The organism is Brevundimonas sp. (assembly GCF_013912005.1).
Taxonomy (GTDB): Bacteria; Pseudomonadota; Alphaproteobacteria; order Caulobacterales; family Caulobacteraceae; genus Brevundimonas.
On record NZ_JACESB010000002.1, the window covers coordinates 55,382 to 254,336 of the forward strand.

The window sequence follows — 198,955 nt, forward strand, 5'->3', positions numbered from 1 at the left end:
GTGCGAGGTCGAGATCCCGAACCAGGAGAAGGAAGGTCTCGAGTTCAGCCAGGGAGCCCCTGGCGATGCTGACGAACTGCCCATAATCCTTGCGGGTCCCACGGCCGTGCCCCTCGGCGAGGTTCGCCGGAATGGATGTCGCCGCGCGGATCATCTGGCCCGAAATCCGATACTCCTCGTTTTTCGGCATCTGGCGCGTCAGACGGTAGACGTCCGCCGCCAACACCATGCCCTTCCTCCACACCGTCAGGTCGCGGTACGAACGAACCGACATGTCGGCTCCCTCCGGAATGGACCCCAGAACCTAGTCCCTACAACCTAGCACCTTCTCACCCGGTCAGCGCGGCGGCGAGGATCAGCGCCGTGGCCAGCTTGGCGCCGACGAGAAGCACCGCGGCGGCGACCTCGCCCTCGCGGATGCGCTGGGGCAGGCCGGTCAGAAGCACGTCGACGACGCGGAAGGCGAGCAGCTGGAGCACCACGGTGGCGACGCCCCACAGCATGATGTCCTTGAGCGAGGTCGACACGCTGAGGCTGACCGCCAGGGGGATCGACAGGCCGACCAGAACGCCGGCGAAGGCCACCGCCGCGGCCGCGTTGCCCTCGCGGATCAGGGCGATCTCCTTCCACGGCGTCAGCAGGGCGTAGATCACCGCGCCCGCCAGCATCAGGACGAGGGTGACGCCGAGGTGGGCCAGCGTGGTCGGAAAGCCGGTGGCGAAGGCCTGGACCTCGGCGCTGTCAAGCACGCGGGAAAGGGACGGGGAGTCCATGGACATCCATGCAGGTGGCGATCCGACATGGATTGCCCGCTTTCCGCCGCATTCCGCAAGCGCCATGACGCCACAGTTGGTGAGCGATTGTTACGCCGCCGCCTGCTCCGCCTTGCGCAGGGCCGAGGCGCGCACCTTTTCGCTCTCGCTCTTCAGCTGGCCGCAGGCGGCGAGGATGTCGCGGCCGCGGGGGGTGCGGATCGGGCTGGCGTAGCCGGCGCGGTTGAGGATGGCGGCGAAGGCCTCGATCGTCTTCCAGTCCGAGCACTGGTAGTCCGTGCCCGGCCAGGGGTTGAACGGGATCAGGTTGATCTTGGCGGGGACGCCCTGGATCAGCTTGACCAACGCCCGGGCTTCCTCGGGGCTGTCGTTGACGCCCTTGAGCATCACGTACTCGAAGGTCACGCGGCGCGCGTTGCCGAGGCCCGGATAGGCGCGGATGGCGGCCATCAGCTGCTCGAGCGGATACTTCCTGTTCAAGGGCACCAGCACGTCGCGCAGCGGGTCGTTGGTGGCGTGCAGGCTGATCGCCAGCATGGTCTGGGTGCGCTCGCCCAGCTCGGGGATCATCGGCACCACGCCCGAGGTCGAGACGGTGATGCGCCGGCGCGAGATGGCGATGCCCTCGCCGTCGGAGATGATGTCGATGGCGTTCGCCACGTGGTCGAGATTGTACAGCGGCTCGCCCATGCCCATGAACACGATGTTCGACAGGCGGCGGTCCTCCTTGGGCGAGGGCCATTCGCCGAGGTCGTCGCGGGCGACCTGGACCTGGGCCACGATCTCGGCGGCGGTCAGGTTGCGGACCAGCTTCTGGGTGCCGGTGTGGCAGAAGGTGCAGTTGAGGGTGCAGCCGACCTGGGACGACACGCACAGGGCCCCGGCGCGGCCGACGTCGGGGATGTAGACGGTCTCGATCTCGATGCCCGGGGCGGTGCGGATCAGCCATTTGCGGGTGCCGTCCTTCGACACCTGCCGCTCCACGATCTCGGGGCGGGCGAGGGTGAAGGCCTCGGCCAGCTTCGCCTGCATGTCCCTCGCCACATTGGTCATCGCCGCGAAGTCGACGACGCCGTAGTGATGAATCCAGCTCCAGATCTGGCTGGCCCGCATCTTCGCCTTCTCCGGCGGACAGACCCCGCCGTCGACCAGGGCCTGGCGCAGTTCTTCGCGCGTCAGACCGGACAGGTTGACGGGCGCCGCGGGAGCGGCGGCGGGCGTGCGCGACAGGTCGAGCGTCAGGCTCAAGGCGGGATCCTTCGGCGGCGGGAGGCGCGCCTTATACCACAGAACGGGCTGGATTTAAGGCGGCCGGCCCGGCGGTCAGTCAGCGCTGTCCTCGATATGGTGGATCTGGTCGTCGTCGAGGCCGAAGTGGTGGCCGATCTCGTGGATGAGCACGTGGGCGATGATCTGCCCGAGACCGACGTCGCCGCGCTCGCACCACTCGTCGAGGATGGGGCGGCGGTAGAGGAAGATGCGCGCCGGCTCCGGCGCCGGGCCCATCTCGTCGCGCCGCCCGATGTCGACGCCGAAGTACAGGCCCGTGAGCTCGAACGGGTCCTCGATGTCCATGGCGGCGAGGGTCTCGTCGTCCGCGAAGTCGTCCACGCGGATCACGACGTCTCCGGCCAGGGTGCGGAAGGGGTCGGGGAGGTCGTCGAACGCCTTGCGCGCCAGACGGGCGAAGTCGTCGAGGGAGGGGGCGAGCTGGTCGGTCCACTGCTGCATAGGGATGAGGGATTAGGGATGAGGGATGATGTTGGGAAGGGTTCCGGCCCCCGCCGGGCGCCGCGTCTGCAATCTCTCATCCCTCATCCCTAGTCCCTCATCCCCCATCAGGTATGGTTACCGAATCAGGGCGCGGGAGCTGAACGGGACCAGATGGCGGAAGCCGACATCGCCTATGTCGCGACCGCGGGGGCCGCGGGGCTGGCTCTGGCGCTCAGCGCCTGGGCGGCGCGTCTGCGCGGCCGGCTGGCCGAGCGCAACGCCGCCCTGGAGGCGGCGATGGCCGCGGCGCGCATCGATCTCGCCCACCGCGACGGCGCCCTGGCCGCTTTCGAGGACGTGCGTCTGGCGCTGACTCCCGGCGGCGGCGCGGCCCGGCTGGGGGCGCCGGCCGCCTGGGACGCCCTGGTGAAGGAGCTGGCCGCTCCCGAGGACGTGGCCGGCGATCCGGCCCTGGCGGTTCTGGATGCGGTGCGCGAGGTCGCTGGTCCGCGCCTCGAGGGTCTGATCGAACGCGGAGAGCCGTTCGACGCGGTGTTGGAACGCCCGGGCGGGGCCTGGGCGGTCGAGGGGCGCGCCTCGGCCGGGGCGGCGTGGCTGCGGCTGTCGCGGCTGGGACTCGTCGGGACCGCGGCGGAGAGCGGGCTGGGCCTGCTGGCCGACTTCTACCCGTCCCCCACCTGGGTGGTGGACGCCGCCGGTCGTCTCGCCTGGGCGAACCGCGCCTGGCTGGCGGAGATGAAGATCGACAGCGTCGAGGCGGCGCGGGAGAAGGGGCTCAGCTTCGACCGGGGGGCGGACGCCATCGTCGCCGAAGCCGGGCGGCTGCACCAGCGTCAGGAGGGCTTCCGCTGGACCACCGGCGGCGGGCGGCGGCGGGCCTGGCGGATCGTGGCCGAGCCGGCGCCGGGCGGGGCGGGCGCCGTGCTCGCCTTCGCCCTGGACATGACCGAGGCCGAGGAGACGCGCGACACCCTGCGGCGGCACGTCGAGGCCCACGACGAGACCCTCAACCATCTCGCCGACGCCGTCGCGATCTTCGGCCCGTCGAAGCGGCTGGCCTTCCACAACACCGCCTTCCAGCAGCTGTTCAGCCTCGATCCCGCCTGGCTGGACGAGCGGCCGACCCACGCCGAGCTGCTCGACCGGCTGCGCCAGCGGCGGCAGTTGCCGGAGGTGGTCGACTACGCCGGCTGGAAGGCGCGCGAGCTGGACTTCTACGGCGCCGCCGAGGCCGCGCCGGACGACAGCTGGTCGCTGCCGGACGGCCGCACCCTGCGGGTGGTGCGCCAGCCGCACCCGCTGGGCGGCGTGCTGCTGCTGTTCTCCGACATCACCGACGAGCTGAAGCTGCGCAGCCGTTTCAACGCCCAGCTGCAGGTGCAGACGGCCACCCTCGACAAGCTGAACGATGCGGTCGCCGTGTTCGGCTCCGACGGACGGATCCGGCTGCACAACGAGGCCTTCGAGACCTTCTGGGGCGTCAGCGGCGATCAGTTGCGCGCCGCCGGGGACTTCGATGCGGTGGCCGCCCTGTGCCAGCAGACCATGCCCGACCCCAGCCTCTGGCTGGGGCTCAAGGCGCGGGTGGCGGATCCGGACCCCGAGAGCCGGGTGCCGATCTCCGGCGAGGGCCGCACGGTCGACGGCCGCGCCGCGGCCTGGCAGACCCGCCCGTTGCCGGACGGGGCGACGCTGGTGGCCTTCTCCGACGTCACCGCGCGCCGTGATCTGGAACAGGCGCTGGCGGCCAAGGCGGCGGCGCTGGAAGAGAGCCAGGCGTTGAAGCGCGAGTTCGTGGGCAGCGTCTCCTATGAGCTGCGCACGCCCCTGACCACGATCGTCGGCTATTCCGAGCTGCTGGAGGCCCAGGCCGACCTGCCGGAGCGCAGCCGCCAGCACGCGGGCGCGATCCGGGTGGCGGCAAGCCAGCTGGCGGGGTCCATCGACGACGTGCTGGACATGGCGCAGATCGACGCCGGCGAGATGGAGCTGGCCCTGGGCGACGTCCGCGTCTGCGACCTGCTGGACGAGGCCGCGGCCCGGGCGCGGGCGCGCATCGAGGGACGCGGCGCGGTTCTGAACGTGCACTGTCCCACGGGCCTGCGGCCGATCCGGGCCGACGCCCAGCGGGTCGAGCAGGCGCTGGAGCTCCTGCTCGATAACGCCGCCCGCGCCGTCGGCGAGGGCGGGGCGGTGACCCTGTCGGCCGAGGCGGGTCCGGCCGAGGTCCGCATCCGCGTCGAGGACACCGGCCGCGGCATCCCCTACCACCTGCAGGCCCACGTCTTCGATCGTTTCGTCCGCCGCGAGCGCGGCGGCCCGGGCGTCGGCCTGGCCCTGGTCAAGGCGCTGGTCGAGCTGCACGGCGGCTGGGCGGAGGTGGAGAGCGAACCCGGCAAGGGCGCGGCCTTCATCCTGCACCTGCCGCTGGAGGCCCAGACCGCGGCGGCGCCGCCGGAGCTCGGCCTCGGGGGCGAGTGGCGGATGGCGGGCGCGGACTAGGTCCGCCGCCGGCGCCGCTTTGACTCGGCCGTCCGGCCTCTCTAACGAGCAGCCCCACTCCGCCCACCGCGCCGCCGGCGCCGGACCCGCCCCATGGCCAGACCGCTGAAGACCGCCCTCATCTACGACTTCGACGGGACCCTCGCCCGCGGCAACATGCAGGAGGTGACCTTCATCCCCTCCGTGGGCATGGGCATCGGCGACTTCTGGGGCGAGGCCGACCGGCTGACGCGCGCCTCCGACGGCGACAACATCCTGATGTACATGCAGCTGATGCTGCAGCGCGCGCGGGAGAACGGCGCGCCGATCACCCGCAAGACCCTGCGCGAGCACGGCCATGACGTGAAGCTGTTCGACGGGCTGAAGTCGGATCTCACCGGGCCCGGCTGGTTCGAGCGGATCGACGCCTTCGGGGCCCGCTACGGCCTGGAGATCGAGCACTACATCATCTCGGCCGGGCTGGAGGAGATGATCGACGGCTGTCCGATCCGCGAGGCCTTCCGGCACGTGTTCGCCTCGAAATTCGTCTACGACGAAAACGGCGTCGCCATCTGGCCCGCGGTCGGCGTGAACTACACGACCAAGACCCAGTACCTGTTCCGCATCAACAAGGGCGTGCTGAATCACTACGAGCACGACAAGATCAACCGCTTCATCCCGGATGAGGACCGGCCGGTGCCGTTCGAGCGGATGATCTTCCTCGGCGACGGCGACACCGACGTCCCGACGATGAAGATGATGCACACCAAGGGCGGCTTCTCGATCGCCGTCTACGACCCGCGCAATTCGGAGCGGGACCAGCAGAAGATCTACGGCCTGATCTCGGAGGACCGGGTCAACTTCGTCGCCGCCGCCGACTATCGCGAGGGTTCGGCGCTGGACCTGATCGTCAAGGGGCTGATCGGGCGGATCGCCATCAACGCCGGGACCATGCCGGCCGCCTGAACCCCCTCAGCGGCCGCCGGCGCGGAGGAAGGCGGCCCGGGCGCCGGCCAGTCGCGACGGCACGAGGCCGCGCAGGGAGGCCTGGCTGCGGCGTTTCAGCCCCGCCTCATGACCCTTGCTCCACGCCACCTCGGCCTCGACCACCGTGCCCTGGGCGAGGTCGATCAGCTGCACCGCGGCCGGCAGGGCCAGCGCGCGGTCGAGGCGGACGCGCAGCCCCGAGGGCGAGGCGTCGATGATCCGGCAGGGCAGCTCCAGGCCCGGGGCGACCACCACCCCGCGCCCGCTGGCGGGCGCGCGGGGTTCGAAGCGGCGGTCGACGGGCTGGGTCATCGGGGCGGAGGTACGGGCTGGCGGTTGCGATCGAGTTGAACCGCGACGCTGCACCGGACTCCGCCGGCCAGCATGCGGCGGGTGATGCGCTCGAAATACTGGATGAAGCCGGCGAGACGACGGCGCTCCTCGTGCGGCAGATCGTCCGGAGCGACGCCGAGCAGGTCGGCCTCCTGCTGGCAGCGCCAGTCCAGCACGACATCGAAGCCGGGCGCCTCGAGGAACAGTATGGCGTCGAACCGGTCGGCGAACGCCGCATAGTCGCCGCCGACCCGGGCGTTCACCCAGCGACGCCAGGCGCCGTCGGCGTCGTGCTCGCGCTCCAGATCGTTCACCGGCGCGGCGAGGGCGGCTTCGGCGTCGGCGACAGCGCCGAGGCACCAGGCGTCGACCAGGATCGCCGCGGGACGCCCGCGGACCCCGCGCCAGCGCGCCATCGGCCACCGGTCGTCGCCGCGCTTGTCGAAGTCCGGGATCAGGGTCTCGTCGTCCGGGCCCGCCGCGGAAAGGCGGTCGATCAGATCCTGGAGCAGGCCGAGGTCGTGCGTCCCCGGCGGGCCGCGCGTGAGCAGGAGCGGATGGACCTCGCGCGCCAGCGCCTCCCGTTCCGCCCGCGTCAGATAGACGTCGTCGATCGAGATCTGCGCCGCGCCGAAGCGCGCCGCGGCGGCGCGGGCGAGGGTGGTCTTGCCGGACCCCTGCGCGCCGACGACGCCGATCAGGGGCGGGCGCTCCTCCGGACCGTCGGCGATCAGCCGGCCGACGAGGTCGACCAGGGCGGGATGGGCGCGGCTCAGTGCTGGCTTTCCGGCAGGCGGACGATGAGGCCGTCGAGATCGTCGGAGACGCGGATCTGGCAGGACAGGCGGCTGTTCGGCTGCACGTTCTCGGCGAAGTCGAGCATCGACTCCTCCATCGCCGAGGCGCGGCCCGTCTCGGCCTGGAAGGCCTCGTCGACATACACGTGGCAGGTGGCGCAGGCGCAGGCGCCGCCGCAGTCGGCGTCGATGCCCGGCACATTGTTGCGGATCGCCCCCTCCATCACGGAGAGGCCGGTCTTCACCTCGACCGTGTGCTCGGTCCCGTCGTGCTCGATGTAGGTGATCTTGGCCATCGCCCCGCTCTTAGCGCGCTTCTCGCCGGTGGCAATGCGGAACGATGACGCCCGCGGCCGGTTGCCGGTCCGCCATGAAGATCCACCCCCTGAACCGGGGCGCCGACGGTCCCGTTGACGAGGCCTGCCCGACGGCGCCGTCGGGGATGATCCGCGCCGATGATGCGGTCGGGTGCGAGCGGTGCGCCGCCGGCGCGCCGCTCGTCTGACGCGGCCTCAGTGGCCGGCGTGGCCGCCGCCCGCCGGGTCCATCCCGGCGATCTGGTTGTAGTGGCGCGCCACGATCGGCACGGCGGCCGTCGCCGCGGTCTTCAGCTGGGGCGTGTCGCCGTTGCGGGAGTAGCTGGTGTGCAGCCGCAGGGCTTCCTCGTGAGCCATCACCTGCTGCTGCCGGTACAGGGCGTCGCGGGCCGTCCCCTGCGCCGCCTGCAGCTGGCGGATCATCTCGGCCTTGCGTGGATCGAGCGCCGGCGGCGGCGGCGTCATGCCGGCGGCCCGGGCCGCCTCCATCACCGTGCGCGTGGTCATGGTGTGGTGCTCGATCATCATTTCGGCGAAGCGGCGCAGGTCGGCGTCCTGCGTCGACTGCATGACCAGCTGGCTGGACTGGATCTCGTAGAGGTCGCTGGCGCCGACCATGCGGACGAACTCCATGCCGGCCGGGGCCGGCTGGTCCATGGCGGCCTCCGCGATGGGGGCGGCGGCGCCCGTCGGCATGCCGCCGCAGGCGGACAGGAGCGCGGCCGCGGCCGCGCACATCATGAGACGTTTCATCGATCAACTCCTGGGCGCGCAGAGGCGCGCGCGGGACCCCAACCGGGGGGAGCCGTCGACGTTCCTGTGTCGGCCGGCCGACGGATCAGGCCGCGGGCGCGGTTTTCTTCCGGGACGGCGAGACCATCAGCTTCTTGGTCTCGGCGATGGCCTTGGCCGGGTTCAGCCCCTTCGGACACACCTGGGCGCAGTTCATGATGGTGTGGCAGCGGTAGAGCTTGAACGGATCCTCGAGGTCGTCGAGCCGCTTGTCGGTGGCGTCGTCGCGGCTGTCGGCGATCCAGCGGTAGGACTGCAGCAGCGCGGCCGGGCCGAGGTACTCGGTCTGGTTCCACCAGTAGCTGGGGCAGCTGGTCGAGCAGCAGGCGCACAGGATGCACTCGTACAGCCCGTCCAGCTTCGCCCGGTCCTCCGGCGACTGCAGGCGCTCCTTCTCCGGGTCCGGCTCGTCGGACTGGAGGTAGGGCTGGATCGAGTCGTACTGGGCGTAGAACAGCGACAGGTCCGTCACCAGGTCCTTGACCACCGGCTGGTGCGGCAGCGGGGCGATGGCGATGGTGTCGGAGGCGCACTCCTCCATGCCCTTGGTGCAGGCCAGCGCATTGCGTCCGTCGATGTTCATCGAGCAGGAGCCGCAGATGCCCTCGCGGCACGAGCGCCGGAACGCCAGGGTGGGGTCGATCTCGTTCTTGATGTGGATCAGGGCGTCGAGCAGCATCGGCCCGTGCTCGTCGGCCGAGACCTCGTAGACGTCCCAGCGCGGATCGGCGTCGATCTCGGGGTCGTAGCGGTAGACCTTGTAGGTCTTGACGTTCTTTGCGCCGGGCGGGGCCTTGTAGACCTTGCCGGTGACGGGCTTCGAGCCCTTGGGAAGCGTAAGCTGGACCATCAGTAAACCCGCGCCTTGGGCTCGATGTAATCGATGTCCCTGGACATCGTGTAATTGTGCACCGGACGGTAGTCGATGCGCACCGTCTCGCCCGGGACCTTCCAGGCGAGGGTGTGCTTCATCCAGTTCTGGTCGTCGCGGTCCGGGTAGTCCTCGCGGGCGTGGGCGCCGCGGGATTCGGTGCGGTTCAGCGCCCCCTCGATGGTGACCAGCGCCTGGGCGATGAGGTTGTCGTACTCGAGGGTCTCGACCAGGTCGGTGTTCCAGATTAGCCCGCGGTCGGTGGTGCGGATGTCGGCTCCGGCGGCGTCGATGGCGCGCAGCTTCTCGACCCCCTCGGCCAGGGTCTTGCCGGTGCGGAACACCGCCGCGTCGGACTGCATGGCCCGCTGCATGCGGATGCGCAGCTGGGCGGTCGGGGTCGAGCCGTCCGCGTGGCGGAAGCGGTCGAGGCGCGCCAGGTGCGGGTCGGTCGCCGAGGCCGGGGCGTCCGGCACCGCCGACGCCTTGTCGACGATCTCGCCGGTGCGCAGGCCGGCGGCGCGGCCGAACACCACCAGGTCGGTCAGCGAGTTGGAGCCCAGCCGGTTGGCGCCATGGACCGAGACGCAGGCGGCCTCGCCCACGGCCATCAGGCCCGGCACCACGCTGTCGGGGTTCCCGTCGCGAAGGGTCAGCACCTCGCCGTGATAGTTCGTGGGGATGCCGCCCATGTTGTAGTGCACGGTCGGCAGCACCGGGATCGGCTGCTTCGTGACGTCCACCCCGGCGAAGATCTTGGCCGATTCCGAGATGCCCGGCAGGCGCTCGTGCAGGATGGCCGGGTCGAGGTGGTCGAGGTGCAGGAAGATGTGGTCCTTGTTCGGACCGACGCCCCGGCCCTCGCGAATCTCTATGGTCATGGAGCGGCTGACCATGTCGCGCGGCGCGAGGTCCTTCACGGTCGGGGCGTAGCGCTCCATGAAGCGCTCGCCCTCGGAGTTGGTCAGATAGCCGCCCTCGCCGCGGGCGCCCTCGGTGATCAGGCAGCCGGCCCCGTAGATGCCGGTCGGGTGGAACTGGACGAACTCCATGTCCTGCAGCGGCAGGCCGGCGCGCAGCACCATGGCGTTGCCGTCGCCGGTGCAGGTGTGGGCGCTGGTGGCGCTGAAATAGGCGCGGCCGTAGCCGCCGGTGGCCAGGATGACCAGCTTGGCGCGGAAGCGGTGCAGGGTGCCGTCGTCCAGCTTCAGCGCCGTCAGGCCGGTGCAGACGCCGTCCTGCATGATCAGGTCGAGGCCGAAATACTCGACGAAGAACTCGACCTCGCGGCGCACCGACTGGCCGTAGAGGGTGTGCAGGATGGCGTGGCCGGTGCGGTCGGCGGCGGCGCAGGTGCGCTGCACCGGGCCCTCGCCGAAGTTGCGGGTCATGCCGCCGAAGGCCCGCTGGTAGATGCGGCCGTCCTCGGTGCGGCTGAAGGGCACGCCCCAGTGCTCCAGCTCGTACACCGCCTGCGGGGCGTTGCGGACCAGGTACTCGATGGCGTCCTGGTCGCCCAGCCAGTCCGACCCCTTGACGGTGTCGTACATATGCCACTGCCAGGAGTCCTCGCCCATGTTGCCGAGCGAGGCGGAGATGCCGCCCTGGGCCGCGACCGTATGCGAGCGGGTCGGGAAGACCTTGGTGACGCAGGCGACCTTCAGCCCCTGCTGGGCGGCGCCGAGGGCGGCGCGCAGGCCGGAGCCCCCGGCGCCCAGCACCACGACGTCATAGGCGTGATCGACGAATTCGTAGGCGGCCAAAGATCAGGCTCCGAGACCGGCCGGGAGCGGGGCCGAGCCCAGCGCCAGGCGCACGATGAAGAAGACGCCGGCCGCGGCCAGCAGGAGGCAAAGGGCGCCGATGAGGCCGAGCAGGGCCGTGCGCGACGACGGCTTGTGGATGTAGTCGTCGACGATGACCTTGAGGCCCATGTTCATGTGCCAGACGCTGATCAGCAGCGTCACGGCCAGCAGGCTGCTGTTGACCGGCGAGCGGAACCAGTCGAGCGCGCCGTCGTAGCCGGCGCCGGAGAGGCTCCAGGCGCTCCACAGCCCCCAGAGGGCCAGCGGGACCAGCACCAGGGCGGACAGGCGTTCGGCCGTCCACTCGCCGGCGCCATGGCGCTCGGACACCTTCACATTGCGGATGAAGCGGGCGGACTTGCTCACAGAACCACCTTTCCGGACGCGAACAGTACGATCCAGAAGCCGACGGAGATCACCAGGGCCGCGATGAAGCTGACCACGGTCAGGGCGTCGGCCGCCTTCGGGGTGAGTCCGGCGCCCGCATCCCAGACCAGATGGCGGACGCCGGCGGTCAGGTGGTAGGCCGCGGCGCAGGTGATCCCGAACCAGATCAGCAGGCCGAGAGGCGATCCCATGAAGGCGGCGTAGCCGGCGTAGGCGTCCGGACCGAAGGCCGCGGCGGCCAGCCAGCCGCCGATGAACAGGCTGCCCACCGACAGGGCGCCGGCGGCGAAGCGGTTGAGGATCGAGCCCCACATGGTGGTGTGGAAGCGCCAGATCTGCAGGTGGGGAGACAGCGGCCGGACCCGGCCGTTGGGCTGACGCACGAAACGGCCGGTCTGGTCCGTCGTCGGATCGTTGGAGGCGTCGCCCGGAAGGGGAGAGCTCGACATGTTGCGAATGGTTCTCAAAAACCCGAGCGAAATCAGCGGCCGCTCTATGATGTTCTGGCTTTAGTGAGCGGTGCGCCGGGGGTCAACGCGGCGCGGCCGCCCGTCGCAGGGCCCGGACGCGTCCCCACGATTCGGCGCGCGATGCGGAGCGGCTTGCGGCCGCGGCCGGGGAACGGCAGCCTGCGGCCATGTCGGGACTTCTGCCAGTTCTCCTTGCGGCCCTGATCTCCCCCCAGGCTGCGCCGCATCCGTCCGCCGCGACTCCCTACGAGGCGCCGGCCGTTCGCCCGTTCGAGCCGCCTCCCGGCTTCGGAGAGGAGCCGGCGCAGGGGGACGGGGGCGGTGTCGCCTCCCGTCCGCCGCTCGAGGCGCCGGTGAGCGTGGACGCCTACGTCCGCTCCTACGAGACGAGTCCGGCCGACGCCGAGGTCGCCTACGACCAGGGGGTCGCCTCGGCCGAGCTCCGGGCGGACCAGTCGGCCGGGCCGCTGGACGGCTACTGGCGCGCCGTCGACGGCGAGGGAGAGGTCCTGTTCGACCTGGTCCTGAGCGACGCCGGCGGCGTGGTGGAGGGCGGCTGGCGCGGCCGCCGGGGCGCGGGCGCGGCGGTCGTGGACTCCGGGGAGCTGCGTCTGGACGGCCTCGGCTCCCTGCGCCTGCAGCGGAGCGGCCAGGGCTGGCGGGGCGTGCTGCGCGCCGGCGGCGCGGAGCGGCGGGTGACGCTCAGCCGCCCCGGGTGAGGCGCAGCCGCGAGAGGGCGATCTGCAGCGGCTGGGCGGCGTAGGGGACCGGCGCCCCCTTTCCCCACACCGGATCCGGCCACAGACCGTCGTCATGGCGGCGGCCGATCACGTGCACGTGCAGCTGGGCCGTCACATTGCCGAGCGACGCCACGTTCAGCTTCTGGATCGGCCGGCCCGCCGCTTCGGCGATCTCGCGCACCAGCCGCCCGGCCGCGATCACCTCCTCGGTCAGCGTCGCGCGGGCCGCGGGGTCCAGGTCCTCCAGTTCGTGCAGGCCCTCGCGGCGCGGAATCAGGATCAGCCAGGGAAAGCGGGAGTCATCCTGGAGCCTGACGTGGCACAGCGGCCAGTCGACGGCGGCGACGGAACCCGACTGGAAGGCCGGATCGAGCTGGAAAGCGCACATGCGCCTCGGTCGCCTGTCGGCGGCGCGGCGTCAACAAGGATCGTCAGTCCAACGCATAAACAACGCAGGCCTCGTCCGCGAGCTCGCGGAGGGGCGGTTGCAGCGCGAGCCGGGCGGCCTCGATCTGCTGTTCCGTCGGCGCGCCGCGCCCGGCCGGCGCAGGCGGAGCCGGGGGAGCGGGCGGCGGGGGCGGCGCGAACGCCGGCGCATAGTCGACATCGGTGGCCAGCGAGGTCCCGCCGTACGAGGGCCAGCCGGCCAGCACGTCCGTCTGGCAGGCCCGGCCGGTGGGATCGATCACCCTGACGGCGCCGAGCGACGCCCCGGCGTTGGCGGCGGCCTCCCGGGCCCGCCGGGCCGCATCGCGCACCGCCTCCCCCTGCAGCCAGGTCTTCACCGCATTGTCGGGCTCGAGGTTGAAGGAGACCTGGCCGATGGAGGTGGGCTGGGCCGCCACGACCGTGGCGTAGACCCGCTCCAGCACGCGCATGTCGCGCACCGTGACGCTGATGGCCGCGTCGGCCTGGTACCGCTCGATGCGGTCGGACCGGACGTTGTCGCGGAGCACCCCGTTCTCGTCGCGGTACTGATCGTAGAGCGGCCGGGTGCTGACGGTCGTCTCCACCCGCACCGTGTCGACGCCATAGGCCGCCAGCGCCTGGCTGAGCGCCCGGATCTGGTCGGCCGCCCGGGCCGAGGCGTCGGGGGCGCTGCGGTCGATCGCCTGGAAGGCCGCGCCGAAGGATGCGCGGTTGGCGGGCACCTGGGTGCGGACGTGGCCGATCGAGGCGATCACCGGATCGCGCATCCACCAGGGCGCGGGCACGTAGCGCTCGCCGATGGTGGCGGGCGGGGTCTGGGCGGCGGCTGCGGCCGGAACGGCGGCGACGGCGACGAGGACGGCGGCGAGCAGACGAGGCATGCGGGACTCCCTTTGGACCTGCCGAGGGTGGCGAACCGCGCGCCCGCGGTAAAGGCCGCGGACCCGCATCGTCAGGCCGCGTCAGCCTATGATGCCGATAGGAATTATCTATCGCGGAAACCGGTTTCCTATCATTGACTTTGTGCAGCGCACGCGCCATCTCGGCATCGCAGCGCCGCTCCCCCGGCGCTCCGGATTTCCACCAGACCAACCTTCGAGGAGAACAGCGATGCTGGGCGTCGGTCAGAAACTGCCTGAGTTCAAGATCATCGGCGTGAAGCCGGGCTTCAACAGCCATGAAGAGAACGGCGTCTCGGCGTTCGAGCCGGTCACCGAGAAGAGCTTCGAGGGCAAGTGGAAGGTCATCTTCTTCTACCCGAAGGACTTCACCTTCGTCTGCCCGACGGAGATCGCGGAATTCGCCAAGCTGGCCCGCGACTTCGAGGACCGCGACACCGTGGTGCTCGGCGGCTCGACCGACAACGAGTTCACCAAGCTGGCCTGGCGGCGTGACCACGCCGACCTGAACAAGCTGCCGATCTGGCAGTTCGCCGACAACGGCGGCAAGCTGGCCCGCGCCCTGGGCGTCCTCGACGAGGAAGAGGGCGTCGCCCTGCGCGCCACCTTCGTGGTCGATCCGCACAACGTCATCCAGCACGTCTACGTGACCAACCTGAACGTCGGTCGCGCCCCGGCCGACACCCTGCGCGTCGTCGACGCCCTGCAGACCGACGAACTGTGCGCCTGCAACCGCCCGGTGGGTGGCGAGACCCTGGCGGCGTAACAGTAGCGCCAGCGTCTTCACGAACAGGCGGCGGCGCAAGTCGCCGCCTGTTTTGTATCCGCCCTGCCGCGCCGACGTGAGCGACCGGATCGCTGCGGCCCGGGCGCGGCCGGCGGGCTTCACGCCGCGCGAGGCGCGGCAGCTCTCAAGGAGTCTTCCATGTCGATCGACGCCCTGCGCGATCTCATCCCCGCCTATGGCAAGGACATCTCGCTGAACCTGTCCTCGCTGGCCAGCGAGACGGTGCTCAACGACCAGCAGAAGTGGGGCTGCTTCCTGGCCTCCGCCCACGCCGTCGGCGTCGCGCCGGTGGTCCGCGCCATCGAGGCGCAGGCCGCCGCCGTCCTCTCGCCCGAGGCGATGAACGCGGCCAAGGCCGCGGCCGCCATCATGGGCATGAACAACATCTACTACCGGTCGCTACACCTGATGAAGAACCAGGAGTACACGACGCTTCCGGCCCGCCTGCGCATGAACGTCATCGCCAATCCGGGCGTGGAGAAGATGGACTTCGAGCTGTGGTCGACGGCCGTGTCGGCGATCAACGGCTGCGGCGCCTGCATGGACGCCCACGAGGCCGAGCTGCGCAAGCACGGGGTGGCCAACACCCAGGTGCAGGCGGCGCTCCGGATCGGCGCGGTGGTCCACGCCGCCAGCCGGATCATCGCCTCGGAAGCGGCGCTGGCCGGCTGATCAGCGCGCGTCCAGATGATCGGCGAGCCGTGCGAACTGCTCGCCGATCACGGCGTCGACCGGCTCCGCGAGGGCGCCTGCGCCCGGGGCGGAGACCACGAACGACCATTTGAGCAGCCGGGCGGAGCCGGTCTCGGCCTCGGCCCAGCTGATGGTCAGCACCGCATCCGCCGCCATGCCCTGCAAGGGGCCGAACGGGGCGTCGAAGCGGACCATGCGCCGCTCCGGCCAGACCAGCACCGCCTCGCCGTGCCGGACCCCGCCGCCGGGAAGCGCTTCGCACCAGCAGCCGCCGGGCCGCAGATCGACGGTCAGGTTCGAGGCGGAGCCCGACCAGGTATGGGCGTCGCTCCACCATCCGGCGGGGCGGCCGATCGCGGCGAGGATCGCGTCGGGCGCGGCCGACACGGGCCGCTCATAGGTCAGGGTGAAGCTGTCGGCGCTGCGACTGGCGATTTCGGCGCAGGCCGGGCCGGCGACCAGCCACAGCGCGGCGCCGGCGAGCAGTTGGGCTTTCATCAGGGCGTCCTCCCGACGCGCATCGGCGCCGACGGCCGCGGCGACGTCAAGAGGCGTCTCAGGCGGCGTCGAAGGTCAGCGGCGCGCCCCAGAACTGGCTGACCAGCTCCGACTGCGGCCCGGGCTGGCCGGTGGTTAGGAAGTCGCGCCGGCCGGATCCGCCCAGGTCGTACTCCGGATGGCGGGCGAAGTAGCGGTCCAGCGCATCGGCCACGGCCGTGGGCTGATGGATCAGCGGCGTGCCCGGCGGCAGGGCGGCGGCGAAGACGTCGGCGACGATCTCGTAGTGGGTGCAGCCGAGGATGGCCTTGTCCGGGTGGCGGCCGATGCGGCGGCGCAGGGCGTCCACATGATCCTGCACCACCACCCGCAGCTCCTCCGCGGGCGCGCCGAGCTCGATCAGCCCGGCCAGTCCGGGACAGGCCTCGGAGAAGACCGCCAGGTCCTCGCGCCGCTTGTCGATCTCGATCTCGTAGACGCGGCTCATCGCGGTGGCGGCGGTGCAGAAGACGCCGACGACGTCGATGGCCTCGACCTTTTCCCCGTGGCGTTCGGCCTCGTAGGACCACGGCAGGCCCGTGGCGGCCTCGATGGTCGGGACGATGATGCCGAGCACGTTCAGCGGCCGCCCGTGCCGGGCCCGGGCCTCGGGCACCCAGGTCTGCTGCAGGCGGCGCAGGGCGATGGCCGAGGCGGTGTTGCAGGCCAGCACGATGACGCTGGCGCCCGCCTCGAACAGCCGCTCGCAGCCGGCGCGGGTCAGATCGACGATGTCCTCGCCTTCGCGGCCGCCGTAGGGGGCGTTGGCCTGGTCGGCCAGATAGACGAAGTCCCGCGCCGGGAAGCGGCGGGTGAGTTCGCGGTGGACCGTCAGGCCCCCCACGCCGGAGTCGAAAACGCCTATGGCCATGATCGCGCGCTTTAGCCGCGCCGCCCTGCGGCGTCCACCGGCGAAGATTACAGCCGGTTCAGGTGACAGTCAGGCGGAGGAGGGCATAGGGTCACCCACCCCCTCGTTCGGCAGCCCGGAGCGCCCCATGCACAGACGACACCTTCTCATCGCCGGCGGGAGCTTCATGGCCCTGTCGGGCTGCGCCGCGAACGGCATGGAACCGGGCATGGGCGAAGCCGGCCAGACGCCGGCCTCGCTGGCCGAGGACGCCCGCATCGGTCGCGCCGTCCTGCCGGCGCAGACGCCGCGGGCGGAGCTTCTGCAACCGTGGACCGGTCCCTACCAGGGCGTGCCGCCGTGGGACAAGGTCACGGCGCCCAAGCTGCGGGAGGCCATCCTCGAGGGCATCGAGCTGCAGCGCGCCGAGATCGCGGCGATCGCCAACAACCCGGACGCGCCGACCTTCGCCAACACCCTGGTGCCCTACCAGATGGCCGGCGAGCCGCTGGACCGGGCGAGCAGCATCTTCGGGGTCATGACCCAGAACATCGGCTCGGACGACTACCAGGCCGTGGACACCGAGGTGTCGCCGCTGCTCTCGGCCGCCGGCGACGAGATCATCTTCAACGAGGCGCTGTTCGCCCGCATCCGCGCCGTGGCGGACAACGCCGGACGGATGGGGCTGACGCCGGAGCAGACCCGCTACGCCGAGCGCACCCGCGACGCCTTCGTCCGCAACGGCGCGGCCCTGGACGCGGCCGGCAAGGCCGAGCTCGGCCGGATCAACACCGCCCTGTCGAACGCCTTCACCGCCTTCTCGCAGAAGGTCGTCAACGACGAGAAGACCTGGACGGTCATTCCGACCGAGGCCGGGATGGCCGGCATGCCGGCGTCGAACAAGGCCGCCGCCGCCGCGGCCGCCCGCGCCCGCAACATCGACGGCTGGGTGATCGTCAACACGCGCTCCAGCGTGGATCCCTTCCTCAGCTTCGCCGACGACCGCGCCCTGCGCGAGCAGGTTTGGCGCAAGTTCGTCAACCGCGGCGACAACGGCGACGCCAACGACACCAACGCCACCATCGCCGAGATCGTCCGTCTGCGGGCGGAGCGCGCGAAGCTGCTGGGCTTCCCGCACCACGCGGCCTGGCGGATGCAGGACACGATGGCGAAGACGCCCGAGGCGGCCATGGACCTGATGATGCGGGTCTGGGAACCGGCCAAGGCGCGCGTGGCGGAGGAGGTGGCGGACATGCGCGCCATCGCCGGCCACGACATCGAGCCGTGGGACTACCTGTACTACGCCGAGAAGGTCCGGAAGCAGAAGTACGACCTCGACCAGAACGAGCTGAAGCCGTACTTCGAGCTCAACAACGTGCGGGCCGGGTCGTTCGAGATGGCGCGGCGGCTGTACGGCTTCACCTTCGAGAAGCTGCCGGCGGGGACGGTGCCGGTCTGGCATCCGGACGTGGTGGTCTACGAGGTCAAGGACCACGGCCGGCACGCCGGCCTGTACTACGCCGACGACTACGCCCGTCCGGGCAAGCGTTCGGGCGCCTGGATGACCAGCTACCGCGGCTACTCGACCTACGACGGGGTCAAGAACGTGCTGGCCTCGAACAACAACAACTTCATCAAGGCCGAGGGCGACCAGCCGGTGCTGATCTCGCTGGACGACGCCGAGACCCTGTTCCACGAGTTCGGCCACGCCCTGCACTACCTGTCGTACCGGATCACCTATCCGGGCCTCGGCGGCACGCCGCGCGACTACGTGGAGTATCCGTCCCAGGTGCACGAGCACTGGGTGCTGAGCCGCCCGATCCTCGACGGCTACATGAAGCATGTGGAGACGGGCCAGCCGATGCCGCAGGCGCTGGTCGACAAGATCGAGGCCTCGCAGACCTTCAACCAGGGCTACGCCACGGTCAGCTACCTGTCCTCGGCCCTGGTCGACATGGACCTGCACACCCGCGCCGATCCGCCGACCGATCCGGACGCCTTCGAGCGCGAGAGCCTGGCCCGCTACGGCATGCCGAAGGAGATCGTGATGCGGCACCGCCTGCCGCAGTTCAATCACCTGTTCACCTCGGACGCCTACTCGGCCGGGTACTACAGCTACCTCTGGTCGGAGGTGATGGACGCCGACACCTGGGCCTACTTCGAGGAGTCCGGCGACGTGTTCAATCCGGACATCGCCGCCCGCTACAAGGCGATCATCCTGTCGGAGGGCAACTCCTCCGACCGCGGCGAGGCCTATCGCCGCTTCCGCGGCCGCGACCCGGACGTGGCCGCCCTGCTCAAGGTGCGGGGCTTCCCGACCCACTGAGGCGACAAGGGCCCGCGGAGCGATCCGCGGGCCCTTTGCATGGACGCGGCGCCGGTCCGGCTCAGGCCGGCCAGGCGGGGGCGGCCATGGCCAGCAGGCGCTCGCCGCGGCGGGCGCGGGCGTAGTCCTCCTGCCGCGGGCGCGGCAGCTGGCGGACGATTTCGCGCTGGAGGATCCTGACGCAGTTGGTGTCGATCATCTGCGACGGACCGCGGCGGCAGGTGTTGCGGGCGGCCTCGGCGGCGCGCGCGTCGAAGGCGGCGGCGCCGGCGCCGGTGGACAGGTCCAGGTCGGCGAAGGGCACGCGCACGGCGTCCTGGGCGGCGGCCGGGGCGGCGTACAGCAGCGCGGCGCCGGCGAGGGAAAGCAGGGTGCGAGTCATTGGAAGAGCTCCAGGCCGCGGGATTGCGGCACAAGCCACATGATTGTCGGATGTGACGTTCGCCAGACCAGAATCGCGACAACACGGCGACTACAGGCCGAGAACTGCGAAGCTACCCAAAAGCAGGACTTATGGCATGTCGGGGCCGCCCACCCGGGCGGCCCCGGTGCATGCGGCGATCAGCCCTCGACGAGGGGCGCGCGCCCGAGGGCCAGATCGGCCTGGGCGGCGGCGGGCAGCTGGCGCACGGCCTCCGCGCGGAAGGCCGCGATGCAGCGATCGCGGTCGCCCATCCGGCTGCCGGGCTGGCGGGCGTCACGGCAGAGCCGGCGCGCCGCCGCGTCGAGCCGGGCTTCGAAGGCGGCCGCGCCGGCGGCGGTCGACAGGTTGAGGTCGGACCAGGGCACCCGCGCGTCCTGGGCGGCGGCGGCGCCGGCTCCGGCGAGAACGGCGACGGCGGCGAGAGAAGCGATGATTTTCACGACGATCTCCTTGGGGGATGCGGTCGCTCAGGGGGGCGACGGCCGGGAGATACGGTCACGCTGTTGCAGGCTGATGTGCCTTCGAAGGCGAAAAGGCGACCCTGCGTGAATTCGCCGAAAGCTGAACGGTGATCACCCGACGGCGGCCCTCGCCTTGTCTTCGCCGGGGTTTTCCGCCATAAGCCGCCGCTTCCGGCGCAAGTGAACCCTGCGTCTCCACCTGCACGACCCCGGCCCGGCCGGACGAGGCAGGCGAGAACCCCCCGTCGACGTGATCGTCCACGGGGGCCGTCGTCGTATGGAGCCGCGGGACCGCGCAAGAAAGGGTTTGGATGTTCGAGGCTCTGAACGAGCGGCTGACAGGCGTCTTCGACCGGATCACCGGGCGCGGCGCCCTGTCCGAGAAGGACGTGGCCGAGGCCATGCGCGAGGTGCGCGTGGCCCTGCTCGAGGCCGACGTCGCCCTGCCGGTCGTCAAGGACTTCATCGCCTTCGCCACCGAGCGCGCCACCGGCGAGGAGGTGATCCGCTCGGTCAAGCCCGCCGACCAGGTGGTCAAGATCGTCTACGACGGCCTGGTCGAGATGCTGGGCGGCGAGGAGCCGGTCCCGCTCAACACCAACGCCACGCCGCCGGCGGTGGTGCTGATGGCCGGCCTGCAGGGGTCGGGCAAGACCACCACCTCCGCCAAGCTGGCGCTGCGGCTGACGAAGTTCGACCGCAAGAAGGTGATGATGGCCTCGCTGGACACCCGGCGTCCGGCGGCCATGGAGCAGCTCGAGACCCTCGGCAAGCAGATCGAGGTGGCCACCCTCCCCATCGTCAAGGGCGAGAGCGCGGTGCAGATCACCCGCCGCGCCCTGCAGGCGGCGAAGCTGCAGGGCTTCGACGTCCTGATCCTCGACACCGCCGGCCGCATCACCCTCGACGAGGCCCTGATGGCCGAGGTGGCCGAGGTCGCCCAGGTGGCGAAGCCGGTCGAGACCCTGCTCGTCGCCGACAGCCTGACCGGTCAGGACGCGGTGCGCACCGCGCGCGCCTTCCACGAGCGCCTGCCGCTGACCGGCCTGATCCTGACCCGCGCCGACGGCGACGGGCGCGGCGGGGCCATGCTGTCGATGCGGGCCGTCACCGGCCTGCCGATCAAATACCTCGGCGCCGGCGAGAAGGTCGACCAGCTGGAGGTGTTCGACGCCCGCCGCGTGGCCGGGCGCATCCTCGGCCAGGGCGACATCGTGGCCCTCGTCGAAAAGGCCAGCCAGGAGCTCGACCAGGCCAAGGCCGAGAAGATGGCGCGGAAGCTGGCCAAGGGCCAGTTCGACCTCGACGACCTGATGGGCCAGCTGCAGCAGATGAAGCGCATGGGCGGCCTGCAGGGGATCATGGGCCTGCTGCCCGGCGTGGCCAAGATGAAGGCCCAGATGGCCGACGCCAACATCGACGACCGGATGATCAGCCGCCAGGAGGCGATCATCAGCTCGATGACGAAGGCCGAGCGCAAGAAGCCCGACCTGCTGAACGCCAGCCGCAAGCGGCGCATCGCCGCCGGGGCCGGGGTCGAGGTCCAGGACGTCAACCGCCTGCTCAAGCAGCACCGCCAGATGGCCGACACGGTCAAGGCGCTGTCGCGCGGCGGGCCGAAGAAGATGCAGCAGATGGCCGCCATGCTGGGCGGCGTCGGCGGCGGCATGGGCGGGCCGGACATGGCGCGCCTCAAGGCCATGGGGGGCGGCAAGATGCCCGAACCCTCGGCCGACGAACTGAAAGCCCTCCAGGACCGGCTCGCCGGCATGGGCGGCGGACAACTGCCGGGGGGGCTTCCGGGCCTGCCGGGCTTCCCCAAGAAGAACTGACTTCCGAGAAAGAGACCTGAAATGCTGAAGATTCGTCTGGCCCGCGGCGGCGCCAAGAAGCGCCCGTACTACTACATCGTCGTCGCCGACTCGCACGCCCCGCGCGACGGCAAGTTCATCGAGCGCGTCGGCACCTACAACCCGATGCTGCCGCGCGACGGCGAGCAGAAGCGCGTCACCCTGAAGACCGACCGGATCGCCGAATGGCTCGGCAAGGGCGCCCAGCCGACCGACCGCGTCGCCCGCTTCCTGTCGCAGGACGAGGCGCTGGCCGGCAAGGTGAAGTGGACCCAGGGCAACAACCCGAAGAAGGCCGAGCCGGGCAAGAAGGCCCAGGAGCGCGCCGCCGAGCGCGCCCAGCGCGAGGCCGACCGTCTGGAAGCCGAAGCCGCCGCGAAGGCCGAGGCCGCCGAAGCCGCCGCCCGCGCCAGGGAAGAAGCCGAGGCCGCCAAGGCCGCTGCGGACGCCGCTCCGGCCGAGGAGGCTCCGGCCGCCGAGGAAGCTCCGGCCGCTGAGGCCGGCGCCGAGGAGGCCCCGGCCGCCGAAGAGGCGACCGAGGAGAAGGCCGAGGGCTGAGGCCTTCGCCGGACCGAATGCGGAAGGCGGCGTCCCCCGGGGCGCCGCCTTTCTTTTTTGCGTGCGCCGGCCGCGCTTCGCGCTAGTTGAGGCGCAACATGAACGGCGACGGTCCCCGATGAGCGAAAGCAAGGAGAAGCTGGTTCTGGTCGGCCAGGTGGCCGGCGGGTTCGGCGTGAAGGGCGAGGTGCGGGTGACGGCCTGGACCGCCGATCCCATGGCCCTGCTCGACTACCGCGACCTGCTGCGCGCCGACGGCTCGCCGGGCCTGACCCTGCTGTCCGGGCGGCTCGACAAGAACGGCGTGGTCGGCCGGGCGAAGGAGATCGCCACCAAGGAGGCGGCCGACGCCCTGCGCGGCCTCAAGCTGTTCGTCCCCCGCGCCCGGCTGCCGGAGCCGGAGGAGGACGAATTCTATCTGGCCGACCTGATCGGCCTGGAGGCGCGCGATCCCGAGGACGCCGTGCTGGGTCGGGTCAAGTCGGTGCAGAATTTCGGGGCCTCGGACATGCTGGAGATCGCCCCGGCGACTGGCGGCCCCACCTGGTACCTGCCCTTCACCCGCGAGGCGGTCCCGGACCTGCACATCGCCGACGGCTGGCTGCGCGCCGTGCGGCCGACGGAGGTCGACGAGCGCGAGCCCGACTGAACCCCGCCCTCCGCCGGGCGTTGATCGCCCGCACCAAGGAGGCGACGCGCATGGGCATCTTCAGCTCGATATGGGAGCGGATCCGGGGACACAGGAAGGCGCAGGCGCCGACGCCGCAGATCCCGACGCCGACCATCGCCCCGACCGCCGCCGCGCCGGTCGCGACGACCCTCCCGCCGGTCGACGTCGAGGCGGTGCTGCAGTCGATGGCCGAGATGAAGGGCGAGGCGGCCGGGAACTGGCGCACCTCGATCGTCGACCTGCTCAAGCTGCTCGGCCTCGACTCCAGCCTCGAGGCGCGCAAGCAGCTCGCGGAGGAGCTGAATATCCACGCCGGCGCGCACGGCTCGGCCGAGCAGAACATGGCCCTGTCGAAGGCGGTGTGGCGCAAGCTGGCCGAGAACGGCGGCCTGGTGCCCGACTCGCTGCGGGACTGAGGCGGAGCGGCGGCCATGCCCTCCAGCGTCATCCGCCGCTTCACCTACGACGAACCGCACCGTCGCCTGCGCGTGATCTTCACCTCGGGCGACGTCTATGACTACGAGGCGGTGCCGCCGGAGGTCGTCGCGGACTTCCGCGCCGCCTTCTCGAAGGGGCGGTTCTTCGGGCCGAACATCCGCGACCGGTACGCCTATCGCCGCGTGGAGCGGAGCGCGCGCTAGCCCTCGTCGCTGTCCGGCAGGCCCATCATGTGGAAGCCGGCGTCGACGTGGATGACCTCGCCGGTGGTCGACAGGCCGAGGTCCGAGCACAGCCACAGGGCGCAGCCGGCGACGCCCTCCATGGAGGTGTCCTCCTTCATCGCCGACATGGCCCGGCCCTGGGCGATCATGCCGCGGCCGCCCGAGATGCCGGCCAGCGACAGGGTGCGCATGGCCCCGGCCGAGATGGCGTTGACGCGGATGCCTTTGGGCCCGAGGTCGCGGGCGATGTAGCGGGTCGCCGCCTCCAGCGCCGCCTTGGCCACGCCCATGGTGTTGTAGTTCGGGATGGCGCGCTCGGACCCGAGGTAGGTCATGGTGATCATGGCGCCGCCGTTCGGCATCAGCTTCGAGGCGCGGCGGGCCACGTCGACGAAGCTGAAGGCCGAGATGTTCATGGCCAGCAGGAAGCTGTCACGGGTGGTGTTGTCGACGAACGAGCCCTGCAGCTCGTTCTTGTTGGCGAAGGCCACCGAGTGGACGACGAAGTCGAGGGTCCCGAATTCCTTCTCCAGTTCCGCGAAGGCGGCGTCCATCGAGGCGTCGTCGGTGACGTCGGCCTGGATGAGCAGCCTGGCGCCGACGCTCTCGGCCAGCGGGCGCACGCGGCGCTCCAGCCCCTCGCCGAGATAGGTGAAGGCCAGTTCGGCGCCCTGGGCGGCCAGCTGGGAGGCGATGCCCCAGGCGATGGAATTGCTGTTGGCGACCCCCATGATCAGGCCCTTCTTGCCCTTCATGAGTTCACCGGTGGGCATGTTCCAGCCGCTCTCGCTCGCCATCGTCAGTCTCCGTCCTTCGAGGCGGGAGGGTTAGCAGGGGCGGCGCCCTCGGGGAAGGCCGCGGCGGTCGTCTCGCGGCGACGGCTCAGGCGCGCCAGCAGCGGCGTCGCGGTGACGCCGTGCACCACGATCGACAGCAGGATGATGAAGCCCACCACGGCCCACAGCCGCTCGCTGTCGCCGAAGTCGCCGTGGTTGATGCCGTAGGCGAGGTAGTAGACCGAGCCGACGCCGCGGATGCCGAGGAAGGCCAGCAGCAGGCGCTCGCGCAGGGGCTGGCCCGAGCCGACCATGGCCAGCAGCCCGGCCGCGGGGCGAACGAGGAAGACGACGGCGAGGCCGACGAGGGCGTCCGTCCAGGTCAGGCTGGACAGCAGGCCGTTGGCCAGGGCCCCGCCGAACAGGACCAGCAGCAGCATCATCAGCAGCCGTTCGATCTGGTCGGAGAAGTCGTGCATCTCCTGGTGGAAGTCGTGGTCGCGCTCGGAGCCGCGGATCATCACGGCGCAGACGAAGACGGCGAGGAAGCCGTAGCCGTGGACGATCTCGGTGAGGGAATAGGCGATCAGGGTGGCGGCCAGCGCGATGAGTCCGTCCGCCAGCCGGGACAGGCCGCGACGGCTGCGGAACAGCAGATAGCCGAGGACCTTGCCGATCAGCAGGCCCGCGCCCAGGCCGGCCAGCAGCTTCCAGCCGACCTTGACGGTGAACCAGTCGGTCAGACCCGTCTGGCTGGCCAGGCCGCCGGCGGCGGCGAGGATGGCGAGGTGGACGAAGGGGAAGGCGAGGGCGTCGTTCAGCCCGGCCTCGGAGGTCAGGCCGAAGCGGACCTCGTCCTCGTCGCCGGACTTCGGCGGCCCGACCTGGACGTCGGCGGCCAGCACCGGATCGGTCGGCGCCATGCTGGCCCCGAACAGCAGGGCCATGGCCAGGCTGAAGCCCAGTCCCGCCCAGCCGAGAACGGCCGTCGCCGCAATGGTCAGCGGCATGGCGACGATCAGCAGCCGCCAGGTGGTCGACCAGGCGCGCCAGCCCGGCGGCCGGTCAATCTTCAGCCCCGCCCCCATCAGGCTGATGATCACGACCAGTTCGGTCAGGCGCTCGGCCGCCGTGTCCCAGGTGCGCGGGTCGGGGTCGAAGGCCAGGAGACCGCTGGAGAACACCAGCACGCCGAGGGCGACGCACAGGATGGCGAGCGTCAGCGGCAGCCGCTTGAGGCCGACCGGCGCCCAGGACACCAGCAGCACCACGCCGCCGAGGCCCAGCAGGAAGAGGATGTAGGGATCGGCGGTCAGGAGCGGCTCCGTGTGTCGGGGAGCCGACTATAGCGCGCCGGGCGTGTTGCGGTTCAGACCTTCGACAGGATCAGCGTGCCGTTCGTCCCGCCGAAGCCGAAGCTGTTGGACATGACGTGGGTCAGCTCGCCGTCGTGGCGCTGGCGCAGGATCGGCATGCCCTCGAACTCGGGGTCGAGGTTTTCGATGTGGGCGCTCTCGGCGGCGAAGCCGTGCTTCATCATCAGCAGGCAGTAGATGGCCTCCTGGGCACCCGCCGCGCCCAGGCTGTGGCCGGTCAGGGACTTGGTCGAGGAGATCATCGGCAGGGCGTCGCCGAAGACGTTGCGCACCGCGCCCATCTCCTTGCTGTCGCCCACCGGCGTCGAGGTGCCGTGCGGGTTGAGGTAGTCGATCTTCGGATTGCCGGCCATCTCCAGGGCGATGCGCATGCAGCGCTCGGCGCCCTCGCCCGAGGGGGCGACCATGTCGTAGCCGTCGGAATTGGCGCCGTAGCCGGTGACCTCGGCGTAGATGGTCGCGCCGCGCGCCTTCGCCCGCTCGTATTCCTCCAGCACGACGATGCCGGCGCCGCCGGCGATGACGAAGCCGTCGCGGTCCTTGTCATAGGCCCGGCTGGCCCTGGCCGGAGTCGCATTGAAGTTCGAGGACATGGCGCCCATGGCGTCGAACATGTTGGACATCGACCAGTCGATGTCCTCGCAGCCGCCGGCGAAGACCACGTCCTGCTTGCCCCAGGCGATCTGTTCGGCGGCCGCGCCGATGCAGTGGGCGCTGGTCGCGCAGGCCGAGCTGATCGAATAGTTGATCCCCTTCAGCTCGAACCAGGTGGCCAGCACGGCCGAGGGGCCGGAGGCCATGGCCTTGGGCACGGCGAACGGGCCGATGCGCTTGGGTGAGCCTTTCTCGATCGTGGTCTGGGCCGCCTGCAGGATGACCTGGGTCGAGGGGCCGCCCTCGCCGACGATCAGGCCGATGCGCTCGTCCTTGATCTCCTCGGGCGTCAGGCCGGAGTCCTTCAGCGCCTCCTCGAAGGCGATATGGCCCCAGGCCGTGCCGTTGGCGAGGAAGCGGGCGGCGCGGCGGTCGACGCGCGGGGCCCAGTCCTCGGCGGTCCAGCCGAGCGCCGGCGGGGCCCAGACCTGCGACCGGAAGCCGTGCGCGGCGTGATCCTCCGCGAAGCGGACGCCGGAACGGGCCTCGCGCAGGGAGGCCGCGACCTCGTCCTGCCCGGTGCCGATCGAGGAGACGATGCCCAGTCCGGTGACGACCACTCGCCGCATGCTGCTTCCTTCAGTTATCCGTTCACTGTTCAGCGGACTCAGCCGCCGGCGGGTTCCGCATTGCCGCCGAACAGGCCGACGCGCATGTCGTCGCAGCGGTAGATGATCTCGCCGTCCGCCTCGAGCACGCCGTCGGCGATGCCCATGACCAGCTTGCGGTTGATGACCCGCTTGAGGTCGATCTTGTACACCACCCGCTTGATGTCAGGCGTCACCTGGCCGGTGAACTTCACGTCGCCGACGCCGAGCGCCCGGCCGCGGCCCTGGCCGCCGATCCAGCCGAGGTAGAAGCCGACCAGCTGCCACATGGCGTCGAGGCCGAGGCAGCCCGGCATCACCGGATCGCCGATGAAGTGGCACTGGAAGAACCAGAGGTCCGGGTGGATGTCGAGTTCGGCCTCGACATAGCCCTTGCCGTGGGCGCCGCCGTCGGCGTTGATCTGCACGATGCGGTCGAACATCAGCATCGGCGGGGCCGGCAGCTGGGGATTGCCGGGTCCGAACAGCTCGCCGCGGCCCGAGGCGAGAAGGGCGGGGTAGTCGAAGGACGACGGATACTGGGACTGGGTCAAGGACGTCTCCGCGGGTTTCCCCCTGCGCCGGCCGGGGCCGGTTCGTATGGTTGCGCTGCGGGTTACACGAGGGAACCCTGGGGCTCAAACGCTTTTAGGCCGCTCCGGGGGCCGCAGGGGCGTCCGGATTGGTCAGGCGGATCTCGAAGACCGCCGGCCAGTTCTTGCCGGTGACGAACAGCCGCCGCCCCTCCGGGTCCCAGGCGATGCCGTTGAGCACGTCGTCGGCGGGGTTCATGCCGCGCCGGTCCCGGAGCAGGCCGGAGAGGTCGATGACGCCGGTGACGGCGCCGCTGGCCGGATCGATGCGCACGATGAGGTCCGACTGCCAGACGTTGGCGAACACCTCGCCGTCGACCCACTCCAGTTCGTTGATCCGCAGCAGCGGCCGCCCCTGCAGGGTGACCGCGACCCGGCCGGTCTCGGCGAAGGTCTGCGGATCGAGGAAGCGCAGCGCCGACGTGCCGTCGGACAGGATCAGCCGCTCGCCGTCGTCGGTCAGGCCCCAGCCCTCGCCGGCGTAGGCGAACTCGCCGGCCGGTTCGAGATCGTCCGCATCCCAGACGAAGCCGCGCCCGCTGCGCCACGTCAGGGTCACCACGCGGCCGTTGATCTCGGTCAGGCCCTCGCCGAACAGGGAGGGCTCCAGCTCCCGCCGCTGCAGGACGGCGCCGTCCTCCAGCCGCACCCGCCGGATGGTGGACGGATATCGGCCGGTGCTTTCCAGCAGCTCGCCGTCGCGCCAGGCGAGGCCCTGGGTGAAGGCGGTGCGGTCGTGCGGCCAGACCCGCACCACCTCGTAGCCGTAGACCGGCACAGGCGGGACGGCGGGCGACTGGGCGGCCGCCGGCGTCGCCAGAAGAAGCAGGGCCAGGCGCGCCAGCCCGCGCACGGTCAGACGCCGGGCTCGGCGGTCTCGCGGCGGTTCAGCTCCGCCTGCCGCGCCTCTTCCGCCCGGGCCTTCCGGGCGGCCCCGGCGCGACCCCACATGTTCAGGGCCTCGACCAGGGCCGAGAAGGCCATGGCCGCATAGATGTAGCCCTTGGGCACGTGGACGCCGAAGCCGTCGGCGATCAGCACGGCGCCGATCATCAGCAGGAAGCCGAGCGCCAGCATCACCACGGTCGGGTTCTTCTCGATGAAGTTGGCCAGCGGATCGGCGGCCAGCAGCATCACGGTCACCGCGGCGATCACCGCCACGATCATGATCGGGATGTGATCGGTCATGCCGACGGCGGTCAGGATCGAGTCGATCGAGAACACCAGGTCCAGCAGGATGATCTGGAAGATCGCCGCGCCCATGTTGTTGATGACGGCGTTCTTGGCGTCCATCACGTCGTGCGTCGGCTTGGGATCGACCGTGTGGTGGATCTCCTTGGTGGCCTTCCAGACGAGGAACAGGCCGCCGGCGATGAGGATCAGGTCGCGCCAGCTGAAGGCGGTCTCGAACGAGGGCTCGCCGTGGGCGCCGGCCGGGCCGACGAGGCCGAGGTCGAAGACGGGCGCCGTCAGTCCGACGATCCAGCCGATGGTCATCAGCAGACCCAGCCGCATGATCAGGGCCAGGCCGATGCCGATCCGCCGCGTCCGCTGGCGCTGCTCCGGCGGCAGCTTGTTCGACAGGATGGAGATGAAGACCAGGTTGTCGATGCCGAGCACCACCTCCATCACCACCAGGGTGACCAGCGCCGCCCAGGCGGCGGGGTCGGAGAACAGGGTGACGAGGCTGTCGAACATGGAGTGTCCCGGCGAAAGAAGCTTGGGCGGAAAGCGCTAGGCGTCCGTTGCGTTCCGATCAAGCGTCAAGGCACGTCAGCGGGCTGCGCCCGCCGCCGTGGCGTCGAGGTCGACCACCACGGGGAAATGGTCGGATATCACCCGGCCGCCGAAGGAATCGGTCAGCACGCCGAAGCGTTCGACCGCCAGCCCCGGCCCGACGAAGACATGATCGATGGCGACGCCGTCGTTGTCGCGGGCGATGTCGAAGGCGTTGAAGGTCCCGGCCGGGCCGAAGACCACGGGACTCAGCGTGCGGGCGTCGGCGAGGCCGCCCTCGACGATGATCCGGTACGGCGGGGTGTCCGGCCCGGTGTTGAAGTCGCCCATCAGCACGATCCGGGCGGCGGCGCCGTCCACCGAGAGCGGCTCCATGGCGGCGACCAGGCGGGCGCACTGTTCCCGCGCCTCGACCCCGACGTGATCGAAATGGGTGTTGCGCACGTCGAGCAGGTCGCCCGTGCGGCGGTCGCGGAGCAGCACGCGGGTCACGGTGCGGGGGTAGGCGGCGTCCCAGCCTTTCGACGGCACGGTCGGCGTCGGCGAGCACCAGAAGGTCTCCGTCCGCAGCCGCTCGTAGCGGTCGCGCCTCCAGAACAGGGTGGCGCTCTCGCCCGCCTGCCCGTCGTCGCGCCCCACGCCGTAGCGGTCGTAGCCGGGCAACTGCGCCGCCAGCCAGTCGACCATCGCCGGCTGGGCCTCCTGCACCCCGAGGAGGTCGGGGTCGACGAAGGCGATCTGGGCCGCCATGTGCGGCCGCCGCTCCGGCCAGGGCGGATTGTCCGAAGGCACGTCGACCCGGATGTTGTAGCTCATCACCCGGAACGGCTCGCCGGCGCCGGCCGGGCCGGCGAGGCCGGCGAGGACGAGGACGGCGAGGGCCGCGAGAGGTCGGAAGGGCATGGCGGACTCCGGCGCAGGGACGGCGCAGCATGCCTGCGCCCCGTCCGGGCGGGGCTCACAAGCTGTTACGCCCGGGCGCCGGTGCGGCCTGCTGCCTCGGTTGCGGTTTGGGGGCGCGGGTGCTATCAGGCGCCCGGCTTAGGCCGAGGGCGCGTCGCAAGGCGCGTCCCCGGCGTGCTTTCTTCAAGCATTTCAGGCCTTTGATCGGGGCGAACCCGCCGCCGGTCCTAACCCGAAACGCCAACCCGCGCGGACCTTGTAAGTGGCTGACGATTTCAGAACGACGGAAGTCGGCGAGCGCTATGCACAGGCGCTGTTCGACCTGGCTGACGAGACGGGCGCGCTGGACGCCGTGCGCGCCGACCTGAAGTCGCTGCGGGCGGCCTGGGTCGAGAGCGCCGACCTGCGCCGGCTGGCGACCTCTCCGGTGGTCGCGGCCGAGGACCAGCAGAAGGGTCTCGTCGCCATCTCGGACGCGGCGAAGTTCCACCGCACCACCCGCAACTTCCTCGGCCTGCTCGGCCAGAACGGCCGCGCCCGCGACCTGCCGGGCGTGATCGCCGGCTTCGAGGCGCTGTACGCGAAGAAGACCGGCGTGGTTGCCGCCGAGGTGGTCACCGCCCAGCCGCTCGACGCCGGGCAGCTTAAGTCGATCCAGACCGCCCTGCGCGCCGCGCTCGGCAAGGATCCTGAACTGACCACCCGCGTGGACCCGTCGATCCTCGGCGGCCTCAAGGTCAAGGTGGGCTCGAAGCTGTTCGACGCCTCGCTGAAGACCAAGCTCGACCAGATGAAGTTCGCCCTCAAGCGCGCGTAACCGCGCGCAGACCAACAAGCATGCAGCGCGCCTGACGGCCCGCCCCGAAGACGAAGACAGAGAGATCCCATGGACATCCGCGCCGCCGAAATCTCGGCCATCCTCAAGTCGCAGATCGCCAACTTCGGCGTGGAAGCCGACGTCTCGGACGTCGGCCAGGTGCTGTCGGTCGGCGACGGCATCGCCCGCATCCACGGCCTCGACAACGTCCAGGCCGGCGAGATGATCGAGTTCCCGAAGGCCGGCGTGAAGGGCATGGCCCTGAACCTCGAGCGCGACAACGTCGGCGCCGTGATCTTCGGCTCGGACGCCGCCATCTCGGAGGGCGATGAAGTCCGCCGTCTCGGCGAGATCGTGGACGTGCCGGTCGGCAAGGGCCTGCTGGGCCGCGTCGTCAACCCGCTGGGCGAGCCGATCGACGGCAAGGGCCCGATCCAGTTCACCGAGCGCCGCCGCGTGGACGTGAAGGCTCCGGGCATCATCCCCCGCAAGTCGGTGCACGAGCCGATGCAGACCGGCCTGAAGGCCATCGACACCCTGATCCCGATCGGCCGCGGCCAGCGCGAACTGATCATCGGCGACCGCCAGGTCGGCAAGACCGCCGTGGCCATCGACGCCATCCTGAACCAGAAGTCGGTCAACGCCACCGACGACGAGTCGGCCAAGCTGTACTGCATCTATGTGGCCATCGGTCAGAAGCGCTCGACCGTCGCCCAGATCGTCAAGACGCTCGAGGAGTCGGGCGCCCTGGAGTACACCATCGTCGTCGCCGCCACGGCCTCGGAGCCGGCCCCGCTGCAGTTCCTGGCCCCGTTCGCCGGCACCGCCATGGGCGAGTACTTCCGCGACAACGGCATGCACGGCCTGATCGTCTATGACGACCTGTCCAAGCAGGCCGTGGCCTACCGCCAGATGTCGCTGCTGCTGCGCCGTCCGCCGGGCCGCGAAGCCTACCCGGGCGACGTCTTCTACCTGCACTCGCGCCTGCTGGAGCGCTCGGCCAAGCTGAACGCCGAGTACGGCTCGGGCTCGCTGACCGCCCTGCCGCTGATCGAGACCCAGGCCAACGACGTGTCGGCCTACATCCCGACCAATGTGATCTCGATCACCGACGGCCAGATCTTCCTCGAGTCCGACCTGTTCTACCAGGGCATCCGCCCGGCCGTGAACGTCGGCATCTCGGTGTCGCGGGTGGGCTCCTCGGCCCAGACCAAGGCGATGAAGAAGGTCGCCGGCACCATCAAGGGCGAGCTGGCGCAGTACCGGGAAATGGCCGCCTTCGCGAAGTTCGGCTCGGACCTCGACGCCTCGACCCAGAAGCTGCTGGCCCGCGGCGCCCGCCTGACGGAGCTGCTCAAGCAGCCGCAGTACAGCCCGCTGACGATGGAAGAGCAGGTCGTGTCGATCTACGCCGGCACCCGCGGCTACCTCGACAGCGTCGCCGTGTCGGACATCGGCCGCTTCGAGAGCGAGCTGCTGGCCCGGATCAAGTCCTCCAACCCCGGCCTGCTGGAAGGCATCCGGACGAAGAAGGACCTGACCCCGGAGCTGGAGACCGAGCTCAAGTCGGTGTTGGACGCCTTCGTCAAGACGTTCGCCTGAGACCGGACCGGATAGCGAGAGAGTAGCGCCGGATGGCCAGCCTCAAGGAAATGCGCAATCGGATCGGAAGCGTGAAGTCCACGCAGAAGATCACGAAAGCCCTGAACATGGTCGCCGCGGCCAAGCTGAAGCGCGCCCAGGAGCAGGCCGAGAGCGCCCGTCCCTACGCCCGCAAGATGGCCGCCGTGATCGCCAATCTGGCGGCCGGCGTCTCGGGCGACGGGGCGCCGAAGCTGCTGGCCGGCACGGGCTCGGACCAGAAGCACCTGATCGTCGTCGCCACCGGCGACAAGGGTCTGGCGGGCGGCTTCAACACCAACGTCATCCGGGCCGCGCGCGAGCGCATCAAGACCCTGCTGGCCGAGGGCAAGGACGTCCGCATCGTCGCCGTGGGCCGCAAGGTCCGCGACGGCCTGTCGCGCATCTACGGCGACCGCATCGTCCGCACTTTCGAGATGTCGGAGCACAAGACCATCGGCCTGCCGGCGGCGGAGCCGGTCGCGGCCCTGATCGCCGAGGAGTTCGAGGCCGGGAACGCCGACGTCGTGACCCTGTTCTACAGCCGCTTCCAGTCGGTCATCTCCCAGGTGCCGACGCCGAAGCAGCTGATCCCGGCGGTCGTCGACGGCGACGCGCCGCCCATCGACCTGAACGGCGCCGTCTACGAGTACGAGCCGTCCGAGGAGGAGATCCTCGAGACCCTGCTGCCGCGCAACATCACCACCCAGGTGCTGGCCGCCCTGTACGAGAACCAGGCCAGCTTCTTCGGGGCCCAGATGGGCGCCATGGACAACGCCACGCGCAACGCGGGCGACCTGATCAACAGCCTGACCCTGCAGTACAACCGCAAGCGCCAGGCCCAGATCACCACCGAACTGATCGAGATCATCGCCGGCGCGGAAGCGCTCTGATCCGACCCCGCACAGACACGACCTTCCGAACGGAATGAACCGATGACCGACACCACCGCCCCGAAGACCCGCGCTCCCCGCGCCAAGAAGGCCGCTCCGGCCGCCGCCGCCTCGACCGCCCAGCCGACCGGCGCGGTCGCCACGGGCCGCATCGCCCAGGTCATCGGCGCCGTCGTCGACGTCGAGTTCGAGGGCCACCTGCCGGCCATCCTGTCGGCGCTGGAGACCCAGAACGTCGACCAGAAGACGGGCGAGCCCTTCACCCTGGTGCTGGAAGTCGCCCAGCACCTCGGCGAGAACATGGTCCGCACCATCGCCATGGACACCACCGAGGGCCTGACCCGCGGGCAGCCGGTCACCGACACCGGCCAGTCGATCCTCGCCCCGGTCGGCCCGGGCACCCTGGGCCGCATCATGAACGTCGTCGGCCGCCCGATCGACGAGCAGGGCCCGATCAAGACGACGATGTACCGTCCGATCCACCGCGACGCCCCGTCGTTCGAGGAGCAGTCGACCTCGTCGGAAATCCTCGTCACCGGCATCAAGGTCATCGACCTGATGTGCCCCTACACCAAGGGCGGCAAGATCGGCCTGTTCGGCGGCGCCGGCGTGGGCAAGACCGTGACCATGCAGGAGCTGATCAACAACATCGCCAAGGCGTACGGCGGCTACTCGGTGCTGGCCGGCGTGGGCGAGCGCACCCGTGAGGGCAACGACCTGTATCACGAGATGATCGAGTCCAACGTGAACGTGGACCCGACCAAGAACAACGGCTCGACCGAAGGCTCCAAGTGCGCCCTGGTCTACGGCCAGATGAACGAGCCGCCGGGCGCCCGCGCCCGCGTCGCCCTGACCGGCCTCGCCCAGGCCGAGTACTTCCGCGACGAGGAAGGCAAGGACGTGCTGCTGTTCGTCGACAACATCTTCCGCTTCACCCAGGCGGGTTCGGAAGTGTCGGCGCTGCTGGGCCGCATCCCCTCGGCCGTGGGCTATCAGCCGACGCTGGCGACGGAGATGGGCAACCTGCAGGAGCGCATCACCTCGACCAAGAAGGGCTCGATCACCTCGGTCCAGGCCATCTACGTGCCCGCCGACGACCTGACCGACCCGGCCCCGGCCGCCTCGTTCGCCCACCTCGACGCCACCACCGTGCTGAGCCGCGACATCGCCGCCCAGGCCATCTTCCCGGCCGTGGACCCGCTGGACTCGACCTCGCGGATCATGGACCCGCTGGTCATCGGCGAGGAGCACTACAACGTCGCCCGCTCGGTCCAGGAAGTGCTGCAGCAGTACAAGGCGCTGAAGGACATCATCGCCATCCTGGGCATGGACGAGCTGTCGGAAGAGGACAAGCTGATCGTGGCCCGCGCCCGCAAGATCCAGCGCTTCCTGTCGCAGCCGTTCTTCGTGGCCGAGCAGTTCACCAACTCGCCGGGCAAGTTCGTCTCGCTGGAAGACACGATCCGCTCGTTCAAGGGCATCGTCGCCGGCGAATACGACCACCTGCCGGAAGCGGCCTTCTACATGGTCGGCGCCATCGAGGAAGCCGTCGAGAAGGCCCAGAAGCTGGCCGCGGAAGCCGCGTAAGATGGCCGGAAAGCTGCAGTTCTCCCTGGTCGCCCCGGAACGCGAGGTCTTCGCGGGCCTCGTCGACCAGGTCGACGCCCCGGGCGTCGAGGGTGACTTCGGCGTGCTGGCCGACCACGCCCCGTTCATGACCGCCCTGCGCGAAGGCGTGGTGACGGTCATCGACGGCGGCTCGCGCCGCCAGTTCGAGGTGCACGGCGGCTTCGCCGACGTCACCCCGGCCGGCCTGACCATCCTGGCCGAGAAGGCCTCGGAAGTGGCGGCGGCGTAGGGCCGTCTTGTCGTCCCCGAAGCCGCGCAGCGGCCACCGGGGACGTCACACTGCAATATCCTCCCTCTCCCGGAAGGCGCAGCGCGCCTGTCCGGGAGCCGGGTTGAAGCCTCCCGTCTCCCGGTTCAGCTCTGCGAGCTGCCCGGGAGTTTTTGGTTGGTGGAAGCCCGTCCGTCCCGGCGCTCCGCTTCGCTTCGGCCGGGATGACAAGTGTTGCGCTTGACCGTTCACGGCCAGGCCCTAGATAGCCCCTGCAAGACGAGGCCACGTCCTCGCTCCCGCGGACGCGGGACCAAGCCCGGGACGGCCCGGCCCTTTGAGAGGAGGGCCGCGCATGGCCTGGACGTATCTGATCATCGCCGGACTGCTGGAAATCGTCTGGGCGTACTTCATGAAGCAGTCGGCGGGATTCACCCGCCTGTGGCCCAGCGTCGCCACCCTCGCCTTCATGGGCGTCAGCTTCGCCCTGCTGTCGCTGGCCATGAAGAGCCTGCCGATGGGCACCGCCTATGTGGTGTGGACCGGGATCGGGGCGGTCGGCGCCTTCATCGTCGGCGTGATCTTCCTCGGCGAGCACCTCAGCCCGCTGCGGGTGCTGGCCGCCCTGCTGGTCCTCGCCGGCCTGGTGCTGTTCCGCCTCGCGCCTGACGGGACGCCGCGCTGATCGCGCTAGACCACCAGCGGCGCGAAGGCCGCGACCACCTGCTCGTAGGCCGCGCGCTTGAACGGGACGATCAGCCCGGGCGCCTCGTCCAGACGGCCCCAGCGCCAGGCGTCGAACTCGATCTCGGCGTGCTGCTCCAGATCGATCTCGGACTCCTCGCCGGTGAAGCGGAAGGCGAACCACTTCTGCTTCTGGCCCTTCCAGCCGCGCGCCTGCTTCGAGCCGCCGTAGTCGGGTGGGAAGTCGTAGGCGATCCACTGCTGGATCTCCGCCAGCGGCTCGACCGAGGTCACCCCGGTCTCCTCCGCCAGCTCGCGCCGGGCCGCCGCCTCGTAGTCCTCGCCCTCGTCGACGCCGCCCTGCGGGAACTGCCAGTTGTGCGGGCCGGGGGTGCTGGCGCGCCGGCCGTACCAGACCCGGCCGTCCGGGTGGAACAGCACGACGCCGACGTTGGGGCGGTGGTGGGGGAAGTCGGTCATGGGCAGGTTCCAGGTGCTGGGGGCCAGGTTCTGGAGGAATGGCGCCGACGCCGGGCGCAACGCGCCTTCCCCTGGCGCCTGGCCCCCAGCACCTGGAACCTACCGCCCCGGCCGCTGGGTCATCGCCGACGCCGGCGCCAGCTGCAGGCCGCGGGCGTCGAGGCCGGCGGTCCAGCGGGCCACCGCCTCGACCGTCACCGGATAGCTGAAGCCCGAGCCCATGGCCTGGCCGCGGGCCTTCGCCAGGGCCTCCAGCGCGGCCAGCTGGCCGACGATCGCCGTGGGGGTCTGCTGCTCGTCGATGATCCGGCTGGCGCTGGCCCGGGCCCAGGCCCCGCGGCTGTTGCTCATCGAGCCGTCGTCGAGGAAGGCGATGCCGTGGCGGCGCAGCAGGGCGGTGAAGGCCGTCATACCGGCTTCGGACGTCGCGAAGCGGTCGCCGAGATAGTTGGTGACGCCGAAGTAGCCGGTGGCGCGGCCCAGCAGCCAGCCCAGCTTCGCCTCGATCTCGGCGGGCTCGGCCGAGGCCAGCAGGGTGTAGGGGCCGGGGTCGTTGGCCGGATAGCCGGTCGGCTCCATCGGGATCTCGATCATCACCTCATGGCCCTGGGCGCGGGCCAGGTCGATCCAGCCCTGCAGGCCCTCGGCGTAGGGCACGAAGGACAGGGTGACCTCCGCCGGCAGGCGCTCGATCGCCGCCCGGGTGGTGGTGGCGTTCAGACCGAGGCCGCCGACGACCACGGCTACGCGCGGCCGGCCGTCCGGACGGAAGGGGCGGGCGTAGGCCTGGGCCGGCACCCGGCCGTCCGGGGCGATGCGGGGCAGGGGGCCGTCCGGTCCCGGCTGGTGCAGGCCGGCGATGGGCGCCGGCGGCAGGGGCCGGGCCGCGACGCGCGGGGCGGTCACCGGCGCGCCGTCTCCGGACACGGTGGCCCCGTCGGGCAGGGTGATGACCGCCTCGCCCATCAGCGCCGGGTCGGTCTCTCCGGTCAGGTCGGCGTACAGGCCGCCGGCCATGGAGAAGGCCTCCAGCCCCGTGGGCGGCGGCGCGGCGGCGGCCGCCTCGCGCTTGAGGGCGATGCGCGCCGACGGGGCGCCGGCGCGGGGGTCGCCGAGGACGGTGACGAACAGGGCGGCGGCGCCGAGCAGCAGCAGGCCCGCCCCGGCCACGGCGACCGGCGGTTTGCGGAGCAGGCGAAGGGCCGGGGCCAGCCGGTCGCGCAGGGCGACCCGGGCGGGCGGCGTTCCGGCGGTGGCGGCGAGAACGGACTGGCGCTTTGCGAACATGGACCGTGCGGACGCTTCAGGCGGGCCCGCGCAGGCGGACCCCTTCAACGCTCACCTTGCCCGCGCCCGGTTAAGAAAGCCTAACGCGGCGTTAGCCATGCGCCGGTCAGTTCGGCGGCGGGGCCTCGGTCTCCGTGGCGGCCATCTCGGACCCGGGCGGCGTCACCACGATCCCCTCCGGCGCGGCCGCCAGCCGGGTCAGCTCCCCGCCGGCGCGCAGCACGTCGAAGGCCCGCTCCAGCTGGTAGTCCTTGTCGGCGTCATAAGCCTCTCCGGGCGCCTCGCGCGGGGTGTGCGCGCCCTTGCGCTCGGCCCCGATCGAGGAGTCGAGGGCGGTGGCGTAGGCGGCCTCGGAGTAGATGAAGCTGGAGCGCGAGACGATCCGCGCCTCGGCGGCCGAACGCGCCACCTCGAGGTCGGGCTCGATGCCGATCTTCTGGATCGAGCTGCCCGAGGGCGTGTAGTAGCGCGCCGTGGTGATCGACAGGGCGCCGTCGGCGCCGCCGCGGAGCGGAATGACCGTCTGCACCGAGCCCTTGCCGAAGCTGGTCAGGCCGACGATCGTCGCCCGCTCGTGGTCCTTGAGGGCGCCGGCCACGATCTCGGACGCCGAGGCCGAGCCGTAGTTGATCAGCACCACCACCGGCGCGCCGCCGGTCAGGTCGCCCGGGCGGGCGAAGTAGTGCTGGATCTGCTCGGGCTTGCGGCCCCGCTGGCTGACGATCTCGCCGCGTTCGAGGAAGGCGTCCGAGACGGCGATGGCGGCGTCCAGCAGACCGCCGCCGTTGTTGCGCAGGTCCAGCACCCAGCCCTTGATGGCGGGGTTCTCGCCCTTCAGTCGGGCGATGGTCTCCTCCAGCTCGCGCCCGGTGTTCTCGTTGAAGGTGGAGACGCGCAGGTAGCCGAACTCGCCTTCGACCCGGCCGGAGACGGACTCGATCTTGATCACCTCGCGGGTCAGGACGACCTCGCGCGGCTCCTCGCCGTCGCGCAGGAAGGTGACGTTGACCGAGGTGCCGACGGCGCCGCGCAGCTTCTCCGACACCTGGCTGACCGTCAGGCCCGAGGCGCTCTGGCCGTCGATGGCGGAAATGACGTCGCCCGCCTGCACCCCGGCGCGGGCGGCGGGACCGCCGTCCATCGGCGAAATGATCTTCACCAGCCCGCCCTCGGCGGTGATGGTCAGTCCGACCCCGGAGTACTGGCCCTCGGTGCGTTCGCGCAGTTCGCTGTAGTCCGTCGGCGGCAGATAGTTGGAGTGGGGGTCCAGCGCCCCCATCATCCCCTGCAGCGCCGCCTCGATCAGCTTCTTGTCGTCCACCGGCACGACGTAGGCCTGCTCGACGATGCCCAGCACGTCGCCGAACAGGCCGATCATGCGGAACGCCTCGTTCCGCGGGCTCTGCCCGGCGGCGGTGGCGGCCCCCAGTCCGACCACGGTGGCCGCGGCGGCGCCGATCATCAGCAGCTTGCGCATTCGTATTCTTCTCTCCGGCCGGAACCCGGCCGCATCCATCTAGGCGTCCGGCGGTCCGATTTCGTGGCCGCCGCGCCGAAAGGGGATAAAATCAGCGTCATCGGGGGTTGGGAAGGGAATTCCCCTAGCGCAGCCACGGCGCCGGATCGATCGGGCGCTCCTCGCGCCGCAGCTCGAAGACGACCTCGCCGTCGCCTGCGGTGCGCCCGACCTTCTGGCCGTCGGTCACCCGGGCGCCGGTCTCGACCGCCACCTCGTCCAGACCGGCGACGACGGCGCGCCAGCCCGGGCCGAGATCGAGGATCACCACCTGTCCCCAGCCGGACAGGGGGCCGGTCCAGGCCACCCGGCCGGCCGCCGGGGCGCGCGCCTCCAGGTCGTCGCCGCGCCAGCGCCAGCCGGTCGATCCGCGACCGAACCGCGCCGAGGGCGCCCCGCTGACCGGCGCGGTCAGGCGGCTCCGTCCGCCCGGGAGGCGGGTCGCCGCGGAAGGCGCGTCCGGCTCCGGCGCCGGGACGTCGGCGCCCAGCGCCCGGAGCTGGCGCTCCAGGGCCGCGGCGGCGCGCTCGGCCTCCTGCGCCTCGGCCCGCAGCACCGCCTGCAGCGCCGTCTTGCGCGCCGCCAGCCGCTCGATCTCGGCCCGGCGATCGCCGCGGGCGCTCTCGGTGGTGAACAGCTGCTCGCTGTTCAGCGCCGCGCGCCGGCGGATGCGGGCCAGTTCCGTCTGGCGGTCGACCAGCGCCTGGGCCCGCGTCTGCAGCTCGGGGGCGACGGCGCGCATCAGGATGCTGGCGCGCACGGTGTCGACGGCGCGGTCGGCGGGGATCAGCAGCGGCGGCGGCGGCCGCCGGCTCAGCGTCTGCAGGGCGGACAGCAGGCGGGCCTGGCGGCCGCGCGCCTCCGACAGCCGCGCGACCAGCGCCGCCTCCCGCACGCCCAGCTCCCGCAGCCGCGCCCGCTGGGCCGCGATCAGGGCGTCGTCGGCGTCGACGGCGCTGCGCAGGGACGCCAGCTCCCGCTCCAGCGCGGCGATCTCGGCGGCGGCTTCCGCCGCCCCGGCCCGCAGACTGCGGGCGCGGGCCCGCTCGTCCCGGAACTCCGCCTGCAGCCGCGCCGGATCTCCGGCCGCCTGCGGCGCGGCGGCGACCGGCAGGGCCGTGGAGACGGCGATGAGGGCGAGGACCAGCGGGCGCATCAGTCGCGATGATAGGGCGAGCCGGCGAGGATGGTCACGGCGCGATAGATCTGCTCGACCAGCATGGCCCGGGCGAGGGCGTGCGGCCAGGTCTGGGGGCCGAAGGCGAGGGTGGAGGCGGCGGCGGCGCGGACGCTGTCGTCGAGGCCGTCCGCCCCCCCGACGGCGAACACCAGCCGGCGCTCGCCGCCGTCGCGAAGGCCGGCGATATGGCTGGCGAAGGCGCGGCTGGAATATGTCTTGCCGCGTTCGTCGCAGGCGATCAGGTGGGCGCCCTCGGCGGCCTTCAGGATCAGCTCCGCTTCGGGGGCCTTGCCGGGCTTGCGCGGCTCGAGGTCGATCAGCTCCACCGGGCCCAGGCCCAGCGCCCGCCCGGCGAGGGTGGCGCGCCCGGCCCAGTCGGCGGCGAGCTGCGCCTCCGGTCCCCGCCCCGGCTTGCCGATGGCGACGACGCCAAGCTTCATCGGTCCGGCGTCAGGCGCGCGCGGCGCCGCGGTGGCCGCTGTCGACCGACCAGATCTTCTCGATGTTGTAGAAGGCGCGCACTTCCGGTCGGAACAGGTGGACGATCACGTCGCCGGCGTCGAGCAGGACCCAGTCGCAGTGCGGCAGGCCCTCGACCTTCACCTTGCCCAGACCGTGGTCCTTGAACAGGCGCTGCAGGTGGTCGGCCAGGGCGCCGACGTGGCGGTGCGAGCGGCCGGACGCCACGATCATGGCGTCGGACATCGGGCTCTTGCCGCGCAGGTCGATCAGGACGATGTCCTGCGCCTTGTCGTCGTCGAGCTTCGAGAGGATGGCCTGTTCGAGGTCGGTCGAGCCGACCGGGAGGGGAGCCTGCGGACCGTCTTCGGTGCGGATGGGCGCGATCGGGTCCATCTCGTGCGCCGTGTTGGAAACGGCGTCGTCTTGCGCGTCATACGCGGGCGAGGGGGTCAGCGGAGAGCTCCGGAAGGGTTACGAAAGACGTCAGCCTATCACGAACCGGCCCGCGCGTCACCGGTTCCCGCCGCGGCGGCGGCGCGCAGGGCGGTTGACGACCGCGGGTTGAGGGGCGCCGACAGCCACGCCCAGGCCGGGGCCGGCGTCTCCGGCAGGGATCGCGCGCGATGTTCGGGGACGCGCGCCCGGGCGAAGCGCTCGGCGGCCGGGGCGGTGCGGCTCTCCAGCAGCGAGCCCGGCCGGGCGATCACCGCCACCGGCATCAGCCGCATGATGTCGGTCCAGCCCCGCCAGCGGTGGAAGCTGGCCAGGTTGTCCGAGCCCATCAGCCAGACGAAGCGCACGCCGGGGTGGCGATCCACGAGCGCGCGCAGGGTCTCGACGGTCCAGCTGGTGCCGATCCGGGTCTCCACGTCCGAGACGATCATCGACGGCCCGTGCGCCGCCAGCCGCGCCGCCCGTGCGGCCGAGGCCATGCGTTCGGCCAGCGGCGCGCTGTCGCGGGCGTCCTTGAGCGGATTCTGCGGCGAGACCAGCCAGACCACCCGGTCCAGGTCGAGACGCCGCATCGCCGTCTCGGCGACATGGGCGTGGCCGTCGTGGGCGGGGTTGAAGGAGCCGCCGAACAGCCCGACCCGCATGCCCGGCCGCAGATCCAGCCCGTCGCGCAGCGCTCCCCGGCGGGGGCCGAAGGCGCGGGGCGCGGGACCGGCGTGGAAGAAGGGCAAGACGCGCTCGCGAGGACTTATGCTCACCAGCGCCCTAACACGGGCGAACGGCGCTGTCGCCGCCGATCAGCCGGGCTGTCGCTTGAAGGTGTCGCCCACCTCGGTGGCGTCCGGCCCGTCGGGACCGGCGCTCCGCCTCTCCCGCTCGCCGGTGCGCTTCACCGCCGCGTCGGAGGTCGAGGCGTCCGGCTTGCCCAGCGGAATGGCGCCGTTCCCGTCGCGTCCGTCGGTCTGGATCGGCATGTCGTCGGCCATGGAAAGCTCCTTCGCGGACGTAAGGAGCGGGGCGCGGCGTGGGTTCCCTAGGGCGTCCAGCCGCCCGGAGTCTCGACCACCTCCTCCTCGCCCTCGACCGGGGCGGCCTCGCCGCGCTGGCGGCGGACCTCGGCCCAGGCGGCGCGCAGCAGTTCGGGCACGCCCTCGCCGGAGACGCCCGAGACGAGGAAGGGACGGCGGCCGGCGACGGCCTCCAGCTCGGCGGCCTTCTCCTCGCGCAGCTCGGGGGTCAGGGCGTCGATCTTGTTCAGCGCCAGCACCTCGGGCTTTTCCGCCAGCCCGGCGCCGTAGGCCTCCAGCTCGTGGCGGATGATGCGGTAGGCCTCGGCCACGTCCTCCTGGGTGCCGTCGACGAGGTGGATCAGGCAGCCCGAGCGCTCGACGTGGCCGAGGAAGCGGGTGCCGATGCCGGCGCCCTCGTGGGCGCCCTCGATCAGGCCGGGGATGTCGGCGATGACGAACCGCTCGGTGGACGACAGGTCGACCATGCCGAGGTTGGGGGTCAGGGTGGTGAACGGATAGTCGCCGATCTTCGGCCGCGCCGCCGAGGCGGCGGCGAGGAAGGTGGACTTGCCGGCGTTGGGCAGGCCCGCCAGGCCGACGTCGGCGATCAGCTTCAGGCGCAGCCAGATCCAGCGCTCCTGCCCCTCCTGGCCGGGGTTGGCGTGGGTCGGGGCCTGGTTCTGCGGGCCCTTGAAGCGGACGTTGCCCCAGCCGCCGTTGCCGCCGCGCAGCAGCAGCTCGGTCATGCCGGCGCGGTCCATGTCGAGCAGCACCGTCTCCTTGTCCTCGTCCAGCACCTGGGTGCCGACCGGGACCTTGAGGATCACGTCCTCGCCCTTGGCGCCGTGCATCTGCCGGCCTTGGCCGTGGTGGCCGGTCTGGGCCTTGAAGTGCTGCTGGTAGCGGTAGTCGATCAGGGTGTTCAGCCCCTCGACCGCGGTGATCCAGACGTCCCCGCCCTTGCCGCCGTCGCCCCCGTCCGGGCCGCCGTGCGGGATGAACTTCTCGCGCCGGAACGACACCGAGCCCGCCCCGCCGTTGCCGGAGCGGATGTAGATCTTGGCCTGGTCGAGGAACTTCATCGGCGGCTTATGCCGCAGGAGAGCGGCGAATTACAGGCCGGGAGGGATGAGGGATCAGGGATGAGGGATGAAGAGGAGCGCGCGTCCCTCTTCCCTCATCCCTCTTCCCTCATCGCCTGGCTCAGCCCTTCGCCCACACCCCGAACGGGTCCGACCAGCCCAGCCCCATGGCTTCCGCCACGGCCGGATAGGTGATCTCGCCCTTAAGGACGTTCAGGCCGCGGGCGAGGTGCGGGTTCTCGCGCAGGGCCTCGAGCCCCTTGTCCGCCAGCGCCAGCCCGAACGGCAGGGTGGCGTTGTTGAGGGCCTCCGAGGAGGTGCGCGGGGCGGCGCCGGGCATGTTGGCGACGCAGTAGTGGACCACGCCGTCGATCTCGTAGGTCGGGTCCTCGTGGGTGGTGGCGCGGCTGGTCTCGAAGCAGCCGCCCTGGTCGATGGCGACGTCGACCAGCACCGAGCCGTTCTTCATCGCCTTCAGGTCCTCGCGCTTGATCAACTTGGGCGCGGCGGCGCCCGGCACCAGCACGGCGCCGATGATCACGTCGGCCTTCACCATCTCCTCGTCGATGGCGTTGATCGAGGAGTAGCGGGTGATGACGCGGCCCTGGGTGACCTCGTCGATATAGGCCATGCGCGGGATGGAGCGCTCCAGCACCACCACCTCGGCGCCCAGGCCCATGGCCATGCGCGCGGCGTTCAGGCCGACGACGCCCCCGCCCAGCACCAGCACGCGGGCCGGGGCCACGCCCGGGACGCCGCAGAACAGCAGGCCCATGCCGCCGTTGTGCTTCAGCAGGGTCTCGGCGGCCGAGAAGACGGCGATGCGGCCGGCGACCTCGGACATCGGCGCCAGCAGCGGCAGGCCGCCGCGGGCGTCGGTGACGGTCTCGTAGGCGATGGCCGCGCACTTCGAGGCGATCAGCCCCTTCGTCTGCTCGGGATCGGGGGCGAGGTGCAGGTAGGTGAACAGGATCTGGTCCTCGCGGAGCATCTCCCACTCGACCTTCTGGGGCTCCTTGACCTTCACGATCATGTCGTTGTTGGCGAAGATCTCGGCCGCGGTGGCGACGATCCTGGCCCCCGCCTTCGCATAGTCCTCGTCGGTGAAGCCCGCGCCCAGGCCGGCCCCGCCCTCGACCGACACCGCGTGGCCGTGGGCCACGTATTCGCGCACCGCCGTCGGCGTCAGGCCGATGCGGTGCTCGTTCTTCTTGATCTCCTTGGGGACGCCGACGCGCATGGGAGTTTCCTCGTCTGATGGGGGCGCGGCCGGCTCTGCGGCCGGCTCGCTTCGCGGCGCAATCTAGCGGTGGTCGATGCGCAGGTTCCTGTTCTTTTCAGCGCCTGAAGGCCGTACATTCGCAGCTTCTGCCAATGAGGCCGCTCGTGAAGACGATTTCCGCCGTCGCCCTCGACGACACCGACCGCAAGATGATCCGCGCCCTGCAGGCCGACGGCCGCATGACCAACGCCGACCTGGCCAGGGTGGTGAACCTGTCGGAGAGCGCCTGTCTGCGTCGGCTCAGGGCGCTGGAGGCGGCGGAGGTGATCAGCCGCTACACCGCCATCATCAACGAACGGGCGGTCGGCCTGCCGATCAGCGTCTTCGTCACCGTCACCCTCTCGTCCCAGGCCGAGGCGGCCCTGACCGCCTTCGAGACCGCCATCGCCGCGGTGCCGGAGGTGGTCGAGTGCTACCTGATGACGGGCGGCTCGGACTATCTGCTGCGTCTGGTGGTGCGCGACGTCGACGATCTCGAGCGGGTCCACTCGCGGGAGCTGACGCGGATTCCGGGGGTCAGCCGGGTGTCGTCCAGCGTGGCGATGCGGACGGTGGTCAAGCGGGGCGCGCTGCCGGTGTGAGGCGAGCCCGAAGGGCGCCCGCCCGTCTGGATTGAAGGTGTTTGACACCAGGCGGCCGCAAGGCGCTCAATCGACCTCGTGGGTATGAACGAGAACATCGCCGCCTGGACCGATCGCGAGCCGACGCTCGACGAAGAACTGCGGGCCTTGGGCGAGGAGGATGTCGTCGAGATGGGGTACCTGCCTCCCGAGTGGACGGGCGTGTTCGCGCACGTGTTCATCTCGACGGCCCTCGGCCAGCATGGCCCCCGCATCAAGCTGTACGTTCGCAAGGGCCGGCATCAGCCGAGCGCCTCGATTTCGATCGGGCCGCAGCCGAGAATTCTCGCCAGCAGCCTGGATGATCGCGACCTGAAGCGCATCTCCCCCAAGGCGCTGGAGTGGGTGGCCCTGAACCACGAGGCGTTGACCCGGTTCTGGTTCGAAGGCGACGACATGGACATTCCGGACATCGCCGAATTCGGCAGCCGGCTGAAGAAGGTCTGAGCCCTACCGCAGCGCCAGCGTCACCTGTTTGATGTCGACGTACTCGTCGATCCCGTGAATCGAGCCCTCCCGGCCGTAGCCGGACTGCTTGACCCCGCCGAAGGGGGCGACGGCGGTGGAGATGAGGCCGGTGTTGACGCCGCACATGCCGGCCTGGATGCCCCGCCCCATGCGCATCGCCCGGTCGAGGTCGCGGGTGAAGACGTAGGAGGCGAGGCCGAACTCGCTGTCGTTGGCCAGGGCCAGAACCTCTTCCTCCGTGTCAAAGGGGAAGACCGGGATCAGCGGACCGAAGGTCTCCTCGCGCCGGAACAGGGCGTCGTCGCCGCCGAAGGTCACGGTCGGCTGGAAGAAGCGGCCGCCGAGCGCATGCGGTTCGCCGCCGGTGAGGATCTCGCCGCCCGAGGCCTTGGTCAGGGCGAGGTGGTCCTGGACCTTGCGCACCGCCTTGTCCTCGATCAGCGGCCCGACCTTCACCCCGGTCTCGAAGGCGCCGCCGACGGGGATCTGCGACACGGCGTCGGCCAGCCGGCGGGCGAAGTCCCCGGCCACCGAACGCTCGACATAGACGCGGTTGGGGCAGACGCAGGTCTGGCCCGAGTTGCGGAACTTGCCCTTGATGGTCTCGGCCACGGCGAGGTCGAGGTCGGCGTCGGCGAAGACGATCAGGGGGGCGGCGCCGCCCAGCTCCATCGACACACGCTTCAGGGTCGGGGCGCACTGCTCGGCCAGCAGCCGGCCGATCGGGGTCGAGCCGGTGAAGCTGAGCTTGCGGATCAGGGGCGAGGCGGTCAGGACGCCGCCGATGGTCGCGGCGTCGCCGGTGACGATGCTGAGCACGCCCTTGGGCAGGCCGGCCTCACAGGCCAGTTCGGCCAGGGCGAGGGCGGTGAAGGGGGTCTGGCTGGCCGGCTTGACCACGGCGGTGCAGCCGGCGGCGAGGGCCGGCCCCAGCTTGCGCGTCAGCATGGCCGCCGGGAAATTCCACGGGGTGATGAAGGCGCACGGCCCGACCGCCTCGCGGAAGGTCAGGATGACGTGGCCCAGCGGGCTGTCCTGGGTCTCGCCGATCAGCCGCTCGGCCTCGCCGGCGAACCATTTGATGAAGCTGTTGGCGTAGGCGACCTCGCCCTTCGCCTCCTCGAACGGCTTGCCGTTCTCCAGCGCCATCAGGGCCCCGAGGCCCTCGGCGTTCTCGTCGATCAGCCGGGCCCAGTCGCGCAGGAAGGCGGCGCGCTTGTGCGGATCGGAGCGGGACCAGGCCGGGAAGGCGTCGTGGGCGGCCTGGATCGCCCGCTCCGTCTCCGCCGCGCCGAGATCGGGGACATGGCCGATGATCTCGTCCGTGGCCGGGTCGTCCACGGCGATGCGCTTCTCGGCGGTGACGGGTTCGCCGGCGATCAGGGCGTGCTCGCGCAGCAGCTTCAGGCCGGCGTCTCGGGCGTGGGTCATGGCTTCGTCCGGTTCGGGGAGGAACGGAAACGTCTCAGGTGGGGATGGCGTTCAGGTCGCGGCGCCGGGTTTCGGGCAGCCACAGCAGGCTGACCACCACCGCCACCGCCGTGAAGAAGACCGAATACCACAGGCCGAAGTAGATGTTCCCCGACCAGGCCACCAGGGCGAAGCTGGCCGCCGGCAGCAGGCCGCCGACCCAGCCGGTGCCCACGTTGTAGGGCAGGCTCATCGCCGTATAGCGCACCCGCGTGGGGAACAGCTCGACCAGGGCCGCGGCCTGCGGCCCGTAGAGGGCGGTGGCGGCCACCATGAAGATCATCAGGATGGCGAAGACCAGGGGAAGGTTGATGCGCGCCGGATCGGCCCGCTGCGGGTAGCCCGCGGCGGCCAGGGCGGCCTTGATCCGGCCGTCGACGTCCGCCCGCGCCGCCGCCAGCGACTCCGGGTCCAGCCCCCGGCCGTCGACCGAGGCCACCTCCGTCGCGCCGACCCGGACCACGGCGACCGATCCGGGCGGGGCGGCGACGTTGGCGTAGGACACCCCGGCGTTGGACAGCACGCTCTTGGCGATGTCGCAGCTGCTCGAGAAGCTGGCCTTGCCCACTGGGTCGAACTGCAGGGCGCAGGCGGCGGGATCGGCCGCCACCGTCACCGGCGCCGCCGCCTGCGCCTCCGCCAGCGCCGGATTGGCCGCGCGGGTGAGGGCGTGGAAGCCGGGGAAGAAGGCGACCAGCGCCAGGATCATGCCGAACAGCATCACCGGCTTGCGCCCGATGCGGTCGGACAGCCAGCCGAAGAAGACGTAGAGCCCCGCCGAGGCGACGGTCAGCGCCAGCACCAGCTGGTCGACGGTGTTGGTGTCGACCTTCAGCACCCGCTCCATGAAGAAGCGGGTGTAGAAGTACCCGCAGTACCAGACCGCTCCCTGGGCGATCATGATGCCGAACAGGGCCAGCAGCACGAAGCGGCCGTTCCTCCACGTTAGGAAGGCCTCCCGGTAGGGGGCGCGATGATCCGCGTCCGAGGCCTCGGCCTCCATGCGGCGGTAGGCGGGGCTCTCGTTGAGGCGCAGCCGGATCCACAGCGAGATGGCCAGCAGCAGGGCCGAGAGCAGGAAGGGAATGCGCCAGCCCCAGGCGTCGAACGCCTCCGCCCCGACTGCGGCGCGGGTGACGAGGATCACCGTCAGCGCCCCGATCAGGCCGAAGGCGGCGGTGGTCTGGATCCAGCCGGTCAGGTAGCCGCGACGGCCCGGCGGGGCATGCTCGGCGACATAGATGGCGGCGCCCCCGTACTCGCCGCCGAGGGCGAACCCCTGCAGCATGCGCATGACCAGCAGCAGGATCGGCGCTGCGACGCCGATCTGGCCGTAGTCCGGCAGCAGGCCGATCGCCACGGTCGCCAGTCCCATCAGGGTGATGGTGACGAGGAAGGTCGTCTTGCGTCCGGTGCGGTCGCCGAACCAGCCGAACACCAGGGCCCCGAGCGGCCGCACCACGAAGCCGAGCCCGAAGGTCAGCAGGGCCATGATGTAGGCCACCGTCTCCCCGGCGTCGGCGAAGAAGTGCCGCGCGATGACCGTCGCCAGCGAGCCGAAGACGAAGAAGTCGTACCATTCGAACGCCGTGCCGGCCGCGGAGGCGGTCACCACCGTGCGCAGACCGGGTTCCTTCCCGGCGTCATCCCTTGTCGCCGTCACCGGCCGCCTCCCCCGCAGGGCGCCGTCTGCGGGCGCCTCGGCCGGGATGCTAGTGGGCCCCGCCGGCCGCGCAAGAGGCCGAACGGCGTTCCGGACAGGCGAAGGCCCGCCGGCGGGGGGTCCGGCGGGCCTTCTTCTCAACCGGGCCGCATGTCGGGGGAGGCAGCGGCCCGGGAAGGGGAATCAGGTCAGTTGCTGGCGTCCTCGGCCGCGTCGGTGACCGCCTCGCCGGCGGCCGAGGCGTCGCGGCCGACGCCCGAAATGGTGTTGCAGGCGGCCGTCGTCAGGGCGGCGGCGGCGGCGATGAGGATGAAAACCTTGCGCATCTTGGCGTCTCCAGAGGGCCGGGGAGGGCGTCTGGCGTATCAACGTCGCGGCTGCGGCGGGGTTCCGACGTCGGCGGGATCGACCGGGACGACGGCCTCGGGCGTGGCGAAGGTCATCCGCGCCAGGGTCCCGCCGCCCGGCGCCGCGAGGATCTCCACCTCGCCGCGCAACTGCTTGGCGAAGGCGCCCATCAGGGTGCGGCCGACGCCGGCGCGCAGGGTCTCGGTGACGCCGGGGCCGTCGTCCTCGACCTCCAGCACGCTGGTTTCGCCCTTGACCCGGAAGCGCACCTTCAGCGCGCCGCCGCGGCCGGCGAAGGCGTGCTTCTGCGCATTGGTGACCGCCTCCACCAGCCACAGGGCCAGCGGCGCCAGCTTGTCCGGATCGACGACCAGCGAATCCGCTTCCACCGAGGAGGTCACCAGATGGCCGCGGCCGCTTTCCCCGGCGATCAGCTGCCCGACCAGCTCGGTCAGGAAGATGCGGGCGTCGGCATAGCGCAGGTCGTCGCTCTGGTAGAGGGTGCGGTAGATCAGGGCGAGGGCCGAGATGCGCTGGCGCGTGTCCCCGACGGCCGCCCTGGCGGGCTCGTCCTTCAGCGCCCGCTGCTGCATCGACAGCAGCGAGGAAATGATCTGCAGGTTGTTCTTCACCCGGTGGTGGATCTCGCGCATCAGCGCGTCCTTCTCCGCCAGCGAGGCGAGCAGGGCGGCGTCGCGGGTGGTGATGGTCTCGGCCAGGTCGTCGAGGGTGCGGGCGAGCACGCGAATCTCCGCCGGCGCGTTGACGGCCTGGACCGGGCGGACGGTGAAGCGCCCGCGGGCGTAGATGGAGGCGACCCGCTCCAGATAGTCCAGCCAGCGGACGATGATGCGCTCACTGACCAGCATCACCATGGCGAAGGCGGCGAGCCAGGCGGCGAGCGGAAGCAGCAGCAACCCGACCGGATTGAGTCGCGCCCACGACAACAGGCCCGGCGCCGGGGCCGACAGCAGGGCGTAGACGTCCCGTCCCGCCAGCGCCGCGCCGGCGAACACCCGACGCCCGTCCGCCGTATCGGCCTCGAACACCGCCGACCCGCTCTCCCGCGCCCGGTCGACCCAGCCGGTGAGTCTCTTGTCGTCGGCGAGATCGAACGCCGCCCGGTTCGAGGCGGTCAGGATGGCGCCGGAGGCGTCGGTCAGCGCCGTGGCGGAGTCCGGGGGCAGGGCCGGATCGGCGACGTCCGGCTCCAGCGCCGAGAGCGGAATCAGGGCGAGCATGGCCCCGTCGAAGGCGCCGAGGGGCCGCTCGAGGCGCAGGGCGACGATCAGGGCCGGCGGTTCGCCGGGTGCGGCCGGGGCCCGGGCGAGCACGGTGGACTCCCCGGCCCGCAGGCGCCGGAACCAGGGCGTTTCCCGGCTGCGCGTCAGCCAGGCCGGGGCGCTGCGGGACAGGCCTTCCGACGCGCAGGTGGCGGCGCCGGTGGCGGTCACCCGCGCCAGTCCGTCCAGCCCCTCGAGCCGGTTGACCAGGGCCGTCAGGCGCGGCTGGCAGAACACCTCGAGCGCTTCCGGGCGCAGCGCCTGGAGCAGAACGCTGGCGGTGTCGAGACGGGCCTTGGCGCGGGCCGCTGTGCGCTCGGCGGCCAGCTGCAGGTCCCTGCGCCGTTCGGTGTCCTGCTCGCGGAACTGCGACTGCGCCTGAACGGCCCCCAGGACCAGGATGGGCAGCAACGCGCCCGCCATGGCGACGCCGAGGCGGAAGCGGATGCCGTGGATGCTCGGGCGGGCCAGTCCCCGGCCGAGCGCGCGTCCGAGCCGGACCACCGCGATCAGTCCCGAACGCTGCTCAGGCGGTCTGCATCGGCGAGAATGGAGCGCATGGCGTCGCCGGCGGCGCGGCCGTCGCGAGCGTAGCCGCCCTTTTCAAGCGTGGCCTGGAGCGCCTTTCGCGCCCGTGAAACCCGGCTCTTCACGGTGCCCACGGCGCACTGGCAGATCTCCGCCGCCTCCTCGTAGGCGAAGCCGCCGGCGCCGACGAGGATCAGCGCCTCCCGCTGCTCCTCCGGCAGGGTGGCCAGGGCGAGCCGCAGCTCGTCCAGGGCCACGGGGGATTCGGGATCGTCCACCGCGACGAGGGTGCGCTCTGCGGCTTCCTGGTCGAGCTGCGACTGGCGCCAGGAGCGGCGCTTCTCCGAATAGAACTGGTTGCGCAGGATCATGAAGGTCCACGCCTTCATGTTGGTGCCCATCTGATAGCTGGCGCGGGCGTCCCACGCCTTCATCATGGCGTCCTGGGCCAGGTCGTCCGCGGCGGTGGGGTCGCCGGTCAGGGTGCGCGCAAACGCCCGCAGGTGCGGGATCAGCCCGACGAGCTCCTTCTTGAAGGCGTCGTCGTCTGCGGAAGGAGGCTTGGGCGGCGGGTTCGTCGCACCGCTCATGCGCCGCCCTCGCCGGAGGACCGCTTGTCGGCCCGCCGGAGGATTTCGAGGAACTCGTCCGGCACCGGTTCGTTCACGACTTCATCGAACATATGCCGCAGCTTGACGCCGATAGCCTGCTGACGAAGGCGCGCTTCCTCCAGGCCGGCCCCCTTGGGCGGCTTGCCCGGCGGGTTGGTTTGGTCTGTCATCGATAAAACGGTCGCCACCCTGACGCTGTTGTTGAGCCCCAAACGCCAGCCTGCCTGGACGGTTCCTGTGCCGCAGTGAAAATATGCTCAAGCTTCGCGGGTCCGGCGGAACCGTGGCGGATTTGATACGTTGACCGGGACTGCTGCGGTCTCGCTTCCGGAGGCCGGATTCTGTCGGGGATCTACCGAATGAGCCTGCTGGCCCGCCTTGCGCCACACCTTCCCTACGTCCGTCGCTACGCGCGGGCGCTGACCGGCGACCAGACCACCGGCGACAACTACGTCCGGGTGGCGCTGGAGGCGCTCGCCGCGGGCGAACGGCAGCTGCCCGCCGACATGACGCCGCGGGTCGCCCTCTACCACGTGTTCCACGCCATCTGGGCCTCGACGGGCGCCCGGCTTGAGGACAAGAGCGGCATCGACAACCGCGACGATCCGTCGAACCGGCTGATGCGGATCGCTCCGCGCTCGCGGCAGGCGTTCCTGCTCACCGCGCTGGAAGGGTTCACGCCTTCGGAAGCCGCCCAGATCCTCGACGCCGACGCCCAGGACGTCGAGCGGCTGATCGGAGAGGCCCAGGCCGACATCGACGCCGAACTGGCCACCGACGTGCTGATCATCGAGGACGAGGCGATCATCTCGGCCGACATCGAGAGCCTGGTGAAGGAGCTCGGTCACCGGGTGACCGGCACGGCCACCACCCACGACGAAGCGGTCGACGCCGTGGCCCGCCACCGGCCGGGCCTGGTGCTGGCGGATATCCAGCTGGCCGACGGCTCCTCGGGCATCGACGCGGTCAAGGACATCCTGAAGCGGATCGACGTGCCGGTGATCTTCATCACCGCCTTCCCCGAGCGCCTGCTCACCGGCGAGCGGCCGGAGCCGACCTTCCTGATCACCAAGCCCTTCCAGCCTGAGACGGTGAAGGCGGCGATCAGCCAGGCGCTGTTCTTCCATCCGTCCCGCCAGAAGGCCGCCGCCTGATCGAGGGCGGCGATCCATCCAGGACGTCACGGCCCCGGTCTTGCGACCGGGGCCGTTTCCGTTCGGGGCGAGGGTTAGCGGTCTTCCACCGGCTCGGACATCACCGTCGGCGCGTTGACGTTGGGGGCGTCCCCGGTGGGCGGCGAGGTCGGCTCGCCGGTGGCGGTGGTCGGCGCGTCGGCGGTCGGGATCTCGCGCGCCGCCTCGCCCTGGAAGGCGGCGGCGTCGACCGCCTGGTCGCCGTCGTTGGCGTTGGTCTCGGCCAGCCGGCCGGCCGAGGCGAAATAGATCACCGCGAACGCGATCACGACCATGCCGATGGCCCCGAACAGCACCATCATGATGCGCTTTCCGCCCCGGCCCTGGCGGGCGTACTGCGCCTCGACGGGCCGCCCCTCGTGGACGGCGTCGGCGGATTTGTCGTGCGGAGATTCGTGGCTCATGGATCGCCTCCCGGTTCGTTGGGTCAGGCCTGATCAACGGGCCGCGAGCGTCGCCGTTCCGGACTCGCCGGGCGCGCGAAAAAAATCCCCGACCCGCCGGAACCCCGGGGCGGGACCTCCGTTATCGGACTGCGGAGGCGGCGACGCCCCCCCGACTTGAGACTGGCGAAAGCCGGTCTGTCGCCTCCGCACCTCATTCTCGATGATGCCACTTCAGGCGGACCTTCGGGTCCGCCTTTTTCTTTGCCGCTGGACAGGCTGCCGGGGCGCGGCACTATGCGCGTCCACAAAGAAAACCCGGAGGATCCGATGGCCCGAACCAATCGTCAGTGGGTGCTGCGTCAGCGGCCGATGGGGCTGATCAAGCCCGGCGACCTCGAACTGGTCGAAAGCGCGCTGCCGGAGCCGGGCGAGGGCGAGGTGCTGGTCCGCACCGTCTACCTGTCGCTGGATCCGACCAACCGCACCTGGATGAACGACGTCGAGGGCTATCTGCCGCCGGTGCCGCTCGGCGGCGTGATGCGGGGCCTCACCCTCGGCGTGGTCGAGGAGAGCCGATCGGACCGCTTCGCCGCCGGCGACGTGGTGACCACCGCCGCCGGCGGCTGGTCGGACTATGCGGTGGTGTCGGCGCGCGAGGCCTCCCGGGTGCACCGCGCCCCGGGCCTGCCGCTGACCGCCAACATGTCGGTGCTCGGCATGACCGGCATGACCGCCTGGTTCGGCGTCACCGACGTGCTGAAGCCGCAGCCGGGCGAGACGCTGGTGATCTCCGCCGCCGCCGGGGCGGTGGGCTCGATCGCCGGCCAGGTGGCCAAGGCCCATGGCGCCCGGGTGATCGGCATCGCCGGCGGACCGGACAAGTGTCGCTGGCTGACCGAGGAGCTCGGCTTCGACGCGGCGGTCGACTACAAGAACGAGGACGTCGGCGACGCCCTCGACCGCCTCGCCCCGGATGGCGTCGAGATGAATTTCGAGAACGTCGGCGGCGACATCATGATCGCCGTGTTCAACCGGCTGAAGGTGCACGGCCGCATGGCCGTGTGCGGCCTGATCTCTTCCTACAACGCCACGCGCATGCCGCCGGCCCCGAACTTCGGCCGGATCATCACCCACCGGCTGAACCTGCGCGGCTTCCTCGTGCTCGACTATGCGCCGCGGGCGAAGGAGATGGTGACGGGGATGGCGCCGATGGTGCTGGACGGCCGCATCAAGTGGAAGGTGCACGTCGACGACGGGCTGGAGGGCGCGCTGGATTCGCTCAACCGCTTGTTCACCGGCGACCACGACGGCAAGCTGCTGGTGCGGGTGTCGGAAGAGCCGGCCGCCTGAATACGGAGCCGCCGGCATGAGCGAACCGCTGCACGTCCACTTCGAGGACCTGGGCGTGGGGGAGGTGGTGCCGCTGGGGGCCTGCGCCGTGGACGGCGCGGCCCTCGAGGCCTTCGTCGAGCGCTTCCTGCCGGGCTGGGACGTGGCCTACGGCGCGCCCGACGCCATGGTCTATGCGCTGTGGAGCCGGATGTTCTCCGACAAGGCCTCGGGGTGGGCCCAGTCCAAGGTGCTGGCCGTCGACGGGCTGCGCTACCAGCGCAACCCGCCCGCCGGCGAGTTGATGCGCGGGCGCATGACGGTGATGGGCAAGGACCCCGTCGGCGACGGCAAGGGCATCCTCATCGCCCAGCACGACCTGCTCGACGAGGCCGGGCGGCTGGTCTTCTCCTGCCTCACCCGGTCGCTGCTGGCCCGGCGGTAGGGACCGGATCGGGCGCAGCACAGAAAGGGCGACCCGCCGGAGCGGGCCGCCCTTGCATCCGCTGTCCGCCGGCGGGCGGCCGTCAGGCGTTGGCGGCGGCCGGCTGGGTCGCGGCCCGCTGGAAGGCCAGGGCGATCAGGCGATCCCAGCCCAGCAGCGAGACCAGATGGGCGTAGATCTGGCCGAGCGCGCCGTTGTCGCGCAGCTCCGCCAGCTTCTCCGCCGGCAGGGCCTTCAGCCGGTCCTCGGAAACCGCATAGTACTCGGCCAGCTTCTGCGCCTGGCCGGGCGTGCCGTCCGGGTTCCGCGGGGTGAAGTTGGCCTCGCGCACGTCCAGCAGGTCGAGATCCTTCAGCAGCTGCACGAAGGCGTCGGTGCGCTGCCGCTCCTGTTCGAAGTTGTTGCAGAACTCCATCGCCTGGCGCGTGTAGGCCGACGGCTGGCCGTCCTCGAACAGCGGCGTGGTCCCGCCCTCGACGATGAAAGGCGCCGCCCGGTCGATGCACAGGATGAGGCGCTTCTGGACGTCGTCGTTGGCGAACACGAAGGGGTAGCGGCGCACATAGGCCGGGATGTAGGCGTCGCCGCGGAACTCGCCGTCGGCGCTCACATACAGGTTCTCGCCGCTGCGCAGGCCCATCACCGCCACCGGCTGGCGGGCGTCGCCGACGAAGATCACGGGGTACGACAGGGCGGCCGGCGCGAATTCCGTGACGGTGAGCGGCACGAGGTGGGTCTGGCTGGCGAAGGCGTAGGGCTTCTCGACCGGGTTGGCGCCCAGCTTGCCGTGGGCCTCGGCCGACAGCGGCTCGGGCCGGCCGTAGAACAGGACATTGCCGGAAAGGGCGCCGCTCTGGGCGTTGGCGGTGGTGTCGGTCATGGACGCGATCGCAGCTCGGGTGTGAAAGAGAGGCGCGCCTTCTAGCCCGGATGGTTCGGGGCGGCAAACCGCTCGTCGCCGCAACCGGGGCGGCCCGCCGGCGCGGCGGCCGAACGCCGCGACCGGGGGTCTCCGTGTTGCGGCGGGCGCGACGAGGGCCTAGCTCTGGCGCATGGCCGAAAGCTGCACCCATCGCCATGACGGAGTCCCCCCGAGCTGGGACGAGATCACCGTCGCCCTCGACGCCGCGGGGGCCCGGCTGAGCTCCGAGGGCGAACGCATGACCCCGGCGCGGCTGCGGGTTCTCGAGCTCCTGCTCGCCGCCGGCGAGCCCGTGAAGGCCTATGACCTCATCGCCCGCTTCGGTCCGGACGGGCAGCCGGCCAAGCCTCCGACGGTTTACCGGGCGCTCGAGTTCCTCGAGCGGAAGGGGCTGGCCCACCGCATCGCCTCGATCAGCGCCTATGTCGCCTGCACCGAGGGGGAGGCGGCCCATGCGGCGGCCTTCCTGATCTGCGACTGCTGCGGCGCCACGGCCGAGGTGGCCGCTCCCCTCGCCGAAGGCCTGGACCGGGCGGCGCGGGACGCCGGCTACAGCATCGCGCGCACCACCGTCGAGGCGCATGGCCGCTGCCCCGCCTGTCGGGCCGAGGGCTGAGGCGCGCACTGGCGAACGGAGCGCCGGCCGCCTATGTCGCCGCCATGGACGCTGTCCGGCTGACCCCGCCCCGCCGCCTGAGACTCCCCGTCGCCAACCGCTGGGGCGCGGGCGAGATGGCCGTGCTCGACTTCGGCGACCCCGCCCGGCCCGTCGACCTGGTCTTCGTCCACGCCAACGGCTTCAACGCCATGACCTATCGCACCCTGCTCGCGCCCCTGTCCGGCGCCCTCAGGGTCTGGGCGCCGGACCTGCGCGGCCACGGCGCCAGCGCCTTGCCGGCGGAGCCGCAGGGCCGGCGCGGCTGGGCCGACCACCGCGACGACCTCGTCGCCCTGCTCGACGCGATCGACGGCCCGCCGGTGGTGCTGGCCGGCCATTCCATGGGCGGCACGGCGGCCCTGCTCGCCGCCGCCGCGCGGCCGGAGAAGGTTTCGCGCCTGGTGCTGCTGGATCCGGTCATCTGGACCCGCTGGAGCCAGGGCCTGCTCCGCCTGCCGCTGTTCGACCGGATGGCGCGCCGCATTCCGCTGGTGAAGTCGGCGCTGCGGCGGCGGGCGGTCTTCGACAGCCGTGAACAGGCCCTCGCCGCCTACCGCGACCGGGGCGCGTTCCGCGGCTGGCCGGAGACCCTTCTGATCGATTACCTGACGGACGGGCTGACCGAGACGGCGGCCGGCTTCGCCCTGTCCTGCCCGCCGGAGTGGGAGGCCTCCAACTACGCCGCCCAGGCCCACGACCCGTGGCGGGCGCTGCGCGAATTCCGGGGCCCCGTGCGTATCCTGAAGGCCGTCGAGGGCTCGACCTGCCACGTCCCCGTGGCGCCGCGCGGCCTGCCGCACGTCTCGGTCGAGATCGTCGCCGGCGGCACGCACTTCTTCCCGATGCTGCAGGCGGACGTCGCCCGCGACGCCCTGTTCGAGGCGGCCGTCTGACGCTGGCGCCGCCGCGCCCCAGGGTCTAAACCGCGCCCCACAAGAACAAGCCTCCAGTCAGGGAAACGCCCCGCACATGCGCGACATCAACCACTTCATCGACGGCGCGGCCTTCACCGGCGCCTCGGGCCGCTTCGGCGACGTGTTCAACCCCAACACCGGCGACGTCCAGGCCCGGGTGCAACTGGCCACGACCGGCGAGGTCGACCGGGCGGTGCAGGCGGCCCAGGCCGCCTTCGACGGCTGGTCCTCGACCAATCCGCAGCGCCGGGCGCGGGTGATGTTCGAGTTCAAGCGCCTGGTCGAGGCCAACATGAACGAGCTGGCCGAGCTGCTCAGCTCGGAGCACGGGAAGGTCATCGCGGACTCGAAGGGCGACATCCAGCGCGGGCTGGAGGTGATCGAGTTCGCCTGCGGCATCCCGCATGCGCTGAAGGGCGAATACACCCAGGGCGCGGGCCCGGGCATCGACGTCTATTCGATGCGCCAGCCGCTGGGCGTGGTGGCGGGCATCACCCCGTTCAACTTCCCGGCCATGATCCCGATGTGGATGTTCGGCGTCGCCATCGCCGTGGGCAACACCTTCATCCTCAAGCCGTCGGAGCGCGACCCGTCGGTGCCGGTGCGTCTGGCCGAGCTGATGCTGGAGGCCGGCGCGCCCGCCGGGGTGCTCAACGTCGTCCACGGCGACAAGGCGGCGGTCGACGCCATCCTGACCCATCCGCAGGTGCACGCCGTCAGCTTCGTCGGCTCGTCCGACATCGCCCACTACGTCTACCGGATGGGCGCCGAGCACGGGAAGCGGGTCCAGGCCATGGGCGGGGCCAAGAACCACGGCATCGTCCTGCCCGACGCCGACATGGACCAGGTGATCAAGGATCTGACCGGCGCCGCCTACGGCTCGGCCGGCGAGCGCTGCATGGCCCTGCCGGTGGTCGTGCCGGTCGGCCAGAAGACCGCCGACGAGCTGCGCGAGCGCCTGGTCGCCGAGATTCCGAAGCTGAAGGTCGGGGTCTCGACCGACGCCGAGGCCCACTACGGCCCGGTGGTCAACGCCGCCCACAAGGCGCGGGTCGAGGGCTGGATCGAGAAGGGCGTGCAGGAAGGCGCCGAGCTGGTCGTCGACGGCCGCAACTTCACCCTGCAGGGCCACGAGAACGGCTGGTTCATCGGCCCGTCGCTGTTCGACCACGTCAAGCCGGAGATGGAATCCTACAAGGAGGAGATCTTCGGCCCGGTGCTGCAGATCATGCGCGCCGCCAGCTTCGAGGAGGCGCTCGCCCTGCCGTCGAAGCACCAGTACGGCAACGGCGTCGCCATCTTCACCCAGAACGGCCGCGCCGCCCGCGACTTCGCCGCCCGGGTCAACGTCGGCATGGTCGGCATCAACGTGCCGATCCCGGTGCCGGTCGCCTACCACACCTTCGGCGGCTGGAAGCGCTCGGCCTTCGGCGACATCAACCAGCACGGCATGGAAGGGGTCCGCTTCTGGACCAGGACCAAGACCGTCACCGCCCGCTGGCCCGACAGCGAGCTGGAGCACGCGGATTCGAGCTTCGTGATCCCGACGATGCGTTGACGACGCGCTGCGCCGGAGGGGTTCGCTTCTCCGGCGTTCGCGGCGGCGCAAATCGGTGATAGGCGTTAAGCTTGACGAACCGCCACGCTGGAGCGCCCCCCCGCATGCGACGCTTTTTCGTCTGGTCCGCGCTGGCCGCGGTCATCGGCCTCGCCCTCGCCGGCGGCGGCTACTGGGCCTACTGGAACTTCTACGCCCGCTTTCAGCCGGTCGTGGTCAGCCGTAACCAGGCCGAAATCCAGCGCCTGCTGGATGAGAGCTCGTGGATCTCGGCGGGCGGGGGCGGCGCGCCCCTCTACATCGTCGGCTACCGCGACTCCGCCGCCATGCAGCGCTACGAGCGCGAGGAGGTCCCCAAGCTCCGGGCCGCCGGGGTCGAGGCGCGGATCATCGTCTTCGCCCGGCCGGACCGGGAGGGACTGGCGCAGTCCACCCCCGCCGAACGGGCCACCGTGGCGGAGCTCTGGCTGACGCGGGACTGGGTCCTGTACCAGCGCTGGACAGCGACGCCGCCGCGCAACTGGACCGCCGCCGGCATCCCGGCGGCCGACGGCAACCTCGCCCGCAGCGCCGTGGTCGACGCCGGCCGCGACTTCGTCGCGGCCCTGTCGCGCCACCTCGGCGAGGCCGGGCTGCAGACCCGCTATCCGCTGATCGTCTGGCGCGACCGCGAGGGCTACATGAAGGCCTGCGCCTGCTCCGACAGCCGGTCCTGGGCCTTCATCCGCGACGACCTCGACGCGCCGGACCGCATCGATCCCGCGCCGGTGGCCGGCGTCGGGGAGGCGCTGGCGGAAGAGGCCGCCGCGCCGGGTCAGCCGCTGCCCTATCCCGCCCTGCCGTCCGCCCCGCCCGCCGCGGGGGCGACGCCGGGAGCGGATGCGCCGGCCGCCGCGTCGGCTCCGGCTGCGCGTCCCCGGCCGGCCCCGCCCGCCGGGCCGCCGGCGGCTCCGGAGGCGAAACGCTCCGACGACACGACCTTTTTCTGAGCGCCGGCGTCAGAGGACGCGGTCGCAGGCGTCGATCAGCCGGTCGACGTCCGCCTCGTCCTGGTAGAGGCCGAAGCCGAAGCGCAGCACGTCGTCACGCACGTCCGTGACGATCCCCGCGTCGAGCAGCCGCGCCTTCCAGTCCGCCGCGTGGGAGTGGCGCAGGGCGAGGAAGCGGGCGTGGGGCTCCGCCCCGGCGAGCGGATTGAGGATGACGGCCCCGGACAGCTGCCCGGCCCGCCCCTCGCGCACCGCCGCCTCGAAGCGTCGCATCAGCGCGAGCGCGTGGTCCGTCACGGCGGCGGTGTCGAGGCCGGCCTCGTCCAGCATCCTGCGGACGCCGTTGAAGCGGTACAGCGAGGTGAAGTCCGAGGTCGCGCCCCAGAAGCGTCCGGCGTCGGCGCGGTACTGCACGCCCTCGGGCGGGCCGGTCAGGTTGCCGAACTCCGCGAACCAGCCGGTGACGACGGGGCGCGGGCAGAAGCCGTCGGGCGCGTGCATGAAGCCTGCGCCCTCGCCCGACATGGCGTATTTGTAGCCGCCGCCGAGGTAGAAGACCCGATCCGCCACGGCGGACAGGTCGGTCGGCAGGGCCATGAAGCCATGGTAGCCGTCGACCACCACCCACGGGCCGGCGGGGTCGGCCAGCGTCGCCAGCTCCGCGAGCGCCCCGAACACCTGTCCGGTCCGGAAGAAGACCTGGCTGACCACGATCAGGTCGAAGCCGCCGCCCTGCGCCGCCTCGAGGAAGCGCTCGGCGAAGCTGTCGAACGGGTGCAGCGGAATGCGGGTGACGACGGCCTCGCCAGCCTCTTCCCAGCGCTCGCCCTGGCGGCGGAACGAGTGGAATTCGCCGTCCGTCGACAGGATGCGCACCGGCTTGCGCTCGACGCCCGAGAACAGGCGCACCAGGAAGTCGTGGGTGTTGGAGGCGAACACCACGGTGTCCGGCGACGGCAGGCCGAGCTCCCTCGCCACATGGCTCTGCGCCTCCGGCACGACCTTGCCGAAGATCAGGTCCCACTTGCGGTCGGCGAAGTGGTTGGCCTCCACCCAGGCCCGGATCTGGCCGTCGAAGCTGGCGTCCGGCCACAGGTGGTGGCTATGGGCGGCGAAGTGCAGCCGCTCCGGATCGAGCGACAGGGCGCGGGAGAACAGGTCCTTGCGCGCCCCGGTCATGCTCAGACCAGCGCCCCGTGGCAGTGCTTGAACTTGCGGCCCGAGCCGCAGGGGCAGTCGGCGTTGCGGGGGGTCCGCTCCCAGCCGACCGGCAGGGCGTCGACGGGCAGGCGGGCGCGGTCCTCGCCCTGCAGCGCGCCTTCCGGCAGCTGCGCCGACGGATTGGCCATCTCGTTCTCGCCGGTGCCGGGGTTCAGGTGGATCTCCTGGAACTCCGGCAGCTCCATCGGCGGCGGGGTCTCGAAGCGGAACTCCACCGTCATCAGCCAGCGGGTGACGTTGTGGCGCAGCTCATAGAGCAGCGTCTCGAACAGGTTGAAGGCCTCGGTCTTGTACTCGTTCAGCGGATCGCGCTGGCCGTAGCCGCGCAGGCCGATGACGCCGCGCAGATGGTCGAGGTGCACGAGGTGCTCGCGCCACTGCATGTCGATCATCTGCAGCAGGAACTGCTTCTCGAGGTTGCGGGTCTGCTGCTGGCCGACCAGCTCCAGCCGCTCGGCGGCGCGCGCGTCGGCGGCGGCGGCGATGCGCTCCTCGATCTCCTCGTTCGACACGCCTTCCTCGGCCGCCCACTCGCGCAGCGGCAGCTCCAGACCGAGGGTGTGGCGCACCTTCTCGTCCAGCCCCTCGATGTCCCACTGCTCGGCGTAGGCCTTCGGCGGCATGTGCTTTTCGACGAGGTCGGAGATCACGTCGGTGCGGAATTCCGCGACCAGCTCCGACAGGTCCTCGGCGTCCATGAACTCCTGGCGCTGCTCGAACACGGCCTTGCGCTGGTCGTTCACGACGTCGTCGTACTTCAGCAGGTTCTTGCGGATGTCGTAGTTGCGCTGCTCGACCCGCTTCTGGGCGGTCTCGACCGCCCGGTTCAGCCAGGGGTGGGAGATGGCCTCGCCCTCGGCGACGCCGAAGCTGCGCATGATGGCGTCCAGCCGGTCGCCGGCGAAGATGCGCAGCAGGTCGTCCTCGCAGGACAGGAAGAATTTGGAGACGCCCGGGTCGCCCTGGCGGCCGGTGCGGCCGCGCAGCTGGTTGTCGATGCGGCGGCTCTCGTGACGTTCGGTGCCGAGCACGAACAGGCCGCCGGCGGCCAGCGCCTTGTCCTTCTGAACGGCGATGTCGGCCTTGAACTCGGCCTCCTTGGCCGCCTCCATCTCCGGCGTCACCTCGATCGCCATGTTGCGCTGGTCGAGACGCCACTTCTGCATCCGCATCTCGAGGTTGCCCCCGAGCTGGATGTCGGTGCCGCGGCCGGCCATGTTGGTGGCGATGGTCACGGCGCCCGGCAGGCCGGCGTCGGCGACGATGTAGGCTTCCTGCTCGTGCTGGCGGGCGTTGAGGACGCTGTGCGGAATGCCGCGACCCGTCTTCACCTCGATGTCGAAGTCCTCGTCCTTCAGCGCCTGGTACGCCTTGCGCGCCGCGGCCCGGACCTTCGGGTCCTCGCTGCGGACCTCGGTCTCCAGATGCGCGTGCTGCGGCTTCAGCGTCCGGATCGTGACCTTGTACTCGTAGGTCTCGAGCAGCTTCGACAGCGTCTCGGACTTCTCGATCGACACGGTGCCGACGAGGATCGGCTGGCCGCGCACGTGGCATTCGGCGATCTGGCCGGCGATGGCCAGGTTCTTCTCGGCCTCGGTGCGGTAGATCTCGTCGTCGTGGTCGATGCGCTGCACCGGACGGTGCGTCGGCACCTCCAGCACGTCCATCTTGTAGATGTCGAGGAACTCCTGCGCCTCGGTCGCCGCCGTGCCGGTCATGCCGGACAGCTTCTCGTAGAGGCGGAAGTAGTTCTGGATGGTGACCGAGGCCAAGGTCTGGTTCTCGGGCTGGATCTTGACGCCTTCCTTGGCCTCGATCGCCTGGTGGAGACCCTCCGACAGCCGCCGGCCCTGCATCATGCGCCCGGTGAACTCGTCGATCAGCATGATCTCGCCGGCGCGGATGATGTAGTCCTTGTCCTTGACGTAGAGGGTGTTGGCCCGCAGCGCCTGGTTGATGTGGTGCACCAGGGTGATGTTGGCCGCGTCGTAGAGGCCGGTCGTGTCGGGCGCGAACAGGCCGCGCTCCTCCATGATCTGCTCGATCCGCTCCGAGCCCTCCTCGGTCAGCAGCGCCTGGCGCTGCTTCTCGTCCAGATCGTAGGTCGCCTTGTCCTGGATCAGGTCCTTGATGATCGTGTCGACCGTCACATAGAGCTCGGACCGGTCCTCGGTCGGGCCCGAGATGATCAGCGGCGTCCGGGCCTCGTCGATCAGGATCGAGTCCACCTCGTCGACGATGGCGAAGTGGTGCGGCCGTTGCACCATCTCGCGCCGGTCGTAGACCAGGTTGTCGCGCAGATAGTCGAAGCCGAATTCGTTGTTGGTGCCGTAGGTGATGTCCGCCGCATAGGCGGCCTGGCGCTGGCCCTGGCTGAGGCCGTTGACGATCACGCCGACCTCGAGGCCGAGGAAGCGATAGACGCGGCCCATCCATTCGGCGTCGCGGCGGGCCAGGTAGTCGTTGACGGTGATGACGTGGACGCCCTTGCCCAGCAGGGCGTTCAGGTACACCGGGGCCACGGCCACCAGGGTCTTGCCCTCGCCGGTCCGCATCTCGGCGATGCCGCCGTCGTGCAGGATCATGCCGCCGGTCAGCTGAACGTCGTACTGACGCTGGCCCAGCACCCGCTTCGAGGCCTCCCGCGCCACCGCAAAGGCGTCGTTGAGGATCTTGTCGAGGTTTTCGCCCGCCGCGATGCGGTCGCGGAAGGCGTCCGTCATCATCCGCAGCTCCCCGTCCGACAGGGCGGCGTACTTCGCCTCCAGCGCATTGATCTTCTGGACCCGGCTCATGAAGTCGCGGACCTTGCGGTCGTTGGATGAGCCGAAAATCTTCTTGGCGATGCCGAGCATGGGTGTTCCGAAGGCGGTCGAGCGGCGGATGGCTCTGGTACGAGGTCCCGGAAGGGCGGCGGTCAGACGCCGCGGAGAGGCCTCGGCGACGCCGGCCCGCGCGCCCTGACGGGCGGTCGCACGGGGCCGCGCGAACATTCGAAAACCCCTCGACTTGGGCGCAGGCGGGACTTAAGCACCGGCCTTATCCCTGTCAACGCGAGGGCCTTTCGCCGCCCGCAGACGGAGCGCGCCCGCATGCGGTCTTCCCGCCTCCTGTTTTCCGCCCTGCTGGCCCTGTCGCTGACCGTGGCCGCCTGCGGCCGGGGCGGCGGCGACGACCGGCCGCCCGAGCCCGGCGACCGCGCCGTCGCGCGGGTCCAGAACGAGACGATCTGGGCCTCGGACGTGAAGCGCGAGGCCGTGGCCCAGGGCCTGGTCGGCGAGGGCGAGCCGCTCGACGTCACCTCGGACCTGTTCCGCCGCGTGCTCGACGAGGTGATCGACCAGAAGCTGCTGGCGAGCGAGGCCGAGCGTCGCGGCCTCGACAACTCGGCCCTGGCCCAGCGCCGGCTGGAGGCCACCCGCGAACGCATCCTCGGCGACATGCTGGTCGAGACGGTGGTCAACAACACCATCTCCGAGCGCAAGGTCGAGGAGCTCTACCAGGAGCAGCTGCGGCTGGCCCGGACCTCGGAGGAGATCCGCACGCGGCTGATCCTGTCGCGCACCCGGGCGGAGGCCGACGCGGTCATCGGCATCCTCGCCCAGGGCGCCGCCTTCGAGGCCGTCGCCATGGAGCGCTCGATCGACGAGGCGACCCGCTTCTCCGGCGGCGACCTCGGCTACTCCACCCTGGATGTGATGCCCCAGGCCTACGCCAACGCCCTGCGCGGCCAGCCGGCCGGCTCGACCGTCGGACCCTTCCAGACGGAGGGCGGCTGGGCCGTGCTGCGGGTCGAGGACCGCCGCCGCGAGACGCCGCCGACGCTCGAGCAGGCGCGGCCGCAGATCGTGCGCTACCTGACCTACGAGGGCGTCCGCCAGCTGCTGGAGGAGCTGCGCGGCCGCGCCGACGTCGACGTGCTGCTCAACGGCGAAGCCGCGCGCTCGCAGGAGCCCGCCTCGGCGCCCCCGGCCGCCCCGGCGAAGGCGGACGCCTCGTGAGCCGTCCGCCCGTCTCCGGCCGCGGCCTGACCGGCCAGAAGATCGAACAGGCCCTCGAGAAGGCCTTCGATCCGTTCGCCTCGGCGCTGAAGCGCGCGGCCCCCCCGCGCCCCGCGCCGGGCAAGCCCGGCCTGCAGATCTCGCCCCTCGCCGTGCCCTTCCCCGCGATCCCGCCGATCGGAGGGGTCGAGATCGCCACCGCCCGGGCCGGCTTCTACAAGCACGAGCGCGAGGACCTGGTGGTCTTCCGCTTCGCCCCCGGCACCACCTGCGCAGGGGTCTTCACCCGCCACAAGGTGGGTTCGGCGCCCGTCGACTGGTGCCGGCGTCGGCTTGAGGCCGAGGCCGGCGGCATGGACGTCCGGGCGCTGGTCGTGAACGCCGGCTGCGCCAACGCCTTCACCGGCAAGGCCGGCGCCGACGCCGCCCGCCGCACCGCCTCCGAGGTCGCCAAGCGCTTCGGTTGCCGCCAGCGCGACGTCCTGCTGGCCTCCACCGGCGTGATCGGCGTGGTGCTGGACGACCGGAAGATCGCCGCCCGGCTGCCGGAGATCGAGACCGGCCTCGGCGCCGACAACTGGGCCGCCGCGGGCCGCGCCATCATGACCACCGACACCTTCCCCAAGGGCTCGTACGCCGAGTGCGAGATCGAGGGGGTCCGGGTGAAGGTCGCCGGGATCGCCAAGGGCTCGGGCATGATCGCGCCCGACATGGCGACCATGCTGGCCTTCATCGTCACCGACGCGGACATCCACCCGAACGTCCTGCGCGCCATGCTCGGCCTGCACGTGCGCACCACCTTCAACTCGGTCACCGTCGACGGCGACACCTCGACCAACGACACCTGCCTGCTGTTCGCCACCGGCGCCTCCGGCGCGCCCCGCATCGGCCGGGTCGGGGACCGGCGGCTGAAGGACTTCTCCCGCGCCCTCGACCAGGTGATGCTCGACCTCGCCCACCAGCTGGTTCGCGACGGGGAGGGCGCCACCAAGTTCGTCAAGGTGACCGTCGACGGCGCCGCCAGCCCGGCCTCGGCGCGCAAGCTGGCCAAGTCGATCGCCGACAGTCCGCTGGTGAAGACGGCGCTGGCCGGCGAGGACGCCAACTGGGGCCGGGTGGTGATGGCCGTCGGCAAGACCGAGGAGCCGGTCGACCGGGACCATCTGATGATCCGCTTCGGCCCGCACGTGGCGGCGATCGACGGCGCGCCCTCGCCGACCTACGACGAGGCGAAGATGAGCGCCTACATGAAGAGCCCGGAAATCGACATCACCGTCGACGTCGGCTCCGGCCGCGCCTCGGCCACCGTCTGGACCTGCGACCTGACGAAACGCTACGTCGAGATCAACGGCGACTACCGCTCGTGAGCGAGCCGCTGAAGACCGTCCTCGTCGTCGCCGTCGCCCTGGTGGACCCGGACGGGCGGGTGCTGATCGCCCAGCGGCCCGAGGGCAAGCAGCTGGCCGGCCTGTGGGAGTTTCCCGGCGGCAAGGTCGAGCCGGGCGAGCGGCCGGAGGCGGCGCTGATCCGGGAACTGAAGGAAGAATTGGGCATCGACGTCAACGAGGCCTGCCTCGCGCCCTTCGTGTTCACCAGTCACGCTTACGAAACGTTTCACCTCTTGATGCCACTGTACCTGTGCCGACGGTGGTCGGGGACGGTGCAGGCGCGCGAACATGCCGCGCTGAAGTGGGTGCGGCCGGGCCGGCTGTCCGACTACCCCATGCCGCCGGCGGATGAACCCCTGGTCGCCTGGTTGCGCGACCTGCTCTAGCCGCCGGAGGAGGCGCCGATGAGACGTTTCCTTTCCCGCTTCCGCCGCGACGAGGATGGAGCCACGGCCATCGAATACGGCCTGATCATCGCCCTCATCTTTCTCGCCATCGTCAGCGCCCTGACAGCCTTCGGGAACGCCACCAGCGGCATGTTCAACAGCGCGATGAACGCCCTGCGCGCCGCGATGGGCGGCTAGTCCGCTTCGTCCCCGGTCCGCTCGGTCACCCCCAGGGCGTCCGCCAGCCGCATTTTCGCCGAGCCGCGGGGCAGGGGCTTCTGCTGGCTCTCGTGCGGAGCCCACCCCGCAAGGTGGATGATCTCGAAGGTGGCCGGGATGCGGCCGTCCGGATCGGCGAAACGGTCGGCGTACAGCTCCGCCGCCCGGGCCACGACGGCCCGGCTCAACGGACGCACCGGCCCGGCCAGGACATTGGTCTCGCCCATGGCCCGGAGGTCGCGGACGAGGGCGAGCAGGTCCGGATAGCGCACCGTCAACCGGTCGACGTCGGCCACCGGCAGGGCGAACCCCGCCCGCTGCAGCAGGGCCGCCCCGTCGAAGCCGTCGGCGAAGGGCGACACCCGCGCCTGGGCGCCGCCCCGGACCTCCAGCTCCGCCTCGGTCAGCACCCCCCGCAGCTCCTTCAGGGCGCCGGCCCCGAGCAGGGATCCGATGAACAGCCCGTCCGGTTTCAGCGCGCGGCGGATCTGCGCCAGGGCCCCCGGCAGGTCGTTGGCCCAGTGCAGGCTCATCAGCGAGACGATCAGATCCTGCGACTGCGCCTCCAGCGCCAGCGGCGCCTCCCCCGGACCGGCCCGCTCGGCCAGCGATCCGACGACCTGGACCTGTCCGACCCGGGCCGCGGCGGGGCTGCCGGCGAGAACCCGCTCGAACACCCCGGGCTGGGCCGAGAGATCGGCGGCTTCAGGCCATTCCCGGACCAGGGCGTCGAGGCTGTCCACGGCGTTCTCCGCCGCCCGGACGTGCAGGAAGTCGGCGCCGGCGAAAGCCCGGCGGCTGCGTTCCAGCCTTGCCGTCCGGCGGCGGGTGTCGAAAATGCGCGGCGGAGCGGAGGACGAACTCATGCAGCCACAGGATGGGACCTGGCGGGCGGCTTGGGAAGCGGCGGCGGGCGCGGGACGTCTGGTGGGCCGCAATCTGGCCGATCTTCTGCTGCCGCCGCTGGCCCACGACGCTCCGGAGGCCACGGCGGGCGCGGGGCTGTCGGCGCGGGCGTGGAGCCGGGTGAGCTTTCTCGAGGATCCGGTCTGTGACGGCTGCGGCGCGGCCTTTGAGATGGACGGCGGCGATTTCGCCTCCGAGCGCTGCGCCGCCTGTCTCGCCCGGCCCTACGCCTTCGCCCGGGCGCGCGCCGCCTGCGTCTATGACGAGGCGTCCCGGGGGCTGATCCTGCGGTTCAAGCATGGGGATCATCAGCCCTACGCGCCGCTCTTCGCCCGCTGGATCAGCCGGGCGGCCGCCCCGCTCCTGGCCGAGACCGACGCGATCGTCCCGGTTCCGCTCCACCCCTTGCGGCTGCTGTCCCGGCGCTTCAACCAGTCGGCCGAGATCGCCCGCCCGCTGGCCCGGCTGGCGCGCCGCGACTACCTGCCCGACGCCCTCGTGCGCCTCAGCCACACCGCCAGCCAGGGCGGCAAGTCGGCGCGCGGGCGCCGGCTGAACGTGAGGAAGGCCTTCGCCGTGACCGAAGCCGGGGCCCGGCGGGTGCGCGGGCGCCGCATCCTTCTCGTCGACGACGTGTTGACCACCGGCGCCACCGCCGAGGGCTGCGCCCGCGCGCTGCTCGACGCCGGCGCCCGCTGCGTCCACCTGGCCGTCATCGCCCGGGTGCGGACGACGCGGGAACCGCCTACATAGCGGCTACAGCAATCAGGAGATCTCCCTTGGCCGACGTCGTCATCTACACCAAGCCCGGCTGCCCCTACTGCACCGCCGCCAAGGCGCTGCTCGAACGCAAGGGCGCGGACTTCACCGAGATCGTGGCCTCCAACGATCCGGAGAAGAAGCAGGAGATGATCCAGCGCTCGAACGGCCGCATGACCTTCCCGCAGATCTTCATCGACGACCGTCACATCGGCGGCTGCGACGACCTGCAGGCGCTCGACCGGAAGGGCGGACTGGATCCGCTGCTCGCCGCCTGATGACGGCGGTTCCGGTCGCCCTCGTGCAGACGCGCACGCCGGCCTCGCCGGCGGCGGCCCTGGCCCACGTCGCCCCCCTCGTCCGCGAGGCGGCGGCGGGCGGGGCGAAACTGGTCCTGACCCCGGAGGCGACCAACTTCGTGATCCGCGACCGCGCGGCCCGCGAGGCCGTCCTGACCACGGTCGAGGACGACGAGGTGGTCCGCGGCCTCCGGGCGTTGGCCGCGGAGCTCGGCGTCTGGCTGCTCATCGGATCGGCCATCGTCCGCTCCGGCGTGGAGGGCGACGATCGCGCGGCCAACCGCTCGATCCTGATCGACGACCGGGGCGGGATCGCTGCGACCTACGACAAGCTGCACGTCTACGACGTCGACCTCCCGACGGGCGAAAGCTGGCGCGAGAGCGCCGCGATCCGGCCGGGCGAGGCGGCGGCGCTGGCCGAAACCCCGTGGGGCGGGCTGGGGCTGACCGTCTGCTATGACCTGCGCTTCCCCCGGCTCTTCCGCGCCCTGGCGAAAGCCGGCGCATCGATGATCGCCGTCCCCTCCGCCTTCACCGTCCCGACCGGGGAGGCGCACTGGGAGACCCTGCTGCGCGCCCGGGCCATCGAGACCGGCTGCTGGATCCTCGCCCCCGCCCAGGGCGGGGCGCACGAGGACGGCCGGCGGACCTGGGGCCGGTCGACGGTGGTCGGGCCGTGGGGCGAGGTGGTGGCCAAGCTTGACCACGACGCGCCCGGCGTGCTGTTCGCCACGCTCGACCTCGATGCCGTGGCCCGCGCCCGCCAGGCCGTGCCGCAGCTGACCCACGACCGCGACTTCGCCCCGCCCCGATGATCCGCTACGCCCTTCATTGCGACCAGGAACACGCCTTCGAGGCCTGGTTCGGCTCCTCGTCCGACTATGACGAGCAGGCCGCGCGCGGGCTCGTCCAGTGCCCGATCTGCGGCTCGTCGGGGGTGAGCAAGCAGATCATGGCGCCGGCGGTGACCGGCACGAAGACGTCTGCAGCGCCCGAACTGGCGGCGAAGATGCAGACCATGATGATGCAGGCGGCGCGCGAGGTGCGCAGCCACGTCGAGCAGAATTTCGAATACGTCGGCGACGCCTTCGCGCGCGAGGCCCGCGACATCCACGAGGGCCGTTCCGAGCGACGCGAGATCTACGGCGAGGCGACGCCGGCCGAGGTGAAGAAGCTGCGCGACGACGGGGTGCCCTGCGCGCCTCTCCCGCCCGTTCCGCCGGCCCCGGACAAGCTGAACTGAGCTGTGGGCGAGGGGGAGCGCTACCAGGAATTCGATCCGCCGCCGGGCCTGCGGCCCTTCGTGCGGAGGATCTGGACCTACGCCGCGCCGGCGCCTGCGCCGACGGTGCAGCGGATCGCCCCCGACGGCTGTCCCGAACTCGTCGTCGACATCGGCGCGCCCTACGAGGAACAGGGCGAGGACGGCCGCTTCCGACTGCAGCCGCGGGCCCTGTTCGCCGGGCAGATGACCCGCCCCCTCGGACTCCGCGCGACGGGCCCGGTGGAGCTGGTCGCCGTCCGGTTCGAGCCCGACGGGGCGCGAAACTGGTTGGGTCGGCCGCTGGTCGAGGCGACCGATCGTCGTCTGGACATGGTCCCGCGGCTGGCCGACCTCAGCCTGCCGGCCGGGGATCCCCTCGCCCAGGTCGAGATCATGGCGCGCCGGCTCGAGGCCGAACGAGCCGCGTCGGGTTGGAGCCTCGATCCCGAGGTCCGGGCCGAGATCGAGTCGGCGGGGCGGGACGAACCGTCGCCAGCACGCAGCCCTCGAGAGCACCGCGCCCTGCAGCGCCGCTTCCGTGACCGGGTGGGCGTGCCGCCGCGCATGCTGCGCTCCGTGCTGCGCTTCCGTCGGGTGTTCGATCACGCCGCCGGGCCGGACGCCGCCGGCTGGCTTGAGGCCGGCCTGGAGGCGGGCTACTTCGACCAGCCCCAGCTGGCGCGCGACTTCCGTCGCTTTCTCGGCTGCACCGCCACCGGATGGGCCCGCGAGCAGGTCGGGCTGGGGCGCCGGATCGCGTCGCAATCCTACAAGACCGGCCCGCTTTCGCCCCCCTAGGCTGTCCCCGTCTCACACGAGGGAACCGCCATGTCCGTCGCCGCGCTCGCCGCCCTGCTGATCCAGGCCGCCCCCGCGGCCGGGCCCGATTTGTCCTGGATGGCTGGCTACTGGCTGGACTGCTCCGGCGGCCGCGAAGCCTCCGAGACCTGGAGCGATCCCCGAGCGGGCCTCAGCGTCGGCCATGCGGTGACGTCCTCGGCGGAGGGGACCTGGTTCGAGGTTTCCCACATCCGGCCGACGCCGGAAGGTCTCGCCTATGTCGCCCAGCCCGGCGGCGCGCCGCCGACCACCTTCGTGCTGATCGAGAGCGGCCCCGCCCGGGCGGTTTTCGCCAACCCGGAGAACGACTTTCCCACCCGGGTGATCTATGAACGCGAGGGGAATGTCCTTTCCGCCCGCATCGAGGGCGAGGTCGGCGGGCAGGCGCGGAGCATCACGTGGAGCTTTCAGGCGCAGCCGCTGAACACCCGCTGCCCCGCCTGAACTGGCGGCCGATGACGGCCGCCGATCTCGACGCCGTCGCCGCCCTGGCGCTGGTGGCCTTCCCGGACCACTTCGAGGGGCGGGCCTGCTTCGACAACCGGCTGCGGCTCCACCCGTCCGGCTGCTTCGTGCTCGCGGACGAAGCCGGCGCGGTGCGCGGCTATCTCGTCGCCTATCCGTGGCGGGCGGGCGAGGCGCCGGCGCTGAACACCGTGATCGAGGCGCTGCCGGCCGACGCCGATCTGGTCTACCTGCACGATCTCGCCCTGCACCCGCGGGTGCGCGGACAGGGCTGGTCGCGCCCGGCCGTCGAACGGCTGGCCGCCGACGCCCGCGCCGCCGGTTGGCCGGCCCTGGCCCTGGTGGCGGTCAACGACGCGGCGCCGTTCTGGGCGCGGCACGGCTTCGCGGTCGAGGAGTCGCCGGCCCTGGCCCGCAAGCTGGCCGGCTACGGCCCCGGAGCCCGCTACATGGTGCGGCCGCTCTAGTCGCGGCTGCGGGTCCAGCCCTTTTCGGCCATGCAGGTGACGAAGGCGGTCGTGCCCTCGTCGTGACCCGCGCGGGCGCGGCAGTCGTCGCGGGCGCCGTCGAAGGGCTGGGCGCCCTGGCCGCTCCAGCCGTAATCGCCGTCGGCGTCGATGACGGTGACGCAGGCGGCCGAGGCGAGGGCGGCGGCCGAGACGGCGGCGAGGATCATGAGGCGCTTCATGGGAACAGCTCCGTGAAAGGTGGAGCTTTCCGTTCGCATACGGTCCGCCGCCGGTCCCGTTACAAGACGGCAAGCTGGGTGAATTCGCCGTAAGCCGGCTCAGTCGCGCAGGCCGACCATCATATAGTTGATGTCCGCGTCGGCGCTCTCGCTCCAACGGTCGCCCAGCGGGTCGTAGGCTAGGCCATAGGGGCCCATGACCGTCAGCGGCTCCGGCGCCAGCATGGCGCGGACTTCGTCGGGCTTGAGGAACTGGCGCCAGTCGTGGGTGCCCGCGGGCACCCAGCGCAGCACGTACTCGGCCGCCACCTTGCCCAGGGCCAGCGACTTCAGGGTCCGGTTCAGGGTGGCGACCACCAGCATGCCGCCGGGCTTCACCAGCCGGGCGCAGGTGCGCACGAAGGCCGCCGGATCGGCGACATGCTCGATCACCTCGAGGGTGAGGACCACGTCGAACGGGCCGGCGCCCTCCGCCTCCAGCTGCTCGACCGTGGCCGCGCGATAGGCGATGTCCAGCCCCGTCTGCGCCGCATGGGCGCGGGCCGTGCCGATGTTCTCGCGCGAGGCGTCGATGGCCGTGACCCCGAACCCCATCCGGCGCATCGGCTCGGCCATCAGGCCGCCGCCGCAGCCGACGTCGAGCAGGGTGAGGCCGGCGAACGGCGTCCGCGCCCGCACGTCCCGGTCGAAGCGCTCGGCCGCCCGGTCGCGCACGAAGGCCAGGCGGGCGGGGTTGAACCGGTGCAGCGGCGCGAACGGCCCCCGGGCGTCCCACCATTCGGCGGCCTGCGCCGAGAAGCGCGCGACGTCCGCCGGGTCGATCGAGGGGCCCGCCGCCTCGCCGTTGAATTCGCCCGCGCTTTGGGGTTCCCGGCCGTCCGCCGGGTCGTTAGAAGCGACCATGGGCCGAGGGATGAACCCCTGCGGCCCTCCACGCAAGACGGAGCGGTTCGCCACGATGACGCGGCCAGACACCACGCGGCTGGTGATGAAGTTCGGCGGCACCTCGATGGGGGATCTCGAACGGATCCGCCGGGCGGCGCGCATCGTCGCCGCCGAGGTGCAGGCCGGGCGCAAGGTCGCCGTCGTCGTCTCCGCCATGGCCGGAAAGACCAACGAACTGGTGGCCTGGACCGACGGGGCGGGCCGCCCGGCGCAGGGCGTGGAGCTGTCGGACGACGAATATGACGTGGTCGTCGCCTCCGGCGAACAGGTGACCTCGGGCCTGCTGGCCCTGACCCTGCGCAACCTCGGCCTCAACGCCCGCAGCTGGATGGGCTGGCAGATCCCGATCCTGACCGACGACGCCCATGGCCGGGCGCGCATCGAGGACGTGCCGGGCGAGGTCATCGGCGCCGCCATCGACGGCGGCGAGGTGGCGGTGGTGCCCGGCTTCCAGGGCGTCACCCGCGGCGGGCGCATCACCACCCTGGGGCGCGGTGGATCCGACACCTCGGCCGTGGCGGTGGCGGCGGCGCTGGGCTGCGAATGCGATATCTACACCGACGTGGACGGCGTCTACACCACCGATCCGAGGATCGAGCAGCGCGCCCGTCGCCTTGAAAAGGTCTCCTACGAGGAGATGCTGGAAATGGCCTCGCTGGGCGCCAAGGTGCTGCAGACGCGCTCCGTCGAGCTGGCCATGGCGAAGCGGGTGCCCGTGCGGGTGCTGTCCAGCTTCATCGAACCGGACGCCGACGGCGTCCTGCCGGAGAAGTCCGGCACCCTGATCTGCGACGAGGAGGAGATCGTGGAAAAGCGCATCGTGTCCGGCGTGACCATGAGCCGCGACGAGGCCCGCATCACCCTGCTCGGCCTGGCCGACCGCACCGACGCTCCCGCCGACGTGTTCACGCGGCTGGCGGAGGCCAACGTCAACGTTGACATGATCGTGCAGTCGCAGTCCCGCACCGAGGGGGCGGTCAACCTGACCTTCACCACCGGCCGGCGCGACGCCGCCCGCGCCGCGGAGCTGATGCGGGCCGCCCAGGCCGAGATCGGCTTCGGCGAGATCCGCGTCGACGAGGACGTCGCCAAGGTCTCGGTCATCGGCGTCGGCATGCGCAGCCACGCCGGGGTGGCCCAGACCATGTTCCGGGCGCTCGCCGACAAGGGCATCAAGTTCCAGGCGATCTCCACCTCGGAGATCAAGATCAGCGTGCTGATCGACGCCGCCTACGCCGAACTGGCCGTGCGCGCCCTGCATGCCGCCTACGGACTGGAAACGGTCTAGCGTACAAGCTTTGCCGCGCCCATCTGGAGCGCGCAGTCGAGGAGAGGCCATGCCGGCGGGCGGATTGACGACGAGAGGTCCGAGAAACCTCCTTCGCCAGATCCGTGAGGCTATGGCGGGGGCGGCGCCGGCCCAGGAGCGGCTGGACACCGTCGTCCGCATCGTCGCCCAGTCGATGGTGGCCGAGGTCTGCTCCATCTACCTGCGGCGGGCGTCGGGCGAGCTGGAGCTGTTCGCCACCCAGGGCCTGAAGCCGGAGGCGGTGCACAAGACGCGTCTGCGGCCGGGCGAGGGCCTGGTCGGGGAGGTGGCCCGCACCGCCGAGCCGATCAGCCTGTCCGACGCCCCGTCGCACCCCAGCTTCGCCTACCGCCCGGAGACGGGCGAGGACCCGTACCACGCCTTCCTCGGCGCCCCGCTGCTGCGCGGCGGCCGGGCGATCGGGGTGCTGGTCGTCCAGAACCGTTCGGAGCGGCGCTACGACGAGGACGAGGTCGAGGACATCCAGACCATCGCCATGGTGCTGGCCGAGACCGTGGCGTCGGGCGAGCTGGTCGGGCTCGAGGAGCTGCGCGACATCGAGGTCGCGCCGCACCGGCCGGAGCGTCTCAAGGGGCAGCGGTTCGCCGAGGGCCTCGCCTTCGGGCACGTCGTCCTGCACGAGGCGCCGGTCCCGCCGGAGAATCTCCTGGCCGAGGATCCCCAGGCCGAGGAGGTCCGGCTCAGGGAGGCGCTGGTCGCGCTCAAGGCCAACATCGACCAGATGCTCGAGGGCGGGCAGGGCGGCCTGGCCGGTCCCTCCTTCGAGGTGCTCGAAACCTACCGGATGTTCGCGGACGACCGCGGCTGGAACCGCTCCCTGGTGGAGGCGGTGCGCACCGGCCTGACCGCCGAGGCGGCGGTCGACCGGGTCCGCAACGAGCACCGCGCCCGCTTCGCCAAGGCCCGGGATCCCTACATCAAGGAGCGCCTGCACGACTTCGAGGACCTGGCCAACCGGCTCCTGCGGGTGCTGGCCGGCGACCGGCCCGGCGAGCGGGCGCTGCCTGACGACGCCATCCTGGTGGCGCGCAACCTCGGTCCGGCCGACCTGCTCGAATACCCGCGCGACAAGCTCCGCGGCCTGCTGCTGGAGGAAGGCTCCGCCGCCAGCCACGCCGCCATCGTCGCCCGGGCGCTGCAGATCCCCTGCGTCGGCCGCCTGATGGGCCTGCGCGACCGGCTGTCCGAGGGCGACCTGGTCATCGCCGACGGCGAGACCGGCGAGGCCTATCTGCGCCCGCGTCCGGACATGCTGGCGGCCGCGCAGTCGCGCATCCAGGTGCGCAGCCAGCGGCAGGCCGAGTTCGCCGCCCTGCGCGACACCCCGGCGGTCACCCTCGACGGCCAGCGCATCACCCTGCTGACCAACGCCGGCCTCGCCGTCGATCTCGAGAACCTCGACGCCGTCGGGGCCGAAGGCATCGGCCTGTTCCGCACCGAATTCCAGTTCATGGTCTCGGACGAGCTGCCCCGCCTCGACAGCCAGACCGCGCTCTACCGCCGGGTGCTGGACACCGCCGGCGCGCGGCCGGTGACCTTCCGCACCCTCGACATCGGCGGCGACAAGGTCCTGCCCTACTTGGAGACGGAACGGGAGGAGAATCCCGCCCTCGGCCGGCGCGCCATCCGCCTCGGCCTCGACCGGCCCGGCCTGCTGCGCCTGCAGCTGCGCGCCCTGCTGACCGCCGCCGCCGGCCGCGAGCTGCGGGTGATGTTCCCGATGATCGCCACCGTCGACGAATTCCGCCACGCGCGCGAGCTGGTCGACATCGAATGCGCCTGGGCGCGCCGCCGCGGCCGCGCCCTGCCGGACCTGTTGCGCGTGGGGGCGATGATCGAGTGCCCGTCGCTGCTGTGGCACCTCGACGCCCTGCTGCCGCTGACCGATTTCGTCTCGGTCGGCACCAACGACCTCTTCCAGTACATGTTCGCCGCCGACCGGACCAATCCGCTGGTCGCCGATCGCTATGACCCCCTGTCGCCGCCGGCGCTGCGGGCCCTGGCCGAGATCCAGCGGCGCTGCGCCGACACCGGCACGCCGGTGTCGGTCTGCGGCGAGCTGGCCGGCCGGCCGCTGGAGGCCTTCGCCCTGCTCACCCTCGGCTTCACCCGCCTGTCCGCGCCGGCGGGCGGGGTCGGTCCGGTGAAGCGGATGATCCTCTCCGCCGACCTCGCCGCCGCCCGCCGCGGCATGGCCAACCTGCTCGGCTCCTCGGCCGGCTCGATCCGCGGCGAGCTCGAAAGTCTGGCCCGGAAATTGAACGTCGCGATCTGAACCGCATCTCCCCGGGCGTCGGGGGGATGTTTAATAAATCGTTGATCGGTCGACGGGAATGAGTTATCCACAAGGCGAACCCGGACCAGCCGCGGGGGCGGCGCCGGACTGTCATCCCGATATGGTACAGGGCCCGGGTTCGAGTACGGCGGGCGGGCGTTCCGCGCCGTCGAGCGTTGGGTGGGCTTTCATGGCGCTGGAAACGGGCAGGAGCCCGGACGGGCACGAGGCGCAGACGGACTGGCGGGACGTCATGCCGCCCATCACCGACGCCCCGACCCTGGGCGACGGTCTCCGGGACGCCCGGGAACGCTCCGGACGCACCCTCGCCGAACTGTCCAGCGTCACCCGGGTGCCGGCCCGCTATCTCACGGCGCTCGAGCAGAACGACTATTCGGTCCTGCCCAACCGCGTCTTCTCGATCGGCTACGTCCGCGCCTACGCCGCCGCGCTCGGCCTCGACGAACAGCTGGCGGTCGAGCGGTTCAAGGGCGAGACCCCCGATCCCTCCGTGCCGCTGCAGCCGCCGGTCGGCGTGGCCTTCGAGGAAGTCCGCCGCTATTCGCCGCGCGTCATCGCCGCCGGCCTGGCCCTGGTCATCGCCGTCGTCGGCTGGAACGTGTTCCAGCGCGTCAGCCTGATGCGGGCGCCGCAGCCGTCCGACATCGCCGAGGTGCCGGAGAGCTGGCGCGTGGGCGAGGTGCCCGGCCAGGGCGAGCTGATGCGGCTGAGCGCCCCGCACCCGGCGCCGCCGGACCAGACCGTCCCGGCCCTCTACGTCACGCCCGGGCTGGAGGCCCAGCTGACCGGGATCGATCCTGCCTCGCCCGAGGCCCTGGCCGCGGCGGCGGACGCCGCGCCGCCGGTGCAGAAGGCGTTCAATCCGCGCGGCGCCATCTACGGCGCCTCGGCCAGCGCCTCCCAGGTGGTCATCCAGGCCCGCAAGGCCGCCAGTCTCGTGGTGCGCATGGCCGACGGCCGCGTCCTGTTCGCCCGGCAGCTGGCGGCCGGCGACGCCTGGCGGGCCCCGGTCGGGGTTTCCGCCACGGTCGACGTGTCCGACCCCTCGGCCTTCGACGTCTATCTGAACGGCGAGCACGGCGGCCCGCTGGAGGCCAGTCTGACGCCCCTGGCCCAGCTGAACACCCGCGCCCACCACCTGGCTCGCCAGGCCGCCGCCGAGGTGGCCGCCCGGGCCGAGGCGGCGCGCGCCGCGGCGACGCGGGCGAGCGAACAGGTCCGCGACCAGGCGCAACTGCAGACCGCCCCGGTTCCGTCTTTGGGGGGCGCCACCGCCGGCGGCTGAGTCTGCGACCGCCGGGTCGTGGCCATGCCGCAATCGTGCGCCTATGTTCGCCCCCGCATGAGCCTCGATCACACCCACGTCCGTCCCTGGCGCCACATCGGGCGCCGCACGTCGCGCCAGATCATGGTCGGAAGCGTCCCCGTGGGCGGCGACGCGCCGATCACCGTGCAGTCGATGACCAACACGCCGACGGCCGACGCTGCGGCGACCCTCGAGCAGATCCGCCGGCTCGAGGAGGCGGGGGCCGACATCGTCCGCGTCTCCTGCCCCGACGAGGACTCCACCGCCGCCTTCCGGACCATCGCCCGCGAGGCCCGCGTCCCGCTGGTGGCCGACATCCACTTCCACTACCGCCGCGGCGTCGAGGCGGCGCAGGCTGGGGCCGCCTGCCTGCGCATCAACCCCGGCAACATCGGCTCGCCCGACCGGGTCCGCGAGGTCGTGCAGGCGGCCAAGGACCACGGCTGCTCGATGCGCATCGGCGTCAACGCCGGGTCCCTGGAGCGCGAGCTGCTGGAGAAGTACGGCGAGCCCTGCCCCGAGGCCATGGTCGAGAGCGCGCTCAACCACGCCCGCATCCTGCAGGACCACGACTTCCACGAGTTCAAGATCTCGGTGAAGGCCTCCGACCCCTTCCTCACCGTCGCCGCCTACCAGCAGCTGGCCGAGGTCATCGACTGCCCGCTGCACCTGGGGGTGACCGAGGCGGGACCGCTGCGCACCGGCACCATCAAGTCGTCGATCGGCCTGGGCATGCTGCTCTGGAGCGGCATCGGCGACACCATCCGCGTCAGCCTCGCCGCCGATCCGGTCGAGGAGATCAAGGTCGGCTTCGACATCCTCAAGTCGCTGGGCCTGCGCCACCGCGGCGTCAACATCATCGCCTGCCCGTCCTGCGCCCGGCAGGGCTTCGACGTCATCGGGACGGTCGGCATTCTCGAGGAGCGGCTGGCCCACGTTACCACCCCGATGTCGCTGTCGATCATCGGCTGCGTGGTCAACGGCCCCGGCGAGGCCCTCTACACCGACGTCGGCTTCACCGGAGGCGGGGCGGGTTCCGGCATGATGTACCTGAACGGCAAGATCGCCGGCAAACAGGCCAACGCCGGCATGATCGACGAGATCGTCGCCCGGGTGGAGGAGAAGGCGGCCGAGCTGGAAGCGGCCCGCGCGGCGTCGCTGGCCCCGGCGGCCGCGGAATAGGCTCCCGGAGAAGACATGAAGCTCTACATCACCATCCCGTCTCCCTACGCCCGGAAATGCCGGATCGTCGCCCGCGAGAAGGGGCTGGCGGCGCGGGTGGAGGAGGTCGTGGTCGATCTCTACGGCACGGCGCCCGAGCTGGCCGCCTGCAATCCGCTGGACCAGGTGCCGGCCCTGATCGCCGCCGACGGCCTGCCGATCACCGACAGTCCGCTGATCTGCGAGTACCTCGACGAGCAGGGGACAGGGCCGCGCCTGCTGCCGGCGTCCGGGCCGGAGCGGCTGGCGGTGCGGCGTCTCGAGACCCTGGCCGACGGGGCCATGGAGATGGGCGTCAAATGGGTGCTCGAGAAGCGCCGCCCCGAGCACGAGCGGTCGCCGGCGTGGATCGAACGCTGGCGCGACCGGCTGGGCCGCTCGTTCGACGCGCTGGAGGCCGCCGACCTGTCGGCCGACCGGCTCGATCTGGGCGTGATCGCCACGGGCTGCGTCCTGACCTGGACCGACTTCCGCCACCCGGAATACGACTGGCGGACCGGCCGGCCCCGGCTGACCGCCCTGCAGGCGGCGCTTGAGGCGCGGCCCGGCTTCGCGGCCACCCGCCCGGACGCCTGAGCCTCAGATCACCCCGGCCAGTTGCAGCGCCTGGAAGAGGGCGAGGCCGACCAGCAGGACGCCCACCGCCAGGGCCAGAACGCGCCGGGGCACGCGCTTGACGATCCAGCCGGCGAACGGCGCCGCGACCAGGCCGCCGACCACCAGTCCCGCGATCGCCGCGGCGTGGTTCTGCAGCGCCCCGGCCTCGCGCCAGTGGCCGGTGGCCAGCGCCCAGACGAAGGCGGAGCTGATGGCCACGGTGACGAAGAACTCCGCGGTGTTGGCGGTGCCGATGGCCCGCCGGGGCTCCTGACCTGCGCCGACCAGGGTGGACGAGACGCTCGGCCCCCAGCCGCCGCCGCCGACGGCGTCGAGGAAGCCGCCGACCAGACCCAGCGGGGCGACCCATCGCCGCCGCAGGCGGCGCAGCGGCAGCTCCCGCCGGCTCCGCCACAGGATGTAGACCCCCATCAGCGCCAGATAGGCGATCACCCAGGGCTTGATCGTCTCGCCGGGAACGCCGGTGAGCACGAAGGCGCCGAGGCCGCCGCCGACCACGCCCGCCGCCGCCAGCGGCAGGCACAGCCGCCAGTCGACATTGCGGTGCGCGACATGGCTGCCCGCCGACGCCGCGGTGGTGAAGACCTCGGCTCCGTGGACGCTCGCCGAGGCCATGGCCGGCGGCACCCCGAAGGCCAGCAGCACCGAGGAGGAGATCACGCCGTAGGCCATGCCCAGGGCGCCGTCGACGGCCTGCGCCACCACCCCGACCAGCAGGAAGAGCAGAAAGGTGTCCATGGCGCCCAGCCGCGTGCGCGGTCCGGCGCCGCCCGCCATCGATGACGCGGCGAGGGGCGGACCGCAAGAGCCTCCCGCCCGCCGCCGCATCGACAGGAATGCGCCCGACGGGGTAAGGACGCCCTCCCGTCAGAGAGGCTCACGCGTTGCGACTTCCCCAGGCCCGGCTCGATCAGGTGCTCGACCGCTTCCACGAGGTGGAGGCGCGCATGGGCGCGGCGACCGACGGCGCCGAGATCGTGCGCCTGTCGAAGGAGCACGCCGAGCTGAAGCCCGTGGCCGACGCGGTGCAGGGCCTCGCCCGCGCCCGCGCCGAGATGGCCGATCTCGAGGCGATGGCCGACGATCCGGAAATGGCCGAGATGGCCGCCGACGAGCTGCAGGCGCTGAAGGACCGGCTGCCGGAGCTGGAGCGTCAGGTCGCCCTGCTGCTGGCCCCGCGCGACGCCGACGAGAACGCCTCGGCCGTGCTCGAGGTGCGCGCCGGCACCGGCGGCGACGAGGCGGCCCTGTTCGCCGGCGACCTGTTCCGCATGTACTCGCGCTACGCCCAGTCGCGCGGCTGGCGGGTCGAGATCGACAGCGTCTCCGAGGGCGAGGCCGGCGGCTACAAGGAGATCGTCGCCACCATCACCGGCGAGGGCGTCTTCGGCCGCCTGAAGTTCGAGAGCGGCGTGCACCGGGTGCAGCGCGTGCCGGTCACCGAGGCCGGCGGCCGCATCCACACCTCGGCCGCCACCGTGGCGGTCCTGCCCGAGGTGGAGGATGTCGAGATCGAGATCCGCGACCAGGACATCCGCATCGACACCTACCGGAGCTCCGGCGCCGGCGGCCAGCACGTCAACAAGACGGATTCCGCGGTCCGCATCACCCACCTGCCGACCGGGATCGTGGTGACCTCGTCGGAGAAGTCGCAGCACGTGAACCGCGACAAGGCGATGAAGAACCTGCGCGTCCGGCTCTACGACATGCAGCGGCAGGAGAAGGACAAGGCCCGCTCCGACGCCCGCAAGTCGCAGGTCGGCTCCGGCGACCGCTCCGAGCGCATCCGCACCTACAACTTCCCGCAAGGGCGGGTCACCGATCACCGCATCGGCCTGACCCTGCACAGCCTGCCGCAGATCCTCGAGGGCGACCTCGACCCGGTGCTGGACGCCCTGATCGCCGAGGACCAGGCCGCGCGCCTCGCCGACCTCGAGGCGGAATTCGCCTGACGGTCAGCCCGGCGGCCGGATCCGGCGCTTCAGCAGCCGGTCGGAGAGCGCCTCGGCGTGTTTCAGGGTGAAGGCCAGGGCCGCCGGATTGCCGCGCCGCGGCCCGATGCTGTCGGCCATCACCGCGCCCCGCTCCCCGATCGGCCTGGGCGCGCCGGTGGTGGTGTCGAGCGCCGTCTGGTGTTCGGTCTCGGCGTTCAGCTCGGCGCCCATCAGGATGATCTGCACGCTCAGCCAGGTCCACAGCAGGAAGCCCATCATCGCCGCCAGGGGGCCGTAGGAGGCGGTGCGGACGAAGGTCTGCAGGTACCAGCTGAAGCCCAGCGACAGGGCCAGGCTGAGCAGGGCGGCGAAGATCGCGCCGGGGGTCAGCCAGCGCCAGCGCGCCCGCGCCCGGCAGGGCCCGAAGGCGTAAACCACGGTCAGGGCCGCCACATAGACCAGCAGCAGCACCGGCCAGCGGAACGGCGCCAGATAGGCCCACTCCTCGGCGAGGCCGAACACGCCCAGCACCACCGGCACCCCGACCACCAGGGCCGCGGCCAGCAGCACGGCGCCGAGTCCGGACACCGTGAAGGCCATGCAGACCAGGTTGTAGCGCACGATGTTGCGCCGCTCGACCTCGTGATAGGCGACGTTGAGCCCGTAGAAGAGCACCTTGATCGCCCCGTTCGCGGTCCACAGCGACAGGGCCAGGGTCCAGACGAGGGTGAAGGTCAGCTCGCTGGCGGAGTTCTCCGCCAGCCGCTGCATCTCGCCGCCGATGAATTCGGCCACCGGCCCGGGGAGCACGGAGTACAGGAATTGCAGCCGGCTCCATGCGTCGTACGGATCGGCGAACAGGCCGTAGATGGTGACGAAGGCCGCGAGGGTCGGGAACAGCGACAGGACCACGAAGAAGGTCACGCCGCCGGCGACGAAGCCGACCCGGTCGCCGAAGTAGGAGCCCGCCACCCGCCAGGCGATGTCGACCCAGCCGCGGTGCGGAATGCGCTCCGGCCGGTCCGCCAGACGGCCGCGGCCCGGCTCCTTCGCCTCGAAGTCCTCGGGCACAGGCGCGGCGGGCCGGGTCGGCTCCGGCCGCGCCGGCCGCAGCTCCAGCCCGTACTTGTGGCCGCGGGTGTACAGCAGGTGCGCCGCTCCGGCGCCGGCCGCCAGACCCCCGGCCACCGCGCCGACCACGCCCCACAGGCCCGGGCCGGCCCTTCGTCCCGACTGTCGCTTCATCGCCGCGACAACGGCTGCGCTCGCGGCCCGTTCCGTCCTGCCGCCCGGCTTGAAATCCGCGCCCGCGCGCGCCAAGCGTCGGGGATGACCGACGCCGCTCCCGCCCCGACCCTGCTGTCCGCCTGGAAGGCCGCCCAGTCGCGGCTCAAGGCCGGCCGCATCGACAGCCCCTCGATCGACGCCCGCCTGCTGCTCGAGGTCGCCGCCGGCTGCACCCGCACCGATATCCTCACCGACCCCTACCGCGCGGTGACCCCGGAGCAGCAGGCCACCCTCGACGGCTATGTGGAGCGCCGCCTGCGCCGCGAGCCGGTGTCGCGCATCCTCGGCCGCAAGGGCTTCTGGAAGATCATGCTGAACGTCACCCCGGACGTGCTCAGCCCCCGCCCCGACACGGAGGCCATCCTCGACGTCGTCATGCTGGCCTTCGCCCCGCACGAGGCCTTCACCATGATCGATCTCGGCACCGGCTCCGGGGCCATCCTGCTGGCCACCCTGGCCGAGCGGGCCGGCGCCCGCGGCGTGGGCACGGACGTGTCGAGCGAGGCGCTGGCGGTGGCGCGGGAGAACGCCGCCAACCTCGATCTCGACGGCCGGTGCGACTTCATCCGCACCGAGTGGGCGACCGGCTTCGGCGACCACAGCTTCGACCTGGTGGTGTCCAATCCGCCCTACATCCCCACCGCCGACATCGCCGGTCTCGACCCGGAGGTGCGCGACCACGACCCGCACCTCGCCCTCGACGGCGGTCCCGACGGCCTGCAGGCCTATCGCGAGCTGGCCCCGGAAATCCGCCGCATCCTCCGGCCCGGCGGCGTCTTCGCGGTCGAGATCGGCTGGGACCAGGGTCCGCAGGTGAAGGCGCTGTTCGAACAGGCCGGGTTCGCCGACGTGATCGTGGTCAAGGACCTCTCGGACCGGGACCGGGTGGTCACCAACGGCCCCGACCCGCGGACGAACCCCATACCCAAGATGTAGCAGGCGCCGCCGCGGCGGGCTCGGCCGCCGCGCGGCCGTCGTCGCGGCGAGGGCGGCGACCGCGCGAAAGCCTCTTGGAAACGCCGCAATCCCGCGCTAAGTCTGCATGGTCTCCCACCCAAACCGCACGCCCGAACCGCTGAAGGTTCTGCCGCGCGCGCGTCCAGGGCAGTGACGGTCGGGCCGGTCGCCCGGCGGACCACAGGGCGACGACCCGAATTCCGATCACATCGTCAGCGGGGATGGGCCCCGACCGAAGCGGAAGACGAAGACGGACGGTCCCGGGCGCCCCGCGCTCCGGTCCGCCCTTACCCACCGAGGCACGGTAGCGTCCGATGAGAGATTTCAAGGGCATGAAGCGTCAGCGCGGACGCAACAGGAAGCCGGGCGGCGGCAACGCCAACGCCACCAATCCGAACCGTTCGTGGGACTCGCAGGGCCCCGAGAACATCAAGGTCCGCGGCAACGCCCAGACGGTCTATGAGCGCTACATGCAGCTGGCGCGCGACGCCGCCGCCTCGGGCGACCGGGTGCTGGCGGAGAACTACACCCAGCACGCCGAGCACTATTTCCGCGTCCTGCGGGCCCTGCAGCCGCAGCGCCCGGTGAGCGAGATCGCCCAGCGCGAGCTGGCCGGCCAGGGCTTCGACATCGATTTCGAGGACGAGTCCGGGGCCCAGGCCGCGGCCATCCTCGCCGCGCAGCAGGCCGAGGCCGACCGCGCCGCCGAACAGGAGCGTCGCCAGCGCGAGCAGGACGAGCGCCGCAACGACCCGCGTCAGGACAGCGAACGCCGGGACGGCCGCGATCGCGACAGCCGGGATCGCGACGACCGCGAGCCGCGGGCCGAGGCCGAGGGCGAGACCCGCGAGGGCGGCCGCCGCGAGAGCCGCCGCGAGCGCTGGGAGCGCCGCCGCGAGGAGCGCAATCGCCGGTTCGAGGCCGAACGCGGCGAAGGCGGCGAGTCCGACGCGGCGTCGGGCGAGTCCCGCGAGGAGACGGCCCCGGCTCCCGTCGAGGTCGAGGTCGAGGCCGAGGCGCGTCCGTCCCGCGAGCGCGGCGCCCGCCGTCCTCGCCGGGAGGAGTCCGCCGAGGAGGCTCCGGCCGCCCTGCCGGGCTTCCTGACCCGTCCGACCCTGACCGCCGCGCCCGCCGAAGGCGACGCCGGCGAGGCCGAGGCCGCCCCGGCCCCGCGCCGCCGCGCGCCGCGCCGCAAGGCCGAGGCTCCCGTCGAAGAGGGCTGATCGCCCGCCGCGGGATCGGCCGCGCGAGGGGTCCTCGTGCGCGAACCGGGTTGACGCGGGCAGCGCCGACCGGTCCAACGGGCGAGCACGCCTCAGCCTCTGACCGGGAGCGCCCATGCCTCGTCTGCTCCGGCCGACCGTCCTCGCCGCCGCCCTCGCCCTGGCGGTGACCGCCTGCGCCTCCACCCCCCCGCCGCCGCCTCCGCCCGGAGGACCCGGCGCCGGCCCCGTCCTGCGCGACTGGCGCGGGATCGTCACCGCCTTCGACCGGGATCGCCACGAGCGGATCGACGCCGCCTGGAGCCTGGCCCTCGAGCAGGCCCGTCGGCAGCGCGGCTCCGGCGATCTGGGAAGCCTCGGAGAGCTGATTGATCCCGACGCCGCCCGTCCCGGCGTTACGCCGCCCGTCGGCGACTATCGCTGCCGCACGGTGAAGCTGGGCTCCCAGGGCGGCGAGGGGGGGCTCGGCTATGTCGTCTACGGCTGGTTCGGCTGCCGCATCGAGCAGACCCCGAACGGGCTGAAGTTCGTCAAGCTGACCGGCAGCCAACGCCCCGCGGGGCTGCTGTTCCCCGAGGACGACCGGCGCATGATCCTGCTCGGGTCGATGTCGCTCGCTTCGGAACCGGCGGCCAACTCCTACGGGGCCCGGCCCGACCGCGACCTGGTCGCCGTACTGGAGCGCATCGGCGAACGCCGCTGGCGGCTGGTCATCCCGTGGCCGCAGAACGAGTCGAACCTCGATCTCATCGAGCTGGTCCCCGCCTGAACCGGCTCCTTCGCCGGCCGTTCCTGCTGCTCAGCCAGCCGGAGCCTGCCCATGCGGACCGCGACGTCGCTCGCCGCCTTCCTTCTCCTCGTCGCGTGTGACGAACCCGCTCCTCCGCCGGCTTCCGGCTCCGCGACTTCGCCCCGGACAGCGCCGTCGCCCGCGGACCCGCCGGCGGGGGGCGGCGCCGCCCCGCCCGCCTCCGACGCCGCAGCGGAACCGAAGGCCGGCCCGGCGAACTGGCGCGAAGTGGTTTCGGCCGCCGACGCCTCGCGGCTCGGCCGCCTGGACCAGGCCTGGCGGCTGGCCCGGGCCGAGGCCGAGGACAAGGGGTTCGCCGGCGAGGTCGAGGCGCTCGGACCGCTGGTGGATCCGAACGCCGGCCTGGCCGGCCGGCTGCAGCCGGCGCCGGGCGACTACCGTTGCCGCACCCTCAAGCTCGGCTCGAACCGGCCCGAGGGCCCCGGTTTCGTCCGCTCTCCGTGGTTCCGCTGCACCGTCGAACTGACGCCGGGCGGCGATCTGGTCCTGGCCAGGACCAGCGGTTCGCAGCGCACGCGCGGCCTCCTCTATCCGGACACGGAGCGTCGCCTCGTCTTCGTCGGGGCGGAGGCCGGGGGTCACGACGAGGGCGGGCGGCCCGCCTACGGCGAGACGCCGGACCGCGACCAGGTCGGGGTCTTCGAGCGGGTCGGACCCGGGCGCTGGCGTCTGGCCATCCCGTGGCCGCGGGTGGAGTCGAAGCTCGAACTGCTGGAGCTGGTCCGCTGAACCGCCGGCCTTGACCCGGGGGCGCGGCTTGAAGAGGCTGGATGCGCGGAGACGGTCCGCAGGCAAGGGACAGGGCACATGCGCGGCGCAGGGGTCACCATCGGTTCGATCATCGTTCTGGCGGTGGTGGGGGCGCTGATCCTCATCGGCCTGCCGACCTACAACGTCTATTCGAAGCAGATGGCCGGCAAGGCCGCCTATGAGCAGGCGGTGCAGGACCGCCGCATCCGGGTGCTGGAGGCCCAGGCCGCGCTGGATTCGGCCCGCCTCACCGCCCAGGCCGAGATCGAGCGGGCGCGCGGCACCAACGAGGCCAACCGCATCATGGCCCAGAGCCTCGGCGGCCCCGAGAACTACCTGCGCTGGTCCTACATCCACATGCTCGAGGAGACCGCCGGCAAGCAGGGTCGCGAGGTCATCTACATCCCCACCGAGGCCGGCATGCCGATCCTCGAGGCCGGGCGGCGCGGCGGGCAGTGATCAGTCGGCGAGCTCTACACGGCTCACCCACCACGTAAGCGGCAGGCCAAGCGTCAGCATCAGGACGAACAGGCCGACCTGCCCGCCCCAGGCATCGGGGAACCGGTGTCGAAGCAGCCAGAAGATCGCGACCAGCCCGAAACCGAGACCGAAGGCGTTGGATTTCGGCACGACGAGCCGCTCGCCGCATCCCTTGCAGGCGAACGGGCTACCCAGCCGCCACTGGGTCCGGACCACGGGAACGAGGCGACGACAGCGGGGGCAGGCGGGAGCGCGTAGCACCGGCTGCTCACGCCTTCCGCAGCCGCAGGTCGTGGAAGTCGTACGAAAAGTCCGCGTCCGGACTGACAGCCTTCATGGTCGCGGTCGCCGGCCGGCCGTTCTCCAGCGCGAAGGTGACGAGCACGTCCTCCTCCCGCCGGTCCGGGAAGCGCGTGCGCATCGTCTCGCCGTCGTAGGTTTCCAGCGGGCCCTGCAGGCTGGGCGTGCGGCTGAAGGCCAGCCACAGGCCCTCGCTCCGGCGCTCGATGAGGATGTCGCCGTACCACGGGTCGCGCCACGTTCCGGCATAGGCATCCAGCGGCAGCGACGGCGCCGCCCCGGCCGCCTGCTTCGCGTCGATCTCCGCCGCCGCCGCGATTGACTTCGCATTGTTCTCCGCCTCCAGCCGCTGGCCGTCGGCGATCCAGTCGAAGTCCGCCTTGCCCATCACGATGTCGGCGATGCCGCTGCGCAGGGCGCGCGTCAGCATGCCCTCCTCGCCGTTGGTGAAGAAGCTGAAGCCGGCGTTGCGGCCCGGCAGCAGCACCGTGCCCGAGATGAATCCCGGCGCCCCGCCGCCGTGGGTGATGAAGCGCTCGCCGCGATAGTCCATCACCTGCCAGCCGGTGGCGTAGGTGGCCGCGATCGACCGGCCCGGCATGTCCGGCGTCGGCCCGCCCGAGCTGGAGACGATGATGTTCGGCCGCCACATCTCGTTGGCCCGGGCCTCGGACCACAGCCGCGTTCCATCGGGGAGCACTCCCTTGTTCAGCTGCACCGCGATCCACTTCGCCCAGTCCACCGGATTGGTGACGAAGCCGCCGGCGGCCCCGGCCGCGCTCCAGTCCCAGACCTCCTGGATCGACTCCGCCAGCACCTGCATCTCGCCTTGGTAGCGCAGCGGCGGCCCCAGCCGCCCGTGCGGCAGGGCCGAGCTGGCCGGATCCGCCGCCGTCATCAGCGGCAGGGTTTCGGTCATGCCGAGAGGGGTCAGGATCCGGGTCTGGACGAAGTCCTCCCACGGCATCCCCGAGGCCGCGGCCACCACCTCGCCGGCCACCACGAACATCAGGTTGCAGTAGTGGTACGAGGTGCGGAACTGGTCCTCGATCGGCACGTGCTCGACCGCCGCCATGATCTCCGCCCGCGTCCGGTCGCTGTTCGGCCAGAACAGCAGGTCGCCGGCCCCCAGGCCGAAGCCGATGCGGTGGCTGACCAGGTCGCGCACCGTGACCATGTCGTTCAGCTCGGGCTTCGACAGGCGGAAGCCGGGCAGCCAGGTCCGCACCGGCGCGTCCCACTTCACCTTGCCCTCGTCGATCAGCATGGCGAGGGCCGCGCAGGTCACCGCCTTGGTGTTCGAGGCGATGGCGAAGCGGGTGTGCTCGTCCACCGGGCGGGGGTCGCCCAGCTTGCGCACCCCGTAGCCGCGGGTCAGCAGCGGCTGTCCGTCCTTCACCAGCGCCACCGACACCGCCGGCTGGTCCGGCCAGGCCGCCATCGCCCGGCGCACGAAGGCGTCGACCTCGGCCGCGAGGGCGGCGTCGTCGGCCGGTCGGCGCGCATGCGCGACCGCGGGCAGGGCGACGCCGGCCACGGCGGCGGTGGAGGCCAGCGCCGCGCGGCGCGTGAGGCGGATGGACATGGAGAGGCTCCCGACAGACTTCGCCGCGACGCTAGCCCGCCGCCGCGGGCCGCGCCAAGCCGAAAGAGCCGGCTCCGCACGGCCGCCGCCCCGCCCGCGGGAGCCGGTTTCAGCGATTGCTCATCCGCCGCTCATGCGTCTCGCGCCGGCCTCCGCCTTCCTCCTCCGCACGGCCGCACGGACGGCCGGACCGGAGGACATCGAATGCGCGCCACATCGCCCGGACATCCTGTCGCGGATCCATGCTGCGGGGACGGAGGCCGCTCGCCGGCACATGAAGAAGAAGTAATCGTCCATGACAGAGAAGTAACTGTCGGCGCCTGCGGGCCGCTGTTACCGCCCTTATGGGGGCCGCGCTCTGTCGGGCGGCGTATCGTTGAAGGTTTGACGCCCGTGTTTTCCTACCGGACCCTCCTCCTCGCCGGCGCCGCGCTCGTGGGGCTGGCGCAGCCCGCCCTGGCCCAGACCGCTGCGCCCCCGTCGCCGGCGCCGGCCCCGGCGCAGGATCGGGCGGCGCCGCAGCCGGCGTCCGCTGATGCGCAGGACGAGGCCCCCGTCGCCGCCGAAACCGCGCCGGCCGAGGAGCCCGCCCGTCTCGACGAGGTCCAGGTCACCGGCCGCGCCAGCGATGTGCGCACCTCGATCGACTCGGTCAGCTACAGCCTTGCGGACGACCTGCAGGCCCAGACCGGCAGCCTCGCCGAAGCCCTGCGCAATGTGCCGTCGGTGGAGGTCGACCCGGACGGCAACGTCAGCCTGCGCGGCGACGCCAACGTCACCATCCTCGTCGACGGCCGCCCGTCCACCCAGTTCAACGGCCCCAGCCGGGGCCAGATGGTCCAGCAGATTCCGGCCAGCCAGTACGCGCGCATCGAGGTGATGACCAACCCCTCGGCGGCCTACAGCCCGGAAGGCTCGGGCGGCGTCATCAACCTGATCACCAAACCCACCACGGTGCGGCCGGGCGACACGACCACCGGCTCGCTGCGCGTCAACATCGGCGACAACGGCCGCTACAACCTCGGCGGCGGCGTCGTCCATGTGATCGGCGGCAAGACCACCCTGTCGGCCGACATCGGCATGCGCCACGACGCCTTCCTGCAGGAGGTGGAGCGCCTTCGCACCCGCCTCGACTCCGCCTCGGGCCGCTTCCTTGAGGCGCGGCAGTCGCAGGACATCGAGGGCGATTCCGACAACGTCTTCGTCCGCCTCGCCGCCGAGCACAACCTCGACGACCGGACCCAGCTCACCGGCGAGGTCCGCCACGTCGAGGTCGAGAACCTCGCCGACGCCCAGGACCTGTACGAGGCCGACGCCGCCGGAGGCGGTCTCGCCTCGGCCTACACCCGCACCTCCGCCGGCGGCTTCTCCGGCCAGTTCTCCGGCGGCTCCGCCCGGGTGCTGCGCCGCTTCGACGACGCCGGCCACGAGTGGTCCAACGAGGTGCGTTACGACCGCAACCGCTTCAGCTTCGGCTTCGACACCGTGGTCGACCAGCGGATCCCGCCGTCGCCCCTGTCGTACGAGGAGGTCGAGAACCGCAACCGCCAGAACCAGCTGGGGCTCACCAGCGCCTATGTCCGCCCCCTCTCCGACGGCGGCCGGCTGCGCCTCGGCTACGAGCTGCAGGCGCTGGATCTGGAGCTCGACAACTCCGTCGCCCGGGGACCCGCGCCGGGCGCCCTGACGCCCGACCCGATCGTCTCCAACGAATTCCACGTCGACCAGGCGGTGCACGCCCTCTACGCCACCTGGGAGAAGCCCTTCAGCGAGGCCCTGTCGGCCCAGTTCGGCCTGCGCCTCGAGCAGGCGAACATCGACCTCGACCAGGTGACCACCGGCGTCCGGGCCTCGAACGACTACTTCCGCGCCTATCCGACCCTGCACCTGTCGTACACGATCGCCGAGGGCGAGAGCCTGCGGGCCAGCTACAGCCGCCGCATCCAGCGTCCGGGTCCGCAGGACCTGAACCCCTTCCTGACCTACCAGGACAACCTGAACTACCGCTCGGGCAATCCCGACCTGCTGCCGCAGGAGACCGACTCCTTCGAGGCCATGTGGCAGAAGCGGGTGCAGCAGACCTTCTACCAGGCCACGCTCTACTACCGCGACACGCAGGACGCCTTCACTCCGGTCACGACCGATCTGGGCAACGGGGTCTTCCTGAGCCGGCCGGAGAACCTCGGCTCCAGCCGCTCCACCGGCGTCGAACTGGTCGCCAACGGCGCCCTGCACCCGACCCTGCGCTACAACGCCAGCGTCAACCTGTTCCGGCAGGAGATCGACGCCGCCGGCCTGCCCGGCGCCGTCGACCGCGAGGGCGAGAGCGTCTCCGGCCGTCTGACCCTGAACTGGCAGCCCAGCCAGGCCGACTTCCTGCAGATCTCCGGCATCTGGAGCGGCGACCAGCTGCTGGCCCAGGGGGTTCGCGAGACGGCGCAGCTGGTCAACCTCGGCTACCGGCGGAAGCTCAACAAGGACCTGTCCCTCCAGGTCACCGTCCGCGACGTCTTCGACGAGTTCGGCGCGACCATCTTCCTCGACACCCCGGGTTTCACCGACCGCACCAGCCAGACCTTCGGCGGGCGGGCTGCCTACATCGGCCTGACGTGGAGCTTCGGGTCCGGCCAGCGGCGGCCGGAGCAGTTCGACTTCTCGGCCCCGACCACCGGCGGCTGATCCGGCGCCGGGGGCGGGGAAGGCGCACGACGCCGCTCGCCCGCCCTTGCGTGTCCTCACGGCCACACCCAGATTTGCGTCATCTCAAGGCGTCGCCGCTCGCGGGGCGCCATGACGCCAATCCGCCTGACAGGGGATGTCCGTGAACCTCGACCTCTACTCCGACCGCGCCAAACAGGCCGTCCAGTCCGCCCAGTCGCTGGCCCTCGCCCGCCGGCACCAGCAGTTCGCCCCCGAGCACCTGCTCAAGGTGCTGCTCGAGGAGCGCGACGGCCTCGCCCGCAACCTGATCACCGCCGCCGGCGGCGACGCCGGCAAGGCGGAGTCCGCGGTCGAGACGGCCCTGCAGAAGCGGGCCCAGGTCACCGGCGGCTCGGGCCAGCTCTACCTCGACGGCGACACCGCCCGCGTCTTCTCGGCCGCCGAGGCGCAGGCGAAGAAGGCCGGCGACGCCTTCGTCACCACCGAACGCCTGCTCTGGGCGATCGCGAAGGAGGGCGGGGTCGCCGCCACCGTGCTGGCCTCCGTCGGCGCCACGCCGGACAAGCTCGAGGCCGCCATCGCCGAGGTGCGCAAGGGCAAGACCGCCGACTCCGCCGCCGCCGAGGACGCCTACGACGCTCTCAAGCGCTACGCGCGTGATCTGACCCAGGCCGCCCGGGACCAGAAGATCGATCCGGTCATCGGCCGCGACGAGGAGATCCGCCGCACCATCCAGGTGCTGGCCCGCCGCACCAAGAACAACCCCGTCCTGATCGGCGAGCCCGGCGTCGGCAAGACCGCCATCGTCGAGGGCCTGGCCCTGCGCATCGTCAACGGCGACGTGCCGGAGAGCCTGAAGGACAAGAAGGTCATGGCGCTGGACATGGGCGCCCTGATCGCCGGGGCGAAATACCGCGGCGAGTTCGAGGAGCGGCTCAAGGCCGTGCTCAACGAGGTGGCCGCGGCCGAGGGCGGCATCGTCCTGTTCATCGACGAGATGCACACCCTCGTCGGGGCCGGCAAGACCGACGGCGCCATGGACGCCTCCAACCTGCTCAAGCCGGCCCTTGCCCGCGGCGAGCTGCACTGCGTCGGCGCCACCACGCTGGACGAGTACCGCAAGCACGTCGAGAAGGACGCCGCCCTCGCCCGCCGCTTCCAGCCGGTGATGGTCGAGGAGCCGTCGGTCGAGGACACCGTCTCCATCCTCCGTGGACTGAAGGAGAAGTACGAGGTCCACCACGGGGTGCGCATCGCCGACGGCGCCATCGTCGCCGCCGCCACCCTGTCGAACCGCTACATCACCGACCGCTTCCTGCCCGACAAGGCCATCGACCTGATCGACGAGGCCGCCAGCCGGGTGCGCATGGCCGTCGACTCCAAGCCCGAGGCGCTGGACGAGATCGACCGCCGCCTGGTGCAGCTGAAGATCGAGCGCGAGGCCCTGAAGAAGGAGACCGACAGCGCCTCGAAGCAGCGGCTGGAGAAGCTCGAGGACGAGATCGCCGAGCTGGAGGGCGAGAGCGAGGACCTCACCGCCCGCTGGAAGGCCGAGAAGGAGAAGGTCGGCCAGGGCGCCCAGCTGCGCGAGACCCTCGACCGCCTGCGCGCCGAACTGGCCGCCGCCCAGCGCGCCGGCGACCTCGGCCGCGCCTCCGAGATCGCCTACGGCCAGATCCCGCAGATCGAGAAGCAGCTCGCCGAGGCCGAGCACAACGAGGCCGACAAGTCCGGCCCCCTGACCCCCGAGGTCGTCGACGCCGAGCAGATCGCCGCCGTCGTCTCCCGCTGGACCGGCGTGCCGGTCGACAAGATGCTGGAGGGCGAGCGCGAGAAGCTGCTCAAGATGGAGGACGCCCTCGCCGCCCGGGTGGTCGGCCAGGACGAGGCCCTGGTCGCCGTCTCCGACGCCGTGCGCCGCGCCCGCGCCGGGCTCAACGACCCCAACCGTCCGCTCGGCTCCTTCCTGTTCCTCGGCCCCACGGGCGTCGGCAAGACCGAGCTGACCAAGGCCCTGGCCGAGTTCCTGTTCGACGACGAGGCCGCCATCACCCGCCTCGACATGTCGGAGTACATGGAGAAGCACTCGGTCAGCCGCCTGATCGGCGCGCCCCCCGGCTACGTCGGCTACGACGAGGGCGGCGCCCTCACCGAGGCCGTGCGCCGCCGGCCCTACCAGGTCGTGCTGTTCGACGAGGTCGAGAAGGCCCACCCCGACGTCTTCAACACCCTGCTGCAGGTGCTCGACGACGGCCGCCTCACCGACGGCCAGGGCCGCACCATCGACTTCCGCAACACCCTGATCATCATGACCTCCAACCTCGGCTCGGAGTTCCTCGCCAGCCAGGGCGAGGGCGACGACGTCGAGTCGGTGCGCCCGCTCGTCATGGACGCGGTCCGCGCCCACTTCCGGCCCGAGTTCCTCAACCGCATCGACGAGATCATCCTGTTCCGCCGCCTCGGCCGCGACCAGATGGCCGGCATCGTCCGCATCCAGCTGGCCCGCTTCGAGAAGCTGCTGGCCGACCGGAGACTGACCCTCGACCTGGACGACACCGCCGCCGCCTGGCTCGCCGACAAGGGCTACGACCCCGTCTACGGCGCCCGCCCGCTGAAACGGGTGATCCAGAAGGAGCTGGTCGACCCGATCGCCCGGAAACTGCTGGCCGGGGAGATCGAGGACGGGTCGGTGATCGCCGTGTCAGCCGGGGAAGGCGGGCTGGAGATCGGGAAGGCGCGGGTGCACTGACGCCTTGCTTGTCATCCCGGGCCGCGAAAGCGGACCCGGGATCGGGCGGGGGCGGCTTCCCGAGATCCGCCGCCCCATCGCCCCCTCCCGCTATCCCTTGCCGGCGAGGCTGCCGAAGGGCGAGGAGCGCGCCCGGCCGCGCCTCCCTGCACGCGGCCGCAGCGTCCCGTCCGGGGCGGACGGCCTTGCCCCCGCCGCCCCTCCGGCCCACGCTCCCCGGCATGTGCGCCTCCTACGAAGCGAAATACTCCGTCACCAAGTTGGTCGAGGCCTTCGACCGGCACGGGGCGCCGCTGCGCTTTCCGCACGGCCTGCCCAACCTCGAGCCGGTGGACGAGGTGCGGCCGACCGACCTGTCGCGGGCGGTGCGCGCCGCCGGGCCGGATGCGGCCGAGCTGGCCCCTGCGCTTCGGCTTTCCGCCGCCGGCGCCCAAGCGGCCGCCGGTGATCAACTTCCGTTCGGAGGGGCGGCGCTTCTCCAACGGGCCGGCCGGCGGCCGCTGCCTCGTGCCGGTCTCGGGCTTTTACGAGTTCACCGGGACGAAGTATCCGAAGACCCGCTGGGTGCTGCGCGGCGTCGACCAGCCGTTTGTGGCCCTGGCGGCGATCTGGCGGGCGGGGGCGGACGGGGCGCCGGACGCCTTCTCCCTGCTGACCGCCGGGCCGGGGCCGGACGTGGCCCCCTACCACGACCGCGGCGTCATCCCCCTGCCGCCGGCGGCCTGGGCCGACTGGCTGTTCGACCGGCGGCCGGCCGGGGAGCTGCTGGCCCCGCCGCCGGCCGGGACCCTGGTCGCCGAGCCGGCGCCGCGCGGCGGCTAGCGCTTCATCACCGCCGTCAGGGTGCCGTCGCTCTCGAGGATCACCACCTCGACCTCGCCGATCTCGCGGCCGCCCGAGTTGCGCACCGCGCTCATCACCTCGTCCTCCGTGACCCGCTCGCGGCGCATGGCGCCCTCGACGAAGGCCCCGGAGCGGGCCAGCACCGTCGGCTCCGAGCGCACCGCCCGCCGCCAGCCGCGCCAGCGCACCGAGGTCCAGGTGACCACGAACTGCAGCAGGATCAGCAGGCCCAGGGCGGCCAGCCCCTCGGCCAGCGCCACCTTCTCATCCAGCAGGATGGTCGAGAGGGTCGAGCCCAGCGCCACCGTCACCACCAGGTCGAAGGCGTTCAGCTTGGACAGGGTGCGCTTGCCCGACAGGCGCAGGAAGATGACCAGGCCGGCATAGGCCAGCACGCCGATCATCCCCGTGCGGGCGATGTCGGACCAGTTCTGGAACAACATGTTGGTCAGGTTCACGGCGCGTCTCCGGGCTGCCGCACCGGAGGGCCGGCGCGCGCTGCCGGATCAACGGCCGGCGACCGTCGCCGTTCACGAAAAAGGCCCCGGCGTCGCCGCCGGGGCCTCTTCAGTCAGTCAGCGGACGATCAGTCCCGACGGCGCCGGCCGCGGTCGCCGCCGCGGTCGCCGTCGCGCTTCGGACGGCCGCCGGTGTCGTCCGACAGGGGCGGCTCGCCCCGTTCGGCCCGCTCGGCGTTGATGCGGTCGGTGATGTCCTCGCCGGTGGTCTGGTCGACCACCTTCATGGACAGCTTGGTCTTGCCGCGGTCGTCGAGGCCGAGGAACTTGACCTTCACCTCGTCGCCTTCCTTGACCACGTCGGCCGGGTTGGCGACCCGCTCCAGCGCCATCTGCGAGACGTGCACGAGGCCGTCCTTGGCGCCGAAGAAGTTCACGAAGGCGCCGAAGTCGACGACCTTCACCACCTTGCCGGTGTAGATCATGCCGATTTCCGGCTCGGACGTGATCGACTTGATCCAGTCCTTGGCGGCGTCGATCTTCTCCTGCTCCGAGGCGGCGATCTTGATGGTGCCGTCGTCCTCGATGTTGATCTTGGCGCCGGTCTTCTCGACGATCTCGCGGATGATCTTGCCGCCGGTGCCGATCACGTCGCGGATCTTGTCCACGGGGATCTTCATCGTCTCGATCTTCGGCGCGAACTCGCCCAGCTCCTCACGGGCGCCCGAGATCGCCTTGTCCATCTCGTCGAGGATGTGCAGGCGGCCGGCCGAGGCCTGGTTGAGGGCCTTGGTCATGATCTCCTCGGTGATGCCGGGGACCTTGATGTCCATCTGCAGCGAGGTGATGCCTTCGCGGGTGCCGGCGACCTTGAAGTCCATGTCGCCGAGGTGATCCTCGTCGCCGAGGATGTCCGACAGGATGGCGAACTCGCCGGTCGGCTCGAGGATCAGGCCCATGGCGATGCCCGAGACCGGACGGGCCAGCGGCACGCCGGCGTCCATCAGGGCCAGCGACGAGCCGCAGACCGTGGCCATCGACGACGAGCCGTTGGACTCGGTGATCTCCGAGACCAGGCGGATGGTGTAGGGGAACTCCTCCGCGCTCGGCAGCATCGGCCGCAGGGCGCGCCACGCCAGCTTGCCGTGGCCGATCTCGCGACGGCCCGGCGAGCCCATGCGGCCCGCTTCACCCACCGAATAGGGGGGGAAGTTGTAGTGCAGGAGGAACTTCTCCTTGTAGGTCCCCTGGAGGGCGTCGATGTACTGCTCGTCCTCGCCGGTGCCCAGGGTGGCGACGACCAGCGCCTGGGTCTCGCCGCGGGTGAACAGGGCCGAGCCGTGGGTGCGCGGCAGGATGCCGACTTCCGAGACGATCGGACGGACCTTGTCCAGGGCGCGGCCGTCGACGCGGTGGCCGTTCTCGATGATGTCGCGACGCAGGACCTCCGCCTCGCACTCCTTGAAGGCGGTGGCGAACTTGTTCGGCTCGAAGCCCTCGGGGTTGCTCTCCGAGGCGACCAGCTGGGCCGCGGCGGCCTTCTTGGCGGCGTCGACGCCCGAGCGGCGGTCGTACTTGCCCGGCTTGGCGTAGGCGGCCTTGATGTCCTCGCCGACCAGCTTCTTGATCGCCTCGACGGCGTCCGAGACGTCCTCGGCGGCGAAGTCGAACGGCTCCTTGGCGGCGTGCTCGGCGAGGTCGATGATCGCGTCGATCACCGGCTGCATGCCCTTGTGCGCGAACATCAGCGCGCCGAGCATCTTCTCTTCCGACAGCTCCCTGGCTTCGGATTCGACCATCATCAGGGCGTCGGCGGTGCCGGCGACCACCAGGTCGAGCTCCGAGGAGTCCATCTGGTCGATGGCGGGGTTCAGCACGTACTCGCCGTCGATCATGCCGACGCGGGCGCCGCCGATCGGGCCCATGAAGGGCACGCCCGAGATGGTCAGGGCGGCCGAGGCGGCGACCATGGCGACGATGTCGGGGTCGTTCTCCATGTCGTGCTGGAGCACGGTGCAGACCACCTGCACCTCGTTCTTGAAGCCCTTGACGAAGAGCGGGCGGATCGGACGGTCGATCAGGCGGGAGACCAGGGTCTCCTTCTCGCTCGGCCGGCCTTCACGCTTGAAGTAGCCGCCCGGGATCTTGCCGGCGGCGAAGGTCTTTTCCTGGTAGTTGACCGTCAGCGGGAAGAAGTCCTGGCCGGGCTTCGGCTGGCGGGCGTAGACGACGGTGGCCAGCACCACGGTCTCGCCGTAGGTGGCGAGCACGGCGCCGTCGGCCTGGCGGGCGATGCGGCCCGTCTCGAGGGTCAGCGGCCGGCCGGCCCAGTCGATCGTCTTGCGTTTGATGTCGAACATTTTTCTTCTTTCTCGTCCCGAGGCCGGATTGCCGTCGGGGGCGGGCGTTCAGGGGGTCAGTCCTTCGGTCCCTGTGGACCCGGGCGGCCGGATGCCGGACCGGGCGGGTGGATGAGGACCGGTGCGGCCCTCTGCGTATGCGCCGGGATGAGCCCGCGGCGCCGGGCGGATAGCAGAAGGGCCCGCAAGCGGGCCCTTCCAGAACCTGGCTTTAGCGGCGCAGGCCCAGCTTGGCGACGATCGCCTGGTAACGGGCGACGTCGGTCTTGTTCAGGTGGTCCAGAAGGCGCCGACGCTGCGAGACCAGCTTGAGCAGGCCGCGACGCGAGTGGTTGTCCTTCTTGTGGGTCTTGAAGTGCTCGGTGAGGTTGGCGATGCGTTCCGAGAGGATCGCGACCTGGACCTCGGCCGAGCCGGTGTCGCCTTCGCCACGGGCGTTGTCGGCGATGATTTCGCTCTTGCGAGCGGCGGTGATCGACATCGTGTTGCTCCGTTACTGGAGATTGAAAACGCGGTCGGGTTCGAGCCGGCCGGCCCGCATCGAGCAGAGGGCGACGAGGGTTCCGTCCTGGACGGCTGAAACGGTTCTGGATCCCTCCCGAAGGCGGGCCCTGAGCGTTTCGACCTGTCGGGGAAGCAGAACGATCGGCCGTCCCTGCCGAAGCTGGAAGGCGTCCTGGTCCGTCACGGCCAGCTCCGGGATGTCGTCCAGGGCGGTCGCGACGGGAAGCAAGCCTTCCGGGGCGGCGCCCCTATGCACCATTTCCGCCAGTAAATCCAGCGTGACCGCGTTATCGGTCGAGAACGGCCCCACCCGCTCGCGCCGCAGGGCCGAGACATGCCCCTCGGCGCCCAGCGCCGCGGCGAGGTCGCGGGCCAGCGAACGCACATAGACGCCCTTGCCGGTGCGCAGGGTGATCTCGACGTGGTCGGGGTCCGGCGCCGCGGTCACCGCCGCCTCGTGAACGGTCACCCGCCGCGCCTTCAGCTCCACCTCGACCCCGTCCCGGGCGAGGTCGTAGGCCCGCTGGCCGTCGACCTTGATCGCCGAGAAGGCCGGCGGAACCTGGTCGATCTCGCCGACGAAGGCGGGCAGGGCGGCCTTCAACTGCTCGACCGTCGGCCGCACGTCGGAGCGGGCGACGATCTCGCCCTCCCGATCCACGCTGTCGGTCGAGATCCCCCAGTGGATGGTGAAGCGGTAGACCTTCTCCGCGTCCATCATGAAGGGCACGGTCTTGGTCGCCTCGCCCAGCGCGATCGGCAGGATGCCGGAGGCCAGGGGGTCCAGGGTGCCGGCGTGCCCCGCCTTCCGGGCGTCGAACAGCCGCCGCACCCGCGTCACCGCCTCGGTCGAGCCCATCTCCAGCGGCTTGTCGAGGCAGACCCAGCCGTTGACGATCGCGCCGCGCTTGCGCCGGCCCATCAGTCCCCGGCCTCGTCGTCGCCGTTCTCGATGTCGGCCCGCACCCGCGGGTCGCTGAACAGCCGGTCCATGCGGCCGGCGGCGTCGAAGCTCTCGTCGTGCCGGAACTTCAGGTCCGGGGTGAACTTCATGTCGATGTGCCGGCCCAGCGCGCCGCGCAGGAAGCGGGCGTGGGCGTTCAGCGCCTTGACGATCTCGTCCACGTGGCCGGCGGTCGGCGCCGCCTCGACGCCGGCCCCCAGCGGCTCGACGAAGCAGGTGGCGTGTTTCAGGTCGGGGCTCATCCGCACCTCGGTGACGGTCACCGACACGCCCTCCAGCGCGGGATCGTGGATCTCCTCCTCGCGCAACACCTCCACCAGGGCGTGGCGGATCAGTTCGCCGGCGCGCAACTGGCGCTGCGACGGTCCCTGCGGTCCGGATGCGTTGCGGGTGTGTTGCTTGCGGCCCATGACGGCCTCCTCTGGCGACGCCCGCCGGGGATCGGACCCGGCTCGAGGCGAAGGCCGCGGGGCGGGGAGGGACGGGCCCTCCGGCCGCGGCCTGGGATGAAGAGGGCGCGGTCTAGTCCCGCGGGGCGGGAGTGTCCAGTTCCGCCCGGCCCACGGCGGCCATCAGCTCGGACGATACGATCGAGCGGAACGGGCGCACCGGCAGGCCGGCGGCGTTCAGCACGCCCGCGGTCCAGTGGTTGCACAGGTGGGCCACGGAGAAGGTCTCGCGGCTGGCGAAGAAGCGGGCGTCGTCGCCAGGGCGGGCGGCCGCGATCCGCGGCGCGCCGCCCGAAAGGTCGAGCGAGTCCTCGACGGCCTGGGCGAGCCGCCGGAACCCGGCGGGCGTGAGACGGAAGGAGCGGCGGCCGTCCCCGGCGAACAGTCGGCGAGGGTCGCGCTGGGCCGGGTCGAGCATCACCACCGAGGCGTTGCCCGGCCGGAAGAAGGCCCGCGCCCCGTCCGGCAGGCGGTGATGGATCGGGCTCTGGTCCACGTAGAATTTCGCGTCGCCCCAGCCGATCAGGATCCAGTCCCCGGGCGGCAGGGACCGCACCGCCTCGGCCAGCGGCCCGCCCCGCGCCTCCAAGGCCGCGCGCGGCAGGGCCAGGTCGGTGTGGAAGCCGTTGTCCAGCAGATGCGCCTCCACGGCGGGGGCGCCCGGCGCCGCGCGCCAGAGCGCCGCATCGCCCGGCGCCACCCAGGTCCACAGGGCGGCCAGCGCGCCCAGCGCCCCCGCGACGAGCACGGCGCGCGCCCCGGTTCCCCGTCTTCCGCTCATCGACGTTCGAAGCTCCACACGCCGCAGGGCTGTCCCGGCGGGCCGTCCGCCCCGGCGGCGAACAGCATCAGATCCAGCCGGTCACGACGGTGCAGCAGGGCGACCGCGGCGGGCCGGGCGCCGGCGCACAGGGGCGAGGCGGGAACCGCGGCGGCCCCGGGCGGGGGCGTGATGGTGCGGAGCTCGATCTGGGCGTCGGTCGGGGCGTTCCACTGGCCGGCGAAGGTGCGGCCGGGCGCGAAGGCCTCGCCTGCGGCGGCGATCCGCAACGGCCGGGTGTGCAGCGTCTCGCCGGACTCGAAGCGGATGCGGGCGGCGAGGAAGGCCGCCCCGCCGGCGGTCGTGCGCGTCGCCTCGTCGACCGGGCGGAACTCGCCCGCCAGCGGCAGGTCTGCGGCCGCCGGGGCCAGCGGCTCCACCCCGGACGACGCCGGCCGGCGCTGGCCGTCCGCGCCGTCCGCGCGCGCGATCGGGAGGCGGTCGAAGGCCCGGCCGACCGCCGGCCCCGCCCGGTCGCGCAAGGCCTCCCAGGCGGCCACCGCATGCCTCTGCTCGATGGCCAGCAGGAACAGCACCAGGCAGACAAAGCCCAGGGCGCCGGCGAGGCCCTTGAGGCCCCGGTCGCGCGACGGTGGGGTCCGGCGGGAGACGGCGGTGGTCATGGACGACAACCTAGCCGGGCGTTTCGGGGGCGCGAAGCCCTATCCCCCCACAGGGGCGTCGTCGCCCGGAGCAGCGGCCGGGGGCGTGGCCCACTCGCCGCGCCAGTCGTACGACAGGGTCACGCAATGGCGGTAGGTTCCGTCGGGCCAGCGGCCGACGGCGTGCAGGGTCAGCGGGCGCGCCAGCCGGACCCGGCCGGAGACCAGCCAGGCCGCGTCAGCACCCGGGCAGAGGGCCCGCGACAGGCCGCGGCCGTCGCCTTCCGGGGAGATGGTGTAGACGGTCGCCTCGGCCGCGCCCTCGGGCAGCGCCCGCCGCACGGCGTCGGGCCCGCCCCGCCGCACCTCGGCCGAGCCGCGCTGGGAGGTCGAGATGATCCGCCGCACGCTGATCGCGCCGAACAGGCCGCGGTTCGCCTCCAGCGTCACGCCGCGGGTCAGGGCCTGGGTGACCCGGTTCGAGGCGTCGTAGGCGAGGTACCGGATCTCCGCCGCCGCCGGTCCGGCGACGAGGGAGAGGGCCAAGGCGGCGGTCAGGATGCGGCGCATGCGTCTTGATCCCCGATGCGGATGGCGAAACGGCGGCGCTGTCGCGCCGCCGTCCCGGCAGGTCGGCGAACGCCTAGTCCAGCGTTCGCTTGATTTCCTCGACCGTGAAGCACTCGATGTAGTCGCCGGCCTTGATGTCCTGGAAGCCCTGGAAGTGCATGCCGCACTCCTGGCCCGACGGGACCTCGTTGACCTCGTCCTTGAAGCGCTTGAGCGTGTTGAGCGTGCCCAGCTCCAGCACCACCACGTCGTCGCGGATGATGCGGACCTTGGCGCCCTTGCGCACCACGCCCTCGGTGACCCGGCAGCCGGCGATCTTGCCGACCTTCGAGATGTCGAAGACCTGGAGCACCTGGGCGTTGCCCAGGAAGGTTTCGCGCTGCAGCGGCGCCAGCATGCCCGAGAGCACGCCCTTCATGTCGTCGAGCAGGTCGTAGATGATCGCGTAGTAGCGAATCTCCACGCCCTCGCGCTCGGCGAGATCGCGGGCCTGTTTCGAGGCGCGGACGTTGAAGCCGAGGATCGGCGCGCCGGCCGACTTGGCCAGCTGCACGTCGCTCTCGGTGATGCCGCCCGCCGCATGCATGACCACGCGGGCGCGGACCTCCTCGTTGCCCATCTTCTCCAGCGAGGCGGCGATGGCCTCGCCCGAGCCCTGCACGTCGGCCTTGATGACCACGGGCATCTCGCTGATCTTCTTCGAGCCCAGCTTGGCCATCATGTCGGCCAGCGACACCGAGGTGGCGCCGCCGCCCGTGGCCTTCTCGCGACGGATGCGGGCGCGGTACTCGGTCAGCTCGCGGGCGCGGGCCTCGCTCTCGACCACGGCGAACACGTCGCCGGGGCTGGGCGCCTCGTCCAGGCCGAGGATCTCGACCGGCACCGAGGGACCGGCGTCCGTCAGCTGTTCGTTGCGCTCGTTGAGCAGCGCCCGGACCTTGCCCCAGGCGGAGCCGGCCACGACGATGTCGCCGCGCTTCAGGGTGCCGCGCTTGACCAGCACCGTCGCCACCGGACCGCGGCCCTTGTCGAGCTTGGCCTCGATGACCACGCCCTCGGCGGAGCGCTCCGGATTGGCCCGCAGGTCCATGACCTCGGCCTGCACCAGGATGGCGTCGAGCAGGCCGTTGAGGTTCAGCCGCTCCTTGGCCGACACCTCGATGATCTGGGTGTCGCCGCCGAGGCTTTCGGCGATGACCTCGTACTGCAGCAGCTCGTTGACGACCTTCTGCGGATTGGCGTCCGGCTTGTCGATCTTGTTGACCGCCACGATCATCGGGGCGTTGGCCGCCTTGGCGTGCTGGATGGCCTCGATGGTCTGGGGCATGACCCCGTCGTCGGCGGCCACCACCAGCACCACGATGTCGGTGACGTTGGCGCCGCGCGCCCGCATCGCCGAGAAGGCGGCGTGGCCCGGGGTGTCGAGGAAGGTGACCTTCTGGCCGTCCTCCAGCCGCACCTGGTAGGCGCCGATGTGCTGGGTGATGCCGCCGGCCTCGCCCGCGGCCACGTCCGTGGTGCGCAGGGCGTCGAGCAGGCTGGTCTTGCCGTGGTCGACGTGGCCCATGATGGCCACGACCGGCGCGCGCGCCGTGGTGGCGTCGGCGTCGTCGTCCTCGGCCAGGAAGCCTTCCTCGATGTCGCTTTCCGAGACGCGACGGACGGTCATGCCGTACTCGTCGGCCACCAGCTCGGCGGTGTCGGAGTCGATGACGTCGTTGATCTTCATCATCATGCCCTGACGCATCAGGAACTTGATGATGTCGACGCCGCGCACGGCCATCCGGCCGGCCAGCTCCTGGACGGTGATGACGTCGGGGATGACGACCTCGCGCGGACGGTTCGGCGCGTCGGTCGAGCCGCCCTTGCGCTTCTCCTTCTCGCGCTCCCGGGCCCGGCGGACCGAGGCCAGCGAACGCATGCGCTCGGCGGCGTCCTCGTCGCCTCCGGCCAGGGCCTGGATGGTCAGGCGGCCTTCGCGGCGCTTGGGCTCGCCGCGGGTGCGCGACACGGCCTTGCCGCCGTCGCCGAAGCGCTTGTCGCGGTCCTCCTCGCGGCCGGAGCCGGCCGGGCGGCCGAAGCCGGCGCGGGCCGGACGGGCGACGCTGGGCTCGGCCGGCGGCTGGTTCGGGCCCGGACGGGCCCCGGCGCCGGGGCGCGGGGCGCCGGTGCGGGCGCCGGGGGCCGGACGCGGGTCGAGGGCCGAGTAGCGGACCGGCTGGGCCGGACGGGCGCCCTGCGGGCGGCCGGCGCCGGCGCCGCCGGCGGCGCGGTCGGTGAAGCTGCGTTCGCCGCCGCCCATGGCCTGCTCGCGCGCCGAGCGGCCGCCGAAGGCCGGCGGCTGCGGACGCTTGGGCGCGCCGGGCTTGGGCGCGCGCTGGCCGAAGTTGACGACCGGGCGGGCCGGGGCGGCCGGGCGCGGAGCCGGAGCCGGAGCCGGAGCCGGAGCCGGAGCCGGCGCGGGGGTCGGCGCGGGAGCCGGCGTCGGCGTGGGCGCGGCGGCCGTCGGCTTCGCGGCGGGCCTGGCCGGAGCCGGCGCTGGCGCCGAGGCGGCGAGCTTGGCCGCCTCGCTGCGCGCGGCCTCGGCTGCGGCCTTGGCGGCGGCGGCCTCGGCCCGGGCGGCGCTGGCGGCGCGCTCGGCGGCGGCCGCCTGCTCGCGGGCGGCGGCGTCCTGACGGGCGCGCTCCTCGGCGGCGGCGCGTTCGCGCTCGGCCTGCTGACGGGTGGCCAGTTCGATGGCGCGGCGGCGCGCCTCCTGTTCCGAGGCCGAAAGCCGGCCTTCGCCGGGGGCGGCCGGACGCGGAGCCTGCGGCGCGGCGGGGCCCTCGTTGCGCGGACGCGCCACGTCGAAGCCCTGGGGCCGCTGGTGGGCCGGGCCGGCGCCCACGCGCCGCTTGGTCTCGACCACCACGGTCTTCGAGCGGCCGTGGCTGAAGCTCTGGCGCACGGTGCCGGTGGACACCGATCCCGCCGCGCGCGGCTTCAGGCTCAGCGGCGCGCGCGGCCCCGTCGCGGGCGGGGTCGGCTTGCCGTCGTTGGTCTTGTCGTTCTCGTCAGTCATCCGGTCGCTTTACTTTGACGGCAGGCGGTCCGCCGTCTCGTCACATGGGTCTTCAAACACAAAAAGCCGTGCGGCGCTCCGCCCCCGCTCAGGGAGCAGAACCCCGCCCGTCTCGAAATCCATCCGGGGCTCCAGCCGCATCCGCGCTCCATCCGGGCGGCGTCAACGGTCGAAATCCCGCCAGTCGTTCGACCTCGAAGGTCCAGCGATCGGCCCGCCCGCCCTCAAGCAGGACGGCGTGTATCGCATTTTCCAGCCCCAGGGCCAAACCCAATTCGTCCGCGCCGAAGGCGCCGCAGACTTTCGGGGGCGTCGGCTGATGTTTCGCCAGGGCCATGAGCTTGCCCCGGCCGTCGGCGGACCCGTCCGCCGCCTCGACCAGCCAGGCCGCGCGTCCGGAGCGGATCGCGGCCGCCGCCTTTTCGAAACCGGAGATAAGCACGCCTTCGCGCCGGGCAAGACCCAGCTGCTCCAGACAACGCCGGACCAGCAGGGCCTCGACCCGCGCGGCGAGGTCGCCGGCCGGCTTCAGCGGCGCCTTCGCGGCCCGCGCGAACAGGTTCTTCTTCACCGCCGCCTCGACCGAGGCGCGGTCGGCGGCGACCCACAGGCCGCGGCCCGGCAGCTTGCGCGCCAGGTCGGGGGCGACCGAGCCGTCCGGAGCGGCCACGAAGCGGATCAGGCGGGATTCATCCATGACCTGGTGCGTCACCAGGTCCCGGCGCTCCCGCTCAGTCGTCGCGTCGCGAACTCCCATGGACGGCCCGGTCTCCCATCACGCGTCGCGGGACGGTTCGAGGTCCGCGTCGGCGGCCCCGGCGTCTTCGTCGGCGTCTTCGGCCGGCGAGGCGTCGTCCGCTTCGCCGGCGGGCGCGGCGCCGAACACGGTGTCGGCGTCGTACTCGCCCTCGGCGAATTCCTCTTCCTCGTATTCCGGCTCGGGCTCCGGCTGCGGCAGCTCCGAGGCGTCGATCCAGCCGGCGGCCACGCGCGCCTGCAGGATCAGCATCTCGGCCTCTTCCTGGGCCAGGTTGAAGGCTTCCAGCACGCCCGGGACCTTGACCCGTTCGCCGCCCTTCACCTCATAGCCGCCGCGGATCTCGTCGGTGGCCAGGTCGGCGAGGTCCTCGACGGTCTTCACGCCGCCCTGGCCCAGCGCCACGGCCATCGGCAGGGTCACGCCCGGCACCTCGAGCACGGCGTCCTCGACGCCCAGCTCCTTGCGCTTCGCGTCCTGCTCGGCGGCCTGCCTCTCGAGGAAGTCGCGGGCCCGCGCCTGCAGCTCCTCGGCGGTCTCCTCGTCGAAGCCCTCGATGTCCGAGATCTCGTACGGTTCGACCCAGGCCAGGTCCTCGACGGTGGCGAAGCCCTCGGTGACGAGCAGCTGGGCGATCACCTCGTCGACGTCCAGCGCCTCCTGGAACAGGGCGGTGCGCTCGGCGAATTCCTTCTGGCGGCGCTCGGAATCCTGGGACTCGGTGATGATGTCGATCTGCCAGCCGGTCAGCTGCGAGGCGAGGCGGACGTTCTGGCCGCGGCGGCCGATGGCCAGCGACAGCTGCTCGTCCGGCACCACCACCTCGACGCGGTCGGCCTCCTCGTCGAGCACCACCTTGGACACCTCGGCCGGAGCCAGGGCGTTGACGATGAAGGTCGGCTCGTCGGGGTTCCACTGGATGATGTCGATCTTCTCGCCCTGCAGCTCGGCGACCACCGCCTGCACGCGCGAGCCGCGCATGCCGACGCAGGCGCCGACCGGATCGATCGAGCTGTCGTTCGACAGCACCGCCATCTTGGCGCGCGAGCCCGGATCGCGGGCGGCGGCGCGGATCTCGATGACGCCGTCGTAGACCTCGGGCACCTCCTGGGCGAACAGCTTGGCCATGAAGCCCGGGTGGGCCCGGCTCAGCATGACCTGCGGACCCTTCGCCTCGGGGCGCACGTCGTAGATGTAGGTGCGGATCCGGTCGCCGATGTTGAACACCTCGCGCGGGATCGAGTCGTTGCGGCGCATGATGCCTTCGCCGCGGCCCAGGTCGACGATGGTGTTGCCGTATTCGACGCGCTTGACCGTGCCGTTGACGATCTCGCCGACGCGGTCCTTGAACTCCTCGTACTGGTTGGCGCGCTCGGCCTCGCGGACCTTTCCGGTCACGACCTGGCGGGCCATCTGGGTCTGCACCCGGCCGAACTCGAATGGCGGCAGCTCCTCGACGTACTCCTTGCCGACCACGGCCTCCGGATCGCGCTTCAGCGCGTCGCGCAGGCGCACCATGGCGGAGTCGTTGAACTCCTCCAGCTCGTCCTCGGGCTGCCAGTCGTCGTCGACGATGGTCACGTGCCGGGTCAGGGCCAGCTCGCCGGTCTTCGGGTCGATCTTGGCGCGGATGTCGTGGTGGGCGCCGTAGCGGGCCTTGGCGCCCTTCTGGATCGCCTCCTCGATCGCCTCGACGACGATCTCCTTGTCGATGTTCTTCTCGCGCGCGACCGCATCGGCGATCTGCAGCAGTTCGAGACGGTTCGCGGCGACACCGGTGACGGCCATGCCTCAGTCCTCAGTTTCAGTCGGGTTGTTGTCGTTGCGGGCGGCGCGCTTCTCGGCGCCGGCCTTCAGGAGTTCGTCGGTCAGCACCAGCTTGGCGTCGACCAGCCAGGCGAAGGGGATCAGGGCCGTGTCCTCCTCGCCTTCCAGATCGATGGCGACATTGTCGCCGTCGATCCCGGCCAGCACGCCCTTGAAGCGCTTGCGGCCCTCGATCATCCGGTCGGTCTCCAGCCGGGCCTCGTAGCCTTCGAACAGGTCGAAGTCCGACAGCCGGGTCAGCGGCCGGTCGATGCCGGGGGAGGAGACCTCCAGCAGGTATTCGCCGGAGATCGGGTCGGCGGCGTCCAGCACCTCCGACACCGCGCGGCTGAGGCGGGCGCATTCCTCGACGGCGATGTCGTGGTCCGCGGCGCGCTCGGCCATGATCTGCAGCCGCCGGCGCTGGGTGCCGCCCATCAGCCGCACGCGCACGATCTCCAGCCCGAGGCTTTCGGCCACGGGCTCGATGAGCTCCAGCAGGGCGCGGTCTTCGGCGGTCTTGGCCTTCACGCGGGCGATCCAAACAAAAAGCGGCGGGCCGTCCGGGCCGCCGCTTCAAACGGCGCCGTTAGGACGCCGGTCTAACGATGTGGGGCGGCATATAGGCCAAGGCGGGGAGCTTGTCAGCCCCCCGCGCCGTCGCCTTGTTCAGAACGCCTCCCAGCCATCCTCGGCGGCCGCCGGCTTCGGCGCGGCGCCGCCGTGGCCGAGGGACTTCAGCTGGACCACGGTCCGCGCGGTGCGCTCGCTGCGGGCCGGGGCCGCGGGGGCCGCGCGAACCGCCGCGGCCTCCTCGCCGATGCGGAAGCGCGACACCGAGGCCGCGAGGCTCTCGGCCTCCTCCGCCAGCGAGTGGCTGGCGGCGGTCGATTCCTCGACCATGGCGGCGTTCTGCTGGGTCACCTGGTCCATCTGGTTGACGGCGGTGTTGACCTGCTGGAGGCCGGTGGCCTGTTCCTGGGCCGAGGCGGCGATCTCCGACACCAGGCCGTCGATCTCGGCGACCCGGTCGACGATCCGCTGCAGCGCCTCGCCGGTCTGGCCGACCAGGCTGACGCCCGAGCCGACCTGGGCGGTCGAGGCGGAGATCAGGGTCTTGATCTCGCGCGCCGCCTCGGCCGAGCGCTGGGCCAGGGCCCGCACCTCCGAGGCCACCACCGCGAAGCCGCGGCCGGCGTCGCCCGCCCGGGCCGCCTCGACCCCGGCGTTCAGGGCCAGCAGGTTGGTCTGGAAGGCGATCTCGTCGATCACGCCGATGATCTGGCTGATCTGCTGCGCCGACTGCTCGATGGCGCTCATGGCGGCGACGGCGTCGCGGACGACCACCCCCGAGGTCTCCGCGTCGCCGCGGGCGGCCTGCACCACGTCCGAGGCCTGGCGGGCCCCGGCGGCGGTGCGGTTCACCGTGGCGGTGATCTGGTCCAGCGCCGCCGCCGTCTCCTCGAGGCTGGCGGCCTGCTGCTCGGTGCGGCGCGACAGGTCGTCGGCCGCGTGGCTGATCTCGCCCGAACCCGAGCGGATGGCGGCGACGTTGGTCACCACCACCGACACCGCCTGCTGCAGCTGGCCGATGGCGGAGTTGAAGTCGGCCTTCAGCTGCTCCGCCTTCGGCGCCACCGCCACCGTCATCCGGTAGGTCAGGTCGCCCCCGGCCATGGCCGCCAGACCCTCGGCCAGCGCGGTGATGGCCACCCGGTCTTCCTCGGCCGCCCGGGCCTTCTCGGCCTCCGCGGCGGCGCGCTCGCGCTCGGCCGCCGCGCGCTGCGCCCCGGTCTCCCGCTCGAGCCGCTCCTTCGCGATGGCCGCCTCGCGGAACACCTCCAGCGCCGCCGCCATGCCGCCGATCTCGTCGCGCCGCTCGGCGCCGGGGATGGGCGAGTCGCGGTCGCCGGCGGCGAGACCGCGCATCCGGTCCGCCAGCGCCTTGACCGGCCGCGACACCGAACGCCCCAGCGCCCAGCCCGCGGCCCCCATGGCGGCGGCGACCAGCAGGGCCAGACCGCCGAGGCCGAGGGCGGCCTTGCCCACCGCCGCCGCGATCTGGTCGGTGTAGACGCCCGACCCCACGATCCAGCCCCAGGGCGTGAAACCCTTGACGTAGGAGATCTTCGGCGCCGGCTCCTCCTGTCCGGGCCTGGCCCAGCGGTAGGCGACGAAGCCCTCGCCGTCGCGCTTCACCACCTCGGCCATCTCGACGAACATCCTGACGCCGTCGGCGTCGGTGTTGCCGCTGATGTCCTGGCCCTCGAGGCGGGTGTTGAACGGGTGCATGATCATGCGGGGGTGCATGTCGTTGACCCAGAAATAGTCGTCCTGGCCGTAGCGGAGGCCGCGCAGGGTCGCCATGGCCTGCGCCTGGGCCTGCGGCCGGGTCAGATGTCCGGCCCGCTCCTCGGCGTGATAGTGGGCGATGATCCCGTGCGCGACCTCGACGGTCTTGCGGGTGCGGTCGGCGATCTCGTCGCGCATCACAGCGTCCAGCCGCAACAGCGACAGGCCCAGCACGATCAGCAGACCGGCCATCGCCCCCAGGGTCAGCAGGTTGATCCGCCACGCGACCGTCAACGCCCGCATCGTGTTCACCTGATTTGCCCAAGCGACCATGAGCCTGCCGGGCGGGCGTGAACAAAGGCCGAAGCCGGAGATGCGTAGAATCCCGTACCCGGCGCCTGGTCTGCTCAGGGCTGGATCAGCGCCAGGCGCCCCAGATAGTCCCGCTTGCCCAGCTCCACCCCGAGGTGGCGCAGGATCGCGTAGGCCATGCTGACGTGGAAGTAGAAGTTGGGAATGGCGAAGCTGGTCAGATAGCCGGCGCCCTCGAAATCCAGCTCCACGCCGGGGAAGCGCAACTCGACCCGCCGCGCCTCGGCGCCCTCGAAGGCGGCCGGATCGACGCCTTCGATGAAGGCGATCGACAGCTCCACCGTCGCCCGCAGTTCGGCCAGCGACGCCTCGGCGTCCTCGGTGCGCGGCCACGCCTGCCCGGTCAGCCGCGCCACGCAGCTGCGCGCCGAGAAGGCGGCCATGCGGATCTGGTCGGGGAAGGGCCTCATGTCCGGCGCGAGGCGGGCCTGCATCAGCGCCGCCGCGTCGAGGCCCGAGGCCTCCGCCCTGTCGAGCAGGTGCAGGAGCACGTTCAGGCCGCGCAGGAAGACGGGGGAGGCGGCGTCGGGGAGGGCGAAGGTCATGATGGGGAGCTCCCGGGGGGTCAGGCGTCCGGCGCCGGGTCGGCGGCGCGGACGAATTCGAGGAAGATCGGCGGGGTGTCCCCCAGCTTCTTCTCCTCGTAGCGGGTGACCACATGGTCGGCCGGCGCGGTCCGCCAGTCGTCGGCCTCTTCCGCCTGCCAGACAAGCCCGGGCGTGCGCTCGAAGCGCTCCAGGGCCCAGTCGGCGTAGTCCTTCCAGTCGGTGACGAAGCGCAGCCGCCCGCCCGGCTTCAGCAGGCGCGCGATCTCGGCCGCCGTCTCGTCCTGGACCAGCCGGCGCTTGTTGTGCCGCGCCTTGGGCCAGGGATCGGGGAACAGGATCATCACCCGGTCGAGGCTCCCGTCCGGCAGGGCCTTCATCACGTCCCGGGCGTCGCCGGCGTGCAGCCGCACGTTCTTCAGCCCGCCCTCGTCGATGTGGCGCAGGGCGGAGCCGACCCCGTTCAGGAACGGCTCGCAGCCGATCATCAGCGCCCCGGGATGACGCCGCGCCTGCTCGGCCAGATGCTCGCCGCCGCCGAAGCCGATCTCCAGCCAGACCTCCTCGGCGCCGGGCGCCAGCGCCGACGGGTCGATCGGCCCCGCCGCGGGATCGGGCACGGCGATCGTCGGCAACAGGCTGTCGAACAGCGCCGCCTGCCGCGGCTTCAGGGTGCGCGACTTGATGCGGCCGAAGGAACGGAGCGGACCCCAGGTGGGGGGGGAGGAGGAGGACATGGCGGCGGCTATAGCCGAAGCGGAGGGATTAGGGATGAGGGATGAGGGATGAAGCTTGCGGGCGGGAAGGCCCGACAAGCGCGTCGGCCATTCTCCTGTCCCTGCCGCCCGCGCCTGGCGGCTAATCCCTCATCCCTCATCCCTCATCCCTCGCCCCCTCAGACCAGCGCCTTCAGCTTCTCCACCAGATCCGTCCGCTCCCAGCTGAAGCCGCCGTCGGCTTCCGGGGCCCGGCCGAAGTGGCCGTAGGCGGCGGTGCGGCGGTAGATCGGCCGGTTCAGGCCGAGGTGCTCGCGGATCGCGCGCGGGCTGGCCCCGCCGATCAGCTTCGGCAATTCCCGTTCCAGCACCGCCTCGTCGACCTTGCCGGTGCGATGCAGGTCGACGTGCACCGACAGCGGCTTCGACACCCCGATGGCGTAGCTGATCTGGATGGTGCAGCGGTCGGCCAGTCCGGCGGCGACCACGTTCTTGGCCAGGTAGCGGCAGGCGTAGGCGGCCGAGCGGTCGACCTTGGTCGGATCCTTGCCCGAGAAGGCGCCGCCGCCGTGCGGCGCCGCCCCGCCGTAGGTGTCGACGATGATCTTGCGCCCGGTCAGGCCGGCGTCGCCGTCCGGGCCGCCGATCTCGAACGAGCCCGTCGGATTGATGTGCCACTCGGTCTCGTTGGTGATGAAGCCTTCCGGCAGCACCTCGCGCACATAGGGCTTCACGATCGCCGCCACCTGGTCCTGGGTCAGGCCTGCCTTGTGCTGGGTCGAGACGACGATCGAGGTGGCGCGCACCGGCCGGCCGTTCTCGTAGTGCAGCGTCACCTGGCTCTTGGCGTCCGGCTCCAGGCCCGGCTCCCGCCCGGCGTGGCGCGCCTCGGCCAGCTTGCGCAGGATGTTGTGGCTGTACTGCAGGGTGGCCGGCATCAGTTCCGGCGTCTCGTTCGAGGCGTAGCCGAACATGATGCCCTGGTCGCCGGCCCCCTCGTCCTTGTCCTCACCCGCGTCGACGCCTTGCGCGATATGGGCCGACTGGGGGTGCAGGTGGTTCTCGAAGTGCAGCGTCTGCCAGTGGAAGCCGTCCTGCTCGTAGCCGATGTCGCGCACCACGCCGCGCACCGTCGCCTCGATCTCCGCCTCCACGCCCGGAGCCCAGTTGCCTGCGACGTCCATGATGCCCTGGCCGCGGATCTCGCCCGCCAGCACGACCCGGTTGGTGGTGGTCAGGGTCTCGCACGCCACCCGGGCCTCGGGGTCCTTCGACAGGAACAGGTCGACGACGGCGTCGGAGATCTGGTCGGCGACCTTGTCCGGGTGGCCTTCGGAGACGCTTTCGGAAGTGAAGAGGAAGGACGTACGGGACAAGGGAGGCTCCTGGGCGCGCGGTGGCGGCAAGAGATATAAAGATATGTTTATATGTTCAAGTCGCTTTGCTGCGTCGCCAGCGCGCGCCTGAGCTGACGGCGGGTTCGCCCGCCAGCCAACGCTCCCCCACGCCGGCCAGCAGGGCGAGGGCGGTCAGGATGCCGAGGCCTATCCGCGCCGAAATGTCCGCGGAGTGACTCATGGACGGAGCCGCAAAGGCGGCGAAGTGGATCAGCAGGGTGAGCGCCATCACCGCGGTCATGGCGAGCGGCCACCAACGATTTCCCGTCACGGCCATCCATCCGAAGATCAGGGTTATCGCTCCGTCGAGGGCGGCGTCCCCGAGGTGGACGTTCCACAATCGCCAGGGATGAACAATCAGGGACAGGCCGAAGACGGTCAGCAGGATCACTGCGCCCCGCCGCTCCGGATGCCCGCCCTTCACCCAGGCCAGCGCCACCGCGATCAGCATGAGCAGGTAGTAGATAGCCAGAAAAGGGGCGATCGCGGTCTCTCCCGAATTTGCCCGCGGGGCAGGCGCGATCCTCTTCAGCCTTCCGCGCGCGCGTCTCGCGCGGAAGGCGCTGGCCGGGTGATGCGCCCGATCTCACCTGCCTGTTCCGCGTACGCCACCACCAGGTCCGCCGCAGCCTTGAGCAGCGCCGCGGTCATGAAGACGAGGGCGAGCAGGATCAGGAGCCGGACGCCGCGCCCTCCTGGCGGCGGCCGATAGCCGAGGCGTCGACCCGTGCGCCCATCTGGGCCATCACCCAGCCGGCGCTCAGCACCTGCCGCAGCAACTCGCGAGGCGGAATTTGTGCGGCGTCCTCCGCCAGCCCGCGCATGAGATGCGCCTTCACCGGATCGTTCGCTCCCGAAGGGCCAAACCCGTCCAGCGCCGCCTCCAGATCCTCCCACGTCCAGTGCGGAAGATGGTTGTCGCCCATACTCATGCGTGGCCTCCCTGACTTCGGCGGGAGGTGACGCGGCGGCGGCCGCCTCGCCAATGGGGTCTTTCGTATCCCCTGGTACGTTTCGTTCCAGAAGGGCCAGCGCCGCCTTGCGGCGGTTGACGCCAAGCCGGCGACAGGCCTCGTGCACGTGCTTCTTGACGGTCGCCTCGGACAGGCCCAGCCGCGCGGCGATCTCCTTGTCCGTCAGGAAGGCGGTGAGCCTGAGACACTCTTCCTGGCGCGCGCTCAGACCTGGCGACATCGGCGACTCCGGAGGATCTGATTGTCAGCCGGCTCATGCCGCACCTTCCATCGGGCGTGGGGGCTGACGGCCGCCTCGCCCGCCAGGGACCGTTCAAGAACGCCGGCCGCCAGGGTCAGGTACAGCAGCGCGCTCAGACCGATCTGCGCCGAGATCTGCGTACTCATGCTTATGCCGCCGACGAGCAGGACATAGGCGTGGAGCATCATGGCGAGCAGCATGGAACCGGCGGCCGCGAAAGGCCACCAGCGCGGGCCCGTCAGGGACAGGCGGATGAACATCACGGTCACGACGGCGTCGACTGCGGCCTCGAGGGGCATGAAGCCGTCAATGGCCAGTGGCGGCAGGACGGCTCCCTCCACGATCGCCGACAACAGCACCCAGGCCGCAGCAGAACGCTCGGGCGGTCCGCCCTTCGCGCCGCACAAGGCGATCACCGCGAAAAACTCGGCGAGGAGTATTTCCTGATAGACGGTCACCGACCCGCCCCCCCACTTTCGGGCATCGGGTCACCGCTCCGGTGCAGCGGCGCGGCCGATTTCTCCGGCCTGCCCGGCGTAACCGGCGACGAGATCGGCCACGGCCTTCAACAGGACGATCGAGAGCACCAGCGAGAGCAGCAGCATTCCGATGCGGAAGGCCGGGTGCGACGGCGGCGGCCGGTAGCCCATGACCGGACGCTTCGGATCCGTCCCCCCGCGACCGGCGGTCTGGTGGTCCGGCTGCGGCATGCCGGGTTCCGCGTCGAAGCGGGCGCCGGGCCGCGCGGCCCGGCCGTCGAGACTCCCCGCCTCGAGCAGGGCCAGCGCCGCCTTGCGGCGGTTGACCCCCAATCGGCGGCAGGCCTCGTGCACGTGCTTCTTGACGGTCGCTTCGGACAGACCGAGGCGAGCGGCGATCTCCTTGTCCGTCAGGAAGGCGGTAAGCCTGAGGCACTCTTCCTGGCGCGCGCTGAGCCGCGACGGCATCGACGACCTCCCGTTCGGGAGTCTGCCTAGGCTGCGCCGCGCCATGCGTCCAGACGCGCGAGCGGGTCCGACGGGAACGATCATGAATGGAAAGGTGGTGGTGCCGCTTGCGTGACTCGAACACGCGACCCCCTCATTACGAATGAGGTGCTCTACCGGCTGAGCTAAAGCGGCCTTGGGCGTCGGGACCGGGGCCCGCGCGAGGCGGGTTCTTTATACGTCGCCGCCCGGGTTGCCAAGCGCCTCCAGCATCGCCGCCTCGGCCGGCGCGGCGGCGACGTCGAGGCGGTCGAACCCGCACGGGGCCAGCGGCGCGGCGGCTCTGGCCGAGATCGCCACCGCCGCCCGCCCGCCCGCGCCCGCCGCGCCGAGCGCGGCGACGATCGCCCGGGCGGCGCGCGGCGAATGCACCAGCACGACATCCCAGTCCGTCGGCGCCGGCGCCGCGGTCTCGACCGCCTCGTAGACCGGCAGCCGCCGCACCTCGATCCGCCCCGCCAGACGGCCGGCCAGGTCGCCGGCGGGCTCCCGCGCCCCGGGGGCGAGAACCGGTCCCGCCGCCCGGTCGGCGAGCAGCCGCTCAAGGTCCCCGATCGCGCCCGACGCCGAGACGACGTCGTTCCAGCCGGCCGCCCGGGCCGCCGCGGCGGTGACGTCGCCCACCGCGAAGACCGGCTGGTCCCGGCGCGGCGTCAGGCGGGCGAAGGCCTCGACCCCGTTCGGGCTGGTGAAGGCGAGCGCGCCGATTCCGCGCAGGTCCGGCTCCGGCGCGGCGACCGGCCGTATCTCCAGCACCGGCGCGACCACCGGGGCGAAGCCCAGCGCTGCGAGGCGGCCGGCGGTGCGGGCGGCGCCCGGCTCCGCCCGCGTCACCCAGACCCGCCGGACGGGCCTCAGGGATCGACCCTCTGGTCTCCGGCGGCGGCGTGCACCTCGGCCCCCAGCCGCAGGCCCAGCGCCCGCGCGGACTCTGCGGTGGGCTGGTCGACCTCCCCGGCCCGCCGCCAGCGCGCCGAACCGTCCGGGGCCAGCATCTCCACCGTCAGCCGCAGCCGGCCGGCGGCGATCTCCGCATGGGCCCCGATCGCCGTCCGGCACGAGCCCTCCAGCGCCGTCATCGCGCCGCGCTCCGCCGCCACCGTCAGGGCGGTGTCGACGTGGTTCAGCGCCCCGGCCCAGGCCGCGTCGACGTCGTCCGCCCGCGTCTGCAGGGCCAGCGCCCCCTGGCCCGGGGCCGGCAGGAAGCGGTCCAGCGCCAGCCGCTCCCGGATCACGCCGTCGAAGCCCAGCCGGTTCAGCCCCGACACGGCGAGCAGGATGGCGTCGAACTCGCCCTCCGCGAGGCGCCGCAGCCGGGTGTCGACATTGCCGCGCAGCATCTCGATCTTCAGGTCGGGCCGCAGCGCCAGCGCCTGGGCCTGGCGGCGCAGCGAGGCGGTGCCCAGCCGCGCCTCCGGCGGCAGGTCGTCGAAACTCGCCGCCGCCTCGCTGATGAAGGCGTCGCGGGGGTCCTCGCGCTCCGGCACGGCGGCGATGGCGAGTCCGGGCGGCTGCTCGGCCGGCACGTCCTTCATCGAGTGCACCGCCACATCGACGCGGCCGTCCAGCAGCGCCTCCTCGATTTCCTTGGTGAACAGGGCCTTGCCGCCGATCTCCAGCAGCCGCCGGTCCTGCACCCGGTCCCCGGTGGTGACGATCTCGACCAGCGGCACGGCCTCGGCGAGGTCGCCCCCGGCCACCCCCAGCGCGCGGCCGATGGCGCGCTGCATCATGCCCGACTGGGTCAGCGCCAGCTTCGAGCGCCGGGTGCCGATGCGGACGAGAGGAGCCATGAGACGTTGCCTGTGCCGGGCCGGGTCGCTACCTCGACCCGATGACCATGGCGGCGGACTATAGCAGCGGGCCGGGCCGGGCAACCGGACCCCTGGCGGTGCTGGGTCTCGAGACCAGCTGCGACGAGACCGCGGCCGCGGTCGTGCGCCTGTCCCCCGACGGCCGCGCCGAGGTGCTCTCCTCGGTGGTGCACAGCCAGATCGACGACCATGCGGCCTACGGCGGGGTGGTGCCGGAGATCGCCGCGCGCAGCCACGTGGAGATGATCGCCGGGGTCGCTGGCCGCGCGATGGAGGAGGCGGGCCTCGGCTGGGACGGTCTGGACGGCGTCGCCGCCACGGCCGGGCCCGGCCTCGTCGGCGGGGTGATGGTCGGCCTGGGCTTCGGCAAGGCGGTGGCCCTGGCGCGGGGCCTGCCGCTGGTCGCCGTCAACCACCTCGAGGGGCACGCCGTGTCGGCGCGGCTGGGCGGGCCGGCGGCCTATCCCTTCCTGCTGCTGCTGGTCTCCGGCGGCCACTGCCAGCTGCTCGAGGTGCGCGGCGTCGGCGACATGAGCCGGCTCGGCACCACCATCGACGACGCCGCCGGCGAGGCCTTCGACAAGATCGCCAAGGCGCTGGGCCTCGGCTACCCCGGGGGGCCGGCGCTGGAGCGGCTGGCGGCGGGCGGCGACGGCGCGCGCTTCGACCTCCCCCGCGCCCTGCTGGGCCGCAAGGACTGCGACTTCTCCTTCTCCGGCCTCAAGACCGCCGCCTCGCGCCTCGCCGCCGCCTGCGCCACGGAGCAGGACCGCGCCGACCTCGCGGACGCGGTCCAGACGGCCATCGCCCGACAGCTGGCCGAGCGCTCGGACCGGGCGATGAAGGCCTATGCCGCGACCCATCCGCACCGGCTGTTCGTGGTCGCCGGCGGGGTCGCCGCCAACCGCACGGTGCGTTCGACCCTGGAGGCGACGGCGGCGCGGAACGGCTTCGAGTTCATGGCCCCGCCGTTGGCCTACTGCACCGACAATGCGGCCATGATCGCCCTGGCCGGAGCCGAGCGGCTGCAGAAGGGTTGGATATCCGACATCGACGTCGCCGCCCGGCCGCGCTGGCCTCTGGACGAACGGCGCGCGATCGACGAACCGGTTCACAAGGCGGGCCGCAAGGGCGCCAAGGCTTAGGAGCAGGCATGGAGTTCAGGCGGGCAGGGGTGATCGGCGCCGGCGCCTGGGGCACGGCCCTGGCGCAGGTGGCCGGCTGGGCGGGGCTGGAGGTGCGGCTGCAGGCGCGCGAGCCCGAGGTGATCGAGAGCATCCGCGCCCGCCGGGTCAACGAGGCCTTCCTGCCGGGCGTCCCGCTGGACGAACGGCTGGAGGTCACCGGCGATCTCGCCGACCTCGGGGCCTGCGACCTCGTGCTGGCGGCGCCGCCGGCCCAGCACATGCGCGCCACCCTCGCCGCCTTCGCCCCGCATCACCGCGCCGGGGTTCCGGTCATCCTGTGCTCCAAGGGGGTCGAGCGCGGCTCGCTCAAGCTGATGACCGAGGTGCTGGCCGAGACCCTGCCCGACGCGCCGGCGGCGGTGCTGTCCGGACCCAGCTTCGCCGCCGAAGTGGCCCGCGGCCTGCCCAGCGCCGTCACCCTGGCCTGCGCCGACAGCGCGCTCGGCCAGGCCCTGATGAACACCCTGTCCGCCCCGACCTTCCGCCCCTACCTCGCCGACGACCTGATCGGCGCCGAGGTCGGCGGGGCGATCAAGAACGTGCTGGCGATCGCCTGCGGCATGAGCGAGGGCAAGGGGCTGGGCCGCAGCGCCCATGCCGCCCTGATCACCCGCGGCTTCGCCGAGATGACCCGGCTGGGCGTGGCGCTGGGCGGCCGCGCCGAGACCGTGGCCGGCCTGTGCGGCCTCGGCGATCTGGTGCTGACCTGCTCCAGTCCCCAGTCGCGCAACATGAGCCTCGGTCTCGCGCTCGGGCAGGGCCAGACCATCGAACAGGCGCTGGCCGGCAAGCGCTCGGTCGCGGAAGGTTACGAGAGCGCGCCGGCCGTGCGCGAGCTGGCGGAGAAGACCGGGGTCGACATGCCGATCTCGATGGCGGTCGCCGCCCTGCTCGCCGGCGAGACCACGGTGGACGCGGCCATCGAGAGCCTGCTGTCGCGCCCGCTGAAGGTCGAGCGGCATTGACCGAGGCCGCGCCCCCCGGCGAGCGTCGACGCGTCTGGAAGACCCCGCCCGGCGTGACGCTCTGCGCCGAGACCGACCTCGCCGACCCCGGAGCCCGCGCCTTCGTCCTGCAGATCGGCGACGCCTACTTTCACGGGTTCGTGGTGCGCAAGGACGGGCAGGTCGCCGGCTGGGTGGACCGCTGCCCGCACCAGGGCTTTCCGCTGGCGATGGAGCTGGACCGCTACCTGACCCCCGACGGATCGTTGATCCTGTGCGGCTGGCACGGGGCGGTGTTCGAGCCGCTGACCGGGGCGTGCGTCGGCGGGCCCTGCGCCGGCGGCCGGCTGACGCCCTGGCCGGTGGAGGCCGCCGGCGGCCTGATCCGCACCGCCTGAACTCAGGCCGGCGCCCGGAACAGGTAGAGGCCGAAGCCGATGTACGGGCGGCCGAAGCCGAACACCGCCCTGACCCGGTCGGCGCTCATGCGGATTCCGTCCGCCTCGGGCGCCTGCGGGTTCGCCTCCAGCCAGGTCCGCACCGCGCCGTCGGTGGCGGCGGTGAAGGCGTCGATGGTCTCCTGCGCCGACAGTTCGCTCCAGGCCAGCTCCAGCCCGGCCGCCGCGGCCGCGGCCTTCCAGCCGGCGTCGTCGGTGAAGATGTTGGTCAGGTCGGTGATCTGGCGCAGCGGCGCGGGCGGCTCGGCCGTCCAGGTGAGATCGCCCCACAGCAGCCAGCCGCCCGGCGGCAGACGCCGGCGCAGGAAGCCGAAGGCGCTCTCCGGCGTCGGCACGCCCTCGCCGGTGATGTTGGTGGCGCCGAGGGCGACGATCAGCTGCGGCGGCTCCATGGCCGACAGCACGTCCGCGGCCGCCCCCTCGACGACCTCGACGGTCCCCTGCGCGCCCGCCGCCGTCACGCTGGCGCGGGCCAGGGCGGCCATGGCGGGATTGTATTCGATGGCCGTGACGGCGAAGCCGAAGCGCTGCGCCAGCCGCACCGCCAGCGCCGCGGTGCCGGCGCCGACGTCCGCCACCCGGGCTCCGGCCGCGAGGCCGGTCGCCGCCACCGCCGCCTCGATGCGGCCGGGCTCGACCGGGTTGCAGACCGGGAGCCCGCGATAGGCGATCTGGTTGTAGCTGAGCATGCGCGCCTCCCCCCCTTCCATGCTCGCCCTGCTCCGGCAGGAGAAGACCTGGAGCGCATGCGGCGAAGCACTTTACAACACAAAGAGCTTGTGAAAGTATTGGCTATCGCGACGGCCTCCGCCGTCCCCTGAAAGGACCTGCGCCATGAACGCCAACACCGAAGACCCCGCCGCCGACATCGCCTGGATGCGCCGCCTCGCCGAGGAGGGCGCGCAGGCTCCGATGCAGGGCGCCTCGATCCTGTTCGGCGCGGGCCTCATCTGGGGACTCGCCAGCCTCGGCCACTGGGCGATCACAAGCCGCACCCTCCCGATCGGGTCCGAGGCCATCAACTACGTCTGGCTGGGCGGCGCCGCCGTCTTCGCGGTCCTGCTGATCGCCGTCCTCACCCGGCTCAAGCGGGAAGGCGGGGTGCAGACCGCCGCCAACCGCGCCGTCGGCACGGCCTGGTCGGCGGTCGGCTGGGGCGTCTTCGCGCTCGGCGTGTCCATGGCGGCGCTCGGCTGGCGACTGGGCGAGGTTGCGGTCACCGTCGGCTTCGCCCTCATCCCCTCCATGATCATGGTCGCCTACGGCAGCGGCTGGGCGGTCAGCGCGACCATGCTGCGCAGCCGCGGCATGTGGTGGCTCGCCATCGCGTCCTTCGCCGCCGCGCCTGCCCTCGCGGCCCTGACCGGGATGGCCGAACAGTATCTCGCCTATGCAGCCGCCCTGTTCCTGCTCATGGCCCTGCCCGGCTTCCGGCTGATGCAGGCCGCGAAGCGGGGCTGACCATGGCCGATGATTTCGACATCAGCCGCCTCGACGAGGTCATCCATGGCCGGGTCCGGCTGGGCATCATGGCCTTCCTCTCGGGGGTGGAGAGCGCTGACTTCAACACTCTCAAGGCCCGACTGCAGACCACCGACGGCAACCTCTCGGTCCATCTGCGCAAGCTCGAGGACGCCGGCTTCGTGGCGGTGAACAAGCGGTTCGAGGGCCGCAAGCCGCTCACCGAGGCCAGCATGACCCCGGCCGGACGCAAAGCCTTTCTCGCCTATCTCGACGCCCTTCAGGGTCTGGTGGGCCGGCCGTGAAGCGGGCGGATGACGGGCGGGCGGCGACGGTCTAGACCGCCGTCATGACCGACCGCATCCACCGCTTCGAAGCGCTCGACAACTTTCGCGACTACGGCGACTACGGGACCGCAGCCGGCCGCCGCATCGCGCGCGGCCGGCTGTTCCGTTCCGCCCACCAGGCGCGGGTCAGCGACGCGGATCTCGAGCGGCTCGGCGGCCTCGGCATCTCGGCGATCGTCGACCTGCGCCGCCCGGGCGAGCGCCGCGAACAACCCTCCCGGCGGCCGCCGGGCTGGGCCGGCGCGGTCATCGAGAGCGCTCACGACGACGGCGGCGAGGCGCCGCACATCACCTTCCTGAAGACCTCGGACCTGACCGTCGACTCCGCCCGCGCCTTCATGGCCGGTGTCTATCGTCAGCTCCCGTTCGAGCCGCCGCACCTCGACCTGTTCGCCCGCTATTTCCGCGCCCTCGCCGATGCGGACGGGGCCGTGCTCATCCACTGCGCCGCGGGCAAGGACCGCACCGGCCTGCTCGCGGCCCTGACCCACCACCTGCTCGGGGTGCACCGCGACGACATGGTCGCCGACTACCTGCTGACCAACGCCGCCGTCGACCTCGCCGCCCGGGCGCCGGCGATCGCCCGCCAGCTCGAGGCCTACACCGGCCGCCCCGCCAGCCACGAGGCGGTGGTGGCCTTCCTCGGGGTCGAGGCGGCCTGGCTGGAGGCGGCGCTGGACGCGATCGCCGAACGCCACGGCTCCGTCGACGCCTATCTGACGCAGGCCCTGGGCGTCGACGCGGCCCTGCGCGACCGCATCGCCGGGCGGCTCTCGGCGTGAGCCTGGCGGTCGTCGAGCGTCGCCCGCTGCCGTGGCGGGATCCGCTCGCCGTCGCCTGCGGGCTCAGGGAGCGGGATGGCGCGGCGGCCCTGCTGTCCGACGGCGGCCCCCTCGGCCGCCGCTCCTTCGTCGCCGCCGAGCCCGACCGGGTGCACGTCGGCGAGGCGGCGGCCGGGCTGGACCTGCTGGCCGATCCCGACTGGTCCCGCCAGACGATCGGCCTGTTCGCCTACGACGCCGGCGCCCGCCCCGCCACCGGTCCGCGGGAGCCGGTCTGGCCCGACCTGATGCTGGCCCGCTATCCGGCCGTCCTGGTGTTCGACCACGCCGGCGAAGCCCTGACCGCCGTCGGACGGGGCGCGAGCCGGGCCGCCGCCGCCGCCGCCGCCGACCGGGCGGAAGCCTGGCTGGCGGGCGCGATCGCGCCGCCGCAGACGCCCCCGCCGGCCGACGCCTTTCCGCCGGAGGCCGCGCCCGCCGCCTATGAGGCCGCGGTCGCCGACGTGGTGGCCCGCATCGCCGCCGGCGAGCTGTTCCAGGCCAATATCGCCCGGGCCTGGTCCGGCGAGCTGCGCCGCGGGGCCGACCCCTTTGACGTGCTGGCGCGCCTCGCCGGTCGCGCCGCCGCCTATGGCGCCTGGTGGCGGGTGGGCGATCGCGCCCTCGTCTCGAACTCGCCGGAACTGTTCCTGACCTTCGACCCCGCCGACCGCCGGATCGCCACCCGGCCGATCAAGGGCACCCGCCCGCGCGACCCCGATCCGGCGCGCGACGCCGCCCTCGCCGCCGAACTCGCCGCCAGCGCCAAGGACCGGGCCGAGAACCTGATGATCGTCGACCTGATGCGCAACGATCTCGCCCGGGCGGCGGCGCCCGGCAGCGTCCGGGTCGACCGCCTGTTCGAGGTCGAGACCCTGCCCACCGTGCACCACCTCGTCTCCACCGTCGCAGCGACGGCGCGACCGGAGGTCGGCGCGGCGGACCTGCTGCGCGCCACCTTCCCGCCCGGCTCAATCACCGGCGCGCCGAAGCATCAGGCGATGAAGGTCATCGCCGGCCACGAGCCGCCGCGCGGGCCGTGGTGCGGGGCGTTGTTCCACCTCGACGAGGGCCGGCTGACCGCCTCGGTGCTGATCCGCACCGCCGCCTTCGAACGACAGGGCGAGAGCTGGCGCTGGCGCACCCTGGCGGGAGCCGGGATCGTCGCCGACAGTGACCCGAAGGCCGAACTGGCCGAGACCGACGCCAAGATCCGCGCCCTGCGCGAGGCCCTCGCCGGCTAGCAGTCGGCGCAGGTCGTCCTGTCCGACGTCCGCGGCCGCAGGTAGTAGCTGTGCGAGAACTGCGTCACCCCGGGCATCAGGTAGTCCGCCGGGGAGTCGTAGTCGTAGGTCGCCTCGGACATGATGACGCTCTCGCCGTCGGTGATCAGGTCCGCGGGCAGGGTGACCGTAGATCCGACCTCTCGCGGATCCATTCCCTCGCCCCGGCTCCAGTCGACCTCGGCCACGCCGTTGTTCCGCGTGATGCTGCTGACCCGCTGCTTGAGGGCGGCGGTCGGGAAGGGCTGCAGCGTCAGCGTTCCGATCTTGAAGATGTCGTCGACCGTGTCGGCGGTGACCGCCTCCTCCTGCGCCACCAGATCGGCGACCATGGCCGAGGCGTGGCCCATCCGCTTCTGGGCCATGTAGCCCTGGCAGAACTCGGCGAGGCCCATGTAGAAGAAGATCAGGATCGGCGCGATCATCGCGAACTCCACGGCGGAAACGCCGCGGGTGTCTCGCGCAAGCCGACTGAACAGCCGCCCCGTCATGCCGGTTCGTTCCTGAACGCCGTGGTCGACATCAGCCGGGTGGTGCCGTCGTTCAGCCGGGACAGGCTCTGCGACAGGAAGGGCGTCAGCAGCGGCTGCCGGTACCAGATCCGCACCAGGATCAGGTCCCCCGGGTTCCCGTTGGCGTAGGTCAGCTTCGACTCGTCGAACACGCCGCCGGCCATCGGATCCGGCGGATCGACGTCGAACTGCGGGATGACGCGCACGTCGACGCTGGCGCGACTGGCGCAGTCGCCGGAGAAGATGCTCATCCGGCTGCAGAGCGCCGTCTTGAACTGTTCCGGGGTCATGTTCTGGGCGCTGGCCTGTCCGGTGCGGATCAGACGGCCGGTTTCGATCGTGGCGTTCTCGAGAATGGAGTCGGTGACGAACACCAGCGCCAGCTCCATGATGGCGAAGATCATGAAGACGAAGGGCAGGGCCACCATGCCGAATTCCACGGCGGTCGCGCCGTCGTCCGCCCGCGGCAGCCGCCGCAGCCTGTCGATCAGCCGGTTCGTCCGCGCCTGCCCCCGCATCTGCCGATCCTAGGGCGTCGGGGTGTCGGGGCCGCTCGCGCCCCGGACCGAGGGCGAGCACGAGGCGGCGCAGGCCATTTCCGTGGCCTGGGCGCCCCGCCACAGCCGCACGCGGCCGGCGCCGTCGCCGGCGGTGACGACGATCTCGCTCTGGAACACGGTCCGGCCGATCGGGTCGACGGCGACGACCTCCGTCACGCCGTATCCCTTGCCGGTGATGTACAGCGTATTGGCGTCGACGACGGTGACGTCGGCGATCTGGGGGTTCCCGACGATCACCGACCCGGCCGGACCGCGCAGCTGGACACGCTGCGCCTGGTCGATCCCGACGCTCAGCCGCGATTGCGCCGAGGCGGCGCCCGCGAGGAGGAGGGACGCCGTGGCGGCGGCGAGGATGAAGCGAAGAGGCGAGTTCATGGCGGGTCTTCCATGCCGATCCGGGCGCGCGAATTGCGGGCGCGTACGTTGAGCCGGACCCTGCGCCGCAAATCTCAAGAAAGTCTGAAATCAGCGGCCGTGACCTGCGTCTCCCGGCCCTTCAGACTCCGGAACTGGGCCCCGACAGAGTAAATCCGAAGGTAACCACGACTGACGACCCGGTCTTAACTGCTTCGGGTCATTGTGAGCTCGTGTTCGGGGGTGAAGCGGGCGACCGGCGCTCCCACACGAGTTGGGTGCTCGCTTCACGTAACAACGAGGATATCGCAATGACCAAGTTCATCTCGCAGTTCATCGCCGACGAGTCCGGCGCCACCGCCATCGAGTATGGCCTCATCGCCGCGCTGATCGCCGTCGTGATCATCTCGGCCGTGACCGCCCTCGGCACCACGATCCGCGACAAGTTCGACGCGGTGAAGAACGGCATGTCGGGCACCGCTCCGGCCGCCGCGTCCTAAGTTCTCCGCAAGCGTGGAAGGGGGCCGGAGCGGCGACGCTCCGGCCCCTTTTGCTTGCGCAACCGGAATTTAACGGCCGCATGCGAGGGGGGGGCATGGATCTCCTGACCCTCGCCCTTCTCGGCGTCATGCCCGCCCTCGCGATCGTCGGGGGGTTGCATGACCTGACGACCATGAAGATCCCCAACTGGATCTCCGGCCTGCTCGTCCTGCTGTTCTTCCCCGCGGCCCTGGCGGCGGGTCTGCCGCTGGAGCAGATCGGGCTCCACCTCGGCGTCGGGGTTCTGGCCCTGCTGATCGGCGCCGGCATGTTCGCCCTGCGCTGGATCGGCGGCGGCGACGCCAAGCTGATGGCCGCCGCCTGCCTGTGGCTCGGCGTCTCCGGGTCGGGCATGTTCCTGCTCTGGACCGGGCTGGCCGGCGGGCTGTTCTGCCTGATCCTCATCTTCTCCCGGGCCCACCTCCGCCCCTACGCCCTGCAGGCGCCCGCCTGGGTCGGTCAGCTGATGGAGCCCAAGGGCGACATCCCCTATGGCGTGGCCATCGCCGCCGGCGCCCTGCTGGCGTGGCCGGAGTCGCCGCTGATGCTGCGCTTCGTCGGCGGCTGACCCCGGCGGGGCGCGGTTTAGGCCGGCGTTAACTCCCGGACGGGCATGGTCGTTAACGGTAGGGGGCCGCGGGACCATCGGTCCGCCCCGGCCCTGCCGGAGACCGCCGATGAAGCCCGCCCGGATAATCGTCATCTGCATCGCCGCCGTCGCCGCCATCGGGCTGGCGCTGGTCGTGCGCGCCATGGGCTCGTCCTCGGGGCAACCCGTCGCCGTCGCCACCGCCGCGCCGGCCGAGACGCGGCCGATGGCCAAGGTGCTGGTGGCCGCCCGCGACCTGCAGCCGGGCCAGCGCCTGACCGAGGGCGACATGGCCTGGAAGGACTGGCCCGTCGACGAGGTCAATCCGGCCTTCATCACCGACGGCTCGACCCCCATCGAGGCGGCGGACGCCCAACCGGCCGAGGACAAGCCCGCAGGCGCCGTGGCCGCCGTCACCCGCGCCGCCTCCGACCTCGCCAGCGGCGGCGCCAAGGCGGACTACGTCGGCTCGGTGGTGCGCGACCCCATCCTCGCCGGCGAGCCCATCGTGGCGCGCAAGATCGTCCGCGCCGGCGACAGCGGCTACATGGCCGCCTATCTCGAGCCGGGCATGCGCGCCATGGCCATCCGGGTCACCGTCGAGACGGCCGCGGGCGGCTTCATCCTGCCGGGCGACCGGGTCGACGTCGTGCTGACCCGCGAGACGACCCTGTCCAACATGGGCGCCCAGGAAGGCGACCGCTCCAAGTTCACCTCCGCCACCGTGATGCGGAACATCAAGGTGCTGGCCATCGACCAGTCGACCCGCGCCGGCGACGACGCCCAGGCGGTGGTCGGCGCGACGGCCACCCTGGAGGTCAGCCCGTCCGACGCCGAGGCCCTGGCGCTCGCCAAGTCCGAGGGCGAGCTCAGCCTCGTGCTCCGCTCGTACGCCGACACCGGCGGCCCCTCCGGCGCGGTGACCTCCGGTCGGCGCGAAGTCTCCGCCGTGCGCGTCTACCGCGGCGGCGCCCCTGAAGTGGTGGTGGTCCAATGAAGCGCCTGATCGTCGCGGCCCTCGCCGGCCTCGCCGTCGTCGCGGCAGGCCCGGCCTCCGAAGTCCGGGCCCAGACGCGGGCCGCGGTCTCGATGGGATCGCAGTCGCAGCTGATCAACCTGCCGCGCGGCTCGTCGATGGCGATCGACCTGCCGGCGGACGCGCGGGACGTGATCGTTCCCAACCCGGCCGTGGCCGAGGCCATGCTGCACTCGCCCCGCCGCATCACGGTCATCGGCCTCGCCCCCGGCGAGACCGACGCGGTCGTGCTCGACAACGCAGGGCGCGCCATCCTGTCGCTGCGCATCCGCGTCGACGCCGGCGTGTCGGCGCTGCAGGACACGCTGGACCGGGTGATCCCGGACTCCCGCGTCCGCGCCGAGGCGGTCAACGACAGCGTCATCCTCACCGGGGTGGTCTCCAGCCCGGGCGAGGCGGATCGCGCCAGCCAGGTGGCCCGCGCCTTCGTCACGGCGCCGGAGAAGGTCATCAACATGATGACCGTCGAGGGCTCCGACCAGGTGATGGTGAAGGCCCGCATCGTCGAGGTGCAGCGGACCGCCATCAAGCAGCTGGGCCTCGACGTCGACGCCGTGCTCAGCAGCGTTGGCGACGGCCTGAGCTTCGCGCAGGGGGCGACCTTCGGCGTCTCCGGCAGCCAGCTCGGCGGCGGTATCCTGAACTTCATCGACCGGTCGGGGGACGGTAACGTCCTCGACACCAACCTGCGGGCCTTCGAGCGCGCCGGGCTGGTGCGCATCCTCGCCGAGCCCAATCTGACCTCCGTCAACGGCGAGAACGCCGAGTTCCTGGCGGGCGGCGAGTTTCCGGTGCCGGTCGGACGCAGCGTCGACGCCTCGACGGGGCAGACCACCATCGGCGTCGAGTTCAAGCCGTTCGGCGTCCGGCTGGCCTTCCGGCCGATCGTGCTGTCGCAGGGCCGCATCTCGCTGCAGCTGGCCACCGAGGTGTCCGAGCTGACCACCGCCGGCGCCTTCACCCTCGGCGGCACCGCCGAGGACGCCCTGGTCATTCCGGCCCTAAACGTCCGTCGCGCCTCGAACACCGTCGAGCTCCCGTCGGGCGGCTCGCTGATGATCGCCGGCCTGCTGCGCGAGGACACCCGCCAGAACATCGACCAGCTGCCGGGGATCGGAGACCTGCCGGTGCTCGGCGCCCTGTTCCGCTCGCGCGACTATCTGTCGGGCGAGACCGAGCTGGTGATCATCGTCGAGGCCTACATCGTCTCCCCGACGTCGCCGGGCCGCCTCCAGACCCCGGCCGACGGGCTGCAGATCGCCAATGACGCCCAGACCCTGCTGTTCGGCCAGCTGAACCAGCACTACGCCCCGCGCGGCCCCGCTCCGACGGCGCCGGGCAGCGGCTGGAACGGCCCTGTCGGCTATGTGATCGAATGAGGCCGCTCCCGATGCGCTCCCTCCTGCCCGCCTTCGCTCTCGCCGCGCTTGTCGGCGGCTGCGCCGCCGGCGCCGCGGACGCTCCGCCGCCGCTGACCCCGCTGTCGCGGTACGTCCTGCAGGTCGAGCCGGGACTGGACCGCATCGCCCTCGCGGTGCACGAGGACGGCCTGTCGGCCAACCAGCAAGCGGCCCTGCTCGATCTCGCCGGCCGCTACCGCGCCACCGGCGCGGGCCCGATCCAGGTGCAGGGGCCCGCCGGCGAGGATCCCGCGGCGGCGCGGCAGGCCTGGGCGGTTCGCGCCGCCCTCGAAGCCGCCGGCGTGCCCGGCGACCGGATCCGGGTGATGGCCTACGACGCGCCTGATGCGCGGGCGCCGGTGCTGGCCGGGTTCGAAACCGTCAACGCCGTGATCCCGAACTGCGCCGCCGAGCCGCGCAGCATGGGGCCGCGCTGGTCCAACCAGTCGTCTCCGGGGCTCGGCTGCGCGGTGACCGCGAACATGGCCGCCCAGATCGCCGATCCGCGCGACATCCTGGGGGCCCGGCCGATGAGCCCGGCCGACTCCGGGCGGGCCGCGGTCGTGTTCCAGAACTATCGCGCCGGCGAGGCCGCTTCCACGCCGCAGGAAGAGCTGGTCCGGGGTCAGATCTCCCGGGCTGTGGAATAGGGTCGCCATGAGTAACGCCTTCGCACCGCGCCCCTTCGAGGACTACGAGGACGAGTTCGACCTCGAGATGGACTACGCCGCCCCGGCGGCGGAGAGCCTCGAGGGGTCGGGCGCCGAGGAGCGCCCGCCGCTGCGCTTCACCGCGCCGGCCGCCGCTGCCCCGGTCGCGGCGGAGCCGGCGCAGGTTCCCGCGACCTCGGACTTCAATCCGGTGGGCGAGCTCGTCGCCGGCGCCGCGGCCGCCTTCTCGGCGCCGGTGGTCGGCGGACACGCCGCCGAGGTGTCGGTGCCGCGCATCGCCATCCACGTCTTCGCCGAGCGCCAGGACACCCTCGCCGCCGCCGAGCGGGCCGGGCAGGACCGCCGCCTGTCCCGGGCCACGACCCAGATCCGGGTCGGCGGCGTCGCCGCGGCCATCGAGACCTACCAGCACGAGCCGACCCCGCCCCTGATCGTCGTCGAGTGCCTGAAGGATCCCCAGACCCTGCTCTGGGAAGTCGACCAGCTGGCCGAGGTCTGCGACGCCGGCACCAAGGTGGTCATCATCGGGGCCACCAACGACATCCTGCTGTTCCGCGAGCTGATGCGGCGCGGCGTCAGCGAATACCTCGTCGCCCCGATCCAGCCGCTGCAGCTGATCTCGGCCATCGGCGGGCTGTTCGCCGACCCGGCCCAGCCCTTCGTCGGCCGGTCGATCGCCTTCGTCGGCGCCCGCGGCGGCGCCGGGGCCAGCGCGGTGGCGCACAACACCGCCTACGCCATGTCCGAGCGCATCGGGGCCAACACCGTCATCGTCGACTACGACCTGCCGTTCGGCACCGCCGGTCTGGACTTCAACCAGGACCCGCTGAACGGCGTGGCCGACGCGTTGAGCCAGCCCGACCGCCTCGATCCGGTCCTGCTGGACCGGATGATGGTCCGCTGCACCGACAAGCTCAGCCTGTTCGCCGCCCCGGCGACGCTGGACACCGACTGGGACGTCTCGCCCGAGGCCTTCGAGGAGGTGACCACCCGGATTCGCTCGACCGCCCCCTTCGTGGTGCTGGACCTGCCGCACCTGTGGTCGGGCTGGATGCGGCGGACGCTGATCTCGGCGGACGAGGTGGTGGTCGTCGCCACCCCCGACCTCGCCTCGCTGCGCAACGCCAAGAACATGATCGACCTGATCCGGCAGGGGCGTCCCAACGACGCGCCGCCGCGGCTGGTGCTCAACCAGGTGGGCGTGCCGGGCCGGCCGGAGATTCCGGCCAAGGAGTTCGGCGCCGCCCTCGGCGTCCACCCCAGCCTGATCATCCCGTTCGACGCCAAGGTGTTCGGCGCCGCGGCCAACAACGGCCAGATGATCCTCGACGCCGGCGCGAAGTCCAAGGCGGCCGAGGCCTTCCAGACCCTCGCCCAGATCGTCTCCTGCCGCGAGCTGCCGCAGCTGGCCGGGCCGAAGGGCAAGGCGGCCGGCAAGTCGTTGCTCGGCGGCCTGTTCAAGAAGAAGACCTGAGCCGGTGTTCGGCAAGCGCACAGGTCAGCCCGGCGCGCCTGCCGCGGCCCCGCGTCCGGCTCCGGCCCCGGCTCCGGCCCCGGCGCAGCCGGGGCAGGGGGTGCAGACCCAGGCCTTCGCCATGGGCGGCGACCTGGCCGAGCTCGAGCGGCCGGAGCCGGCCGTCGACCGCCGGCCGCCCTCCGAGGCGGCCGACCGCCTCGACGCCCTCGCCAGCCGTCCCCGCCCGGAAGCGGCGCCGCGCACCCAGGGCCCCGGCCCCAAGGCCACGCCCGGCTTCGAACAGCTGAAGAAGGCCCAGGCGGTCGCCGAGATCGTCCGCGAGCAGTCGGACTACTACCACGCCACGAAGACCACGATCTTCAACGCGTTGATGAACACCATCGACCTCGCCCAGCTGGCCCAGCTGGAGCAGAAGGCGGCGGCCGAGGAGATCCGGGACATCGTCGCCGAGCTGGTGGCGATCAAGAACGTCTCCATGTCCGTGGCCGAGCAGGAGCACCTGGTCCAGGACATCGTCAACGACGTCCTCGGCTACGGGCCGCTTGAGCCGCTGCTGGCCCGCGACGACATCGCCGACATCATGGTCAACGGCGCCGGCCGGGTGTTCATCGAGGTCGGGGGCAAGGTCCAGCTGACCAACGTCCGCTTCCGCGACAACGGCCAGCTGATGAACATCTGCCAGCGCATCGTGTCCCAGGTGGGCCGGCGCGTGGACGAGAGCTCGCCGATCTGCGACGCCCGCCTGCCGGACGGCTCGCGCGTCAACGTCATCGCCCCGCCGCTGGCCATCGACGGCCCGACGCTGACGATCCGGAAGTTCAAGAAAGACAAGCTGACGATGAAGAACCTGGTGGAGTTCGCCTCCATCAGTCCCGAGGGCGCGCGCGTCCTCGGCGTCATCGGCGCCTCGCGCTGCAACCTGATCATCTCGGGCGGCACCGGCTCGGGCAAGACGACGCTGCTCAACACCCTGACCGCCTTCATCGATCCGACCGAGCGGGTGATCACCTGCGAGGACGCGGCCGAACTGCAGCTGCAGCAGCCGCACGTGGTGCGTCTCGAGACCCGGCCGCCCAACCTCGAGGGCCAGGGCCAGATCACCATGCGGGACCTGGTCAAGAACTGCCTGCGCATGCGTCCCGAGCGGATCATCGTCGGCGAGGTGCGCGGCCCGGAGGCCTTTGACCTGCTGCAGGCCATGAACACCGGCCACGACGGCTCCATGGGCACGCTGCACGCCAACAGCCCGCGCGAGGCCATCAGCCGGATGGAGTCGATGATCACCATGGGCGGCTACGGCCTGCCCTCCAAGACCATCCGCGAGATGATCGTCGGCTCGGTCGACGTGATCGTCCAGGCGGCGCGCCTGCGCGACGGCTCGCGCCGCATCACCCACATCACCGAGGTGGTCGGGCTGGAAGGCGATGTGATCGTCACCCAGGACCTGTTCGTCTACGAGATCACCGGCGAGGACGAGCACGGCCGCATCGTCGGTCGTCACCGCTCGACCGGCATCGCCCGTCCCCGCTTCTGGGATCGCGCCCGCTACTACGGTCTGGAGCGCGAGCTCGCCGAAGCCCTCGACGCGGCGGAGTAGGCGATGCTTCCCATCCTCGCCGCCGTTCTGGCCTTCATCACAATCGGCGGCCTCGGCTGGGCCTTCGTCGGCGGCGGCGATTCAAGCGAGGCGGCCCTCAAGCGCGCCCAGTCCTTCGGCGCGCCGCGGCAGAATGCGGCCGCGGCCCGCAAGGCGGCGGTGAACACGCCCGAGGCGCGCCGCAAGCAGATCATGCAGCAGCTGCAGGAGGCGGACCGGCTGGAGCGCAAGGCCCGCCTCACCCTGCCCGCCCGGCTGAAGCAGGCCGGCCTGTCCATCAAGGTGCAGACCTTCTGGATCATCAGCGCCGTGCTCGGCGTGGTGGCGGTCCTGCTGCCGATGCTGTTCGGCCTTCACCCGCTGATGGCGCTGGGCCTCGGCGTGGTGTTCGGCCTCGGGCTGCCGCGCTGGGTGATCGGCTTCCTCGGCAAGCGCCGCCGCAAGAAGTTCTCCAGCCTGTTCGCCGACGCGGTCGACGTCATCGTCCGCGGCATCAAGTCCGGTCTGCCGGTGCACGACTGTTTCAGGATCATCGCCCGTGAGAGCCCCGCGCCCCTCGGTCCGGAGTTCCAGCGACTGGTGGAGGGCATGGGCGTCGGCCTGACCCTGCCGCAGGCGCTGGACAAGATGTACGAGCGGATGCCGACGCCGGAACTGAAGTTCTTCTCCATCGTCATCGCCATCCAGCAGAAGACCGGCGGCAACCTCGCCGAGGCGTTGTCGAACCTGTCGGCGGTGCTGCGCGCCCGCAAGATGATGGGCGAGAAGATCAAGGCCCTCTCCTCGGAGGCCACCGCCTCGGCCGGCATCATCGGCTCGCTGCCGCCGGCGGTGATGATCCTCGTCAGCCTCACCACCCCGGCCTACATGGCCAAGCTGTTCACCGATCCCCGCGGCCAGTTCATGCTTCTGATCGCCGTCGTCATGATGAGCTTCGGCGTCTTCGTGATGAAGAAGATGATCTCGTTCAAGTTCTGAGGCCCAGACATGCCGGCCCTCATCCCCTTCTTCACCGACCCCGTGAACCTCCTCAGCATGCTGGTGGGGTTCCTGGTGTTCGCCACTCTCGTGACCCTGCTCGGCTCGATCGGCGGCGGGGCGAAGCTGGAAGGGCGGATGAAGGCGGTCTCCGACCGCCGCGAGGAGCTGAAGCGCCGTTCCCGACAGGCCATCGCGGCCCAGGGCGCGGGCGGGCTGCGCCACAGCGACGACGGCTTCAAGAAGCGGGTCGTCGAACGGCTCAACCTGACCAAGCTGCTGGAGGACCCGAAGGTCGCCGAGAAGATGGCCCAGGCGGGTTATCGCGGCCCCCGGCCGCTGACGACCTTCTACTTCTTCCGCTTCTCGATGCCGTTCGTCTTCTTCGCGGTGACGGCCTTCTATCTGTTCATCTTCAACGACTTCGGCCTGCCGCTGATGACCCGGGTGACGGCGGTGATGGCGTCGGCCGTGGCCGGCTTCTATGCGCCCAACATCTTCCTCGCCAACCGCATCGCCAAGCGCCGCACCTCGATCATGCAGGCCTTCCCGGACGCGCTGGACCTGCTGCTGATCTGCGTCGAGGCCGGCATGTCGATCGAGGCGGCGATCCAGAAGGTGGGCCAGGAGATCGGCGGCTCGTCCATCGATCTGGCCGAGGAGCTGACCCTGCTGTCGGCCGAGCTCAGCTATCTGCCCGACCGCCGCATGGCCTACGAGGGCCTGGCGAAGCGGACCAACCATCCCGGGGTGAAGTCGGTCGCCACGGCGATGACCCAGGCCGAGACCTACGGCACCCCGCTGGGCGCGGCCCTGCGCACCATGGCCAAGGAGAACCGCGACCTGCGCCTCTCGGCGGCCGAGAAGAAGGCCGCCGCCCTGCCGGCCAAGCTGACCGTGCCGATGATCCTGTTCTTCCTGCCGGTGCTGTTCATCGTCATCCTGACGCCGGCGATCATCAGCATCCAGGACACGATGGCGAGCGGCGGCTGACGGCGCGGGGTCAGCGCTCGGCCGCCGCCTTCCAGGCTTCCGCCACGGCGTCGACCCCGGCGCGCAGGCGCTTGCGGTGCCGGTCGAAGAACATCTCGCCGCGCAGGCCGGAGAAGATGAAGCCGTTGGACACGATGCAGCTGCCCGGCTCCAGCTCCTCGATCTCGAAGTAGCGCATCGACCGGAACCACAGGCCGCGGCTCTCGCCCCAGACCAGCTGGGCGTAGGGCTGCCACTCGCCCACCTTGCCGACCACCTGCCGTTCCGGCAGCCCGTCGATGGCCTCGGTCAGCACGATCTGGCCGCCGTAGGAGATGGTCCCCTCCGCGCCCTTCTCCACCGGGTTCCAGCCGTCCCAGCCGGAGAGGTCGGCGACGATCTCCCAGATGCGGTCCGTAGGGGCGCGCACGCCGATGCGCCGTTCGATGCGAGCGATATCCATGACCTCACCGTCTGGCACGGCTTTCCGGCGCTGAAAAGGCCGGCGTCAGCGCCCGCCCTCCGGGCCCGGCTGGGACGCCGGCGGCGTCTCGGGGGACGGCGTCTCGTCACGCTTGGGCAGGTCCGGCGGCCCCCGCCGCAACCGCGTGCTGGCGAAGCAGAGGACCACCGCCACCCCCAGCAGCACGGCGTTGGCGATGAAGGGCGCCGGCTCCGCGAGCTCGTAGAGGGCCACGCCGATCACCGGCGGGCCGAGGAAGCTCAGGCCGGCCAGCGACATCATCAGGCCGGCCACCGCCCCCTGCTCCTCCGGTCCGACCTCCAGCGACGAGCCGGCGGTGAAGCCCGGTCGGGCGAAGCCCACCCCCATGGAGATGACCGCATAGCCGACCACCACGCCATAGTAGCCGGGGGCGATGATGCTCATCACGTTCCCGACCAGCGCCAGGGCGGCGCCCCAGCGCATCAGGTCGGCGGCCTGCAGCCGCAGCAGCGGGATCAGCCCCCACTGCGCCATCAGGGTGGCGGCGGCGCCGGCGAGCATGGCGATGCCGATGAAGGGCTGGGCCTCCCGGGCGGTGACGCCGGTGACGGCCATCTCGTCGATGATGTGGAAGCCGAGCACGGAGATGTTCACCGCCTGGGCGCCGGTGACCAGCAGGCCGTAGAGCAGGTAGTCCCGCACCCGCGGGTCCTTCCACAGGCCCTTGCCGGCCCGGCGGCCGCTGGGGCTGGGCCGGCGCGTGACCTCGCCGCTGGGCAGGCGCGCCCACACCACCCACAGCACGATCGCGCCGAACAGGGCGAAGGCGTACATCGGCCCCGCCAGTCCGATCAGCGGCAGGACGAAGAACGGCGCCAGGGCCGGGCCGATCACGGTGCCCAGGCCCTGGGCGGAGGCCAGCAGGGACATCGCCTGGGTGCGTTGCCCGGCGGTGGTCCGGTCGGCGACATAGGCCTGGGATGCGATCGGCGCGGCCGAGCCGAACACGCCGTAGATCGTCCGCGCCACCGCCATCAGGGCGAAGGCGATCCCGGCGCCGAGCCAGCCCTCGATGCCCGAGGTGGCGGCGAGGCCGAAGCCGCCCATCGACAGCACGAAGCCGCCCAGCCCGACGAGGATCACCCGCTTGCGCCCGAGGCTGTCCGACAGCCGCGCCCACCAGGGCGAGGCGAGGGTCCACATCAGGGCCGAGATCGCGAAGGCCGCGGAGACGAGCGTGTCGCGCAGGCCGAACTCCCGCCCGATCGCCGGCAGCACCGACTGCAGGGCCATGTTGCCGGCCGCGGCGATCAGGCTGACCGAGAACAGGATGCCGAAGGCGGGGGAGCGGAGGTTCACGGCGGGACCCTAGGCGGCGGCGGGCCCTTGCGGAAGCGCCCGCGGTCCGCAACGGTTGCGCCTCCTGTCCGGAGGACCCCGCCATGAAGCTCCGCCTGTTCGCCGCCGCCCTCGCACTCGCCCTTCCGGCCGGCGCGGCCCACGCCCAGATCCCGCTGACCCGGGTGGAGGCGGCCGTGCAGGCGGCCACGCCGCGGGTCGTGGCCTGGCGACGCGACCTGCACGCCAACCCGGAGCTGGGCTTCGCCGAGACGCGGACGGCCGGCGTCGTGGCCGACCACCTGCGGGCGCTCGGGCTGGAGGTGCGCACCGGCGTCGGCCGCACCGGCGTGGTGGGCGTTCTCCGCGGCGCGCGGCCGGGCCGCACCGTCGCCCTGCGGGCCGACATGGACGCCCTGCCGGTGCTGGAGGCGACCGGCCTGCCCTTCGCCTCGACCGCCACCGGAACCTACATGGGCCAGACCGTGCCGGTCGCCCACGCCTGCGGCCACGACGCCCACGTCGCCATGCTGATGGGCGCGGCCGAGGTGCTGGCCGGCCTGAAGGACCAGCTGGCCGGTACGGTGGTGTTCATCTTCCAGCCGGCCGAGGAGGGCGCGCCCCCGGGCGAGCCCAAGGGCGGCGCCGCGCTGATGATCGAGGAGGGCGCCCTCGCCGACCCGCGGCCGGAGGCGATCTTCGGCCTGCACGTGGTGCCGGGCCGGCCCGGCACGGTCTTCTACCGGCCGCGCGGCTTCATGGCCGCCTCCGACCGCGTCGACATCGTTCTCAACGGCCGCCAGACCCACGGCGCCTGGCCGTGGAAGGGGGTCGACGTCATCGCCGCCTCGGCCCAGGTGGTGCAGACCATCAACACGCTCACCGCCCGCACCGTCGACCCGACGACCACGCCGACGGTGTTCACCATCGCCACCCTCGACGCCGGGGTCCGCTACAACATCATTCCCGACCGGGCGACCCTGTCCGGCACCCTGCGCACCTTCGACATCGCCCAGCGCGATGATCTGGTGCGGCGGGCGGAAGCCGCGGTCGACCACGTGGCCGCGACCTACGGCGCCACGGCCGAGTTCTCGGTGCGCCAGAACGCGGCCCTGGTGTTCAACGACGAGGACCTGTCGGCCTGGCTGGCGCCGGTGCTGGCCGAGGCCGCCGGGGCGGACAACGTCAATCCGGCCACCCCGCCGACCACCGTGGCCGAGGACTTCTCCTATCTGTCGCAGGAGGTCCCCGGCGTCTTCTATCACCTCGGGGGCACGCCGGCGGGCGTCGACCCCGCCACCGCGCCGCCGAACCATTCGCCGGCCTTCGACGTCGACGAGTCGGTCCTGCCCCTCGGCGTGGAGCTGCACGTGCTCAGCGCCGTCCGGTTCCTCGAGCGGCCCTGAAGCTCGCGCCGGCAACCATCTTCCTCAACCGCTGGTCAAGGAAGACGGCGCAACCTCATCGGTTTGACGGAGGAGCGCCATGAGGGAGTTGCCGGTCAGGCTGCCGCCCCCGCGGCTCGAGCGCCGCGGCGGTCCGCTGCGCGAGCTGCTGTTCTTTCTGATCGCCTTCGCCGCCATGTTCGGGGGCGCCCTGCTGGCCCTGGACGTGCTGCTCTAGTCCGGCTTCAGACGCGGTCGAAGTAGCCCGCGATCACCCGCCGGTAGACCTCGGCCAGCTGCTCGATCTCGGCCACGGGCGCGCGCTCGTCGATCTGGTGCATGGTCTGGCCGACGAGGCCCAGTTCCAGCACCGGGCACATGGCCCGGATGAAGCGGGCGTCCGAGGTCCCGCCGGTGGTCGACGCCTCCGGCCGACGGCCGGTCACCGCCTCCACCGCCTCCTGCACGCCCGCGACGAAGTCGCCGGCCCGGGTGAGGAAGGCGTCGCCCGAGCACAGGTGCTCCAGTTCGATGCGCAGTCCGCTGGCCGCCTGGGCCTCGCCGGCCATGGCGTTCAGCCAGGCCATGAGGGAATCGCCGGTGTGGGCCGGATTGAAGCGGATGTTCAGCCGCGCCCGCGCCTCGGCGGGGATCACATTGCTGGCCGGATTGCCGATGTCGATGGTGGTGATCTCGAGGTTGGACGGCTGGAAGCCCTCGTACCCCTCGTCCAGCCGATGGTCGGCCAGCCGGGCGAGCAGCCGGGCCAGCACCGGCGCCGGATTGGCGGCGCGGTCGGGATAGGCGACGTGGCCCTGCTTGCCGTGGACGGTGATCCAGGTGTTCAGCGAACCGCGCCGGCCGATCTTGATCATGTCGCCCAGCGCCTGCTGCGAGGAGGGTTCGCCGACCACGCAGGCGTCGATCACCTCGCCCTCGGCCATCAGCGCCTCCACCACCTTCTTCGTGCCGTGGAGCGCCGGCCCCTCCTCGTCTCCGGTGATCAGAAAGCTCAGCGAGCCGCGAACGTCGCCCTCCGCCAGCACCCGGGACACCGCCGCGACCCAGGCGGCGATGCCGCCCTTCATGTCCACCGCGCCGCGGCCGTAGAGCACGCCGTCCCGCACCTCCGCCTCGAACGGCGCCGCCGACCAGGCCTCGGCCGCCCCGGTCGGCACCACGTCCGTATGGCCGGCGAAGCACAGGTTCGGCGCCGCGGTCCCGCGCCGGGCGTAGAGGTTCTCGATGTTCTCGAAGCGCATCCGGCGACAGTGGAAGCCCAGCCCCGTCAGGGCCCGCTCCAGCACGTCCATCGCGCCCTCGTCCGCGGGCGTGACCGAGGGGCGGCGGATCAGGTCGCGGGTCAGGTCGACAGGATCGATAACCGGAGTTGATGCAGGGCTCATGCATCCTTGCTTTACGGACTTCGGCGGTTCGGGAATAGGCTCGCTGCATGCCGAAGATCGACATCGACGCCGCCCCGGTCGGACACGGCACGACCTATCCGGAAGAGTTCGCCGGGCCGTGCAAGCCGCGCCGCCGCTGGCGCCTCGGCGACGCCGCCGGTCTGGACCAGTTCGGGGTCAACCTCCTGCGCCTGCCGGCGGGGGCCTGGTCGAGCCAGCGCCACTGGCACCAGGGCGAGGACGAGTTCGTCTGGGTGCTGTCCGGCGAGGTGGTGCTGGTCGAGGAGGACGGCGAGACGGTGCTGAAGGCCGGGGACTGCGCCGGCTTCAAGGCCGGCGTCGCCAACGGCCACAAGCTGGAGAACCGCTCCGGGGCGGAGGCGGTGCTGCTGGAGGTGGGAACCCGGACGCCCGGCGGGGATTCCGGAGACTACCCCGACATCGACATGGTCTTCCGCCCCGGCGGCTACTTCCATCGTGACGGGACGCCCTGGCCGAAGGTTCCGCGTCGCACGTGACCACCGACACCCTCGACACCGCCCCGGCGACGCCGCCGCCGCCGGAGCCGGAGGGGCCGGCCAGCCCGTGGGGTCTGCGCGACTTCCGCCTGCTCTGGTTCGGTCGGGTGGTCGCTGTGCTCGGCATCCAGATCCAGTCCTCGGCCCTGCTGTGGCAGGTCTACGAGATCGCCCGGCGCGACCATCCGGTCGAGCAGGCGAGCCTGTACCTCGGCCTCGTCGGCCTGTGCCAGTTCCTGCCGTTGCTGGCCTTCACCCTGCCGGCCGGGGCGATGGCCGACCGGCGCGACCGCAAGCGGACCGTGGCGCTCTCGATCGTGGTCGAGGCGATGTGCGCCGGCGGCTTCCTGCTGATGGCCCTGCACGGCTCGCCGCCGCTGTGGGGGCTGCTGGCGGTGGCGGCCGTGTTCGGCGCGGCGCGGGCCTTCCTCGCCCCGGCCAGCCAGTCCTTCCTGCCCATGGTGGTCGGCCGCCGCGCCCTGCCGCCGGCGATCGCCGCCCAGTCGATCGCCTTCCAGACCGGCGCGATCGCCGGGCCGGCGCTGGGCGGGGTGATCGTCGGCGTCAACGTCCCGCTCGCCTACGCCTGCGCCATGGGCCTGTTCCTCACGGGCGTGGCCGCCTTCCTGGCGATCCGCACCAGCGGCAAGCCGCGCAATCCCGAGGGCAAGCAGCCGCCGATGGAGGCGGTGAAGGAGGGGCTGGCCTACGTCTGGCGGACGAAGATCGTGCTGGGCGCGATCTCGCTCGACCTGGTGGTGGTGCTGCTGGCGGGGGTGGCGCTGCTCACCCCCATCTTCGCCCGCGACATCCTGCACGTCGGGCCGGAAGGCTTCGGCCTGCTGCGCGCCGCCTTCGGCGTCGGGGCGCTGTCGATGGCCATCTATCTGAGCCGCTTTCCGATCGTGCGCCACGGCGGACGGTGGATGTTCGCCGCGGTGGCGGTGTTCGGCCTGTGCACCCTGACCTTCGGCCTGTCGAAGGTGGTGTGGATCTCCGGCCTCGCCCTGCTCATCGGCGGGGCCGCCGACATGATCAGCGTCAACATCCGCCAGACCCTCGTCCAGCTGGCCACCCCGGATCACATGCGCGGGCGCGTCAGCTCGGTGTCGATGCTGTTCATCGGCGCCTCGAACGAACTGGGCGAAGCCTATTCCGGGGTGGCGGTGCGGCTCCTCGGGGCCGTCGGCGCGGCGGTGTTCGGCGGCGCCGGAGCGCTCGCCGCCACCGGCGCCTGGGCGGCGATGTTCCCGGGGCTGCGCAAGGCGGACCGGCTCTCGTAGGTCCGAGGTTCTAGGGGCTAGGGGCTAGGGTCGACCGGCGGCTACTCCTTGGAACCTGGTCCCTGGAACCTGGCCCCTCTCTCACCCCCACGGCCGGAAGTGCTTCGACAGCTTCAGCCCCTGCCGCTGGTAGTGGCTGCCGCCCTCGCCATAGAGACGGGTCGGGCGCTCGGTCAGGGGCTCGTAGACCAGGCGGGCGACGATCTGCCCGTGCTCGAGCAGGAAGGGCGTGTCGTGGGTGCGCACCTCCAGCACGCCCTTGGATCCGGCCCCGTGGGCCTCGTCGGTGCCGAAGCCGGGATCGAAGAAGCCGGCGTAGTGGACCCGGAACTCGCCCACCGACGGATCGATCGGCGTCATCTCCGCGGCCTGGTCGACCGGGATCTCCACGTCGTCCGACGAGGCGAGGATGTAGAACTCGCCCGGGTCGAGGAGGAGTTCGCCGCGGCGCAGCACCTGCGGCTCCCAGAAGTCGCGCGGGTCGTGGCCGTCGATGCGGTCGAGGTCGACCACGCCGGCATGACGCCGGCCGCGGAAGCCGACCACGCCGCCGTCCCCGCCGGTCAGGTCGACGCCGACCGAGCGGGTCTCCAGCTTCGGCGGCTCGCCGGCCTTCAGGCGCAGCTGGTTCAGCCGCGTGCCGGGACGGACCAGGATGGAGAAGGTCTGCGGCGCGATCTCCATATACAGCGGCCCGTCATACCCCTCGTCGACGTCGTCGAAGCTGCCGCCCCGATCGGTGAGCAGGCGCACGAAGACGTCGACCCGCCCGGTCGAGCTCTTCGGATTGGCGCGGGCGATCAGCCCCTTCGGCAGGCTCAGCCGCTCCTGCAGCCGGGCGATGTAGACGCAGCCCTTCTCCATCACATAGCCGCCCGACAGGTCGATCGCGTGCATCGCCACGTCGGCGATCCGCTCCTCCACCTGCCGCATCCCGGGCAGGAAGGAGGCGCGCACGCGCCAGGCCCGGTCGGACAGCCGGAGGTCGAGGCTGGCGGGCTGGACCTGGTCGGGGTCGAACGGAGTCTCGGAGACGATCGCCCCCGTGGCGATCAGGGTCTCGATCGACTGGCAGGGCAGGATGCCGGGACGGAGGGATTCGAACGACGTCATGGGCTCCGCTTACACGATTTTCCGGCGCGTCTCGCCTGCCGTCCGGCGCCGTTCCGCTTGACCCGGCGGCGCCGCCGGGGCCCATTCGGCGCATGTACGACAGTCGCGCCTATGAAGCGGAGACAGAGGGGATCCTCGTGCGGGTGCGGCCCAGCTACCTTGCGGGGCAGTCGGATCCGGACGCCGGCCGCTGGGTCTGGGCCTACCAGGTCGAGATCGTCAACCTCGGCGTCGGGCCGGTGCAGCTGGTGGCGCGCCACTGGACGATCACCGATGCGCGCGGCCAGGTCGAGGAGGTGAGGGGCCCCGGCGTGGTCGGCGAGCAGCCCACCATCCAGCCGGGCGACAGCTATTCCTACGCCTCGGGCTGTCCCCTGCGGACTCCCTCCGGCGCCATGGTCGGATCCTACCGCATGGTGGATGATCGCGGCCGCATGTTCGAGGTGGCCATCCCGGCCTTCAGCCTGGACGTGCCAGGGGAGCGGCGGGTGCTGAACTGAGGGAGACCGGGGCCGCGTCAACCCGGAGAACCGCGGCCCCGCCCCAGTCCCGCGCCGCGCAAGCGGCCCGGGGCGGACGGCGGCCCCTTTAGGGGGCGTCTGTGACGGTCTGGCGACCGAACGGCGACGGACCCGCGAAAGCTCCGCGGGCCCGTCATGAAGGGGTCAGATGTAGCGGCGCAGCGAGCGGGCCAGTTCGGCCGCGCCGTCCTTGCCGCCCTTGCGGACCTGCGGCTGGTAGGCGACGCGGGCGTGCTCGCCGCAGTAGACGCCTTCCGAGGCCCGGCGGCCGCAGAAGCTGAACTCCGACGACGACGGGTCGCCGATCGGCCACTTGCACATGTGCGCCCCCAGGGTCATCACCGTGGCCGTGCCCGGCAGCTCCGGCATGGGAGCGGGGACGGCCGGCGCGGCCGGGCGCGGCTGGGCCGCCTCGATGCGGCGCGGGGCCGAGGGCGCCTGGGTCGGCTGCGGCGTCGGGCGCGGGCGCGACGGCCGGAAGGTGGCGCGGGCCGGCTGCGACGGCGCGGCGCGGCCGGACAGGCCCAGCCGGTGCACCTTGCCGATGACGGCGTTGCGGGTCACGCCGCCGCCGAGCGCCTTGGCGATCTGGCTCGCCGACTGGCCTTCGAGCCAGAGCTTCTTCAGCGCGCCGACGCGATCTTCCGTCCAGCCTGGGGTCATGGGGCCGCCCTCCGGGATGAGATTCAACATATGGGGTCCAGCCCCTCCTCCCGGGGCCGCGACCTACCACTAATCGTAAACTACCCCTTAAAAGCCGCAATATGTGCGAATCGCTCCGTCCACAGGAACTAGATGTGGTATGGTTAAGGCTCGCCTGATCCGGGTGAAGCGGTTCGCCACTTGCGCTGGCGCCCACAGCGCCGCATCTGCGTCCCCATGACCGATCTCGCCGCCGTCCCCGCCCGTCCCCCGCAGCCGCGCCGCTATCCCGGCGTCAACTGGGAGGGTCTCAAGACCCTGTACCTCAAGGAGGTGCGGCGGTTCTGGAAGGTGGGGGCGCAGACCGTGGCGGGCCCGGTGGTCACCACCCTGCTCTACATGCTGGTCTTCGTCGTGGCCCTGCAGGGCGCCCGTCCGCCGCTGCACGGCACGCCCTTCGCCGAGTTCGTCGGCCCGGGCCTGATCATGATGGCGATGCTGAACAACGCCTTCGCCAACGCCTCCTCCAGCCTGATCCAGGCCAAGGTGATGAACACCGCGACGGACTTCCTCACCCCGCCGCTGAGCCCGCTGGAGCTGACCGCCGGCTTCGCCCTGGGCGCGGCGACGCGGGGCGTGGTCGTGGGCCTGGTCACCGCGGTCTGCATCCTGCCGTTCGCGCGGCTGGGCGTGTCCAACGTCCTCGCCGTCCTCGGCTTCGGCGCCGCCGCCTGCCTGATCATGGGCATGCTGGGCGTGCTGGCCGGGCTGTGGGCGCAGAAGTTCGATCAGCTCGCCGCCGTCCAGAACTTCGTGGTCATGCCGATGACCTTCCTGTCCGGGACCTTCTACCTGGTGGAGAACCTGCCGGAGCCGTTCGCCACCATCAGCCACTTCAACCCGTTCTTCTACCTGATCGACGGCTTCCGCTACGGCTTCATCGGCCAGGCCGAGAGCAATCTCGTCGCCGGCTCGGTGATGAGCCTGGTGCTCGTCGTCGTCATGGCCCTGGCGTGCTGGCTGGTGTTCCGCTCGGGCTGGCGGCTGAAGAGCTAGGGGTTCTCGCGGCCGCGGTCGTCCGGATCCACCGCGCCGCCGGGACCGGCGTTGTTCCCGACGTCTCCCTCGACCGTGCTGTCGCCGGCGATCTCGTCGAGACCCCTGGCGCGGTCCAGGCCGCTCGACTGGCCGATGCCCGGGTTGCGCTGCAGGTCGTCGGGGCCCTTGACCGGTTGCTGCGACGGGGCGGGGTGCTGGGACATGGAAGGCTCCTTTCGCCGGACTCAACCGGACCGGCCGGGCCGCGGTTCCGGGGACGGCGCGTCTGACAGGCTTTTAAGGTGCGTCCGGCCGGCCGCCGCGCTAGCCATGCTCCCGTTCATCCGAGGGGGTCTCATGCTGTTCCGTTCGCTCGCCGCCGCCGCGGCGCTTCTCGCCGTCGCCGCGCCCGCCGCCCTGGCGCAGGAGGTCGACCTGCGCGCCCAGGTCGCCGCCTACGTCCAGCCGACCAATGAAGCCCGCACCCGGGTCGTGGTCGACCAGGTGCGCGCCGCCGGCTTCGAACCGGTGGTCGAGACCTTCGCCGGCGGCAACCGCCAGACCGGCGAGATGGAAGGCCGCAACGTGGTCTTCACCATCGGCGAGGGCGCGCGGGAGATCCTGCTCACCGCCCACTACGACGCGGTCGTGCTGCGCGACGGCTCGATGTCCCAGGGCGTGGTCGACAACGCCGCCTCGGTGGTCGGGGTGATCGAGGCGGCGAAGCGGCTGCGCGAGGCGGACCTCGATCACCGCGTGCGGGTGATCCTGTTCGACCAGGAGGAGCTGGGCCTGATCGGCGCGCGCAGGTGGATCGAGGCGCACGGCCTGGCCAATGTCGCGGCCGTGGTGAACTCCGACGTCGCCGCCTACGGCGACACCATGATGTACGGCCTCAACAACGGCGCCCAGTCGGCGGGCGTGGTGCGGGCGGTGCGCGAGGTCTGCGCCGGGCGGGCCATGCACTGCGTCGGCTTCCCGGTCTATCCGCCCTCGGACGACCGCGCCTTCTCCGGGGCCGGGCTGGGCGAGGCGGGGCAGGCCGGCGGGGCCGACCGCGTGCCGACCGTGTCGCTCGGCTTCCAGGACCACGTCGGGGCCCACCAGATGTGGCTGGCCTTCAACGGCGGCGAGGAGACCGGCCTGGCCGAAGGCTTCGTGCCGCAGGTGTTCCGCCTGATCCACTCGCCCGAGGACACGATGGAACAGGTCGATCCGGCGACGGTGCGGCTGGCGGCGGAAACCTACGCCGCCGTGGTGGCGAAACTGGACGACGAGCTCACCGACTGAACGCCGCCCCGGCGCCGGTGTTGACTAAGCCCCGGCCCCGTCCGACAAGGCGTCACCCTTTCACCGGCTCCGTCGCACATCGCGGCGGGGCCGTTCTCTCTTCAGGAGGTGCCGCCCGTGTCCACCGAACATCTGATGGGTGTCTACAACCGCGCGCCGCTGGAGGTGGAGCGCGGGCAGGGCGCCCGGCTGTGGTCGACCGACGGGACCGAATACCTCGACTGCGTCGCCGGCATCTCCACCAACGGCCTCGGCCACGCCCACCCCAAGCTGGTGCAGGCCGTGACCGAGCAGGCGCAGAAGCTCTGGCACGTCTCCAACATCTTCCGCATCCCCGGCCAGGAGAAGCTGGCCGACATGCTGTGCGAGACCAGCTTCGCGGACGTGGTCTTCTTCACCAACTCCGGGACCGAGGCGGTCGAATGCGCCCTGAAGACGGCGCGCAAGTACCACGTGGCCAATGGCCAGCCGGAGCGGATCGACATCTACGGCTTCGACGGCTCGTTCCACGGCCGCACCTACGGGGCCATCAACGCCGCCGCCAACCCGAACTACACCAACGGCTTCGGCCCGCCGATGGAAGGCTTCCACCAGCTGATCTGGGGCGACCGGGAGGCGCTGGAGACGGCGTTCCGCAATCCGACCACGGCGGCGATCATCCTTGAGCCGGTGCAGGGCGAGGGCGGCTGCCGCGCCACCCCGGACGAGGACCTGCGCTGGATGCGGCAAATGGCCGACGAGACCGGCGTGCTGATCATCTTCGACGAGGTCCAGTGCGGCATGGGCCGGACCGGCAAGCTGTGGGCCCACGAATGGGCCGGGATGACCCCGGACATCATGGCCGTGGCCAAGGCCCTCGGCGGCGGCTTCCCGATCGGGGCCTGCCTGGCCACCGCCGAGGCGGCCAAGGGCATGACCGTCGGCGTGCACGGCTCGACCTTCGGCGGCAATCCGCTGGCCATGGCGGTGGGGCAGGCGGCGCTTTCGGAGATCGCGAAGCCGGAGACCCTGGCCCATGTCAACGAGATCGCCGGCTACCTGAAGCAGCAGCTGCACGGCCTGAAGGAGCGCTTCCCGGACGTGATCGTCGACGTCCGCGGCAAGGGCCTGCTGATCGGCGTCAAGCTGGTCCCGAACAACCGGGAATTCATGGCCTGGGCCCGCGACGGGCAGCGCCTGCTGGTCGCCGGCGGCGGCGACAACTGCGTGCGCATGCTGCCGCCGCTGATCCTGACCCTGGAAGAGGCTCGCGAGGCGATCGAGCGGTTCGAGAAGACGTGCGAGTTCGCGCGGACCCAGATGGCTGCGGCCTGACATCCGGAGGGGCCGATGGTCCGCCATTTCCTCGACATCCACCGCCTCTCCGCGGAGGATCTGCGCGCCATCCTCGACGACGCCCACGCCCGCAAGCAGGCGCGCCGGGGCTGGCCGCAGGGCCGCGTCGACGCGGACGCGCCCGCCCGGGACCGCGTGCTGGCCATGGTGTTCGAGAAGAACTCCACCCGCACCCGCTTCAGCTTCGACGCGGCCATCCGGCAGCTGGGCGGATCGTCGATCATCGCCAACGCCGGCGACATGCAGCTGGGGCGCGGCGAGCCGGTCGAGGACACCGCGCGGGTGCTGTCGCGCATGGTCGACGCGGTGATGATCCGCGCCAACAGCCATGAGGAGGTCGAGCGCTTCGCCCGGGTCGCCACCGTGCCGGTGATCAACGGCCTGACCGACCGCTCGCACCCGTGCCAGATCCTCGCCGACCTGCTGACGATCGAGGAGCATCGCGGGCCGGTGGCGGGCAAGACGATCGCCTGGGTCGGCGACGGCAACAACGTCTGCCACAGCTTCATGCACGCCGCGCCGAAGTTCGGCTTCCGGCTGCAGGTCGCCTGTCCCGCCGAGTACCACCCGGACCTGCGCGACCTGGCGATCGGCGGCGGCCACGTCCACCTGACCGGCGATCCGCGCGAGGCCGTCGAGGGCGCGGACGTGGTCGTCACCGACACCTGGGTGTCGATGGGCGACAAGGACTACGAGGCGCGGCTCGAGGCGTTCGAGGGCTACACCGTCGACGATGACCTTCTGGCCGCCGCCGCCGACGACGCGGTCTTCCTGCACTGCCTGCCGGCGCATCGCGGCGAGGAGGTGACCGACGCCGTCATCGACGGGCCCCGCTCGCTGGTCTGGGACGAGGCGGAGAACCGCATCCACGCCCAGAAGGCGGTGCTCGCCTGGTGCTTCGCGGAAGGCTGAAGCCCCGCGGCGGCGGAGGGCCGGCGCCGGCCGCCCGCCGCCCGGCCGCTCGCCGCAGACCGCCTACTGCAGATTGACGTCCCGCGCTCCGCCCGTCTCCGGCAGGGTGTTGGTCGCATTGGCCTTGGCGATCTCCCAGGCGAACTTGAACAGTCCGCCCTGGTTGACCCAGATGCGGCCGTGGTCCCCGTCGAACTTGAGGATGGTCAGGTGCGGATCGTCCTTGCCGTCCGGGTACCAGGCGGCCAGCACCGGGTTCCAGTGACGGTCGATGATCTCCCGGTCGTGGCCGTGCACCGACAGCTGGCCGTGGATGCAGGCCCAGACGTTCTGGTCCTTCGAGCCATAGTGGAACATGGCGCTCTGCCCGCCGGGGAGGGCCGTGTCCCTGGCCAGATCGGTGTCGTCGCGGGTGAAGAACCAGATCGTGCCGGTCTCCGCCTCGCGGAAGGCGGTCATCGGCTGCGCGTGGTAGCCCGGCTGGTCGAGGCCGAGCATGCCGGTGTTGGACTTCTTCAGGTGGTCCCAGAAGGCGTCCTCGGCTTCGGCGGCGGTGAGGGTCTTGTCGCCCATGCGGCTGTCTCCTGATGGATCGGGGGTGTCCATCGGGAATGGACGCCAGCCGGGGCGGTTCCGCTCACCAGGGTCGCTGCGGCACGCCGAGCAGGCTTCCGACATGCACCAGCAGGACCAGCAGGCCCGCGGCGGACAGCACCATCACCAGCCGCCAGGGGATCATCCGCACGCCCCGGCGCGGATCCCACGGCCGCGCGCCGCGCCAGCCTGCGAAGGCGGTGAGACCCAGGGCCGCGAGCGCCAGGGCGAGGGTGGTGGTCATGTCCATCGCGGCGAGGTGGCGCGGCGGTTCGCGGGACGCAAGAGCGGACCCCTGCGGCCGGAGTTCTTTACGCGCCGTTAACCACGATCGGGCGAGGACTGGAGGGCAGTACGCGGGCTTTCCACAGGATGATGCCGCAACGCTACATCTTGGGGTTAACCGCGAGTTTACACCCCTGATCTGGGCGATTAGCGTCCAGCCAAAGGTCGGGAGGCGAATCAGTGAGCGCAGCCGCGCCGTGGAGCGTAAAGGGGATTGACCCCAAGGCTCGCGAGATCGCCAAGGACCTTGCGCGCCGCTCCGGCATGACGCTGGGCGAGTGGCTGAACTCGATGATCATGGAGGACGGCGACGAGGACGAGGGCTACACGCCCCTGCCGCGCCGTCCGCACGCCGCCGAGTCCTTCGAGCGCCGCGGCCGGCATCGCCGCCTCGACGACGCCTATGGCGCGGGCGACGAGTCGTGGCAGCGGCTGAGCGCCTCGGTCGACGCCATCGCGGCCCGGCTGGAGGCGGCCGAGCGCCGCTCGACCGTCGCCATCCAGGGGGTGGACCAGGCGGTCAACGGCCTGCTGCGGCGGCTGGAGGCCCAAGACCAGAACGGCCGCCAGTACGGCCGTCGCCTCGACGACATCGCGGAGGAGCTTCGCGAGGGCCACCGGCGGCTGCGCAAGTTCGAGCAGGAGACCGGGCCGAAGACGCTCGAGACCTTCGGCAAGGTCGAAGCCTCCCTCGGCGCCCTGGCCGGCCGGCTCTACGACATCGAGGAGCGGCAGCGGACCGGGGTCAACGAGCTGCGCCAGCGCATGGACGCCGTCGAGAAGACGGCCGGTCCGGGCGTCGGCAGCGACCTGCTGGCCCAGGTCGGCGCCCGGCTGGATCAGGCCCAGGCCCGCACCACCGAGGCGCTGCGGGGTCTGGAGCGGTCGTTCGCCGGGCTCGACCAGCGCCTGCGCGCGGCCGAGGGGCGGATCGAACCCGAAGGCGTGCGCGAGGCCGCCCGCTTCGAAAAACTCGCCGAAACCCTCAGCCGGCAGGTCGAGGCGAACCGCGCCGAGATGATGCGCCGGCTCGACACCGCTGAGACCGAGAACCGCATCGACCGCATCGAGCGCGCCGTGCTGGCCATCGGCGAGCAGGTGAAGGCCTCGGAGAGCCGTTCGGCCAAGGCGGTCGAGAGCATGGGTCGCGAGGTCCTGCGCATCGCCGAGAACCTCAACGGCCGGGTAGGCCGGATCGAGAGCGAGGGCTCCCGGGGGCTGGAGCAGCTCGGGCGGACCCTGACCCGCAAGGTCGAGGAGGACATCGGCCGGGTGGCGCAGGGTCTCGAGCAGCGGCTGGTGGCCGCCGACGACCGGCACGCCCTCGCCCTGGAGAAGCTGGGCGGGGAGATCACCCGCATTTCGGACCGGCTCAGCGAACGGATCGCCCAGTCCGAACGGCGCTCGCAGCAGGCGCTCGAGGACATCGGGCGGCGGCTGGTCGACAGCTCGACCCGCATCGAGCAGCGCTACGATCGCGCCTCCGGAGAGCTGGCGGAGCGCATGCGCCTGTCGGAGGAGCGCACCGCCGCCCTCATCGCCGAGGCCCGCGAAAACATCGAACGTCGCGCTGAGCCGCCGAAGCCGACGCCGGCGCCGGTGGCCGAGCCTGACTGGCGCGCCGCCGCCTTCCCGGACGCGGCGTTCCCGGACGCCGGCTTCCCGGACGCGGGCTTCGAGGACCCGACCTTCGTCGAGCAGCAGGCCTGGTCGGCCGACCTGGCCCCGCCCGCGTCGCCGGAGCCGGCGGAGGCCGCGCCGGCCACGCTGACGGCCGACACGGTGTTCGATGCGGTGATGCGCGGGCCGCGCGCCGCCGCCGAGACCCCGCCGTCCAAACCTTTCGGCAGCCGCGAGGCGGCAGGCGAACCGACGGCGCCCGCGCCGGAGATCCCGGCCTTCGCCGCGCCGGCGACGCCCGCCGCCGCGCCCTTCGGCCATGCCGGCTTCGGCGGGGCCGACGTCTCGGACGCCCTCGCCGCCACCGCGCCCGACGCTTTCGACGCCGGTCCTGACGAGTTCTCCGCCGAGACCGACTTCGTCGACCCACGCGCCCTGCGCGCGGCTGCGGCCCAGGGGCGGGCGAACGCCACCCGCCAGACGATCGACGCCGCCCGCGCGGCCATGACCCAGGCCGAGCCCGAGCTCCCCGCCCGCACCGGCTTCGGCCTCAAGCGGGGCGGCAAGTCGCGCCTGCAGGAACGCCTCGACAAGCAGGCCGGCAAGGACGGCGGCACGGTCCGCAAGGCGCTGGGCGCCTCGGCGGTCGCTGTCTTCCTGACCGCCGGCGGCGCGGTGGCCTTCACCGAACTGACCGGGTCGGCCATCGCCATCCCCGGCGTTCCGGCCGCGCCGGCGGACGAGGTCCAGCCGGTCGCCGCCCTCGCCGCGACCCCCGCCGACGCCGCCCGGGGCGCCGAGCTGTACGAACAGGCCACGGCCCTGCTGGACGCCGACGACCTGTCCGGCGTGGACACCCTGCGGCGCGCCGCCGAGCTCGGCTACGCCCCGGCCCAGCTGCATCTCGCCGGTCTGTACCAGGAAGGCGAGCGCGGCCTGGCCGCCGATCCGGCGGAGGCCCGCGATCTGACGCGGCGCGCCGCTGACAGCGGCGACGCGCGGGGCATGCACGCCTACGGCATGTATCTTTTCGACGGCGTGGGCGGGCCGCGCGACCGGGCGGAGGCGCTCATCTGGCTGCTCCGCGCCGCCGAGCGCGGGCTGGTCGACAGCCAGTACAATGTCGCCCGCCTGTACGAGACCGGCGACGAAGCCATCGCCGCCGACCCGGCGCAGGCGCTCAAATGGTATCTGATTGCGGGTCGCGCGGGCGACGGCGACGCCCAGGCCGCGGCCGGGCGTCTGCAGGCGGCGCTGCCGGCGGCGGATCGTGAGCGCGCCCGGGCGGCCGCCGAACGGTTCGCGGTCGAGCCGCTGGCCTGATCCCGCTTCCGGCGCCCGTCGCAGGCGCATCGGGTTGCGCAGGCGGCCCGGGGCGTTCAGGACGTTTCCACCGTCGCCTTCCCGGCGCCTGATCTCCGTTCCAGCCGAAGGCGCGTCCTTTGGATATCTATCTGCCGATCGCCGAGGTTTCGGTGAACTGGCCGCTCCTGGTGCTGCTGGGCGCGACGGTCGGTTTCGTCTCGGGCCTGTTCGGCATCGGGGGCGGCTTCCTCATGGCGCCGATCCTGATCTTCCTCGGCATCCCCCCCGCCGTGGCCGTGGCCAGCCAGGCCAGCCACGTGGTGGCCTCTTCCACCTCGGGCGTCATCAGCTACGCCGGCAAGAAGGCCATCGACTTCCGCATCGGCGGCGTGATGGCCGGGGGCGGGGTGCTGGGCGCCCTGCTCGGGGTCGAGCTGTTCCGTTACCTGCGGCTGCTGGGCCAGGCCGATCTCGCCGTCGCCCTGTCCTATCTGATGTTCCTCGGCGCCATCGGCGCCCTGATGCTGTACGAAAGCCTCGGCCAGATCCTGCGCCGCGTCCGCGGCGAGGTGGCGCCGCACCGCGAGCGGCGCCGGCCGCTGTGGCTGTACGGCCTGCCGCTGCGCATGCGCTTCCCCCGCTCGGGCCTCTACATCAGCGCCATTCCCCCGTTCGCCCTCGGCGTCTTCGCCGGGGTGCTGTCGGCGATCATGGGGGTCGGCGGCGGCTTCATCCTCGTCCCCGCCATGCTCTACGTGCTGCGCATGAAGGCCGGGGTGGTGGTGGGCACCAGCCTGTTCCAGATCATCGTCACCACGGCGATGACCACCATCCTGCAGGCCGGACGCAACCAGACCGTCGACATCGTGCTGTCGACCATCCTCCTGCTCGGGGGGGTGGTCGGCGCCCAGTACGGGGCGCGCCTGTCGGGACGCTTCCGCGCCGAGGAGCTGCGCGCCGTCCTCGGCCTGATCGTCCTGCTGGTCGGCATCCAGATGGGTCTGGAGCTGTTCGTCCGCCCCTCGGAGCTGTTCTCCTTCGCGCCGGGAGCGGTCGACTGATGCTGCCGGTCTTCCCGCCCCCGCCGCCCGCCGTGGAGGCGCCGCCGCCGGAGCGGTCGGCCGCCACCCTCGACGAGGTGCGCGTCGCCGCCGCCCTCACCGACGCCCGGGTGCTGGTCGATTCCAGCTTCCGCGGCGCCTCGATCGTGCTCTACGGCGCCGTCTTCAACCCGTCCGACGATCCCGCCGACGTGGTGGTGGTGGTGCGCGGGCCGGATGCGCCCGTCCGTCTGGTCAAGAAGACGCGCAACATGGGCGTCTGGCTGAACAGCCGACCGGTGCTGTTCGAGGGCGCGCCCGGCTTCTACATGACCGCCTCGACCCGGCCGCTGCCGGACATCGCCGAGTTCGGCCAGCTGCGCCGCCTCGGCGTGGGCCTCGACCACCTGCGCATCAACGCGCCCGAGGAGAGTCGCACCGTCACCCGCTACGGCGTGCGCGACGTGGTGGTCAGCCGGCTCGGCGCGGACTACCTCGACTGGCGGCGCGCCGTGATCCGCCTGCGCGAGGCCGCCGCCCTCTACAACAGCGACCCCGAAGGCGTGGAGTTCGTCGACGAGGGGCTGTTCCGCGCCGAGGTCGAGCTCCCGGCGGTGGCCCCCACCGGCCGCTACTCGGCCGAGGTCTGGCTGTTCCAGGACGGCGCGCCTGTGTCCGTCAGCAATCTGACCCTGACCGTCGAGAAGGTCGGCATCGAGCGCGACATCTTCGAGTTCGCGCACCGCCGGCCGTGGAGCTACGGCCTCGTCTGCGTGCTGCTCGCCGCCTTCACCGGCTGGGGCGCCAGCCGGGTGTTCCGTCGGACCTGACGCCGGCCGCCGGCCTCAGCTCGCCGCGAACTCGCTCAGCGCGTCGATGACGGCGCGGTTCTGGTCCTCGGTCCCCACCGTGATGCGCAGGCACTCCGGCAGGCCGTAGCCGCCCACGGGACGGACGATGATCCCCTTCGAGTTCAGATAGTCGTTGGCGCGGTTCGCGTGATCGGCGTCCCGGAACCGGACCAGCACGAAGTTGCCGGCGCTGGGCAGCACCTCGAAGCCGAAGCCGCGGATGGCCTGGGTCAGGCGCGGCCGCCAGGTGTGGATGAGGTCGCGCGAGGCCTTCTGGTGCGCCTCGTCGCCGAGCGCCGCGACCGCGGCCTCGATGCCCGGCACGGAGACGTTGAAGGGCAGGCGGATGCGGTCGACCGCCTCGGCCACCTTCAGCGGCGCATAGCCGAAGCCGATGCGCAGCCCGCCGAGGCCGTGGATCTTGGAGAAGGTGCGGGTGACGATGACGTTCTCGCTGTCGCGGGCCAGCGGGAAGCTGGTCTCCCAGTCCGGCTCGGTCACGTACTCCGCGTAGGCCTCGTCCACCACCAGCAGGATGTCGGGACGCAGCCCCGCATGCAGGCGGCGGATCTCCTCGCCGGTGTTGTAGCTGCCGGTCGGATTGGACGGGCTCGAGACGTAGACGATGCGCGTCCGCTCATCGACCTGTTCCAGCAGCGCCTCGGGCGTCGCCTTGAACTGCGGCTCCGGGGCCAGCTTCACCGAGGCCTGGTTGGCGAGGGCGCTGATCCGGTAGGCGAGGAAGCCGTACTGGCCCGTGACGATGTTGTCGCCCGGCGTCAGATAGGCCTGGTTGAGCAGGGCGAAGACCTCGTCCGACCCGTTGCCGAAGATCAGCCGCTCGGGCTCCAGCCCGTGATGGTCGGCGACGGCCTGGCGCAGCTTCATGGCGCGCCCGTCGGGATAGATGTGGATGTTGCGGACCGCCGCCTCGTAGGCCTGCCGCGCCTTCTCGCCGGCCCCCAGCATGTTCTCGTTCGAGGACAGCTTCATCGGCTCGGCCACGCCTTCGATCCGGGCCTTGCCGCCGACGTAGGGCGCGATGTCGAGGATGCCGGGCTTCGGCGTCGGAAGATCGGTCATGCGGGTTCCCGGTGTGCGTGATCAGAAGACCGGCGCGGCGCCGATGACGCCGTTCAGGTCGCCGGGCGCGGAGGCGAGCCGCCCGTCCTCGGCCTGCACATAGCCCGCCAGGGCGAACAGCTTCAACCCGCCCGAGGCCAGCAACGGCGTCGCGGCCAGGCCGAGGTCCCCCAGAACGGCGACGATCCGGCCGTCGGCCAGTCCGCTGTCGGTGGCCCAGAAGGTGCGGTCGTCGCCGGTCGGCCCCGGCTCCGTCCGCTGCACCAGAAGGGCCCGCGGCAGGCCGCCGCCGCCGTCCGGCAACGCCCCGGTCACCCGCAGCTCCGGCTCGGCCAGCAGCCGGCCCCACCAGGCGGAGCTCGGGGCGAGGTCCATCAGCGCCCGTCCCCCGTCGCGCACGGCCTGCAGCGCCGCCTCCGGCCGCGCCGCCAGCCGGGCGGTCAGCCCGTAACGGTCGGCGGCGAGCACCTGGCTGGCCGGCCCCCAGACCGCCAGCGGCGGCCCGGCGGCGGCGTCCAGCCGCCCCAGCACCGCGCGCACCGCCGCCGCCTCCGCCGGCGTCAGGCGGGCCAGCAGGGCGCGCAGGGCGATGGCCTCGGCGTCCGGCGACGCGCGGACGCCGCCGGCGAGCCGCGCCCGCACCGCCTCCGCCACCGCCGCATCGAGCGCGTCCAGGCGCGCATCCGCCGTCGGCTCGCGCAGCATCAGAACAGCTTCGGCGCCGGCGCCAGGGCGAACGGGCCCAGCCAGGTGCGGCCGTCCTCGAAGCGGACGACCAGATCCACCGGCCGGTCGCCCGCCGCCGCGGCCGCGGCGGCGGCGCCGGCGGCGCCGGCCCGGTTCACCGCCCCCGAGCGGGCGCCGGCGAGGCCGGCCACCGCCGCCATCGGGCGCTCCGCGCGCAGCGCCACCTGCCCCTGCAGGCGGCCGTCCGGGCCGGCCGACAGGGCGGCGCTCTCCACCCGCGCGCGGCTGTCGCCGGCGGAGAGCTCGCCGCGCACGTTCGTCAGGCGGCCGCCGGCCGCGGTCCAGCCGGCGAAGACCCCCGCCGCGTCGACCCCGGCCAGACGGCTCGCCCGCGCCACGGTCGCCTCGACCTCGGCGGTCAGCCGGCCCTGCTGCGTCGCCGCCTCCACCGGTCCGTCGCGCCGGCCGCGGGCGTCGACGAGCCGGAACAGCACGTCCATCTCGTCGCCGCCGGCGACGGCTCCCCCGGCCGCGTGGGGCCGGGTGTACAGTTCGATCAGCTGAGCGGAGGCGATCGGGAAGGGCTCGGCGTCGAGGTGGGCGGTGAACACCGGCTCGACCGCCTGCACCCGCAGGTCGGGGAAGGGCGCCCGCAGATGGCTGACGCTGAGGCGCAGGGCCTCGGCGCGCACGCCGACCTTGCCCTTGTCCGCCCGGCTGAGGGTCAGGCCGTCGGGGGCGATCACCACCCAGCGGTCCGGGTTCCAGGCGTTGGCCTCGGCGACCAGCTCCGGCGCGGCCACGCCGTGGCCGGAGGGCGCGACGATCCGGACGTGCGGGATCGACACCCGCGCCCGGAACGGCCAGCCGGTGGTCGTCACCGGCGCGTGCTCGATGGTCCAGCCGTCCTCCGCCAGCGCCGCCGCCTGGGCGGCGAGCCGCGTCTCGACCTGCGTCGCCAGCCAGAACCACCAGCCGGTCCAGGCTGCGAGCAGCAGGCCGACCAGCAGGAACGGCCACAGCAGTCCGCGGCGGGGGTGGCGATAGGGGGTCTCGGCGTGCGTCATGGGGGCTCCGGCGCAGTCGCTTTCGGGATAGGGTCAGTTCCGGACCCGAGGCAAGCGGGAACGCCGGCTGGCGCGGTCCGTTCGGAACGACCCCGGGAGAGAGCCTCCATGGAAACCCCCTCGCTGCATCGCGGCCGGCTGATCGACCACCTGCATCTCGTGGTGCGCGACCTCGCCGCCAGCCGCCGCTTCTACGACGCCGTGCTGGAGGCGCTGGACGTGCCGCTCGGCGGCGCGGGCGAGAGCTGGTTCTGGGCCGACGAGCTGTTCGTCTCCACCGCCGACAGCGCGGCCGCCCTGGGCCAGCTCACCGGCCGCTGCCACCTCGCCTTCCAGGCGAAGGACAGGGCCATGGTCGAGGCCTTCCACCGCGCCGGACTGGCCGCCGGCGGCCGCGACAACGGCGCCCCGGGCGAGCGGCCCTACCACCCCGGCTACTACGCCGCCTTCCTGCTCGATCCCGACGGCAACAACATCGAGGCGGTGTTCCACGGCCCGGCCGAGCGCTCGGCGGACAGCGTGGAGATCACCTTCGAGGGATGAGGGATGAGGGAAGAGGGAAGAGGGACGAGGGATGAGCTGGTCAGTGTCGCGGGCGAACTCCGTCCGCCGTTTCCCATCCTCATCCCTCTTCCCTCATCCCTCCCAGAAACGCCGCCGTCAGCTCCACCGCCTCGGCCAGCCCCATGCGCTGCACCTCGGTTCCCGGGGGCAGGCTGGCGAACAGCCGGGTGGGGCAGGCGGCGTCCAGCATGACGAACACGCCCCTGTCGTCGGCCCGGCGGATCAGCCGGCCGAAGGCCTGGGCCATGCGGGCGCGGGCCAGGGCGTCGTCATAGGCCCGCGCCTGCGGGCCGCCGCCAAAGCGCTCGCGCCGCGCCTTGTGCAGCAGGTCCGGCCGCGGCCACGGCACCCGGTCGAAGGCGAGAATGCGCAACGACCGGCCGGGCACGTCGACCCCGTCCCGCACCGCGTCGGTGCCCAGCAGGCAGCTGTCCTGCTCGGCGCGGAACACGTCGACCAGCGCCCCGACCTCCAGCGGATCGAGGTGCTGGGCGTAGAGGGGGATGCCCGCCTTCGCCAGATCCGGTCCCAGCCGTTCGTAGACCGCCTTCAGCCGGCGGATGGCGGTGAACAGGCCCAGCCCTCCGCCGCCGGCGGCGAGGAACAGCTCGCGCATCGCCGCCGCGGTCTGGCGCGGATCGTCCTTGATCAGGTCGTTGACCACGATGACCCGGCTGTGGGCGGCGTAGTCGAACGGGCTCTCGACCTTCAGGGTCCGGGCCGGCTCGACCAGACGCGCGGCTCCGGTGCGCAGCCGGGCGAGGTCGAACGGATCGTCCGACAGCGGATCGGACAGGGTGGCCGAGGTGACCAGCACCCCGTGCGCCGGCATCACCACCGCCGCCTCCAGCGGCACGGTCGGGTCGATCCAGTGCCGGCGCAGGGCGACGTCGTGGATGCGGCCGAAGGCGGCCTCGGCGGACAGCCAGTCGACGAAGTCCGGGTCCGGCTCGTCGCCGCCGGCGTCGAGCGCCGCCAGCATGGAGCGCCAGCCCGGCAGGGTCATGCGCGCCCGCCGGTCGAGGCCGCGCAGGGCCCCCTCGATCCGCGCCCGGGCCGACCCGTCCAGCTCGGCGGCCTCGTCGTCGAGGATGTCCTCCAGATGCCGCGACAGGGCCAGCAGCGGCGCCTCGATCGCCGCCAGCGCCCGGGCCGCCTCGCGCGCCGCCTCCCGCACCGGCTCGGTCGCCGGACGCAGGGCGCACTCCATGCCGAACTCCACTCCGCTCCCGGAGGCGTTCTCGCTCGTCCGGGCACGGAGCTGTTCCAGCGCGGCCAGCAGGAAGCGTTCGACCGGACCCACCGGATTGACCTCGCCCGAGGCCGGGGCGATGCGGCCGGACACGCCCTCGCCCGGCAGCTGGGCGGCGGCGCGGACGGCGTCCTGCAGGGCCTTCGAGGCGGCCTCGTTGTCGGCGCACAGGTCGCCGAGGCGCTGCTCCAGCCCGCGCCCGCGGCGGGCGCGGCCCTCGGGCCCGCGGATCCAGCGGCGCAGCTCGGCCGCCTCCTGTCCGGACAGGCAGGCGGAGAAGGCGCTGTCCGCGGCGTCGAACAGGTGGTGGCCCTCGTCGAAGACGATGCGCTTCAGCGCCGCCGTCTCGCCGTCCTGCTTCAGGCCGCGCGCCGAGCGGGCGCCGTCGAAGGCGGCCTGGGTCATCACCAGCGCATGGTTGGCCACCACCAGGTCGGCGCGGCGGCTGGCGCGGACGGTCTTCTCGACGAAACAGGTGCGATAGTGGGGGCAGGCGGCGTGAACGCACTCGCCGCGCCGGTCGACGAGATTGGCCGGACTGGCCTGATGCGACGGCGGGGTCGCGAACAGGCCGGGCAGCCAGCCGGGATAGTCGCCGCCGGTCATGTCGCCGTCGCGGCTGTGCAGGGCCCAGCGGCTGGCCAGCGCCATGCCGACGAGGTCGCCGTTCCCCAGCTGGGCCGCCTGCACCATCTCCTGCAGGTTCAGCAGGCACAGGTAGTTTTCGCGGCCCTTGCGGACCACGGCCTTGCGCCTGCGCTCCTTCGGATCGGGCCACAGGCTGGCGATCTCGCGGTCGATCTGGCGCTGCAGGGCGCGGGTATAGGTCGAGACCCAGGCCGCGCCCTGGTTGCGTTCGGCCCACAGGCTGGCGGGCGCCAGATAGCCCAGGGTCTTGCCGGTGCCGGTCCCCGCCTCGGCCAGCAGCATGCGCGGCCGGCCCTCGTCGTTGCGGGGGGCGAAGGCGTAGGCGGCCTCGGCGGCGTAGTCGCTCTGGGTCGGCCGGGTCTCGTCGAGGCCGGAGGCCTGCAGCAGCTTCTCCAGCCGGATGCGAGCGCTTTCGGAGTCGACCGGCGCCGAGCCGGCCTCGCCGCGCGGTGCCTCGTCCTCCCACTCCGGCAGCCGGGCCCAGGCGTCGAGCCCGCTGCCCCGATGGCGCCGCTCGCGCACCGGCTGATGCTGCAGGGCGCCCAGCACCCGCCAGCCCCAGCTCCATCCGGCCCGGCCCAGGGTTTCCGCGAGGGTCACCGCATCCTCGCGGTGCGGATAGTCCGGCGCCGCCAGCTCCCGCAGCAGTCCCGCCGCCGCCTCGCGCAGCGCCCCCGCCTGGGCTTCGGCCCCCTTCGGCTCGGCCATGCCCAGCGCCAGCGCCAGACCCGCCGCCGACGGCGCGCAGAACCGCGCCGGCCGCACGAAGGCGAACAGCTCCAGCACGTCCAGCAGCTGCGGCGATCGCGGCGGCGGTGCGATCCCCAGCCGCCGGGCGGTCAGGCTGGCGTGGGCGACCATCACCTCGCCGCCGGTGAAAAGTCCTTCCGCCGCGCCCCGCCCGATCCTGCGCGCGCCCTCGGCGTCCGCGACCGCCCCCGCCCCCGGCGGCACGGCCAGCGCCGGCGGCAGGGCCAGCCAGGGCTCTGCCCCGGTCAGGCCGGCGGGGGAGGGAAGGGTCGAGACGGACACCCTCGACAGATAGCCGCTTCGCGGGTGAAACGGAACGGGAACATGCTATAGGCGATGCGTGACGCCCGCCGCCGCTCCCGCAACGCTTCCGCCCCCGGAACTGCCGCCCCTGTTCGCCGACTGGTTCGCGCGGCGCGGCTGGGCGCCGCGGCGGCACCAGCTGGAGATGATCGCGGCCGCCGAGGCGGGATCGCACGCCCTGCTGGTCGCGCCGACCGGGGGCGGCAAGACCCTGGCGGGCTTCCTGCCGTCGCTGATCGAGCTGGCGGAGCGCGGACCGAAGCCGGAGAGCGGGCCGGGATCGGGGGTGCACACCCTCTACCTGTCGCCGCTCAAGGCTCTGACCACCGACGTCGAGCGCAACCTGATGACCCCGATCCGCGAGATCGGACTGAACATCCATGTCGAGAGCCGCACCGGCGACACCAAACAGTCGAAGCGCCAGCGCCAGCGCGACTTCCCGCCCGACATCCTGCTGACCACGCCGGAGCAGCTGGCCCTGTTCTGCGCCTGGGAGGGGGCGGCGGCCTATTTCGCCGACCTCCGGTGCGTGGTGCTGGACGAGGTCCACGCCATCTGGAGCGGCAAGCGCGGCGACCTGCTGAGCCTCGGCCTGGGCCGGCTGCAGGCGTTTTCGCCCGGGATGCGACGGGTGGCGCTGAGCGCGACCGTGGACGATCCGCAGATGATCGCCGACTGGCTGCGACCGGGGCTTGCTTCTCCGCCGGGGGGAGAAGGGGTCCGTATCGTCCGCGGCGACCCCGGCGCCCCGCCGGTGGTCGACGTCCTCGTCTCCGAAGGCAGGGTGCCGTGGGCGGGCCACACCGGGCTGCACGCCCTGCCCGAGGTCTACGACATCATCCGCCGCGCCGGCATGGCGCTGATCTTCGTCAACACCCGCTGGCAGGCCGAATTCGTCTTCCAGTCGCTGTGGGCGATGAACGAGGACGACCTGCCGATCGGCCTGCACCACGGCTCGCTGGCGGCCGAGCAGAGGCGCAAGGTCGAGGCGGCCATGGCGCGCGGCGACCTGCGGGCCGTGGTCTGCACCTCGACCCTCGACCTCGGCATCGACTGGGGCGACGTCGACCTGGTCATCCAGCTCGCCGCCCCGCGCGGCGCCAGCCGGTTGGTGCAGCGCATCGGCCGGGCCAACCACCGGCTGGACGAACCCAGCCGCGCCCTGATGGTGCCCGCCAGCCGCTTCGAGATGCTGGAATGCCAGGCGGCGCGCGAGGCGGTGGCCGAGAACGCCTTCGACTGGGAGCCGGTCCACACCGGCACCCTGGACACCCTCGCCCAGCACGTCATGGGCGTGGCCTGCGCCGGGCCGTTCCGCCTTGAAGATCTGTACACGGAGGTTTGCGGCTGCGGCCCCTATCGCGGCCTGTCGTGGGAGAGCTTCGAGGAGGTCGTCGACCTCGTCGCCACCGGCGGCTACGCGCTCCGCACCTACGACCGTTTCGCCCGCATCGTCCGCGACCGCGAGGGCCGCTGGAAGGTGCGCAACGCCCAGATCGCCCAGCGCCACCGCATGAACGTCGGGGCCATCGTCTCGGCGGCGACCCTCAACGTCCGCGTCGCCTCGCGCCGCGGCCAGCGCCTGACGGGCGGGCGCAAGATCGGCGAGGTCGAGGAGAGCTATTTCGAACCGCTGACGCCCGGCGACACCTTCGTCTACGCCGGCCAGGTCTGGGCCTTCCAGGCGATCGCCGGCATGGACGCCCTGGTCACGCCCGCCCACGACAGCGACCCGAAGATCCCCTCGTGGGGCGGCTCGAAATTCCCGATCTCGGTGTCGCTGGCCGGCCGGGTGCGGCGGATGATCGAGGACCGCGACCACTGGCGTGTGCTTCCGCCCGACGTGCGGGAGTGGCTGGAGCTGCAGGAGGCCCGCTCGGCCATCCCCGAGGCCGGGGACTTGCTGGTCGAGACCTTCCCGCGCGGCGACCGCCATTTCCTCGTCGCCTGTCCGTTCGAGGGCTCGATCGCCCACACCACCCTGGCCATGCTGCTCACCCGGCGGCTGGACCGCCTGGGCGTCGGCCCGCTGGGCTTCGTCTGCACCGACTATTCGCTGGCCATCTGGTCGATCCGGCCGATGGACGGGCTGGATTTCGACGCCCTGTTCGAGCCCGACCTGCTCGGCGACGATCTGGAGGCGTGGCTGGAGGAGAGCTTCATGATGAAGCGCTCGTTCCGCAATTGCGCCCTCATCTCCGGGCTGATCGAGCGTCGCCAGCCCGGGGCCGAGAAGACCGGCCGGCAGGTGACCTTCTCGACCGACCTGATCTACGACGTGCTCCGCCGCCACCAGCCCGACCACCTGCTGCTGCGCACCGCCCGCGCCGACGCCGCCGCCGGCCTGCTCGACGTGGCCCGGCTGGGCCAGTTGCTGACCCGCATCCAGGGCCATGTGCGGCACGTCCGGCTGGACAAGCCGTCGCCGTTCAGCGTCCCGGTGCTGGTCCAGATCGGCCGCGAACGGGTCGGCGGCGAGGCGGCCGAGATGATCCTCGCCGCCCACGCCGAGGACTTCGCGCTGGAGACCCTGGTCGCCGACGTCATGGCCGACGCCCCGCCCGAGCTGGAGGGCGCGCGATGAGCCCGGCCCTGCGCGAGGCCCTGGCCCCGGCCCGGCACGGCTGCGGCGGCCTCAAGGTGCGGATCAACGGCGAGGTCTGCGTGCTGCGCTGCTCGGGCGCCCTGTGGGTGGCCGGCGAGCGCACCCTCGTCGCCTCGGACCTCCACCTCGAGAAGGGCTCGGCCTTCGCCGTGCGCGGCCAGATGCTGCCGCCCTACGACAGCCCGGCGACGCTCGCGAAGCTGGAGGCGGAGATCGAGGTCCTCGATCCGGCCCGGGTGGTCCTGCTCGGCGACAGCTTCCACGACTCGAAAGCCGTAGATCGTCTGTACACGGACGACCGCGTTCGGCTGGAGCGCCTCGCCGCCGGCCGGGACTGGGTCTGGCTCGAGGGCAACCACGATCTGGAGGCCCTGGCCGGGGCGCTGGACGTGCTGACCGGGCGGGTCGTGACGACGCTGCAGGTCGGCCGCCTGGGCCTGATCCACGAACCGCAGCCGGGCGACCGGCCCGGCGAGGTCGCCGGCCACCTCCACCCGGCGGCGCGGGTGTGGGCCCACGGCCGGGGGGTGCGCCGCCCCTGTTTCGTCACCGACGGCCGCCGCCTGCTGATGCCCGCCTTCGGCGCCTTCACCGGCGGCCTCGACGTGCGCGACCCCGCCGTCGCCGGCCTGTTCGAAACTCCGCCGATGGCCGCCGCCCTCGGCCGCGACCGGGTGCACGCGCTGGCGTGGGAGGCGCTGCGGTAGTCAGGTCAGACGGGTGAGGTCGGGGGCGGGGAGCAGCGCCCCGCTCGCCCCTTCGATCTTCCCCTCCAGCTGCGCCATGAACGCCGGACGCTTCAGCCCCGCCGGGATCGGCTCGAGGAATTCGAACACGACCGTTCCCGGATAGCGCCGGAACCCGTGCGCCGGCCAGTGAACGCCGGAGTTGGTGGCCACCGGCGCGCAGGCGGCCTCGATCTCGCGGTAGATGGCGGCGACGCCGGGCTTGTAGTCGGGGGCGGCGCCCGGCTCGGTGCGGGTGCCTTCCGGGAAGATCACCACCTGCCGGCCCTGCTGCACCCGCTCGCGCGCCGTGCGCACCATGTCCTTCAGCGCCTTCGCGCCGGCCGAGCGGTCGACCGGGATCATCCTCGTCTTCCACGCGAACCAGCCGAAGAAGGGCAGGACCATCAGTTCCTTCTTCATCACCATGCAGGGATCGTCGAGCACGACGAAGGGCGCGATCACGTCCAGCATGCCCTGGTGCTTGGCGGCCACCAGCGCCGGCCCGGACGGACGATGCTCGAGCCCCCGGAACTCGACCTTCACGTCGCAGATCCAGCGCAGGCCGAAGAGGACGAACTTGGCCCACCAGCGGATCACCGCCATCGCCGCCCGGTGCGGCATCAGCAGGGCCGGCGACAGGCCGACGGCGAAGATGGCCATCGACAGGTAGAGCCAGGCCGTGAAGACCAGCGAACGCAGGGTGATCAACTCAGGCCGCCTTCTCTTCCGGAGAACTGGCGGCCGGAGCGTCGGCCGCCGCCGGATCGTCTCCGGTCAGCCGGCCCAGGCCGGCGCGGCCGAGGGCGGCGAGGTACTTCATGTACTCCAGCGTCATCCGGCGGGCCGTGACCGCCGCCCGCCACCAGCGCGGCGTGTCCAGCGACGGCGTCTCCACGGCGTAGGCCGTCAGCGTCACGCCGGGCGCGGCCGCCCGGATCTCGGTCAGCGCCCGCGGCATGTGGTAGTCGGAGGTCACGACGATCAGGCTGTCGTAGTCCTTGGACTCGGCCCAGGCGGCGATCTCCTGAGCGTTGCCGATGGTGTCCTCGGCCTCGAAGCCGAGGTCGACGCAGCAGTTGAACAGCTTGCTGGAGCCGGGGGTCAGGGCGCGCAGCTCCTGGCGACGGACCTCGCGGTTGACGCCGGAGATCAGCACCCGGTCCCCCTTGTCCTGCTCCAGCAGGCGGATGGCGGCGTTGACCCGCTCGGCCGACGGGCCGGTCAGGGCCACGATGGCGTCCGCCCGGTCCGGCTCGGCGGCGGGCGTGTAGCCGCGCACCCGGTCCGCGAAGGCGAACAGGCCGATCAGCCAGATCAGCGCCAGAATGGCGATGAAGGTCAGGAACTTCATGCCTTTAACCTAGTCGTGCCCCCGCAGCCGCGCCAGCGCCGTCAAGCGCGCGGCGACCACCGCCACCGTAGCGGCCAGCACCGGACATGACGAGAGGACCACGATGTCGCTCCAGACGACCGGCAGGGCGGGCGTGATCCCGTCGCTGCCGCCGAGGAAGCGGAGCAGGGACAGGGCGGCCATGGCGACCAGCGCGCCGGCGGCTCCGGCGCCGGCGGCCAGCAGGCCGTAGCGGCGCTGGTAGAGGCCGGCGATGCGCGCGTCGGACGCGCCGTTCAGGCTGAGGATGGCGATCACCTGCGCCTGCGCCGCCATGCCGGCGCGGGTGGCGTAGACCACCGCCGCGGCCGCCGCCCCGGCGGTCAGCAGGAAGGCTGCGCCCGCCAGCACGGTGATCAGTCCCGCCGAGCGCTCGACCTCCGCCCGCCACAGGCTGTGGTCGTCGACCGTGGCGTCCAGTCCCGCCTCGGCCAAGGCCCGGCTCAGGCTGACGGCGCTGGCGGGCTGTTCGGGATCCAGGCGGACGGTGACCAGGTGGGGCAGGGGCAGGTCGGGCAGCACGGCGTCGCCCAGCCAGGGGCGCAGCAGAGCCTCGGCCGCCTCGCGATCCAGGGCCTCGGCCTCCTCGACGCCGGCCACGCCGGCCAGGGTCTCCGCCGCCCGGGCCGCCGCCGTCGCCCCGCTCTCGCCCACCCTCGGGCGCACCTGCACGGTGGCCTCGGCCCGGAGGCTGCGGGCCCAGCCGTGGGCGGCGCGGTCGGCCGCCAGCGCCCCGGCGGCCGCCAGACAGGCGAGGCAGCACAACACGGCGATCACCGCCGCCAGCCACGGTTCGCCCCCCGCCTCGCGCGGCAGGATGCCCGCCCGCCGTCCGGCCAGCCGCCCGATCATGCGGCCGCCCCGCTCACCCGGCCCCGCTCCAGCCGCAGCACGGCCGCGCCGGAGGCGTCCGCCAGGGCCTCGTCGTGGGTGGCGATCAGCACCGTCGCGCCCAGCCGGTTCAGCGCCTGGAACAGCTTCAGCAGCCGCGCCGCCATGGCCGCGTCGACGTTGCCCGTCGGCTCGTCCGCGACGATCAGCTCCGGACCCGCGATGACCGCCCGGGCGATCGCCAGCCGCTGCTTCTCCCCGCCCGACAGGGCCGGCGGGCGGCTTTCGGCGCGGTCGCCGAGGCCCACCCAGTCCAGCATCTCGGTCACGTCGGCCGCATAGTCGTCGCGCCGCCGGCCGGCGAGGCGCAGGGGCAGGGCCACATTGTCGAAGGCGCTGAGGTGGTCGAGCAGCCGGAAATCCTGGAACACCACCCCCATGCGCCGCCGCAGGCCCGGCAGCCCCGATCTCGGCAGCCCGGCCACGCTCTCCCCGAACAAGCGCAGTTCGCCCCGCGTCGGCCGCGCCGACAGGGTCAGCAGCTTCAGCAGGGTCGACTTGCCGGCCCCCGACGGCCCGGTAAGGAAGTGGAAAGAGCCGCGCGGCAAAGTGAGGTTAACGTCCCGCAGCACCTCGGGCGCGTCGCCATAGCCGAAGCCGACCCCGTCCATGCGGACGGTTTCGGGCGAGGCGGCGGCGTCGGCGGCGCGGCGGGGGTGGACGGGCATCGATTTACGGGTTGTACGCGGCGGGCGCCGCGACGGGAGGGGGCGAAGAGCCTCGCAGTCAGCGCACATGATACTGACCTGCCCGTCCTGCGCCACCAGCTATTTCGCGCCCGATGACGCCATCGGCCCGCACGGCCGCACCGTGCGCTGCAAGTCCTGCAAGCACACCTGGCGCGCCAGCCTCGACGAGCCGCTGGAGCTGTCGGCCACCGCCGCCGGGGGGCCGGGCGAGCCGCCGGCCCGGGAGGAGCCCGCGCCCGAGAGCCTGGCCGAGACGCCGGCCCCGGAACTGCCCCGCGCCTTCCGCGCCCGCGCCGAACAGCAGCGCCGCCTGCGCCGCGCCGCCGCGCACGGGGCGGTCTGGGCCGGCATCGCCTCCGGCTTCGCCCTGCTGCTCGCCGCCGCCTGGCTGTTCCGGGTGGAGGTCGTGGAGCTCGCGCCGCGCACCGCCGCCGCCTACGCCGCCGTCGGCCTGGAGGTGAACCCGACCGGTCTCGACTTCGAGGCGCTCAGCGCCCGGCCCTTGCCCAGCGATCCCGGGCGCATCCTGGTCTCGGGAGCCCTGCGCAACGTTCGCGACGACGAGCGGGTGGCTCCGCCGGTCCGCGTGGCCCTGCTCGACAGCCATGGGGCCGAGATCGGCCACGCCCTCGTCCGGATCGACGCCGCCCCGGTGCTGCCCGGCAAGGTCCAGGGCTTCGCGACCATCATCCCCGATCCGGGCGCCCGCGCGGCGGGCATCGGCGTCGACTTCGTCCTCTCCGCCGCCGGAGCTGCGCCGGTCGCCCATGCGCCGGCCGCCCGTCCGCCGGCCTCCCATGCGCCGGCGCATCACGCGCCGCCGGCGGTCCGCCCCCTCCCTGTCGCTTCCGGCGGCGAGGCGGGACTGCGTCCGGCCCTGGCCACGGACGCGCCCGGAGCCGCCGGCTTGCGCCCGGTCGACGCCGTTCCGGTGGCGGCGACCCTCGACTCGCACGCGCCGGAGGCGGTATCGCCGGGGCATGGCTGACGCGACTCCCGCCCCGACCGTCCTGCTCCCTGAAGCCGAGGTCCGGCGCATCGTCGACGATCTCGCCGCCCGCATCGCCCCGGTCATCGACGACGAGACCGTCGCCGCGGTCCTGCTCACCGGCGGCCTGTGGTTCGCCGCCGACCTGACCCGCGCCCTGTCGCGCCACGGTCGCCACGTCCGCTTCGACGCCCTGTGGCTGGCGTCCTACGGCGACGAGCGGACCAGCCGCGGCCGCATCGACGTCTACGCCGACTTCCAGCGCCCCATCGAGGGCCGCCGTGTGCTGCTCATCGACGACGTCTTCGACACCGGCCTGTCGCTGGCGGAGGCGGTGCGCATCGCGAAGGACAAGGGCGCGCGCGAGGTCCTCACCGTCGTCTTCGCCCGCAAGCCGTGGCCGAAGCCCCGCGCGCCCGAACCCGACTTCGTCGGCTGGGAGGCCCCGGACCGCTTCCTCGTCGGCTACGGCCTGGATCACGCGGGGGCGCTGCGGGGGCTGCCGGACGTGTGTGCGCTGGATGAGGGATGAGGGACTAGGGATGAGGGACTAGGGATGAGGGATTGGGGAGAAGAGGGTGCCTGATCGAGCTTCCTGATGGTCAGACGGCGAGCACGCCTTCATCCCTCATCCCTCATCCCTCATCCCCAATCCCTCGTCCCTGATCCCCGGCCCCTCCCTCACAACCACTCCGCCCGCGGCTCCCGCGCCCACATCTCCTCGTACGAGGGCCGTCTCCGCACCACCGCCCAACGGTCGCCGTTGACCAGCACCTCGGGGACGAGCGGCCGGGAATTGTACTCGCTCGACAGCACCGCCCCGTAGGCGCCCGCGCTCATGAAGGCGACCAGGTCGCCGGCCTCCAGCGGCGGCAGCAGGCGGTCGCGGGCGAAAACGTCGGTGGACTCGCAGATCGGCCCCACCGGATCGTACGGAACCGCCTCGCCCGGCCGCTCGCGCACTGGCACGAGGTCGTGGAAGGCGTCGTACAGGGCCGGACGCATCAGGTCGTTCATGCCGGCGTCCAGCACCAGGAAGCGGCGGCCGTCGGCCCGCCGGTTGACCTGGATCACCCGGCTGACCAGCACCCCGGCGTTGGCGGCGAGCAGCCGGCCCGGCTCGAACGCCGCCTCGACGCCGAGGCCGTCCAGCACCCGGGCGCACATGGCGGCGTAGGCGTCGATCGACGGCGTCTCCGCCTGGCCGTGGTAGGGCACGCCCAGCCCGCCGCCGAGGTCGAGCCGGGCGACCTCGAAGCCGCGGGCCCGCAGCTCGAGCGTCATCTCCCGCAGGGTGCCGAACGCCGTCTCCATCGGCGCGAGGTCGAGGATCTGGCTGCCGATGTGGCAGGCGAGCCCCGCCGGCCGCACGTGCGGCGAGGCGGCGGCGCGGGCGTAGAGGTCGAACGCCTCCTCGATCGGCACCCCGAACTTGTCGGCGGCCCCGCCGGTGGTGATGCGGGCGTGGCCGCCGGCGCCGATCCGCGGATTGACCCGGACGGCGATCGTGGCGACCGCTCCCCGCGCCGCGGCGACCGCGATCAGCCGGTCCAGCTCGGCCCCGCTCTCGACGTTGATCTGGCGCACGCCGACCTCGATGGCGAAGGCCAGCTCGGCGTCGGTCTTGCCCACGCCTGAGAAGATGATCCGGTCCGCCGGCGCGCCCGCCGCCAGCGCCCGCCGGATCTCGCCCTCCGACACCGTGTCGGCGCCGCAGCCCGCGCGCGCCAGGGTGGCCAGCACCGACAGGTTGCTGTTGGCCTTGACGGCGAAGGCGATCAGGGCGTCGCCCAGCGCGCTCCGCCGGGCGTCCAGCGCCTGCCGCAACAGGCCGTGGTGCCGTTCCAGGGTGGCGGTGGAATAAACGTAGGCCGGCGTGCCGACCTCGGCCGCGACCGTTTCCAGCGACACGCCCTCCGCATGCAGGACGCCGTCGATCCGGTGGAAGTGATGCAACTGGAATCCGTCAGGTTCAGCCCGGGCGGTTGCCGGGGCCGTCGAAGGGGGTGGAGCCGGGACCGCCGTCGATGGGCATCTGCCGGTTCGGGCGATTCTCGGTGGCGGGCTCGGGCAGGCTTTCGGCGTTGGCGTCGCGCATGCCGCGTTCCGCGCGTTTGGCCGGCGGCGCGTCCAGATCGGCCATGCGGCCGCAGCCGGCGGCGGAGAGGGCGATCAGGGCCGACAGGCCCGCGACGGTCAGCTTGTTCATCGGATCTCCCCCGCGCCGAGGCGCGCCTTCCAGTCTGCGATGCGCGCGCGGACCTGCTCCGGCGCCGTGCCGCCGAAGCTCCGGCGGCTGGCGCAGGAAGCCTCGGGCGACAGCACCTTGTAAACCGCTTCGGTCACCCCGGGATGCAGGGCCTGCAATTCTTCCAGCGGCAGTTGCGACAGGCCCACGCCCAGCGCCTCGGCCCGCTTCACCGCGGCGCCGGTGACGTGGTGGGCCTGGCGGAACGGCAGGTCCAGCTCGCGCACCAGCCAGTCGGCCAGATCGGTCGCGGTCGAGAAGCCCGCGCCCGCCGCCGCCGCCATGCGCGCCGTGTCGGGCCGCAGCGCCGCGACCATGGCGGTCATCGCGCCGACCGCAAGATCCAAGGCGTCGAAGGCCTCGAACACCGGCGGCTTGTCCTCCTGCATGTCCTTCGAATAGGCCAGCGGCAGGCCTTTCATGACCGTTGACAGGGCCACCAGCGAGCCGATGATCCGGCCGGTCTTGGCCCGCACCAGCTCGGCCGCGTCGGGATTGCGCTTCTGCGGCATGATCGACGAGCCGGTGGTCAGGTCGTCGGGCAGGCTGGCGAAGCCGAACATGGGCGTCATCCAGACCACGATCTCCTCGGCCAGCCGCGACAGGTGGCCGGCGCAGATCGAGGCCGCGGCGAGGCTTTCGAGGGCGAAGTCCCGGTCGGACACCGCGTCCAGCGAATTGGCCATGGGCCGGTCGAAGCCCAGCGCGGCGGCGGTCATCCCGCGGTCGATGGGGAAGGGCGAGCCGGCCAGGGCCGCCGCCCCCAGCGGGCATTCGTTCATCCGCCGACGCGCGTCGACGAACCGGCCGGCGTCGCGCCCGAACATCTCCACATAGGCCATCAGGTGATGGCCCAGCGTCACCGGCTGGGCGGTCTGCAGGTGGGTGAAGCCCGGCATCAGGTCCGCCGCGTGCTGCTCCGCCCGTCCCAGCAGCGCCCGCTGCAGACCCTCCAGCTGGACGATCGTCCGGTCGCAGGCGTCGCGCACCCACAGGCGGAAATCGGTGGCCACCTGGTCGTTGCGGCTGCGCGCGGTGTGCAGCCGGCCCGAGGGCTCGCCGATCAGTTCGGCCAGCCGCGCCTCCACGTTCATGTGGATGTCCTCGAAGCGGTCGCGGAACGGGAAACTCCCGTCGCGCATCTCGGCCTCGATGGCGTCCAGCCCGCCGAGAATGGCCTCGGCGTCGGCGGCCGAGACGACGCCCTGCGCCGCCAGCATGCGGCAGTGGGCCCGCGACCCGGCCAGATCCTGCGCCCACAGCCGCCGGTCGACGCCGATCGAGACGTTGATCGCCTGCATGATTTCGGCCGGCTGCGCCGAGAAGCGGCCGCCCCACATGTCTTGACCTTTGGCCGCCCCGGGGGCTTTGGTCGCGGTTTCGGGAGGCGTCGGGTCGGGCATGAAGGTCTCGGGGACGGTGATCGGCGCGGTTGCGGGGGTGCTGCTGATCGGAGCGATCGGCGCTGCCGCGCTGCTATACGCCAATCCCGGCCTGATCGACAAAGCCGCCGCGCCGGCCCCCGCCGCGAAGAGCGAGCTGGCCCGCTTCGCCGTCGGCCCGATCGCGCGGCTGGAGACGCCGGCCGCGCTCGAGACCGCGCCGGACTATGTGTTCCAGGACCGGGAGGGCGGCCCCGTTCGCCTCGCCGACTTCCGCGGCAAGGTCGTGGTGGTCAACCTGTGGGCCATGTGGTGCGCGCCGTGCCGCACCGAGATGCCGACCCTCGCCCGCCTCGCCGAGGCCTACGCCGGAACGGACCTCGTGGTCCTGCCGGTCAACGTTGACGCCACGCCGGACGCCATCGCCGACGCCCGCAGCTTCATCGACGTGCACGAGCCCCTGCCGCTCTACAGCGATCCGAAGTTCCAGCTGCCGTTCGAGCTGCCGGGCAAGGGCAAGATGCCCCAGACGGTGCTGCTGGACCGGCAGGGCCGCATCCGCGCCCACTTCTCGGGCGAGGCCGACTGGGCCAGCCCGGAGGCCCGGGCCCTCGTCGACGGCCTGCTGGCCGAGCCCTAGCGGGCTTCGTTGCCGCGCTCGTCGGTCGCGGTCTCGGCCTTCTGCTCGTCGGCCTCCCGGGCGAGGCGGTCGGTGCCCTCGTCGATCTCCTGGGCGACCTCGCTGGCGCCGGCGGCGATCGCCGACCCGACCTGGGCGGCCTCTTCCTGCAGCGAGGCGGCGGCTTCCTCCGTGGCGTCGCCGGCGTCGGCGGCGGCCGCGTTGGCGTCGGCCTGGGTCTCGTCCTGTTCAGCCTCGGTGCAGGCGGCGGCGCCGAGCGCCAGGGCGGCGACGGCGGCGAGAGCGATGGAGCGCATGGGATGTCCCCCGGAGTGACGTTGAACCTTGGCGGTTAACGCCTGTCCGTCCGGGCGGTTGCGCCGGCGGACGTCCGGCCTCTCAGCCCTCGCCGGCGCCGTCCGTCCGCGCCGCCAGCCGGTCGATCTTCGCGTGCAGGGCGGCGATCTCCAGCTCCGCCTTCAGGTTGACCTCGTAGTCCAGCCGCGCCGCCACCCGGTCCTTCGCCGCCTGCCGATTCTGGCTCATCATGATGATCGGCGCCTGGACCGCCGCCAGCATCGACAGCAGCAGGTTGAGGAAGATGAAGGGGTAGGGGTCGAACCGCTGCCCCGCCGGCAGCCAGCGGTTCAGGCCCGCCCAGACCAGCAGGAACAGGCCGAAGGCGACGACGAAGCTCCACGACCCGCCGACCGAGGCGACGCGGTCCGCCAGCCGGTCCCCGAAGGTCGTGGTCTCGGCATAGGCCTGCTCGGCGTCGCGCGGGACCGACAGCCGCCGGCTGGCGCGCTCGATCACCTGCCGCTCCCGTTCGGTGAGACGGTCCCAGCTCTCCTTGAGCACCTCGAAACTGACCGGATCGACCGGACCCTGCATGCCGCCCCCTCCCGCGGCGCCCGCCGCCGCACCGGCGCGAGCGTGATCCGCCCGCCCCGCGCAGGTCAAGCGGGCGGCCCCGCCGCCCCTTGCCGCCGGGGACCGGCGCCCGCTGGCCGGTCCGGTCTGCGCAGGGCCCGCTCGCTGCCGTTGCCACGCACCCTCGCAGATGCGAGACCGGGAGATCTTGACCGCAGCGGGTTCGGGGATGGCGGGCGCTACAATCTACGACGTGGCCGCCCGGGCGGGTGTTTCGATCAAGTCCGTCTCCCGGGTCCTGAACGGCGAGGCAAACGTCAGCGAGGCGCTGCGCAAGAAGGTGGAGGGCGCGGTCGCGGAGCTGGGCTATCGCCGCAGCCTCTCCGCGCGCTCCCTGGCCGGGTCCGCCTCGTCGATCATCGCGGCCCTGGTGGACGCCAAGCTGACGATCGAGCACTGGCGGAGCGGGCGAGGCAACGACTACCTCAGCCGGCTGGAACTGGGCCTGCTGATGGAATGCCGCCAGGCCGACCATCATCTGATGGTGGAGCTGGTCGACTACGACGCTCCGACCCTCCGGCAGGATCTGTCCAACCTCCTGGCCGCCGTCCGGCCCCAGGGGGTGGTGCTGACGCCGCCGAACTCGGACAATGCGCTGGTGCTCGACGTGCTCGACGAGACGGGAACCCCCTACGCGCGCATCGGCCCCGAGACGGCCCTGCACCGGGGCGTCCGCATTCGCATGGACGACGCCGGGGCGGCCGAGGAGATCACCCGTCACCTCCTCGATCTCGGGCACGTCGACCTCGCCTATATCTCGGGCCCGCCGGCCTACGCCGCCAGCCGGCTGCGGGGCGCCGGCTTCAGGACGGCGCTCCGCAAGCGGGGGCTCACGCCGCGGCCGGAGTGGATGGTCGAGGGCCAGTTCACCTTCCGCTCGGGGCTCGAGGCCGCCGAGCGCCTGCTGGCCGGACCGCACCGCCCCACCGCCATCTTCGCGGCCAACGACGACATGGCCCTCGGCGTGCTGCAGGCCGCCGCCGCCGCCGGACTGGGCGTGCCGCGCGACCTCTCGGTGGCGGGATTCGACGATACGCCGAGCGCGCTGTTCAGCACCCCGGCCCTGACCACCATCCGCCACCCCGTGGCCGAGATGGCCGCCGCCGCCGCGCAGCGCCTCATCCCGCTGCTGCGAGCCCGGCTGGAGTCGGAAGGCGACCTCGAGGATACGACCGTCCCCCATTCTCTCGTGGTCCGCGGCTCGACGGCGCGCTACGTCCCGCCGGTGGCTTGACAGCGCTGTCATACGCCGAGCTAATAGCCGGCCCCGTCGCATGCGCCGCCTTCGCCGGCCGCTGCGACCGCGCCGTCCTCAGCTGGAGTCCCCCATGCGCAGCGCCGTTTCCGTCCTGGTTCTCGCACTGGCCGCCGGGGGAGCTTACGCGCAGACGCCCCAGCCCGCGCCCGTCGCCGCGGCGACGGAGGCGGCCCGCGCCGAGCCGGCGAACTGGCCGCGGGCCGCGTCGCCCGAAGGCTTCAGCGATGCGGCCACGGAAGCCTTCATCTCGGACCTGATGGCCCGGATGACGGTGGAGGAGAAGGTTGGACAGCTGATCCAGGCCGATATCGCGGCGATCCGTCCTGAAGACCTGCTGACCTGGCCGATCGGCTCGATCCTGGCCGGCGGCAACTCCTCGCCCGGCGGCGACGAGCGCGCCCCGGCGCAGGCCTGGGTCGAGCTCGCCCGCGCCTTCCGCGAAGCCAACGCCGCGCGTCCGGGAACCCCGATCCCGCTGATCTACGGCATCGACGCGGTGCACGGGCACAACAACGTCGTCGGCGCCACCATCTTCCCGCACAACATCGGCCTGGGGGCCGCGCGCGATCCCGACCTGATGCGGCGCATCGGCGAGGCGACGGCGCTGGAGGTGGCGGTCACCGGCGCGGACTGGACCTTCGGACCGACCCTCGCGGTGCCGCGCGACGACCGGTGGGGCCGAACCTACGAGGGGTTCGGCGAGGATCCCGAGATCGCCCGCAGCTACGCCGGCCCCCTGACGCTGGGCCTGCAGGGACCGATCGAGAGCGGCCGTCCGCTTCAGTCCGGCCGCATCGCCGGTTCGGCCAAGCACTTCCTCGCCGACGGCGGCACCGCCGAAGGACGCGACCAGGGCGACTTCGTCGGCTCCGAGCGCGAGCTGATCGACATCCACCTGAGCGGCTATCCCCAGGCGATCGACGCCGGGGTGCTGTCGGTGATGGCCAGCTTCTCCAGCTGGAACGGGGTCAAGCACTCGGGCAACCGCAGCATCCTGACCGACGTGCTGCGCGGCCCGCTCGGCTTCGAAGGTTTCGTGGTCTCGGACTGGAACGCCCACGGCCAGCTGCCGGGCTGCTCCAACGAGAGCTGCCCGGCCGCCGTCAATGCGGGCATCGACATGCTGATGGCTCCCGACAGCTGGAAGCCGCTCTACGAGAACACCCTCGCCCAGGTCCGTTCGGGCGAGATCCCCATGGCCCGGGTGGAGGAGGCCGTCCGCCGGATCCTGCGGGCCAAGGTCAAGGCCGGGCTGTTCGAGGACAATCGCCCGCTCGAGGGCCGGCTCGAACACCTCGGCGCTCCGGAGCACCGGGCGCTGGCCCGGGAAGCGGTGCGCAAGTCGCTGGTCCTCCTGAAGAACGAGAACGGCGTCCTGCCGATCCGCGGGAACGCCCGCGTCCTGGTGGCCGGCGCCGCGGCCGACGACATCGGACAGGCCGCCGGGGGCTGGACCCTGACCTGGCAGGGCGTCGGCAACACGAACGCCCACTTTCCGAACGCGGACTCCATCTGGGCCGGCATCGCCGAGGCGGTGACCGAGGCGGGAGGCGAAGCCGCCCTGAGCCCGGACGGCGCCTATGACGTCCGGCCCGACGTCGCCGTGGTCGTCTTCGGGGAGACGCCCTACGCCGAGTTCCAGGGCGACATCGACACCCTCGACTTCCTTCCGGAGGAGCCGCTCGCGATCCTGAGGCGCCTGCAGGCGGAGGGCGTTCCGACGGTCTCCGTCTTCCTCTCCGGCCGGCCGATGTGGGTCAATCCCGAGATCAACGCCTCCGACGCCTTCGTCGCGGCCTGGTTGCCGGGCGCCGAGGGCGCGGGGATCGCGGACGTTCTCATCGGCGACGCCGCGGGTCGTCCGCGCCATGACTTCTCCGGCGTGCTGGGCTTTTCCTGGCCGCGCGACGCCACCGGCCGGCCCCTGAACCGCGGCGAGCCCGGATACGATCCCCAGTTCGCCTACGGCTACGGCCTCAGCTATGCGCGGCCGGCGCCGGTGGGACGGCTTTCCGAGGAAGCCGGCGTCGCGGCGCCGACGTCGAGCGTCGACATGTACCTGGTCGACGGACGGGTGACGCCGCCGTGGTCCCTGGCGCTGGAGGATTCGGGCGGGCAGACCCGGGTGGGGAGCGAAAAGTCGGTCGCCAGTCCGCGCGGCGGCGTACAGATGACCGTCGTCGACGATCTGGCCCAGGAGAGCGGGCGTCGCCTCGTCTTCGGCGAAGGGGGCGGACAGGCCCTGATCTGGGGCGGCGCGGTCGATCTCTCGCGCCAGGCCAACGGCGAGATGGCGCTGTCCTTCCGGTACCGCGTCGACGAGGCGCCGCAAGGCCGCATCGTCCTCGGGCTGGGGCAGGGAGCCGTCGATCTGACGGAGGCGGTCGGCGCCGCCCCGCGGGGCGAGTGGCGAACGATCAAGGTCCGGCTCTCCTGCTTTCGCGACGCCGGGGCCGACCTGACGGCCGTGGAGCGGTCCTTCCAGCTGGCCTCCGAAGCGGCGGCGGCGGTGTCCGTCTCGGAGATCCGGCTGGCCTCGAACGAAGGCGACGCGGTGTGCCCCGCGGGCGCGACTCTGCCGTAGGCGCTTGCGGCTTGCGCCGGCGCCGGCGGGCGAGAAAGCTCCGGCGATGCACAAGGCGGGCGAGAATCAGCCAGGCGGAGAAGCCGTGACGCCGGTGAGCGGGCGCTTTCTCGGCCTGTTCGCCCTGGCGCAGCTCGGCGCCTTCATCGCCTTCGTGCCGATGCTCAACCTGCTCCTGCCCCTGAAGGCGGAGGCGATCGACCCGGCGGACAAGGCCGTCCTGCTCAGCCAGGTCATGCTCTGGGGGGCGGTGGCGGCGGCGGCGACCAACCTGGCGGCCGGCGCGCTCAGCGACGCCACCCGCGGCGCCTTCGGGCGCCGCCGTCCGTGGATCGTCGTCGGCGCCGTGGCCGTGGCCGGGGCCCACGGCCTGGTCTTCGCCGCCGGCACGCCGCAGCAGCTGCTCCTCGCCGTCCTCGCCTTCCAGGTGGCGGTGAATGTCATGTTCGCGCCGCTCAACGCCGTGCTGCCGGACCTGATCCCCGGTCGCCAGAAAGGTCTGGCGGCGGCCCTGGCCGGACTGGCCCTGCCAGGCGCCGGCCTGTTCACCGCCGGCGTCATCGCCCTGGCGCTGCCCCGGCTGGACCTGCGCTTCCTCGTCGTGGCCGCGGTCATTCCCGCCCTGGTGCTTCCCTTCGCGATCCGGCTGCGGGAGCCGCCGCGGCCGCGGCCGGTCGCCCGTTCCGCCCCGCGCCCGCTCGCCGCCCTCGCGGACCGGGACTTCCTGATGGCCTTCGTCTCCCGCCTGCTCGTCCAGGCGACCATCACCTTCAACGTCCTCTACCTGCTGTTCTATCTGCAGGAGACCGCGCGGCTGGGGCCGCTCGCGGGCGTGCGGCCGGAGGCGGTGCTCGGCGGCCTCCTGGGGGCGAGCACGATCGTCTCGCTCGTCGCCGGCTTCCTCGGCGGCGTGCTGTCCGACCGGCTCGGGCGACGGCGGCTCTTCGTCACGGCCGGCGGGCTGGCGATGGCGGTCGGCGCAGGCCTTCTTGCGGCCGCCCCCGGCTGGCCGGGTCCGCTTCTGGCGCAACTGCTCTTCGGGCTCGGGCTGGGCCTCTACTCCACCGTCGACACCGCCCTCGTCGCCGAGGTGCTGCCGGACCCGCGATCGGCCGGCCGCGATCTGGGCCTCATGAACCTTGCGATCACCGCGCCCCAGGTTCTCGCCCCCTTGCTGGGGCTGGGGCTCCTGTCGCTCTCCGGCGGAGACTTCAGATGGATCTACGCCGCGTCGGCCCTGTTCGCCCTCTTCGGCGCCCTGGCGGTGGCCGGCATCCGCCGCGTGCGCTGAACCGGCCCGTCAGTCCGCCGGCGGCGGGTTCATCCGGCGCAGCCACGCCCGTACGAACAGTCCCGAAGGGCTGATCATCGAGTCGTCCCAGCCCCCCTCGCCGGCCGCCCCCGGACGCAGGGCGGCGGAGGTCTCGTCCTTGTCGGTGATCGACCAGTTGAGGCTGCTGAGGCCGTTCGCCTCCATGAAGTCCCACCACAGGGCCGTCTCGGCGCGATCCAGCACGCCGTTCCCGCTGGCCTCGCTGGTTCCCCATTCGGTGACGAACAGCGCCGCGCCCGACGCCAGGGCCCTGGCCGCCTTGTCGCGCAGCTCCTGCCGGTGGGTCCCGGCGTAGAAGTGCAGGGTGTAGGCCACGTTGGCGAAGGGCAGGGGGTCGGCGGCGGCGATGTCCACATCCTGCGACCAGCTCGGCGTTCCGGCGACGATCAGGTTGTCCGGATCGTGGGCGCGGATCGAGGGGATGACCGCCATGTGATAGGGGCGGACCACCTCGCCCCAGGAATGGGTGTTCAGCGGCTCGTTGTACGGCTCGTAGATGACGTTGGGCCGGTCGCCGTACTTCGCGGCGATATGGGCGAAGAAGGCGGCGGCGGCCTCCGGCTCGGGCTCGTGGGCGTGCCAGTCGACGATCACGTACAGGCCCTCAGCGATGGCCGCCTCGATCACGGCCTCCGCCCGGGCCGTCTCCCGTTCGGGATTGTCGAGGTAGCCGTCGTGGTGGACGGCGATCGCGGCCCGGACCACCGTGGCCGACCAGTCGTCGGCCAGCCAGCGCACCGCGTCGGCGTTGTAGTACTGCGGGGCCCACTGGCTCCAGAACAGCGACATTCCGCGCAGGATCACCGGCTGGCCGTGCTGGTCGACGAGCCGCGTCCCCTCCAGCCGCAGCTGGCCGTGGCGCTCCACCGGCGTTTCCGCCAGCGCCGCGCCCGGCAGCAACAGGAAGGCTGCGAGAGCGAGCAGTCGTTTCAAGGCCGTCTCCGTATTCCCCGGGCGGGTCGGTCCGCGCCCCCTCAGAAGGAGGCGCGGACGGTCACCGCGAAGCGCCGGTCATAGATCCACCAGGAGCGCGTCTTCAGGACATCCGCGCCCATCAGCTGCCGGTTCTCGCTGTTGGCCAGGTTGTTGCCCTCGAGGGCCACGCTGACGCCCTCGCGCAGCTGCACGATGACCGAGCCGTCCAGCTGGCCATAGTCGTCCTGCCACATGGGCAGCCGCACGTCCGACACGTCGCGGTTAGTGAGCAGATACTTGCCGCGCCAGTTGTAGGCGAGACGGGCCTGCACCGGGCCGCGCTGATAGAGGCCGATGATGTTCCAGGACTTCTCCGACAGGCCTTCGAGCGGCAGGCCGTCGATCACCTCGGCCGCGTCCCACTCGCTGATGGAGTTCTGGGACGTCGACCCTTCGCTGTCGATGTAGGTGAAGTTCGCCTGCAGCCCCAGACCGCCCAGCCAGCCCGGCAGGAAGTCATAGAACTGCTGGTAGCCGATTTCGAAGCCCTGGATCGTGCCCTCGTCGCCATTGGTCGGCCCGCTGACGAGGAAGTCCCGGCCCTCGAAGGTCCGCGTGTGCACCCCGGTGGTGAAGAAGTCCTCGACGTTCTTGCGGAAGGCCGTGACGTAGAGGGAGTGCGTCGACGACGGATACCATTCGAGCGCCACGTCGAACTGGTCGGCGCGCATCGGCTTCAGCTGCGGATTGCCCCGCGCCGCGCCGCCCCAGCCCTCGACCACCGTGCCCTGCGGGTTCACCGAGGCGGTGAGATCCACGAACGGGAACATCTGGTTGAAGCTCGGCCGGGCGATCGCCCGGGAGGCCGCGAAGCGGGCGATCAGGGAGTCGGTCAGCTGGAACTTGAGGTTCAGGCTGGGCAGCACGTCGGTGTAGGACTGCTCGCCCGAGACGTCGAACGCGGCCCCGGTGCCGAACGCGCGGTCGTCCGCGGGAAGGTTCGGATAGCTGGTCAGATCCGGGAGGAAGCCGGAACCGCGGGCCGTGTTCTCCGTCCGCACCACCCGCACGCCGATGTTGCCCTCGACCGGGAACCGGGCGTTCTCCCAGCCGAACCGCGCCACGGCGTAGCCGGCGAAGGTCTTCTCGGTTTGCGAGGAGAGGCTTTCCGCGTCGAAGCCCCGGGGACTCCACCGCGCGTTGCCGCCGATGTTCTCGATGAGGTCCGAGTTCCGCAGATAGCCGCGCGCCAGCTCGATGTCCGGCATCACCACCGTGGGCGCCTGGACGTCGCCGCGGAAGAAGCCGTCGAAGCTGTAGAGCATCGCGTACTCCGGCAGCACCGTGTCCATCCACAGGAACGGCTCGTTCCACGGGGCGCTGAGCGCCTGCCAGTTGTACTGGGTGTAGTTGTTGGTGACCTCACGGTCGGTGAACCGGCCCCCGAAGCGGATCGAGTTCAGCACGGGGTGGTCGAATTCCCAGGCCACGTCGATGCGCCCGGCGAGTTGCTCCGCCTCGTTGTCGTCGACGTGATCCATCGCCGCGTGCCAGAAGTAGTTGGCCGGATCGCTGGTGAAGGACCCGGGGCCGAGGCTGGCCACCGGCCGCCCGCCGGCGAGGTCGATCGTCACGTCGGGGATGTAGGCCGAGCTGAAGACGGTGAAGTCCCACCCGGCGCTGGTCGACTTGATGTACTGCAGGTCCGCGCTCACCGCGAGGCGTTCGGAGGGATAGTAGCGGACGCCCACCGACAGGTCGTTGCTGGACTCCTCGCGCTCCTGGTGTCGCGTCGCCATCCGGTACTGGGTGCCGAGCTCGCCCGCCACCGGCTGGCTGCCGCGCCAGTAGCTGATCTGGCGCAGCGACCCCGACTGGAAGTAGCCGTCGTCGTCGAAAGTGAACTGGCCGCCCGCAGCCGGAATGACGAAGTTGTTGTTGGCGTCGACCTGCGGGATGGCTTCGTAGTTGTCCCAGCGGGTGTCGAAGTCCGAACGCAGGTACTGGAGGAACACCTCGGTCTGGTCGTTCGGCCGCCATTGAAGCGCGAGCGCCCCGCCCAGCCGTTCCCGCTCAGAATCCAGCCTCCGCCACGAGACGCCCTCGGGGACGTACAGGGTCTGGTCGGCGGTGAGGCCGAGATAGGACTGGTCGATCCAGTCCTGGCCGCAGGAGTAGGGGTCGCCGTTCGGATTCTGCAGTCCCGCGCACAGGGTGTCGTCCCCCAGCCGGCGGGCGCGATAGGGCGAGACCTGGATGCCGTCCGAGCGGCTGGCCAGTTCCGAATAGGCGAGGTTCGCGAGCACGCCGACCTCGCCTGCGCCGGTGTCGAACCGGTCGCTGAACAGGATCGATCCCTGCGGCTTCCACTCCTCCGCATGGTCCGAGTAGTTGGCGCTGAGCGAACCGGCGACCAGACGGCCGGTCGCCTCGAACGGCATCCGGGTGCGCAGGTTGACCGTGCCGCCGAGGCCGCCCTCGATCAGCTCCGCCGAGGGGTTCTTGTACACGTCGACGCCGGCCATCAGCTCGGCGGGCACGTCCTCGAAGCCCAGGGCGCGCCCGTCGAGCGCGCCGAGGGTGTCGCGGCCGTTCAGCTCCTGACGCACCTGGGTCAGGCCGCGGACCTGGACCCCGCTGCCTTCCGCCGAGAACCGGTCGGGGTCTTCGCGGGCCTGAAGCCGGTCGATGGTCACGCCCGGGATCCGCTGCACCGCCTCCGTCACGCTGCGGTCGGGCAGCGCTCCGATGTCCGAGGCGGTGATGGAGTCGACGATCTGGTCGGCGTTCTCCTTGATCGATTGCGCGGAGCGCAGGCTGCCGCGGATGCCGGTGACGACGACCTCGTCGATCTCGGTGACCTCCGGATCCTGCGGGGCGGCCGGAACGGACTGGGCCAGGGCGGCGGACGGGAGCAGGGCCACGCCCAGAACGAGCAAGGACGAGCCCGTCAGGCACAGGCTGGCGCGCCGCGGCGCCACGCCGCGATTCATCTTGGTGGCATTCATGCCGTCCTCCCCAGGCGACTATGTGATTATTGGACAGCCTGACAGCGCTGTCATTGCGTGACGCTAACATGACGTCCCAGGAGCGTCAATGAACGCGGCTCCGTCGCCCCGCCCCCGCCGGCGGGCCACGTGGCGGCTGCCAGAATCCTCCCGGCAGGTCTGGCTGGCGCCGGCCAGCGCGCGCCGAAGACTGCGACGCCCCCGGCGTTCGCGCCGGAGGTCAGCCGCCGCGCGAGGGAGAGGCCACGACTTCGAAGGGCGGCCCGGCCAGCCAGGTCGCGGCGGCCGATCGCACCTCGTCGAGCGTCATCCCGCGATAGTCGGCCTCCCAGCCGAGAGCGTCGTCCAGCTTCCGGGGCTTGCGCGCCGAACCGTTGATCACGCCGTACCACCAGCTGTTCGTCGCCCGGTCGTCCGCGATCCGCGCGAGGACCGGTCCGCGGGCGTTGTCGAGATCCGCCTGGCTGAGACCGCCCGCCGCGCCCTGGGCCACGACGCGGCGCACCGCCTCCCGCACCCGCTCCACATCCCCGGGAGAGGTGACGACCTGGACGGTCAGGGCGCCCTGGTCTCCGGAGTCCTCGAAGCTCAGGCGGACGCCGGGACTGTAGGCCGCGCCGAGAGCCTCGCGCACCTCGTCGCGGATCCTGTCCTGCAGAATGGCGCGCAGGAGCTCGAGCGCCCGCTGTTCACGTCGACGCGCAGGCTCGGCGACGAAAAGCGGCCAGGTGGCCATGAAGACCGCCTGGTCCGGCGCGCCTTCATGAACCGCTTCGACGACGGGGCGGGCCTCGCCGAAGCGCAACAGGAAGGGCTCGCCGTCCGCGTCACCTCCCGGCGCGCGCGGCGGGAGGGCCCCGACGGTCGCCGCGGCGAGGCGGATGATGTCGTCCTCAGCCATGTCGCCGACGACGGTGACCTCGAGGGGCGCCCCGGTCAGGACCGGTCGGTAGATGCGTTCGAAGTCGGCGGTCGTCAGCGCCTCCATGACCTCCCGGGGCGGCAAGCCCCGGGGGCTGCCGGGGGCGACGGTCTCAAGCAGGGCCAGGGACGCGACGGTGGCGGGCTGGGTGCGATAGGCGCGGTAGAGCTGGTCGATGGCCTGGCGGCGGAGCCCGGCGAAATCGTCGCGGAAGCCGGGATCGGTGAGCATCGCCGCCGTCAGCTGCAGCTGGGTCTCCAGGTCGGCCGGCCGCGTGGAGGCCTGCAGCTGGAAGACGTCGGGCTCCACCTGCACGCCGAGGGTGAGCCTCCGCTCGGGAAAGAGCTCCTGGATCTCACGGAAGCTGTGTCGGCCCAGTCCGCCACGGTAGATGAAATGCGCGCCGAGCGACGCGACCTGGTACTCCGCGTCGGGCACGCCGGCGCGGCCATGGCCCAGTTGCACGGCCACCTGCACCAGATCCCGGGTGTGGCTGACCGTCTTCACGTTCAGCACGACGCCGTTCGCGAACCGCACCCGCGTAAACCCGGGGGCGGGGACGATCTCGCGCGACACGATCTCGCCCGGGGGGCCGAAGTCCGTATAGGCCCACCCCTCGGCGGCGGCCGCGGACGGACGGGCGGCCGGCGGCGGACCTTCCATCACCTCCCGCCACGCGTCGCGGAGGCTCCCGGCCGGGGGCGGTTCGGGCATCCGCACCGATATCAGGGGAGCGGAGGCGTTCCACGCCGCGGTGAAGTCGGCGCGAACGTCCTCGGCGTCGATTCCGGCCACCACGGCGTCATAGATCGAGACCGTCTCCTGCGGGCTGACGAAGCCGGCCGGGTCGAGGTCGTGAAGCGCGATGCTGGACGTCAGGGCGTCGACGAGCGCCTGCGAGTACCGGTCGCCCGCCTGCTCGACGCCGCTGGCGTTGGCGCTTTTCTGGGCGGCCACGATGCGGGCGATCTCGTGATCCTCGACCCCGTAGGTTTCCAGTCGGCGGATTTCCTCCAGCGCCGTGACGAGACCTTCCCGCCAGTCTCCTCCGACGGCGGGCGCCACGTTCAGGCACAGGGCGTTCGCTTCCCTGGACCAGGGCGACCACGCCAGCGAGGCTCCTGCAAAGGGGGCGTCCGCCCCCTGGGCGAGCCGTTCGAGCCGGCGGTTGAGAACGGCGATCCAGAGGCCGCGGGTGATCAGCGTCCGGCGGCGTTCGTGACTGTCGGGTCCCAGACGGGTCCACGGCGAGAGGCGGCATAGGCCGATGTTGGCGGCGAGAACCGGGTCCGGATAGACCAGAACGTCCAGCGGTCGCTCCAGATCGAAGGGCGTCGCCGGGGCCCGCGTCATCGCTTCATCCGGCGCCGACCAGTCGCCGAACGTCCGGCGCACCCGGTCTTCAAGGACATCGAGCGGCAGGTCGCCGACCGCGACCAGCACCGCATTGTCGGGCCGGTACCAGGCCCGGTGGAAGGCCGCGAGCGCCGCCCGGTCGATGGTCCGGATGGTCTCGGGCGCGCCGATCGGCGGCCGCGCGCGGCTGCGGGCGCCCGGCGCGGCGAACGCCTGGTAGGCCTCCCACCAGGTCATGCCCGGCCCCAGCCGCGCATTGTGCTCCGCCAGCACCACGCCCCGCTCTCGCCCGACGGCTTCTTCGGTCAGCGCCAGCCCGTCGCCGATGTCCCTCAGCCAGGCGAAGCCGAGGTCGAGGGCCGCAGGGTCCGCCCGGGGCAGGTCGAGCTTGTAGGTCGTCGCGAACAGGCTGGTGGAGGCGTTCTGATCCCGCCCGAAGGCCACGCCGGCCTCCGCAAACCGGCGCGACAGTTCGCCTTCGGGCAGATTGCGCGTGCCGTTGAAGGCCATGTGTTCGAGGAAGTGCGCCACCCCCCGGTGGGCCTCGGGCTCCTCGTAGCTGCCGACGTCGAACCGCAGCCGGATAGACAGCCCTCCGGCGGGCCGGTCGTTGCTCATCAGGGCGTATCGCAGGCCGTTCGGCAGTTCGCCGTGACGCACCGCCGGGTCGCCGGGGATGGCGAGGGGATCGGGCGTTCGGGCCGCGACCGGAGCTGCGCCACAGGCCCACGCAAGCGCGACGGCGACGGCGATCGCGCTCCATCTGACGATCATGCCGCCTTCTCCCCGGTCGAAACGACAACTCTCACGCGAGGCTACCGGGCCTCCGCCCGACCGGAAAGCCCCCCCCTGGCCGGCGGCGTCGGGGCGCAGACCCTCCGGCCCGGGGCGAGGTCGTCCCGGCAGGGCGAAGGCCGCGGTCGCGGCAAGGCGATCCGCCGCGCCGCGCCTCGTCCCTCTGGCGTAGCCGGCGTTCCGCCGTTACGCTTCTCGCACAGGTGGTGCGGGAGGGGCCATGCGGGGCGAGGTGCTGACATTCGACGAGGCGACCGGGCTGGGCGCGATCGTCGGCGACGATGGCGCGCGCTATCTGTTCGCTGCGCCCGATGTGCGGGGCGGAACGCGGCTGCGTCCCCGCCAGCGCGTGGAGTTCGCGGCGAGCGAAGACCGGCAGGCCCGGAACATCGTGCCCGCCGTCCCGGACGAGAGGCCCGCGCGGCAGCACCAAGGCGGCTATTTCGACCTCGGACGCGTCATCCAGCGGACCTTCACGGCCATCGCCGGCAACGCCGCCGTCTTCTTCGGCGCGGCCGTCGTTCTCGTCGGCGTGCCCGCCGGGATGCTCGCGATCGGGCAGAGCCAGCTGATCTCCGGAACGGCAGATTCGGGGGCGGGGGTCCTGCTGATGGGGGCCGGCCAGATGCTCAACCTCGTCGGCATGTACCTGCTGCAGGGCATGGTGGTGAAGGCGGCGGTCAACGGCTTCAACGGGGTCCCGACCAGCTTCGGGGACGCCTTCGAGGCGGGGGTGAGGATGTTCCTGCCGCTGCTCGGCCTGGGGATCATCGCCGGCGTGGGCATCGTGCTGGGATATGTCCTCCTGATCGTGCCGGGCGTGATCCTGACGGTCCTGTGGTCGGTGGCGGCCCCCGCGGTGGTGGTCGAGAAGCGCGGCGTGTTCGGGAGCCTCCAGCGCAGCCGCGACCTGACCCGCGGCCATCGCTGGTCGGTGTTCGGCCTCATGGTCATCTACGTCGTGCTGTCGTGGCTGATCGGAATCCTGATCGGCGGCCTGAGCGTCGCCACCGGCGGGACGCTGACCGGGGGATCGCCGAACCTCTGGGTCAGCCTGCTCACGGGGCCGGTGGTGAACGTCCTCAGCGCCGTCGTCGCTTCGGCCGGCGTGGCGGCGCTCTATTACGAGCTGCGCTCGGCGAAGGAAGGCGTGGGACCGGAACTGCTGGCGTCCGTCTTCGACTGAGTCTCAGACGTCGTGCTTGTCGCGACGACGCACGCCCATCAGCAGCTTCTGCTCCAGCCGGCCTCGCAGGGCGGCGTAGTAGGCGCTGAGGAAGTCGCGGTCGGTCTGGTGAGGATCGGGCGTCCAGCCGATCTTCGTCCGGATGCGATCGGCCACGGCGCGCAGGGTCTTGCGGTCGCCCTGTCGGAGCACGGTCTCCAGCACGTGGAGCTCCTTCGCGCCGTACGCGTCGACCTGCGCCGTCGTGAAGGCGAACGCGGCCAGCCGCGCGGCGCCGTCGTCGGCCATGTCGCGGGACAGGGCGCGCCGCGGCGTGCGCACCACCCAGGTGCCCCCCGCCAGATCGCCGAGACGCAGGCGGTCGCGGTTGAACAGCGGGAAGAAGACGAACACGCACGCCCACAGGAGACCCAGCAGATACAGCCAGCTGTCGACCCCGCCCTCCGTGGCGCGCGCGCCGACCAGGGACAATGGCAGGAACACCTCCAGTTCGCGCAGGGCGTTGCGGGTGAACACCGACTCCGCCCTGAGGCGGCCGCCATCCCGCGACGCGACGCGCAGGCCCATGAGCCGCTTGCCCGGCGTGGCGGCGGCGGCCGAGAGCTCGAAGGCGGTGAAGTAGAAGTTCCGCAGCAGGAAGAAGACGAGCAGCCAGATCACCCCGATCATCTCCGCGCCGGCCGCTCCCGCCACGCCGACCGCGCCGATGCCGGTGAGGGCCAGCAGAAGGGTGAAGGCGAACAGCACGCCGACGATGATGGCCGCGTCCAGCAGGAAGGCGGCCGCGCGCTGCCCGGCGTCGCCGATGTGCAGGCGGAGGTCGACGCCCTCGGGCGTGACGAACGGGCGCTCGGTGCGGACCGACGGCGGAGGGTCAGCGGCCATGGCGCGCCTGCGGTCGGGGACCGTAGAAGTAGAGAGCCCAGATCAGGGCCGTGGTCGCGGCGACGCCGTAGCGCAGTCCGGTGTCCACGATCAGCTGTCGTCCGAAGCCCTCGAGCAGCCCCGCCAGCATCAGCATGACCACCACGCCGGCCATGGCGACGCCGGCGATCCGACCCGCGTCGACGGCCGCGTCCAGTCGCCGGCTTCGCCCCGGAAAGGCGACGGACCAGCCGATGCGCAGGCCGGCCGCGCCGGCCAGCACGACGGCGAACAGCTCCGTCACCCCGTGGATCAGCAGCCAGCCGCCCAGCTCGCCGCCCAGTCCGCGACCGGCGAACAGGGCGAAGAAGGCGCCGAGGGTGGCCCCGTTGTAGAGGACGAGCAGGGCGGTGGGGACGCACAGGGCGAACCCCAGGGCGAAGGCGAGCAGCGCCACCTGGGCGTTGTGGGTGAAGAGGAAGGCCGCGAAGACCGAGAGGCCCCCGGCGTCCTCCGTCCCGTCCAGCGTTGCGCGCAGCGTCTCCGTGGAGGCCGCGGGATCGCGCCCGCCGCTGAGCTCGGCGGGAACGAAGGCGTAGAACCACTCCGGATCGTGCATCACCAGCCAGCCGCCGAGGAGGGCCCCCAGCAGCATCAGTCCGGCCGACACCAGGGTCTCGCGCCACAGGCCGCGCACCGAGGCGGGCCAGTCCCGGCGGAAGAAGGAGGCCAGCCGGTCCGGCAGCGTCGCCCGCGAGCCGTAGACGAAGAAGTAGGCGCGGGCCGACAGGGTCTCGAGGTAGTCGATCAGCCCCTGGTCCAGCGAGGTCTCGCGCGCCACCGACAGGGCGGACAGGGTCGACCGGTAGAGCACCGGCACGGCCAGAATCTCGGTGTCGGACAGCTTCGCGGCCGACCCCTTCTCGGCCTTGTCCATCAGACGCTCCAGCCGGCGCCAGTCGTCCTCGCGCGCCTGTCGGAAGCGCTGGCTCTTGAGCGGGCCCGCGGCGCGCGAGTCGGTCACAGCAGATCCCTCCGCTTGAGGTCGAGATAGGCGTTGACGATTTCCGGGCCGAGGCGAGCGGCCGGAGCCTCGACGATGTGGGCGCCCATGCGGCGCAGGCGGGCGATCACGGTGTCGCGCTCGCGCAGCAGGGTTCCGGCGACCACGGCGCGCGACACGTCCTCGGGACTCCCGGGCTCCGAGGCGGCCAGACCTTCCAGCTCCTCGTCGCGCAGGAGGACGAAGAGGACCACGTGCCATTTCAGCAATCGCCCGAGGGACTCGAGCATCAATTCGGCCGCGGTCGGATCCGTGAAGTCGGTGAACACCACGATCATCGACCGCCGCTGCAGTTCGCCCGACAGGGTCGCCAGCGCCAGGGTGTAGTTGGTCTCGTGGGTCGAATAGTCGATGCGGCCGGCGATCCGCTGGAGGACGCGGAAGGCGTTCAACCCGCCCACGGCGCCGGTGGACAGGCGCGGATGCGAATCGAAGGCGAACAGGCCGGCGCGGTCGCCGGAGCGGAGGCAGGCCCACGACAGCAGGAGGGCCGCGTGGATGAAGCGGTCCACCCGGGGCATGCCGCCGACCGGCTCACAGGCCGCCCGCCCGCAGTCGAGGGCCATGACGACGCTGTGGTTGCGCTCGGTGCGGAACTCCTTGGCCAGCAGGCCGGAATGCCGCGCCGACTGCTTCCAGTCGATGGTCCGCCGGTCCATTCCCGCCTGGTAGTCGCGCAGCGCCTGGAACTCCGACCCCTCTCCGATCTCCAGCTGGGTCTTGGCCCCGAACTGGGCGTCGCGGGCGAACAGGCGCACCGCCTGGTCGCGCACCCACTGCAGGTCCGTGGCGACCGGCGCCGGAAGTCCGAGGTGGAACCTCTTCTGCTTCCAGGCGAGGCCGAGGGGGCCGGTCCAGCGGATCCACAGATCGTCCAGCCTCGCGTCGCCCCGCCGGTCGGGCGTGAACGGAAAGGCGAGGTCGGCGCCTCGGTCCACGACCCGGGCCCGACGGGCGCCGTCCGCCAGGCCCAGCCGGGCGCTGCCGGACAGGGCCGCCTCCACGGCGGCCGGGGTCCGCCCCCTCGTCCCGAAGCGGGCCCGGACCGCGGCGATCCCGGGCCGACCCACGGCCGCCCCCGGCGGCTCGGGGGCCTCCAGGGTCAGTCCCGACCGGGAGCCGCCGGCGGTCGCGTCCAGCGCCAGCAGCAGCGCCAGGCCCGCGGCCCAGACCGGTCCCGCCAGCCAGCCGCCGGGTGTCAGCACGCCGGCCGCCAGGGCGACGGGGGCCCCCGCCGCCATCAGGATCACCGCGCGTCGGGTGGGGTAGATCACCGGGGCGCCGCCACCTGTTCCACCAGTCCTGCAAGCACCTGCTCGACGCGCCGGCCCTCGATCTCCGCGGCCGGAGACAGCACCAGGCGGTGGCGGAGGGCCGGGAGGGCGAGGATCTTGACGTCGTCGGGAATGACGTAGTCGCGGCCGTCCAGGGCCGCGCGCGCGCGGGCGGCGACCGCCAGCATGGCGCCGGCGCGGGGCGAGGCCCCGGTCTCCACGTCGGCGGACTCGCGCGTCGCCCGCACCAGGTCGGCGACATAGGCGATGACCTCGTCCGTCAGCCGGACGTCCGCCACCGTGTCCACCGCCGCGCCGATGATCGCCGCCTCGGCGACGGTTTCGACGCCGAGGGCCGCCGGGTCCATCTGTCCGGTGCGCGCCCCATGGGCGGCGATGATGGCGCGCTCCTGGTCGAGCCCTGGATACGCCAGCACATGCTTGAACAGGAAGCGGTCCAGCTGCGCTTCCGGCAGGGGATAGGTGCCCTGCTGCTCGATCGGGTTCTGGGTGGCCACCACGGTGAACCGCGGGCTGAGCGCGTGGGCCTCGCCGTCGATGGTGATGCGGCGCTCCTGCATGGCCTCCAGAAGCGCCGCCTGGGTCTTGGGCGGCGTGCGATTGATCTCGTCGGCCAGCAGCAGTTCGCAGAAGACCGGGCCGCGCGTCAGGGTGAAGCTGGAGGTCTGGAAGTTGAACAGGTTGGAGCCGATGATGTCGCCCGGCATCAGGTCCGGGGTGAACTGGATGCGGCCGTAGTCCAGCCCGACGGCGCGGGCGAAGCTCTGGGCCAGCAGGGTCTTGGCCGTCCCGGGCGGACCCTCCAGCAGGACGTGGCCGCCGGCGAACAGGGCGGTCAGCAACAGGTCGACCGCGTCGTCCTGGCCCACGACGGCGCGGGCGACCTCGGCGCGGATGCGCCCGGCGAGCGTTCTCACCTCATTGACGTGCACGGGTCAGCTCCTGCTTCCAGCGGTGGAGATCGGCGGCGATCCGCATCAGATCGTCGCGGTTTCTGGCCGCCGAGGCCCGCACGGCCAGGGCGGAGTAGGCGTCCGTCGCGCCCGCGGTGCGGCCGACGCGGTCGAGGAAGGCGTTGAGACCGGCGTCGTCCAGGTTCCGCGGGGCCCCGATGGCGCGCGCCACGGCGGCGCGCATCAGCAGGGCGTAGGGCGCGGCCATATGGTGTTCGCGCCGCGCCAGCCGGACCAGCCCGGCGGTGTTGTCGGCGAGGCCCCGCTTGCCGAGCGCGATCACCCGGCCCGTCGTCCGGGCCGGACCGAAGCGGACCGCCGCCTGCAGGCCCGCGAGGGCGGCCAGGCCGAGCAGCGCCAGCGTCAGGCCCAGCAAGGGCGGCTCGACCAGCAGGCGCAGCAGATTGCGGGTCCGCTGCAGCCCGTGCAGCGTAAGGTCGAACATCACCGGCGAACCGGGGCCGATGAGCTCGAGGAGGCTGACCGCGGTGCGGGCGCCGTTCAGGGTCCTGAGGCCCTGGGTGTTGATGAGGTCGGGCTCGGCGAGCACATAGACGCTCATCCGCCCGTGCCGGAGCAGCACCGGCTGGCCCCGCTCGTCGACCAGCACGGGGATCCATCCCGGACCGGTCAGCGTCCGGAGGTTGTCGATCCGGACCGGCGCGCCGAAGGCCGTCCCGTCGGGCCGGCGGAGCGCGACGCCGGCCGCCTCCGCCCGGGTGGCGAGGCTCAGGTCCTCGCGCAGGGCCTCGGGCAGCGGGGCAAGCGCCGCTTCGGGAGCCAGCACGCCCAGGGTCCGCACCCACCCGGGATGATCCGCGTCGGGCGCCGAAGCCCACTTGGGGAGGACGATCAGCGTCGGCCCGTCGTGCAGCAGGTCCTCGACCGTGTCCGGGCGGCTGGCGGGCGTGGGGGTGAGCACCAGCAGGCTGTCGTAGGCGGCCTCCGTCAGGGCGCCGCGGTTCATCACCACCGGCTTGCCGACGCCCCGAAGCAGGGCGGGCAGGGCGCCGTAGCCGATGGAGGCGCGCGACAGGGCGTGCCCGCCGCCGTCGTCGCCCGAGCGCAGTTCGGGCCCGTAGGCCGAAAGCAGGCCGATGCCGGCGAGGGCGACCACCCCGACCAGGACCGCCCCGAGCATGGCGACCGGCGAAAAGCCGCCGTCGGTGAACCGGCCGCGGAGGCTCATGCCGCCCAGGCCTCGGGCAGGGCGAAGGCCTCATAGGCGCGGCGGCAGTCGGCGAAGCTTCCGGCGCTCACCGGCGCGCCGCCGAAAAGGCTGCCCTCCACCACCCGGCCGATCAGGGCGAAGGCCGACCGGCCGGCCTCCGGCAGGACGTCCAGCGCGGCGATCTCCCGCGTCGTCAGCGACACGCGCAATCCGCGCGGCTGCCGCTTCTCGATCTCGGCCACGCTGCGCAGCAGCAGCAGGTGGGCGGCCTCGGCGTACCGCCCCGCCGCCGCCAGCCTGTCCGCGTCGGCGAGCAGGTCGCGGGCGGCGGCCGGGTCCGGCCGCCACTCGGCCGCCGCGGCCGGGCGGGGCTTCCGCGGCCCCGGGACCGGCGCGCGCAGACGCAGGATCTCGCGGACGATGGCGTAAAGGATCAGCGCGACGATGAGCGCCAGGCCGACCCAGAAGACCCCCTTCAGAAGCGGCTCCAGCGCCTGGATCAGGTCGCCGATCCAGTGCAGCCAGCCGGGCGGAGCCGGCGGATCGAACCGGGCGCGGTCGAACTGGAGCGAGCCGTCCTCGAGCAACCGCGCATGGGCCCGAACCAGGACCTCATCTGTAGGGGAAGCCCTGTCCTGCATCCTTCATCCGCCCGCCTCCGACCCGCAAGGCATAGAGCCCGGGGGCCCCGAGTCAACTTCCGGTCGTCATCCGCGGGGCCTCGCGGATTCCGGCGCGCATCCCGGCGCGCCCGCGGCCCGGCCGTGCGGTCAGGCGACGTCGCCGAATCGAGGCGGCTCCTCGGCGTGCTGGACGATCGGCTCGAACGCCGCGACTGGATCATGGGCGACCGGTTCACCATCGCCGACGTCGCCATGCTCGGCTGGGTGCGCAACCTGATCGGCTTCTACGAGGCCAGAGACCTGGTTGAGTTCGACAGCCTCGCCAACGTGCCGCCGTGGCTGGAGCGTGGCCTCGCCCGCCCCGCCGTTCGGCGCGGGCTGGAAAGCCCGCGCAGGCCCTGACGGGTCCCGGCGGAGCCCGGCACGATTCTGCGACCCGCCGATGGATTCCAGGTGAGGGGGCGGTGGTGGCTGGGGGGGAGCTACACGCGTAGCCCCACATTGGCTTGGGCGCGCTTGAAGTTCGCTGTTTAGTTCCAGAAAGAATGACCCCTTCCGAACCATTGCCGACGTCTGCGCGCAACGGGTTGGTGCTCGCTACTGCAGCCGGACGCCTACGTCTGTCGGATGCCAAGATGGGTAAGGCCACCCGCTGTCGAAGCCCTCAGCAGTCGCGAAGGTGTCGTTCAGCGGGCCGCTACCAGCCGCTAGACAAGCCCTCTCAAAGGCAGCGCGATAGCCTTCTTTGATGGCGATGACGGCCTCACCTCGCTCAGAGGAGCCATTGACGGGCAAGTCAGCCATGACGGTCACAACGTTGCTGTAGCAGCGCGGATTGCGCGTGTCAGTTGGCCGAGGCGTCATGCCTGCCACGAAGTAGAACCGAACTGCGCGACGTTCGGTGGTCACTACCGGGGGGGAAGCCGGTAGACCTGCGAGGCCCGAAGTCGGGCCGCTGCTCGTAGCGGTCGAACTGAAAGTAGAACCGGTCGCAGTGGTGTCGGAGCCCTGCTGACTGGCTGTCGCGATTGTAGCATCGAGGCTTGCCCGACCAAGGGCATTCTGGCGACTGATCTCGCTGTTGGCGGCATTGAGCGTTTCCAGCGGATTGCCCGTGAGCGGCACCGTGCTAACGTCACCGCCAGCCGCCGCGACGCCAGTCATGGCCAAGCCCGTGACGGCAATCTGACCCAGACCATCCCATTGTTCGCGTCTCTCCTGGTCTCGTCGCCGCTGTGCCTCAAGGGCGACGGTGTTCACGCGATCTACGAAAGGTCTCACTTCCTCCGGAGCCAGCCGCCGATACCGACCGCTGGCTGCGGTAGCAAAGCGTGGATCGGCACGAAACTGGTCCTGTTCGACTACACCGGGCACCCACTCGAACGTATTTTCGTCGATGAGGACAAGAGCGTGGTTCTGATTGGCAAAGTATATCGTGCCGTCTTGAAGCGCGCGAACTGGAGAGTATCTTCGAGGCCAAGTCGTGCTTATCCGAAACCCTGCGCTTCTATCTTTCCGCAGATCGCTTCTGACTGCAAGGTTTCCGTGGGGATCGTACTGGTCCCAAGTCATCCATTCCCGGACGCCGCGGTTCAACAGACCATTCTCTCGCACTGACTGCCCGCCAAATGACCACACCTCCGACGGACCACCCCACCAAGCTCCGTTTTTTAAAGTCTCAAATGGCCCCCATGATCCAGACCATGGGACGACCTGAGAGATTAGCGATAGATTTTCTGCTGCATTTGCCGCACGGGCTGCGTCCGCGTGTGCCGAGTTCGCCTCTGGGCTGTCCGCCAACGAGGTCCAAAGAAGGATGGTAAGAGCTAATCCGACAGCCATGTGAAGTGCTCCCCCGCCGCCGCGCCGGAATTCTCACCGTCATTGATGAGGTTCTAGTTCCGCTGTGTAAAGTGGCAGGGCAAGCTCTGCACCAGAACACCCCCGCGCCAGTGGAGTCGCGTCCAAGAACCAGCCTTAGAGCATCGGCTGTCCACCCCTAGCGGACACCTTGGATGACCGGTCTCAAGCCAGCACGTCGAACGGATGTGGGGCTGCGCTTGATGCCGGGCCGGTTCCATCAAGCCATTGGAGTACGGGAGTTTCCCGGTGGTGGCTGGGGGCGGGCTCGAACCGCCGACCTGTGGGTTATGAATCCACCGCTCTAACCAGCTGAGCTACCCAGCCCCTGACACGGGGTCCGGCGGGAACTGGTCTGACCGCCGGAAGAGGCGTGCCTATAGAGGGGCCGGAGGGCGGTTTCAAGTCGCTGCGCGCGCCTGCGACGGCGGCGGCGGGTGACGCCGTCCGGAAGGAACGGTAACACCGGCGGGGCCGTTTCGCCGCCGACCTTCCAGGGGACCCGACCCATGCGCCTGATCGCCCTCGCCGCCGCCGCTTCCGCCCTGTCGCTGGCCTCCGCCTGCGGCGCCCAGGACGGGCAGCCGACCGCCGCCGCGTCGCAGGCGGGCGCCCCGCTGGAGACCCGGCCCGCCAACGCCCCCGACCAGCAGCCGGCCTTCCCGGGCCAGACCCGGGCCCCGGCCGTCCGCACGGAGCGGGCGCTCGCCCACACCGTGGTCGCCTCGGGCCTCGTCGAGCCGTGGGGGCTGGCCCTGTTGCCGGACGGCCGCTGGCTGGTGACCGAGCGGCCGGGCCGGCTGCGCATCGTCACCCCCGAGGGCGCGGTGAGCGAACCGGTGGCCGGCCTGCCGGCGGTGGACGCCCGCGGCCAGGGCGGCCTGCTGGACGTGATCCCCGGTCCGGACTTCGCCGAGGACCGGATGATCTGGTGGAGCTACGCCGAGCCGCGCCCGAATGCAGGAAACGGGGGCGGCAACGCCACCTCGGTGGCGCGGGGTCGACTGTCGGAGGACGGGACCCGGGTCGAGAACGTGCAGGTCGTCTTCCGGGCCCTGCCGGCCTACGACGGCGACAAGCACTACGGCTCCTCGCTGGCCTTCGCCCCGGACGGCACGCTGTTCGTGACCCTCGGCGAGCGTTCGGACGCGCCGATGCGGCCGCAGGCCCAGGATCTCGGCTCGCACATGGGCAAGACCATCCGCATCAACGCCGACGGCTCCGTCCCGCAGGACAACCCGTTCGTCGGGCGCGAGGGGGCGCTGCCGGAGATCTGGTCGCTCGGCCACCGCAACGTCCAGGGGATCGCCATCGCCCCGGACGGGGCGGTCTGGACCCTTGAGCACGGGACCCGCGGCGGCGACGAGCTGAACCTCGACCGCGCCGGACTGAACTACGGCTGGCCGGTCATCGCCTACGGCGTCGAATACCGCGGCGGCCCGATCAACGAGGGGATCACCGCCCGCGAGGGCATGGAGCAGCCGGTCTACTACTGGGATCCGGTGATCGCCCCCGGCGGCATGACCTTCTACGACGGGGCCATGTTCCCCGGCTGGCGCGGGAACCTGCTGGTCGCGGCCCTGAAGGAGAAGCACATCGCCCGCCTGGTGCTGGAGAACGGCCGGGTCGTGGGCGAGGAGCGGCTGCTCACCGACCTCGGCGAGCGGGTCCGCGACGTGGCGGTCGGTCCCGACGGCGCGGTCTGGGCGATCACCGACGAGCAGAACGGCAAGCTGGTCCGGCTGGCGGCGCAATAGGAGCGGCGGGGCGTCCCGGCGCTTCTGCGGCTGGGTCAGTCCCGCAGCAGCTCGTTGACGCCGGTCTTGGCCCGCGTCTGGGCGTCGACGCGCTTGACGATCACCGCGCAGTAGAGCGACGGGCCGCCGTTCGGGTCGGGCAGGCTGCCCGGAACGACCACCGAATACGCCGGCACCTCGCCCCGGAACACCTCGCCGGTGGCCCGGTCGACGATCTTGGTCGAGGCCGACAGGTAGACGCCCATGGCCAGCACCGCGCCCTCGCGGACGATGACGCCCTCGGCCACCTCCGCCCGGGCGCCGATGAAGCAGCCGTCCTCGATGATGGTCGGATTGGCCTGCAGCGGCTCCAGCACCCCGCCGATGCCCGCCCCGCCGGACAGGTGGACGTTCTTCCCGATCTGGGCGCAGCTGCCGACGGTCGCCCAGGCGTCGACCATCGAACCCTCGTCCACGAAGGCGCCGATGTTCACGAAGCTGGGCATCAGCACCACGTTGCGGGCGATGTAGGCGCCCTGCCGCACGATGGCGCCGGGGACCGAGCGGAAGCCCGCCTCCCGGTAGTGGTTGGCGGTCCAGTCGCCGAACTTGTTCGGAACCTTGTCCCACCACGGGCCGACCCCGGGCGCGCCCGAGGCCGGGCCCCGGTCGCCGGCGCGCAGCAGCTCGTTGTCGTTCAGCCGGAACGACAGCAGCACCGCCTTCTTCAGCCACTGGTGCGTGGTCCACGTGCCGTCCGCCGCGCGCGAGGCGACGCGGGCCGCGCCGGAGTCGAGCAGGTCCAGCGCCTCCCCGACGGCGTGCCGCACCTCGCCGTGGGTGGCGGCCGAGACGTTCGCCCGGTCTTCCCAGGCGGCCTCGATGACGGATTCCAGACGGGCGCGATCGCTCATGCGGCGGCCTCCTTGAAGGTCAGGGCGGAAAGGAAGTCGTGAAGGTCGGGGGCCACGTGGTCGATGTGATCGCCCAGCGGCTTGCCGTGGCCGTCGCCGATCAGGATCGTGGCCATGCCCAGCGCCCGCGCCGGCTCGAGGTTCTTCGGCGTGTCCTCGAAGAAGGCCGAGGTCCGCGGCTCGATGCGGAAGCGCTCGAGCATCCGGCGGAAGGTCGACGGGGCGGGCTTCGGCGTCAGATCGGCGTCCTCGATGGCGAAGACCCCGTCGAAGCAGTCGGCCACGCCCAGCCGGTCCAGCACCCGCCCGGCGTACTCCCGCGCCCCGTTGGTGAACACGAACCGCCGCCCCGGCAGGCGCAGCAGCTGGTCCCGCAGCCGCGGCGCCGGCTCCAGATCGTCCATCGGCACGTCGTGGACGTCGTGCAGGAAGTGCTCCGGATCGATGGTGTAGTTGGCCATCAGCCCGGCGAGGGTGGTGCCGTGCTCGTCGAGGAACTGGCGCTGCAGCACGCTGGCGGATTCCGGGTCCAGCCCCACCGCCTCGACCACATAGGCGTTGATCCGCGCCTGCACGAGCCGCATCAGCCCCTGCTCGCGCGGGTACAGGGTGTCGTCCATGTCGAACACCCAGGCGCGGACATGCGACAGGTCGATCAAGAGGCCTGCACCAGGGTGCCGGCGCCGTGCTCGGTGAACAGCTCGACCAGCATGGCGTGCGGCCGGCGGCCGTCGAGGATGACCACCGCCTCGACCCCCGCCTCGATCGCGGCGATGGCCGTCTCCAGCTTCGGGATCATGCCGCCGGTGGCGACCCCGTCGGCGATCAGCCCGCGCGCCTCGGCGATGCTCATCTGACGGATGATCTCGCCGTCGGCGCCCTTGACCCCGGCGACGTCGGTGAGCAGCAGCATGCGCTTGGCGTCCAGCGCCCCGGCCACGGCCCCGGCCACGGTGTCGGCGTTGACGTTGAAGGTCTGGCCGTCCTCCGCCACCCCGATGGGGGCGATCACCGGCACCCAGTCCTCGGTCTCCGAGGCGATCAGCCCGGCGATCAGCTTCGGATCCACCCTGGTCGGCTCGCCGACGAAGCCGAGGTCGACCTCGTGCTCGATCATGCTGTCCGGATCGCGGCGGGTGCGGCGGGTCTTCTCCACCGTCAGCAGGCCGGCGTCCTTGCCGGACAGGCCGACGCCGCGCACGTCCGCCTCCTTGCCGGCCATGGTGATCCAGTGGGCGATCTCCTTGTTGACCGCGCCGGACAGGACCATCTCGGCCACCTGCATGGTGTCGGCGTCGGTGACCCGCAGGCCGTCGACGAAGGCCGAACGCACGCCGGCCTTGTCCAGCATGGCGCTGATCTGCGGACCCCCGCCGTGCACCACGACCGGGTTCACCCCCATCAGCTTCAGCAGCACCACGTCGGCGGCGAACTGCTTCGCCACGGCGCTCTCGCCCATGGCGTGGCCGCCGTACTTTATGACCACCGTCTCGCGGTCGTAGATCTGGATGTAGGGCAGGGCCTCGGCCAGCGTCTTCGCCGTGGCCCAGCCGCGATCCCCGGATTGCCGTTCCGTCTCGTCCATCGGCCGGTCCCTAATGCCAAGCCCCGGGCCTGTCATCATGAAACCGGCCGCCGCCGAAGGCCGTTCCGTGCGAATGAACGAGCACGAGATCGATGATCGCGGCCTGGGCCCGGCCGAGCCTGACCGCCAGGCCGGGCCGCCGGGCGTCGATTCCGCCGCCTGCCCCGAGTGCCGGGGAGTCGGCGTTTCGCCGGACGGCCAGACCTGCCCCGTCTGCGACGGAACCGGTCGGGCGACCGGCCGCGCGGGAGGCGGCTGATCCACGGTCCTGTCACCCGCGCGACACGCTGAACGGCGTTGTGCGGCCCCCGGCTCGACCTCGCCCAGCTGGGCTGTTATGAGACCTCAGCGGCGGCACCTGCGCCGCCACGAAACACACTCTATCTGGGCTGCGGAGGGCATCCACCAATGCGCGTTAAGTCTCTCATTCTGGCGTCGAGCGCCGCCGGGGCCCTGGCCCTGTCGGCCGGCGCCGCGTCGGCCGAGCCGAACGGCTGGTACGGCGCGATCGACGCCGGCTGGCACACGTCTGACGTCGAGACGGCGCGCGGCGTCGATTTCGAGACCCAGGACGGCTGGGCGGCGTTCGCGCGGCTGGGCTACCGCTTCAACGACAACTGGCGGGTCGAGCTCGAGGGCGGTCACCGCGCCGGCGGCGACATCGAGTCGGTGACGCTGGGTTCGGGCGCCGCCTACGCCTGTAACCTGACCCCGTCGACGGGTCCGTGCGAGGCGCCGGAAGGCGACATCACCGCGACGACGGTGATGGCCAACGTGATCTACGACTTCGGCGACGCCTCGTGGAGCCTGCGCCCGTTCATCGGTCTGGGCGCCGGCGTGAACCGGGTCAACACCGAGTTCCTCGGCACCTTCGCCTCGGCCCGCACGATCAGCGTCGGCGCCCAGGCCGATGAACGGGCGCAGGCTCCACG

203 protein-coding genes, 2 tRNA genes and 3 pseudogenes (1 of these 208 only partly in view) are annotated in these 198,955 nt (G+C 71.9%); 93 read left to right on the forward strand and 115 right to left on the reverse strand.

The features are described from left to right. The 4 genes from H2038_RS02075 to H2038_RS02090 all read right to left on the reverse strand — a co-directional run. On the reverse strand, window positions 1-274 hold the 5' portion of the coding sequence (locus H2038_RS02075; protein WP_292108800.1) for a four helix bundle protein. 113 nt of this gene lie to the left of the window's left edge; only the first 274 of its 387 coding nucleotides appear in the window; the start codon lies at window positions 272-274; its stop codon lies beyond the left edge, outside the window. A gap of 55 nt (window positions 275-329) precedes the next feature. Further along, window positions 330-773, reverse strand: a complete 444-nt coding sequence (locus H2038_RS02080) for a DUF350 domain-containing protein (RefSeq protein WP_292108801.1) — start codon at window positions 771-773, stop codon at window positions 330-332. Window positions 774-863: 90 nt separating this feature from the next. Further along, on the reverse strand, window positions 864-2,021 hold the full coding sequence (rlmN, locus tag H2038_RS02085) for a 23S rRNA (adenine(2503)-C(2))-methyltransferase RlmN (RefSeq protein WP_292108802.1): 1,158 nt from the start codon (window positions 2,019-2,021) through the stop codon (window positions 864-866). 75 nt (window positions 2,022-2,096) lie between these two features. Then, window positions 2,097-2,504, reverse strand: a complete 408-nt coding sequence (locus H2038_RS02090; protein WP_292108803.1) for a metallopeptidase family protein — start codon at window positions 2,502-2,504, stop codon at window positions 2,097-2,099. A 153-nt stretch (window positions 2,505-2,657) separates the two neighbouring features. On the opposite strand from H2038_RS02090, the gene H2038_RS02095 reads away from it, so the two are divergent. Continuing rightward, window positions 2,658-5,009, forward strand: a complete 2,352-nt coding sequence (locus H2038_RS02095; RefSeq protein ID WP_292108804.1) for an ATP-binding protein — start codon at window positions 2,658-2,660, stop codon at window positions 5,007-5,009. Window positions 5,010-5,102: 93 nt separating this feature from the next. Next, a complete protein-coding gene (locus tag H2038_RS02100) occupies window positions 5,103-5,954 on the forward strand; it encodes an HAD family hydrolase (protein ID WP_292108805.1) in 852 nt (283 codons plus the stop codon). 6 nt (window positions 5,955-5,960) lie between these two features. Here the strand turns inward: H2038_RS02100 and H2038_RS02105 are convergent, their stop codons facing one another. The 3 genes from H2038_RS02105 to H2038_RS02115 all read right to left on the reverse strand — a co-directional run bounded on the left by H2038_RS02105 (window position 5,961) and on the right by H2038_RS02115 (window position 7,401). Further along, window positions 5,961-6,287 (reverse strand): PilZ domain-containing protein, encoded by a 327-nt coding sequence (locus H2038_RS02105; protein WP_292108806.1) that lies wholly within the window; start codon window positions 6,285-6,287, stop codon window positions 5,961-5,963. Beyond that, complete coding sequence (locus tag H2038_RS02110; RefSeq protein WP_292108807.1) at window positions 6,284-6,724, reverse strand: hypothetical protein; 441 nt, start codon at window positions 6,722-6,724, stop codon at window positions 6,284-6,286. The genes H2038_RS02105 and H2038_RS02110 overlap by 4 nt, the downstream gene beginning before the upstream one ends. 356 nt (window positions 6,725-7,080) lie before the next feature. Further along, complete coding sequence (locus H2038_RS02115; protein ID WP_092307100.1) at window positions 7,081-7,401, reverse strand: 2Fe-2S iron-sulfur cluster-binding protein; 321 nt, start codon at window positions 7,399-7,401, stop codon at window positions 7,081-7,083. Between the two features lie 74 nt (window positions 7,402-7,475). Between H2038_RS02115 and H2038_RS02120 the strand changes: the two genes are divergently transcribed. After that, complete coding sequence (locus tag H2038_RS02120) at window positions 7,476-7,610, forward strand: hypothetical protein (protein WP_292108808.1); 135 nt, start codon at window positions 7,476-7,478, stop codon at window positions 7,608-7,610. 7 nt (window positions 7,611-7,617) lie between these two features. On the opposite strand, the gene H2038_RS02125 is transcribed toward H2038_RS02120, so the two are convergent. The 5 genes from H2038_RS02125 to sdhC all read right to left on the reverse strand — a co-directional run bounded on the left by H2038_RS02125 (window position 7,618) and on the right by sdhC (window position 11,726). Further along, complete coding sequence (locus H2038_RS02125) at window positions 7,618-8,175, reverse strand: DUF4142 domain-containing protein (protein ID WP_292108809.1); 558 nt, start codon at window positions 8,173-8,175, stop codon at window positions 7,618-7,620. An 85-nt stretch (window positions 8,176-8,260) separates the two neighbouring features. Further along, window positions 8,261-9,064: a succinate dehydrogenase iron-sulfur subunit gene (locus H2038_RS02130; protein WP_292108810.1), complete on the reverse strand. Its 804-nt coding sequence runs from the start codon at window positions 9,062-9,064 to the stop codon at window positions 8,261-8,263. Beyond that, window positions 9,064-10,848, reverse strand: a complete 1,785-nt coding sequence (gene sdhA, locus H2038_RS02135; RefSeq protein ID WP_292108811.1) for a succinate dehydrogenase flavoprotein subunit — start codon at window positions 10,846-10,848, stop codon at window positions 9,064-9,066. The genes H2038_RS02130 and sdhA overlap by 1 nt, the downstream gene beginning before the upstream one ends. A gap of 3 nt (window positions 10,849-10,851) precedes the next feature. Next, window positions 10,852-11,256: a succinate dehydrogenase, hydrophobic membrane anchor protein gene (gene sdhD, locus H2038_RS02140; protein ID WP_292108812.1), complete on the reverse strand. Its 405-nt coding sequence runs from the start codon at window positions 11,254-11,256 to the stop codon at window positions 10,852-10,854. Then, window positions 11,253-11,726 carry a succinate dehydrogenase, cytochrome b556 subunit gene (gene sdhC, locus H2038_RS02145; protein WP_292108813.1) on the reverse strand — a complete coding sequence of 158 codons (474 nt, stop codon included), beginning with the start codon at window positions 11,724-11,726 and terminating at the stop codon, window positions 11,253-11,255. The genes sdhD and sdhC overlap by 4 nt, the downstream gene beginning before the upstream one ends. 188 nt (window positions 11,727-11,914) lie before the next feature. Here sdhC and H2038_RS02150 point away from each other — a divergent pair, with 188 nt between their 5' ends. Further along, the gene (locus H2038_RS02150) at window positions 11,915-12,466 is read left to right on the forward strand and encodes a hypothetical protein (RefSeq protein WP_292108814.1); all 552 of its coding nucleotides are present in this window, start codon (window positions 11,915-11,917) and stop codon (window positions 12,464-12,466) included. On the opposite strand, the gene H2038_RS02155 is transcribed toward H2038_RS02150, so the two are convergent. Both H2038_RS02155 and H2038_RS02160 read right to left on the reverse strand, forming a co-directional pair. Continuing rightward, window positions 12,450-12,875, reverse strand: coding sequence for an HIT domain-containing protein (locus tag H2038_RS02155; protein WP_292108815.1), 426 nt, complete (start codon window positions 12,873-12,875; stop codon window positions 12,450-12,452). The genes H2038_RS02150 and H2038_RS02155 overlap by 17 nt on opposite strands. Window positions 12,876-12,918: 43 nt before the next feature. Beyond that, window positions 12,919-13,797: an SIMPL domain-containing protein gene (locus tag H2038_RS02160; protein WP_292108816.1), complete on the reverse strand. Its 879-nt coding sequence runs from the start codon at window positions 13,795-13,797 to the stop codon at window positions 12,919-12,921. Between the two features lie 229 nt (window positions 13,798-14,026). Here H2038_RS02160 and H2038_RS02165 point away from each other — a divergent pair, with 229 nt between their 5' ends. Further along, complete coding sequence (locus H2038_RS02165; protein ID WP_292108817.1) at window positions 14,027-14,581, forward strand: peroxiredoxin; 555 nt, start codon at window positions 14,027-14,029, stop codon at window positions 14,579-14,581. 159 nt (window positions 14,582-14,740) lie between these two features. Continuing rightward, window positions 14,741-15,274, forward strand: coding sequence for a carboxymuconolactone decarboxylase family protein (locus tag H2038_RS02170; protein WP_292108818.1), 534 nt, complete (start codon window positions 14,741-14,743; stop codon window positions 15,272-15,274). On the opposite strand, the gene H2038_RS02175 is transcribed toward H2038_RS02170, so the two are convergent. Both H2038_RS02175 and H2038_RS02180 read right to left on the reverse strand, forming a co-directional pair. Beyond that, the gene (locus H2038_RS02175; RefSeq protein ID WP_292108819.1) at window positions 15,275-15,793 is read right to left on the reverse strand and encodes an SRPBCC family protein; all 519 of its coding nucleotides are present in this window, start codon (window positions 15,791-15,793) and stop codon (window positions 15,275-15,277) included. It lies immediately after the preceding gene. Between the two features lie 58 nt (window positions 15,794-15,851). Then, on the reverse strand, window positions 15,852-16,703 hold the full coding sequence (locus tag H2038_RS02180) for an aspartate/glutamate racemase family protein (RefSeq protein WP_292108820.1): 852 nt from the start codon (window positions 16,701-16,703) through the stop codon (window positions 15,852-15,854). 127 nt (window positions 16,704-16,830) lie between these two features. Here H2038_RS02180 and H2038_RS02185 point away from each other — a divergent pair, with 127 nt between their 5' ends. After that, the gene (locus tag H2038_RS02185; protein ID WP_292108821.1) at window positions 16,831-19,008 is read left to right on the forward strand and encodes a M3 family metallopeptidase; all 2,178 of its coding nucleotides are present in this window, start codon (window positions 16,831-16,833) and stop codon (window positions 19,006-19,008) included. 61 nt (window positions 19,009-19,069) lie between these two features. Here the strand turns inward: H2038_RS02185 and H2038_RS02190 are convergent, their stop codons facing one another. Both H2038_RS02190 and H2038_RS02195 read right to left on the reverse strand, forming a co-directional pair. After that, window positions 19,070-19,390: a UrcA family protein gene (locus H2038_RS02190; protein WP_292108822.1), complete on the reverse strand. Its 321-nt coding sequence runs from the start codon at window positions 19,388-19,390 to the stop codon at window positions 19,070-19,072. 179 nt (window positions 19,391-19,569) lie between these two features. Continuing rightward, window positions 19,570-19,872, reverse strand: a complete 303-nt coding sequence (locus H2038_RS02195; protein ID WP_292108823.1) for a UrcA family protein — start codon at window positions 19,870-19,872, stop codon at window positions 19,570-19,572. Between the two features lie 332 nt (window positions 19,873-20,204). Between H2038_RS02195 and ffh the strand changes: the two genes are divergently transcribed. From ffh to H2038_RS02220, 5 genes are all read left to right on the forward strand, one after another. Beyond that, window positions 20,205-21,725 (forward strand): signal recognition particle protein, encoded by a 1,521-nt coding sequence (ffh, locus tag H2038_RS02200; protein ID WP_292108824.1) that lies wholly within the window; start codon window positions 20,205-20,207, stop codon window positions 21,723-21,725. Window positions 21,726-21,746: 21 nt separating this feature from the next. Then, window positions 21,747-22,301 (forward strand): 30S ribosomal protein S16, encoded by a 555-nt coding sequence (gene rpsP, locus H2038_RS02205; protein WP_292108825.1) that lies wholly within the window; start codon window positions 21,747-21,749, stop codon window positions 22,299-22,301. A 118-nt stretch (window positions 22,302-22,419) separates the two neighbouring features. After that, window positions 22,420-22,950: a ribosome maturation factor RimM gene (gene rimM / locus H2038_RS02210; protein WP_292108826.1), complete on the forward strand. Its 531-nt coding sequence runs from the start codon at window positions 22,420-22,422 to the stop codon at window positions 22,948-22,950. 50 nt (window positions 22,951-23,000) lie between these two features. Continuing rightward, the gene (locus H2038_RS02215; protein WP_292108827.1) at window positions 23,001-23,387 is read left to right on the forward strand and encodes a DUF3597 domain-containing protein; all 387 of its coding nucleotides are present in this window, start codon (window positions 23,001-23,003) and stop codon (window positions 23,385-23,387) included. Between the two features lie 15 nt (window positions 23,388-23,402). After that, on the forward strand, window positions 23,403-23,612 hold the full coding sequence (locus H2038_RS02220; protein WP_292108828.1) for a KTSC domain-containing protein: 210 nt from the start codon (window positions 23,403-23,405) through the stop codon (window positions 23,610-23,612). Here H2038_RS02220 and H2038_RS02225 read toward each other — a convergent pair. From H2038_RS02225 to H2038_RS02255, 7 genes are all read right to left on the reverse strand, one after another. Continuing rightward, on the reverse strand, window positions 23,609-24,406 hold the full coding sequence (locus tag H2038_RS02225) for an enoyl-ACP reductase (RefSeq protein ID WP_292109080.1): 798 nt from the start codon (window positions 24,404-24,406) through the stop codon (window positions 23,609-23,611). The two genes, H2038_RS02220 and H2038_RS02225, sit on opposite strands and share 4 nt — an antisense overlap. Window positions 24,407-24,432: 26 nt before the next feature. Then, window positions 24,433-25,677, reverse strand: coding sequence for a cation:proton antiporter (locus H2038_RS02230; protein ID WP_292108829.1), 1,245 nt, complete (start codon window positions 25,675-25,677; stop codon window positions 24,433-24,435). 101 nt (window positions 25,678-25,778) lie between these two features. Beyond that, the gene (gene fabB, locus H2038_RS02235; protein WP_292108830.1) at window positions 25,779-27,008 is read right to left on the reverse strand and encodes a beta-ketoacyl-ACP synthase I; all 1,230 of its coding nucleotides are present in this window, start codon (window positions 27,006-27,008) and stop codon (window positions 25,779-25,781) included. A 38-nt stretch (window positions 27,009-27,046) separates the two neighbouring features. Next, entirely contained in the window at window positions 27,047-27,580 is a 534-nt protein-coding gene (fabA, locus tag H2038_RS02240; RefSeq protein ID WP_292108831.1) for a 3-hydroxyacyl-[acyl-carrier-protein] dehydratase FabA, read from the reverse strand. Window positions 27,581-27,674: 94 nt separating this feature from the next. Then, a complete protein-coding gene (locus H2038_RS02245; RefSeq protein ID WP_292108832.1) occupies window positions 27,675-28,472 on the reverse strand; it encodes a glutaminyl-peptide cyclotransferase in 798 nt (265 codons plus the stop codon). Window positions 28,473-28,474: 2 nt separating this feature from the next. Next, a complete protein-coding gene (locus H2038_RS02250; protein ID WP_292108833.1) occupies window positions 28,475-29,317 on the reverse strand; it encodes a TerC family protein in 843 nt (280 codons plus the stop codon). Between the two features lie 75 nt (window positions 29,318-29,392). Continuing rightward, on the reverse strand, window positions 29,393-30,259 hold the full coding sequence (locus tag H2038_RS02255; RefSeq protein WP_292108834.1) for an endonuclease/exonuclease/phosphatase family protein: 867 nt from the start codon (window positions 30,257-30,259) through the stop codon (window positions 29,393-29,395). Window positions 30,260-30,521: 262 nt separating this feature from the next. Between H2038_RS02255 and H2038_RS02260 the strand changes: the two genes are divergently transcribed. The 6 genes from H2038_RS02260 (at window position 30,522) to H2038_RS02285 (ending at window position 36,111) form a co-directional block, all read left to right on the forward strand. Further along, window positions 30,522-31,076 (forward strand): F0F1 ATP synthase subunit delta, encoded by a 555-nt coding sequence (locus tag H2038_RS02260; RefSeq protein WP_292108835.1) that lies wholly within the window; start codon window positions 30,522-30,524, stop codon window positions 31,074-31,076. A gap of 69 nt (window positions 31,077-31,145) precedes the next feature. Continuing rightward, complete coding sequence (gene atpA, locus H2038_RS02265) at window positions 31,146-32,678, forward strand: F0F1 ATP synthase subunit alpha (protein ID WP_292108836.1); 1,533 nt, start codon at window positions 31,146-31,148, stop codon at window positions 32,676-32,678. 32 nt (window positions 32,679-32,710) lie between these two features. Continuing rightward, window positions 32,711-33,589 carry a F0F1 ATP synthase subunit gamma gene (locus H2038_RS02270; RefSeq protein ID WP_292108837.1) on the forward strand — a complete coding sequence of 293 codons (879 nt, stop codon included), beginning with the start codon at window positions 32,711-32,713 and terminating at the stop codon, window positions 33,587-33,589. A 42-nt stretch (window positions 33,590-33,631) separates the two neighbouring features. Next, window positions 33,632-35,176 carry a F0F1 ATP synthase subunit beta gene (atpD, locus tag H2038_RS02275; protein WP_292108838.1) on the forward strand — a complete coding sequence of 515 codons (1,545 nt, stop codon included), beginning with the start codon at window positions 33,632-33,634 and terminating at the stop codon, window positions 35,174-35,176. 1 nt (window position 35,177) lies between these two features. Next, window positions 35,178-35,447 (forward strand): ATP synthase F1 subunit epsilon, encoded by a 270-nt coding sequence (locus tag H2038_RS02280; protein ID WP_292108839.1) that lies wholly within the window; start codon window positions 35,178-35,180, stop codon window positions 35,445-35,447. Between the two features lie 334 nt (window positions 35,448-35,781). After that, a complete protein-coding gene (locus tag H2038_RS02285; RefSeq protein WP_292108840.1) occupies window positions 35,782-36,111 on the forward strand; it encodes a multidrug efflux SMR transporter in 330 nt (109 codons plus the stop codon). Window positions 36,112-36,116: 5 nt separating this feature from the next. Here the strand turns inward: H2038_RS02285 and H2038_RS02290 are convergent, their stop codons facing one another. From H2038_RS02290 to ald, 10 genes are all read right to left on the reverse strand, one after another. Then, window positions 36,117-36,596: an RNA pyrophosphohydrolase gene (locus H2038_RS02290; RefSeq protein WP_292109081.1), complete on the reverse strand. Its 480-nt coding sequence runs from the start codon at window positions 36,594-36,596 to the stop codon at window positions 36,117-36,119. Window positions 36,597-36,689: 93 nt separating this feature from the next. Continuing rightward, window positions 36,690-37,877, reverse strand: a complete 1,188-nt coding sequence (locus H2038_RS02295) for a divergent polysaccharide deacetylase family protein (protein WP_292108841.1) — start codon at window positions 37,875-37,877, stop codon at window positions 36,690-36,692. A 106-nt stretch (window positions 37,878-37,983) separates the two neighbouring features. Beyond that, window positions 37,984-39,354, reverse strand: a complete 1,371-nt coding sequence (locus H2038_RS02300; protein WP_292108842.1) for a S41 family peptidase — start codon at window positions 39,352-39,354, stop codon at window positions 37,984-37,986. Between the two features lie 124 nt (window positions 39,355-39,478). Then, window positions 39,479-40,549: a peptidoglycan DD-metalloendopeptidase family protein gene (locus tag H2038_RS02305; RefSeq protein WP_292108843.1), complete on the reverse strand. Its 1,071-nt coding sequence runs from the start codon at window positions 40,547-40,549 to the stop codon at window positions 39,479-39,481. Then, a complete protein-coding gene (rlmH, locus tag H2038_RS02310) occupies window positions 40,549-41,013 on the reverse strand; it encodes a 23S rRNA (pseudouridine(1915)-N(3))-methyltransferase RlmH (RefSeq protein WP_292108844.1) in 465 nt (154 codons plus the stop codon). Before rlmH ends, H2038_RS02305 begins: the two co-directional genes overlap by 1 nt. A 10-nt stretch (window positions 41,014-41,023) precedes the next feature. Beyond that, window positions 41,024-41,428, reverse strand: a complete 405-nt coding sequence (gene rsfS / locus H2038_RS02315) for a ribosome silencing factor (RefSeq protein ID WP_292108845.1) — start codon at window positions 41,426-41,428, stop codon at window positions 41,024-41,026. 98 nt (window positions 41,429-41,526) lie between these two features. Next, on the reverse strand, window positions 41,527-42,246 hold the full coding sequence (locus H2038_RS02320) for a nicotinate-nucleotide adenylyltransferase (RefSeq protein ID WP_366926478.1): 720 nt from the start codon (window positions 42,244-42,246) through the stop codon (window positions 41,527-41,529). A gap of 39 nt (window positions 42,247-42,285) precedes the next feature. After that, window positions 42,286-42,474, reverse strand: coding sequence for a hypothetical protein (locus H2038_RS02325; RefSeq protein ID WP_292108846.1), 189 nt, complete (start codon window positions 42,472-42,474; stop codon window positions 42,286-42,288). 47 nt (window positions 42,475-42,521) lie between these two features. Beyond that, window positions 42,522-43,580 carry a GTPase ObgE gene (obgE, locus tag H2038_RS02330; RefSeq protein WP_292108847.1) on the reverse strand — a complete coding sequence of 353 codons (1,059 nt, stop codon included), beginning with the start codon at window positions 43,578-43,580 and terminating at the stop codon, window positions 42,522-42,524. 121 nt (window positions 43,581-43,701) lie between these two features. Next, window positions 43,702-44,820: an alanine dehydrogenase gene (gene ald / locus H2038_RS02335; RefSeq protein ID WP_292108848.1), complete on the reverse strand. Its 1,119-nt coding sequence runs from the start codon at window positions 44,818-44,820 to the stop codon at window positions 43,702-43,704. A gap of 134 nt (window positions 44,821-44,954) precedes the next feature. Here ald and H2038_RS02340 point away from each other — a divergent pair, with 134 nt between their 5' ends. Next, complete coding sequence (locus tag H2038_RS02340) at window positions 44,955-45,443, forward strand: Lrp/AsnC family transcriptional regulator (RefSeq protein WP_292108849.1); 489 nt, start codon at window positions 44,955-44,957, stop codon at window positions 45,441-45,443. Between the two features lie 84 nt (window positions 45,444-45,527). Next, on the forward strand, window positions 45,528-45,929 hold the full coding sequence (locus tag H2038_RS02345; protein WP_292108850.1) for a hypothetical protein: 402 nt from the start codon (window positions 45,528-45,530) through the stop codon (window positions 45,927-45,929). A 3-nt stretch (window positions 45,930-45,932) separates the two neighbouring features. Here H2038_RS02345 and H2038_RS02350 read toward each other — a convergent pair whose 3' ends face one another. The 6 genes from H2038_RS02350 to H2038_RS02375 all read right to left on the reverse strand — a co-directional run bounded on the left by H2038_RS02350 (window position 45,933) and on the right by H2038_RS02375 (window position 52,023). Next, window positions 45,933-47,381 carry an NAD-dependent succinate-semialdehyde dehydrogenase gene (locus tag H2038_RS02350; protein ID WP_292108851.1) on the reverse strand — a complete coding sequence of 483 codons (1,449 nt, stop codon included), beginning with the start codon at window positions 47,379-47,381 and terminating at the stop codon, window positions 45,933-45,935. Window positions 47,382-47,415: 34 nt separating this feature from the next. Beyond that, entirely contained in the window at window positions 47,416-49,044 is a 1,629-nt protein-coding gene (locus tag H2038_RS02355) for an MFS transporter (protein ID WP_292109084.1), read from the reverse strand. 227 nt (window positions 49,045-49,271) lie between these two features. Then, a complete protein-coding gene (locus tag H2038_RS02360) occupies window positions 49,272-49,409 on the reverse strand; it encodes an entericidin A/B family lipoprotein (RefSeq protein WP_292108852.1) in 138 nt (45 codons plus the stop codon). A 39-nt stretch (window positions 49,410-49,448) separates the two neighbouring features. Next, window positions 49,449-51,218 carry a histidine kinase dimerization/phosphoacceptor domain -containing protein gene (locus tag H2038_RS02365; protein WP_366926479.1) on the reverse strand — a complete coding sequence of 590 codons (1,770 nt, stop codon included), beginning with the start codon at window positions 51,216-51,218 and terminating at the stop codon, window positions 49,449-49,451. Between the two features lie 5 nt (window positions 51,219-51,223). Continuing rightward, a complete protein-coding gene (locus tag H2038_RS02370; RefSeq protein WP_292108853.1) occupies window positions 51,224-51,832 on the reverse strand; it encodes a sigma-70 family RNA polymerase sigma factor in 609 nt (202 codons plus the stop codon). Further along, a complete protein-coding gene (locus H2038_RS02375; RefSeq protein WP_292108854.1) occupies window positions 51,829-52,023 on the reverse strand; it encodes a NepR family anti-sigma factor in 195 nt (64 codons plus the stop codon). The genes H2038_RS02370 and H2038_RS02375 overlap by 4 nt, the downstream gene beginning before the upstream one ends. A 189-nt stretch (window positions 52,024-52,212) precedes the next feature. On the opposite strand from H2038_RS02375, the gene H2038_RS02380 reads away from it, so the two are divergent. Beyond that, entirely contained in the window at window positions 52,213-53,007 is a 795-nt protein-coding gene (locus tag H2038_RS02380) for a response regulator (protein WP_292108855.1), read from the forward strand. A gap of 74 nt (window positions 53,008-53,081) precedes the next feature. Here H2038_RS02380 and H2038_RS02385 read toward each other — a convergent pair whose 3' ends face one another. Continuing rightward, complete coding sequence (locus tag H2038_RS02385) at window positions 53,082-53,450, reverse strand: hypothetical protein (protein WP_292108856.1); 369 nt, start codon at window positions 53,448-53,450, stop codon at window positions 53,082-53,084. 309 nt (window positions 53,451-53,759) lie between these two features. Here H2038_RS02385 and H2038_RS02390 point away from each other — a divergent pair, with 309 nt between their 5' ends. Next, the gene (locus H2038_RS02390) at window positions 53,760-54,782 is read left to right on the forward strand and encodes an NADP-dependent oxidoreductase (protein WP_292108857.1); all 1,023 of its coding nucleotides are present in this window, start codon (window positions 53,760-53,762) and stop codon (window positions 54,780-54,782) included. A gap of 16 nt (window positions 54,783-54,798) precedes the next feature. Further along, complete coding sequence (locus tag H2038_RS02395; protein WP_292108858.1) at window positions 54,799-55,206, forward strand: acyl dehydratase; 408 nt, start codon at window positions 54,799-54,801, stop codon at window positions 55,204-55,206. Between the two features lie 82 nt (window positions 55,207-55,288). Here H2038_RS02395 and H2038_RS02400 read toward each other — a convergent pair whose 3' ends face one another. Continuing rightward, window positions 55,289-56,086 (reverse strand): SapC family protein, encoded by a 798-nt coding sequence (locus tag H2038_RS02400; RefSeq protein ID WP_292108859.1) that lies wholly within the window; start codon window positions 56,084-56,086, stop codon window positions 55,289-55,291. A gap of 172 nt (window positions 56,087-56,258) precedes the next feature. Here H2038_RS02400 and H2038_RS02405 point away from each other — a divergent pair, with 172 nt between their 5' ends. From H2038_RS02405 to H2038_RS02420, 4 genes are all read left to right on the forward strand, one after another. Next, window positions 56,259-56,744 carry a Fur family transcriptional regulator gene (locus H2038_RS02405; protein WP_292108860.1) on the forward strand — a complete coding sequence of 162 codons (486 nt, stop codon included), beginning with the start codon at window positions 56,259-56,261 and terminating at the stop codon, window positions 56,742-56,744. 44 nt (window positions 56,745-56,788) lie between these two features. Further along, window positions 56,789-57,679 carry an alpha/beta hydrolase gene (locus H2038_RS02410; RefSeq protein ID WP_292108861.1) on the forward strand — a complete coding sequence of 297 codons (891 nt, stop codon included), beginning with the start codon at window positions 56,789-56,791 and terminating at the stop codon, window positions 57,677-57,679. Window positions 57,680-57,755: 76 nt separating this feature from the next. After that, on the forward strand, window positions 57,756-59,258 hold the full coding sequence (locus H2038_RS02415) for a CoA-acylating methylmalonate-semialdehyde dehydrogenase (protein ID WP_292108862.1): 1,503 nt from the start codon (window positions 57,756-57,758) through the stop codon (window positions 59,256-59,258). A 104-nt stretch (window positions 59,259-59,362) separates the two neighbouring features. Then, window positions 59,363-60,247 carry a hypothetical protein gene (locus tag H2038_RS02420; RefSeq protein ID WP_292108863.1) on the forward strand — a complete coding sequence of 295 codons (885 nt, stop codon included), beginning with the start codon at window positions 59,363-59,365 and terminating at the stop codon, window positions 60,245-60,247. 9 nt (window positions 60,248-60,256) lie between these two features. On the opposite strand, the gene H2038_RS02425 is transcribed toward H2038_RS02420, so the two are convergent. Together H2038_RS02425 and secA are read right to left on the reverse strand one after the other, a co-directional pair. Beyond that, window positions 60,257-61,426: an aminotransferase class V-fold PLP-dependent enzyme gene (locus tag H2038_RS02425; protein ID WP_292108864.1), complete on the reverse strand. Its 1,170-nt coding sequence runs from the start codon at window positions 61,424-61,426 to the stop codon at window positions 60,257-60,259. Between the two features lie 2 nt (window positions 61,427-61,428). Next, window positions 61,429-64,323 (reverse strand): preprotein translocase subunit SecA, encoded by a 2,895-nt coding sequence (gene secA, locus H2038_RS02430; protein WP_292108865.1) that lies wholly within the window; start codon window positions 64,321-64,323, stop codon window positions 61,429-61,431. 237 nt (window positions 64,324-64,560) lie between these two features. Between secA and H2038_RS02435 the strand changes: the two genes are divergently transcribed. Genes H2038_RS02435 through H2038_RS02450 form a run of 4 tightly spaced genes read left to right on the forward strand, consistent with a single transcriptional unit; the run spans window position 64,561 to window position 67,441 of the window. Further along, window positions 64,561-65,469 carry a peptidylprolyl isomerase gene (locus tag H2038_RS02435; RefSeq protein WP_292108866.1) on the forward strand — a complete coding sequence of 303 codons (909 nt, stop codon included), beginning with the start codon at window positions 64,561-64,563 and terminating at the stop codon, window positions 65,467-65,469. Further along, complete coding sequence (argJ, locus tag H2038_RS02440; RefSeq protein ID WP_292108867.1) at window positions 65,466-66,836, forward strand: bifunctional glutamate N-acetyltransferase/amino-acid acetyltransferase ArgJ; 1,371 nt, start codon at window positions 65,466-65,468, stop codon at window positions 66,834-66,836. Before H2038_RS02435 ends, argJ begins: the two co-directional genes overlap by 4 nt. Beyond that, on the forward strand, window positions 66,833-67,243 hold the full coding sequence (locus tag H2038_RS02445) for a (deoxy)nucleoside triphosphate pyrophosphohydrolase (RefSeq protein WP_292108869.1): 411 nt from the start codon (window positions 66,833-66,835) through the stop codon (window positions 67,241-67,243). The genes argJ and H2038_RS02445 overlap by 4 nt, the downstream gene beginning before the upstream one ends. Before the next feature lie 18 nt (window positions 67,244-67,261). Then, the gene (locus H2038_RS02450; RefSeq protein ID WP_292108871.1) at window positions 67,262-67,441 is read left to right on the forward strand and encodes a Flp family type IVb pilin; all 180 of its coding nucleotides are present in this window, start codon (window positions 67,262-67,264) and stop codon (window positions 67,439-67,441) included. Here the strand turns inward: H2038_RS02450 and H2038_RS02455 are convergent. Next, a complete protein-coding gene (locus H2038_RS02455; RefSeq protein WP_292108872.1) occupies window positions 67,438-68,328 on the reverse strand; it encodes a methyltransferase domain-containing protein in 891 nt (296 codons plus the stop codon). The genes H2038_RS02450 and H2038_RS02455 overlap by 4 nt on opposite strands. Between H2038_RS02455 and H2038_RS02460 the strand changes: the two genes are divergently transcribed. Genes H2038_RS02460 through H2038_RS02490 form a run of 7 tightly spaced genes read left to right on the forward strand, consistent with a single transcriptional unit; the run spans window position 68,327 to window position 72,462 of the window. Next, window positions 68,327-69,121 carry a ComF family protein gene (locus H2038_RS02460; RefSeq protein ID WP_292108874.1) on the forward strand — a complete coding sequence of 265 codons (795 nt, stop codon included), beginning with the start codon at window positions 68,327-68,329 and terminating at the stop codon, window positions 69,119-69,121. The two genes, H2038_RS02455 and H2038_RS02460, sit on opposite strands and share 2 nt — an antisense overlap. A gap of 26 nt (window positions 69,122-69,147) precedes the next feature. Then, window positions 69,148-69,405 carry a glutaredoxin 3 gene (grxC, locus tag H2038_RS02465; RefSeq protein WP_292108876.1) on the forward strand — a complete coding sequence of 86 codons (258 nt, stop codon included), beginning with the start codon at window positions 69,148-69,150 and terminating at the stop codon, window positions 69,403-69,405. Further along, on the forward strand, window positions 69,405-70,241 hold the full coding sequence (locus H2038_RS02470) for a carbon-nitrogen hydrolase family protein (protein WP_292108878.1): 837 nt from the start codon (window positions 69,405-69,407) through the stop codon (window positions 70,239-70,241). The genes grxC and H2038_RS02470 overlap by 1 nt, the downstream gene beginning before the upstream one ends. After that, window positions 70,238-70,669, forward strand: a complete 432-nt coding sequence (locus H2038_RS02475) for a DUF1178 family protein (RefSeq protein ID WP_292108879.1) — start codon at window positions 70,238-70,240, stop codon at window positions 70,667-70,669. The genes H2038_RS02470 and H2038_RS02475 overlap by 4 nt, the downstream gene beginning before the upstream one ends. Window positions 70,670-70,672: 3 nt before the next feature. Next, on the forward strand, window positions 70,673-71,488 hold the full coding sequence (locus H2038_RS02480; protein ID WP_292108881.1) for a helix-turn-helix domain-containing protein: 816 nt from the start codon (window positions 70,673-70,675) through the stop codon (window positions 71,486-71,488). Between the two features lie 30 nt (window positions 71,489-71,518). Further along, the gene (locus tag H2038_RS02485) at window positions 71,519-71,974 is read left to right on the forward strand and encodes a DUF6265 family protein (RefSeq protein ID WP_292108883.1); all 456 of its coding nucleotides are present in this window, start codon (window positions 71,519-71,521) and stop codon (window positions 71,972-71,974) included. An 11-nt stretch (window positions 71,975-71,985) separates the two neighbouring features. Next, window positions 71,986-72,462 (forward strand): GNAT family N-acetyltransferase, encoded by a 477-nt coding sequence (locus H2038_RS02490; RefSeq protein ID WP_292108885.1) that lies wholly within the window; start codon window positions 71,986-71,988, stop codon window positions 72,460-72,462. Here the strand turns inward: H2038_RS02490 and H2038_RS02495 are convergent. Further along, window positions 72,459-72,683, reverse strand: coding sequence for a hypothetical protein (locus tag H2038_RS02495; protein ID WP_292108886.1), 225 nt, complete (start codon window positions 72,681-72,683; stop codon window positions 72,459-72,461). The genes H2038_RS02490 and H2038_RS02495 overlap by 4 nt on opposite strands. Before the next feature lie 99 nt (window positions 72,684-72,782). Further along, window positions 72,783-73,586, reverse strand: a complete 804-nt coding sequence (ubiG, locus tag H2038_RS02500) for a bifunctional 2-polyprenyl-6-hydroxyphenol methylase/3-demethylubiquinol 3-O-methyltransferase UbiG (protein ID WP_292108887.1) — start codon at window positions 73,584-73,586, stop codon at window positions 72,783-72,785. A gap of 55 nt (window positions 73,587-73,641) precedes the next feature. Here ubiG and H2038_RS02505 point away from each other — a divergent pair, with 55 nt between their 5' ends. The 5 genes from H2038_RS02505 to H2038_RS02525 all read left to right on the forward strand — a co-directional run bounded on the left by H2038_RS02505 (window position 73,642) and on the right by H2038_RS02525 (window position 80,357). Next, entirely contained in the window at window positions 73,642-74,916 is a 1,275-nt protein-coding gene (locus tag H2038_RS02505) for an aspartate kinase (RefSeq protein WP_292109088.1), read from the forward strand. A gap of 49 nt (window positions 74,917-74,965) precedes the next feature. After that, the gene (gene ptsP, locus H2038_RS02510; protein ID WP_292108888.1) at window positions 74,966-77,233 is read left to right on the forward strand and encodes a phosphoenolpyruvate--protein phosphotransferase; all 2,268 of its coding nucleotides are present in this window, start codon (window positions 74,966-74,968) and stop codon (window positions 77,231-77,233) included. Window positions 77,234-77,423: 190 nt separating this feature from the next. After that, window positions 77,424-78,539 (forward strand): helix-turn-helix domain-containing protein, encoded by a 1,116-nt coding sequence (locus H2038_RS02515; RefSeq protein ID WP_292108890.1) that lies wholly within the window; start codon window positions 77,424-77,426, stop codon window positions 78,537-78,539. A 57-nt stretch (window positions 78,540-78,596) separates the two neighbouring features. Beyond that, window positions 78,597-79,742 carry a flavodoxin-dependent (E)-4-hydroxy-3-methylbut-2-enyl-diphosphate synthase gene (gene ispG / locus H2038_RS02520; RefSeq protein WP_292108892.1) on the forward strand — a complete coding sequence of 382 codons (1,146 nt, stop codon included), beginning with the start codon at window positions 78,597-78,599 and terminating at the stop codon, window positions 79,740-79,742. A 15-nt stretch (window positions 79,743-79,757) separates the two neighbouring features. Continuing rightward, the gene (locus H2038_RS02525; protein ID WP_292108894.1) at window positions 79,758-80,357 is read left to right on the forward strand and encodes a glutathione S-transferase N-terminal domain-containing protein; all 600 of its coding nucleotides are present in this window, start codon (window positions 79,758-79,760) and stop codon (window positions 80,355-80,357) included. Window positions 80,358-80,360: 3 nt separating this feature from the next. Here H2038_RS02525 and H2038_RS02530 read toward each other — a convergent pair whose 3' ends face one another. Beyond that, window positions 80,361-81,137, reverse strand: a complete 777-nt coding sequence (locus H2038_RS02530; RefSeq protein ID WP_292108895.1) for a sulfite exporter TauE/SafE family protein — start codon at window positions 81,135-81,137, stop codon at window positions 80,361-80,363. A gap of 146 nt (window positions 81,138-81,283) precedes the next feature. On the opposite strand from H2038_RS02530, the gene prfA reads away from it, so the two are divergent. Next, window positions 81,284-82,351: a peptide chain release factor 1 gene (gene prfA / locus H2038_RS02535; RefSeq protein WP_292108897.1), complete on the forward strand. Its 1,068-nt coding sequence runs from the start codon at window positions 81,284-81,286 to the stop codon at window positions 82,349-82,351. A 3-nt stretch (window positions 82,352-82,354) separates the two neighbouring features. Here the strand turns inward: prfA and H2038_RS02540 are convergent, their stop codons facing one another. Beyond that, the gene (locus H2038_RS02540) at window positions 82,355-83,578 is read right to left on the reverse strand and encodes a YihY/virulence factor BrkB family protein (protein ID WP_292108899.1); all 1,224 of its coding nucleotides are present in this window, start codon (window positions 83,576-83,578) and stop codon (window positions 82,355-82,357) included. 84 nt (window positions 83,579-83,662) lie between these two features. On the opposite strand from H2038_RS02540, the gene prmC reads away from it, so the two are divergent. From prmC to H2038_RS02565, 5 genes are all read left to right on the forward strand, one after another. Beyond that, window positions 83,663-84,556: a peptide chain release factor N(5)-glutamine methyltransferase gene (prmC, locus tag H2038_RS02545; RefSeq protein WP_292108900.1), complete on the forward strand. Its 894-nt coding sequence runs from the start codon at window positions 83,663-83,665 to the stop codon at window positions 84,554-84,556. 335 nt (window positions 84,557-84,891) lie between these two features. After that, window positions 84,892-85,800 carry a DUF4167 domain-containing protein gene (locus tag H2038_RS02550; RefSeq protein ID WP_292108901.1) on the forward strand — a complete coding sequence of 303 codons (909 nt, stop codon included), beginning with the start codon at window positions 84,892-84,894 and terminating at the stop codon, window positions 85,798-85,800. Between the two features lie 115 nt (window positions 85,801-85,915). Further along, window positions 85,916-86,569 (forward strand): DUF4893 domain-containing protein, encoded by a 654-nt coding sequence (locus tag H2038_RS02555; protein ID WP_292108902.1) that lies wholly within the window; start codon window positions 85,916-85,918, stop codon window positions 86,567-86,569. 249 nt (window positions 86,570-86,818) lie between these two features. After that, on the forward strand, window positions 86,819-87,340 hold the full coding sequence (locus H2038_RS02560) for a DUF4893 domain-containing protein (RefSeq protein ID WP_292108903.1): 522 nt from the start codon (window positions 86,819-86,821) through the stop codon (window positions 87,338-87,340). 78 nt (window positions 87,341-87,418) lie between these two features. Continuing rightward, window positions 87,419-87,820: a hypothetical protein gene (locus H2038_RS02565; RefSeq protein WP_292108904.1), complete on the forward strand. Its 402-nt coding sequence runs from the start codon at window positions 87,419-87,421 to the stop codon at window positions 87,818-87,820. On the opposite strand, the gene H2038_RS02570 is transcribed toward H2038_RS02565, so the two are convergent. Next, entirely contained in the window at window positions 87,821-88,057 is a 237-nt protein-coding gene (locus H2038_RS02570) for a hypothetical protein (protein WP_292108906.1), read from the reverse strand. A 52-nt stretch (window positions 88,058-88,109) separates the two neighbouring features. Beyond that, complete coding sequence (locus H2038_RS02575; RefSeq protein WP_292108907.1) at window positions 88,110-89,726, reverse strand: serine hydrolase; 1,617 nt, start codon at window positions 89,724-89,726, stop codon at window positions 88,110-88,112. Window positions 89,727-90,119: 393 nt separating this feature from the next. Between H2038_RS02575 and H2038_RS02580 the strand changes: the two genes are divergently transcribed. From H2038_RS02580 to H2038_RS02590, 3 genes are all read left to right on the forward strand, one after another. Further along, window positions 90,120-92,405: an outer membrane beta-barrel family protein gene (locus H2038_RS02580; RefSeq protein WP_292108909.1), complete on the forward strand. Its 2,286-nt coding sequence runs from the start codon at window positions 90,120-90,122 to the stop codon at window positions 92,403-92,405. A gap of 142 nt (window positions 92,406-92,547) precedes the next feature. Further along, window positions 92,548-95,136, forward strand: coding sequence for an ATP-dependent chaperone ClpB (gene clpB / locus H2038_RS02585; protein WP_292108910.1), 2,589 nt, complete (start codon window positions 92,548-92,550; stop codon window positions 95,134-95,136). Window positions 95,137-95,520: 384 nt separating this feature from the next. Next, window positions 95,521-95,958, forward strand: a complete 438-nt coding sequence (locus H2038_RS02590) for an SOS response-associated peptidase family protein (RefSeq protein ID WP_292108911.1) — start codon at window positions 95,521-95,523, stop codon at window positions 95,956-95,958. Here the strand turns inward: H2038_RS02590 and H2038_RS02595 are convergent. The 24 genes and pseudogenes from H2038_RS02595 to hemC form a co-directional block, all read right to left on the reverse strand. Beyond that, window positions 95,955-96,437 (reverse strand): DUF421 domain-containing protein, encoded by a 483-nt coding sequence (locus tag H2038_RS02595; RefSeq protein ID WP_292108913.1) that lies wholly within the window; start codon window positions 96,435-96,437, stop codon window positions 95,955-95,957. The genes H2038_RS02590 and H2038_RS02595 overlap by 4 nt on opposite strands. Before the next feature lie 128 nt (window positions 96,438-96,565). Beyond that, complete coding sequence (gene pnp / locus H2038_RS02600; protein WP_292108914.1) at window positions 96,566-98,797, reverse strand: polyribonucleotide nucleotidyltransferase; 2,232 nt, start codon at window positions 98,795-98,797, stop codon at window positions 96,566-96,568. A gap of 211 nt (window positions 98,798-99,008) precedes the next feature. Continuing rightward, the gene (gene rpsO, locus H2038_RS02605) at window positions 99,009-99,278 is read right to left on the reverse strand and encodes a 30S ribosomal protein S15 (protein WP_292108915.1); all 270 of its coding nucleotides are present in this window, start codon (window positions 99,276-99,278) and stop codon (window positions 99,009-99,011) included. Window positions 99,279-99,290: 12 nt separating this feature from the next. Then, the gene (gene truB, locus H2038_RS02610; RefSeq protein WP_292108916.1) at window positions 99,291-100,223 is read right to left on the reverse strand and encodes a tRNA pseudouridine(55) synthase TruB; all 933 of its coding nucleotides are present in this window, start codon (window positions 100,221-100,223) and stop codon (window positions 99,291-99,293) included. Beyond that, window positions 100,223-100,675, reverse strand: a complete 453-nt coding sequence (rbfA, locus tag H2038_RS02615; protein ID WP_292108917.1) for a 30S ribosome-binding factor RbfA — start codon at window positions 100,673-100,675, stop codon at window positions 100,223-100,225. Before rbfA ends, truB begins: the two co-directional genes overlap by 1 nt. Before the next feature lie 112 nt (window positions 100,676-100,787). Next, window positions 100,788-101,495 carry a DUF2459 domain-containing protein gene (locus H2038_RS02620; protein WP_292108918.1) on the reverse strand — a complete coding sequence of 236 codons (708 nt, stop codon included), beginning with the start codon at window positions 101,493-101,495 and terminating at the stop codon, window positions 100,788-100,790. Beyond that, the gene (locus H2038_RS02625) at window positions 101,492-102,157 is read right to left on the reverse strand and encodes a hypothetical protein (protein ID WP_292108919.1); all 666 of its coding nucleotides are present in this window, start codon (window positions 102,155-102,157) and stop codon (window positions 101,492-101,494) included. The genes H2038_RS02620 and H2038_RS02625 overlap by 4 nt, the downstream gene beginning before the upstream one ends. 39 nt (window positions 102,158-102,196) lie before the next feature. Beyond that, on the reverse strand, window positions 102,197-102,706 hold the full coding sequence (locus tag H2038_RS02630; RefSeq protein WP_292108921.1) for a hypothetical protein: 510 nt from the start codon (window positions 102,704-102,706) through the stop codon (window positions 102,197-102,199). Between the two features lie 73 nt (window positions 102,707-102,779). Then, a complete protein-coding gene (gene infB, locus H2038_RS02635; RefSeq protein ID WP_292108923.1) occupies window positions 102,780-105,767 on the reverse strand; it encodes a translation initiation factor IF-2 in 2,988 nt (995 codons plus the stop codon). 88 nt (window positions 105,768-105,855) lie between these two features. Next, window positions 105,856-106,524 carry an RNA-binding protein gene (locus tag H2038_RS02640; RefSeq protein ID WP_292108925.1) on the reverse strand — a complete coding sequence of 223 codons (669 nt, stop codon included), beginning with the start codon at window positions 106,522-106,524 and terminating at the stop codon, window positions 105,856-105,858. 18 nt (window positions 106,525-106,542) lie between these two features. Then, complete coding sequence (nusA, locus tag H2038_RS02645) at window positions 106,543-108,312, reverse strand: transcription termination factor NusA (RefSeq protein ID WP_292108927.1); 1,770 nt, start codon at window positions 108,310-108,312, stop codon at window positions 106,543-106,545. A gap of 3 nt (window positions 108,313-108,315) precedes the next feature. Then, window positions 108,316-108,861, reverse strand: a complete 546-nt coding sequence (gene rimP, locus H2038_RS02650; RefSeq protein ID WP_292108929.1) for a ribosome maturation factor RimP — start codon at window positions 108,859-108,861, stop codon at window positions 108,316-108,318. Between the two features lie 138 nt (window positions 108,862-108,999). Further along, a complete protein-coding gene (locus H2038_RS02655; RefSeq protein WP_292108931.1) occupies window positions 109,000-110,925 on the reverse strand; it encodes a methyl-accepting chemotaxis protein in 1,926 nt (641 codons plus the stop codon). A gap of 104 nt (window positions 110,926-111,029) precedes the next feature. Next, window positions 111,030-111,539, reverse strand: coding sequence for a DUF1993 family protein (locus H2038_RS02660; protein WP_292108933.1), 510 nt, complete (start codon window positions 111,537-111,539; stop codon window positions 111,030-111,032). A gap of 20 nt (window positions 111,540-111,559) precedes the next feature. After that, window positions 111,560-112,276, reverse strand: a complete 717-nt coding sequence (gene trmB, locus H2038_RS02665; RefSeq protein ID WP_292108935.1) for a tRNA (guanosine(46)-N7)-methyltransferase TrmB — start codon at window positions 112,274-112,276, stop codon at window positions 111,560-111,562. A 158-nt stretch (window positions 112,277-112,434) separates the two neighbouring features. After that, window positions 112,435-113,631 (reverse strand): methionine adenosyltransferase, encoded by a 1,197-nt coding sequence (metK, locus tag H2038_RS02670; protein ID WP_292108937.1) that lies wholly within the window; start codon window positions 113,629-113,631, stop codon window positions 112,435-112,437. A gap of 55 nt (window positions 113,632-113,686) precedes the next feature. Further along, on the reverse strand, window positions 113,687-114,103 hold the full coding sequence (locus H2038_RS02675; protein WP_292108939.1) for a hypothetical protein: 417 nt from the start codon (window positions 114,101-114,103) through the stop codon (window positions 113,687-113,689). Window positions 114,104-114,323: 220 nt separating this feature from the next. Beyond that, a complete protein-coding gene (locus H2038_RS02680; RefSeq protein ID WP_292108941.1) occupies window positions 114,324-114,584 on the reverse strand; it encodes a hypothetical protein in 261 nt (86 codons plus the stop codon). A gap of 157 nt (window positions 114,585-114,741) precedes the next feature. Beyond that, window positions 114,742-114,846: pseudogene (locus H2038_RS14840) on the reverse strand (LuxR C-terminal-related transcriptional regulator); the annotation flags it as partial. Further along, window positions 114,831-115,325 (reverse strand): hypothetical protein, encoded by a 495-nt coding sequence (locus tag H2038_RS02685; RefSeq protein WP_292108943.1) that lies wholly within the window; start codon window positions 115,323-115,325, stop codon window positions 114,831-114,833. The gene H2038_RS02685 and the pseudogene H2038_RS14840, both read right to left, overlap by 16 nt. Before the next feature lie 30 nt (window positions 115,326-115,355). Beyond that, the gene (locus tag H2038_RS02690; protein WP_292108945.1) at window positions 115,356-115,814 is read right to left on the reverse strand and encodes a helix-turn-helix transcriptional regulator; all 459 of its coding nucleotides are present in this window, start codon (window positions 115,812-115,814) and stop codon (window positions 115,356-115,358) included. Between the two features lie 98 nt (window positions 115,815-115,912). Further along, window positions 115,913-115,988, reverse strand: a tRNA-Thr gene (locus tag H2038_RS02695). Window positions 115,989-116,027: 39 nt separating this feature from the next. Then, window positions 116,028-116,687 (reverse strand): uroporphyrinogen-III synthase, encoded by a 660-nt coding sequence (locus tag H2038_RS02700; protein ID WP_292108946.1) that lies wholly within the window; start codon window positions 116,685-116,687, stop codon window positions 116,028-116,030. A gap of 20 nt (window positions 116,688-116,707) precedes the next feature. Then, complete coding sequence (hemC, locus tag H2038_RS02705; protein ID WP_292108948.1) at window positions 116,708-117,646, reverse strand: hydroxymethylbilane synthase; 939 nt, start codon at window positions 117,644-117,646, stop codon at window positions 116,708-116,710. A gap of 47 nt (window positions 117,647-117,693) precedes the next feature. Between hemC and tsaD the strand changes: the two genes are divergently transcribed. Genes tsaD through H2038_RS02720 form a run of 3 tightly spaced genes read left to right on the forward strand, consistent with a single transcriptional unit; the run spans window position 117,694 to window position 120,196 of the window. After that, window positions 117,694-118,812 carry a tRNA (adenosine(37)-N6)-threonylcarbamoyltransferase complex transferase subunit TsaD gene (gene tsaD, locus H2038_RS02710; protein ID WP_292108950.1) on the forward strand — a complete coding sequence of 373 codons (1,119 nt, stop codon included), beginning with the start codon at window positions 117,694-117,696 and terminating at the stop codon, window positions 118,810-118,812. Between the two features lie 8 nt (window positions 118,813-118,820). Continuing rightward, a complete protein-coding gene (locus tag H2038_RS02715; RefSeq protein WP_292108952.1) occupies window positions 118,821-119,819 on the forward strand; it encodes an NAD(P)H-dependent glycerol-3-phosphate dehydrogenase in 999 nt (332 codons plus the stop codon). Further along, entirely contained in the window at window positions 119,816-120,196 is a 381-nt protein-coding gene (locus H2038_RS02720) for a Rieske (2Fe-2S) protein (RefSeq protein ID WP_292108953.1), read from the forward strand. Before H2038_RS02715 ends, H2038_RS02720 begins: the two co-directional genes overlap by 4 nt. Window positions 120,197-120,198: 2 nt before the next feature. Here the strand turns inward: H2038_RS02720 and H2038_RS02725 are convergent, their stop codons facing one another. Further along, window positions 120,199-120,945 (reverse strand): class I SAM-dependent methyltransferase, encoded by a 747-nt coding sequence (locus H2038_RS02725; RefSeq protein ID WP_292108954.1) that lies wholly within the window; start codon window positions 120,943-120,945, stop codon window positions 120,199-120,201. A gap of 145 nt (window positions 120,946-121,090) precedes the next feature. On the opposite strand from H2038_RS02725, the gene H2038_RS02730 reads away from it, so the two are divergent. The 4 genes from H2038_RS02730 to H2038_RS02745 are packed head-to-tail and all read left to right on the forward strand — an operon-like array spanning window position 121,091 to window position 124,129. Beyond that, on the forward strand, window positions 121,091-121,717 hold the full coding sequence (locus H2038_RS02730; RefSeq protein WP_292108956.1) for a hypothetical protein: 627 nt from the start codon (window positions 121,091-121,093) through the stop codon (window positions 121,715-121,717). Window positions 121,718-121,719: 2 nt separating this feature from the next. After that, window positions 121,720-122,022 carry a transcriptional regulator gene (locus H2038_RS02735; RefSeq protein ID WP_292108958.1) on the forward strand — a complete coding sequence of 101 codons (303 nt, stop codon included), beginning with the start codon at window positions 121,720-121,722 and terminating at the stop codon, window positions 122,020-122,022. A 44-nt stretch (window positions 122,023-122,066) separates the two neighbouring features. Further along, entirely contained in the window at window positions 122,067-122,846 is a 780-nt protein-coding gene (locus H2038_RS02740; protein WP_292108960.1) for a tyrosine-protein phosphatase, read from the forward strand. Continuing rightward, the gene (locus H2038_RS02745; protein ID WP_292108962.1) at window positions 122,843-124,129 is read left to right on the forward strand and encodes an anthranilate synthase component I family protein; all 1,287 of its coding nucleotides are present in this window, start codon (window positions 122,843-122,845) and stop codon (window positions 124,127-124,129) included. The genes H2038_RS02740 and H2038_RS02745 overlap by 4 nt, the downstream gene beginning before the upstream one ends. Here H2038_RS02745 and H2038_RS02750 read toward each other — a convergent pair. The 3 genes from H2038_RS02750 to H2038_RS02760 are packed head-to-tail and all read right to left on the reverse strand — an operon-like array spanning window position 124,126 to window position 125,615. Further along, complete coding sequence (locus H2038_RS02750; protein ID WP_292108964.1) at window positions 124,126-124,659, reverse strand: TadE/TadG family type IV pilus assembly protein; 534 nt, start codon at window positions 124,657-124,659, stop codon at window positions 124,126-124,128. The genes H2038_RS02745 and H2038_RS02750 overlap by 4 nt on opposite strands. Then, on the reverse strand, window positions 124,656-125,198 hold the full coding sequence (locus tag H2038_RS02755; RefSeq protein WP_292108965.1) for a TadE/TadG family type IV pilus assembly protein: 543 nt from the start codon (window positions 125,196-125,198) through the stop codon (window positions 124,656-124,658). The genes H2038_RS02750 and H2038_RS02755 overlap by 4 nt, the downstream gene beginning before the upstream one ends. Before the next feature lie 9 nt (window positions 125,199-125,207). Beyond that, window positions 125,208-125,615, reverse strand: coding sequence for a pilus assembly protein N-terminal domain-containing protein (locus H2038_RS02760; RefSeq protein ID WP_292108967.1), 408 nt, complete (start codon window positions 125,613-125,615; stop codon window positions 125,208-125,210). A 290-nt stretch (window positions 125,616-125,905) separates the two neighbouring features. Here H2038_RS02760 and H2038_RS02765 point away from each other — a divergent pair, with 290 nt between their 5' ends. The 9 genes and pseudogenes from H2038_RS02765 (at window position 125,906) to H2038_RS02805 (ending at window position 134,875) form a co-directional block, all read left to right on the forward strand. After that, window positions 125,906-126,094 (forward strand): Flp family type IVb pilin, encoded by a 189-nt coding sequence (locus H2038_RS02765; RefSeq protein WP_292108969.1) that lies wholly within the window; start codon window positions 125,906-125,908, stop codon window positions 126,092-126,094. 95 nt (window positions 126,095-126,189) lie between these two features. Further along, window positions 126,190-126,702 (forward strand): prepilin peptidase, encoded by a 513-nt coding sequence (locus H2038_RS02770; RefSeq protein WP_292108971.1) that lies wholly within the window; start codon window positions 126,190-126,192, stop codon window positions 126,700-126,702. Window positions 126,703-126,811: 109 nt separating this feature from the next. After that, on the forward strand, window positions 126,812-127,720 hold the full coding sequence (cpaB, locus tag H2038_RS02775) for a Flp pilus assembly protein CpaB (RefSeq protein WP_292108972.1): 909 nt from the start codon (window positions 126,812-126,814) through the stop codon (window positions 127,718-127,720). After that, window positions 127,717-129,138 carry a type II and III secretion system protein family protein gene (locus H2038_RS02780; protein ID WP_292108974.1) on the forward strand — a complete coding sequence of 474 codons (1,422 nt, stop codon included), beginning with the start codon at window positions 127,717-127,719 and terminating at the stop codon, window positions 129,136-129,138. Before cpaB ends, H2038_RS02780 begins: the two co-directional genes overlap by 4 nt. 11 nt (window positions 129,139-129,149) lie before the next feature. Beyond that, on the forward strand, window positions 129,150-129,809 hold the full coding sequence (locus H2038_RS02785) for a CpaD family pilus assembly protein (RefSeq protein WP_292108977.1): 660 nt from the start codon (window positions 129,150-129,152) through the stop codon (window positions 129,807-129,809). Between the two features lie 7 nt (window positions 129,810-129,816). After that, a complete protein-coding gene (locus H2038_RS02790) occupies window positions 129,817-131,304 on the forward strand; it encodes a cellulose synthase operon protein YhjQ/BcsQ (protein WP_292108979.1) in 1,488 nt (495 codons plus the stop codon). A gap of 123 nt (window positions 131,305-131,427) precedes the next feature. Continuing rightward, window positions 131,428-132,904: pseudogene (locus H2038_RS02795) on the forward strand (CpaF family protein); the annotation flags it as partial. A 3-nt stretch (window positions 132,905-132,907) separates the two neighbouring features. Continuing rightward, window positions 132,908-133,882: a type II secretion system F family protein gene (locus H2038_RS02800; RefSeq protein ID WP_292108981.1), complete on the forward strand. Its 975-nt coding sequence runs from the start codon at window positions 132,908-132,910 to the stop codon at window positions 133,880-133,882. Window positions 133,883-133,891: 9 nt separating this feature from the next. After that, window positions 133,892-134,875 (forward strand): type II secretion system F family protein, encoded by a 984-nt coding sequence (locus tag H2038_RS02805; protein WP_292108983.1) that lies wholly within the window; start codon window positions 133,892-133,894, stop codon window positions 134,873-134,875. Window positions 134,876-134,885: 10 nt separating this feature from the next. On the opposite strand, the gene H2038_RS02810 is transcribed toward H2038_RS02805, so the two are convergent. Both H2038_RS02810 and H2038_RS02815 read right to left on the reverse strand, forming a co-directional pair. Then, window positions 134,886-135,317, reverse strand: coding sequence for an SRPBCC domain-containing protein (locus tag H2038_RS02810; RefSeq protein WP_292108985.1), 432 nt, complete (start codon window positions 135,315-135,317; stop codon window positions 134,886-134,888). A 45-nt stretch (window positions 135,318-135,362) separates the two neighbouring features. Beyond that, the gene (locus H2038_RS02815; RefSeq protein WP_292108987.1) at window positions 135,363-136,658 is read right to left on the reverse strand and encodes an MFS transporter; all 1,296 of its coding nucleotides are present in this window, start codon (window positions 136,656-136,658) and stop codon (window positions 135,363-135,365) included. Window positions 136,659-136,741: 83 nt separating this feature from the next. Here H2038_RS02815 and H2038_RS02820 point away from each other — a divergent pair, with 83 nt between their 5' ends. Beyond that, complete coding sequence (locus H2038_RS02820; RefSeq protein ID WP_292108989.1) at window positions 136,742-138,043, forward strand: amidohydrolase; 1,302 nt, start codon at window positions 136,742-136,744, stop codon at window positions 138,041-138,043. Between the two features lie 79 nt (window positions 138,044-138,122). Continuing rightward, window positions 138,123-138,260 (forward strand): hypothetical protein, encoded by a 138-nt coding sequence (locus tag H2038_RS02825; protein ID WP_292108991.1) that lies wholly within the window; start codon window positions 138,123-138,125, stop codon window positions 138,258-138,260. A gap of 7 nt (window positions 138,261-138,267) precedes the next feature. Here the strand turns inward: H2038_RS02825 and dapE are convergent, their stop codons facing one another. Next, window positions 138,268-139,428 carry a succinyl-diaminopimelate desuccinylase gene (dapE, locus tag H2038_RS02830; RefSeq protein ID WP_292108993.1) on the reverse strand — a complete coding sequence of 387 codons (1,161 nt, stop codon included), beginning with the start codon at window positions 139,426-139,428 and terminating at the stop codon, window positions 138,268-138,270. A 47-nt stretch (window positions 139,429-139,475) separates the two neighbouring features. On the opposite strand from dapE, the gene H2038_RS02835 reads away from it, so the two are divergent. Beyond that, on the forward strand, window positions 139,476-139,946 hold the full coding sequence (locus H2038_RS02835; protein ID WP_292108994.1) for a cupin domain-containing protein: 471 nt from the start codon (window positions 139,476-139,478) through the stop codon (window positions 139,944-139,946). Then, window positions 139,943-141,229 carry an MFS transporter gene (locus H2038_RS02840; protein ID WP_292108995.1) on the forward strand — a complete coding sequence of 429 codons (1,287 nt, stop codon included), beginning with the start codon at window positions 139,943-139,945 and terminating at the stop codon, window positions 141,227-141,229. Before H2038_RS02835 ends, H2038_RS02840 begins: the two co-directional genes overlap by 4 nt. A gap of 81 nt (window positions 141,230-141,310) precedes the next feature. Here the strand turns inward: H2038_RS02840 and H2038_RS02845 are convergent, their stop codons facing one another. Beyond that, window positions 141,311-142,342: a 2'-deoxycytidine 5'-triphosphate deaminase gene (locus H2038_RS02845; protein WP_292108996.1), complete on the reverse strand. Its 1,032-nt coding sequence runs from the start codon at window positions 142,340-142,342 to the stop codon at window positions 141,311-141,313. A 92-nt stretch (window positions 142,343-142,434) separates the two neighbouring features. Between H2038_RS02845 and apaG the strand changes: the two genes are divergently transcribed. Continuing rightward, the gene (gene apaG / locus H2038_RS02850) at window positions 142,435-142,842 is read left to right on the forward strand and encodes a Co2+/Mg2+ efflux protein ApaG (RefSeq protein WP_292108997.1); all 408 of its coding nucleotides are present in this window, start codon (window positions 142,435-142,437) and stop codon (window positions 142,840-142,842) included. Window positions 142,843-143,007: 165 nt separating this feature from the next. Here apaG and H2038_RS02855 read toward each other — a convergent pair whose 3' ends face one another. After that, window positions 143,008-143,526, reverse strand: a complete 519-nt coding sequence (locus H2038_RS02855) for a GcrA family cell cycle regulator (RefSeq protein ID WP_292108999.1) — start codon at window positions 143,524-143,526, stop codon at window positions 143,008-143,010. A 216-nt stretch (window positions 143,527-143,742) separates the two neighbouring features. On the opposite strand from H2038_RS02855, the gene H2038_RS02860 reads away from it, so the two are divergent. Beyond that, the gene (locus H2038_RS02860; RefSeq protein ID WP_292109000.1) at window positions 143,743-144,561 is read left to right on the forward strand and encodes an ABC transporter permease; all 819 of its coding nucleotides are present in this window, start codon (window positions 143,743-143,745) and stop codon (window positions 144,559-144,561) included. Here H2038_RS02860 and H2038_RS02865 read toward each other — a convergent pair. Next, the gene (locus H2038_RS02865) at window positions 144,558-144,767 is read right to left on the reverse strand and encodes a hypothetical protein (protein WP_292109002.1); all 210 of its coding nucleotides are present in this window, start codon (window positions 144,765-144,767) and stop codon (window positions 144,558-144,560) included. The genes H2038_RS02860 and H2038_RS02865 overlap by 4 nt on opposite strands. A gap of 133 nt (window positions 144,768-144,900) precedes the next feature. On the opposite strand from H2038_RS02865, the gene H2038_RS02870 reads away from it, so the two are divergent. The 3 genes from H2038_RS02870 (at window position 144,901) to argF (ending at window position 148,080) form a co-directional block, all read left to right on the forward strand. After that, window positions 144,901-145,833, forward strand: a complete 933-nt coding sequence (locus tag H2038_RS02870; RefSeq protein ID WP_292109004.1) for a M20/M25/M40 family metallo-hydrolase — start codon at window positions 144,901-144,903, stop codon at window positions 145,831-145,833. Between the two features lie 117 nt (window positions 145,834-145,950). After that, entirely contained in the window at window positions 145,951-147,147 is a 1,197-nt protein-coding gene (locus tag H2038_RS02875) for an aspartate aminotransferase family protein (RefSeq protein WP_292109005.1), read from the forward strand. A 15-nt stretch (window positions 147,148-147,162) separates the two neighbouring features. Then, window positions 147,163-148,080, forward strand: coding sequence for an ornithine carbamoyltransferase (gene argF, locus H2038_RS02880; protein ID WP_292109006.1), 918 nt, complete (start codon window positions 147,163-147,165; stop codon window positions 148,078-148,080). Window positions 148,081-148,143: 63 nt separating this feature from the next. Here argF and H2038_RS02885 read toward each other — a convergent pair whose 3' ends face one another. Further along, window positions 148,144-148,653: a pyridoxamine 5'-phosphate oxidase family protein gene (locus tag H2038_RS02885; RefSeq protein WP_292109008.1), complete on the reverse strand. Its 510-nt coding sequence runs from the start codon at window positions 148,651-148,653 to the stop codon at window positions 148,144-148,146. 64 nt (window positions 148,654-148,717) lie between these two features. Continuing rightward, the gene (locus H2038_RS02890) at window positions 148,718-148,918 is read right to left on the reverse strand and encodes a hypothetical protein (RefSeq protein ID WP_366926480.1); all 201 of its coding nucleotides are present in this window, start codon (window positions 148,916-148,918) and stop codon (window positions 148,718-148,720) included. Between the two features lie 221 nt (window positions 148,919-149,139). Here H2038_RS02890 and H2038_RS02895 point away from each other — a divergent pair, with 221 nt between their 5' ends. The 3 genes from H2038_RS02895 to H2038_RS02905 all read left to right on the forward strand — a co-directional run bounded on the left by H2038_RS02895 (window position 149,140) and on the right by H2038_RS02905 (window position 153,754). Beyond that, complete coding sequence (locus tag H2038_RS02895; RefSeq protein ID WP_292109011.1) at window positions 149,140-151,902, forward strand: hypothetical protein; 2,763 nt, start codon at window positions 149,140-149,142, stop codon at window positions 151,900-151,902. A gap of 119 nt (window positions 151,903-152,021) precedes the next feature. Next, window positions 152,022-152,945: a sulfite exporter TauE/SafE family protein gene (locus H2038_RS02900; protein ID WP_292109012.1), complete on the forward strand. Its 924-nt coding sequence runs from the start codon at window positions 152,022-152,024 to the stop codon at window positions 152,943-152,945. Further along, a complete protein-coding gene (locus H2038_RS02905; protein WP_292109013.1) occupies window positions 152,945-153,754 on the forward strand; it encodes a TIGR02186 family protein in 810 nt (269 codons plus the stop codon). Before H2038_RS02900 ends, H2038_RS02905 begins: the two co-directional genes overlap by 1 nt. 15 nt (window positions 153,755-153,769) lie before the next feature. Here the strand turns inward: H2038_RS02905 and hisC are convergent, their stop codons facing one another. From hisC to H2038_RS02920, 3 genes are read right to left on the reverse strand one after another with little or no spacing between them, the layout of a single operon-like run. Next, on the reverse strand, window positions 153,770-154,858 hold the full coding sequence (hisC, locus tag H2038_RS02910; RefSeq protein ID WP_292109014.1) for a histidinol-phosphate transaminase: 1,089 nt from the start codon (window positions 154,856-154,858) through the stop codon (window positions 153,770-153,772). Window positions 154,859-154,879: 21 nt separating this feature from the next. Further along, the gene (locus H2038_RS02915) at window positions 154,880-155,563 is read right to left on the reverse strand and encodes a hypothetical protein (RefSeq protein ID WP_292109016.1); all 684 of its coding nucleotides are present in this window, start codon (window positions 155,561-155,563) and stop codon (window positions 154,880-154,882) included. Continuing rightward, window positions 155,563-156,612, reverse strand: a complete 1,050-nt coding sequence (locus H2038_RS02920) for a DUF2125 domain-containing protein (protein WP_292109018.1) — start codon at window positions 156,610-156,612, stop codon at window positions 155,563-155,565. The genes H2038_RS02915 and H2038_RS02920 overlap by 1 nt, the downstream gene beginning before the upstream one ends. Before the next feature lie 108 nt (window positions 156,613-156,720). Between H2038_RS02920 and H2038_RS02925 the strand changes: the two genes are divergently transcribed. After that, window positions 156,721-157,155 carry a VOC family protein gene (locus H2038_RS02925; RefSeq protein WP_292109020.1) on the forward strand — a complete coding sequence of 145 codons (435 nt, stop codon included), beginning with the start codon at window positions 156,721-156,723 and terminating at the stop codon, window positions 157,153-157,155. A 79-nt stretch (window positions 157,156-157,234) separates the two neighbouring features. Here the strand turns inward: H2038_RS02925 and H2038_RS02930 are convergent, their stop codons facing one another. After that, window positions 157,235-160,075, reverse strand: a complete 2,841-nt coding sequence (locus tag H2038_RS02930) for an ATP-dependent DNA helicase (protein ID WP_292109090.1) — start codon at window positions 160,073-160,075, stop codon at window positions 157,235-157,237. A 91-nt stretch (window positions 160,076-160,166) separates the two neighbouring features. Here H2038_RS02930 and H2038_RS02935 point away from each other — a divergent pair, with 91 nt between their 5' ends. Together H2038_RS02935 and pdeM are read left to right on the forward strand one after the other, a co-directional pair. Then, the gene (locus H2038_RS02935) at window positions 160,167-162,713 is read left to right on the forward strand and encodes a ligase-associated DNA damage response DEXH box helicase (RefSeq protein WP_292109022.1); all 2,547 of its coding nucleotides are present in this window, start codon (window positions 160,167-160,169) and stop codon (window positions 162,711-162,713) included. Continuing rightward, window positions 162,710-163,441, forward strand: coding sequence for a ligase-associated DNA damage response endonuclease PdeM (pdeM, locus tag H2038_RS02940; RefSeq protein ID WP_292109024.1), 732 nt, complete (start codon window positions 162,710-162,712; stop codon window positions 163,439-163,441). The genes H2038_RS02935 and pdeM overlap by 4 nt, the downstream gene beginning before the upstream one ends. Here pdeM and H2038_RS02945 read toward each other — a convergent pair whose 3' ends face one another. The 4 genes from H2038_RS02945 to H2038_RS02960 are packed head-to-tail and all read right to left on the reverse strand — an operon-like array spanning window position 163,442 to window position 166,411. Beyond that, on the reverse strand, window positions 163,442-164,170 hold the full coding sequence (locus tag H2038_RS02945; RefSeq protein WP_292109026.1) for a 1-acyl-sn-glycerol-3-phosphate acyltransferase: 729 nt from the start codon (window positions 164,168-164,170) through the stop codon (window positions 163,442-163,444). Window position 164,171: 1 nt separating this feature from the next. Further along, entirely contained in the window at window positions 164,172-164,813 is a 642-nt protein-coding gene (locus H2038_RS02950; RefSeq protein WP_292109028.1) for a YdcF family protein, read from the reverse strand. Between the two features lie 9 nt (window positions 164,814-164,822). Beyond that, on the reverse strand, window positions 164,823-165,704 hold the full coding sequence (locus tag H2038_RS02955; RefSeq protein ID WP_292109030.1) for an FtsX-like permease family protein: 882 nt from the start codon (window positions 165,702-165,704) through the stop codon (window positions 164,823-164,825). Next, on the reverse strand, window positions 165,701-166,411 hold the full coding sequence (locus H2038_RS02960; protein WP_292109032.1) for an ATP-binding cassette domain-containing protein: 711 nt from the start codon (window positions 166,409-166,411) through the stop codon (window positions 165,701-165,703). Before H2038_RS02960 ends, H2038_RS02955 begins: the two co-directional genes overlap by 4 nt. A gap of 67 nt (window positions 166,412-166,478) precedes the next feature. On the opposite strand from H2038_RS02960, the gene H2038_RS02965 reads away from it, so the two are divergent. Both H2038_RS02965 and H2038_RS02970 read left to right on the forward strand, forming a co-directional pair. Continuing rightward, window positions 166,479-167,420, forward strand: a complete 942-nt coding sequence (locus tag H2038_RS02965; RefSeq protein WP_292109034.1) for an MJ0042-type zinc finger domain-containing protein — start codon at window positions 166,479-166,481, stop codon at window positions 167,418-167,420. Then, window positions 167,413-167,952 (forward strand): phosphoribosyltransferase, encoded by a 540-nt coding sequence (locus H2038_RS02970; RefSeq protein WP_292109036.1) that lies wholly within the window; start codon window positions 167,413-167,415, stop codon window positions 167,950-167,952. Before H2038_RS02965 ends, H2038_RS02970 begins: the two co-directional genes overlap by 8 nt. Before the next feature lie 149 nt (window positions 167,953-168,101). Here H2038_RS02970 and lysA read toward each other — a convergent pair whose 3' ends face one another. From lysA to argH, 3 genes are read right to left on the reverse strand one after another with little or no spacing between them, the layout of a single operon-like run. After that, a complete protein-coding gene (gene lysA, locus H2038_RS02975; protein ID WP_292109038.1) occupies window positions 168,102-169,376 on the reverse strand; it encodes a diaminopimelate decarboxylase in 1,275 nt (424 codons plus the stop codon). Window positions 169,377-169,392: 16 nt separating this feature from the next. Further along, on the reverse strand, window positions 169,393-169,629 hold the full coding sequence (locus tag H2038_RS02980; RefSeq protein WP_292109039.1) for a hypothetical protein: 237 nt from the start codon (window positions 169,627-169,629) through the stop codon (window positions 169,393-169,395). After that, window positions 169,626-171,008, reverse strand: coding sequence for an argininosuccinate lyase (gene argH, locus H2038_RS02985; RefSeq protein WP_292109092.1), 1,383 nt, complete (start codon window positions 171,006-171,008; stop codon window positions 169,626-169,628). The genes H2038_RS02980 and argH overlap by 4 nt, the downstream gene beginning before the upstream one ends. Window positions 171,009-171,069: 61 nt before the next feature. On the opposite strand from argH, the gene H2038_RS02990 reads away from it, so the two are divergent. Then, entirely contained in the window at window positions 171,070-171,690 is a 621-nt protein-coding gene (locus tag H2038_RS02990) for a TlpA disulfide reductase family protein (RefSeq protein ID WP_292109042.1), read from the forward strand. On the opposite strand, the gene H2038_RS02995 is transcribed toward H2038_RS02990, so the two are convergent. Then, the gene (locus H2038_RS02995; RefSeq protein WP_292109044.1) at window positions 171,687-171,986 is read right to left on the reverse strand and encodes a hypothetical protein; all 300 of its coding nucleotides are present in this window, start codon (window positions 171,984-171,986) and stop codon (window positions 171,687-171,689) included. The genes H2038_RS02990 and H2038_RS02995 overlap by 4 nt on opposite strands. Before the next feature lie 82 nt (window positions 171,987-172,068). Beyond that, the gene (locus H2038_RS03000; protein ID WP_292109046.1) at window positions 172,069-172,563 is read right to left on the reverse strand and encodes a DUF1003 domain-containing protein; all 495 of its coding nucleotides are present in this window, start codon (window positions 172,561-172,563) and stop codon (window positions 172,069-172,071) included. Window positions 172,564-172,771: 208 nt separating this feature from the next. On the opposite strand from H2038_RS03000, the gene H2038_RS03005 reads away from it, so the two are divergent. The 3 genes from H2038_RS03005 (at window position 172,772) to H2038_RS03015 (ending at window position 177,735) form a co-directional block, all read left to right on the forward strand. Next, a complete protein-coding gene (locus tag H2038_RS03005; RefSeq protein ID WP_292109047.1) occupies window positions 172,772-173,836 on the forward strand; it encodes a LacI family DNA-binding transcriptional regulator in 1,065 nt (354 codons plus the stop codon). A 94-nt stretch (window positions 173,837-173,930) separates the two neighbouring features. Further along, a complete protein-coding gene (locus H2038_RS03010) occupies window positions 173,931-176,444 on the forward strand; it encodes an exo 1,3/1,4-beta-D-glucan glucohydrolase (protein WP_292109049.1) in 2,514 nt (837 codons plus the stop codon). A gap of 94 nt (window positions 176,445-176,538) precedes the next feature. Further along, window positions 176,539-177,735, forward strand: a complete 1,197-nt coding sequence (locus tag H2038_RS03015; RefSeq protein ID WP_292109050.1) for an MFS transporter — start codon at window positions 176,539-176,541, stop codon at window positions 177,733-177,735. Window positions 177,736-177,744: 9 nt separating this feature from the next. Here H2038_RS03015 and H2038_RS03020 read toward each other — a convergent pair whose 3' ends face one another. The 3 genes from H2038_RS03020 to H2038_RS03030 form a co-directional block, all read right to left on the reverse strand. After that, window positions 177,745-178,710: a glycoside hydrolase family 5 protein gene (locus H2038_RS03020; RefSeq protein ID WP_292109052.1), complete on the reverse strand. Its 966-nt coding sequence runs from the start codon at window positions 178,708-178,710 to the stop codon at window positions 177,745-177,747. Window positions 178,711-178,751: 41 nt separating this feature from the next. Continuing rightward, window positions 178,752-181,700, reverse strand: a complete 2,949-nt coding sequence (locus tag H2038_RS03025) for a TonB-dependent receptor (RefSeq protein ID WP_292109054.1) — start codon at window positions 181,698-181,700, stop codon at window positions 178,752-178,754. A gap of 220 nt (window positions 181,701-181,920) precedes the next feature. Then, complete coding sequence (locus tag H2038_RS03030) at window positions 181,921-184,752, reverse strand: insulinase family protein (protein WP_292109056.1); 2,832 nt, start codon at window positions 184,750-184,752, stop codon at window positions 181,921-181,923. A 241-nt stretch (window positions 184,753-184,993) separates the two neighbouring features. On the opposite strand from H2038_RS03030, the gene H2038_RS03035 reads away from it, so the two are divergent. Next, a complete protein-coding gene (locus H2038_RS03035; protein ID WP_292109058.1) occupies window positions 184,994-185,959 on the forward strand; it encodes a hypothetical protein in 966 nt (321 codons plus the stop codon). A 3-nt stretch (window positions 185,960-185,962) separates the two neighbouring features. On the opposite strand, the gene H2038_RS03040 is transcribed toward H2038_RS03035, so the two are convergent. From H2038_RS03040 to H2038_RS03065, 6 genes are read right to left on the reverse strand one after another with little or no spacing between them, the layout of a single operon-like run. Then, window positions 185,963-186,844: an RDD family protein gene (locus tag H2038_RS03040; protein ID WP_292109060.1), complete on the reverse strand. Its 882-nt coding sequence runs from the start codon at window positions 186,842-186,844 to the stop codon at window positions 185,963-185,965. After that, entirely contained in the window at window positions 186,834-187,847 is a 1,014-nt protein-coding gene (locus H2038_RS03045) for a stage II sporulation protein M (RefSeq protein WP_292109062.1), read from the reverse strand. The genes H2038_RS03040 and H2038_RS03045 overlap by 11 nt, the downstream gene beginning before the upstream one ends. Beyond that, window positions 187,844-189,160, reverse strand: coding sequence for a DUF58 domain-containing protein (locus tag H2038_RS03050; RefSeq protein ID WP_292109064.1), 1,317 nt, complete (start codon window positions 189,158-189,160; stop codon window positions 187,844-187,846). Before H2038_RS03050 ends, H2038_RS03045 begins: the two co-directional genes overlap by 4 nt. Beyond that, window positions 189,157-190,113 carry a MoxR family ATPase gene (locus tag H2038_RS03055; RefSeq protein WP_292109065.1) on the reverse strand — a complete coding sequence of 319 codons (957 nt, stop codon included), beginning with the start codon at window positions 190,111-190,113 and terminating at the stop codon, window positions 189,157-189,159. Before H2038_RS03055 ends, H2038_RS03050 begins: the two co-directional genes overlap by 4 nt. Next, window positions 190,100-191,323: a DUF4350 domain-containing protein gene (locus H2038_RS03060; protein ID WP_292109067.1), complete on the reverse strand. Its 1,224-nt coding sequence runs from the start codon at window positions 191,321-191,323 to the stop codon at window positions 190,100-190,102. The genes H2038_RS03055 and H2038_RS03060 overlap by 14 nt, the downstream gene beginning before the upstream one ends. Further along, window positions 191,320-191,946: a hypothetical protein gene (locus H2038_RS03065; RefSeq protein ID WP_292109069.1), complete on the reverse strand. Its 627-nt coding sequence runs from the start codon at window positions 191,944-191,946 to the stop codon at window positions 191,320-191,322. Before H2038_RS03065 ends, H2038_RS03060 begins: the two co-directional genes overlap by 4 nt. A gap of 138 nt (window positions 191,947-192,084) precedes the next feature. Between H2038_RS03065 and H2038_RS03070 the strand changes: the two are divergent. Further along, window positions 192,085-192,330, forward strand: a pseudogene (locus H2038_RS03070) (glutathione binding-like protein); the annotation flags it as partial. A 195-nt stretch (window positions 192,331-192,525) separates the two neighbouring features. Here H2038_RS03070 and H2038_RS03075 read toward each other — a convergent pair. Both H2038_RS03075 and H2038_RS03080 read right to left on the reverse strand, forming a co-directional pair. Further along, a complete protein-coding gene (locus H2038_RS03075) occupies window positions 192,526-193,188 on the reverse strand; it encodes a hypothetical protein (protein WP_292109071.1) in 663 nt (220 codons plus the stop codon). An 850-nt stretch (window positions 193,189-194,038) separates the two neighbouring features. Beyond that, window positions 194,039-194,115 (reverse strand) — tRNA-Met (locus H2038_RS03080). A gap of 182 nt (window positions 194,116-194,297) precedes the next feature. On the opposite strand from H2038_RS03080, the gene H2038_RS03085 reads away from it, so the two are divergent. Beyond that, a complete protein-coding gene (locus H2038_RS03085) occupies window positions 194,298-195,545 on the forward strand; it encodes a PQQ-dependent sugar dehydrogenase (protein WP_292109072.1) in 1,248 nt (415 codons plus the stop codon). Window positions 195,546-195,580: 35 nt separating this feature from the next. Here the strand turns inward: H2038_RS03085 and dapD are convergent, their stop codons facing one another. Genes dapD through argB form a run of 3 tightly spaced genes read right to left on the reverse strand, consistent with a single transcriptional unit; the run spans window position 195,581 to window position 198,023 of the window. Continuing rightward, window positions 195,581-196,438 carry a 2,3,4,5-tetrahydropyridine-2,6-dicarboxylate N-succinyltransferase gene (dapD, locus tag H2038_RS03090; RefSeq protein ID WP_292109073.1) on the reverse strand — a complete coding sequence of 286 codons (858 nt, stop codon included), beginning with the start codon at window positions 196,436-196,438 and terminating at the stop codon, window positions 195,581-195,583. Next, window positions 196,435-197,097 carry a pyrimidine 5'-nucleotidase gene (locus tag H2038_RS03095; RefSeq protein ID WP_292109074.1) on the reverse strand — a complete coding sequence of 221 codons (663 nt, stop codon included), beginning with the start codon at window positions 197,095-197,097 and terminating at the stop codon, window positions 196,435-196,437. The genes dapD and H2038_RS03095 overlap by 4 nt, the downstream gene beginning before the upstream one ends. Beyond that, a complete protein-coding gene (argB, locus tag H2038_RS03100; protein WP_292109075.1) occupies window positions 197,094-198,023 on the reverse strand; it encodes an acetylglutamate kinase in 930 nt (309 codons plus the stop codon). Before argB ends, H2038_RS03095 begins: the two co-directional genes overlap by 4 nt. Before the next feature lie 408 nt (window positions 198,024-198,431). Between argB and H2038_RS03105 the strand changes: the two genes are divergently transcribed. Beyond that, the coding region (locus H2038_RS03105) for an outer membrane beta-barrel protein (RefSeq protein WP_292109077.1) at window positions 198,432-198,955 on the forward strand (524 nt) is incomplete at its 3' end.

Bases quoted from the DNA above. Each gene is read 5' to 3' on its own strand.
- H2038_RS02080 (WP_292108801.1), bottom strand. From the start codon at position 773: ATGGACTCCCCGTCCCTTTCCCGCGTGCTTGACAGCGCCGAGGTCCAG.
- H2038_RS02090 (WP_292108803.1), bottom strand. From the start codon at position 2,504: ATGCAGCAGTGGACCGACCAGCTCGCCCCCTCCCTCGACGACTTCGCC.
- H2038_RS02095 (WP_292108804.1), top strand. From the start codon at position 2,658: ATGGCGGAAGCCGACATCGCCTATGTCGCGACCGCGGGGGCCGCGGGG.
- H2038_RS02100 (WP_292108805.1), top strand. From the start codon at position 5,103: ATGGCCAGACCGCTGAAGACCGCCCTCATCTACGACTTCGACGGGACC.
- H2038_RS02105 (WP_292108806.1), bottom strand. From the start codon at position 6,287: ATGACCCAGCCCGTCGACCGCCGCTTCGAACCCCGCGCGCCCGCCAGC.
- H2038_RS02110 (WP_292108807.1), bottom strand. From the start codon at position 6,724: ATGGCGCGCTGGCGCGGGGTCCGCGGGCGTCCCGCGGCGATCCTGGTC.
- H2038_RS02115 (WP_092307100.1), bottom strand. From the start codon at position 7,401: ATGGCCAAGATCACCTACATCGAGCACGACGGGACCGAGCACACGGTC.
- H2038_RS02120 (WP_292108808.1), top strand. From the start codon at position 7,476: ATGAAGATCCACCCCCTGAACCGGGGCGCCGACGGTCCCGTTGACGAG.
- H2038_RS02125 (WP_292108809.1), bottom strand. From the start codon at position 8,175: ATGAAACGTCTCATGATGTGCGCGGCCGCGGCCGCGCTCCTGTCCGCC.
- H2038_RS02130 (WP_292108810.1), bottom strand. From the start codon at position 9,064: ATGGTCCAGCTTACGCTTCCCAAGGGCTCGAAGCCCGTCACCGGCAAG.
- sdhC (WP_292108813.1), bottom strand. From the start codon at position 11,726: ATGTCGAGCTCTCCCCTTCCGGGCGACGCCTCCAACGATCCGACGACG.
- H2038_RS02150 (WP_292108814.1), top strand. From the start codon at position 11,915: ATGTCGGGACTTCTGCCAGTTCTCCTTGCGGCCCTGATCTCCCCCCAG.
- H2038_RS02155 (WP_292108815.1), bottom strand. From the start codon at position 12,875: ATGTGCGCTTTCCAGCTCGATCCGGCCTTCCAGTCGGGTTCCGTCGCC.
- H2038_RS02160 (WP_292108816.1), bottom strand. From the start codon at position 13,797: ATGCCTCGTCTGCTCGCCGCCGTCCTCGTCGCCGTCGCCGCCGTTCCG.
- H2038_RS02165 (WP_292108817.1), top strand. From the start codon at position 14,027: ATGCTGGGCGTCGGTCAGAAACTGCCTGAGTTCAAGATCATCGGCGTG.
- H2038_RS02170 (WP_292108818.1), top strand. From the start codon at position 14,741: ATGTCGATCGACGCCCTGCGCGATCTCATCCCCGCCTATGGCAAGGAC.
- H2038_RS02175 (WP_292108819.1), bottom strand. From the start codon at position 15,793: ATGAAAGCCCAACTGCTCGCCGGCGCCGCGCTGTGGCTGGTCGCCGGC.
- H2038_RS02180 (WP_292108820.1), bottom strand. From the start codon at position 16,703: ATGGCCATAGGCGTTTTCGACTCCGGCGTGGGGGGCCTGACGGTCCAC.
- H2038_RS02185 (WP_292108821.1), top strand. From the start codon at position 16,831: ATGCACAGACGACACCTTCTCATCGCCGGCGGGAGCTTCATGGCCCTG.
- H2038_RS02190 (WP_292108822.1), bottom strand. From the start codon at position 19,390: ATGACTCGCACCCTGCTTTCCCTCGCCGGCGCCGCGCTGCTGTACGCC.
- ffh (WP_292108824.1), top strand. From the start codon at position 20,205: ATGTTCGAGGCTCTGAACGAGCGGCTGACAGGCGTCTTCGACCGGATC.
- rpsP (WP_292108825.1), top strand. From the start codon at position 21,747: ATGCTGAAGATTCGTCTGGCCCGCGGCGGCGCCAAGAAGCGCCCGTAC.
- rimM (WP_292108826.1), top strand. From the start codon at position 22,420: ATGAGCGAAAGCAAGGAGAAGCTGGTTCTGGTCGGCCAGGTGGCCGGC.
- H2038_RS02215 (WP_292108827.1), top strand. From the start codon at position 23,001: ATGGGCATCTTCAGCTCGATATGGGAGCGGATCCGGGGACACAGGAAG.
- H2038_RS02220 (WP_292108828.1), top strand. From the start codon at position 23,403: ATGCCCTCCAGCGTCATCCGCCGCTTCACCTACGACGAACCGCACCGT.
- H2038_RS02225 (WP_292109080.1), bottom strand. From the start codon at position 24,406: ATGCCCACCGGTGAACTCATGAAGGGCAAGAAGGGCCTGATCATGGGG.
- fabB (WP_292108830.1), bottom strand. From the start codon at position 27,008: ATGCGGCGAGTGGTCGTCACCGGACTGGGCATCGTCTCCTCGATCGGC.
- H2038_RS02250 (WP_292108833.1), bottom strand. From the start codon at position 29,317: ATGTTCGACAGCCTCGTCACCCTGTTCTCCGACCCCGCCGCCTGGGCG.
- H2038_RS02255 (WP_292108834.1), bottom strand. From the start codon at position 30,259: ATGCCCTTCCGACCTCTCGCGGCCCTCGCCGTCCTCGTCCTCGCCGGC.
- atpA (WP_292108836.1), top strand. From the start codon at position 31,146: ATGGACATCCGCGCCGCCGAAATCTCGGCCATCCTCAAGTCGCAGATC.
- H2038_RS02270 (WP_292108837.1), top strand. From the start codon at position 32,711: ATGGCCAGCCTCAAGGAAATGCGCAATCGGATCGGAAGCGTGAAGTCC.
- atpD (WP_292108838.1), top strand. From the start codon at position 33,632: ATGACCGACACCACCGCCCCGAAGACCCGCGCTCCCCGCGCCAAGAAG.
- H2038_RS02280 (WP_292108839.1), top strand. From the start codon at position 35,178: ATGGCCGGAAAGCTGCAGTTCTCCCTGGTCGCCCCGGAACGCGAGGTC.
- H2038_RS02285 (WP_292108840.1), top strand. From the start codon at position 35,782: ATGGCCTGGACGTATCTGATCATCGCCGGACTGCTGGAAATCGTCTGG.
- H2038_RS02295 (WP_292108841.1), bottom strand. From the start codon at position 37,877: ATGTTCGCAAAGCGCCAGTCCGTTCTCGCCGCCACCGCCGGAACGCCG.
- H2038_RS02300 (WP_292108842.1), bottom strand. From the start codon at position 39,354: ATGCGCAAGCTGCTGATGATCGGCGCCGCCGCGGCCACCGTGGTCGGA.
- H2038_RS02305 (WP_292108843.1), bottom strand. From the start codon at position 40,549: ATGCGCCCGCTGGTCCTCGCCCTCATCGCCGTCTCCACGGCCCTGCCG.
- rlmH (WP_292108844.1), bottom strand. From the start codon at position 41,013: ATGAAGCTTGGCGTCGTCGCCATCGGCAAGCCGGGGCGGGGACCGGAG.
- rsfS (WP_292108845.1), bottom strand. From the start codon at position 41,428: ATGGACCCGATCGCGCCCATCCGCACCGAAGACGGTCCGCAGGCTCCC.
- H2038_RS02325 (WP_292108846.1), bottom strand. From the start codon at position 42,474: ATGGCCGACGACATGCCGATCCAGACCGACGGACGCGACGGGAACGGC.
- obgE (WP_292108847.1), bottom strand. From the start codon at position 43,580: ATGAAGTTCCTCGACCAGGCCAAGATCTACATCCGCTCCGGCAACGGC.
- ald (WP_292108848.1), bottom strand. From the start codon at position 44,820: ATGCGCGTCGGCGTCCCCAAGGAGATCAAGAAGAACGAGCACCGCATC.
- H2038_RS02340 (WP_292108849.1), top strand. From the start codon at position 44,955: ATGAGGCCGCTCGTGAAGACGATTTCCGCCGTCGCCCTCGACGACACC.
- H2038_RS02345 (WP_292108850.1), top strand. From the start codon at position 45,528: ATGAACGAGAACATCGCCGCCTGGACCGATCGCGAGCCGACGCTCGAC.
- H2038_RS02350 (WP_292108851.1), bottom strand. From the start codon at position 47,381: ATGACCCACGCCCGAGACGCCGGCCTGAAGCTGCTGCGCGAGCACGCC.
- H2038_RS02360 (WP_292108852.1), bottom strand. From the start codon at position 49,409: ATGCGCAAGGTTTTCATCCTCATCGCCGCCGCCGCCGCCCTGACGACG.
- H2038_RS02370 (WP_292108853.1), bottom strand. From the start codon at position 51,832: ATGAGCGGTGCGACGAACCCGCCGCCCAAGCCTCCTTCCGCAGACGAC.
- H2038_RS02375 (WP_292108854.1), bottom strand. From the start codon at position 52,023: ATGACAGACCAAACCAACCCGCCGGGCAAGCCGCCCAAGGGGGCCGGC.
- H2038_RS02380 (WP_292108855.1), top strand. From the start codon at position 52,213: ATGAGCCTGCTGGCCCGCCTTGCGCCACACCTTCCCTACGTCCGTCGC.
- H2038_RS02385 (WP_292108856.1), bottom strand. From the start codon at position 53,450: ATGAGCCACGAATCTCCGCACGACAAATCCGCCGACGCCGTCCACGAG.
- H2038_RS02390 (WP_292108857.1), top strand. From the start codon at position 53,760: ATGGCCCGAACCAATCGTCAGTGGGTGCTGCGTCAGCGGCCGATGGGG.
- H2038_RS02395 (WP_292108858.1), top strand. From the start codon at position 54,799: ATGAGCGAACCGCTGCACGTCCACTTCGAGGACCTGGGCGTGGGGGAG.
- H2038_RS02400 (WP_292108859.1), bottom strand. From the start codon at position 56,086: ATGACCGACACCACCGCCAACGCCCAGAGCGGCGCCCTTTCCGGCAAT.
- H2038_RS02405 (WP_292108860.1), top strand. From the start codon at position 56,259: ATGGCCGAAAGCTGCACCCATCGCCATGACGGAGTCCCCCCGAGCTGG.
- H2038_RS02410 (WP_292108861.1), top strand. From the start codon at position 56,789: ATGGACGCTGTCCGGCTGACCCCGCCCCGCCGCCTGAGACTCCCCGTC.
- H2038_RS02415 (WP_292108862.1), top strand. From the start codon at position 57,756: ATGCGCGACATCAACCACTTCATCGACGGCGCGGCCTTCACCGGCGCC.
- H2038_RS02420 (WP_292108863.1), top strand. From the start codon at position 59,363: ATGCGACGCTTTTTCGTCTGGTCCGCGCTGGCCGCGGTCATCGGCCTC.
- H2038_RS02425 (WP_292108864.1), bottom strand. From the start codon at position 61,426: ATGACCGGGGCGCGCAAGGACCTGTTCTCCCGCGCCCTGTCGCTCGAT.
- secA (WP_292108865.1), bottom strand. From the start codon at position 64,323: ATGCTCGGCATCGCCAAGAAGATTTTCGGCTCATCCAACGACCGCAAG.
- H2038_RS02435 (WP_292108866.1), top strand. From the start codon at position 64,561: ATGCGGTCTTCCCGCCTCCTGTTTTCCGCCCTGCTGGCCCTGTCGCTG.
- H2038_RS02450 (WP_292108871.1), top strand. From the start codon at position 67,262: ATGAGACGTTTCCTTTCCCGCTTCCGCCGCGACGAGGATGGAGCCACG.
- H2038_RS02460 (WP_292108874.1), top strand. From the start codon at position 68,327: ATGCAGCCACAGGATGGGACCTGGCGGGCGGCTTGGGAAGCGGCGGCG.
- H2038_RS02455 (WP_292108872.1), bottom strand. From the start codon at position 68,328: ATGAGTTCGTCCTCCGCTCCGCCGCGCATTTTCGACACCCGCCGCCGG.
- H2038_RS02470 (WP_292108878.1), top strand. From the start codon at position 69,405: ATGACGGCGGTTCCGGTCGCCCTCGTGCAGACGCGCACGCCGGCCTCG.
- H2038_RS02475 (WP_292108879.1), top strand. From the start codon at position 70,238: ATGATCCGCTACGCCCTTCATTGCGACCAGGAACACGCCTTCGAGGCC.
- H2038_RS02485 (WP_292108883.1), top strand. From the start codon at position 71,519: ATGTCCGTCGCCGCGCTCGCCGCCCTGCTGATCCAGGCCGCCCCCGCG.
- H2038_RS02490 (WP_292108885.1), top strand. From the start codon at position 71,986: ATGACGGCCGCCGATCTCGACGCCGTCGCCGCCCTGGCGCTGGTGGCC.
- H2038_RS02495 (WP_292108886.1), bottom strand. From the start codon at position 72,683: ATGAAGCGCCTCATGATCCTCGCCGCCGTCTCGGCCGCCGCCCTCGCC.
- ubiG (WP_292108887.1), bottom strand. From the start codon at position 73,586: ATGGTCGCTTCTAACGACCCGGCGGACGGCCGGGAACCCCAAAGCGCG.
- H2038_RS02505 (WP_292109088.1), top strand. From the start codon at position 73,642: ATGACGCGGCCAGACACCACGCGGCTGGTGATGAAGTTCGGCGGCACC.
- ptsP (WP_292108888.1), top strand. From the start codon at position 74,966: ATGCCGGCGGGCGGATTGACGACGAGAGGTCCGAGAAACCTCCTTCGC.
- H2038_RS02515 (WP_292108890.1), top strand. From the start codon at position 77,424: ATGGCGCTGGAAACGGGCAGGAGCCCGGACGGGCACGAGGCGCAGACG.
- ispG (WP_292108892.1), top strand. From the start codon at position 78,597: ATGAGCCTCGATCACACCCACGTCCGTCCCTGGCGCCACATCGGGCGC.
- H2038_RS02525 (WP_292108894.1), top strand. From the start codon at position 79,758: ATGAAGCTCTACATCACCATCCCGTCTCCCTACGCCCGGAAATGCCGG.
- H2038_RS02530 (WP_292108895.1), bottom strand. From the start codon at position 81,137: ATGGACACCTTTCTGCTCTTCCTGCTGGTCGGGGTGGTGGCGCAGGCC.
- H2038_RS02540 (WP_292108899.1), bottom strand. From the start codon at position 83,578: ATGAAGCGACAGTCGGGACGAAGGGCCGGCCCGGGCCTGTGGGGCGTG.
- prmC (WP_292108900.1), top strand. From the start codon at position 83,663: ATGACCGACGCCGCTCCCGCCCCGACCCTGCTGTCCGCCTGGAAGGCC.
- H2038_RS02550 (WP_292108901.1), top strand. From the start codon at position 84,892: ATGAGAGATTTCAAGGGCATGAAGCGTCAGCGCGGACGCAACAGGAAG.
- H2038_RS02555 (WP_292108902.1), top strand. From the start codon at position 85,916: ATGCCTCGTCTGCTCCGGCCGACCGTCCTCGCCGCCGCCCTCGCCCTG.
- H2038_RS02565 (WP_292108904.1), top strand. From the start codon at position 87,419: ATGCGCGGCGCAGGGGTCACCATCGGTTCGATCATCGTTCTGGCGGTG.
- H2038_RS02575 (WP_292108907.1), bottom strand. From the start codon at position 89,726: ATGTCCATCCGCCTCACGCGCCGCGCGGCGCTGGCCTCCACCGCCGCC.
- H2038_RS02590 (WP_292108911.1), top strand. From the start codon at position 95,521: ATGCGGCCGAGCTGGCCCCTGCGCTTCGGCTTTCCGCCGCCGGCGCCC.
- pnp (WP_292108914.1), bottom strand. From the start codon at position 98,797: ATGTTCGACATCAAACGCAAGACGATCGACTGGGCCGGCCGGCCGCTG.
- rpsO (WP_292108915.1), bottom strand. From the start codon at position 99,278: ATGTCGATCACCGCCGCTCGCAAGAGCGAAATCATCGCCGACAACGCC.
- truB (WP_292108916.1), bottom strand. From the start codon at position 100,223: ATGGGCCGGCGCAAGCGCGGCGCGATCGTCAACGGCTGGGTCTGCCTC.
- rbfA (WP_292108917.1), bottom strand. From the start codon at position 100,675: ATGGGCCGCAAGCAACACACCCGCAACGCATCCGGACCGCAGGGACCG.
- H2038_RS02620 (WP_292108918.1), bottom strand. From the start codon at position 101,495: ATGAGCGGAAGACGGGGAACCGGGGCGCGCGCCGTGCTCGTCGCGGGG.
- H2038_RS02625 (WP_292108919.1), bottom strand. From the start codon at position 102,157: ATGACCACCGCCGTCTCCCGCCGGACCCCACCGTCGCGCGACCGGGGC.
- H2038_RS02630 (WP_292108921.1), bottom strand. From the start codon at position 102,706: ATGCGCCGCATCCTGACCGCCGCCTTGGCCCTCTCCCTCGTCGCCGGA.
- infB (WP_292108923.1), bottom strand. From the start codon at position 105,767: ATGACTGACGAGAACGACAAGACCAACGACGGCAAGCCGACCCCGCCC.
- H2038_RS02640 (WP_292108925.1), bottom strand. From the start codon at position 106,524: ATGGGAGTTCGCGACGCGACGACTGAGCGGGAGCGCCGGGACCTGGTG.
- nusA (WP_292108927.1), bottom strand. From the start codon at position 108,312: ATGGCCGTCACCGGTGTCGCCGCGAACCGTCTCGAACTGCTGCAGATC.
- H2038_RS02655 (WP_292108931.1), bottom strand. From the start codon at position 110,925: ATGCGGGCGTTGACGGTCGCGTGGCGGATCAACCTGCTGACCCTGGGG.
- H2038_RS02660 (WP_292108933.1), bottom strand. From the start codon at position 111,539: ATGACCTTCGCCCTCCCCGACGCCGCCTCCCCCGTCTTCCTGCGCGGC.
- trmB (WP_292108935.1), bottom strand. From the start codon at position 112,276: ATGTCCTCCTCCTCCCCCCCCACCTGGGGTCCGCTCCGTTCCTTCGGC.
- H2038_RS02675 (WP_292108939.1), bottom strand. From the start codon at position 114,103: ATGCTGATCGCGGTGGCGCTGGCCTGGGTGAAGGGCGGGCATCCGGAG.
- H2038_RS02680 (WP_292108941.1), bottom strand. From the start codon at position 114,584: ATGAGTATGGGCGACAACCATCTTCCGCACTGGACGTGGGAGGATCTG.
- H2038_RS02690 (WP_292108945.1), bottom strand. From the start codon at position 115,814: ATGCCGTCGCGGCTCAGCGCGCGCCAGGAAGAGTGCCTCAGGCTTACC.
- hemC (WP_292108948.1), bottom strand. From the start codon at position 117,646: ATGGCTCCTCTCGTCCGCATCGGCACCCGGCGCTCGAAGCTGGCGCTG.
- tsaD (WP_292108950.1), top strand. From the start codon at position 117,694: ATGGCGGCGGACTATAGCAGCGGGCCGGGCCGGGCAACCGGACCCCTG.
- H2038_RS02715 (WP_292108952.1), top strand. From the start codon at position 118,821: ATGGAGTTCAGGCGGGCAGGGGTGATCGGCGCCGGCGCCTGGGGCACG.
- H2038_RS02725 (WP_292108954.1), bottom strand. From the start codon at position 120,945: ATGCTCAGCTACAACCAGATCGCCTATCGCGGGCTCCCGGTCTGCAAC.
- H2038_RS02730 (WP_292108956.1), top strand. From the start codon at position 121,091: ATGAACGCCAACACCGAAGACCCCGCCGCCGACATCGCCTGGATGCGC.
- H2038_RS02735 (WP_292108958.1), top strand. From the start codon at position 121,720: ATGGCCGATGATTTCGACATCAGCCGCCTCGACGAGGTCATCCATGGC.
- H2038_RS02740 (WP_292108960.1), top strand. From the start codon at position 122,067: ATGACCGACCGCATCCACCGCTTCGAAGCGCTCGACAACTTTCGCGAC.
- H2038_RS02750 (WP_292108964.1), bottom strand. From the start codon at position 124,659: ATGACGGGGCGGCTGTTCAGTCGGCTTGCGCGAGACACCCGCGGCGTT.
- H2038_RS02755 (WP_292108965.1), bottom strand. From the start codon at position 125,198: ATGCGGGGGCAGGCGCGGACGAACCGGCTGATCGACAGGCTGCGGCGG.
- H2038_RS02760 (WP_292108967.1), bottom strand. From the start codon at position 125,615: ATGAACTCGCCTCTTCGCTTCATCCTCGCCGCCGCCACGGCGTCCCTC.
- H2038_RS02765 (WP_292108969.1), top strand. From the start codon at position 125,906: ATGACCAAGTTCATCTCGCAGTTCATCGCCGACGAGTCCGGCGCCACC.
- H2038_RS02770 (WP_292108971.1), top strand. From the start codon at position 126,190: ATGGATCTCCTGACCCTCGCCCTTCTCGGCGTCATGCCCGCCCTCGCG.
- cpaB (WP_292108972.1), top strand. From the start codon at position 126,812: ATGAAGCCCGCCCGGATAATCGTCATCTGCATCGCCGCCGTCGCCGCC.
- H2038_RS02780 (WP_292108974.1), top strand. From the start codon at position 127,717: ATGAAGCGCCTGATCGTCGCGGCCCTCGCCGGCCTCGCCGTCGTCGCG.
- H2038_RS02785 (WP_292108977.1), top strand. From the start codon at position 129,150: ATGCGCTCCCTCCTGCCCGCCTTCGCTCTCGCCGCGCTTGTCGGCGGC.
- H2038_RS02790 (WP_292108979.1), top strand. From the start codon at position 129,817: ATGAGTAACGCCTTCGCACCGCGCCCCTTCGAGGACTACGAGGACGAG.
- H2038_RS02800 (WP_292108981.1), top strand. From the start codon at position 132,908: ATGCTTCCCATCCTCGCCGCCGTTCTGGCCTTCATCACAATCGGCGGC.
- H2038_RS02805 (WP_292108983.1), top strand. From the start codon at position 133,892: ATGCCGGCCCTCATCCCCTTCTTCACCGACCCCGTGAACCTCCTCAGC.
- H2038_RS02810 (WP_292108985.1), bottom strand. From the start codon at position 135,317: ATGGATATCGCTCGCATCGAACGGCGCATCGGCGTGCGCGCCCCTACG.
- H2038_RS02820 (WP_292108989.1), top strand. From the start codon at position 136,742: ATGAAGCTCCGCCTGTTCGCCGCCGCCCTCGCACTCGCCCTTCCGGCC.
- H2038_RS02825 (WP_292108991.1), top strand. From the start codon at position 138,123: ATGAGGGAGTTGCCGGTCAGGCTGCCGCCCCCGCGGCTCGAGCGCCGC.
- dapE (WP_292108993.1), bottom strand. From the start codon at position 139,428: ATGAGCCCTGCATCAACTCCGGTTATCGATCCTGTCGACCTGACCCGC.
- H2038_RS02835 (WP_292108994.1), top strand. From the start codon at position 139,476: ATGCCGAAGATCGACATCGACGCCGCCCCGGTCGGACACGGCACGACC.
- H2038_RS02845 (WP_292108996.1), bottom strand. From the start codon at position 142,342: ATGACGTCGTTCGAATCCCTCCGTCCCGGCATCCTGCCCTGCCAGTCG.
- apaG (WP_292108997.1), top strand. From the start codon at position 142,435: ATGTACGACAGTCGCGCCTATGAAGCGGAGACAGAGGGGATCCTCGTG.
- H2038_RS02855 (WP_292108999.1), bottom strand. From the start codon at position 143,526: ATGACCCCAGGCTGGACGGAAGATCGCGTCGGCGCGCTGAAGAAGCTC.
- H2038_RS02860 (WP_292109000.1), top strand. From the start codon at position 143,743: ATGACCGATCTCGCCGCCGTCCCCGCCCGTCCCCCGCAGCCGCGCCGC.
- H2038_RS02865 (WP_292109002.1), bottom strand. From the start codon at position 144,767: ATGTCCCAGCACCCCGCCCCGTCGCAGCAACCGGTCAAGGGCCCCGAC.
- H2038_RS02870 (WP_292109004.1), top strand. From the start codon at position 144,901: ATGCTGTTCCGTTCGCTCGCCGCCGCCGCGGCGCTTCTCGCCGTCGCC.
- argF (WP_292109006.1), top strand. From the start codon at position 147,163: ATGGTCCGCCATTTCCTCGACATCCACCGCCTCTCCGCGGAGGATCTG.
- H2038_RS02885 (WP_292109008.1), bottom strand. From the start codon at position 148,653: ATGGGCGACAAGACCCTCACCGCCGCCGAAGCCGAGGACGCCTTCTGG.
- H2038_RS02890 (WP_366926480.1), bottom strand. From the start codon at position 148,918: ATGACCACCACCCTCGCCCTGGCGCTCGCGGCCCTGGGTCTCACCGCC.
- H2038_RS02905 (WP_292109013.1), top strand. From the start codon at position 152,945: ATGCTGCCGGTCTTCCCGCCCCCGCCGCCCGCCGTGGAGGCGCCGCCG.
- hisC (WP_292109014.1), bottom strand. From the start codon at position 154,858: ATGACCGATCTTCCGACGCCGAAGCCCGGCATCCTCGACATCGCGCCC.
- H2038_RS02915 (WP_292109016.1), bottom strand. From the start codon at position 155,563: ATGCTGCGCGAGCCGACGGCGGATGCGCGCCTGGACGCGCTCGATGCG.
- H2038_RS02920 (WP_292109018.1), bottom strand. From the start codon at position 156,612: ATGACGCACGCCGAGACCCCCTATCGCCACCCCCGCCGCGGACTGCTG.
- H2038_RS02925 (WP_292109020.1), top strand. From the start codon at position 156,721: ATGGAAACCCCCTCGCTGCATCGCGGCCGGCTGATCGACCACCTGCAT.
- pdeM (WP_292109024.1), top strand. From the start codon at position 162,710: ATGAGCCCGGCCCTGCGCGAGGCCCTGGCCCCGGCCCGGCACGGCTGC.
- H2038_RS02950 (WP_292109028.1), bottom strand. From the start codon at position 164,813: ATGAAGTTCCTGACCTTCATCGCCATTCTGGCGCTGATCTGGCTGATC.
- H2038_RS02955 (WP_292109030.1), bottom strand. From the start codon at position 165,704: ATGATCGGGCGGCTGGCCGGACGGCGGGCGGGCATCCTGCCGCGCGAG.
- H2038_RS02960 (WP_292109032.1), bottom strand. From the start codon at position 166,411: ATGCCCGTCCACCCCCGCCGCGCCGCCGACGCCGCCGCCTCGCCCGAA.
- H2038_RS02965 (WP_292109034.1), top strand. From the start codon at position 166,479: ATGATACTGACCTGCCCGTCCTGCGCCACCAGCTATTTCGCGCCCGAT.
- H2038_RS02970 (WP_292109036.1), top strand. From the start codon at position 167,413: ATGGCTGACGCGACTCCCGCCCCGACCGTCCTGCTCCCTGAAGCCGAG.
- H2038_RS02980 (WP_292109039.1), bottom strand. From the start codon at position 169,629: ATGAACAAGCTGACCGTCGCGGGCCTGTCGGCCCTGATCGCCCTCTCC.
- argH (WP_292109092.1), bottom strand. From the start codon at position 171,008: ATGTGGGGCGGCCGCTTCTCGGCGCAGCCGGCCGAAATCATGCAGGCG.
- H2038_RS02990 (WP_292109042.1), top strand. From the start codon at position 171,070: ATGAAGGTCTCGGGGACGGTGATCGGCGCGGTTGCGGGGGTGCTGCTG.
- H2038_RS02995 (WP_292109044.1), bottom strand. From the start codon at position 171,986: ATGCGCTCCATCGCTCTCGCCGCCGTCGCCGCCCTGGCGCTCGGCGCC.
- H2038_RS03000 (WP_292109046.1), bottom strand. From the start codon at position 172,563: ATGCAGGGTCCGGTCGATCCGGTCAGTTTCGAGGTGCTCAAGGAGAGC.
- H2038_RS03005 (WP_292109047.1), top strand. From the start codon at position 172,772: ATGGCGGGCGCTACAATCTACGACGTGGCCGCCCGGGCGGGTGTTTCG.
- H2038_RS03010 (WP_292109049.1), top strand. From the start codon at position 173,931: ATGCGCAGCGCCGTTTCCGTCCTGGTTCTCGCACTGGCCGCCGGGGGA.
- H2038_RS03025 (WP_292109054.1), bottom strand. From the start codon at position 181,700: ATGAATGCCACCAAGATGAATCGCGGCGTGGCGCCGCGGCGCGCCAGC.
- H2038_RS03030 (WP_292109056.1), bottom strand. From the start codon at position 184,752: ATGATCGTCAGATGGAGCGCGATCGCCGTCGCCGTCGCGCTTGCGTGG.
- H2038_RS03035 (WP_292109058.1), top strand. From the start codon at position 184,994: ATGCGGGGCGAGGTGCTGACATTCGACGAGGCGACCGGGCTGGGCGCG.
- H2038_RS03040 (WP_292109060.1), bottom strand. From the start codon at position 186,844: ATGGCCGCTGACCCTCCGCCGTCGGTCCGCACCGAGCGCCCGTTCGTC.
- H2038_RS03060 (WP_292109067.1), bottom strand. From the start codon at position 191,323: ATGAGCCTCCGCGGCCGGTTCACCGACGGCGGCTTTTCGCCGGTCGCC.
- H2038_RS03065 (WP_292109069.1), bottom strand. From the start codon at position 191,946: ATGCAGGACAGGGCTTCCCCTACAGATGAGGTCCTGGTTCGGGCCCAT.
- H2038_RS03085 (WP_292109072.1), top strand. From the start codon at position 194,298: ATGCGCCTGATCGCCCTCGCCGCCGCCGCTTCCGCCCTGTCGCTGGCC.
- dapD (WP_292109073.1), bottom strand. From the start codon at position 196,438: ATGAGCGATCGCGCCCGTCTGGAATCCGTCATCGAGGCCGCCTGGGAA.
- argB (WP_292109075.1), bottom strand. From the start codon at position 198,023: ATGGACGAGACGGAACGGCAATCCGGGGATCGCGGCTGGGCCACGGCG.